The 225,284-nt window shown below is 66.4% G+C and carries 209 protein-coding genes, 1 tRNA gene and 4 pseudogenes (2 of these 214 running past the window's edge); 84 read left to right on the top strand and 130 right to left on the bottom strand.

The features are described 5' to 3' along the window. The 3 genes in view from VAPA_RS11430 to VAPA_RS11420 are tightly spaced (at most 59 nt apart) and all read right to left on the bottom strand, a layout consistent with a single transcriptional unit that may run on beyond the window. A protein-coding gene (locus tag VAPA_RS11430; protein ID WP_021006932.1) for a DUF6603 domain-containing protein crosses the window boundary here: on the bottom strand, positions 1–6,379 show its 5' portion. 3,548 nt of this gene lie to the left of the window's left edge; 6,379 of the gene's 9,927 nt are visible here — the first part of the coding sequence; its start codon is at positions 6,377–6,379; its stop codon lies beyond the left edge, outside the window. Positions 6,380–6,437: 58 nt separating this feature from the next. Continuing rightward, positions 6,438–7,073 carry a hypothetical protein gene (locus VAPA_RS11425; protein WP_021006931.1) on the bottom strand — a complete coding sequence of 212 codons (636 nt, stop codon included), beginning with the start codon at positions 7,071–7,073 and terminating at the stop codon, positions 6,438–6,440. 59 nt (positions 7,074–7,132) lie between these two features. Continuing rightward, positions 7,133–7,333 carry a hypothetical protein gene (locus VAPA_RS11420; RefSeq protein WP_021006930.1) on the bottom strand — a complete coding sequence of 67 codons (201 nt, stop codon included), beginning with the start codon at positions 7,331–7,333 and terminating at the stop codon, positions 7,133–7,135. A gap of 197 nt (positions 7,334–7,530) precedes the next feature. On the opposite strand from VAPA_RS11420, the pseudogene VAPA_RS33875 reads away from it, so the two are divergent. Then, positions 7,531–7,736: pseudogene (locus tag VAPA_RS33875) on the top strand (undecaprenyl-diphosphate phosphatase); the annotation flags it as partial. 525 nt (positions 7,737–8,261) lie between these two features. Here VAPA_RS33875 and VAPA_RS11415 read toward each other — a convergent pair. From VAPA_RS11415 to uvrB, 10 genes are all read right to left on the bottom strand, one after another. Continuing rightward, positions 8,262–8,336 (bottom strand) — tRNA-Val (locus tag VAPA_RS11415). A 79-nt stretch (positions 8,337–8,415) separates the two neighbouring features. Beyond that, entirely contained in the window at positions 8,416–9,123 is a 708-nt protein-coding gene (dnaQ, locus tag VAPA_RS11410; protein WP_021006929.1) for a DNA polymerase III subunit epsilon, read from the bottom strand. A 12-nt stretch (positions 9,124–9,135) separates the two neighbouring features. Next, positions 9,136–9,474 carry an ISC system 2Fe-2S type ferredoxin gene (gene fdx, locus VAPA_RS11405; RefSeq protein ID WP_021006928.1) on the bottom strand — a complete coding sequence of 113 codons (339 nt, stop codon included), beginning with the start codon at positions 9,472–9,474 and terminating at the stop codon, positions 9,136–9,138. Positions 9,475–9,481: 7 nt separating this feature from the next. After that, on the bottom strand, positions 9,482–11,338 hold the full coding sequence (gene hscA, locus VAPA_RS11400) for a Fe-S protein assembly chaperone HscA (protein WP_021006927.1): 1,857 nt from the start codon (positions 11,336–11,338) through the stop codon (positions 9,482–9,484). 6 nt (positions 11,339–11,344) lie between these two features. After that, complete coding sequence (gene hscB / locus VAPA_RS11395; RefSeq protein ID WP_021006926.1) at positions 11,345–11,863, bottom strand: Fe-S protein assembly co-chaperone HscB; 519 nt, start codon at positions 11,861–11,863, stop codon at positions 11,345–11,347. 63 nt (positions 11,864–11,926) lie between these two features. Then, entirely contained in the window at positions 11,927–12,250 is a 324-nt protein-coding gene (gene iscA, locus VAPA_RS11390; RefSeq protein WP_012747263.1) for an iron-sulfur cluster assembly protein IscA, read from the bottom strand. A 1-nt stretch (position 12,251) separates the two neighbouring features. Beyond that, positions 12,252–12,671 (bottom strand): Fe-S cluster assembly scaffold IscU, encoded by a 420-nt coding sequence (iscU, locus tag VAPA_RS11385; RefSeq protein WP_021006925.1) that lies wholly within the window; start codon positions 12,669–12,671, stop codon positions 12,252–12,254. Positions 12,672–12,700: 29 nt separating this feature from the next. Then, positions 12,701–13,921 carry an IscS subfamily cysteine desulfurase gene (locus VAPA_RS11380; protein WP_021006924.1) on the bottom strand — a complete coding sequence of 407 codons (1,221 nt, stop codon included), beginning with the start codon at positions 13,919–13,921 and terminating at the stop codon, positions 12,701–12,703. Positions 13,922–13,997: 76 nt separating this feature from the next. Next, complete coding sequence (gene iscR / locus VAPA_RS11375; RefSeq protein ID WP_007828186.1) at positions 13,998–14,534, bottom strand: Fe-S cluster assembly transcriptional regulator IscR; 537 nt, start codon at positions 14,532–14,534, stop codon at positions 13,998–14,000. Between the two features lie 234 nt (positions 14,535–14,768). Further along, positions 14,769–16,886 (bottom strand): excinuclease ABC subunit UvrB, encoded by a 2,118-nt coding sequence (uvrB, locus tag VAPA_RS11370; protein WP_021006923.1) that lies wholly within the window; start codon positions 16,884–16,886, stop codon positions 14,769–14,771. 105 nt (positions 16,887–16,991) lie between these two features. On the opposite strand from uvrB, the gene VAPA_RS11365 reads away from it, so the two are divergent. From VAPA_RS11365 to VAPA_RS11350, 4 genes are all read left to right on the top strand, one after another. Further along, positions 16,992–18,188, top strand: coding sequence for an amino acid aminotransferase (locus VAPA_RS11365; RefSeq protein ID WP_021006922.1), 1,197 nt, complete (start codon positions 16,992–16,994; stop codon positions 18,186–18,188). Between the two features lie 158 nt (positions 18,189–18,346). Then, positions 18,347–19,762 (top strand): polyhydroxyalkanoate depolymerase, encoded by a 1,416-nt coding sequence (locus tag VAPA_RS11360; protein WP_021006921.1) that lies wholly within the window; start codon positions 18,347–18,349, stop codon positions 19,760–19,762. Continuing rightward, positions 19,759–20,394: an RnfABCDGE type electron transport complex subunit B gene (locus VAPA_RS11355; protein WP_021006920.1), complete on the top strand. Its 636-nt coding sequence runs from the start codon at positions 19,759–19,761 to the stop codon at positions 20,392–20,394. Before VAPA_RS11360 ends, VAPA_RS11355 begins: the two co-directional genes overlap by 4 nt. Further along, positions 20,391–21,029: a LysE family translocator gene (locus tag VAPA_RS11350; protein ID WP_021006919.1), complete on the top strand. Its 639-nt coding sequence runs from the start codon at positions 20,391–20,393 to the stop codon at positions 21,027–21,029. The genes VAPA_RS11355 and VAPA_RS11350 overlap by 4 nt, the downstream gene beginning before the upstream one ends. A 21-nt stretch (positions 21,030–21,050) precedes the next feature. Here VAPA_RS11350 and yedA read toward each other — a convergent pair whose 3' ends face one another. Further along, positions 21,051–21,977 (bottom strand): drug/metabolite exporter YedA, encoded by a 927-nt coding sequence (yedA, locus tag VAPA_RS11345; RefSeq protein ID WP_021006918.1) that lies wholly within the window; start codon positions 21,975–21,977, stop codon positions 21,051–21,053. Positions 21,978–22,092: 115 nt separating this feature from the next. Here yedA and VAPA_RS11340 point away from each other — a divergent pair, with 115 nt between their 5' ends. Further along, the gene (locus tag VAPA_RS11340) at positions 22,093–22,590 is read left to right on the top strand and encodes an Lrp/AsnC family transcriptional regulator (protein WP_021006917.1); all 498 of its coding nucleotides are present in this window, start codon (positions 22,093–22,095) and stop codon (positions 22,588–22,590) included. On the opposite strand, the gene VAPA_RS11335 is transcribed toward VAPA_RS11340, so the two are convergent. Beyond that, complete coding sequence (locus VAPA_RS11335; RefSeq protein WP_021006916.1) at positions 22,580–23,218, bottom strand: TetR/AcrR family transcriptional regulator; 639 nt, start codon at positions 23,216–23,218, stop codon at positions 22,580–22,582. The genes VAPA_RS11340 and VAPA_RS11335 overlap by 11 nt on opposite strands. A gap of 72 nt (positions 23,219–23,290) precedes the next feature. On the opposite strand from VAPA_RS11335, the gene VAPA_RS11330 reads away from it, so the two are divergent. Further along, positions 23,291–23,818, top strand: coding sequence for a DinB family protein (locus VAPA_RS11330; RefSeq protein ID WP_021006915.1), 528 nt, complete (start codon positions 23,291–23,293; stop codon positions 23,816–23,818). On the opposite strand, the gene VAPA_RS11325 is transcribed toward VAPA_RS11330, so the two are convergent. Genes VAPA_RS11325 through scpA form a run of 7 tightly spaced genes read right to left on the bottom strand, consistent with a single transcriptional unit; the run spans position 23,793 to position 32,658 of the window. Next, entirely contained in the window at positions 23,793–24,284 is a 492-nt protein-coding gene (locus tag VAPA_RS11325; protein WP_021006914.1) for a VOC family protein, read from the bottom strand. The two genes, VAPA_RS11330 and VAPA_RS11325, sit on opposite strands and share 26 nt — an antisense overlap. Beyond that, positions 24,281–25,309, bottom strand: coding sequence for a biotin synthase BioB (bioB, locus tag VAPA_RS11320; RefSeq protein WP_021006913.1), 1,029 nt, complete (start codon positions 25,307–25,309; stop codon positions 24,281–24,283). The genes VAPA_RS11325 and bioB overlap by 4 nt, the downstream gene beginning before the upstream one ends. After that, positions 25,309–27,357 carry an acetyl-CoA carboxylase biotin carboxylase subunit gene (locus VAPA_RS11315; protein WP_041946419.1) on the bottom strand — a complete coding sequence of 683 codons (2,049 nt, stop codon included), beginning with the start codon at positions 27,355–27,357 and terminating at the stop codon, positions 25,309–25,311. The genes bioB and VAPA_RS11315 overlap by 1 nt, the downstream gene beginning before the upstream one ends. A gap of 20 nt (positions 27,358–27,377) precedes the next feature. After that, positions 27,378–28,922, bottom strand: coding sequence for an acyl-CoA carboxylase subunit beta (locus tag VAPA_RS11310; RefSeq protein WP_021006911.1), 1,545 nt, complete (start codon positions 28,920–28,922; stop codon positions 27,378–27,380). Between the two features lie 40 nt (positions 28,923–28,962). Beyond that, entirely contained in the window at positions 28,963–30,015 is a 1,053-nt protein-coding gene (gene meaB / locus VAPA_RS11305) for a methylmalonyl Co-A mutase-associated GTPase MeaB (protein WP_021006910.1), read from the bottom strand. Then, a complete protein-coding gene (locus VAPA_RS11300) occupies positions 30,009–30,485 on the bottom strand; it encodes a GNAT family N-acetyltransferase (protein WP_021006909.1) in 477 nt (158 codons plus the stop codon). The genes meaB and VAPA_RS11300 overlap by 7 nt, the downstream gene beginning before the upstream one ends. 10 nt (positions 30,486–30,495) lie before the next feature. Beyond that, positions 30,496–32,658, bottom strand: a complete 2,163-nt coding sequence (gene scpA, locus VAPA_RS11295) for a methylmalonyl-CoA mutase (RefSeq protein ID WP_021006908.1) — start codon at positions 32,656–32,658, stop codon at positions 30,496–30,498. A gap of 128 nt (positions 32,659–32,786) precedes the next feature. Between scpA and VAPA_RS11290 the strand changes: the two genes are divergently transcribed. Next, positions 32,787–33,434 (top strand): GntR family transcriptional regulator, encoded by a 648-nt coding sequence (locus VAPA_RS11290; RefSeq protein WP_021006907.1) that lies wholly within the window; start codon positions 32,787–32,789, stop codon positions 33,432–33,434. Between the two features lie 123 nt (positions 33,435–33,557). Here VAPA_RS11290 and VAPA_RS11285 read toward each other — a convergent pair whose 3' ends face one another. Continuing rightward, positions 33,558–34,343: an IclR family transcriptional regulator gene (locus VAPA_RS11285; RefSeq protein WP_021006906.1), complete on the bottom strand. Its 786-nt coding sequence runs from the start codon at positions 34,341–34,343 to the stop codon at positions 33,558–33,560. Between the two features lie 31 nt (positions 34,344–34,374). Beyond that, entirely contained in the window at positions 34,375–34,698 is a 324-nt protein-coding gene (locus VAPA_RS34460) for a hypothetical protein (RefSeq protein WP_155248069.1), read from the bottom strand. On the opposite strand from VAPA_RS34460, the gene VAPA_RS11280 reads away from it, so the two are divergent. Next, positions 34,697–35,575: a TauD/TfdA dioxygenase family protein gene (locus VAPA_RS11280; protein ID WP_021006905.1), complete on the top strand. Its 879-nt coding sequence runs from the start codon at positions 34,697–34,699 to the stop codon at positions 35,573–35,575. The two genes, VAPA_RS34460 and VAPA_RS11280, sit on opposite strands and share 2 nt — an antisense overlap. A gap of 17 nt (positions 35,576–35,592) precedes the next feature. On the opposite strand, the gene dusA is transcribed toward VAPA_RS11280, so the two are convergent. After that, entirely contained in the window at positions 35,593–36,594 is a 1,002-nt protein-coding gene (gene dusA, locus VAPA_RS11275; RefSeq protein WP_021006904.1) for a tRNA dihydrouridine(20/20a) synthase DusA, read from the bottom strand. Between the two features lie 96 nt (positions 36,595–36,690). On the opposite strand from dusA, the gene VAPA_RS35150 reads away from it, so the two are divergent. Together VAPA_RS35150 and VAPA_RS35145 are read left to right on the top strand one after the other, a co-directional pair. Continuing rightward, a complete protein-coding gene (locus VAPA_RS35150; protein ID WP_051255322.1) occupies positions 36,691–36,990 on the top strand; it encodes a hypothetical protein in 300 nt (99 codons plus the stop codon). A gap of 75 nt (positions 36,991–37,065) precedes the next feature. Further along, on the top strand, positions 37,066–37,512 hold the full coding sequence (locus VAPA_RS35145; protein WP_051255321.1) for a tyrosine-type recombinase/integrase: 447 nt from the start codon (positions 37,066–37,068) through the stop codon (positions 37,510–37,512). A gap of 17 nt (positions 37,513–37,529) precedes the next feature. Here VAPA_RS35145 and VAPA_RS11265 read toward each other — a convergent pair whose 3' ends face one another. Next, entirely contained in the window at positions 37,530–38,498 is a 969-nt protein-coding gene (locus VAPA_RS11265) for a Bug family tripartite tricarboxylate transporter substrate binding protein (RefSeq protein ID WP_021006903.1), read from the bottom strand. Then, positions 38,495–38,866 carry a chorismate mutase gene (locus VAPA_RS11260; RefSeq protein ID WP_021006902.1) on the bottom strand — a complete coding sequence of 124 codons (372 nt, stop codon included), beginning with the start codon at positions 38,864–38,866 and terminating at the stop codon, positions 38,495–38,497. Before VAPA_RS11260 ends, VAPA_RS11265 begins: the two co-directional genes overlap by 4 nt. 273 nt (positions 38,867–39,139) lie before the next feature. Here VAPA_RS11260 and VAPA_RS11255 point away from each other — a divergent pair, with 273 nt between their 5' ends. Further along, on the top strand, positions 39,140–39,529 hold the full coding sequence (locus VAPA_RS11255) for a nuclear transport factor 2 family protein (protein WP_021006901.1): 390 nt from the start codon (positions 39,140–39,142) through the stop codon (positions 39,527–39,529). Positions 39,530–39,878: 349 nt separating this feature from the next. On the opposite strand, the gene dmpG is transcribed toward VAPA_RS11255, so the two are convergent. From dmpG to VAPA_RS11210, 9 genes are read right to left on the bottom strand one after another with little or no spacing between them, the layout of a single operon-like run. Next, entirely contained in the window at positions 39,879–40,934 is a 1,056-nt protein-coding gene (gene dmpG / locus VAPA_RS11250; protein WP_021006900.1) for a 4-hydroxy-2-oxovalerate aldolase, read from the bottom strand. Then, positions 40,931–41,872 carry an acetaldehyde dehydrogenase (acetylating) gene (locus VAPA_RS11245; protein ID WP_021006899.1) on the bottom strand — a complete coding sequence of 314 codons (942 nt, stop codon included), beginning with the start codon at positions 41,870–41,872 and terminating at the stop codon, positions 40,931–40,933. The genes dmpG and VAPA_RS11245 overlap by 4 nt, the downstream gene beginning before the upstream one ends. Further along, positions 41,865–42,071 carry a 2-hydroxymuconate tautomerase gene (locus VAPA_RS11240; protein ID WP_021006898.1) on the bottom strand — a complete coding sequence of 69 codons (207 nt, stop codon included), beginning with the start codon at positions 42,069–42,071 and terminating at the stop codon, positions 41,865–41,867. Before VAPA_RS11240 ends, VAPA_RS11245 begins: the two co-directional genes overlap by 8 nt. 7 nt (positions 42,072–42,078) lie before the next feature. Beyond that, a complete protein-coding gene (locus tag VAPA_RS11235; RefSeq protein WP_021006897.1) occupies positions 42,079–42,852 on the bottom strand; it encodes a 2-keto-4-pentenoate hydratase in 774 nt (257 codons plus the stop codon). Next, the gene (mhpD, locus tag VAPA_RS11230; protein WP_021006896.1) at positions 42,849–43,643 is read right to left on the bottom strand and encodes a 2-keto-4-pentenoate hydratase; all 795 of its coding nucleotides are present in this window, start codon (positions 43,641–43,643) and stop codon (positions 42,849–42,851) included. Before mhpD ends, VAPA_RS11235 begins: the two co-directional genes overlap by 4 nt. Continuing rightward, positions 43,640–45,109, bottom strand: a complete 1,470-nt coding sequence (locus VAPA_RS11225) for a 2-hydroxymuconic semialdehyde dehydrogenase (protein WP_021006895.1) — start codon at positions 45,107–45,109, stop codon at positions 43,640–43,642. The genes mhpD and VAPA_RS11225 overlap by 4 nt, the downstream gene beginning before the upstream one ends. Before the next feature lie 13 nt (positions 45,110–45,122). Beyond that, entirely contained in the window at positions 45,123–45,803 is a 681-nt protein-coding gene (locus VAPA_RS11220; protein WP_021006894.1) for a class II aldolase/adducin family protein, read from the bottom strand. After that, positions 45,800–46,687, bottom strand: coding sequence for a VOC family protein (locus tag VAPA_RS11215; protein ID WP_021006893.1), 888 nt, complete (start codon positions 46,685–46,687; stop codon positions 45,800–45,802). Before VAPA_RS11215 ends, VAPA_RS11220 begins: the two co-directional genes overlap by 4 nt. 7 nt (positions 46,688–46,694) lie before the next feature. Then, positions 46,695–47,666, bottom strand: coding sequence for a Bug family tripartite tricarboxylate transporter substrate binding protein (locus tag VAPA_RS11210; RefSeq protein ID WP_021006892.1), 972 nt, complete (start codon positions 47,664–47,666; stop codon positions 46,695–46,697). A gap of 88 nt (positions 47,667–47,754) precedes the next feature. On the opposite strand from VAPA_RS11210, the gene VAPA_RS11205 reads away from it, so the two are divergent. After that, entirely contained in the window at positions 47,755–48,708 is a 954-nt protein-coding gene (locus VAPA_RS11205) for a LysR family transcriptional regulator (protein WP_021006891.1), read from the top strand. A gap of 198 nt (positions 48,709–48,906) precedes the next feature. Here the strand turns inward: VAPA_RS11205 and VAPA_RS11200 are convergent, their stop codons facing one another. Both VAPA_RS11200 and VAPA_RS11195 read right to left on the bottom strand, forming a co-directional pair. After that, positions 48,907–49,884, bottom strand: a complete 978-nt coding sequence (locus VAPA_RS11200; RefSeq protein ID WP_021004309.1) for an IS5 family transposase — start codon at positions 49,882–49,884, stop codon at positions 48,907–48,909. A 142-nt stretch (positions 49,885–50,026) separates the two neighbouring features. After that, the gene (locus VAPA_RS11195) at positions 50,027–50,911 is read right to left on the bottom strand and encodes a LysR family transcriptional regulator (protein WP_021006890.1); all 885 of its coding nucleotides are present in this window, start codon (positions 50,909–50,911) and stop codon (positions 50,027–50,029) included. A 114-nt stretch (positions 50,912–51,025) separates the two neighbouring features. On the opposite strand from VAPA_RS11195, the gene VAPA_RS11190 reads away from it, so the two are divergent. The 5 genes and pseudogenes from VAPA_RS11190 to VAPA_RS11175 all read left to right on the top strand — a co-directional run bounded on the left by VAPA_RS11190 (position 51,026) and on the right by VAPA_RS11175 (position 56,704). After that, a complete protein-coding gene (locus VAPA_RS11190) occupies positions 51,026–52,000 on the top strand; it encodes a Bug family tripartite tricarboxylate transporter substrate binding protein (protein ID WP_021006889.1) in 975 nt (324 codons plus the stop codon). 79 nt (positions 52,001–52,079) lie between these two features. Next, on the top strand, positions 52,080–53,426 hold the full coding sequence (locus VAPA_RS11185) for an FAD-dependent oxidoreductase (RefSeq protein WP_021006888.1): 1,347 nt from the start codon (positions 52,080–52,082) through the stop codon (positions 53,424–53,426). A 32-nt stretch (positions 53,427–53,458) separates the two neighbouring features. Further along, positions 53,459–54,235, top strand: a pseudogene (locus tag VAPA_RS35140) (tannase/feruloyl esterase family alpha/beta hydrolase); the annotation flags it as partial. Positions 54,236–54,242: 7 nt separating this feature from the next. After that, positions 54,243–55,103 (top strand): tannase/feruloyl esterase family alpha/beta hydrolase, encoded by an 861-nt coding sequence (locus VAPA_RS11180; RefSeq protein WP_021006886.1) that lies wholly within the window; start codon positions 54,243–54,245, stop codon positions 55,101–55,103. A gap of 395 nt (positions 55,104–55,498) precedes the next feature. Then, positions 55,499–56,704 carry a M20 metallopeptidase family protein gene (locus tag VAPA_RS11175; protein ID WP_230558995.1) on the top strand — a complete coding sequence of 402 codons (1,206 nt, stop codon included), beginning with the start codon at positions 55,499–55,501 and terminating at the stop codon, positions 56,702–56,704. A 29-nt stretch (positions 56,705–56,733) separates the two neighbouring features. Here VAPA_RS11175 and VAPA_RS11170 read toward each other — a convergent pair whose 3' ends face one another. From VAPA_RS11170 to VAPA_RS11120, 11 genes are all read right to left on the bottom strand, one after another. Beyond that, on the bottom strand, positions 56,734–57,684 hold the full coding sequence (locus VAPA_RS11170; RefSeq protein ID WP_230558994.1) for a Bug family tripartite tricarboxylate transporter substrate binding protein: 951 nt from the start codon (positions 57,682–57,684) through the stop codon (positions 56,734–56,736). A gap of 88 nt (positions 57,685–57,772) precedes the next feature. After that, positions 57,773–58,573, bottom strand: a complete 801-nt coding sequence (hpaH, locus tag VAPA_RS11165; protein ID WP_021006883.1) for a 2-oxo-hept-4-ene-1,7-dioate hydratase — start codon at positions 58,571–58,573, stop codon at positions 57,773–57,775. A gap of 74 nt (positions 58,574–58,647) precedes the next feature. Beyond that, complete coding sequence (gene hpaD, locus VAPA_RS11160) at positions 58,648–59,517, bottom strand: 3,4-dihydroxyphenylacetate 2,3-dioxygenase (RefSeq protein ID WP_021006882.1); 870 nt, start codon at positions 59,515–59,517, stop codon at positions 58,648–58,650. 2 nt (positions 59,518–59,519) lie between these two features. Further along, positions 59,520–60,980, bottom strand: coding sequence for a 5-carboxymethyl-2-hydroxymuconate semialdehyde dehydrogenase (gene hpaE, locus VAPA_RS11155; protein WP_021006881.1), 1,461 nt, complete (start codon positions 60,978–60,980; stop codon positions 59,520–59,522). A 3-nt stretch (positions 60,981–60,983) separates the two neighbouring features. Further along, positions 60,984–61,721 (bottom strand): fumarylacetoacetate hydrolase family protein, encoded by a 738-nt coding sequence (locus VAPA_RS11150; RefSeq protein WP_021006880.1) that lies wholly within the window; start codon positions 61,719–61,721, stop codon positions 60,984–60,986. Beyond that, a complete protein-coding gene (locus VAPA_RS11145) occupies positions 61,718–62,404 on the bottom strand; it encodes a fumarylacetoacetate hydrolase family protein (RefSeq protein ID WP_021006879.1) in 687 nt (228 codons plus the stop codon). Before VAPA_RS11145 ends, VAPA_RS11150 begins: the two co-directional genes overlap by 4 nt. 13 nt (positions 62,405–62,417) lie before the next feature. Continuing rightward, a complete protein-coding gene (locus VAPA_RS11140; protein WP_021006878.1) occupies positions 62,418–63,839 on the bottom strand; it encodes an aldehyde dehydrogenase family protein in 1,422 nt (473 codons plus the stop codon). Beyond that, positions 63,836–65,524 (bottom strand): thiamine pyrophosphate-dependent enzyme, encoded by a 1,689-nt coding sequence (locus tag VAPA_RS11135; protein WP_021006877.1) that lies wholly within the window; start codon positions 65,522–65,524, stop codon positions 63,836–63,838. Before VAPA_RS11135 ends, VAPA_RS11140 begins: the two co-directional genes overlap by 4 nt. Positions 65,525–65,526: 2 nt before the next feature. After that, positions 65,527–66,501: a Bug family tripartite tricarboxylate transporter substrate binding protein gene (locus tag VAPA_RS11130; RefSeq protein ID WP_021006876.1), complete on the bottom strand. Its 975-nt coding sequence runs from the start codon at positions 66,499–66,501 to the stop codon at positions 65,527–65,529. A gap of 18 nt (positions 66,502–66,519) precedes the next feature. Continuing rightward, positions 66,520–67,515, bottom strand: coding sequence for a Bug family tripartite tricarboxylate transporter substrate binding protein (locus VAPA_RS11125; RefSeq protein ID WP_021006875.1), 996 nt, complete (start codon positions 67,513–67,515; stop codon positions 66,520–66,522). A 341-nt stretch (positions 67,516–67,856) separates the two neighbouring features. Then, positions 67,857–68,621 carry an IclR family transcriptional regulator gene (locus VAPA_RS11120; protein WP_021006874.1) on the bottom strand — a complete coding sequence of 255 codons (765 nt, stop codon included), beginning with the start codon at positions 68,619–68,621 and terminating at the stop codon, positions 67,857–67,859. A gap of 151 nt (positions 68,622–68,772) precedes the next feature. Here VAPA_RS11120 and VAPA_RS11115 point away from each other — a divergent pair, with 151 nt between their 5' ends. From VAPA_RS11115 to VAPA_RS11075, 10 genes are read left to right on the top strand one after another with little or no spacing between them, the layout of a single operon-like run. Next, positions 68,773–69,774 carry an FAD-binding oxidoreductase gene (locus tag VAPA_RS11115; RefSeq protein WP_021006873.1) on the top strand — a complete coding sequence of 334 codons (1,002 nt, stop codon included), beginning with the start codon at positions 68,773–68,775 and terminating at the stop codon, positions 69,772–69,774. Positions 69,775–69,794: 20 nt separating this feature from the next. Beyond that, positions 69,795–71,162, top strand: a complete 1,368-nt coding sequence (locus VAPA_RS11110) for an aromatic ring-hydroxylating oxygenase subunit alpha (RefSeq protein WP_021006872.1) — start codon at positions 69,795–69,797, stop codon at positions 71,160–71,162. A 7-nt stretch (positions 71,163–71,169) separates the two neighbouring features. Beyond that, a complete protein-coding gene (locus VAPA_RS11105) occupies positions 71,170–71,964 on the top strand; it encodes an SDR family NAD(P)-dependent oxidoreductase (protein WP_021006871.1) in 795 nt (264 codons plus the stop codon). Positions 71,965–71,985: 21 nt separating this feature from the next. After that, positions 71,986–72,567: a 3-phenylpropionate/cinnamic acid dioxygenase subunit beta gene (locus VAPA_RS11100; RefSeq protein ID WP_021006870.1), complete on the top strand. Its 582-nt coding sequence runs from the start codon at positions 71,986–71,988 to the stop codon at positions 72,565–72,567. Positions 72,568–72,580: 13 nt separating this feature from the next. Then, complete coding sequence (locus tag VAPA_RS34850) at positions 72,581–72,757, top strand: hypothetical protein (RefSeq protein WP_021006869.1); 177 nt, start codon at positions 72,581–72,583, stop codon at positions 72,755–72,757. Further along, positions 72,754–73,494 carry a class II aldolase/adducin family protein gene (locus VAPA_RS11095; protein ID WP_021006868.1) on the top strand — a complete coding sequence of 247 codons (741 nt, stop codon included), beginning with the start codon at positions 72,754–72,756 and terminating at the stop codon, positions 73,492–73,494. The genes VAPA_RS34850 and VAPA_RS11095 overlap by 4 nt, the downstream gene beginning before the upstream one ends. Before the next feature lie 4 nt (positions 73,495–73,498). Then, entirely contained in the window at positions 73,499–74,956 is a 1,458-nt protein-coding gene (locus tag VAPA_RS11090; protein ID WP_021006867.1) for an NAD-dependent succinate-semialdehyde dehydrogenase, read from the top strand. 24 nt (positions 74,957–74,980) lie between these two features. Beyond that, entirely contained in the window at positions 74,981–76,675 is a 1,695-nt protein-coding gene (locus VAPA_RS11085) for an FAD-dependent oxidoreductase (RefSeq protein WP_021006866.1), read from the top strand. Positions 76,676–76,678: 3 nt separating this feature from the next. Further along, complete coding sequence (locus VAPA_RS11080; RefSeq protein ID WP_021006865.1) at positions 76,679–77,488, top strand: aldolase/citrate lyase family protein; 810 nt, start codon at positions 76,679–76,681, stop codon at positions 77,486–77,488. Between the two features lie 7 nt (positions 77,489–77,495). Next, the gene (locus tag VAPA_RS11075; RefSeq protein WP_021006864.1) at positions 77,496–77,786 is read left to right on the top strand and encodes an alpha-hydroxy-acid oxidizing protein; all 291 of its coding nucleotides are present in this window, start codon (positions 77,496–77,498) and stop codon (positions 77,784–77,786) included. Between the two features lie 254 nt (positions 77,787–78,040). On the opposite strand, the gene VAPA_RS11070 is transcribed toward VAPA_RS11075, so the two are convergent. The 5 genes from VAPA_RS11070 to VAPA_RS11050 form a co-directional block, all read right to left on the bottom strand. Continuing rightward, positions 78,041–78,778 (bottom strand): amino acid ABC transporter ATP-binding protein, encoded by a 738-nt coding sequence (locus tag VAPA_RS11070; RefSeq protein WP_021006863.1) that lies wholly within the window; start codon positions 78,776–78,778, stop codon positions 78,041–78,043. 101 nt (positions 78,779–78,879) lie between these two features. Then, positions 78,880–79,566, bottom strand: a complete 687-nt coding sequence (locus tag VAPA_RS11065; protein WP_021006862.1) for an amino acid ABC transporter permease — start codon at positions 79,564–79,566, stop codon at positions 78,880–78,882. Positions 79,567–79,569: 3 nt separating this feature from the next. Beyond that, entirely contained in the window at positions 79,570–80,301 is a 732-nt protein-coding gene (locus VAPA_RS11060; protein WP_021006861.1) for an amino acid ABC transporter permease, read from the bottom strand. A 24-nt stretch (positions 80,302–80,325) separates the two neighbouring features. Then, positions 80,326–81,237 (bottom strand): amino acid ABC transporter substrate-binding protein, encoded by a 912-nt coding sequence (locus VAPA_RS11055; RefSeq protein ID WP_021006860.1) that lies wholly within the window; start codon positions 81,235–81,237, stop codon positions 80,326–80,328. Positions 81,238–81,460: 223 nt separating this feature from the next. After that, a complete protein-coding gene (locus tag VAPA_RS11050) occupies positions 81,461–82,408 on the bottom strand; it encodes a LysR family transcriptional regulator (RefSeq protein WP_021006859.1) in 948 nt (315 codons plus the stop codon). Between the two features lie 53 nt (positions 82,409–82,461). Between VAPA_RS11050 and hisC the strand changes: the two genes are divergently transcribed. Further along, positions 82,462–83,679 carry a histidinol-phosphate transaminase gene (gene hisC / locus VAPA_RS11045; RefSeq protein ID WP_155248068.1) on the top strand — a complete coding sequence of 406 codons (1,218 nt, stop codon included), beginning with the start codon at positions 82,462–82,464 and terminating at the stop codon, positions 83,677–83,679. Positions 83,680–83,928: 249 nt separating this feature from the next. Here the strand turns inward: hisC and VAPA_RS11040 are convergent, their stop codons facing one another. Genes VAPA_RS11040 through VAPA_RS11015 form a run of 6 tightly spaced genes read right to left on the bottom strand, consistent with a single transcriptional unit; the run spans position 83,929 to position 89,361 of the window. Further along, complete coding sequence (locus VAPA_RS11040) at positions 83,929–84,717, bottom strand: SDR family oxidoreductase (RefSeq protein WP_021006857.1); 789 nt, start codon at positions 84,715–84,717, stop codon at positions 83,929–83,931. Then, complete coding sequence (locus tag VAPA_RS11035) at positions 84,714–85,313, bottom strand: cysteine hydrolase family protein (protein WP_021006856.1); 600 nt, start codon at positions 85,311–85,313, stop codon at positions 84,714–84,716. Before VAPA_RS11035 ends, VAPA_RS11040 begins: the two co-directional genes overlap by 4 nt. Next, positions 85,310–85,795: an aromatic-ring-hydroxylating dioxygenase subunit beta gene (locus VAPA_RS11030; protein ID WP_021006855.1), complete on the bottom strand. Its 486-nt coding sequence runs from the start codon at positions 85,793–85,795 to the stop codon at positions 85,310–85,312. Before VAPA_RS11030 ends, VAPA_RS11035 begins: the two co-directional genes overlap by 4 nt. Then, positions 85,792–87,120, bottom strand: a complete 1,329-nt coding sequence (locus VAPA_RS11025; protein WP_021006854.1) for an aromatic ring-hydroxylating dioxygenase subunit alpha — start codon at positions 87,118–87,120, stop codon at positions 85,792–85,794. Before VAPA_RS11025 ends, VAPA_RS11030 begins: the two co-directional genes overlap by 4 nt. Positions 87,121–87,136: 16 nt before the next feature. After that, entirely contained in the window at positions 87,137–88,102 is a 966-nt protein-coding gene (locus VAPA_RS11020) for a PDR/VanB family oxidoreductase (protein WP_021006853.1), read from the bottom strand. Further along, entirely contained in the window at positions 88,099–89,361 is a 1,263-nt protein-coding gene (locus tag VAPA_RS11015) for a dienelactone hydrolase family protein (protein ID WP_021006852.1), read from the bottom strand. Before VAPA_RS11015 ends, VAPA_RS11020 begins: the two co-directional genes overlap by 4 nt. Positions 89,362–89,546: 185 nt before the next feature. Here VAPA_RS11015 and VAPA_RS11010 point away from each other — a divergent pair, with 185 nt between their 5' ends. Then, positions 89,547–90,734, top strand: coding sequence for an ABC transporter substrate-binding protein (locus tag VAPA_RS11010; protein WP_021006851.1), 1,188 nt, complete (start codon positions 89,547–89,549; stop codon positions 90,732–90,734). A 13-nt stretch (positions 90,735–90,747) separates the two neighbouring features. On the opposite strand, the gene VAPA_RS11005 is transcribed toward VAPA_RS11010, so the two are convergent. After that, on the bottom strand, positions 90,748–91,773 hold the full coding sequence (locus tag VAPA_RS11005; RefSeq protein ID WP_021006850.1) for an AraC family transcriptional regulator: 1,026 nt from the start codon (positions 91,771–91,773) through the stop codon (positions 90,748–90,750). Positions 91,774–92,103: 330 nt separating this feature from the next. Between VAPA_RS11005 and VAPA_RS11000 the strand changes: the two genes are divergently transcribed. The 8 genes from VAPA_RS11000 to VAPA_RS10965 are packed head-to-tail and all read left to right on the top strand — an operon-like array spanning position 92,104 to position 99,759. Beyond that, on the top strand, positions 92,104–92,673 hold the full coding sequence (locus tag VAPA_RS11000; RefSeq protein WP_021006849.1) for an OsmC family protein: 570 nt from the start codon (positions 92,104–92,106) through the stop codon (positions 92,671–92,673). 20 nt (positions 92,674–92,693) lie between these two features. Next, positions 92,694–93,842 carry an acyl-CoA dehydrogenase family protein gene (locus VAPA_RS10995; protein WP_021006848.1) on the top strand — a complete coding sequence of 383 codons (1,149 nt, stop codon included), beginning with the start codon at positions 92,694–92,696 and terminating at the stop codon, positions 93,840–93,842. After that, entirely contained in the window at positions 93,839–95,092 is a 1,254-nt protein-coding gene (locus VAPA_RS10990) for an FAD-dependent oxidoreductase (protein WP_021006847.1), read from the top strand. Before VAPA_RS10995 ends, VAPA_RS10990 begins: the two co-directional genes overlap by 4 nt. 53 nt (positions 95,093–95,145) lie before the next feature. Continuing rightward, positions 95,146–96,549, top strand: a complete 1,404-nt coding sequence (locus tag VAPA_RS10985) for a CmpA/NrtA family ABC transporter substrate-binding protein (RefSeq protein ID WP_021006846.1) — start codon at positions 95,146–95,148, stop codon at positions 96,547–96,549. Beyond that, positions 96,546–97,418 carry a nitrate ABC transporter permease gene (gene ntrB / locus VAPA_RS10980; protein ID WP_021006845.1) on the top strand — a complete coding sequence of 291 codons (873 nt, stop codon included), beginning with the start codon at positions 96,546–96,548 and terminating at the stop codon, positions 97,416–97,418. The genes VAPA_RS10985 and ntrB overlap by 4 nt, the downstream gene beginning before the upstream one ends. After that, the gene (locus tag VAPA_RS10975) at positions 97,408–98,337 is read left to right on the top strand and encodes an ABC transporter ATP-binding protein (protein WP_021006844.1); all 930 of its coding nucleotides are present in this window, start codon (positions 97,408–97,410) and stop codon (positions 98,335–98,337) included. The genes ntrB and VAPA_RS10975 overlap by 11 nt, the downstream gene beginning before the upstream one ends. Before the next feature lie 36 nt (positions 98,338–98,373). After that, positions 98,374–98,817 carry a cyanase gene (cynS, locus tag VAPA_RS10970; protein ID WP_021006843.1) on the top strand — a complete coding sequence of 148 codons (444 nt, stop codon included), beginning with the start codon at positions 98,374–98,376 and terminating at the stop codon, positions 98,815–98,817. Positions 98,818–98,868: 51 nt separating this feature from the next. After that, positions 98,869–99,759: an MBL fold metallo-hydrolase gene (locus VAPA_RS10965; RefSeq protein ID WP_021006842.1), complete on the top strand. Its 891-nt coding sequence runs from the start codon at positions 98,869–98,871 to the stop codon at positions 99,757–99,759. A 47-nt stretch (positions 99,760–99,806) separates the two neighbouring features. Here the strand turns inward: VAPA_RS10965 and VAPA_RS10960 are convergent, their stop codons facing one another. Next, complete coding sequence (locus VAPA_RS10960; RefSeq protein ID WP_021006841.1) at positions 99,807–101,450, bottom strand: sigma-54 interaction domain-containing protein; 1,644 nt, start codon at positions 101,448–101,450, stop codon at positions 99,807–99,809. 182 nt (positions 101,451–101,632) lie between these two features. After that, positions 101,633–102,025, bottom strand: a pseudogene (locus VAPA_RS10955) (YybH family protein); the annotation flags it as partial. A gap of 128 nt (positions 102,026–102,153) precedes the next feature. Between VAPA_RS10955 and VAPA_RS10950 the strand changes: the two are divergent. Then, positions 102,154–103,056, top strand: a complete 903-nt coding sequence (locus VAPA_RS10950) for an AraC family transcriptional regulator (RefSeq protein WP_021006839.1) — start codon at positions 102,154–102,156, stop codon at positions 103,054–103,056. Between the two features lie 432 nt (positions 103,057–103,488). Next, positions 103,489–103,701 carry a hypothetical protein gene (locus VAPA_RS35535; RefSeq protein WP_155248109.1) on the top strand — a complete coding sequence of 71 codons (213 nt, stop codon included), beginning with the start codon at positions 103,489–103,491 and terminating at the stop codon, positions 103,699–103,701. On the opposite strand, the gene VAPA_RS10945 is transcribed toward VAPA_RS35535, so the two are convergent. The 5 genes from VAPA_RS10945 to VAPA_RS10925 form a co-directional block, all read right to left on the bottom strand. Further along, the gene (locus tag VAPA_RS10945; RefSeq protein ID WP_021006838.1) at positions 103,698–104,666 is read right to left on the bottom strand and encodes a LysR family transcriptional regulator; all 969 of its coding nucleotides are present in this window, start codon (positions 104,664–104,666) and stop codon (positions 103,698–103,700) included. The two genes, VAPA_RS35535 and VAPA_RS10945, sit on opposite strands and share 4 nt — an antisense overlap. A 38-nt stretch (positions 104,667–104,704) precedes the next feature. Beyond that, positions 104,705–105,517 (bottom strand): oxidoreductase, encoded by an 813-nt coding sequence (locus tag VAPA_RS10940; RefSeq protein ID WP_021006837.1) that lies wholly within the window; start codon positions 105,515–105,517, stop codon positions 104,705–104,707. Between the two features lie 39 nt (positions 105,518–105,556). Beyond that, positions 105,557–108,634, bottom strand: a complete 3,078-nt coding sequence (locus VAPA_RS10935; protein ID WP_021006836.1) for an efflux RND transporter permease subunit — start codon at positions 108,632–108,634, stop codon at positions 105,557–105,559. Further along, entirely contained in the window at positions 108,631–109,746 is a 1,116-nt protein-coding gene (locus tag VAPA_RS10930) for an efflux RND transporter periplasmic adaptor subunit (RefSeq protein WP_021006835.1), read from the bottom strand. Before VAPA_RS10930 ends, VAPA_RS10935 begins: the two co-directional genes overlap by 4 nt. An 84-nt stretch (positions 109,747–109,830) precedes the next feature. Continuing rightward, the gene (locus tag VAPA_RS10925; protein ID WP_021006834.1) at positions 109,831–110,448 is read right to left on the bottom strand and encodes a TetR/AcrR family transcriptional regulator; all 618 of its coding nucleotides are present in this window, start codon (positions 110,446–110,448) and stop codon (positions 109,831–109,833) included. Between the two features lie 106 nt (positions 110,449–110,554). Between VAPA_RS10925 and VAPA_RS10920 the strand changes: the two genes are divergently transcribed. Continuing rightward, a complete protein-coding gene (locus VAPA_RS10920) occupies positions 110,555–112,018 on the top strand; it encodes an efflux transporter outer membrane subunit (RefSeq protein ID WP_021006833.1) in 1,464 nt (487 codons plus the stop codon). Positions 112,019–112,267: 249 nt separating this feature from the next. Here the strand turns inward: VAPA_RS10920 and VAPA_RS10915 are convergent, their stop codons facing one another. The 12 genes from VAPA_RS10915 to senA all read right to left on the bottom strand — a co-directional run bounded on the left by VAPA_RS10915 (position 112,268) and on the right by senA (position 124,180). Continuing rightward, the gene (locus tag VAPA_RS10915; protein ID WP_230558993.1) at positions 112,268–113,590 is read right to left on the bottom strand and encodes a tannase/feruloyl esterase family alpha/beta hydrolase; all 1,323 of its coding nucleotides are present in this window, start codon (positions 113,588–113,590) and stop codon (positions 112,268–112,270) included. Positions 113,591–113,717: 127 nt separating this feature from the next. Continuing rightward, complete coding sequence (locus VAPA_RS35135) at positions 113,718–113,894, bottom strand: hypothetical protein (RefSeq protein WP_230558992.1); 177 nt, start codon at positions 113,892–113,894, stop codon at positions 113,718–113,720. A gap of 161 nt (positions 113,895–114,055) precedes the next feature. After that, entirely contained in the window at positions 114,056–114,736 is a 681-nt protein-coding gene (locus tag VAPA_RS10910) for a Crp/Fnr family transcriptional regulator (RefSeq protein WP_021006831.1), read from the bottom strand. A 438-nt stretch (positions 114,737–115,174) separates the two neighbouring features. Beyond that, positions 115,175–115,618 (bottom strand): MaoC family dehydratase, encoded by a 444-nt coding sequence (locus VAPA_RS10905; protein ID WP_021006829.1) that lies wholly within the window; start codon positions 115,616–115,618, stop codon positions 115,175–115,177. Further along, entirely contained in the window at positions 115,611–117,263 is a 1,653-nt protein-coding gene (locus VAPA_RS10900; RefSeq protein ID WP_021006828.1) for an AMP-binding protein, read from the bottom strand. The genes VAPA_RS10905 and VAPA_RS10900 overlap by 8 nt, the downstream gene beginning before the upstream one ends. Beyond that, complete coding sequence (locus tag VAPA_RS10895; RefSeq protein ID WP_041946081.1) at positions 117,260–118,000, bottom strand: nitroreductase; 741 nt, start codon at positions 117,998–118,000, stop codon at positions 117,260–117,262. The genes VAPA_RS10900 and VAPA_RS10895 overlap by 4 nt, the downstream gene beginning before the upstream one ends. Before the next feature lie 231 nt (positions 118,001–118,231). Beyond that, positions 118,232–119,251: an AraC family transcriptional regulator gene (locus VAPA_RS10890; RefSeq protein ID WP_021006826.1), complete on the bottom strand. Its 1,020-nt coding sequence runs from the start codon at positions 119,249–119,251 to the stop codon at positions 118,232–118,234. Positions 119,252–119,483: 232 nt separating this feature from the next. Next, on the bottom strand, positions 119,484–120,320 hold the full coding sequence (phnE, locus tag VAPA_RS10885; protein WP_021006825.1) for a phosphonate ABC transporter, permease protein PhnE: 837 nt from the start codon (positions 120,318–120,320) through the stop codon (positions 119,484–119,486). Between the two features lie 10 nt (positions 120,321–120,330). After that, the gene (locus tag VAPA_RS10880; RefSeq protein WP_021006824.1) at positions 120,331–121,167 is read right to left on the bottom strand and encodes a PhnE/PtxC family ABC transporter permease; all 837 of its coding nucleotides are present in this window, start codon (positions 121,165–121,167) and stop codon (positions 120,331–120,333) included. Positions 121,168–121,169: 2 nt separating this feature from the next. Next, on the bottom strand, positions 121,170–121,988 hold the full coding sequence (locus VAPA_RS10875; protein ID WP_021006823.1) for a phosphonate ABC transporter ATP-binding protein: 819 nt from the start codon (positions 121,986–121,988) through the stop codon (positions 121,170–121,172). Between the two features lie 25 nt (positions 121,989–122,013). Continuing rightward, the gene (locus VAPA_RS10870; protein ID WP_021006822.1) at positions 122,014–122,871 is read right to left on the bottom strand and encodes a putative selenate ABC transporter substrate-binding protein; all 858 of its coding nucleotides are present in this window, start codon (positions 122,869–122,871) and stop codon (positions 122,014–122,016) included. A 52-nt stretch (positions 122,872–122,923) separates the two neighbouring features. Further along, the gene (gene senA / locus VAPA_RS10865; RefSeq protein WP_021006821.1) at positions 122,924–124,180 is read right to left on the bottom strand and encodes a selenoneine synthase SenA; all 1,257 of its coding nucleotides are present in this window, start codon (positions 124,178–124,180) and stop codon (positions 122,924–122,926) included. On the opposite strand from senA, the gene senB reads away from it, so the two are divergent. Further along, positions 124,168–125,160, top strand: coding sequence for a selenoneine biosynthesis selenosugar synthase SenB (senB, locus tag VAPA_RS10860; protein WP_021006820.1), 993 nt, complete (start codon positions 124,168–124,170; stop codon positions 125,158–125,160). The genes senA and senB overlap by 13 nt on opposite strands. Then, complete coding sequence (senC, locus tag VAPA_RS10855; protein ID WP_021006819.1) at positions 125,157–126,230, top strand: selenophosphate synthetase SenC; 1,074 nt, start codon at positions 125,157–125,159, stop codon at positions 126,228–126,230. Before senB ends, senC begins: the two co-directional genes overlap by 4 nt. 58 nt (positions 126,231–126,288) lie before the next feature. Here the strand turns inward: senC and VAPA_RS10850 are convergent, their stop codons facing one another. Together VAPA_RS10850 and VAPA_RS10845 are read right to left on the bottom strand one after the other, a co-directional pair. Further along, positions 126,289–127,101 (bottom strand): helix-turn-helix transcriptional regulator, encoded by an 813-nt coding sequence (locus VAPA_RS10850; protein ID WP_021006818.1) that lies wholly within the window; start codon positions 127,099–127,101, stop codon positions 126,289–126,291. Positions 127,102–127,129: 28 nt separating this feature from the next. Next, positions 127,130–127,909: an acetoacetate decarboxylase family protein gene (locus tag VAPA_RS10845; RefSeq protein ID WP_021006817.1), complete on the bottom strand. Its 780-nt coding sequence runs from the start codon at positions 127,907–127,909 to the stop codon at positions 127,130–127,132. A gap of 232 nt (positions 127,910–128,141) precedes the next feature. On the opposite strand from VAPA_RS10845, the gene VAPA_RS10840 reads away from it, so the two are divergent. Then, positions 128,142–129,152, top strand: a complete 1,011-nt coding sequence (locus tag VAPA_RS10840) for a LacI family DNA-binding transcriptional regulator (RefSeq protein WP_021006816.1) — start codon at positions 128,142–128,144, stop codon at positions 129,150–129,152. A 6-nt stretch (positions 129,153–129,158) separates the two neighbouring features. On the opposite strand, the gene VAPA_RS10835 is transcribed toward VAPA_RS10840, so the two are convergent. Beyond that, positions 129,159–130,232 carry an L-idonate 5-dehydrogenase gene (locus VAPA_RS10835; RefSeq protein ID WP_021006815.1) on the bottom strand — a complete coding sequence of 358 codons (1,074 nt, stop codon included), beginning with the start codon at positions 130,230–130,232 and terminating at the stop codon, positions 129,159–129,161. Between the two features lie 18 nt (positions 130,233–130,250). Next, complete coding sequence (locus VAPA_RS10830) at positions 130,251–131,171, bottom strand: 2-hydroxyacid dehydrogenase (RefSeq protein ID WP_155248108.1); 921 nt, start codon at positions 131,169–131,171, stop codon at positions 130,251–130,253. 215 nt (positions 131,172–131,386) lie between these two features. On the opposite strand from VAPA_RS10830, the gene VAPA_RS10825 reads away from it, so the two are divergent. The 3 genes from VAPA_RS10825 to VAPA_RS10815 are packed head-to-tail and all read left to right on the top strand — an operon-like array spanning position 131,387 to position 133,424. Then, positions 131,387–132,148: an SDR family oxidoreductase gene (locus VAPA_RS10825; protein ID WP_021006813.1), complete on the top strand. Its 762-nt coding sequence runs from the start codon at positions 131,387–131,389 to the stop codon at positions 132,146–132,148. Positions 132,149–132,151: 3 nt separating this feature from the next. Beyond that, positions 132,152–133,051, top strand: coding sequence for an NAD(P)-dependent oxidoreductase (locus tag VAPA_RS10820; protein ID WP_021006812.1), 900 nt, complete (start codon positions 132,152–132,154; stop codon positions 133,049–133,051). Between the two features lie 34 nt (positions 133,052–133,085). Beyond that, complete coding sequence (locus VAPA_RS10815; protein WP_021006811.1) at positions 133,086–133,424, top strand: antibiotic biosynthesis monooxygenase; 339 nt, start codon at positions 133,086–133,088, stop codon at positions 133,422–133,424. Positions 133,425–133,453: 29 nt separating this feature from the next. On the opposite strand, the gene VAPA_RS10810 is transcribed toward VAPA_RS10815, so the two are convergent. The 4 genes from VAPA_RS10810 to VAPA_RS10795 are packed head-to-tail and all read right to left on the bottom strand — an operon-like array spanning position 133,454 to position 136,550. Continuing rightward, positions 133,454–133,864, bottom strand: coding sequence for a DUF3830 family protein (locus VAPA_RS10810; RefSeq protein WP_041946080.1), 411 nt, complete (start codon positions 133,862–133,864; stop codon positions 133,454–133,456). Between the two features lie 31 nt (positions 133,865–133,895). Continuing rightward, a complete protein-coding gene (locus VAPA_RS10805; RefSeq protein WP_021006809.1) occupies positions 133,896–134,678 on the bottom strand; it encodes an amino acid ABC transporter ATP-binding protein in 783 nt (260 codons plus the stop codon). A 9-nt stretch (positions 134,679–134,687) separates the two neighbouring features. Further along, positions 134,688–135,581: a dihydrodipicolinate synthase family protein gene (locus VAPA_RS10800; protein ID WP_021006808.1), complete on the bottom strand. Its 894-nt coding sequence runs from the start codon at positions 135,579–135,581 to the stop codon at positions 134,688–134,690. A 12-nt stretch (positions 135,582–135,593) separates the two neighbouring features. Next, positions 135,594–136,550, bottom strand: a complete 957-nt coding sequence (locus VAPA_RS10795) for a dihydrodipicolinate synthase family protein (protein ID WP_021006807.1) — start codon at positions 136,548–136,550, stop codon at positions 135,594–135,596. 177 nt (positions 136,551–136,727) lie between these two features. On the opposite strand from VAPA_RS10795, the gene VAPA_RS10790 reads away from it, so the two are divergent. From VAPA_RS10790 to VAPA_RS10735, 12 genes and pseudogenes are all read left to right on the top strand, one after another. Beyond that, positions 136,728–137,738: a LacI family DNA-binding transcriptional regulator gene (locus VAPA_RS10790; protein ID WP_021006806.1), complete on the top strand. Its 1,011-nt coding sequence runs from the start codon at positions 136,728–136,730 to the stop codon at positions 137,736–137,738. Positions 137,739–137,753: 15 nt separating this feature from the next. Next, positions 137,754–138,158, top strand: coding sequence for a tautomerase family protein (locus tag VAPA_RS10785; RefSeq protein ID WP_021006805.1), 405 nt, complete (start codon positions 137,754–137,756; stop codon positions 138,156–138,158). Positions 138,159–138,163: 5 nt separating this feature from the next. Then, entirely contained in the window at positions 138,164–139,306 is a 1,143-nt protein-coding gene (locus tag VAPA_RS10780) for an acyl-CoA dehydrogenase family protein (RefSeq protein ID WP_021006804.1), read from the top strand. A 13-nt stretch (positions 139,307–139,319) separates the two neighbouring features. Beyond that, positions 139,320–140,921, top strand: a complete 1,602-nt coding sequence (locus VAPA_RS10775) for an acyl CoA:acetate/3-ketoacid CoA transferase (RefSeq protein ID WP_021006803.1) — start codon at positions 139,320–139,322, stop codon at positions 140,919–140,921. Continuing rightward, the gene (locus VAPA_RS10770; RefSeq protein WP_021006802.1) at positions 140,918–141,400 is read left to right on the top strand and encodes a MaoC family dehydratase; all 483 of its coding nucleotides are present in this window, start codon (positions 140,918–140,920) and stop codon (positions 141,398–141,400) included. Before VAPA_RS10775 ends, VAPA_RS10770 begins: the two co-directional genes overlap by 4 nt. 67 nt (positions 141,401–141,467) lie before the next feature. Beyond that, positions 141,468–142,304, top strand: coding sequence for an ABC transporter substrate-binding protein (locus tag VAPA_RS10765; protein WP_230558991.1), 837 nt, complete (start codon positions 141,468–141,470; stop codon positions 142,302–142,304). A 24-nt stretch (positions 142,305–142,328) separates the two neighbouring features. Continuing rightward, positions 142,329–143,009, top strand: coding sequence for an amino acid ABC transporter permease (locus tag VAPA_RS10760; RefSeq protein WP_021006800.1), 681 nt, complete (start codon positions 142,329–142,331; stop codon positions 143,007–143,009). A 51-nt stretch (positions 143,010–143,060) separates the two neighbouring features. Further along, positions 143,061–144,490, top strand: a pseudogene (gene hydA / locus VAPA_RS10755) (dihydropyrimidinase). Positions 144,491–144,538: 48 nt separating this feature from the next. Continuing rightward, complete coding sequence (locus VAPA_RS10750; RefSeq protein WP_021006798.1) at positions 144,539–146,266, top strand: hypothetical protein; 1,728 nt, start codon at positions 144,539–144,541, stop codon at positions 146,264–146,266. Positions 146,267–146,608: 342 nt separating this feature from the next. Next, positions 146,609–151,648 (top strand): beta strand repeat-containing protein, encoded by a 5,040-nt coding sequence (locus tag VAPA_RS10745; RefSeq protein WP_155248067.1) that lies wholly within the window; start codon positions 146,609–146,611, stop codon positions 151,646–151,648. A gap of 157 nt (positions 151,649–151,805) precedes the next feature. Beyond that, positions 151,806–152,282 carry a MarR family winged helix-turn-helix transcriptional regulator gene (locus tag VAPA_RS10740; protein ID WP_047787770.1) on the top strand — a complete coding sequence of 159 codons (477 nt, stop codon included), beginning with the start codon at positions 151,806–151,808 and terminating at the stop codon, positions 152,280–152,282. 113 nt (positions 152,283–152,395) lie between these two features. Continuing rightward, positions 152,396–153,403, top strand: coding sequence for an alpha/beta fold hydrolase (locus VAPA_RS10735; protein WP_021006795.1), 1,008 nt, complete (start codon positions 152,396–152,398; stop codon positions 153,401–153,403). A 21-nt stretch (positions 153,404–153,424) separates the two neighbouring features. Here the strand turns inward: VAPA_RS10735 and VAPA_RS10730 are convergent, their stop codons facing one another. Together VAPA_RS10730 and VAPA_RS10725 are read right to left on the bottom strand one after the other, a co-directional pair. Next, positions 153,425–154,285 carry an isocitrate lyase/PEP mutase family protein gene (locus VAPA_RS10730; RefSeq protein ID WP_021006794.1) on the bottom strand — a complete coding sequence of 287 codons (861 nt, stop codon included), beginning with the start codon at positions 154,283–154,285 and terminating at the stop codon, positions 153,425–153,427. Positions 154,286–154,293: 8 nt separating this feature from the next. After that, the gene (locus VAPA_RS10725) at positions 154,294–155,271 is read right to left on the bottom strand and encodes a Bug family tripartite tricarboxylate transporter substrate binding protein (RefSeq protein ID WP_021006793.1); all 978 of its coding nucleotides are present in this window, start codon (positions 155,269–155,271) and stop codon (positions 154,294–154,296) included. A gap of 200 nt (positions 155,272–155,471) precedes the next feature. Here VAPA_RS10725 and prpR point away from each other — a divergent pair, with 200 nt between their 5' ends. Next, complete coding sequence (gene prpR / locus VAPA_RS10720) at positions 155,472–157,442, top strand: propionate catabolism operon regulatory protein PrpR (protein ID WP_041946077.1); 1,971 nt, start codon at positions 155,472–155,474, stop codon at positions 157,440–157,442. An 18-nt stretch (positions 157,443–157,460) separates the two neighbouring features. Here the strand turns inward: prpR and ilvB are convergent, their stop codons facing one another. After that, positions 157,461–159,251: a biosynthetic-type acetolactate synthase large subunit gene (ilvB, locus tag VAPA_RS10715; RefSeq protein WP_021006791.1), complete on the bottom strand. Its 1,791-nt coding sequence runs from the start codon at positions 159,249–159,251 to the stop codon at positions 157,461–157,463. Between the two features lie 122 nt (positions 159,252–159,373). On the opposite strand from ilvB, the gene VAPA_RS10710 reads away from it, so the two are divergent. Continuing rightward, positions 159,374–159,811: an Lrp/AsnC family transcriptional regulator gene (locus VAPA_RS10710; protein ID WP_021006790.1), complete on the top strand. Its 438-nt coding sequence runs from the start codon at positions 159,374–159,376 to the stop codon at positions 159,809–159,811. Positions 159,812–159,859: 48 nt separating this feature from the next. Here the strand turns inward: VAPA_RS10710 and VAPA_RS10705 are convergent, their stop codons facing one another. The 5 genes from VAPA_RS10705 to VAPA_RS35410 form a co-directional block, all read right to left on the bottom strand. Next, a complete protein-coding gene (locus tag VAPA_RS10705; protein ID WP_021006789.1) occupies positions 159,860–161,194 on the bottom strand; it encodes a TolC family outer membrane protein in 1,335 nt (444 codons plus the stop codon). 3 nt (positions 161,195–161,197) lie between these two features. Next, positions 161,198–162,571: an HlyD family type I secretion periplasmic adaptor subunit gene (locus tag VAPA_RS10700; RefSeq protein WP_021006788.1), complete on the bottom strand. Its 1,374-nt coding sequence runs from the start codon at positions 162,569–162,571 to the stop codon at positions 161,198–161,200. A gap of 45 nt (positions 162,572–162,616) precedes the next feature. Then, positions 162,617–164,344: a type I secretion system permease/ATPase gene (locus tag VAPA_RS10695; RefSeq protein WP_021006787.1), complete on the bottom strand. Its 1,728-nt coding sequence runs from the start codon at positions 164,342–164,344 to the stop codon at positions 162,617–162,619. Beyond that, complete coding sequence (locus VAPA_RS10690; RefSeq protein WP_021006786.1) at positions 164,341–166,134, bottom strand: type I secretion system permease/ATPase; 1,794 nt, start codon at positions 166,132–166,134, stop codon at positions 164,341–164,343. The genes VAPA_RS10695 and VAPA_RS10690 overlap by 4 nt, the downstream gene beginning before the upstream one ends. Positions 166,135–166,214: 80 nt before the next feature. Next, entirely contained in the window at positions 166,215–171,830 is a 5,616-nt protein-coding gene (locus tag VAPA_RS35410; protein ID WP_021006785.1) for a DUF5801 repeats-in-toxin domain-containing protein, read from the bottom strand. 596 nt (positions 171,831–172,426) lie between these two features. Between VAPA_RS35410 and VAPA_RS10680 the strand changes: the two genes are divergently transcribed. Further along, the gene (locus tag VAPA_RS10680) at positions 172,427–173,206 is read left to right on the top strand and encodes a response regulator transcription factor (RefSeq protein WP_196232555.1); all 780 of its coding nucleotides are present in this window, start codon (positions 172,427–172,429) and stop codon (positions 173,204–173,206) included. A gap of 8 nt (positions 173,207–173,214) precedes the next feature. On the opposite strand, the gene VAPA_RS10675 is transcribed toward VAPA_RS10680, so the two are convergent. Beyond that, entirely contained in the window at positions 173,215–174,108 is an 894-nt protein-coding gene (locus VAPA_RS10675) for a LysR family transcriptional regulator (RefSeq protein ID WP_021006783.1), read from the bottom strand. 89 nt (positions 174,109–174,197) lie between these two features. On the opposite strand from VAPA_RS10675, the gene VAPA_RS10670 reads away from it, so the two are divergent. Continuing rightward, complete coding sequence (locus VAPA_RS10670; RefSeq protein ID WP_021006782.1) at positions 174,198–174,977, top strand: NAD(P)H-dependent oxidoreductase; 780 nt, start codon at positions 174,198–174,200, stop codon at positions 174,975–174,977. Here the strand turns inward: VAPA_RS10670 and VAPA_RS10665 are convergent. The 6 genes from VAPA_RS10665 to VAPA_RS10640 all read right to left on the bottom strand — a co-directional run bounded on the left by VAPA_RS10665 (position 174,974) and on the right by VAPA_RS10640 (position 181,471). Next, the gene (locus tag VAPA_RS10665; protein ID WP_021006781.1) at positions 174,974–177,064 is read right to left on the bottom strand and encodes an alpha/beta hydrolase domain-containing protein; all 2,091 of its coding nucleotides are present in this window, start codon (positions 177,062–177,064) and stop codon (positions 174,974–174,976) included. The genes VAPA_RS10670 and VAPA_RS10665 overlap by 4 nt on opposite strands. Positions 177,065–177,126: 62 nt before the next feature. Beyond that, positions 177,127–178,098, bottom strand: a complete 972-nt coding sequence (locus tag VAPA_RS10660; RefSeq protein ID WP_021006780.1) for a Bug family tripartite tricarboxylate transporter substrate binding protein — start codon at positions 178,096–178,098, stop codon at positions 177,127–177,129. Positions 178,099–178,153: 55 nt separating this feature from the next. Beyond that, the gene (locus tag VAPA_RS10655) at positions 178,154–178,522 is read right to left on the bottom strand and encodes an AtuA-related protein (RefSeq protein WP_021006779.1); all 369 of its coding nucleotides are present in this window, start codon (positions 178,520–178,522) and stop codon (positions 178,154–178,156) included. Further along, positions 178,519–179,913: an acyclic terpene utilization AtuA family protein gene (locus VAPA_RS10650; protein ID WP_021006778.1), complete on the bottom strand. Its 1,395-nt coding sequence runs from the start codon at positions 179,911–179,913 to the stop codon at positions 178,519–178,521. Before VAPA_RS10650 ends, VAPA_RS10655 begins: the two co-directional genes overlap by 4 nt. Before the next feature lie 86 nt (positions 179,914–179,999). Then, positions 180,000–180,971 (bottom strand): Bug family tripartite tricarboxylate transporter substrate binding protein, encoded by a 972-nt coding sequence (locus VAPA_RS10645; protein ID WP_021006777.1) that lies wholly within the window; start codon positions 180,969–180,971, stop codon positions 180,000–180,002. Between the two features lie 113 nt (positions 180,972–181,084). Beyond that, positions 181,085–181,471, bottom strand: a complete 387-nt coding sequence (locus tag VAPA_RS10640) for a hypothetical protein (protein WP_021006776.1) — start codon at positions 181,469–181,471, stop codon at positions 181,085–181,087. Positions 181,472–181,957: 486 nt separating this feature from the next. Here VAPA_RS10640 and VAPA_RS10635 point away from each other — a divergent pair, with 486 nt between their 5' ends. Next, positions 181,958–183,052 (top strand): GNAT family N-acetyltransferase, encoded by a 1,095-nt coding sequence (locus VAPA_RS10635; RefSeq protein WP_021006775.1) that lies wholly within the window; start codon positions 181,958–181,960, stop codon positions 183,050–183,052. Continuing rightward, positions 183,049–183,900 (top strand): PA4780 family RIO1-like protein kinase, encoded by an 852-nt coding sequence (locus VAPA_RS10630; protein WP_021006774.1) that lies wholly within the window; start codon positions 183,049–183,051, stop codon positions 183,898–183,900. The genes VAPA_RS10635 and VAPA_RS10630 overlap by 4 nt, the downstream gene beginning before the upstream one ends. Positions 183,901–183,913: 13 nt before the next feature. Here VAPA_RS10630 and VAPA_RS10625 read toward each other — a convergent pair whose 3' ends face one another. Then, positions 183,914–184,255 carry a DUF1090 family protein gene (locus VAPA_RS10625; protein WP_021006773.1) on the bottom strand — a complete coding sequence of 114 codons (342 nt, stop codon included), beginning with the start codon at positions 184,253–184,255 and terminating at the stop codon, positions 183,914–183,916. Positions 184,256–184,360: 105 nt separating this feature from the next. Next, on the bottom strand, positions 184,361–185,719 hold the full coding sequence (locus tag VAPA_RS10620; protein WP_021006772.1) for a homoserine dehydrogenase: 1,359 nt from the start codon (positions 185,717–185,719) through the stop codon (positions 184,361–184,363). Positions 185,720–186,109: 390 nt separating this feature from the next. Here VAPA_RS10620 and VAPA_RS10615 point away from each other — a divergent pair, with 390 nt between their 5' ends. Next, on the top strand, positions 186,110–186,514 hold the full coding sequence (locus tag VAPA_RS10615; RefSeq protein ID WP_041946075.1) for a hypothetical protein: 405 nt from the start codon (positions 186,110–186,112) through the stop codon (positions 186,512–186,514). 24 nt (positions 186,515–186,538) lie between these two features. On the opposite strand, the gene VAPA_RS10610 is transcribed toward VAPA_RS10615, so the two are convergent. Both VAPA_RS10610 and phbB read right to left on the bottom strand, forming a co-directional pair. Next, on the bottom strand, positions 186,539–188,236 hold the full coding sequence (locus VAPA_RS10610; RefSeq protein WP_021006769.1) for a cation:proton antiporter domain-containing protein: 1,698 nt from the start codon (positions 188,234–188,236) through the stop codon (positions 186,539–186,541). Positions 188,237–188,367: 131 nt separating this feature from the next. Then, positions 188,368–189,105, bottom strand: a complete 738-nt coding sequence (gene phbB / locus VAPA_RS10605; protein ID WP_021006768.1) for an acetoacetyl-CoA reductase — start codon at positions 189,103–189,105, stop codon at positions 188,368–188,370. A gap of 224 nt (positions 189,106–189,329) precedes the next feature. Between phbB and VAPA_RS10600 the strand changes: the two genes are divergently transcribed. Next, complete coding sequence (locus VAPA_RS10600; RefSeq protein WP_021006767.1) at positions 189,330–189,848, top strand: CinA family protein; 519 nt, start codon at positions 189,330–189,332, stop codon at positions 189,846–189,848. 14 nt (positions 189,849–189,862) lie between these two features. Continuing rightward, positions 189,863–190,111, top strand: a complete 249-nt coding sequence (locus VAPA_RS10595) for a toxin-antitoxin system YwqK family antitoxin (RefSeq protein ID WP_021006766.1) — start codon at positions 189,863–189,865, stop codon at positions 190,109–190,111. A 90-nt stretch (positions 190,112–190,201) separates the two neighbouring features. Here the strand turns inward: VAPA_RS10595 and VAPA_RS10590 are convergent, their stop codons facing one another. Genes VAPA_RS10590 through VAPA_RS10570 form a run of 5 tightly spaced genes read right to left on the bottom strand, consistent with a single transcriptional unit; the run spans position 190,202 to position 195,174 of the window. Next, the gene (locus VAPA_RS10590; protein ID WP_021006765.1) at positions 190,202–191,206 is read right to left on the bottom strand and encodes a tripartite tricarboxylate transporter substrate binding protein BugD; all 1,005 of its coding nucleotides are present in this window, start codon (positions 191,204–191,206) and stop codon (positions 190,202–190,204) included. Then, on the bottom strand, positions 191,203–192,087 hold the full coding sequence (locus VAPA_RS10585) for an HpcH/HpaI aldolase/citrate lyase family protein (protein WP_021006764.1): 885 nt from the start codon (positions 192,085–192,087) through the stop codon (positions 191,203–191,205). The genes VAPA_RS10590 and VAPA_RS10585 overlap by 4 nt, the downstream gene beginning before the upstream one ends. Next, the gene (locus VAPA_RS10580; protein WP_021006763.1) at positions 192,084–193,265 is read right to left on the bottom strand and encodes a CaiB/BaiF CoA transferase family protein; all 1,182 of its coding nucleotides are present in this window, start codon (positions 193,263–193,265) and stop codon (positions 192,084–192,086) included. Before VAPA_RS10580 ends, VAPA_RS10585 begins: the two co-directional genes overlap by 4 nt. A gap of 17 nt (positions 193,266–193,282) precedes the next feature. Continuing rightward, a complete protein-coding gene (locus VAPA_RS10575) occupies positions 193,283–194,191 on the bottom strand; it encodes an HTD2 family dehydratase (RefSeq protein WP_021006762.1) in 909 nt (302 codons plus the stop codon). Positions 194,192–194,199: 8 nt separating this feature from the next. After that, positions 194,200–195,174 carry a tripartite tricarboxylate transporter substrate binding protein gene (locus tag VAPA_RS10570; RefSeq protein ID WP_021006761.1) on the bottom strand — a complete coding sequence of 325 codons (975 nt, stop codon included), beginning with the start codon at positions 195,172–195,174 and terminating at the stop codon, positions 194,200–194,202. Positions 195,175–195,281: 107 nt separating this feature from the next. Here VAPA_RS10570 and VAPA_RS10565 point away from each other — a divergent pair, with 107 nt between their 5' ends. Continuing rightward, entirely contained in the window at positions 195,282–196,193 is a 912-nt protein-coding gene (locus VAPA_RS10565) for a LysR family transcriptional regulator (RefSeq protein WP_021006760.1), read from the top strand. A 426-nt stretch (positions 196,194–196,619) separates the two neighbouring features. Here VAPA_RS10565 and VAPA_RS10560 read toward each other — a convergent pair whose 3' ends face one another. Together VAPA_RS10560 and phaC are read right to left on the bottom strand one after the other, a co-directional pair. Next, positions 196,620–197,798, bottom strand: coding sequence for an acetyl-CoA C-acetyltransferase (locus tag VAPA_RS10560; RefSeq protein WP_021006759.1), 1,179 nt, complete (start codon positions 197,796–197,798; stop codon positions 196,620–196,622). A 51-nt stretch (positions 197,799–197,849) separates the two neighbouring features. Beyond that, positions 197,850–199,601, bottom strand: coding sequence for a class I poly(R)-hydroxyalkanoic acid synthase (phaC, locus tag VAPA_RS10555; RefSeq protein ID WP_021006758.1), 1,752 nt, complete (start codon positions 199,599–199,601; stop codon positions 197,850–197,852). Positions 199,602–199,713: 112 nt separating this feature from the next. Here phaC and VAPA_RS10550 point away from each other — a divergent pair, with 112 nt between their 5' ends. Next, complete coding sequence (locus VAPA_RS10550) at positions 199,714–200,037, top strand: hypothetical protein (protein WP_021006757.1); 324 nt, start codon at positions 199,714–199,716, stop codon at positions 200,035–200,037. Here the strand turns inward: VAPA_RS10550 and pgeF are convergent. Continuing rightward, positions 199,969–200,748 carry a peptidoglycan editing factor PgeF gene (gene pgeF / locus VAPA_RS10545; RefSeq protein ID WP_021006756.1) on the bottom strand — a complete coding sequence of 260 codons (780 nt, stop codon included), beginning with the start codon at positions 200,746–200,748 and terminating at the stop codon, positions 199,969–199,971. The two genes, VAPA_RS10550 and pgeF, sit on opposite strands and share 69 nt — an antisense overlap. 14 nt (positions 200,749–200,762) lie before the next feature. Further along, positions 200,763–201,401 carry a maleylacetoacetate isomerase gene (gene maiA, locus VAPA_RS10540; RefSeq protein ID WP_021006755.1) on the bottom strand — a complete coding sequence of 213 codons (639 nt, stop codon included), beginning with the start codon at positions 201,399–201,401 and terminating at the stop codon, positions 200,763–200,765. Positions 201,402–201,490: 89 nt separating this feature from the next. On the opposite strand from maiA, the gene VAPA_RS10535 reads away from it, so the two are divergent. From VAPA_RS10535 to VAPA_RS10520, 4 genes are all read left to right on the top strand, one after another. Continuing rightward, positions 201,491–202,195 (top strand): fumarylacetoacetate hydrolase family protein, encoded by a 705-nt coding sequence (locus VAPA_RS10535; protein ID WP_021006754.1) that lies wholly within the window; start codon positions 201,491–201,493, stop codon positions 202,193–202,195. A gap of 19 nt (positions 202,196–202,214) precedes the next feature. Beyond that, positions 202,215–202,766, top strand: coding sequence for an NUDIX hydrolase (locus tag VAPA_RS10530; RefSeq protein ID WP_021006753.1), 552 nt, complete (start codon positions 202,215–202,217; stop codon positions 202,764–202,766). A gap of 8 nt (positions 202,767–202,774) precedes the next feature. After that, the gene (locus tag VAPA_RS10525) at positions 202,775–203,281 is read left to right on the top strand and encodes a CreA family protein (protein WP_021006752.1); all 507 of its coding nucleotides are present in this window, start codon (positions 202,775–202,777) and stop codon (positions 203,279–203,281) included. Between the two features lie 96 nt (positions 203,282–203,377). Further along, positions 203,378–203,881 (top strand): murein hydrolase activator EnvC family protein, encoded by a 504-nt coding sequence (locus VAPA_RS10520; RefSeq protein WP_021006751.1) that lies wholly within the window; start codon positions 203,378–203,380, stop codon positions 203,879–203,881. A gap of 29 nt (positions 203,882–203,910) precedes the next feature. On the opposite strand, the gene VAPA_RS10515 is transcribed toward VAPA_RS10520, so the two are convergent. The 5 genes from VAPA_RS10515 to VAPA_RS10495 form a co-directional block, all read right to left on the bottom strand. Next, positions 203,911–205,566 (bottom strand): phospholipase D family protein, encoded by a 1,656-nt coding sequence (locus VAPA_RS10515; protein ID WP_021006750.1) that lies wholly within the window; start codon positions 205,564–205,566, stop codon positions 203,911–203,913. A 151-nt stretch (positions 205,567–205,717) separates the two neighbouring features. Continuing rightward, the gene (locus VAPA_RS10510) at positions 205,718–206,212 is read right to left on the bottom strand and encodes a hemerythrin domain-containing protein (protein WP_021006749.1); all 495 of its coding nucleotides are present in this window, start codon (positions 206,210–206,212) and stop codon (positions 205,718–205,720) included. Between the two features lie 127 nt (positions 206,213–206,339). Continuing rightward, on the bottom strand, positions 206,340–206,825 hold the full coding sequence (locus tag VAPA_RS10505; RefSeq protein ID WP_041946405.1) for a hypothetical protein: 486 nt from the start codon (positions 206,823–206,825) through the stop codon (positions 206,340–206,342). Between the two features lie 21 nt (positions 206,826–206,846). Further along, positions 206,847–207,626, bottom strand: a complete 780-nt coding sequence (locus VAPA_RS10500) for an alpha/beta hydrolase family protein (RefSeq protein WP_021006747.1) — start codon at positions 207,624–207,626, stop codon at positions 206,847–206,849. Beyond that, complete coding sequence (locus tag VAPA_RS10495) at positions 207,607–208,779, bottom strand: DUF3182 family protein (protein ID WP_021006746.1); 1,173 nt, start codon at positions 208,777–208,779, stop codon at positions 207,607–207,609. The genes VAPA_RS10500 and VAPA_RS10495 overlap by 20 nt, the downstream gene beginning before the upstream one ends. Positions 208,780–209,162: 383 nt before the next feature. Here VAPA_RS10495 and VAPA_RS10490 point away from each other — a divergent pair, with 383 nt between their 5' ends. Both VAPA_RS10490 and VAPA_RS10485 read left to right on the top strand, forming a co-directional pair. Beyond that, entirely contained in the window at positions 209,163–209,366 is a 204-nt protein-coding gene (locus VAPA_RS10490) for a hypothetical protein (protein WP_021006745.1), read from the top strand. A gap of 105 nt (positions 209,367–209,471) precedes the next feature. Next, the gene (locus VAPA_RS10485) at positions 209,472–210,074 is read left to right on the top strand and encodes a cysteine hydrolase family protein (protein WP_041946404.1); all 603 of its coding nucleotides are present in this window, start codon (positions 209,472–209,474) and stop codon (positions 210,072–210,074) included. Between the two features lie 19 nt (positions 210,075–210,093). Here VAPA_RS10485 and VAPA_RS10480 read toward each other — a convergent pair whose 3' ends face one another. Next, entirely contained in the window at positions 210,094–210,567 is a 474-nt protein-coding gene (locus tag VAPA_RS10480; RefSeq protein ID WP_021006743.1) for a CBS domain-containing protein, read from the bottom strand. 20 nt (positions 210,568–210,587) lie between these two features. Next, positions 210,588–210,902 (bottom strand): hypothetical protein, encoded by a 315-nt coding sequence (locus VAPA_RS10475; protein WP_021006742.1) that lies wholly within the window; start codon positions 210,900–210,902, stop codon positions 210,588–210,590. A gap of 239 nt (positions 210,903–211,141) precedes the next feature. Between VAPA_RS10475 and VAPA_RS10470 the strand changes: the two genes are divergently transcribed. Together VAPA_RS10470 and VAPA_RS35115 are read left to right on the top strand one after the other, a co-directional pair. Next, positions 211,142–211,546, top strand: coding sequence for a hypothetical protein (locus tag VAPA_RS10470; RefSeq protein ID WP_021006741.1), 405 nt, complete (start codon positions 211,142–211,144; stop codon positions 211,544–211,546). After that, positions 211,518–211,616, top strand: coding sequence for a YetF domain-containing protein (locus VAPA_RS35115; RefSeq protein ID WP_230558990.1), 99 nt, complete (start codon positions 211,518–211,520; stop codon positions 211,614–211,616). Before VAPA_RS10470 ends, VAPA_RS35115 begins: the two co-directional genes overlap by 29 nt. Before the next feature lie 53 nt (positions 211,617–211,669). On the opposite strand, the gene VAPA_RS10465 is transcribed toward VAPA_RS35115, so the two are convergent. Then, entirely contained in the window at positions 211,670–212,101 is a 432-nt protein-coding gene (locus tag VAPA_RS10465) for a hypothetical protein (RefSeq protein ID WP_021006740.1), read from the bottom strand. A 255-nt stretch (positions 212,102–212,356) separates the two neighbouring features. Between VAPA_RS10465 and VAPA_RS10460 the strand changes: the two genes are divergently transcribed. Beyond that, positions 212,357–212,788, top strand: a complete 432-nt coding sequence (locus tag VAPA_RS10460; protein WP_021006739.1) for a hypothetical protein — start codon at positions 212,357–212,359, stop codon at positions 212,786–212,788. A gap of 35 nt (positions 212,789–212,823) precedes the next feature. After that, on the top strand, positions 212,824–213,087 hold the full coding sequence (locus tag VAPA_RS10455; RefSeq protein ID WP_021006738.1) for a hypothetical protein: 264 nt from the start codon (positions 212,824–212,826) through the stop codon (positions 213,085–213,087). Positions 213,088–213,124: 37 nt separating this feature from the next. Here VAPA_RS10455 and VAPA_RS10450 read toward each other — a convergent pair whose 3' ends face one another. After that, positions 213,125–214,009: a class I SAM-dependent methyltransferase gene (locus VAPA_RS10450; RefSeq protein ID WP_021006737.1), complete on the bottom strand. Its 885-nt coding sequence runs from the start codon at positions 214,007–214,009 to the stop codon at positions 213,125–213,127. Positions 214,010–214,083: 74 nt separating this feature from the next. Between VAPA_RS10450 and VAPA_RS10445 the strand changes: the two genes are divergently transcribed. The 3 genes from VAPA_RS10445 (at position 214,084) to VAPA_RS34440 (ending at position 215,934) form a co-directional block, all read left to right on the top strand. After that, entirely contained in the window at positions 214,084–214,542 is a 459-nt protein-coding gene (locus VAPA_RS10445) for a helix-turn-helix domain-containing protein (RefSeq protein WP_021006736.1), read from the top strand. 137 nt (positions 214,543–214,679) lie between these two features. Continuing rightward, positions 214,680–215,018 carry a PRC-barrel domain-containing protein gene (locus VAPA_RS10440; RefSeq protein ID WP_021006735.1) on the top strand — a complete coding sequence of 113 codons (339 nt, stop codon included), beginning with the start codon at positions 214,680–214,682 and terminating at the stop codon, positions 215,016–215,018. A gap of 772 nt (positions 215,019–215,790) precedes the next feature. Further along, a complete protein-coding gene (locus VAPA_RS34440) occupies positions 215,791–215,934 on the top strand; it encodes a hypothetical protein (RefSeq protein ID WP_155248066.1) in 144 nt (47 codons plus the stop codon). Between the two features lie 192 nt (positions 215,935–216,126). On the opposite strand, the gene VAPA_RS10430 is transcribed toward VAPA_RS34440, so the two are convergent. After that, positions 216,127–216,432 (bottom strand): helix-turn-helix domain-containing protein, encoded by a 306-nt coding sequence (locus VAPA_RS10430; protein WP_021006733.1) that lies wholly within the window; start codon positions 216,430–216,432, stop codon positions 216,127–216,129. Between the two features lie 262 nt (positions 216,433–216,694). On the opposite strand from VAPA_RS10430, the gene VAPA_RS10425 reads away from it, so the two are divergent. After that, positions 216,695–217,267, top strand: a complete 573-nt coding sequence (locus tag VAPA_RS10425) for a helix-turn-helix domain-containing protein (protein WP_041946073.1) — start codon at positions 216,695–216,697, stop codon at positions 217,265–217,267. Here the strand turns inward: VAPA_RS10425 and VAPA_RS34435 are convergent. The 4 genes from VAPA_RS34435 to treZ form a co-directional block, all read right to left on the bottom strand. Beyond that, a complete protein-coding gene (locus VAPA_RS34435) occupies positions 217,241–217,492 on the bottom strand; it encodes a hypothetical protein (protein ID WP_155248065.1) in 252 nt (83 codons plus the stop codon). The two genes, VAPA_RS10425 and VAPA_RS34435, sit on opposite strands and share 27 nt — an antisense overlap. Before the next feature lie 223 nt (positions 217,493–217,715). Next, positions 217,716–218,072 (bottom strand): HNH endonuclease, encoded by a 357-nt coding sequence (locus VAPA_RS10420; RefSeq protein WP_021006731.1) that lies wholly within the window; start codon positions 218,070–218,072, stop codon positions 217,716–217,718. 343 nt (positions 218,073–218,415) lie between these two features. Further along, positions 218,416–223,476: a malto-oligosyltrehalose synthase gene (locus tag VAPA_RS10415; RefSeq protein WP_021006730.1), complete on the bottom strand. Its 5,061-nt coding sequence runs from the start codon at positions 223,474–223,476 to the stop codon at positions 218,416–218,418. Beyond that, positions 223,469–225,284, bottom strand: the 3' portion of a protein-coding gene (gene treZ / locus VAPA_RS10410) for a malto-oligosyltrehalose trehalohydrolase (protein WP_021006729.1). It continues 23 nt past the right edge of the window; 1,816 of the gene's 1,839 nt are visible here — the last part of the coding sequence; the start codon falls outside the window, past its right edge; its stop codon occupies positions 223,469–223,471. Before treZ ends, VAPA_RS10415 begins: the two co-directional genes overlap by 8 nt.

Here is a 225,284-nt window from a genome sequence, read left to right as displayed (position 1 = left end):
GGCCGAAGCCCTTCTGGATGGCGATCCACCAGGGGCCGTCGCCATCGCCGGCACGCAAGCCGACATGCACCGGCTGGCTGCCGTGTTTCTGGATGGCCAGCGCCGGCGAGAAGGCCGGCTTTGGCGGCGTCGGGCCGGTGTCCTTCATCACGCCCTGCGCGATGCCGTTGTCGCCCTGCGCGCCGCCCGCCGACACCGCCAGGTTGGAGAACTGCAGCTGCACGCCGCCGCTCAATTGCTCGGCCGGCGAAGCGCCAAAGGCGATGCGCGCGAACACATGCAGCGCGATCGTCTCCAGCGTGAGCCCCAAGTCCAGCAGCGGCCCCGAGCTCTTGCCCACGCGCAGGCCCACGCCGTTCACCGCCAGGCTGGGCGTGAAGCGGATCTGGCCGGTGGTGGGCAAAAAGCCGACGAAGATGCCGCCGTCGCCCGGCGGGTTGCCCTCGATCCATGAATCGTCGTTCTCCAGCCAGAGCATCACGTCGCCCGTGAGCAGCGGGAAGCGCCCGTCGATGCCCAGTTGCAGTCCGATGATGTTGTTGCTGTCCTTGGTGAACGAGAGGATGAAGTCGCCCAGGTCGATCGAGATGCCGGCCGCGGCGATGTTGCCGAACAGCTTCTGCACGCGCAGCAGCAAGGTGGCCGGGTCGAACATCCCGTCGATCAGCTGCGTCGGGTTGGCCTGGTCGCGCAGCACCACGCCGCGCATCATGTTGCGCACCGTGGTCGCGCCGACGGCGGTGTTCAGCAGCTGCGTGACCGCGGGCTGCGCCATCGCCACGCTGGCGACCAGGTCGCACACGGCTTCCACCACACGCAGCGCGACCTTGCCCGGGTCGTCGTCGCCGGGGCCGGCCACGTTGGCGCCGTCGATGGCCACCAGGCTCACCTGGTGCGTGTCCAGCAGCCACTGCAGCGCGAAGCGGTGCGTGTCGTCCACCGCCATGCCGATGACCACGCGCCGGTCGAGCAGCGGCGCGCTGCCGGCCGCCACGGTGACGAAGGGGCGCAGTTCCACGCCGCCGGCATCGATCGTGGCGGGGCCGGCGGTGACGCTGACCTCGTCGATGCCGGTGTCCGACAGCGCGAGCCGGAAGCTCATGCGGTCGATGCCCGGCACGGCGATGTCGTGGCCCTCGAGCGCGACCACGCCTTGCGTCAGGTCGAGTTCCAGCTCGAAGCCGCCGATGGCCACCATGAGCAGGCCGGGCGCGGAACTGGCGCTGACGGCCGCCGGCAGGAAGCTGTCGAGCAGCGGTGCCAGTTCGGTGATCAAGGTCGCGCCGATGGAAGGCAGCGCGCCGACCAGCTTCTCGGCCGGGTGCACGCCCCAGTCATGCAGCAGCGCGCCGTCGAACTTCGCGGGCGCGCCGCTGCGCATGGCCAGCGCATCGCCCACCTTGGCGACCAGCGGCCCGACCGGCGCGGGCGATTCGGCCAGCTTGTCGAACAGGAAGGGCAGCGCCGCTTCGACCGCGGCCGCCAGTGAACCCAGGCCCGCGAAAGGCACGATGGAGATGTCGGCACCGCTGGCCGGACGCAGGAACACCTCGATGCCGCCCGCACCCAGCCGCGCATGTACCGCTTGCTTGCCGGAAGACGACGCACCGGTCAGGCCCAGGAACATTTCCATCCCCAGCGCGGGTGCGCCGCCGGGGTGGATGGTGAGGCTGGCGCCCGCGCCCGCCGCAAGGCGCCCGGCCCCGCCGCCGGGTGCGGTCCAGGCGCTCGCGTCCACGTCCAGTGCCAGCCTCGCGCCGGCACCGGCCGGTGCCACGCTGAAGCTGATGCCGCTGCCGATGGCCAGCGGCGAGCCGTTCGCGCCGCCCACCCCCAGCAGCGGCCGCAGGGCATCGAACAGCGACTGGATGCGCGCCGGGTTGGCGCCCACCGAGGCCGCACTGCGCAGGTAGCCGGCCGGGTCGGCCAGCAGCCCGGCCAGCGGGCGGATGCGGCGCTGTGCGTCCCCCGCCGCGCCGGTGAGCAGGCCGAAGGCATCGAGCGCCGCGTCGATGACGGGCTTCACGCTGGCGTCGGCGCGCCGCATCATCTCCAGCGCCGCATGGCCTCCCAGGCTCGGGGCGCTGCGCGCCAGCGCGCGGGCGATGGCCTGCGGCTCGGGGTTGGGCCACAGCGAGATGTCGTCGACGTTGCCGCCGGCCTGGTGCCAGCGCAGGAGGATGTGCAGCGGATCGAGCGCCAGCACCAGCTGCAGCTTGCCGGTGGACACCGGCGCGTCCATGCCGAAGCGCAGTTCGCCGCCCAGGCCGGCCGGCGAGGCGATCACGTCCGCATGCCAGCCGAAGCGGCCGCTGCCGTCGCTGCCGCCGCTCACGTGCACCGTGCGGGACAGCAGGTCCACGCTGGCCGACAGCGGGCCGAGCAGCACCGAAACGGCGTCCGATATGTCAGCGCCGGCCGCCGCCATGCGCTGGCGCAGCAGGCCGCCGGGGTCGTGCAGCAGCTGGTCGAGCGCATCGCCCGCCAGGCCGCCAGCCGGGTCGCCCAGGCCCAGCGCCCCCAGCAATGCATCGAGCGCGAGCGAGGCGCTGGAGCTGATGTCGCCCGCATCGACACTGATGCGCTGCACGGCCGCGGCCAGCAGCACGCGCGCCTCGGGCAGCAGCGGCACCGCGCCTTCGCCGGTGCCCAGCACCAGCCGTTCCCACGACTGGCCGAACACGCGCGCATCGTGCAGCGTGACGGTGGCGGTGCCGGTGGCGGCGCCGTCCAGCGGCAGCTCGATGTCGGCGCTGACGGCGCGCAATTCCAGGCCGGGGTTGGCGCACAGCCAGCCGGTGCGGTCGCCCACGCGCAGCTGCACGCGCAGGTGGCGGCCGGTGTCGATGCCGCCCGCCAAGTCGAACTTGAACAGGCGCAGCAGCGCGCTGCCGCTGATCGACAGGCTGCCGGTGGAGGTGGGCGCCACCAGCAGGCGCAGGCCGGCCTGCACGCCGGTGGGCCGGGGCAGCGCGGTCTGGGCGCGGATGCGGGCGCGCTCGGCCAGGCCGGCGGCCACGATGGCGGTGATGGCGCGCGCCACCTGGCTTTGGGTCACCACGCCGAACACGGCGTTGACGGCCAGCCCGGCGCGAGGCGCGGGCGGCAGGTCGTTGGGCACGCGCAGGTCGTCGCCGGGGTCGATGCGGTCCGACAGTTCCATCATCGAATCGACGAGCGCGCGGCCCAGCGACAGATCAGCGTCTTCGGGTTCGTCGTCCGGCCCTGTCGGCGGCGACGGCAGCAGGCGGTTCAACAGGCGCAGCGCATCCGCCGTCGGCTGGGTGGAGATGGCGGTGAGCGCGATGGGCGACAGCGGCGTGCCCAGCGTGACCAGGTCGGTCACCTTTGGCTGCGCCTGGGCCGCGAGCCGCGCCGCATGCCCGGCGCCGGCCAGCGCCACCACGGCGATGTCGTTGCTGACACCGGCCAGCGCATCCAGCACGCGGGCCAGGCGCGCGGCCTGCTCGGGCGTGCCGTCGGTGCTGCTCGCGGCGGCGCGGCAGTCGGCGCGACTGCCGAGCACGACGAACCAGTCGCCGGTGGCCGCGACGGGCGCGGCGAACATGGATGCGTCCAGGTGCGGCGTGCCGAGGTTCACGCGGCGGCCGGCCGGCGCCAGCGGCCACGCGTTGGCGCCGAGCGCGATGTACACGGTGGTGGTCGGCACGCGGCCGGTCAGGTCCTGCAGGTCGAGCTGATCCAGCAGTTGGCCGGCCGCGAAGCCGGCGTGGTCGACGTTCACGCCCGCGGGTGCGGCGGCCGGCGGCGCGATGCGCCCGTCGCCACCCAGCCAGCGCAGCGCCAGCGCGGTGAGGCCACCGGCCACGTCGCGGTCCTGGACCAGTTCGCGCACGTCGGTGGCCACGCGCGCTTCGGCTTCCAGGCCGGCCGCCAGTGCCTCGGGCGGCAGACCCTCGCCACCCGGCCGCCAGCGGCGGATGGACTCGGGCGCGGCCACGATGCGCGGCGCCAGGCCCGCCGGCGGCAGCCACACGGCAATGTTCGGCAGGCCGTCGCCGATCGCCAGGCGGTACGGGTCGTCCGGATGGCCGGTGCCGACGACGATGCCCTGATTGGCGCCGCTGCCGACAAACAGGTCGCACAGCAGCGACAGCACCTCGGGGCCGGCTTCGCTGAGCGCCAGCTGCGGCAGCCAGGCCGCCAGCGCCTGCGCCGGGTCGGCCACCAGCTCGGCCAGGCGCAGCCGCGCATCGGCGTCGGCCACGCCGGCGGTGCTGGGCGCGTCGGTGCTCCAGCCCAGCGCCTTGACCGTGTCGCCGAACACGCCGCCCAGCAGCCGGCCCAGGTAGCCGACCAGGGCCTCCACGCCGTCCCACGCGACAGGCGGCAGCGTGACGTTGCCGTCCGCGCCGATGACCGGCATGGCGATGGGCACGCCGAGGTCGCCCAGCGCCAGTTGCAGATCGGGCGCGGCCACGCTGGCCGACATGCCGCCAGCCGGCGTCCAGCCCAGGCGCAGGCCCACGCCACGTGCGGTGAGCGCGGTGCCGTCGCCCAGCGGCAGCGTGACGCGCGGCGGGCTGACGCCGCGCTCGCGCGCCGAGAGGACGCCTTCCACGCCGGGCAGCAGGCTCGCGGTCTTCGTTTGCAGGTTCAGCGTGGCGAGCGTGGCGGCGATGCGCGTTTCGATGACGGTGCAGCGCTGGCCCAGTTGGTCGACGCTGGTGCCCACGGCCAGGCCGATGGAGACGACCGGCCCGTCGGCGCTGAACTCCAGCGCCAGGGGTCCGATGAGTGGCACGCGCCAAGGGTCGAGCGCGCTGCCCGATCCCAGGATGGCCGAGGCAGCCGAGCCCGCATCGGCGATGAGGTTGCGCAGCTCGGCCAGCACCTGCGTGGCGGCCGAACCCGCGGCGGCGAACAGCTGCTGCCAGTAGCCGCCGATGGCCTCGACCGGGTTGGTCATCAGCGCGGGCAGCGTGATGGCCGTCACGCCGGCGGGCGCATCTAGGCCGATCAGCAGCCGCACCGCCGGCAGCGCGCCGCCGAGGTTGCCCAGCAGTTGCGCGGCCACGTCGCTCACCGTGTTGCCCACCGCGTCCATCACTGCGTCGGGCGAGGTGAGGTCCAGCGTCGGATAGCTGTGCGAGCCGAGCACCACGCCGTCGGCGGCCAGCACGAAGGTCAGGCGCCGCTGCGCATCCAGCGCGAAGCCGACGCGCAGCGTGTCGGCGCGCGCGACCGGCGGACCGGCCAGGTCGAGCACGCGCGCACCCGCGTTGCCGGCGGCGGCCCACACGCCGAACTGCGGCAGCGCGCGCGCGGCGCCGGTGACCAGATCGACGTCGAACAGGTCGGCGCGTGCCTCGACGCGCTTGCTCGCATCGCCCAACACGAGGCCCAGCGTGGGCGTGAGCCGCGCGTTGCCGGTGGGGCCGGTGTCCACGCGCAGGTTGACCTGGAGCGCCGCGCCGCCGCCCAGGGCGAAGCTCACCGGCTGGCCCGGCGCGGGCGGCGCCACGCCGAACAGGCGCGCCAGGTAGCCCAGCCACTGGTTGCGGCTGGCGGCGTTGGTGATCAGGCCGTGCAGCCATTGGGTGATGGCCTGCACGCCTTGCGTGGGCAGCAGGGTGATCGGGAAGTCGGGAATCGCGTCGCCGCTCTTCAGGCCCAAGAGGCCGCCGATGGCTGCGATCACCGAGTTGGCGGGCTGCGAATCGGCCTGCGACTTGACGAGCGCGAGCACCAGGTCGAGCAGTGCATCGTCCAGTTCGTCCACGCCGTCGGCCGCCACGCGGATGTCGCGCGGACTGGTCGCGCCCGGCAGCTGAAAGCCGGTGAGGCTGAGGCCGAACACCGGGTCCTTCGGGTCGCCGGGGCGCGTGGGCAGGTCGACCTCGATGCCGATGGCGCCCAGCCGCGCCTGGCCCGGCACCGGCGGCCCGCCGTCGATGACGATCTCGGTCGCCAGGCGGATGCGCCCGCCGTTGGAACCCAGCAGCAGCGGGTTGGAGACCGAAGGGCCACCATCCTTCTTCGCCCGGAACAGGGGCACGGCCAGCGAGCTGTTGGACTCCACCGCGCCGCTGGTGCGGACCGACAAGGCGACGCCGATGTGCAGGGTGTTGTCGGCCGCCTGCTCGTCGACCGTGACCGACACCGTGAGGTCGGGGTCGTCGATGTGCACGATGGGCAGCCACACCACGCCGCGCGGATCGGTGCTGCGGTCGGCGCCGCCCATGGCCTCGTCGACGAAGGCGATCAGCGCCTGGCGCTGGTCGGGGTTGGAGAGCATCTTCTTGAGCGAGGCCTCCGGCTGGCCGAACCATGCCGGGTTCGGCTCACCGTCCTCGAAGATGCCCAGTGCTTCGGCCAGGTTGCCGAGCACGCCCAGGTCGTCAGTGGCGAAACTCATTGGGAAACCTCCATGCTTCGCACTGCGGTGCGAGCCCCTTCGGGCGGCCTGGCGGGGCTCATGGTGTGGCTCCCTTGACGGCCCTGAGCCCGCTCGAGCCGGCAAAGCGGTGCCGCGCCATCGGCACGATCTGCAGGCCGCGCTTCGAGGCGGTCAGCTCCACCGGCACCAGCACGTTGCCGCGCGCATCCTTGCCGAGCGCGCCGGCGATACCGCTGACCATGCCCAGCACGCCCTGCCAGGCAAAGGCCACCAGCGCCTCGCCCCAGGTGTCGACGATCAGCGCCGGGCCGTTCGGGCGGCGGTAGGTCGCCGCATAGAGGCCGGCGGGCTGCGGGTCGGTGCCGACCGCGAACACCACTTCGACCACGGCGCTGCCGGTCTGGTCGCAGCGCACCGGCAGCGTGACGCGGATCAGGCCGTCGGCCAGTTGCACCTGCAGCCCGGTCAGGCTCACGGCGAGTTCGTTCTCGCCCTCGACCCAGACCACCTCGTTGCGCCGGCTCGGGCGGTAGAGGCCGCTCGCGCGCCGCGCGGCGATGCGGAAGAACTCGGTGGCCTGCTTGGCTTCGAGCGACACCGGCTTGAAGACCTCGCCCTCGGCCATCGGCCGGGTCGCCGCCGCCGGTAGCCGTTGGGCGCGGCGCTCGGCCGCGACGAAGCGTGAATACTCTGGCGCGACTCCATCCGTCATGGTTCGGGACCCTTCAGGCAAGTGGTTCGCGAGAGTTCACCGCTCGCGGCGGTAGCGGCTCAGCCGTGGCGCTGCCAGCGCGACCGGATCGCGCTGCCGAGCCAGCTCACGACGAGCCAGGTCAACAGGAAGGCCCCCGTTTCCAGCATGAAACTGTGGAATTTGTAGAAGACCTCGGCGACGCCGAAAGACAGCAGAAGAGGGACGGCCTCGTCCACCAGTGCGCACTTGACGCCGGCGTTTCGGATGAGCGTGTACATCTTCTTTTCTTCCGGGGTGGTCAATGCGGCGCGAGCTTACGCGGCTCCCCGGTGCCTCACAACCGATCCAATGGCCGTATGACTTGTGAAATAGTTCACGCAATGACGGCGGTACGGCGTGCTGCGCACGCAGATCGTGCCGAGCGCCGCCTGAACGGCGCGCTCGCGACAATCGGGGCCTTTTTTCAGGAGCCCGCGTGGATATTGTTTTGCTGGCGAAAGGCCGCCGTCATGGGTATCGTCGAGGGCCTGACCGAGTTCGCCGATCTCGTCGACCGGCCACCTGATTCTGGCGGGCTCGCTGCTCGACTTCGACGACGACAAGGCCAAGGTCTTCGACATCGCGATCCAGACCGGCACGATCTTCGCGGTGATCCTGGTCTACTGGCAGAAGATCCATGCCTGTTGATTGCCGCCGAAAACTGACCCAAACGCTCGTAGTCCTCGTACTGGACTCCGCCCTCCGCCGGGATAGCCGCCATGGCCGATGCCAGTGCCTTGGCGCTGCCCACAACCGTCGTGGCAAACGAAGGGCTGGCGCCCATGGCGCCGAACCAGCCCCAGTCGAGCTCACCTTCCTTGCTCCGAACCCTGCCGCGCGTGCCAGCGATCCGCTTGCGGTCGGTCTCTGACAAATCTGCGAAGCTGCGGCCGTGCAAAAGCTCACAGGCCTTCTTAAGAACCAGAAGACGTCCGTTAACGCCGTGAATCTTGTCGCTGGTGGGGGTACGAACGCCGGCCTTCCGCTGAGAAATGGGGGTACGACACCCCCAAAAGCAAAGAAAACGCCTGCTGTACCCGCGGTTGTACCCCCGCGTTGGTCTGGCAGTCAATGCAGCGCTTTATACGTCCCTGTCTCGTAAGTCGCTGATTTCCCAATGAAAAAGGCCGCTGGCTGTATGTAGCTAGCGGCCTTTGTCTGATCTGTTGGTGGGCGGTGGAGGCTTCGAACCTCCGACCCCAGCAGTGTGAATGCTGTGCTCTACCCCTGAGCTAACCGCCCTTTCAACTCTTTGGCACCACCTGTGCGGTGCCTTGGAATTAATCGCGTTGCGCGAAGCCTTCGATTATGCCACAGGATTTCAGCCGTTTTGGCGAAACAGCGTGCGTCCGTTGCTGGATTTGTCGAGCTGCGACAACAGCGCTTCGTGCGCCGCAAGCTCCTGCTCGGCCGCCATGATCACCGGCAGGTCGAACTGGCTCAGGTCGATGGCCACCACCGTGGTGCCCTGTGCCGGCTCGTTCGAGCTCACGTCGATCAGCAAGGCATCCTGGCCGCGCGTGAGGTTGATGTACACGTCGGCCAGCAGCTGCGCGTCGAGCTTGGCGCCGTGGAAGGTGCGGTTCGAGCGATCGACGCCGAAGCGGTCGCACAGCGCGTCGAGCGAATTGCGCTTGCCCGGGTAGACCTGCTTGGCCATGGCCAGCGTGTCGGTCACCTCGCCCACGAAGCTGCGCAGCGGCGGCAGGCCGGCCAGCTCGAACTCCTTGTTGAGGAAGCCGACGTCGAAGGCCGCGTTGTGGATGATCAGCTCGGCGCCGCGCAGGTACTCGACGATATCGTTGGCCAGCGTGCCGAACTTCGGCTTGTCGCGCAGGAAGTCGGTCGTGAGGCCGTGCACCTTGAGTGCGTCTTCATGGCTCTCGCGCTCGGGATTGAAGTAGATGTGCAGGTCGTTGCCGGTGAGCTTGCGGGCGAACAGCTCCACGCAGCCGAGCTCGATGATGCGGTCGCCGTTCTCGGCGGAAAGGCCGGTGGTTTCGGTATCGAGGACGATCTGGCGCGACATACGGTGGCTCTTTCAATGATTCTCTTTGGCGTGGTTGATCGAGTACTTGGGAATCTCGATCGTCACATCTTCCTGCGCCAGGATCGCCTGGCAGCTGAGGCGGGATTGTGGCTCAAGGCCCCAGGCGCGATCGAGCAGGTCTTCCTCGCCCTCCTCGGCCTCGTTCAGCGAATTGAAACCCTGGCGCACGATCACGTGGCAGGTGGTGCAGGCGCAACTCATCTCGCAGGCGTGCTCGATGTTGATGTGGTTGTCCAGCAGCGCCTCGCAGATCGAGGTGCCGGCCGGCGCCGTGATTTCTGCACCCTGCGGGCAGTACTCGGGATGCGGAAATATCTTGATGGTGGGCATGTGATTCTCAGAGGGATTCGAGCTTGCGGCCCGACAGTGCGCGCGCAATGCCCGCGTTCATGCGCTGGGCGGCGAAGGCCTCGGTGTCGTTGGCCAGCGCCTTGGTGGCGCCTTCGATGGCCGCGGCATCATTGCCTTTCGCGGCTTCGCGCAACTTCGCCATCGACGCATCGATGACTGCGCGCTCTTCTTCGCTCAGCAGATCGCCGTCGGCATCGAGCGCGCTCTGCGTGGCAAGCAGCATGCGCTCGGCATCCACGCGCGCCTCCACCAGTGCACGCGCCTGCATGTCCTGCTGCGCGGTGGAAAAACTCTCCTGCAGCATGCTCGCGATCTGGTCGTCCGAGAGCCCGTACGAAGGCTTGACCGTCACGCTGGCCTCGACGCCGCTGCCCTGCTCCTTGGCACCGACGCTCAGCAAGCCATCGGCATCGACCGTGAAGGTCACGCGGATGCGCGCCGCACCCGCCGCCATGGGCGGGATGCCGCGCAGCGTGAAGCGCGCCAGGCTGCGGCAATCGGCCACGAGGTCGCGTTCGCCCTGCACCACGTGCAATGCGAGGGCGGTCTGGCCGTCCTGGTAGGTCGTGAAGTCCTGCGCCATCGCGGTGGGAATGGTCTGGTTGCGCGGCACGATGCGCTCGACCAGCCCGCCCATGGTCTCGATGCCCAGCGACAGCGGGATCACGTCGAGCAGCAGCAGATCGCCCGCGCCGTTGTTGCCGGCCAGCTGGTTGGCCTGGATCGCGGCGCCGAGCGCCACGACTTCGTCGGGGTTCAGGTTGACGAGCGGCTCGCGGCCGAAGAATTCGGCGACGGCGCGGCGGATCTGCGGCATGCGGGTGGAGCCGCCCACCAGCACGATGCCCTGCAGGTCCTCGGGCTTGAGCTTCGCGTCGCGCAGCGCCTTGCGCACCGCTGCGATCGTGCGGTCGGTGAGCGGTTGGGTGGCGGCATCGAAATGCGCGCGCGTCAGATCGAATCGGGCAGTGCCATCGGCAATCTCGGCTTGGAACGCCACGGAGTCGGCATCGGTCAGCGCCTCCTTGGCCGCACGGGCGGCCACCAGCACGGTGGCCTTGTCGGCGTCGCTGCCCACTTGCAGACCGGTTTGCGCGAGCACGAAATCGGCGAGCGCGTGGTCGTAGTCGTCTCCGCCCAGGGCCGAGTCGCCGCCCGTGGCAATGACCTCGAACACGCCCTGGGTGAGCCGCAGGATCGAGATGTCGAAGGTGCCGCCGCCCAGGTCGTAGACGGCGTAGACGCCTTCGCTCCCGTTGTCCAGGCCATAGGCGATGGCCGCGGCCGTGGGCTCGCTGATCAGGCGCAGCACGTTGAGGCCGGCGAGCTGCGCGGCGTCCTTGGTGGCCTGGCGTTGGCCCTCGTCGAAGTAGGCCGGCACGGTGATGACGGCGCCGTAGAGTTCGTCGTCGAAGGTGTCTTCGGCGCGGTAGCGCAGGGTGGCCAGGATCTCGGCGCTGATCTCCACCGGCGACTTGATGCCCGCGGCCGTCTGCACCTTGACCATGCCGCCCTCGTCCACCAGGCGGTAGGACATCGACTCGCGGTTGGCGATGTCGGCCAGTCCGCGGCCCATGAGCCGCTTGACCGAGGTGATGGTGTTCGCGGCGTCCTGCGCACGCGCGGCAAGCGCATCGAAACCGATCTGGCGCCGCTCGCGGTCGAGATAGCGCACGGCGGAAGGCAGGATCACGCGGCCCTGGTCGTCGGGCAGGCATTCGGCCACGCCGTTTCGCACCGCGGCCACCAGCGAATGCGTGGTGCCGAGGTCGATGCCCACGGCAATGCGGCGCTGATGCGGGTCGGGCGCCTGGCCGGGTTCGGAAATTTGAAGAAGAGCCATAACGGACTATTGTCCCAACTGATCGAATTTGGCTTCGACGTCCTGTCCGAAGCGCTCAATGAACATGAGGGCTCTCACCTGCTGCGCGGCGGCCGGATAGTCGCCCTTCTCGTCGATCAGCCAGTCGAGCGAGGAGAGCGCGCGGGCACGGCCGGCCTCGACTTCGGCCTGCAGCTGCTCGACCGCGGCGATGTCGCCGGCATCGTCGAGCGCCTCGCGCCATTCCATCTGCTGCATCAGGAAATCGGGCGGCATCGCGGTGTTGTTCTCGGCGTTCAGCGGTGCACCGTTGAGTTCGCAGATGTAGCTGGCCCGCCGGATCGGATCCTTGAGCCGCTGGTAGGCCTCGTTGATGCGCACCGACCATTGCATGGCCACGCGCTGCGCCGCGGCGCCCTGCGCGGCAAAGCGATCGGGATGGGCCTCGCGCTGCAGTTCCTTCCACCGCGCTTCGAGCGCGGCGCGGTCCTGCGCGAAGGTCGCGGGGACGGCGAACAGTTGAAAGTCGGTGTCGTTCAGGTTCATGGCAAAAAAAAGCCGCCAGCACATGACATGGTGGCGGCTGTGGTCGCTGTCAGCGACGGCGCATCAGATGCGGAAACTCTCTCCGCAACCGCAGCGATCCCGCTCGTTCGGATTGATGAACTTGAAGCCCTCGTTCAGGCCTTCGCGCACGAAGTCGAGCTGCGTGCCGTCGATGTAGGCCAGGCTCTTGGGGTCGACCAGCACCTTCACGCCGTGGTCTTCGAACACCACGTCTTCAGGCGCGAATTCGTCCACGTACTCGAGCTTGTAGGCCAGGCCGGAGCAGCCGGTGGTCTTCACGCCCAGCCGCACACCCACGCCCTTGCCCCGTTTGCCGAGGTAGCGGGTGACGTGGCGCGCAGCGGCTTCGGTCAGCGTAACGGCCATGTCAGTGGACTGCCGAGGGCTCGGCTTCTGCCGCCTTGGCGCCGTGCTTGGCCTTGTAGTCGCTCACGGCGGCCTTGATGGCGTCTTCGGCCAGGATCGAGCAGTGGATCTTGACGGGCGGCAGGGCCAGTTCTTCGGCGATCTGCGCGTTCTTGAGTGCCGCGGCTTCGTCGAGCGTCTTGCCCTTGACCCATTCGGTCACGAGCGAGGACGAGGCAATGGCCGAACCGCAGCCATAGGTCTTGAAGCGCGCGTCTTCGATCACGCCGGTTTCGGGGTTGACCTTGATCTGCAGCTTCATGACGTCGCCGCAGGCCGGCGCGCCGACCATGCCGGTGCCGACCGAGTCGTCGCCCTTTTCGAAGGAGCCGACGTTGCGGGGATTTTCGTAGTGGTCGATGACCTTGGATGAATATGCCATGGTGTACCTCTCAAACTTTGTTCAATGCGTCAGTGGGCCGACCACTGGATCGTGCTGATGTCGACGCCGTCCTGGAACATCTCCCACAGCGGGCTCAGCTCGCGCAGCTTCGCGACGTTGTGCTTGATGGTCGAGATGGCGTAGTCGATTTCTTCCTCGGTCGTGAAACGGCCGATGGTCATGCGCAGGCTGCTGTGGGCCAGCTCGTCGCTGCGGCCCAGGGCGCGCAGCACGTAGCTGGGCTCGAGGCTGGCCGAGGTGCAGGCCGAGCCCGACGACACCGCCAGGCCCTTGATGCCCATGATCAGCGACTCGCCCTCGACGTAGTTGAAGCTCATGTTCAGGTTGTGCGGCACACGGTGTTCGAGGTCGCCGTTGATGAACACCTGCTCGACGTCCTTCAGGCCGTCGAGCAGACGCTTCTGCAGGCGGCGCGCATGGGCGATGTCGTCCTTCATTTCGAGCTTGGCGATGCGGTAGGCCTCGCCCATGCCGACGATCTGGTGCGTGGGCAAGGTGCCCGAACGCATGCCGCGCTCGTGACCGCCGCCGTGCATCTGCGCCTCGAGCCGCACGCGGGGCTTGCGGCGCACGTACAGCGCGCCGATGCCCTTCGGGCCGTAGGTCTTGTGCGAGGCGAGGCTCATCAGGTCGACGGGCAGCTTCGTGATGTCGATGTCGATCTTGCCGGTGGCCTGGGCCGAGTCGACGTGGAAGATGATGCCCTTTTCGCGGCAGACATTGCCGATCGCGACCACGTCCTGGATCACACCGATTTCGTTGTTCACGAACAGCACGCTGGCCAGGATGGTGTCGGGGCGGATCGCGGCCTTGAACTTCTCAAGGTCGACGAGGCCGTTTTCCTCGACGTCGAGGTAGGTGACTTCAAAGCCCTGGCGCTCGAGTTCGCGCATGGTGTCGAGCACGGCCTTGTGCTCGGTCTTCAGGGTGATCAGGTGCTTGCCCTTGCCCTTGTAGAACTGGGCTGCGCCCTTGAGCGCGAGATTGATCGATTCGGTCGCACCCGACGTCCAGACGATTTCACGGGGGTCCGCATTGATCAGCTCAGCCACCTGGCCGCGCGCCTTTTCGACCGCCTCTTCAGCCTCCCAGCCCCAGGCATGGCTGCGCGACGCCGGGTTGCCGAAGTGCTCGCGCAACCAGGGGATCATGGCATCGACCACACGCGGGTCGACCGGCGTGGTGGCGCCGTAATCGAGATAGATCGGGAAATGAGGAGTGACGTCCATGGCTGGCTCGGGCTGGCGTGGGGTTGTTTCTTTGATCTGGGCTTCTCGCGGCAGCGCCCGCAGGCGCTCCACGGCTTCAGGACTTCGCGAAGGCGTTGCCGAGGGCAAACACCGAATTCGGCGCGTTCACGCGAATCGGCTTGACCACCGGCTGCGCGGAAATGGCGCGCTTGACGACCGGCTTGTTCTCGATCTGCACGCCCTTGGCGATCTGGTCGTCGACCAGCTTCTGCAGCGTGACGGAATCCAGGAACTCGACCATGCGCTGGTTCAGCGAGGCCCAGAGCTCGTGCGTCATGCAGCGGCCGGCTTCGCCGAGGCAGTTTTCCTTGCCGCCGCATTGCGTGGCATCGATGGGCTCATCGACGGAAACAATGATGTCTGCGACGGTGATATCCGCAGCCTTGCGGCCGAGGCTGTAGCCGCCGCCGGGGCCGCGGGTCGACTCGACCAGCTCGTGGCGGCGCAGCTTGCCGAACAGCTGTTCGAGATACGACAATGAAATCTGCTGCCGCTGGCTGATCGCAGCCAGCGTGACCGGACCGGTGTTCTGACGCAGCGCCAGATCGATCATTGCTGTGACCGCAAAACGGCCTTTGGTAGTGAGACGCATCGCAAGCTCCTTCAAGTGCTTACCGTTGAAATGACACCGTGCCCCAAGGCCGCGGTGACTTCGTCTCCGCCCTGCCCGACCCCTGGCGCTGGTGAACCAGCCGGTGGGATCGGTTCTTCATCGCGAAGTTCTTTTTTCTTGTTGTTGAGTATTTCGGTCAAGTATAGCAGAAGGCCCTGGAGTCTGCTCGGGTAAACCCCTGCGGAAACGGCTTGAAGAAACCGGAACCCCGGCCTAGGACGGCAGGATCGCGATATTGTCCCCGCCGGCGGCGCCAAAAGCCTGCTCCCGCAGCAGCGCCAGCTGGTCGCGCACCCGCGCCGCCTTCTCGAATTCGAGGTTGCGGGCATGCTCCATCATGAGCTTTTCGAGCCGCTTGATCTCGCGGGCGATGTCCTTTTCGCTCATGTCCTCGACCTTGGCGCGTTCCAGGTCGAGCTTGGCCATTTCCTTGCCCGTCTTTTCGCTGTAGACGCCGTCGATGAGGTCGCGCACCTGCTTGACGATGCTGCGCGGGGTGATGCCATGGGCCTCGTTGTGGGCAATCTGCCGGGTGCGCCGGCGCTCGGTCTCGCCGATGGCCTTCTTCATCGATTCGGTCATCCGGTCGGCGTACAGGATGGCCTTGCCGTTCAGGTTGCGGGCCGCGCGGCCGATGGTCTGGATCAGCGAGCGCTCGGCGCGCAGGAAGCCCTCCTTGTCGGCGTCGAGGATGGCGACCAGCGACACCTCGGGAATGTCCAGGCCTTCGCGCAGCAGGTTGATGCCCACCAGCACGTCGAAGCTGCCCAGGCGCAGGTCGCGCAGGATCTCCACCCGCTCGACCGTGTCGACGTCGCTGTGCAGGTAACGCACCTTCACGCCGTTGTCGCCCAGGTAGTCGGTCAGCTGCTCGGCCATGCGCTTGGTCAGGGTGGTGATCAGCACGCGTTCGTTCTTCTCGACGCGGATGCGGATCTCGCCCAGAACGTCGTCCACCTGGTGGGTCGCGGGGCGCACCTCCACCTCGGGATCGATCAGGCCGGTCGGCCGAACCAGCTGCTCGACCACGTTGCCGGCATGGTCCTTCTCGTACTGCGCGGGCGTGGCCGAAACGAAGATGCACTGGCGCATGCGCGTCTCGAACTCCTCCAGCTTGAGCGGCCGGTTGTCCAGTGCGCTCGGCAGCCTGAAGCCGTACTCGACCAGCGTGGTCTTGCGCGCCCGGTCGCCGTTGTACATGCCGCCGAGCTGGCCGATCATCTGGTGGCTCTCGTCGAGGAACATCAGCGCGTCCTTCGGCAGGTAGTCGGTCAGCGTGGCCGGCGGCTCTCCCGGCGCGGCGCCCGAGAGGTGCCGCGTGTAGTTCTCGATGCCCTTGCAGTGGCCGATCTCGGCCAGCATCTCGAGGTCGAAGCGGGTGCGCTGCTCCAGCCGCTGCGCCTCGACCAGCTTGCCTTGCGACACGAATTCCTTGAGCCGCTCGGCCAGCTCGATCTTGATGGTTTCGACCGCGCTCAGCACCTTGTCGCGCGGCGTCACGTAGTGGCTCGACGGGTACACCGTGAAGCGCGGGATCTTCTGACGGATGCGGCCCGTGAGCGGGTCGAACAGCTGCAGCGTCTCGATCTCGTCGTCGAACAGCTCGATGCGGATGGCCAGTTCGCTGTGCTCGGCCGGAAACACGTCGATGGTGTCGCCGCGCACGCGGAAGGTGCCGCGGGAAAAGTCCTGCTCGTTGCGGGTGTACTGCATGCGGATCAGCCGGCCGATCACGTCGCGCTGGCCGATCTTGTCCCCAACCCGCATGATGAAACGCATCTGCGTGTAGTCCTCGGGCGTGCCGATGCCGTAGATGGCGCTCACCGTGGCCACGATGACCGTGTCGCGCCGCTCCAGCACGCTCTTGGTGGCCGACAGCCGCATCTGCTCGATGTGCTCGTTGATCGAGGAATCCTTCTCGATGAACAGGTCGCGCTGGGGCACGTAGGCCTCGGGCTGGTAGTAGTCGTAGTAGCTCACGAAGTACTCGACGGCGTTCTTCGGGAAGAACTCGCGGAATTCGCTGTAGAGCTGGGCCGCCAGGGTCTTGTTGGGCGCAAAGACGATGGCCGGGCGGCCCAGCCGCGCGATCACGTTGGCCATGGTGAAGGTCTTGCCGGAGCCCGTGACGCCCAGCAGCGTCTGGAACACCTCGCCGTCGAGCACGCCCTCGACCAGCCCTTCGATGGCCTTCGGCTGGTCTCCGGCCGGCGGATAGGGCTGGAAAAGTTCGAAAGGCGAACCGGGATATTGGATGAATTCGCCCTGCTTTGCCGGACCGATCGGGTCCAGTTTCTTCAGGTCTGCTATGGCTTCGTTGTTCTCTGGCATGGCTGTTCCCGACAGGTGGCGCTCGCGCCGGTAAAATTCAAGGCAACCGGAAAGGATAAAGCCTCCTCCGGTTGCAGCGAAGCTTTCATCCCAAAGGACCTTTCCATGTCTATGTTCACCGCGGTCGAAATGGCACCGCGCGACCCGATCCTCGGCCTCAACGAGCAGTTTGCAGCCGATACCAACCCCAACAAGGTCAACCTCGGCGTCGGCGTCTATTACGACGACAACGGCAAGCTGCCCCTGCTCCAGTGCGTTCAGGCCGCCGAACAGAACATGATGAAAGCACCGACCGCGCGCGGCTACCTGCCGATCGACGGCATCGTGGCGTACGACAACGCGGTCAAGGCACTGGTCTTCGGTGCCGACAGCGAGCCCGTGCAATCGGGCCGCGTGGCCACCATCCAGGCCATCGGCGGCACCGGCGGCCTCAAGGTCGGCGCCGATTTCCTCAAGAAGCTCAACCCCCAGGCCAAGGTGCTGATCAGCGACCCGAGCTGGGAAAACCACCGCGCCCTCTTCACCAACGCGGGCTTCGAGGTCGAAAGCTATCCCTACTACGACGCCGCCAAGCGCGGCATCAACTTCGACGGCATGCTGGCCGCGCTCAACGCGGCGCCCGCCGGCACCGTCGTCGTGCTGCACGCCTGCTGCCACAACCCGACCGGCTACGACATCACGCCCGAGCAGTGGGACCAGGTCGTCGCCACGGTCAAGGCCAAGGGCCTGGTGCCCTTCCTCGACATGGCCTACCAGGGCTTCGGCTACGGCCTGAAGGAAGACGGCGCCGCCGTGGCCAAGTTCGTCGATGCGGGCCTGACCTTCTTCGTCTCGACCTCGTTCTCGAAGAGCTTCAGCCTCTACGGCGAACGCGTGGGCGCCCTCTCGGTGCTGTGCGAGAACAAGGAAGAAGCCGGCCGCGTGCTGTCGCAGCTCAAGATCGCGATCCGCACCAACTACAGCAACCCGCCGATCCACGGCGGCGCCGTGGTGGCCGCGGTGCTCGGCAACCCCGAGCTGCGCGCCCTGTGGGAAAAGGAACTCGGCGAAATGCGCGTGCGCATCAAGGCCATGCGCCAGAAGCTGGTCGACGGCCTGAAGGCCGCCGGCGTGAAGGAAGACATGAGCTTCATCACCACGCAGATCGGCATGTTCAGCTACTCGGGCCTCAGCAAGGACCAGATGGTGCGCCTGCGCAACGAGTTCGGCGTGTACGGCACCGACACCGGCCGCATGTGCGTGGCCGCGCTCAACAGCAAGAACATCGACTACGTCTGCGCGTCGATTGCCAAGGTCATCTGAGTGACAGCAAAGTGTGAGGGAATCCTTCCTTGACGATTCCTTCACATTCTTGGTCCCGAAACGGCCCTTGCGGCGGGGTCGATGTAGGGGTTAGGCCCCCTGCAATGCAGCGCGTGCGCTGATATATTGCACCGCAACATTCCACTCCCAGACCAGCGATGCTCTATCAACTCTACGAAGCCCAGCGTTCCCTGATGGAACCGTTCTCGGACTTCGCCCAAGCGGCGTCCAAGCTCTACGGCCAGGGCGCCGTATGGGGCCAGTTGCCGATGGCCCAGCGCATGGCCGCCGGCTACGACCTGCTCTATCGCCTCGGCAAGGACTACGAGAAGCCCGAGTTCAACATCAAGTCCGTCAAAGTCGACGGCGAAGACGTGGTGATCCAGGAGGCGGTCGAGCTCGACAAGCCTTTTTGCGAGCTGCGCCGCTTCAAGCGCTTCACCGACGAACCGCACATCCTCAAGACGCTCAAGAGCCAGCCCGTGGTGCTGATCGTGGCGCCGCTGTCGGGCCACTACGCCACGCTGCTGCGCGACACGGTGCGCACCATGCTGCAGGACCACAAGGTCTACATCACCGACTGGAAGAACGCACGCCTCGTGCCCATGTCGGAGGGCGAGTTCCGCCTCGACGACTACGTCAACTACGTGCAGGAGTTCATCCGCCGCCTGCAGGCCGAGTACGGCAACTGCCACGTGGTGAGCGTGTGCCAGCCGACCGTGCCGGTGCTGGCGGCCGTGTCGCTCATGGCCAGCCGCGGCGAACAGCTGCCCCTCACCATGACGATGATGGGTGGCCCCATCGACGCGCGCAAGTCGCCCACCGCGGTCAACAACCTGGCGATGAACAAGAGCTTCGAGTGGTTCGAGAACAACGTGATCTACCGCGTGCCGCAAGGCTTTCCGGGCGAGGGCCGCCGCGTGTACCCGGGCTTCCTGCAGCACACGGGCTTCGTGGCCATGAACCCCGACCGCCACGCCAGCAGCCACTACGACTACTTCAAGGACCTCATCAAGGGCGACGACGCGAGCGCCGAGGCCCATCGCAAGTTCTACGACGAGTACAACGCCGTGCTCGACATGGACGCCGACTATTACCTCGACACGATCCGCACCGTGTTCCAGAAGTTCGAACTCGTGAACGGCACCTGGGACGTCAGGAACCCCAAGGGCCAGATCGAGCGCGTGCGCCCGCAGGACATCCATTCGACCGCCCTGCTGACCGTCGAGGGCGAACTCGACGACATTTCGGGCTCGGGCCAGACCGAGGCCGCGCACAGCCTGTGCACCGGCGTTGCCGCTTCGCAGCGCGAGCACTACGAAGTCAAGGGCGCGGGCCACTATGGCATCTTCAGCGGCCGCCGCTGGCGCGAACTGGTCTACCCCGAGGTGCTGAAGTTCATCGCGGCCCACGACCAGCCCCAGCGCCGCGCCGGTGCGCGCGAAAGCCTGCCGGCCGAAGACCGGATCAAGCCGGGGCGGAACACGGCTGCCGTTGCAGCCAGCAAGAATGTCGCAGCCAGGAAAGCGGCGGCGGTTGCCGCCGTCAAGAAGCCCGCGGCACGCAGGAAGTGAACGGGCTGGCCGCACGCATCCACGATGCACTGCCGCAGACGCAGTGCACACGTTGCGGCTACCCCGATTGCGCAGGGTATGCGCAAGCCGTGGCTGACGGCCAGGCTGGCATCAACCAATGCCCGCCCGGCGGCGCGGAAGGTGTTGCCAGGCTGGCGCGGCTCACCGGCCGCGAGGCGCAGCCTATCGCCCCGCAGTTCGGCACCGAAGGGCCACGCGCCATGGCGGTCATCGACGAAGCCTGGTGCATCGGCTGCACGCTCTGCCTGGATGCCTGCCCGACCGACGCCATCGTGGGCATCAACAAGCGCATGCACACCGTGATCGAAGCGCACTGCACGGGCTGCGAGCTTTGCATTCCGGCCTGCCCCGTCGATTGCATCTCGCTCGAGGTCGAGACGCCGGGCCGCAGCGGCTGGCAGGCCTGGTCGCAGGCACAGGCGGAGGCCGCGCTGGGGCGCTACAAGCTGCATGCCGAGCATCGTCGTACCGACAAGCGCAAGGGCGCGGAAGAAGCGCCCGCCATCGCCGAACCGCAGGCTGCCGACACGCGCAGGCGATCCATCGTCGAAGCCGCGCTGGCGCGTGCCCGCGCCGCCTCGCAACAACGACCACCCGCCGCCAAGCCATGACCCTCGACACCCTGCTCATCTACGTCGTCGCCTCGATCGCACTGGCCGTGATCCCCGGCCCGACGATGCTGCTGGCATTGTCCAACGGCATCGACGGCGGCATGCGCCGCGCAAGCTGGGGCATTGCCGGCGCGTCGCTCGGGAGCGTCACGCTGATCGCGGTGGTTGCGCTCGGGCTCGGCTCACTGCTGGCCGCGTCGGAACTGCTCTTCAACGCGATCCGCGTGGCGGGTGTCGCCTACCTGGTCTGGCTCGGCGTCAAGCTGTGGCGCAGCGACGCAACCGACCTCGGCACGGCGCTGGCCAAATCCGCCATCGAGGTTCGCCCGCATGGCCGCGTCGCGCTCATGCGCAGCCTGCTCGTCGCGCTGTCGAACCCCAAGACGGTGCTGTTCTTCGCCGCTTTCCTGCCGCAGTTCATCGACATCGCCAAGCCGCAGGGCACGCAGTACCTGCTGCTCGGCGCGATCTTCGTGGCGCTCGACACCTGCGTGATGCTGGCCTATGCGGCCGCCGGAACGCAGGCCGTGCGCTGGCTCTCGCGCCGCGGCCTCAAGATGCTGAACCGCAGCTGCGCGGCCGGCATGTGGCTGCTGGCCGCAACGCTGGCCTTCTGGCGCCGTCCAGGTACCTGAACAGCGCGGGGCTCAGCCCTCTTAGCTCTCTTTCGCCTTCTGCGGGCGCTTGAAGAGCAGCAGCAGAACGCCGGCCAGCACCACGGCCACCGCGTACCACTCGAAGCGCGTCACGGTTTCGTTGGCAATCCACACGCCCAGCAGCATTGCGATCACCGGATTGACGAAGGTGTAGCTCGCGGCCAATGCGGCGGGCGCCCTCGCGAGCAGCACCATGTAGGCATTGAACGCGATCAGCGAGCCGAACACCACGAGGTAGAGCCAGGCCGCGGCGGCCTCGGGCCGCGGCGGCCACACCAGCTGTTCGCCGGAGAGGGCCGAGAGCGCCAGCAGCACCACGCCGCCGCAGATCATTTCGCTCGCGAAGCCCATCGCACCGGGCGCGAGCGGCAGGCTGCGCTGGCTCAGCACGCTGCCCATCGACCAGCAGATGCAGGCAATGGAAATCGCCGCCAGCCCCGCGGGCGACGACTGGAAGCCGCTGCCCTGCGTCAGCATCAGCACGCCGATGAGCCCGAGCGCAATGCCCGCCGCCTCCAGCCGCGTCGGCTTCACGCCCCAGATCAGGTTGAGCAGCGCAATCAGCAGCGGCACCACCGCGATGAAGGCCACCACCAGCCCGGAGCCGATCGACACTTCGGCATGGGCCGTGCCGCCCATGCCGCCACCCAGCATCAACGCGCCGACCACGAGGGCATTGCGCCACTGCTCGCGCGAGGGCCAGGCGGCCCCGCGCCAGCGCATCCAGGCAGCGAGCAGCACGCCCGCGAACAGGAAGCGCGAGCCCATCTGAAGAAACGGCGCGAAGCTGATCAGCGCGTACTTGATCGCCAGATAGGTCGAGCCCCAGACCACCCAGGTGGCGGCCAGGCAGAGCCACAGCAGCGGTGGCAGCGCGGTGCGCGCGGGACCGGACGCGGCTTGGGCGGGGGATGCGAGAGTGGGCATGTCGATGTTGTCTTGTTGGTAGAGAAACGCCGTCCATGGTATGAAAGCAATCTTCTCGCAACCATGCACATTTCATGGTTCTTTGCGTTCCGTACCGTCGATTTGAAGGAGTTGCATGGACTTCACCTTGAACCCCGCGCTGGATGCCCACGACACCCGCATCCTGGCCGAACTGCAGGCCGATGCGCGGCTCACCATGGCCGAACTCGGCCGGCGCGTGCACCTGAGCCAGCCGGCCGTGACGGAGCGCGTGAAGAAGCTCGAGGCCGCGGGCGTGATCAGTGGCTACCGCGCGACCGTGAACCTCGGCAAGCTCGGCTACGGCATCCGCGCGATCATCCGCGTGGGCCGCGCCGACTATGCGCGCGTGGTGGAACTGGTGCAGCAGACGCCCGAATGCGTCAATGCCTACAACGTGACAGGCGACGACAGCTGGATCCTGGAGATCGCGGTCATCGACGTGAGCCACCTCGATGCGGTGGTCACCAAGTTCTGCATCCTCACCGAGACGGCCACCTCGATCATCCTGAACCCGGCGCGCGAGCACCAGCCGATGCTGCCGCCTCAGCGATCGGACGTGAAGCCGCCGATCAAGAAGGTGCTCAACGCGTAGACGGTTGCCGTTCGTGCACCAGGTAGGCCATGACCAGATCGACGAGCTGCCGGCGAAACGCGGGTGAAGCGACCAGCCCGGCGCGAGCCGCTGCGTGAATCGCGCCCTCCACGGCGCCCGACAGCACCAGCGCCATGGCCTGCGCACGCGTTGTGGGCTGCCGCCCTCGCAGCGCCTTCACGACTTCCACATAGGCATCGGCGTACGCCTGCTCGAAGCCGTCTGCCGCCTGCGCCTCACCCGTGTGCGCAGGCGCAAGCTCCAGCAGCGCGCGATGCAGGCCCGGCTTGCCCGCGTGCACCGCGACCAGGCCATCGACCAGCGTCTCGGCGCACGCCCTGGGCGCACCCCGGCATGCGCTGGCGGCGCGGAGGGCCGCCAGCACTTCGTCGAGATGATGCCTTCGGATGGCCTCGACGATGGCGTGCTTGTCGGGAAAGTATTGGTAGAGCGAGCCGATGCCCACGCCCGCGGCTTGTGCCACTTGATTGGTCGAGAAGCCGGCCGCGCCGCCGGTTGCAAGAATGCGAGCAGCCGCCTCGACGATGGCATCCACCGTGGCCTTCGAGCGCGCCTGGCGCGGCGCTTTGCGCATGGCGGCCGTGGGTCTGGCAATGCGAGTAGACATGGTGCAGGGGGCGAAGCGACAATGCGAGCAGATTACTCGCATTTTAATCGCAGCATCAGGAGGTTCCACTGCATGCCGTCTCGCTCGCTTCTCCAGCGGCTCTTCGCCTACCGGCGCTGGGCAGACAACGAGCTTCTGGCCTGCCTGGAAGGCCTGGACGCGCAAGCGCATGGCGCCACCAGGGACGCATCGCTGCACCTCGTTCACCACAATCACCTGGTGGACCGCGTCTTCGCCGCCCATCTGGACGGCGAGCCGCACGGCCTTGCTTCGGTCAGCGCCACCGGCACGCTCGCGCTGCACGAGCTGCGCGATCGCAACGACACATGCCTGGCCTGGTACGAACGCTACATCGACGCCGTCTCGCCCGAAGCACTGGCCGAGACCCTGTCCTTCGTCTTCACTGATGGAGACACGGGCTGCATGTCGCGTGAAGAGATGCTGCTGCATGTGCTGACGCACAGCAGTTATCACCGCGGCGAAGCCGGACGCCTGCTGGCGGCAGCGGGCGCCGAGCTGCCCTGGGACACCTTCGCCGTCTTCCTGCACCGGAGCGAACCGGCGCGCCGAAACCTCAGGGCTGGCGCGCCAGCGCGCTGAAGGCGCTCACCACCTCCGGCGGCGCCTGCACCATCTCGATCAGCACGCCCTCGCCGGCGATCGGAAACTCGTCGTTCGCCTTCGGGTGCAGGAAGCAGATGTCGAAACCCGCCGCGCCCTTGCGGATGCCGCCGGGCGCAAAGCGCACGCCCTGCGCGGCGAGCCACTCGACGGCCCTGGGCAGGTCATCGATCCACAGGCCCACGTGGTTGAGCGGCGTGGCGTGCACGGCCGGCTTCTTCTCGGGGTCGAGCGGCTGCATCAGGTCGACCTCGACCTTGAACGGCCCGCTGCCCATCGAACAGATGTCCTCGTCGACGTTCTCGCGCTCGCTCTTGAAGGTGCCCGTGACCTCGAGCCCCAGCATGTCGACCCAGAGCTTCTGCAGCCGCAGCTTGTCGGGGCCGCCGATGGCGATCTGCTGGATGCCCAGCACCTTGAAGGGGCGTGCGGCGGCGGTAGTCATGCGGCGCAACCTTCCGGCTGCTCCTGCACCTGCCGCGCATTGAGGCCGAGCTTGCGCAGCAGCACCGTGTCGGCTTCGACGTCGGGATTGCCGGTGACGAGCAGCTTGTCGCCATAGAAGATCGAGTTCGCGCCGGCCATGAAGCACAGCGCCTGAACGGCATCACCCATCTGCTGGCGCCCCGCCGAGAGCCGCACGCGCGCCGTCGGCATCGTGATGCGCGCGACGGCGATCATGCGTACGAAGTCGAAGGGATCGACCGGCTCCGAATCGGCCAGCGGCGTGCCCGGCACGCGCACCAGGCTGTTGATCGGCACCGACTCCGGATAGGGGTCGAGGTTGGCCAGCTGCGCGATCAGCCCCGCGCGGTGCACCGGCTGCTCGCCCATGCCCACGATGCCGCCGCAGCACACGCTGATGCCGGCGCTGCGCACATGGGCCAGCGTGTCGAGCCGGTCCTGGTAGGTGCGCGTGTCGACGACGTCGGTGTAGTACTCGGGCGCGGTGTCGAGGTTGTGGTTGTAGTAGTCCAGGCCTGCGGCCTTGAGCTGGTGCGCGTGGTGCGGCTCCAGCATGCCGAGCGTGGCGCAGGTCTGCAGGCCCAGGCCTTTCACGGCCTCGACCAGCACCGCCACCTTCTCGACGTCGCGGTCCTTCGGCGCGCGCCATGCGGCGCCCATGCAGAAGCGCGTGGCACCGGCGTCCTTGGCGGCCTGCGCGGCGCGCACCACCTCGTCGACCTCCATGAGTTTCTGCGCCTTCACGCCGGTGTCGAACTCGGCCGACTGCGGGCAGTAGCCGCAGTTCTCCGGGCAGCCGCCGGTCTTGACCGAGAGCAGCGTCGCCAGCTCGATGTCGCCTTCGGGAAAGTGCTGGCGGTGCACCGTCTGCGCCTCGAACAGCAGGTCCATCAGCGGCTTGTCGAGCAGCGCCTGTATCGCTTCGACCGTCCACGGGCCTTGCGGCGCCGCGGCCTTGGTGGGCCGGTGCAGCGTGACCGTCTGTTGTAAATCGTTGGCACCCATCAGTTGAACTCCAGAATGATTTGATCGACCGCGAGCGATTCGCCCTTGCCTGCCGAGATCTTGCCGACCACGCCGTCCTGCGTGGCGAACAATACGTTTTCCATCTTCATGGCCTCGATCACGGCCAGTTTCTCGCCGGCGCGAACCTGCTGGCCCGGCTGCACCGACACCTCGACCAAGAGGCCCGGCATCGGCGACATCAGGAACTTGCTCAGGTCCGGCGGCGCCTTGTAGGGCATCAGCCCGAGCAGGCGCGCGCCTTGGGGCGACAGTACCATCGCCTCGACCTGCGTGCCGTCGTGCGACACGCGCAGCGCCAGCGGGTTCTTGCCGGCCCCGCGCTCGACCTGCGCGGTGAAGGGCCGGTCGTTGACCGTGCCCTGCACGCGAATGGCACCGAGCGCAAAGCCGCTGTCGATCTTGTAGTTTTTGCCGCCCACGGCGACGGCGCTGGCGCCGGTCTTGCCATGGAAGTCGGTGACCGAAACAGGGTGATGCACGTGCTTGCCCTCCGGACCCAGCTCCACCACCACGAACTGCTCGCCCACCTTCACGCCATGGCCTTCGAGCTGCCCGCTGATGCCCGAGGCCCGCGCGCGGTAGCGGCGGTGCACATACGCCGCGAGCGCGATCAGGAACGAAGGATCGGCGTGCGGCACGTCTTCCGCATGAAAGCCGTTGCCGTAGTGTTCGGCGATGAAGCCGGTGTTGAAATCACCCGCCACGAACTTCGGATGCGCGAGCAGCGCGGCCTGGAACGGGATGTTGCTGCTGATGCCGCGGATCACGAAGCCGTTGAGCGCCTCGCGCATGCGTGCAATCGCGTGCTGCCGATCCTTGCCGTGGACGATGAGCTTGGCGATCATCGAGTCGTAGTACATCGGAATCTCGCCGCCGTCGTACACGCCGGTGTCCACCCGCACGCCGTTCAGGTGCTCGGTGTCGCTCGCGAACATGGTCTCGGCCGGCGGCTGGAACCTCACCAGGCGGCCGGTCGAAGGCAGGAAGCTGCGGAACGGGTCCTCGGCATTGATGCGGCATTCGATGGCCCAGCCGTTGCGCTTGACCTCGGCCTGCGTGAGCGGCAGCTCTTCGCCGGCCGCCACGCGGATCATCAGTTCGACCAGGTCGAGCCCCGTGATGCATTCGGTCACCGGGTGTTCCACCTGCAGCCGCGTGTTCATCTCGAGAAAGTAGAAGCTCTGGTCCTTGCCGACCACGAACTCCACCGTGCCCGCGCTCTGGTACTTCACGGCCTTGGCCAGCTGCACCGCCTGCTCGCCCATCGCACGGCGCGTGGCATCGCTGATGAAGGGCGAAGGCGCCTCCTCGATCACCTTTTGATGCCGGCGCTGGATCGAGCACTCGCGCTCGTTCAGGTAGATGACGTTGCCGTGCGAATCGCCCAGCACCTGGATCTCGATGTGGCGCGGCTCCTCGACGAACTTCTCGATGAACACACGGTCGTCGCCGAAACTGCTCAGCGCCTCGTTTCGGCACGAGGTGAAGCCCTCGAAGGCTTCCTTGTCGCTGTAGGCCACGCGCAGGCCCTTGCCGCCACCGCCGGCCGAGGCCTTGATCATCACGGGGTAGCCGATGTCCTTGGCGATCTCGACGGCGCGCTCGGCCGTCTCGATGGCGTCGTTCCAGCCCGGGATGGTGTTCACCTGGGCCTCGTTCGCAAGCTTCTTGGAGGCGATCTTGTCGCCCATGGCCGCGATCGAATAGTGCTTCGGCCCGATGAAGGCAATGCCCTCTTCCTCGACCTTGCGCGCGAAGGCTTCGTTCTCCGACAGGAAGCCGTAGCCCGGATGCACGGCCTCGGCGCCGGTTTTCTTGCAGGCTTCGATGATGCGGTCGGCCTGCAGGTAGCTCTCGCGGCTCGGGGCGGCGCCGATGTGCACGGCCTCGTCGGCCAGCTCGACGTGGCGGGCTTCCTTGTCGGCTTCCGAGTAGACGGCGACGGTGAGGATGCCCATCTTCTTGGCCGTCTGGATGACGCGGCAGGCGATTTCGCCGCGGTTGGCGATCAGGATCTTCTTGAACATGTTCTTCTTCTCCGTGCCGCTCACAGTGGGATGTTTCCGTGCTTGCGCCACGGGTTCTCGAGCTTCTTCTCGCGCAGCATCACCAGCGAGCGGCAGATGCGCTTGCGCGTTTCGTGCGGCAGGATCACGTCGTCGATGTAGCCGCGGGCGCCCGCCACGTACGGGTTGGCGAAACGCGCCTTGTACTCGGCCTCGCGGGCCGCGAGTTTCTCGGGGTCGTTCTTGTCCTCGCGGAAGATGATTTCCACCGCGCCCTTGGCGCCCATCACCGCGATCTCGGCGCGCGGCCAGGCCAGGTTGACGTCGCCGCGCAGGTGCTTGGAGGCCATCACGTCGTACGCGCCGCCATAGGCCTTGCGCGTGATGACGGTGATCTTGGGCACCGTGCACTCCGCATACGCATAGAGCAGCTTGGCGCCGTGCTTGATGATGCCGCCGTACTCCTGCCCCGTGCCGGGCATGAAGCCGGGAACGTCGACGAAGGTGACCACGGGAATGTTGAAGGCATCGCAGAAGCGCACGAAGCGCGCGGCCTTGATGCTGCTCTTGATGTCCAGGCAGCCCGCGAGCACCAGCGGCTGGTTGGCCACGATGCCGATGGTCTGGCCTTCCATGCGCGCGAAGCCGATCACGATGTTCTTCGCGTAGTCGGGCTGCAGCTCGAAGAAGTCGCCGTCGTCCACCACCTTGAGGATCAGCTCCTTGATGTCGTAGGGCTTGTTCGGGTTGTCGGGCACCAGCGTGTCGAGCGAGTAGTCGGGCCGGTCGGCCGGGTCGCCCTGGCCGTTGTTGCCCAGGCGCACCGGCGGCTTCTCGCGGTTGTTGAGCGGCAGGTAGTTGTACAGGCGGCGCAGCATCATCAGCGCCTCGACGTCGTTCTCGAACGCCATGTCGGCCACGCCGCTGCGCGTGGTGTGGGTGACGGCGCCGCCGAGCTCCTCGGCCGTGACGCTCTCGTGCGTCACGGTCTTCACCACCTCGGGGCCGGTGACGAACATGTAGCTCGAGTCCTTCACCATGAAGATGAAGTCGGTCATGGCCGGCGAGTACACCGCACCGCCCGCGCACGGGCCCATGATCATGCTGATCTGCGGCACCACGCCGGAAGCCATCACGTTGCGCTGGAACACGTCGGCATAGCCGCCGAGCGAGGCCACGCCTTCCTGGATGCGCGCGCCGCCCGAATCGTTGAGACCGATGACGGGTGCGCCGACCTTCATGGCCTGGTCCATCACCTTGCAGATCTTTTCGGCATGCGCTTCGCTGAGCGCGCCGCCGAACACCGTGAAGTCCTGGCTGAACACGAACACCAGGCGGCCGTTGATCATCCCGTAGCCGGTGACCACGCCGTCGCCGAGAATCTTCTGCTCGGCCATGCCGAAATCGACCGAGCGGTGCTCGACGAACATGTCCCATTCTTCAAAAGTGCCGTCGTCCAGCAGCAGCTCGATGCGCTCGCGCGCCGTGAGCTTGCCCTTGGCGTGCTGCGCGTCGATGCGCTTCTGCCCGCCGCCCATGCGCGCCTGCGCGCGCTTCTTTTCGAGTTGTTCGATCAGTTCTTGCATGGTGTGCTTCCGAAGCTGTGGTCCTGAATTTCGTGTGTTGTCATGGTCTGGCGGTGATGGCGGCCGCCGCAAGCAGCTGGCGCGCCGCCGTCGATGCGGGCAGCGAGCCCTCCGCCACCTGCTGGGTGAGCTGCGGCAGCAGTTCGCGCACCTGCGCGTGCTGCCTGAAGGCCTGCTTGAGGCCGGCGTCGATGCGTTCCCACATCCAGGCGGTGGCCTGTTTTTCGCGGCGCCTGGCGAGCTTGCCGTTGGCGGTCTGCAGTTGCCTGAATTGCATGACGGCATCCCAGAAGGCATCGACGCCCGTGCCCGCGAGCGCGCTGAGCTGCAGCACCCTGGGCAGCCAGAAGCGCACCTCCGCGCCGCTGTGCGCGTCGTGCACCGCGTGCGCGTGCTCCGGGTTGCCCTGGTGGCCGAAGAGGCGCAGGGCAGAGGTGATCTGTGCCTGCGCACGCGTCGCGGCGTCCTTGTCGATGTCGGCCTTGTTGATGACGACCAGGTCGGCCAGCTCCATCACGCCCTTCTTGATCGCCTGCAGGTCGTCGCCCGCATTGGGCAGCTGCATCAGCACGAACATGTCGGTCATGCCGGCGACGGCGGTCTCGCTCTGGCCCACGCCCACGGTCTCGACGATCACGATGTCGTAGCCGGCGGCCTCGCACACCAGCATGGCCTCGCGTGTCTTCTCGGCCACGCCGCCGAGCGTGCCGCTCGACGGACTCGGACGGATGTAGGCGCGCTCGTGCACCGAGAGCCGCTCCATGCGCGTCTTGTCGCCCAGGATGGAGCCGCCCGAAACGGTGGAGGACGGGTCGATGGTGAGCACCGCGACGCGGTGCCCCTTGTCGATCAGCAGCAGGCCCAGTGTTTCGATGAAGGTCGACTTGCCGACGCCCGGTACGCCCGAGATACCGAGGCGAAACGAATTGCCGGTGCGCGGCAGCAGCGCGGTGAGCAGTTCGTCGGCCTGCGCGCGATGGTCGGCGCGGGTCGATTCGAGCAGCGTGATGGCCTTGGCGATCGCCCGGCGCTGCGCCATGCCGTCCGATTCGGCGATCGCGCGTTCCAGGGCGGCGGAAGCCGGGTTCAGCACGCGTCCCCCGGGGACGTCACGCGCCAGCGGTAGTGCAGGTCGACGCCCTCTTCGCCCTCGAGCACGAAGCCGTGCCGCAGGTAGAAGCGGTTGGCATCGCTCTGCACGAGCGCGGTGAGCTTGATGTCCACCTGCTGTTCGCGCGCCTGCGACTTGGCCCACTCGAGCACCCACTCGCCGATGCCCAGGCCCTGGAAGCCGGTGCGCAGATAGAGGTGGTCCAGCCGCAGCGCATCCGCGTCCTCGGGCTTGAGCGTGACGAAGCCGATGCGCAGCTCGCCGTCGAGCACGATGTGGTGCATGAAGGGCACGACGAATCCGGCCTGCAGCCGCTCGCGCGAGCGCGCCGGGTCGAAGCGCCCCACGCGCTCCAGGCTGGGGCGCATCGCATCGACGCGCAGGGCCAGCATGGCCTCGAAATCGCTGGATTCAACCGGCTGCAGCGACAGCCGCGACAAGAGATCGCCCACGCTCTGCTTCTCAGGCCGAAACCGCCGCGCGAATCTGCTCCAGCACGTCCTTGGCGCTGGCCGGGATGGGCGTGCCCGGACCGTAGATGCCCTTGACGCCGGCCTCGTAGAGAAAGTCGTAGTCCTGCCGCGGGATCACGCCGCCGACGAACACGATGATGTCGTCCGCGCCCTGCTTCTTCAGCTCATTGATGATGGCGGGCACCAGGGTCTTGTGGCCGGCTGCGAGGGTGCTCACCCCCACCGCGTGCACATCGTTCTCGATGGCCTGGCGCGCGCACTCTTCGGGCGTCTGGAACAGCGGCCCCATGTCCACGTCGAAGCCCAGGTCGGCGAAGGCCGTGGCCACCACCTTGGCGCCGCGGTCGTGCCCGTCCTGGCCCAGCTTGGAGATCATCACGCGCGGGCGGCGGCCCTGTTCCTCGGCGAAGGCGTTGATTTCGGTCTTGAGCGTTTCCCAGCCTTCGGCCGAGTCATAGGCAGCAGCGTACACACCGGTCACCTTTTGCGTGTCGGCCCGATGGCGGCCGAATGATTTTTCGAGCGCGTCCGAAATCTCGCCCACCGTGGCGCGCTGGCGCACCGCATCGATGCTGAGTGCGAGCAGGTTGCCGGTGTTGTTCTCGGCGGCGTCGGTGAGCGCGTCGAGCGCGGCCTGCACCTTGGCGGCGTCGCGCGAGGCGCGGATCTTTTGCAGCCGCGCCACCTGCTGCTCGCGCACCATCACGTTGTCGATGGAGAGGCTGTCGATCGCGTCTTCGGTCTTGAGCTTGTACTTGTTGACGCCGACGATCACGTCCTTGCCCGAGTCGATGCGCGCCTGCTTTTCGGCGGCGGCCGCCTCGATCTTGAGCTTGGCCCAGCCGCTGTCGACCGCCCTGGTCATGCCGCCCATCGCCTCGACCTCTTCGATGATGGCCCAGGCCGCATCGGCCATGTCCTGCGTGAGCTTCTCCATCATGTAGCTGCCGGCCCAGGGGTCGACCACGTTCGTGATGTGCGTCTCTTCCTGGATGATGAGCTGCGTGTTGCGCGCGATGCGCGAGCTGAACTCGGTGGGCAGGGCAATGGCTTCGTCGAGCGCATTGGTGTGCAGGCTCTGCGTGCCGCCGAACACCGCGGCCATCGCCTCGATGGTGGTGCGCACGATGTTGTTGTACGGGTCCTGCTCGGTGAGCGACCAGCCCGAGGTCTGGCAGTGCGTGCGCAGCATCAGGCTCTTGGGGTTCTTCGGGTTGAACTCCTTCATGATGCGGCACCACAGCAGGCGCGCGGCACGCATCTTGGCCACTTCGAGATAGAAGTTCATGCCGATGGCCCAGAAGAAGGAGAGGCGCCCGGCGAAGCCGTCGACGTCCAGGCCCTTGGCCAGCGCGGTCTTCACGTACTCCTTGCCGTCGGCCAGCGTGAAGGCCAGCTCGAGCGCCTGGTTGGCGCCGGCTTCCTGCATGTGGTAGCCGCTGATCGAGATCGAGTTGAACTTGGGCATCTTCTGCGCCGTGTACTCGATGATGTCGCCGATGATCCGCATGCTCGGCCCGGGCGGGAAGATGTAGGTGTTGCGGACCATGAACTCCTTGAGGATGTCGTTCTGGATGGTTCCGCTCAATTGGTCCTGGCTCACGCCCTGCTCTTCGGCCGCGACCACGTAGCCCGCCAGCACCGGCAGCACGGCGCCGTTCATGGTCATGGACACGCTCACCTTGTCGAGCGGGATCTGGTCGAACAGGATCTTCATGTCCTCGACCGAATCGATGGCCACGCCGGCCTTGCCGACGTCGCCCGTCACGCGCGGATGGTCGCTGTCATAGCCGCGGTGGGTGGCAAGGTCGAAGGCCACGCTCACGCCCTGCCCGCCGGCGGCCAGCGCCTTGCGGTAGAACGCATTCGACTCTTCCGCGGTCGAGAAGCCCGCGTACTGGCGGATGGTCCAGGGACGCACCGCGTACATCGTGGCCTGCGGGCCGCGCAGGTAGGGCTCGAAGCCGGGCAGCGTATCGGTGTACTTGAGCCCCTGCAGGTCGGCGGCGGTGTAGAGCGGCTTCACAGTGATGCCGTCCGGCGTGAGCCAGTCGAGCGCGCCCAGGTCGCCACCCGGCGCCGACTTGGCGGCGGCCTTGGCCCAGTCGTCGAGGTTGGCAGGCTTGAAGGTGGGTTCGGGTGTGCTGCTCATGAGGGGCTGTTTCGCAGTGTCTTGCAGGGTAGTCGCAAATTCGCCTGCAAGGATTTGCAAGCCGGCCGAGAGTCTAACCGATCCTGTAATTATTAATTCAAACTCGTTTTTGCGGTACAGTCCGCCCCATGTCCGCCGTCACCCTTACCCCCCGCGCCCTCTATGAAGAGGTGGCCGAGCTGCTGCGCCAGCGGATCTTCCGCCGGGAGCTCGAGCCGGGCAGCTGGATCGACGAACTCAAGCTGGCCGAGGAATACGGCATCAGCCGCACGCCGCTGCGCGAAGCCCTGAAGGTGCTGGCGGCCGAAGGCCTGGTGACGATGAAGGTGCGGCGCGGTGCCTACGTCACCGAGGTGTCCGAGCAGGACCTGGCGGACGTCTACCACCTGCTCTCGCTGCTGGAAAGCGATGCGGCCGGCGTGGTGGCCGAGCGCGCCAGCGATGCACAACGCGCCGAGCTGAAGGCGCTGCACGCCGAGCTGGAAGCGGCAGGCGCCCCCGGCAAGGAAGACCGCGAGCATTTCTTCGCGGTCAACGAGCGCTTTCACATGCGCCTCCTGGCCATTGCGAACAACAAATGGCGCGACCAGATGGTGGCCGACCTGCGCAAGGTGATGAAGCTCAACCGGCACAACTCGCTGCTGAAGGCGGGTCGCATTGCGGAGTCGCTGGCCGAGCACCGGTCGGTGATGGCGGCCATCGAAGCCCAGGATGCCGCGGCCGCGATGGCACGGATGCGCGAGCACTTCAAGAACGGCCTTGAAGCCGCTAATTAGGCTCTCCCCCAGTCTTCGCGCACTTCGTGTCGCGCGCGCCACCCCCTTCCGAGGGCAACGCCGGAGGACCGGCGAAGCCGGATCCTCGGTGTTTCACGAACAGATTCGGGTCGGCGCCGCGGGTCAGTCGGTGCTGACGGTTCCAGTTTCCTGGGAGATTCGCTGGGCTGTTTCCAGCAGCCTTGGGGCCACGCGGCCGAGCATCACGTCCTTGGGCAGCAGGTAGGCGGGGCCGCCGCAGCTCACGCCGTAGCGCTCGCCGCGCGGGCCTTTGAGCGCGAAGCCAAGGGCGTGGATGTGCGGATGCCATTCGCCGAACGAGCTGCAATAGCCCAGTCGTGCGTATTCGTCGAGCCCGGCCATCAGGCGCGGTTCGATCGAGGACCAGTTCTCGCCGCTTTCCAGGCGGATCTGCTCCAGCACTTCGGCCCGCTCGGCAGCGGGCAGCGCGCCGAGATAGGCGCGGCCCGCGGCCGAGGTGGCAATGGTCATGCGCGAGCCGACCTCGATGCGCGAACTGATCAGTGCGGAGCGGGGGCGCAGCGAATCGATGATGAGCATGTCGAGCTCGTCGCGAACGCCCATATGGACACTGGCGCCGGCAAATTCGGACAGTTCCGCAAGATGCGGCCGGGCCACCGTCCGCAAATCGAAATGGCGAAGGTAGCGGCTGCTCATGTCGAGCAGCGCCGGCCCGAGGCTGAAGCGGTCGCTGTCCTGCGACTGCTTCAAGTAGCCCGCGGCCACCAGCGTGGCCGTGAGGCGGGACACGGTGGCCTTGGGGATGCCGGTGGTTTCGGCGAGGTCGCGATTGCTGATGGGTGCGGCTGCCATTCCGATGACCTTGAGCAAGGCCAACCCCCTGGCAAGCGCGCTGACTTCCTCTTTGCCGCCAATCGCGTCATTCATGTATCCAAACCCTTATTCTTTTGATGTTCGTTCATTCTTCAGCAAAAAACGATTGACGCACCAGCACTCGGGAATCATTGTTTCGGAACAATGTTCCATTTTCATAAAAGAACGAGGCCGTACGCACGCGGGGTGAAGCCCCTTCTCCCATCACAGGACCGGCGCCTGCTCCTGCTGGCGGGAAGCGGCCTGGCGCTGTTCGGGTTTGCGGCCCCGAAGTCGGGGCGTCCACGCCCGCGCAATTCAACGCGTTCGTCCAGAACGAGATGAAACGCTGGTCGCGCGTGATTGCCGCAGCCGGCATCCAGGCCGAATAGGCATCGCTACTCCCATCCTCATTGGCAAGACCGCTCATGTCCCTCGAACTCACTCCCCTGCACCCGTTCTTCGCTGCCGAGGCACGCGGCATCGACATCGCGCAACCGCTCTCGCCTTCCGAGGTGAAGCAGATCAATGCGGCCATGAACCAATATGCCGTGCTGGTGTGGCGCGGACAGCCGCTCACGGGCCGCCAGCAGATCGACTTCGCCAAGTCGTTCGGCCCGCTCGACCTGGGCCTGAAGAAGGTCTTCAGGCGCCCCGAGCGGCTCGAGGACGAACGGCTGATCGACATCTCCAACGTCGATGCGGAAGGCAAGGTGGCGCGCCGCGATTCGCCCAAGAACCTGTCGAACTTTGCCAACCAGCTCTGGCACAGCGACAGTTCCTTCCAGAACCCGCGTGCCGCCTATTCGATGCTGCATGCGCTGGTGCTGCCGAGCTGGGGCGGCAACACCGAGTTCACCGACCTTCGCGCCGCCTACGACGCGCTGCCCGAACGGACCCGGGCGGACATCGAGGGCCTGCGCGCCGAGCACTATGCGCTGCACACCCGCATCCTGCTGGGCGACGAGGCCTATACCGACGACCAGAAGAAAGCCATTCCGCCGGCCGTGTGGCCCCTGGCGCAGACGCATCCGGGCTCGGGACGCAAGCTGCTGTTCGTGGGCGTGCACGCGCGCGAGATCATCGGCTGGCCGGTGGCCGAGGGACGCATGTTCCTTTCCGACCTGCTCGAGCATGCAACCCGGCGCGAGTTCGTCCACACGCACGAATGGCAGGTGGGCGACCTCGTGATGTGGGACAACCGCAGCACCTTGCACCGCGGCCGGCGCTACGACATCGGCGAGCGCCGCGAGCTGCGCCGCACCACCATCAAGGACGTGCCCGAGGCCACCCTGATGGCAGCCTAGGCACTGCGGCCCAGGTCTCAGGCGGCCAGCGCCACGGGTTCGTGCGCCAGCGCCATCACCTCGTGCGGCGGGCGCGTCTTGAGCCGATGGTCGCTCCAGACCTGGCGCCAGCGCCGCGCGCCGGGCAGGCCGTTGCGCAAGCCCAGCATGTGCCGCGCGATCGACGACCATTGCGTGCCGTGTTCGGCCGCCTCGCGAACCATGTAGTCGCACATCAGCGATTCCACGTCCTCGCGCGTCAGCGGCTGCGGCGCGGCGCCGTAGAACTCGGCGTCCCACTCGGCCAGCCACCAGGGGTTGTGGTACGCCTCGCGGCCAACCATCACGCCGTCGAGCAGCCGCAGATGCTCATGCACCTGCGCGTTGGCCGAGATTGCGCCATTGATCGAGAAATTCAGCTCCGGGAACTCGTGCTTCAAGCGGTGCACGAGTTCGTAGCGCAGCGGCGGAATCTCGCGGTTCTGCTTCGGGCTCAGGCCCTGCAACCAGGCATTGCGCGCGTGCACGATGAAGGTCTTGCAGCCGGCCTCGCTCACCGCACCGACAAAGTCGCGCACGAACTCGTAGCTCTCGATCTTGTCGATGCCGATGCGGTGCTTGACCGTGACCGGCAGGCGGGTGGCGTCGACCATGGCCTTCACGCAATCGGCCACCAGCGCCGGCTCGGCCATCAGGCAGGCGCCGAAGGCGCCGCGCTGCACGCGCTCGCTGGGACAGCCGCAGTTGAGGTTGATCTCGTCGTAGCCCCACTCCTCGCCGAGCCTGGCGCAATGCGCCAGGTCGGCCGGCTCGCTGCCGCCCAGCTGCAAGGCCACGGGATGTTCTTCCACGTTGAAGCGCAGGTGCCGGGGGACGTCGCCATGCACCAGCGCGCCGGTCGTGACCATCTCCGTATAGAGCAGCGCATGGCGCGACATCAGGCGATGGAAGTAACGGCAATGGCGGTCCGTCCAATCCATCATCGGAGCGACGGAGATGATTTTCTCTTTTAAATTCAACGACTTAGCGATATCATTCATACACTTAGAACCCCTTCGTGTGCACGCTCGTGTGCACTCCAGAACGCCCGAATACGCCCCATTTCGCCCTGTCGGTGCACACATAGCGCACACGAAATGCCCACCTTCAAGCAGCTTCCGTCCGGCAACTGGCGCGCGCAAGTCCGCCGCAAGGGTGTCTACGCGAGCGAGACCTTTCGGCGGCACAAGGAAGCCCAGGAATGGGCTCTCGCGACCGAGCGCCGCATCGATCTGGGCGAGCCCGCCAGCCGTTCAAAGACCAAGGACCCGACCACACTTGACGACCTGGTCGATCTGCATGCCACCGACATGAAGGAGGTGCTGCGGGCGCCCCGGCGCTCCAAGGCCTTCACCCTCGATGCGCTCAAGACGAAGCTGGGCAAGCTGAAGCTGTAGGACCTCACGCGCGAGCGGCTCATCCAGTTCGGCAAGGACCGCGCCAAGGAAGGCGCCGGTCCCGTCACCATCAGCATGGACATCGGCTACATCAAGCTGGTAGTTTCTCACGCGGCGGCCGTCCACGGGGTTCGCGTTCAGGTCGAGCCCATCGATCTGGCCCGCATCGCGCTCAAGCGCCTGGGCCTGGTCGGCAAAGGGCGGGAACGGGACCGCCGCCCTACCCTGGACGAACTGCAGGCGCTTGCCGACTACTTCACCAGCAATTCACGGCAGATCATCCCCTTGGGCCGAATCATGCGGTTCGCCGTCGCCACCGCGATGCGCCAGGACGAGATCTGCCACATCCGATGGGAGGACATCGATGCCAAGGCTCGTACCGTGATCGTGCGTGATCCGTCGCATCGCATGTCTCCGGCCGAGTTGCTCGCGCGCGATGCCCAGCGTCGGCAAACAGGGCTCAGAGTTCAAAGCTACATTGAGAGCGAGAGGCTTACATTTGCTGGAGATCAGCATCGCTGAGGAATTGCGCAGATAGTTCAGTTGTCGGGTTTTAGGCCTGCGTGTTCGATCACCGGCTTCCAGCGGCGGAGTTCTTCATTCATGAAGGCCGCAAGTTCCTGCGGCGAACTGCCCACGGCGTCGAAGTATGCGGTCTGCAAACGGCGCTTCGTGTCGGGATCCTTGAGCACGGCGGCGATCTCGCTGCTCATGCGCTGAACCAGCGCGGGCGGCGTGGCCTTGGGCGCCATGTAGGCGAACCATGGCACGGCCTGGATGTCTGGCACGCCCGATTCGCGCAGTGTCGGCAGTTCGGGCAGCAGCGCCGAGCGCTCGGCCGAAGTCACTGCCAGCGCCTTGAGGCGTCCGGCCTTGGCTTGCGGCATCACGGCCACCGGCGGCAAGCAGGCGTAGTGGACGTCACCCTGAATGACCGCGGTGGTCGCCTGGCCCGATGATGCGTAGGGGATGTGCACTGCAAAGGACTTCGTCTTGAGCTTGATCAACTCAACGCCCAGATGCGAGATCGAGCCGCTGCCCGTGGACGCGAAGTTGTACTTGCCAGGATTGCGCTGCATGGCAGCCAGCCAGCCCTTGACCGAATCTACGCCCATCTCGTTCGACACGACGCAGACGTTGGGAGTGGTCGCCGCGAGCGAGACCGGCACAAGGTCACGGAAGGGGTCATAAGGCAGGTTCTTGAAGAGCACCGTGTTGTAGACCAGCGGTGCATTGACTGACAGCAGGAAGGTGTAGCCGTCGGGTGCGGACTTCGCCACCAGGTCGGTGCCGCTGTTGCCGCCTGCCCCCGGCTTGTTGTCCACGATCAAGGGTTGCCCGATTCGACTCGCGAGCTTCTCGTTGACGATGCGTGCGAGGATGTCGGGTGACGAGCCGGCGGCGAAGGGAACGACGATGCGAACCGGTCGCTGCGGCCAGTCCTGTGCAGCGGCGTGGGTGCCCATCAACGCGAGCGCGGTGACGGACCAGCACAGGACTCCGTTCATGGTTGCCCCCCATCGATCTCGATCATGTCTTGGTGGTGCCGCTGCTCGCGTGCGATGAAGCCCGCGATCAGGGCGCGGTAGCAAGCTTCGACAACCTCGGGATAAGCACCCGTTTCGTCGGCGAGCCGCTTGACCTTGTCGATCACCTCCTGCTGCCGTTGCGGCGCCGAGACCTGGAAGCTATCGCGCTTGAAGCGAGCTGCATCCTTCACGTAGCGGCCACGCTGCGCGAGCAGCGCGACGATTTGCGCGTCAATCGCATCGATGCGCTCACGTACCTGCGCCAGGCAGTCGGCCAGCGGAACGTAGTTCGGATCGCGGAATCGGCGTAACGGCGGTTCGTGGGGATTAGGCTCTTGTCCTGTCATGCGATGTCTCCTGTTGATAGTTCTGCAACTGGCCGATCGGCCTCTTCACATGCGAATGATCCGAGCTTGGGAACCATTGCTCAATAGAACTTCGCGAATACACATCATTGCGGAGATCAATGAGTCCAAGCGGTCGGGTCTGCCGTGCATCTGCGGTTCGACAGTACCAAGGCATGTCCAAAAATGATTACTTCTTCTCCGAGAGTTACCGTGACTCGGCTCGCCCACGCTTCGACAATCATCGGCAACGACACATCGAAAGGAAAGAAAGCCATGTCTCAAATCGATATCGCAAAAAACTACATTCGCGCGGCGCAATCGGGTGACCAAGCCCTCCTCGCCAGCCTCATCTCTCCTGATGTTGTCTGGCACCAACCTGGCAAGAACCGGTTTTCCGGTACACATCGCGGGATGCCCGCCGTCGGAGCCATGCTCGGCGGCATGATGGAGGTATCGGGCGGAACTTTCACCATTTCCCGTGCTGACCACTTCATGGAGAACGCCGATTGGGTCGCTATCAACATTGAGTTCAAGGCCAAGCGCGGTGGTGCGGAACTTGAACAAGCGGGAGTAGATCTCCTGCGCATCGAGAACGGCCGAATCGTCGAGGTCCGCCTATTCTCAAGTGATCAGGCGCTTGAAGATGCATTCTGGGGAACCTGAGAAATGCTCAGCAGAGTGTGAAGATCGCCGGCAAGACGACTGCCACGTAAGCGGCCGGAAGCGGCTTTGCGGAAAGCTCACCTTCTGCAATTCGCCTTCGCACCAGATTCCGCGACGCGCACGATAAGTTCAGATATCGAGGGGACTGCACTGCAATAGACCGGTGTCGTTCGCTCCTTGAATACGTACCCAACTCTTCCCTATCAACGCGCCGCGCAGACGAGCCGCAGACCAGCGTTCTCGTGGGTTGCCGACCGGGCAAGCGCTCGCGCGACTGCGTTTCCAGAGATATGAGAGAGAAACTTGCCCCCATGGCAACGTCAAGCGACTTAGATCATCAGTGCACGCCTCACGAACTAGCGAATGCAGCGGAACTCTCGGCGACCGGAGAACTTTCACCACGCTTGCGCAAGAGATCGAGGGCAACATCAACAATCATGTCCTCCTGACCGCCCACCATCCGGCGATGCCCAAGTTCCACGAGGATGTCGACTGTTTTCAATCCGTACTTTCGGGCCGCCGCTTCGGCGTGGCGCAGGAAACTCGAATACACACCGGCATAGCCCAGGGCGAGGGTCTCACGGTCGACCCGGACGGGCCGGTCCTGCAGGGGCCGAACGATGTCGTCAGCGGCGTCCATCAACTTGTACAGGTCGGCGCCATGGAGCCAGCCCATGCGACTTGCTGCAGCGATGAACACTTCGAGCGGGGCATTGCCCGCCCCTGCGCCCATGCCCGCCAGACTGGCGTCCACGCGGTCGCACCCCTCTTCCACCGCGACGATGGAGTTGGCCACGCCGAGGCTCAGGTTGTGGTGTGCGTGGATTCCGGTGAGTGTTGCAGAGTCCAAGACGTCTTTGAGTGCACGGAAGCGGTCGCGAACGTCGTTCATGTTCAAAGCGCCGCCGGAATCGACAACATAGACGCAGGTTGCGCCGTAGCCTTCCATGAGCTTGGCTTGCTGCGCAAACTGCGCGGGTGCGGTCATGTGGCTCATCATGAGAAAGCCGACCGTGTCCATGCCCAGCTTTCGCGCACACTCGATGTGTTGCCGGCTGACGTCGGCCTCGGTGCAGTGCGTCGCGATACGCACAACTCTGGCGCCAGCATCGTAGGCAGCCTTGAGATCATGGACGGTGCCAATGCCTGGCAGCAGCAGGGTCGCAACCTTTGCCCGTTTCACGACGCTGGCGACCGCTTCGATCCACTCGACATCGGTGTGGGCGCCGAAGCCGTAGTTGAAACTGCCGCCCTGCAGCCCATCACCGTGCGCGACCTCGATCGAGTCCACGCCGGCCTCGTCCAGCGCCTGTGCGATCTGGCGCGCCTGCTCGACGCTGTACTGATGGCGCACGGCATGGCTGCCGTCGCGCAGCGTCACGTCCGAGATGTAGATCTTCTTCATGCTGTCGCCCCTTCCAGGATGCGTTCGGCCATGCGCTCCGCCGTGGCAAGCGCGGCGCTGGTCATGATGTCCAGGTTGCCCGCATAGGCGGGGAGGTAGTGGGCGGCACCCTCGACCTCGAGAAAAATAGTGGTCTTCAGGCCGGAGATGCAACCAACGCCGGGCACCTTGAGGTTCTCCACGCGATCGAACTGCACTTGTTGCTTCAGGCGATACCCCGGCACGTAGCGATTCACCGCAGCCACGGTTTCTTCCACGCTCGCGGCAATCTGGCGCTCGTCCGCGGCTTCGCTCAGCGTGTAGACCGTATCGCGCATGATCAGCGGCGGGTCGGCAGGATTGAGGACGATGATCGCCTTGCCCTTGCGAGCGCCGCCGACCACTTCAATGGCCTTGGCCGTGGTTTCAGTGAACTCGTCGATGTTGGCGCGCGTGCCTGGGCCCGCACTCTTGCTGGAGATCGAGGCGACGATCTCCGCATAGTGGACCTTGGCAACCCTGCTGACCGCGGCGACGATCGGGATCGTTGCCTGGCCGCCGCAGGTCACCATGTTGACGTTTATCGCATCCAGGTGTTCCGTGCCGTTCACGACGGGAATGCAGTAAGGCCCGATGGCGGCCGGCGTCAGGTCGACACAGCGAATGTTCGGCTTGTGCTTGCGCAGGAATGCGTCGTGCATGGCATGGGCCGAGGCGGATGTGGCATCGAACACGATGTCGACTTCTTCGAATACCGGAAGCCGCGCAAGCCCGTCGACACCTTCGTGCGTGGTGGCGACACCCATTCGCGCTGCGCGGGCGAGACCATCGGAAGTGGCGTCGATCCCCACCATCGCACCCATCTCGACGTGCCGGCCGTGGCGCAGAATCTTGATCATCAAGTCCGTGCCGATGTTCCCGCTGCCCAGGATGGCGGCTTTGAGTTTACGTTCAGCCATCGCTGGACTCCTTGCTGGGTGGTGATTTGGGAACGCCTCCAACGCCCCAATGGGCGCCCGGGACTTCCTGCAGGATGACGCGGATGGATTCGCGCGGAGCGGCCGTCGCATCCACCGCGGCATCGGTGAGGCCGCGGATGAGCGCTGTCTTGGTGTCCGCGCTGCGGCCTTCGATCATGGTGACCTGGATCAGTGGCATGGCAACCTCAATTGGTGGTGTTGAACTCGACGCGGCCCAGCCCCTGCATTTCCAGCAGGATGTGCTGGCCAGGCTTGAGTGGCTCGGCGGCCGTAGCTCCGCCTGCCATCACGATCCAGCCAGCTTGCAAAGGCTCGCCGGCCGCGGCGCTGAGGCGGGCCGCTGCCACGAGCGATCTCAGTGGATTGCCGAGAATGCCCGCTGTACTGCCGACCTGGCGTGCGACGCCGTCGATCGACATCACCAGACCCAGGTTTGAAAAGTCCTGGCGCGGATCGCGCCAAGGTCCGATGACGTAACCGGAGGACGATGCGTTGTCTGCAACCACGTCTCCCAACGTGAACTTGAAGTTGTCGAAGCGCGAATCGATGATCTCCAGTGCCGGCGCAATGCAGGCGACCGCCTCGAGGGCTTCCGGCAGGCTCGCATTGGCCGGCAGCGGCTTGGCCAGCAGGAAAGCGAGCTCGGGCTCGACACGCGCATGCACAAAGCGGCCCAGGGACACAGGAGCCCCGTCCGCCTCGGCCATCGCGTCCGTCAAGCGCCCCCAGATCATGTCGTGCACGCCCATCTGAACCATCTTGGCGCGGCTGGTAAAGCCCATCTTCACGCCAGTTCGGCGTTCGCCTCGCTGCACGCGGCGATCGATCGACGCGGCCTGAATCGCGTAGGCCGCTTGTTCGTCGATCATTTCGGTATCCGCGAACTGCGGGATGGCCTGCGCCCGATGGGCGGCTGTGTCGACGCGCTCGGCGAGCGCGGCAATGCGTTCCTGGTTCACTTGCGTTCCTCCTCGAATACGGCTCGGACGGAGCCCAATCCCTCGATGCGCGCCTCGAACACATCGCCTGGCCGTACGGTCACCATTGGGCCCAGCGCGCCGGTCAACACGACGTCACCCGCCTTGAGGCCGCGGCCCACCGAAGCCATCTTGTTGGCGAGCCAAAGCGCAGCGTTCAGAGGGTGATTGAGGCATGCCGCGCCTGCCCCCAGAGACACCTGCTCGCCCGCGCGCTCCATCACCATGCCTGCAAGCCGCAGGTCAAGCCCTGTCAAGCTCACTGGTGTGTTGCCGAGCACGAAGGCACTGCTGGAGGCGTTGTCCGCCACCGTGTCGACAAAGCGGATGTTCCAATCCGCGATGCGACTCCCCACGATCTCGATCGCCGGCAGCACAAACGCGACAGCGCGCAACAGTTGTGCAGAGGTGATCCCGGGCTCCGGAAGGTCTTGCTCCATCACCAGCGCGACCTCCGCTTCGACCTTCGGTTGCATGAGCCGCGACCAGCGAACGGGTTCGCCGTCGCCGACGGCCATGTCGGCGAACAGCATGCCGTAATCGGGTTGGTCCACTCCCAGTTGCTGCTGCACGGATCGGGCTGTCAGGCCGATCTTGCGGCCAACCAGGCGAGCGCCTGCCGCGAGGCGCCGATCGGTGTTGAATTCCTGGACGGCATAGGCGTCCTCGCCGGTCAGGCCAGGGAACGACTCGCGAAGCGGCGCAACGGCCTCGCCCACTTCGGCCGCATTCCAGAGCATGTTGGCCGCCAGTTCGATCTCACGTTTGTTCATTGAGGCGCTCCATTGAATTTGATGCACACGTTGGAGAGCTCGGTATAGAACTCCAGGGAGTGGACGCCGCCTTCTCGCCCGATGCCCGATGCTCCCGAGCCGCCAAACGGTGTGCGCAGGTCCCGCAGGAACCAGGTATTGACCCAGGCAATGCCGACCTTGAGTGCGCCGGCGAATCGGTGCGCGCGATCGATATCGCGGGTGTATACCGATGCTGCCAGTCCGTAGGGCGTGTCATTCGCCAGGCGAAGCGCCTCCGCTTCGGTATCGAAGGGGATCACCGCACAGCAGGGCCCGAAGATCTCTTCGCGCGCGACGCGGGAATCGTGCGCAAGGCCGGTCCACACGGTGGGCTCGATCCAGGCACCCGCTTTCAATTCGCGCGACATTTCGGGCACCTCCCCGCCGCAGACAACCGTTGCACCCTCTGTCCTGGCCAGTGCGTAGTAATCCATGACCTTGCGCTGGTGCTCTGCTGAAATGAGAGGTCCGAAGTTCGCGGTGGCGTCGTCTGGGCGGCCGGGTTTCAGCCGCCGCGCTGCTTCGGCCAGCCGCTGAACCACGGCGTCGAAGATCGGACGTTGCACGTAGACACGTTCGGTGCCCAGGCAGACCTGTCCGGTGTTCTCGAAAACGGAGCGCGTCAGGCCGGCGACCACCACCTCAAGATCTGCATCCTCGAACACCACGGCGGGATTCTTGCCGCCAAGCTCCATGGAGACCGGCTTGATGCCGCCTGCCGATGCTCGGATGATGGCAGCGCCCGTCCGGGTTTCACCCGTGAAAGTGATCGCGTTCACCCCGGCATGGGTGGTGAGGAATTCACCGGCCGAGTCAGGGCCGAATCCATGGACGACGTTGTAGACCCCCTTCGGGACGCCGACCTTGTTCATCACCTCTCCGAGCAGTGCTGCAGTGGCAGGTGTTTCCTCGGACGGCTTCACAACGACCGTGTTGCCGCACGCCAGCGCGGGACCCACCTTCCAGGTCATGAGCAGCAGCGGCAGATTCCAAGGGCAGATCACGGCCACCACCCCTTTGGGACGCCTCAGCGCGTAGTTCAGCGCGGGCTTCCCGTCCGGTGCATGGCCGGTGAATGTTTCCGTCGGCACGTTCCGCACCACGTCCGCAAACACCCGAAAGTTGGCCGCGCCTCGTGGAATATCCAGGTGCGATGCCAGCGATCGCGGCTTGCCCGTGTCTGCCACCTCGGCGGCGATGAAATCTTCGGCGCGCCGATCGATCTCAGCGGCCACCGCGTACAGCAGGTCGCAGCGCTGCGCCAGCTTGAGCGCCCCCCACGGGCCGTCCAGCGCATTGCGCGCGGCGCGCACGGCAGCGTCCACGTCTTCGCGCGAAGCCTCGCTGACCTTGGCGATGAGCGAGCCGTCGGCAGGGTTGATGTCATCGAAGACGCGGCCCCCGCGCCCTTCCCGGTATTCGCCGTCAATGAAGTTGAGGATCATGAGATGGTTCCATTTATTGAATTTCAGGATCGCCGTCGCAGAGGTATTCCCACATGCGTTCGAAGATTCCCCCTGAAGCGGTGGCACGACGCTCACGCTCCCCGGCGGCCAGCACCGCGGATTCCGCCTCGAGACCGGCGGAAAGTACGGCCAGTTCCAGGCGCGCGGCGTCCTCCAGGAACCAGGTGAGTGAAACCACCTGGGGCAGCGAGTCAGCGGCAACCACCACTCCGTTTCCCCGCATCACGACGGCGTTCGAGTCGCCCATCGCATCGATCACCGCAGCAGCAAGGGCGTCATCGCGAACGAGTTGGGGGTCATCCCAGAGCGCGGCACCGGCGCCGAAGTACGCCCCCATGCCGTGCCGCGCCTTCGGAGTTCGCCGGGCGGTCCCGAGCGCCATGAGCGAGGGCGGCATCGTGCGTGCCACTGCCTGCACATGAGGGCGCCGGCGATAGAGCTGTTGGTGCAGGCGCACTTCCCCGAGAACACCCTCCGGCAGGGGGCCGTCGATCCGCACCACTTGTCCGGACTCTCCCGGCGCGATCAGGGCCATCGGCCGCGGGGCACAAACCAGGAAATGCTGTTCATCGAGCCTGACGCTGCAGTGGCCATACGCATGCGCAAGGCCACGCCGTCCCAGGGAGCGCGCCGCGATGCGAAGCTGGCGCTCGACATGCTCTGCAGCCTTCATGTCTGCGCTCCATCGCCCGGAGGCCGTCGAAACTCGGCAATGTCCGGGACGGAACCCCACATGCAGAACGACTCCGGGGCCCGCGGAAACTGGCGGGGCTGGTAGGACGCTTCCTCCTCTGCGCCAATGAGGCGCACGCCCGATGAGTACTCGAAGATCATGTCGTCCGGGCCCCTGAAGTACAGGAACATCGCGCCCGAGGTAGGGTGCCGTCCGGGTCCGAAGGCAATCGGCACGCCGGCCTTCTGCAGCATGTACCAGGACCGCATGATGTCGTCGAGGCCTTCGACCTGGTGGTTGACGTGCTGTACGCCTGCTCGCGTGGTAGGAAACAGCGCCACCTTGTGATGCACGTCATCGATGCGAAGCAGCGCTGCATCCCCGATGCGGTCGCTCACCCGCGCACCAAGCATTTGCGTCCAGAAGCGCTCGTCGCGCGCCGCATCCGTGGTGCACAGTCCCACGTGGCTGAAGCCGGTGATACCTGCGTCGCGTGATGGGAAGTACCGCCGGCCGCTGTGGTGCGGATTCACAACCAGGTCGATCTTGTTGCCCGTGGGGTCCTTGAAATGCACGAATGCTTTGACGTGACGCTGCTCGCATTCGTATGGTGTACCTGCGCGAACTTCGACACCGCTGTTGCTGAGCTCGGCTGCTGCGTGATCCAGTTCATCGGTCGTGCGAAGTTCGAAACCTACAGTGTGGTCCGATGGATCGCCTTCGAAGTACACCAGGGTGTGGTCGCGACTGTCGCTGCGAAAGTAGCTGGCGCCTGCTTCCCGGCGTACCTGTTCCAGTCCAAGCACTTCGCGAGCGAAGCGGTTTGCCTGGCCAGAGTCGCGGGTCCCCAGGCGCACATAGCGGATGTCGAGAAGGTTGATCATGGCAATTTCAGTCGAGCTTGAGATTCGCGCTGCGGATGACCTGCCCCCAAGCGGCGGTTTCCTTCCTGATCAGCTGCGAATAGGCGTCAGGCGCAAGTCTTGGGGCTTCGTAGCCGAACGTGCGGTAGCGTTCGGCCACTTCCGGCCGGTCCAGTGCATCGCGGAGGTCTGCAGCGAGTTGCTCCGCAACAGGCGTCGGCGTCGAACGTGCGGCAAAGAGGCCGGCCCAGGCACTGACGTCGAACTCGCGCAGTTTGGGAAGTTCTGCCGTGGCAGGCACGTTGGGATAGAGCGAGTCGCGCCTTGACGCCGCCAAGGCAATGAATCGCAACTTTCCGGCGCGCTCCAGCGCCCCGGCGCTCGCGATGCTGCCGAGGGCCCAGTCGACTTCTTTGGTCGCAACAGCGGCGTACAGCTGGCCAAAGTCGCGATAAGGCACATGCGTCATGCTGATCCCACGCAAGACCTGCAACTGGAGGGCCCCAATGTGTCCTGGACTCCCCATGAACCAGGAACCATAGGTCACTGCATTGGGCCTCGCCTTTGCGGCCGCGACGATGTCCTCGACACCGCGCAAGGGACTGTCTGGCGCAACGGCCACGAAGAATGGCGTTCGCAGGATCATGCCGACCGGCTGCAGATCTTTCTCGACGTCGTACGGCAGGCGTGCGAACGTGTGAGGGTGCGTTGTCGCCTGGTTGCTGTCGATGAGCAGGAGCGTATGGTGGTCCGGCGGCGCGTTTTTGAATGCGGCGATCGCGATGAAGCCGTTGCCGCCGGGGCGGTTGTCCACCACCACCGGCTGACCCCACTTGCGCGCCAGCGCTTCGCCCACAACGCGCAGCGCCGCGTCGGGGCCGCTGCCCGCCGGAAAAGGTGTAACCACACGGACGGGTCTGGTCATGAGCGGCTGGGCCCGCACCGGAAGTCCGGCGAGCGCAACCACGCCACCGATGAGAATCTCACGCCGAGCGATCATCTTGCTGTCTCCTTGAGTCCCGTCAATGAACGAACGAAATGTAGGATGCCGGCGGAAAGATGAGAAATGAATTGATCGGAACAGTGATATGCATAAAGTGAATGAACACGGCGGCGGGCAACGTCCCTTGCCGCGCAACCTCGACGTCACGCTGTTGGAACTGTTCGACTGCATCGGTCGTACGCGAAACTTGTCGGCCGCCGGGGCACAGCTGGGAATGTCTCAACCGACGGTGAGCCGTGCCTTGGGCCGCCTGCGGACGATGTACGGCGATCAACTGTTCATCCGACAGCCCCGTGGCGTCGCTCCGACGCCATTGGCCGAAGCACTCGCCGCGCCCATGGCGGCCGCGCTGGAAGCGCTGCGCGCCACGTTCAGCCGGCCGGGGTTCGACCCAACCCAGGAGGACCGGGTCTTTCGCGTCGCGATGAGCGACATTGGGGAGCGGCTGTTCCTGCCTCGCCTCATGCAACACGTCGCGCGGGAAGCGCCGCACGTCTCGATCGACGCGATCACGAGTCAGGTGCAGTTGCAGGACGGGCTGGGTTCGGGCCACATCGATCTGGCGGTCGGCTTCTTCGGGCCGCTCAGCAAGCAACTGCACCAGCGCCGCCTTTTTCGCGAGCGCTTCGTGTACGTGGCAAGGAGCAACCACCCTTCGCTCGACGGGCACCTGCCTCGGGAGCAGCTCCGCGAGATCGGCCACGTCGTAGGGGGCCCGGAAGGGATGGAGCATGCTGCAGCCGTGCAGAAAGTGCTCGCAGGCCCGAGGGTACGGGCTCGTGTGGCATTGCGTGTGCACAGCTTCCTTTGCATCGCACCCGTCGTTGCTGCAACCGACCTGATCGGCGTGATTCCAAGTAATCTGGCCACGGTAGTTGCCGGCCATATACCGCTGCAGGTTCTGGACCCTCCTGTGCAGTTTCCCGGATTCGACGTCACCATGACGTGGCACCAGCGGCACCACGGGGATGCCGCGAGCATCTGGCTGCGCAATACCTTTTTCGAGTTGTTCAAGTCCGGTGTGAACGCCCGTGATTGACGGGAGCCCGGATTGGAGCCAGTACCGCTGGCAGCCAACCCAGCGGGTCGGCCGGCAACGAGTGGGGCTTTGGCGCCCCTTAGGGAAGGTCTGAACAGGTCACCAATTGGCGTGCGATGAAGGCCAATGGTGTGCACGGAGACGAATCGCACCGCCAGATGCGCCGAATCGACGAGGTCTGCCCCTCATCCAGCGCCCTCAGGCTGTTTGCGGACACACCTGTCCCATCACCGCCATCAGTTTCTTGCGCGCCATCCACAGATTGGACAGCGCAAACAACGTGATCACATGCGCCGTGTTCTTGGCCAGCCCCTTGAACCTCACCTTCACGAGACCGAACTGGCGCTTGATCACCCGGAACGGATGCTCCACCTTTGCGCGCACTCTGGCCTTCTCATATTCGTTCTTGCGCGCTCTGGCCTTGGCACGTCCCTCGGGCATCTTCGCCATGTCGCTGGGCCGGCCCGCAATGTGCCACTGCACATCGCGCTTCACCCGCGCCTGCGCGCCCCGGTAGCCCGAGTCGGCCCACACCTGCTCTTCCTTGCCATGCAGCAAGTCATTCACCTGTTCCACGTCTGCCTCGTTGGCTGCGGTAGTCGTCACCGTGTGCACCAGTCCCGACTCGGCATCCACCGCGATGTGCGCCTTCATGCCGAAGTGCCACTGGTTGCCCTTCTTCGTCTGATGCATCTCGGGGTCTCGCTCGCCCGTGCTGTTCTTGGTGGAACTGGGCGCCGCGATGATCGTGGCGTCCACGATGGAGCCGCGCTTCAGGAGCAACCCCTTCCTGGCCAGGTGGGCGTTGACCTGCTTGAAGATGTCTTCGGCCAGATCGCTGGCTTCCAGCAGGTGACGGAAGTTCAGGATGGTCGTCTCATCGGGGATCGCCTCCAGACCGAGTCCGGCGAACGTGCGCAGCGAGGCGATCTCATACAGGGCTTCTTCCATCGCCGGGTCGCTCAGAGCGAACCAGTTCTGCATCAGGTGCACGCGCAGCATGGCTTGCAGCGGGTAGGGCCGACGGCCTCGGCCCGCCACTGGATAGTGGGGCTCGATGACCTTGAGCAGCGCTTTCCACGGCACCACCAGTTCCATCTCGGCAAGGAAGACTTCGCGCCTCGTCTTCTTCCTCTTGCCCGCTTGCTCCGCATCCGCAAAACTGATCTGACTCATTGCTCATGCTCCTTTGCAGGGGTCAATCCTTCATGCAAGAAACGTGCTCTTGTTCAGACCTTCCTTAGGTCAGACCGCCAAGAATCCCGGCCGTTAGCCGCCTGTATCGGATGCCAAGCCACGACACCCTACGAGCTTTCATTCACTCGAGAAACATCTCGGCGATCATCGAACGGAGCCAACGGTTCGCCGGGTCGAGGTGAAAACGCTCATGCCAGTGCTGCTTGATCGCAAAGACCGGCAGTTCAAAGGGTGGGGCGAGCAACTTCACCTCGGCAATGCTGACCAGCATTTGCGCGACCCGCTCCGGCACGGTCGCGACGAGGTCGGATTGCGCAAGCAGGTTTCCCAAGCCGGGCAAGGTCGGAAGCGATAGCGCAAGCCGGCGTTCGACACCGAGGCGCTTGAGCTGTTGCTGCAGCAGATCGTGTCCCGTTCCAGGCGCCGTGATTGCCACGTGCTTCTCGCGCTTGAACAGCGTCGGCGTCATGCGTTTTCCCACTTGCGGGTGGTCATTTCTCACCACGCATGAGAAGCCCTGTTCGAAGAGCTGCTGTTGATAGAAGCCGGCCTCGAGTTCCGGCATGTAGCCCACGGCGAGGTCCGCCTCTCCGTTCTCAAGCAACCGGCGCGTATCAGGCCCTATGCGCAATACCTCGACATGGACGGAAGGCGCATCCTGAGCGACACGGTGGATCAGCCGTGGCAGGAACTCGAGATGGCTGACGTCCGTCATGCATATCCTGAAATGCCGGCGAGAACTTCCGGCATCGAACACGACCTGCTGGCGGGTGGCCCCCCGAAGCAATTCCAGAGCCTGGCGCAACGGTCCCAGAAGGTCGGCGGCGTGAGGCGTTGGCACCATGCCCTCGCCGGTTCGCACGAACAGCGGATCGTTGAACTGCCGCCGCATTCGAGCGAGGGCCAAGCTCACGGACGTCTGCGGAAGGTCGAGGTTCTCAGCCGCGCGCGTGACGCTGCGCGTCTTGTAGACCTCGTCAAAAACCGCAAGAAGCCGCATGTCCATTATTTAAATTCCTGCTGACGAGTATGTGCGGTATCGCATGGACGCAATGATGGCCGAAACCTACAGTCGCCACAACTGGCCAACATTCAGAGCCAAAAGCTTCGGAGACATACCATGCGGCTTTCCCAGCCACGCAAGTGGCTCATTTCACTCTCAATGGGCTTGGCTGCGGCCTCGCTCCACGCACAGACCTACCCGCGGGGCCCGCTCCACCTCGTCGTGCCCTTCGCGGCGGGCTCGACGCCCGATCTGGTCGCCCGGCTCGTCGGCGAGAGACTCGGAACGCGGCTGGGTCAACCGGTCGTCGTGGACAACAAGCCGGGAGCGTCCGGCAACATCGGAACCAATGCGGTGGCCAAGGCAGCCCCGGATGGGCAGACGCTCGGCATCGGGATCGCGAGCACGCTGGCCGTGAACGCCCTGCTCTACAAGAAGATGCCCTACGCCCCTGGGCGCGACATTGAGCTCATCACGGTCGCCGCGTCTCAGCCCGCCGTCCTGGTTGCGTCTTCCAGGTTTGCGGCGGACAACGCCGCCGATCTGCTCACTGAGTTGAAGAAGAACCCGGCCAAGTACAGCTTCGCGTCCATCGGTGCCGGATCGGCGTCGCACCTCGCGATGCAGGCCCTCGCAGCACGCGCTTCCGCCAACCTTGTGCACGTGCCATACCCCGGCTCGGGCGCCGCGGTCACGGCAATCATCTCGGGCGAAGTCGACATGGGGGTGCTGCCGGCCGCAACGGTCATGCCTTTTGTGAAATCAGGGCGGATCAAGGCTCTGGCGATCGCTTCGTCGAAGCGATCGGCATTTCTGCCCCAATTGCCGACGCTTGCGGAGGTCGGGGCACCCGAGATCCAGGCGGATGCCTGGATCGGGATCGTCGCGCCGGCCAGAACGTCACCCGCGATCGTCAACCACTTGCACAGTGAACTCGTGCAGATCCTCGCCGAGCCATCGATCCGAGAGAAGCTCCGCGCGCAATACATGGAGCCTGTCGCGAACACCCCGGCGCAGTTTCGCAGCATGGTGAACGACGAGGTGGCGCGCTGGAAACCGGTGATCGAGAAGAACGGCATCACGCTGGACTGATCCGCAAGTCCACGATGCACGCATCGACCAGGCACCGTGTTGCGCGAGCGGCCTTCTCGCGTGTCGACGAGGACTTCAGATGAAAACCATGATCGAAGAATCAAAGAACCTTCCTGTGTTCGGCGAATACGACGTCGTCATTGCAGGCGGTGGGCCTTCCGGCATCGCCGCCGCCGTCAGTGCGGCACGTCACGGTGCGCGCACGCTCCTGGTCGAGCACTACGGCTTTCTTGGCGGAATGGGAACCGCGGGTGGCGTGACGAACTTTGCCGGCCTGTACGGACGCCACAACGGAGAGATGCAGCAGATGGTGCATGGCGTGGTGGATGACCTGCTCCCGCGCCTCGAGGCACTGGGGGGGCTGAATCAACCCCAGGACGGCATGCAGGGGCGCATCCGTGTCAGGTCCTACGATGTCTCCGCCTACAAATGCGCCGCCGACCAGATGCTCGATGCCGCTGGCGTCCAGTGTCTCTTTCACGCTTCCGCCGCAGATGTGCTGATGGAAGGCGAACGGATTGCAGCACTCGTCGTGGAAACCAAGTCGGGGCGTTTGGCGATCCGCGGTGGCGTGTTCATCGACTGCACCGGCGATGGCGACGTCGCGGCCCGCGCGGGTGTTCCGTTTGTCGTCGGCGATGGTGCCGGCAGCGGGCTTTTCCCGACGACCATGTTTCGTGTGGGTCACGTCGACCCCGAGCCCGCCCTCTCCGCGATCGGTGAGTTCAGCGCGATCAACCATTTCATGGAACGGGCTCACAAGCAGCATCCGGACCGCTATCAGTTCCCGCGCGAAGGCGCCATCCTGCGCCCGCAGATCAACCCGACCGAGTGGCGCGCCAACGTGACCCAGCTGCGAAACGCCGAAGGTGGCGCGATGAACGGCGTCGATGCCCGGCAACTCAGCGAGGGCGAGAAGGAAGGCAGGCGCCAGATCGTGAACTACTTTCACTTCTTGCGCGAGCAGGTGCCCGGCTTCGAGAAGTCGCGGATCGTGGACATCGCACCGCAGGTCGGCATCCGCGAGACCCGGCGCATTGAAGGCGTCTACGCGCTCAGTGGTGCGGACATTCTTGATTCGGCGCGGTTCGACGACAGCATCGGCATCAACACCTGGCCGATGGAACTGCATGCCGAAGGACGCATCGAGTGGCGTTTTCCGACAGACACCGAGAGGCCGTTCAACGACCTGCCCTGGCGAATGCTCGTTCCCCGCAATGTCGAGAATCTGCTGGTGGCGGGGCGCTGCGCATCGATGACGCACGAGGGTCAATCGGCAGCGCGCGTCAGTGGGGGCTGCTTCGTGATGGGGCAAGCTGCGGGCACCGCCGCCGCCCTGGCCGGGTCCGCCCCGGTGCAAGCCATCGATGTCGCACGCTTGCGGCGAAGTCTGGTGTCGGACGGCGTCCGCATCCAGATCGAGTGAGCATCCGCAGGATCAGGTTACATCGCGCTCGCATGCATGGCCAATCCAGCATGCGTGCTTTCAGCGCCAGCCCAAACACCCGCTCAGTTCGTCGCACGGAACTCACCCCAATGTACACGGTCTGGCCTGCTTTCACACCCTTCACCCTCATTGCCGTCGCTGCCGCATTGACCGCATGTTCGCAACCTCCGGTGGCCAAGGCGGGGGCGTGTGAAAGCTTGACAGCGTTCGGCAATGTCCCGAATGTCACTGTCGACAAGGCAGAGATGATGCTCCCAGGCTTCGTTCCGCCGGGCGAAAAGCGCGCTGTTACGCTGCCCTTCTGCCGGGTACAGGCCACCGCGCGGCCATCGTCGGATTCGGACATCAAATTCGAAATGTGGCTGCCTGACGCATCGAATTGGAACGGCCGTTTCCTGGCCAATGGAGGCGGCGGAAATAGCGGGGCCATCATCTACTCGCGCCTGACCGAAGGGCTCACGCGCGGCTATGCCTCACTTTCCACCGACAACGGCCATGCGTCCAAAGGCGGAAACTTGCATGAGCAGAGCTGGGCGGTCGGACACCCGCAAAAGGTGATCGACTTCGGCTATCGCGCGCAGACGGTCACCGCCGTGGCGGGCAAACAGATCACGCGTGCCTTCTATGGGTCACCCGCAAGCAAGTCGTACTGGATCGGATGCTCCCAAGGTGGTGGCAAGGGCCTGATGCAAGCGCAACGGTATCCCGAGAACTTTGACGGCATCGTGGCGGGTTCGCCGGTCTTCGACTGGACAGGGTCGATGTTCTCGCCGGCGTGGGTCACGCGTAAAGGGTATGCGCGATCCGGCGCAAGGCGTCCCGCGAGCCAAGCTGCCCATGATCCACAAGGCAGTGCTGGCCGCATGCGACGCGCAGGACGGTCTGGTCGATGGGCTGCTGCAGGAGCCTGGAAAGTGCAAATTCGACCCGGCGACGATCGCATGTTCTCTTGGAAAGAACGGCGATACGTGTCTGACGCCCGGCGAAGTGGCGGCCATGAAGCGATTCTGGGCGCCGATCACCGGCAACGACGGCCGGCCTGTCTTTCCCGGCTCGCCATACGGCGCAGAGCTCACCTCTGAATGGCTGGGTCGACCTGAGCCGGGAGAGTCGAGTTGGGCATGGTTCTGGCGCGGACCGATGTTCGAGGACACTTCTTACGACATCGCGGGAAAGCTGAACGTCGATGATCCGAGCGATTTCCAGCTGGCCAAGCAGAAGCTGGGGCCGACGTATGACGCAGTCAATCCCGACCTGAGCCAGTTTGCAGCCCGTCGCGGCAAGTTGATCCTCTGGCACGGACTCCAAGACCAACTGATCACTCCGCTGCGAACCAAGCAGTACGTGGATGAAGTGAACGAAACGATGGGCCCTCAGCGCACCTCGAGCTTCATGAGGTCCTACTTCCCGCCAGGCGTGAATCATTGCCGCGGAGGTGCGGGCCCCATTCCGGACGAGTACGACCTGCTGTCGAAGGTCGTTAACTGGGTAGAGAAAGAGCAGGCCCCCGAAGCCGTCACGGCCGCTCACCGAAACCCTGCAGGGGAAATCGACCGAACGATGCCTGTTTGTCCATACCCTCAGATCGCCCGATATGACGGCAAAGGCAGTCCCAACGTGGCAAGCAGCTTTATCTGTCGAATGCCATCCAAGTAATGCCCTCTAGATGCAGAACGCCTCCATTGCCGAACCCGTTCAAGCTGCGAACGGATGATCTGAGGGCATACGCATGCACAGCATGCCGCCGGCGGAACACGAGCACTGCGTGCAAGGCGACACGGACCCATGCCCCGGGGCAATCGCCAAATGGAATCGTGATTGTCCGGCAGTTGTAGGCAATCGCGAAAAGGGTTGGCACATTGCTTCATTCCACAGCAGAGGTCTTGCACCGCTTACGACCCACTTGGCGGTGAGGAGAAAAACCAGATATGCGTCAACAAATCATTGCACTCGCGACAGTCTGCGCCCTCGCCGCATCCAATGTGCATGCCGCGAACCTCGACCCGCTGGTGCAAACTGGGCTTCGACTGGCCGACGGCACGGAGCAGAAGGTGCTCGAATGGCGCCGGCACATTCACGCAAATCCCGAGCTGTCTTGGCAGGAAACGGAAACGGTGCGCTACATCGCACAGATTCTTGCGACGATGCCGGGCTACGAGGTTCAGACCGGCGTCGCCGGCACCGGCATCAAAGCCGTGCTGCGCGGCGGCAAGCCGGGGCCGGTGGTGGCGCTGCGGGCCGAACTCGATGCGCTTCCCGTGCAAGAGCGCAACAATCTGCCGTTCAGGTCGAACAAAAAGGCCATCTACCGCGGCCAGGAAGCCTTTGTCGGCCATGTGTGCGGCCACGACACCCACATGGCGATGCTGCTCGGTGCGGCGCGGGTGTTCTCCGAGATGCGGGCCGAACTGCCGGGGACCGTGGTGCTGATCTTCCAGCCCGCCGAGGAAGGCGGGCCCGGCAATGGCGGGGCCGTCAAGATGGTCGAGGCGGGCGTCCTGGACAACCCGAAGGTCGATCTCGTGATGGGCCAGCACATCACCGCCACCGGCCCGTCGGGAGCCGTCGCCTACCGCTCGGGCGCGGTGTTTTCCAGCGCTGACAATTTTGTGATCACTCTCGCCGGCAAGGGCGGACACGGATCGGCGCCCTGGGCATCGAACGACCCCGTCCTTGCGGCGGCCGAGATCGTGCAATCACTGCAGGGCATCATCAGCCATCGGATCAATCAACAGGACGGGATCACGGTACTGACCATCGGCATGCTGCAAAGCGGCAACCGCACCAACATCCTGCCGGAGACCGCCGAGATCGGTGGCACGGTCCGCACCTTCTCGAAGGAGAACCAGCGCATCGTGCGCGAGGAGATCACGCGCCGCGCGCAGAAGATCGCCGAGAGCCATCAACTGAAGGTGGAGGTCAAGGTGGGCTCGGGAGGGTACGACATGGTCATCAGCGACCCCGCATTGACCAAGGCCCTGGTGCCGGCCTTCGATGCGGCAGCGGCGGACCTGGGCGTGGCCATGGAAGCGCCTCCCAGCATGGCATCCGACGATTTCAGTTCGCTGACCTCGACAGGCGTGCCGAGCGTTTTCTGGCGGCTGTATGCATCGCCCTTCCCTGGCAAGCCCGGCGTACCGAATCATTCGCCCGAATTCGTGGTGGATGAAGGCGCAATGAAGGTCGGTGTCAGGGCCTTGGTGGCGACCACGATGCAGTACATGGCGGTTGCGGGCCCGCGCGGCGTCAGCCGCTGAGAGGCCTGGCGGCGAACGACGTTCAAGAGCTATTCCACCTTGGCGCCGGTCGCCTTGACGACCTTTCCCCACTGTACGGTCTCGGTCCGGATCCAGGCACTGAACTGCTCAGGCGTACTCGCGACAACGTCGAACTGCATCGCGCGGAGCTTGTCGGTCATCTCTCGTGTCCTGAGAATCTTCACGAGTTCCCGGCTGTAGCGCTCGACAGCAGCGCGCGGGGTTCCTGCCGTGGTGAGAAAACCCACCCACCCGGTCGCTTCCAATTCCTTGTAGCCGAGCTCGACAAGGGTCGGCACATCGGGGGTGTCCACAAAGCGCTTCTCGCCCGTGGTCGCCAACAGCTTCAGCTTCCCGTCCTTGACAAACTGCTGCACGTTGCCCGGGACCATGAAAGCCACATGCACGTTGCCTGCCAGCAGGTCCGTGACGGCGGGCCCGGCCCCCTTGTAGGGCACATGGGTCAGCCGGATACCGGCTGCCGACTTGAACATCTCCATCGTCAGATGGGAAGCGCTACCCATTGCCACCGACGCATAGGAGAGCTTCTCGGGCTGCGCTTTCGCCATCGCCACCAGTTCGGCCACGGAGGATACGCCGGCTGCGGGGCTGACGACGAGATACTGCGGAGATTTCACCGCGAGGGTGATGGGTACGAGGTCCCTCAACGGGTCGTACGGCATCTTCTCGAAGAGCGAGACATTGATGGCAAGCGGGCCGTTATAGCCCACGAGCAGCGTATGCCCGTCCGGCGTGGCCTTGGCGACGAAATCCGCACCGATGTTGCCACCGGCGCCGGGCTTGTTCTCGACGATGACCGGCTGCCCCAGAACCTCCTGCAGCTTGGGAGCGACCAGGCGCGCCAGAACATCGTTGGTGCTGCCCACGATGGGAACGACAATGCGAACCGGCTTCGTTGGCGCCCACTCGTCGGCCGAGAATGCGGCCGGTGCCACGCATGTGGCTGCCGCCGCGACCATGAAAGATCTTTTGGTAATCATCCGAGTCTCCGATGTGGGGCCGATCACGCCGGCCCCGTGGGTTTTCTGATTCCGAAAGCGCGTTCGCCTAGACGAATTCGAAAGAGAATCGGCCAAGCGCACCGTAGTCCGCATCGAAGACATCCCCTTTTTTTGCTACCACAGGGCGCGTGAACGATCCGGCCAACACGACCTGCCCCGCCTCGAGGAACTCGCCCCATGGCGCAAGCTTGTGCGCCAGCCAGGCAATGCCTACGGCGGGATGGCCTTGGACGCCTGCCGCCAGACCGGTCTCCTCCACAGCACCGTTCTGGCGCAGGATGGCGCCGCACCACGGCAGATCGATATCCCGCGGCCCTGCCCTGCGGCCGCCGAGGATGATCCCGGCGTTGGCAGCGTTGTCGGAGATGGTGTCGAACACCTTGCGCATGGCCTTCGTGCGGCGATCGAACTGTTCGATGCGTGAGTCGATGATCTCGATGGCGGGCGTCACGTAGTCGGTGGCATCGAGCACCTCCTCCACCGAAACTTCTTTTCCCTGCAACCTCTTCTTCAGGACAAAGGCCAGTTCCACCTCGACGCGAGGCGCGATGAAGCGATGCGTCGGGATCGCGCCGGGCTCGAAGAACATGTCGTCCAGCAGCGTGCCGTAGTCGGGCTCGTCAATCTGGCTGGACTGCTGCATGGCGCGCGAGGTCAGGCCGATCTTGTGTCCGCGGACCTTTCGGCCCTCTGCGATCTTCATGCTCACCCAGGCACGCGATACAGCGTAACCATCATCAATCGTCATTTCCGGAAAGCGCTTCGAGAAGTGCTCGACCTGCGCGCGCGACCTTTCGCTCTCGTGCAGTTCGGCGGCCAGTCGGCGGATGGTTTCAGTGTTGAACATGATTCGAAATGGTGTGGTGCTGGTCGGTGACCGACGCTGTGGCGGATGCAGCTTTCATTCGGCGTGGAGCGGAATCATCCGTTCGCCTCGAGAAGCGTCACCGGAAAGATCGCATTGATCTGCCCCGTGCCCGAGCTGCCGAAGTAGGGCGTGACCACCTCCACCGGCGCGGTGTAGCGGTCCCAGCCCAGCAGGCCCAGCAGCATCGCGGTGTCGTGCATGTCGCCTTCGCCCCAGCACTTCTCGGCGTACATCGGCAGCATGCCGACGAAGGCCTGCCAGTCGCCGGCCTTCCACAGCTCGACCACGCGGCGGTCCACCTGCTCGAGGAAGGGGTCGTACACCTTGTGCATGAACTCCGGCGCGTGGCCGTTGTCGGCAAAGTGATGCGAGAGCGAACCGCTCGCGAACACCGCCACCGTGCCCTCGTAGCGCTCCTCGATCGCGCGGCGCACCGCCAGGCCGAAGCGGCCCGACTCGGTGAGGTCGTGCCAGTCGCACCAGCCGCTGATGCTGATGACCTTGTAGTGCTGGTCGGCGTTCATGTAGCGCATCGGCACCAGCGTGCCGTACTCGAGTCCGAGCGTGGTGTCGCTGTGCGCGCGGCTCTTCACGCCCATCTCGTTGGCCATGTCGGCGATCAGGTGGCCCAGCGCCGGGTTGCCCGGGTAGGCGTAGGGCATGTTCTTGATGAAATGCGGCAGCTCGTTGCTGGTGTAGGTGCCGCCGAACTTCGGGCCGCAGTTGATGTGGTATTCGCTGTTGACCTGCCAGTGCACGTCGAACACCACGATGGTGTCCACGCCGAGCGTGCGGCAGCGCCGGTCGATCTCCTTGTGGCCGTTGATTGCGGCCTCGCGGCAGCCGAAGTTCGGTCCCGGGAATTCCGAGAGGTACATCGACGGCACGTGCGTGATCTTGGCAGCGAGTGCGAGCGTTCCCATGGTCAGGCTCCCCAGTGCGGAATGTGGTGCGAGCCCATCGACACCGCAACGTTCTTCGGTTCGCAGAACACCTCGTAGCTCCAGGTGCCGCCCTCGCGGCCCGTGCCCGAGGCCTTGGTGCCGCCGAAGGGCTGGCGCAGGTCGCGCACGTTCTGGCTGTTGACGAAGCACATGCCGGCTTCTACGGCAGCGGCCACGCGATGCGCCTTCCCGATGTTCTCGGTCCACACGTAGCTGCTCAGGCCGTAGGGGATGTCGTTGGCGAGTTCGATGGCGTGCGCCTCGTCCTTGAACGGGATCAGGCAGGCGACCGGGCCGAAGATCTCGTCCTGCGCGATCTTCATGCGGTTGTCGACGTCGGCAAAGACGGTGGGCATCACGTAGTTGCCCTTCTTCACACGGTCCGGCAGGTTCGATGGCGCCTCGAGGCCGCCGCACAGCAGCGTCGCGCCTTCCTTCGGGCCGAGTTCGATGTAGCTGCGCACCTTGGCCAGGTGGGCCTGCGAAATCATCGGCCCGACGATGGTCTTCTCGTCGAGCGGGTCGCCCACCGTGATGCGCCTCGCGCGCTCGGCGAACTTCGCGGCGAAGTCGGCGTAGATCGACTGCTGCACCAGGATGCGCGAGCCGGCGGTGCAGCGCTCGCCGTTGTTGCTGAAGATCATGAACACGGCCGCGTCGAGCGCGCGGTCGAGGTCGGCGTCCTCGAAGATCACGAACGGGCTCTTGCCGCCGAGTTCCATGCTGAACTTCTTCAGGCCCGCGCTCTTCACGATGCGGTTGCCCGTGGCGGTGGAGCCGGTGAACGAAATCGCGCGCACGTCGGGGTGCGCCACCAGCGGCTCGCCGGCCTCCTTGCCGTAGCCGTGCACCAGGTTCAGCACGCCGGGCGGGATGCCCGCTTCGAGCGCCAGCTCGCCCAGCCGTGCGGCCGTGAGCGGCGAGAGCTCGCTCATCTTCAGCACCGCCGTGTTGCCGAAGGCCAGGCAGGGCGCGACCTTCCAGGTGGCCGTCATGAAGGGCACGTTCCACGGACTGATCAGCGCGCACACGCCCACCGGGTGGAACAGCGTGTAGTTCAGGTGCGTGGGCGTGGGGTAGGTGTGGCCGTCGACGCGCGTGCACATCTCGGCGAAGTAGTAGAAGTTGTCGGCCGCGCGCGGGATCAGCTGCTTGCCGGTCTGTGCGATGACCTGGCCGCAGTCGTCGGTCTCGGTCTGCGCGATCTCGGGCACGTGCTTGGCGATCAGGTCGCCGAGCTTGCGGATCAGCTTGGCGCGCTCGGGCGCGGGCAGGCCGGCCCACTTCGGGAAGGCCTCCTTGGCGGCGGCCACGGCCGCGTTCACTTCGGCCTCGCCGCCGGAGGCGACTTCGGCCAGCACCTCCTGCGTGGCGGGGTTGACGGTTTCGAAGTAGTCGGTGCTCTTGACCGCCTTGCCGTTAATCAAATGTTCGATGCGCATGATTCACTCGATGAAGTTGATGAGGGTGCCGATGCCTTCGATGTCGGTGACGACACGGTCGCCGGACTTGCAGTCCGCGACGCCCTCGGGCGTGCCGGTGAGGATCACATCGCCAGGATTCAGGGTCATGAATCCGGACAGGTACTCGATCAGTCCGGCGATGTCGAGAACCATGTCGCGGGTGTTGCCGTCCTGCGTGAGCTTGTCGTTCACCCAGGTCCGCAGCCGCAGGTTCATCGGATCGGGTACATCCGCCTTGTCGACCAGCCACGGGCCGATCGGCGTGCAGGCGTCGCGGTTCTTGACCCGCAGATTAGGGCGGTAGAAGTTCTCGAGGTAGTCGCGGATCGCGTAGTCGTTGGCCACTGTGTAGCCGCGGACCACGTCATGGGCGCGCTCCCGCGGCACGTTCTTGCAGGTCTTGCCGATCACGACGGCGAGCTCGCATTCGTAGTGCATGAACGTCGCGTCCGCGGGCCGATGCGTCACGCTGCGGTGGCCGGTGAGCGCATTCGGTCCTTTCAGGAACACCAGCGGTTCCTCCGGCGCCTTCTGGAATTTCAGCTCACGGACGTGGTCCGCGTAGTTGAGACCCAGCGCGAAGATCGTCCCGAACTCGGCGGGTGGCAGCCAGGTCACCTGCTCCTCGCGCAGTTCGGTTCCATCGGGAAGTCGCACGCCGTTGGCGCACGGTGTGGCCGTCAGTGTCCGGCCTTCGTAGACAACGCGCGCCTGTCTCATCGTTCTTCTCCTGCATTGCCCTCGGATACGAATGTGTGGGAGAGCTTTCCGAGCCCAGGCACCTCCAGTTCGACGCGATCACCCGGTCGCGCGAGGGGAGCGCCTTCCGGAGGGCCGACCAGCAGCACGTCGCCGACTTCCAGGGTCATGAACTCGGTGACGTCCGCGATCAAGCGGGACAGCGGACGGACAAGCCCGGTGAAATCGCGCTCGTGGACCTGCTCTCCGTTGACCCTCACCCGCAGTGTGGCAACAGCCAGATCGAACCCTTGTGCCGGTACGGCTTCGCTCATGGGGCAGAACCGGTCGCGGCAACGAAGCTGGATCGACGGCCGGTAGTAGTTCTCGTGCGGCAGCGTGATGTCGCTGACCACGCGATAGCCGCTCACGTAGTCGAGCGCCTGCGCCTCTGACACCTTCGTCGCCCGGCGGCCGATGACGGCACCTACGGTCGCATCGATGCGGACTGCGCCAGCTTGCGAGGGAATTGCGACCGCAGCGCCCTCCCCTGCGAACGTGTTGCGTGGCTTGACATAGAGGACGGTCGCTTTCGGCGCAGCCTTGTAGGGCGGCTGGTTGAACGCCTCGGCGAGTCTTTCGACAGTGGCGCGATCGTTGAGCAGCGCTCCGTACACGGTACCGGGAGCATCGCCCGCGGCAAGAGATGAGTTGGTGAGTGACATGGGAATCCGTGGGTCAGGCCGCACCATGCAGCGATCGATAGTTGAGAAGGTCTTCGATGCCGAAGCGGCCGTTCTCGCGGCCAAAACCGGAAAGCCCCCAGCCTCCGAACGGCGTGGCGAGGTTCTGGGCCGCCCCATTGATCACGACCTGGCCGGTACGCATGCGGCGAGCAAATTCGGTGGCGCGTATGGCGTCGCGCGACCACACCGCGCCCGAGAGACCGTAGCGACTCGCGTTCGCGAAGTCCGCGGCCTCCTCTTCACTCTGGTAGGGAATCAGCGCCAGGACCGGGCCGAACACCTCTTCCTGCGCGATCTCCATTTCCGGACGGACATCGCCAAACAGCGTGGGTTGTACATACCAGCCCTGCCCGAGCCCGGCCGGTGGCTGTGCTCCACCTGCGAGCAGTTGCGCTCCTTGCTCTTGCGCTCGGCCGATCATTCGGCGCACCCGCCGCAGCTGACCCTCGGTCGCGACCGGGCCCAGCCGCGTGGCGTCTTCCAGGGGATCGCCCAACGGCCAGCCGGCGATCGCGTTGCGCAAGCGCTCGACGATCTGCGGTACGAGCCGGGCCGGCGCGATCAGCCGCGACTGGCTCACGCAGGCCTGTCCGGAGTTCGCCATGCTCAGGCGTACGACAGCGGGTATCGCGGCGTCGAGGTCGGCGTCCTCGAGCAACACGGCGGCCGACTTGCCGCCGAGTTCGAGGGTGACCGGCTTCAATCCCTGTGCCGCGTTCGCCATGATCTTTCGGCCGACATCGGTCGACCCGGTGAAACTGATGCGATCCACCTGCGGATGGGTGGTCAATTGCTCGCCGACGGACGCTCCGCCCCACACCATGTTCACCACGCCGGCGGGCAGACCGCAGGCATGGACCGCTTCCATGAACAACTGCGCCGCTCCCGGCGCGACTTCGCTGGGCTTCAGGATCACACTGCAACCCGCACCGATCGCCGCAGCCACCTTCGCCACGATCTGGTGCAGCGGAAAGTTCCACGGCGTGATCGCCACGACCACCCCCGCCGGAACGCGTTCGACGATGCCGTTGCCGATGGTCTCGCGCCACTGGACCTGCGCCAGCCCTTCGATGGCAAACGCCAGGCCTTTCAGCGGCATCGGCAACTGCATCAGGCGACCGAGCCAGGCCGGACAGCCCATCTCCTCGGCCAAAGTCTGCGTCGCGGCTTCGGCGCGAGACTCGAGTTCGCGATGCAAGTGCTGCAGCGCACCGCACCGCTCGTCGATGCTGCTCGCCGACCAGGCGCGAAATCCGGCGCGCGCGCTGCGCACGGCACGCTCGACGTCGTGCGCGGAACACGCGACCACATCGCCGATGCGCGCACCCTGCGAGGGGCTGATGAGCGCCATCCGGTCCGCCCCCGTGCATTCGAGGAACTGCCCGTCGGCGTAGAAATGCGTGTAGCACTTCACCGCAACACCTCGTCGAGCGGATTGGCCGGGGCGGCCGGGCCGCTCATGCCCTTCATCGGCTGCAGGCGCAGCAGATGCCACGGGCTGGGGACCACGCCGATCTTGACCTCGATCAGCACCGGGCCGGCATTGGTGTTGGCCTCCTTGAGCGCCGCACGCAGCGCTGCGGGATTGTCGGCGTGCGCATAGGCCACGCCGAAGGCCTTGGCCAGGAGTTCAAAGTCCGGATTTGCGAGTTCGACCGCCACCTCCGCGCCGAACTCTCGCTTCTGGATGGCGCGCACGTTGCCGTAGTGGCCGTCGTTGAAGACGACCAGCGTGATCGGCAGGCGGTAGCGCTGCGCCGTGGCGAGTTCCTGCAGGTTCCAGCCGAAACCGCCGTCGCCAGTGATGGACACGACGCGCCGCCCCCCGCTCGCCACTGCAGCGCCGAGCGCCACGGGAAACCCGTAGCCCAGCGTTCCCTGGTAGCCGGGACCGATGTAGGTACGCGGCCCATAGACTGGAAAGGCAATGCGGGCCAGGTAGCCGACCTGCGTCAGTTCATTGACGAAGATCGCATCCTCGGCCATCGATTCGCGCAACGCCGCGACGTAGGCGGCCTGCGGCTGCACGGCGTCGATCTGCGCCTGTGCCCAATCCTTGACGCGCTTGCAATCTGCTACCGACAGCGCCTGACGCTTGGCGAGGCGATCGGCGAGTTCTGGCAGGACCCGTGCTGCGTCCGCCGCGATCGCCACCTCCGGTGTGCGGGGCAACCCGAGGTCGTCAGGATCGATATTGATGTGGATGTAGCGAATGCCGCTGGCCGTCCACGACGCTGTGGGGGTCAGCGCGTCGACGAAGCGGCTGCCAACCACCAGGACCACGTCGGCATGCTGGAAGACGGCGCGGCCGGCCAGCGCATTCATCGCAAGCGGATGCCGATCGCTGAGCGCGCCGCGCCCGTTGTCGCTCATGACGACGGGCGCGCCGATCTTTTCCGCCAGATGCTGCAGATGCCCGGTGGCGTCGCTGGCGAAGATCCCGCCTCCCACATAGATCACAGGCAGTTTGGCAGCGTTCAACAGGGCGGCGGCCTTGTCCAGCAGTTCGGTACTCGGCGCGGCCGGTTCAGGTTCGCTCACCGGCGATGGCGCGATGGCTTCCGCAGGGACAGCGGAACTCAGGTAGTCGTGGGGAACCTCGATGCCGACGGGGCGCGGGCGCCCTGACGCCAGCTGGGCGAACGCCGCATCGAATGCGGGTGCGACGTCCGCGGAAGACGTGACGAGATGGTTCCATTTCGTGAGGCCTCGCACGAACCCGGTCTGGTCCTTGATCTCGTGCAGCAAACCGCAGCCTCTGCCCAGACCAGTGGAGTGGATCTGCCCCGCAATGAACAGTACCTTGGAGTTCGATGCATAGGCGGTCGACAACCCGGCTCCCGCATTCAGCGCGCCCGGACCTGGCACGACCATGGCCGCCCCTACCTTGCCAGAAACACGGTAGTAGCCGTCGGCCATGTATGTCGTGGTCTGCTCGTGGCGCGGGATGTACAGGCGTACCTCGTTGCTACGCTGGCGCAGCGCGTCCACGGCCCAGTCCAGCTGGATGCCGGGAATCATGAAGAGGTCACGCACGCCGTGACGCACGAGGCTTTCTACCAGGGCTTGGCCGCCCGTCATTGATTTGGAAGTTTGCATGTTCATTTCTGCGGTGAAGGAAGCTTGGCCACCACGGCCGCCCATTTTTTCGACTCGCCGGCGATGAACTCGCCGAACGCCTTGCCGTCCATGAAAACCGGCTCCGCCGCGAGACCGATCAGTTGCGCCTGCACTTCGGGCTTTGCCATGATGGTCTTCAACTCGTTCGACAAACGCGCCGTCACGGCTGGCGGCGTCTTTGCTGGGGCGAAGAGCCCCATCCACGCGGGCGCGGCATATCCCGGCACGCCTTCTTCGGCAATCGTGGGGATCTCTGGCGCGATCTTGCTGCGGCTTGCACTGGTCACGCCCAGTGCTGCGAGCTTGCCTGCCTTGATGTGCGGATAGGCCGAGGTCAGGTCCACAACGGCCGCGGGCACCTGACCGCCAAGCAGGTCACTCACCGCCGGAGCGCTGCCCCGGTATGCGACCGCAGTCATCGGGACCTTCGCCATCGACGCCAGCAATTCGCCTGAGAGATGCTGCGCGGTGTATTGGCCCGGCGTCGCGTAGGACAGCCCCCCCGGCGTTGCGCGCGCCTGGTTCAGGAAGGCTTTCAAGCTGCTTTGCCCCACACTCGCGCCGGCGACCACCACCAGCGGGATGTCCGCAACCTTGGCGACTGCCACCAGATCCCTCTCGGGCTTCAGCGGAGGTGCATCCGGCAGATGCGGATTGATGGCAATGGCGCCAGTCGCCCCCATGCCGAGCGTGTAGCCGTCCGCTGGCGCTTTCGCGAGGGCGATGAGACCCAGTGCGCCACCGGCACCCGGCTTGTTGTCGACGACCACAGGCTGGCCCAGCGCTTGCGACAACTCTCGCGCGACGATTCGCGCAATGCCGTCGGCCGATGCGCCCGGAGCGAATGGAACGATCAGCGTCACAGGCTTGCCTGGGAAAGTTTGCGCATGCGCGCACACCGTCGTCAGGGCTGCGAGTGCCAATGCGCCCAGTACGCGTGAAGAGGAAGCGAACATCTGTTGTCACCTTGATCGTTATTCGGGCTGGATGTTTGCGGTCTTGGCGACCCGGGTCCATCGCTCGATGTCGGCCGCGATGCGGCGTCCCAGCGCGGCCGATTCCGCATTCCCCGGATCAAGACCGAGCGCATGCATCTTCTCGACCGTGTCCTTCTCCTTGAGGATTTCAGAGGTCGCCGAGCGCAACTTGGCGAGCACGGATTCGGGCGTGCCCTTCGGTGCCATCAGGGCCGTCCAGATCGGGGTGTCGTAGTCGGGATAGCCTGCCTCCGCGATGGTGGGCACATCCGGCAGCGCCGCGGAGCGCTTGGCGGTGGTGACGGCAAGGGCCTTCAGCTTGCCTGCCTTGACCTGCGTGATGACCGCGGGACTGTCCAGCACGCCGACCTGGATCTCGCCGCCGAGCAGGCCGGCCACCACGGGGCCGGAGCCCTTGTAGAGGATGTGATTGAACTTCAGGCCCGCGGCTGCGGTAAGGGTTTCTGCCACCAGCACGAACGAGGTCGTCGGCGTCCCATGGTCGAGTTTGCCGTCCTTCGAGGTCTTGGAAAACTGCACCAGTTCCGCAAAGTTCTTCACCGGCAGCGAGACAGGGACCGTGACGACGAGCGGGAAGGATCCCAGCAGCGCCACGGGCTCGAAGTCCTTGACCGGGTCGTACGGTAGGCCCTTCATCAAAATCGGATTGGTCGTCAGGCCACCACTCGAAGAGACGAGCAACGTGTATCCGTCGGGCTTGGACTTGGCCACGAAGTCATTGCCGATCGCGGAGTTGGCTCCCGGCTTGTTCTCCACCACGACGCCCTGCTTCAGCTTGTCCTGCAGCCTGGCGGCGACCAGACGCGCGAGGATGTCGTTGGTGCCGCCGGGCGCGAAGCCGACCACGATCTTCACGGGACGATCCGGGTATGCCGCCTGGGCGAGAGAGTTCGCGCCGGGAGCGGCAAGGAAGGCCAAAGCCATGAGCGCCAACAAGCGGCGCCTGGACGGAAATCGAACGGGCTGGGTCATGCAAATGTCTCCGATAGGTTGTGATGGAACGGATGAACGGGTGTGCCCGCCTTCTTGTGTCTGTCTTGTGCATGTCCACGTGTCGGACAATAGGTCCATTATACGGACTTGCCTCGAGAGTGGTCAACCCGGATCTCGGCCACGCTGCCATTGGCTCGCGGTCGTCAAGAAATTCCAGGGGAGGCGCAGACCAACAGATCAAAGAAAAAGCCCGCGCGGCCATGCGACCGCGCGGGCTTTTGAAGCAGAAAGAGGTCGCCCGACGCCGCACGCGTCGAGCTGCGGTCACGCTATCACCCGCGCCCGCGAAAAATGCAATTCAGGAGAGTCAGAGATCGAGTTCAGGTCGCGACGCCAGCGAAGCCCAGGGCTTCGGAGAGCTTGGCCGACTCATCGATCAGCAGGCGAGCGATCTGCTGCTGGCGCGTCGCGTTCAGCCTGACCTCCGGTCCGTAGACACCCATCGATCCGGCAACGCGTCCGCTGCGGTCGAAGAATGGCGCCGCCACCGCAACGGCGCCCTCGATGAGTTCGCTGCGGCTGGTCGCATAGCCGCGCTTGCGCGTCTGTGCGAGCTCCGCATCCAATTCCTTTATCTGCACGCCACTGCCCTGGACATACTTGCGGATTTCCTGCGAGCTCAGATCCAGAAACGCGAGGATGGCGCGCCCGGTCGCTCCTCGAACGATCTTCTCGGTGTATCCCACGCCACGCCTGAAGCTCAATGGATGGGGACTGGGAAGCTCGGCGATGCAAGTGCGCAGTTCCCCACGCGGGACGTACAGCGAAACCGATTCACTGGTTTCCTGCCAGATCCTTCGCAGCACCGGCTCCGCGATGCTCGCCAGATCGATGCCTGCCGTCCAGACATGCGCCAGCTTCGCCACCGCTGGCCCCAAGCGAAACCGCTGAGGTTCGCCGACCGAGGCCAGGAAGCCATGCTCCTGGAGCGTGTAGAGCAGCCGATACAGGGTGGGACGCGACAAGTCGACTCGCTTCAGCAGTTCCGCTGCCGACAGTTCGTAGTCCTGCGGCGTGAAGGCCAGCAGGATCTCCAGCGCCCGACCCACCGCGCGAACGTTGTCGCCTTTTTCCGTTTCACTCATTCAGACATTCCCGTGCATTGAACCCGAAGCCTCGATTGTCCACCACACGGACAGGTTGACATCATTCAAAAATAGTCCATACAATGGATTCTTAGTCCACTGTTCGGACAAAAACTTCGAACGCCAATCAACACCCCCCGCGAGGTCCCCCTTGACCACGATCATCCCAGTGACGCTGCTTTTTTCGGACGGCGTTTCACGCCGTCTCCAGGTGCCATGCGGCCACAACCTGGTTGAGTCCGCGACAGCCTCCGGACTCAACCTGCTGACCGATTGTTCCAATGGGCAGTGCGGCACCTGCACCGCCCAATTGGTCTCCGGAAATGTGGACATGCAGGAGTACGACCCCAGCGTGCTGCCGGACGAAGACCGTGACGAAGGGGTGGTGTTGCCCTGCGTGTGCAACATCACCGCGCCGTGCGCCATCGAGTTCCCCTACGACTCGACGGAGGCGTTGACGGAAGAACCAGCCCCGATGCCGGCGGAAGTCACGGCCGTCGATCAGGTCGCCAGCGAAATCGTTCGCCTCGAACTGACGGTCGGAGAGAAGATCGCGTTCGAGCCCGGCCAATATGTCCGGATTCATCCGCGGGGAACCGAGGTTGCGCGCTCGTACTCGATGGCGAACGCTCCGGGAACAGACCGGCTCGAGTTCTTCGTGCGGATCGTGCCCGAGGGTGCGTTCTCATCGTGGCTCGCCAACGCCAAGATTGGTGATGCGGTGGACATCAGTGCGCCTCACGGCACGTTCTTCCTGCGGCACGAAAGCCGGCCCCGCTTGTTCGTTGCAGGGGGCACCGGCTTGGCCCCGTTCCTGTCCATGCTGCGGACCGCCGCCGTCGAGTCCACCACGCCGCAGCCACGCACCACCGTGGTCATCGGTGCGCGAACGCACGGCCATCTGATCGCCATGGACGAACTGGAGCAACTCCGCGTCAGCATGCCGGGCGTGGCGATCCATCTTGCCGTCGAACAAGGCGACGGCCCCGCTGCCCACCGTGGGTACCCCACCGACCTGATTGCGCAACTGGAACTGGATGCGGACACGCGCGTGTATCTGTGCGGCCCCCCGCCCATGGTCGAAGCCGGTAGGTCGGCCGCCGAATCCGTCGGACTGCCGCGCAAGGAAGTCCTTTGCGAACGTTTCACCTGAACCTTCAAGAGAGAGAGACGATGATCCCCATCACCACCGAATCGCGCTACAACGCCATGATCAACCTGCGCAAGGGCTTGATCAGCCGCGAGATCTTCTCCGACAAGGAAGTCTTCGAAGAGGAACTCGAGAAGGTCTTCACCCGCTCCTGGCTGTTCGTTGGCCACGAAAGCCAGATCCCCAACCCCGGCGACTACTTCACCTCCCGCATGGGCGCGGAATCGGTGATTCTGGCGCGCGACAAAAAGAAGAAGATCCACGTCTTCCTCAACTCGTGCCGACATCGCGGGATGAAGGTCTGCCAGTACGACCATGGCAACACCCAGCTCTTTACCTGCCCGTATCACAGCTGGAGCTACACCACGGAAGGCAAGCTGTTCGGGGTGCCGCAGTTCAAGAGCCTGTACGAGGGCTGCCTCGACAAGGAGGAATGGTCCCTGATCGAAGTGCCGAAGATGGAGATCTACAAAGGCACTGTATGGGCCAGCTGGGACAAGGATGCACCGGACTTCCTGACCTACCTCGGCGGGGCCAAGGCCCACCTGGACCTCGCACTTGACGCACGCGACGGCCGCGAGGGCGGCTCGGAAGTGCTCTTCGGCGTCCACAAGTGGATCATCCCGTGCAACTGGAAATTCGCAGCGGAGAATTTTCTGGGCGACACGTACCACAACGTCAGCCATCGCTCGGTGGATCTGATCGGCATCGGCCCGAGTGCCGAAGCCGGAGTGAAAGGACGTCGCGACAATGAGCTCGAGAAAGCGCAACACGTGTGGGCGAACTTCCCGGCGGGTCATGGCGTTCACAGCGCCCTGATGCCCGAGAACACTGAGTTCGTCGATACCTACCGCGACAACCCGGTCATCGCAGAGTACTTCCGGCACTGCTTCGAGGAACGCAAGCGCCGGCTCGGCACGGAGCGAAACCGCCTGGTGCCGTTTGTCGGCACGATCTTTCCCAACGTGTCCTTTCACGGGACCCAGCCTCGCAACCTGTGCGTGTGGCACCCGCACGGCCCGGAGGCGACGGAAGCCTGGCGCTTCTTCCTGGTGGACGCCGACGCACCGCAGGAAGTAAAGGACTTCCTGCGCAAGTACTACATGCGCTATTCCGGACCTGCGGGCATGACCGAGCAGGACGACATGGAAAACTGGAACTATGCGACCGCTGGCAGCCGCGGCGTGATCGCCAAGCGCTATCCCTACAACTACCAGCAGTCCCTGGGCAAGGTGGAGGTCGACAAACTGGTGCCGGGCAACGTCAGCACGCAAGTGAGCGAAGAAAACCCGCGCCAGTTCTACCGCCGCTGGCGCGACTACATGAACGGCGCCGACTGGAACACCCTGCTGGGCCGCCACGACAACCAGCCTGCCAGCTTTGCCGAGTGAGCCGCAGATGAGCGTCATCATCGTCACGGGGGGCACCTTCGGCCTCGGCCAATCCATCACCGTGGAACTGGCCCGCCGCGGCCATCAGGTCGTCGCCTTCGGCTTGTCGCAGCCGCAGGTATCCAGCACGGCCCAAGGCACCGACGGCCTCCTTGGAGAACTCGACAAGGCCGGATGCAAGGCGGACATCCTCGAAGCGGACGTCTCCCTGGCGGCGGACGTCGAGCGGGTCGTGCAGCACACGCTGCAGCGCTACGGAGCCATCCATGGGTTGGTGAACAACGCGGCGATCGGCCCCCTGGGCACTGTGGTCGACACGCCCGAGGAACTGTTCACGCGCATCATCGACGTGAACCTGAAGGGGACCTATCTTGCGAGCCGCGCGGTCATCCCGCACATGAAGCGCCAGGGCGGAGGCTCCATCGTCAATATCGGCTCCGGTGCCGGCTATGGCAAGCCGAACATGGCAGCCTACGCAGCAAGCAAAGGGGCCATCCTGGCTCTCAGTACTGCCATGGCCTACGACCACTTTCACGACCACATCCGTGTCAATGTCGCCATTCCTGGCGGCGGAGGCATCGTGTCGGGGATGAGCGTCGGGCGAGTCGGCGGAGACGTGACGACCTTCACCAGCCGGCCGGTGCCCGGAACTGCCGCCGGCCGCCCTGCGACGGGCCGAGACCTTGCATACGCCGTGGCCTTCCTCCTTTCCGATGAGGCCGAGACCGTGTCGGGCACGGTGCTGGATGTCGGTTGCTTCGCCAGCCAGGGCGGCCCGGTTCCATCCAAATCCTCACACTGAATATCACTGGAGAGAACAAACATGTCCGAGATTGCTGAAGTCGCTGTGCCGGCCCCTGCGAGGCTGCCCCGGGACGCGCGCTACTACGAGATCAAGCGGGAAATAGAGGAATTCCTCTTCGACGAGGCCAACCTGCTCGACGAGCGCCGCTTCAAGGAATGGCTGGAGACGCTCGCGGAAGACCTCGAGTACTTCATGCCACTGACGTTCAACGTCAAGTTTGGCGAGCACGCGGCTCGGGAGAACACCACGCGCGAAAAACACATGAGCTGGTTCAACGAGGGCAAGTGGACCCTCACGAAGCGCGCCGAGCAAATCCTCACGGGCGTGCACTGGGCCGAGGAGCCGTTGTCGCGCGTCTGTCGCCTGGTCTCCAACGTGCAGTTGAGCGGGATCGCGACGAACGCAGCGGGCGAAGAAGAGGTCTCGGTGTCGAGCCGGTTCCTGATCTACCAGAACCGCTGCGAACACGAGCAGTACTTCTTCGTGGGCGATCGCCGCGACGTGATCCGCAGGACCGCTTCAGGCTGGAAGCTCGCGAAGCGCGAAATCCAGATCCATCAAAACGTGCTGCTTGCCAAGAACCTGACCGTCTTCTTCTGAAAGAAATATCAAAATGATCAATCTCATGACCGTGGAGCCAGGTCAGAAGCTGCGGCTCAAGGACGGCACCATCGCCGAAGTGGTGGAGAACATCGGCGACGGGATCTGGGTACAGGCGCGCCGCGCCGGCGACAGTGAAGAAGATCTCATTCATTGCGAGGAGATCGTCGGGGCAGCGGAGGAAGAATGATGGCGCAGATGCACCCGCAGGAACGGCAGGCCCGTGTCCAACTTGCCTCCTGCTACCGGCTCTTCGACTGGCTCGGCTGGACCGAGCTGATCTTCAACCACATCACGGTGCGGGTGCCGGACACGGGCGACAGCCAGCCCCAGTACCTGATCAACCCATTCGGCCTGCACTACTCGGAAGTGACACCGGACAACCTGGTGAAGATCGGTCTTGATGGCACTGCGCTGGACGGCAGCGAGCACCCGGTGAACAAGGCCGGGTTCGTGATCCATTCGGCGCTGCACGCGGCCCGCCAGGATGCGCATTGCGTGATCCATGTGCACACCACTGCCGGTTGCGCGATCGCGTCCAAGGAAGAAGGTCTGAGGAACGACAACTTCTACAGCGCCATGCTGTATGGAGACGTTGCTTACCACGACTACGAAGGGGTGACAACCAACCTCGACGAGCAGCCGCGCCTCGTGCACTCGCTCGGAGCGCGCAACCACCTGATCCTGCGCAACCACGGCCTGCTCGCGCTCGGCCCGACCCTGCCGACCGCGTTCAACCGCCTGTGGGTACTGCAGCGCGCCTGCGAGATCCAACTCGCCGCGGACGGCGCCGCAGGGCCGAACCGCTCCATTGCCGCCGACATCCTGCGCAAGGTTCCGGAAACGCGGGTTGCGGGGCAAGCTTCCACCCATCAATTGATCTTCGATGCCATGGTCCGCCGTGCGGGCATTCACTGGAGTACCTGACACCATGCTGAAGCTGAAAGATCCCGATCTGCTGCGGAGCGCTCTTTTTATCGACGGCGCATGGGTCGGCAACGACGCAGACACCCGGATCGAGGTGCGCAATCCGGCCACAGATCAAGTGGTTGGCACTGTGCCGAATGCCGGCCATGAAGAAACCCTCCGTGCGATTGCGGCTGCGGAGCGAGCGTTCCTGCTGTGGCGCGCCACCACCGCGGAGCACCGCGCGCGCATCCTGCGCAAATGGTTCGACTTGATGATGGAGAACCAGGACGACCTGGCGCTGATCATGACCAGCGAACAGGGCAAACCGCTGGCGGAGGCCAAAGGCGAGATCGCGTATGCGGCCGCGTATGTGGAATGGTTTGCCGAAGAAGGCAAGCGCGTCTACGGCGACATGATCCCGTCGCCCTGGCCTGACAAGCGCATAGTGGTCAAGAAGGAGCCGGTGGGCGTGTGTGCTGCCATCACACCTTGGAACTTTCCTGCGGCGATGATCACACGCAAGGTCGCACCCGCACTCGCCGCCGGCTGCACCATCATCGTAAAACCAGCCAGCCAGACGCCGCTGTCCGCGCTCGCCATGGCGGAACTCGCCGCCCGCGCCGGCGTGCCGGCCGGCGCATTCAACGTGGTCACGGGGAGCGCGCGCGAGATCGGCGCGGCACTGACCACGAGCCCCATCGTCAGGAAGCTGAGCTTCACCGGCTCGACGGAGATCGGCCGCGTTCTCGCTGCACAATGCGCGCCAACGCTCAAGCGCATGTCTCTCGAGCTCGGCGGCAACGCACCCTTCATCGTTTTCGACGATGCGAATTTGGACGAGGCCGTCGCGGGCGCCATCGCCTCGAAGTACCGCAACAGCGGCCAGACCTGCGTGTGCGCCAACAGGCTGCTGGTGCAGGACGGAATCTACGCTGCCTTCACGAAGAAGCTCGCCGCGGCCGTGTCGGAACTGCGCGTCGGGAATGGTACGGAGCCGGGCACGCTGCAAGGACCGCTCATTGACAGCAACGCGCTCGCCAAGGTCGAGGAACTCGTGGGCGACGCTGTCGCGCGCGGCGCGCAGGTCGTCACGGGTGGCAAGCGCCATGCGCTCGGTGGCACCTTCTACGAGCCGACGGTGATCGCCAACGTCACCGCCGACATGAAGATCTCGAACGAAGAAATCTTTGGCCCGGTGGCGCCGCTCGTGCGCTTCAAGACGGAAGCCGAGGCCATTGCGCTCGCGAACGCAAGCGAGTTCGGCCTGGCCGCCTACTTCTTCTCGCGAGACATCGCGCGCGTATGGCGCGTAGCCGATGCCATCGAAGCAGGCATGGTCGGCATCAACACCGGCGTCATCAGCACCGCCGTCGCGCCGTTCGGCGGCGTGAAGCAGTCCGGCATGGGCCGCGAAGGCTCCAAGTACGGCATCGACGAATACGTCGACACCAAGTACCTGTGCATGGGCGGCATCGCCTGAATCCCCCTCATCCCGGACTGAAACATGAAAACTGAACTCAAGACCCGCGTCCTGATCGTCGGCGGCGGCCCCGTCGGCCTGACGATCGCCATGGACCTGGCCCAGCGCGGCATCGACGTCGTGGTCGCCGAGATCCGCCACCGCGGCGAGCCGCCGAGCGTGAAGTGCAACCACGTCTCCGCGCGCTCGATGGAGATCTTCCGCCGCCTGGGCGTGGCCAAGGCGCTGCGCGAAGCCGGCCTGCCCGCCGACTATCCCAACGATGTGGCCTACCGGACCTCGGTTACCGGCACCGAGCTTTCGCGCATTCCGATACCCGCACGCAGGGACCGCTACACCGCCACCGGCGGCCCCGACACCTGGTGGCCCACGCCCGAGCCGCCGCACCGCATCAACCAGATCTTTCTGGAGCCGGTCATCTTCGCGCACGCGGAGTCCACGGACGGTGTGCGCATCCTGAACCGCACGCAGATCGACGGCTTCGCGCAGGACGCGGAGGGCGTGGACGCGACTGGGACGAACCTCGACACCGGCGAGACCTTGGGCATCCGCTGCGACTTCATGATCGGCTGCGACGGCGGCAAGTCCATGGTCCGCAAGCAGATCGGCGCAAAGCTCAGCGGCACCGACGTGGTGGGCCGCGTCCAGTCGACCTACTTCCGCGCACCCGCCCTCCTCGGGCTGCTGAAGTACGAGCCCGCCTGGGCAACCTTCGCACTGAACACCCGCCGCAGCGGCAACCTCTATGCCATCGACGGCAAGGAGACGTGGCTGGTGCACAACTACCTCCACGCCGACGAGACCTTCGACTCCGTCGACCGCGACTGGGCGCTCCGCACGATCCTGGGCGTCGGGCCCAATTTCGAGTACGAGATCATCACCAAGGAAGACTGGATCGGGCGCCGGCTCGTCGCCGACAAGTTCCGCAACCGGCGCGTCTTTATCTGCGGCGATGCCTCGCACCTGTGGATCCCGATGGCGGGCTACGGCATGAATGCCGGTCTCGCCGATGCTATGAACCTCTCCTGGACGCTCGCCGCCTACCTGCAGGGCTGGGCGGGCGAAGGCATTCTCGATGCCTACGAGGCCGAACGGCTGCCTATCACCGAGCAGGTTTCGCAGTTCGCAATGAACCATGCACTGGCGCTGCAGGCCCAGCGGGAAGGCGTGCCGCAGGACATCGAGAAGGAGGGTCCCGAAGGCGAGGCCGTGCGCGAGGCCGCGGGCCGTGCGCTGTACGAATTGAACGTGCAGCAGTATTGCTGCGGTGGGCTGAACTTCGGCTACTTCTACGACAAGTCGCCGCTGATCGCATACGACCAGGAATCGCCTCCCGCCTACACGATGTCCGCGTTCACGCCCTCCACGGTGCCCGGCTGCCGGACGCCGCACGTCTGGCTGAAAGATGGCAGGTCGCTGTACGACGTGCTGGGCAGCGGCTACGCGATCATCCGCAAGGATCCTTCCGTGGACGTCGCTCCCCTGCTCGCCGCGGCCGAAAGGCACGGCGTCCCTATGAAGGTGGTGGATCTCGACGCGCGCGAAGGCACCGAGGTGTACGACCACGCGCTGGTGCTCTCCCGGCCCGACCAGCACGTGGCGTGGCGCGGCGATGCCTGCCCGGCCGACTGCCTGGCGCTGATCGACCGCGTTCGTGGCGCGCTCGGAAAAAGCGGACACGCTACTGTGGAAAGCTCTGCTGCGGTCATTGCGGTCTGAACGATGCAGACCCCTATCAATTCCTTCAAGCGTGCCATCGTCGAGCATCGTCCGCAGATCGGCCTGTGGCTCGGGCTTGCTGACCACTACACGGCAGAGATCTGCGCGGGCGCCGGCTTCGACTGGCTGCTGATCGACGGCGAACACTCGCCGAACGACCTGCGCACCATCCTGCAGCAGGCGCAGGCGATCGCCGCTTATCCCGAGACGCATGCGGTCGCGCGTGTGCCCATGGGTCACGGCCACGTCGGTCAGGCGCTGATCAAGCAGTACCTCGATCTGGGCATCCAGACGCTGCTCATTCCAATGGTAGACACTCCCGAGCAAGCCGCCGAGATCGTGCGCTCGATGCGTTATCCGCCCGGCGGGGTGCGAGGCATGGGCGGTGCGCGCGCCTCGCGCTGGGGCCGCTATCCGCGGTACTACCACGAGGCCAATGACCAGGTCTGCCTGCTCGTGCAGGTGGAAACGCGCGAAGCGCTCGACAATCTCGACGCGATCGCCGCCACCGACGGCGTGGACGGCGTGTTCATCGGACCGGCAGACCTGTCCGCTTCGTTGGGCCATGTTGGCAATCCCGCGCACCCCGAGGTGCAGGAAACAATTGCGTCTTCCATTGCACGCATTCGCAAAGCGGGCAAAGCCGCCGGTATCCTGACGCCCGACGAAGCGCTCGCACGCAAGTACCTCGCACTCGGGGCGGCCTACGTGGCAGTAGGTATCGACACGAGCCTGCTGGCACGCGCAACGGCATCGCTCGCGGCGCGATTCAAGACAGGTGTCGACGTGGCGCCTGCGAGCAAGATGTACTGACGCGGCAGTGCTCCACACGCTTGACGATTGCGACGCGGCAGCGCGCCAGTGCTTGCCGCGCGCGCTCTACGGCTTCGCGGCCAACGGCTCGGAGCGCGGCGCTTCGGTGCTCTCCAACACCCGCTCTTTCGAGCGCCGGGCCCTTGTGCCGCAGACGGTGGTCGACGTTTCCTCCATCTCGCAGACGCGTTCAATCGTCGGGACGAACTATGCGTCGCATTTCGGCATCGCGCCCATGGGGGTGCGCTGTTTGCATACCGCGCGGATCTCAGACTGGCCCAGGCCGCGCATGCGGTGAGCATACCCTTCGTGCTCAGCGGCGCATCGAGCGTGCCCCTGAAGCAGGTGATGGAGGTGGCCCCAGTGCAAGGGATGGACTGAAAGCCGATAGCCCACTTGCCAGCGCACATATCAGGGCCGTACCTGCTTGCGCCGCCACCGCGGCGGAACCAACTGCCGGCACGCGCCTCGGCTGCTCCGCGTGCCAACGCCACGCTGCAGCCTTCCATGCTAAGCCTTCACCATGGATCCAAACTTTTGCTTCGCAACTTCTCAGTGCTGGAGGATCTTGTTCAAGAAGTCCTTGGTGCGCGGCTGGCGGTTTTCGGGGTGGCTGAAGAACTCGTCCTTCGGGCAGTCTTCGAGGATCTTGCCGCCCACGTCGATGAAGATCACGCGGCTCGCGACCTTGCGCGCAAAGGCCATTTCGTGCGTGACCACCATCATGGTCATGCCGTCCTTGGCCAGGCTCACCATCACGTCGAGCACTTCGCCGACCATTTCGGGGTCGAGCGCCGAGGTGGGCTCGTCGAACAGCATCACGATCGGGTCCATGCTGAGCGCACGGGCAATGGCCACGCGCTGCTGCTGGCCGCCCGAGAGCTGGCCCGGGAACTTGTCCTTGTGCGCCATCAGGCCCACGCGGTCGAGCATCTTGAGGCCGCGGGTCTTGGCTTCCTCGGGGCTGCGGCCCAGCACCTTGATCTGGGCGATCGTGAGGTTCTCGGTGACCGACAGGTGCGGGAACAGCTCGAAGTGCTGGAACACCATGCCGACCTTGGAGCGCAACTTGGGCAGGTTGGTCTTGGGGTCGTGCAGCGGAATGCCGTTGACGGTGATCTCGCCCTTCTGGAAGGGTTCGAGCGCGTTCACGGTCTTGATGAGCGTGGACTTGCCCGAGCCCGACGGCCCGCACACCACCACCACGTCGCCCTTGGAGATGCTCACCGAACAATCGTTGAGCACCTGCACCGGGCCATACCACTTCGATACTTCCTTGATTTCAATCACTGCACTTTTTCCACTCCAACTTGAAGTTCACACATTCCATCCCCTCGATAGAGGGCGTGACCCAGCAAAGCAATTAAGGCTTCCGGGCGTGCAGATTCCAATCAGTGATTCAACTTTCGCTGTAAAGCCCTTACGCCGCTGGATGCGACAAAGGAAATGACAAAGTAAACCACGGCCACCAGGACATACATCTCTACCAGACGGTTGTCGCGCTGCGCAAATTTGGATGCCAAACCGAACATGTCCGAAAGCGACAGCACATAGACCAACGAGGTGTCCTGAAACAGAACAATCAGCTGTGTCAGCAGGACCGGCAGCATCTTGCGCAGCGCCTGCGGCAGCACGACATAGCACATCACACCACTGCGACCCATGCCCAGCGCTCGAGCCGCGGCTGCCTGCCCGGGCGCCACCGACTGGAGGCCCGCGCGGACGATCTCAGAGAAGTACGCCGCCTCAAACATGGTGAAAGTTACATAGGCCGAGAGGGTCGCACCAACCTGGACAGGTCTCGGCGCGCCGAAGACCCATGCTCCGATATAGGGCATCAGAACGTAGAAGCTGAAGATCCCCAGCACCAACGGTACTGCCCGGAATAGGTTTGCGTAGGCCGTGCCAATGGCATTGATCACCGAATTCGAGCTGACGCGCATCAGTGCGATCAAGGTACCCAACACCAAGCCAGCTGCGCCAGCAACGAGCGTGAGTTTCAAGCTGAAGGACAGGCCGTCAAGCAGCAGGTATGGCAACGCATGCCAGATCGCGCCGAAGTCAAACGTGGAGAACACGGTCTACCTTCCGCCGCTGTAGCCGGGCATTGCGATATACCGCTCGACCCGCCGCATTGCCATCAACATCGCCATGTTCACGACGAAGTAGATCGCCAGTGCTGCAGAGAATGCTTCGAACACCTGGAACGAGAACTCCTGCATCGCATTGGCCTGAGCCGTCAGTTCCGACAGTCCGATGGTGAGCGCGACGGACGTGGCCTTGACGGTGTTCGTCAGGTCCGTCGTGAGCGTCGGCCAGATGACGCGGTAAGCCCTCGGCAGAAGCACGTGACGGTACATCTGGAAAATAGTGAAACCCACGGCCTTGGCGGCCATCGACTGGCCAGACGGAAGAGATTCGATGCCACTGCGAACCTGCTCGGCCACGCGCGCAGACATGTACAGGCCGATGCCTATCACGGCAGCCCAGAACGATGCGCTCGGCAACTGCTTGACCCAGCGTGCCAGGTCCGGTGGCAGAAGCTCTGGCAGAACGAAATACCAGAGAAAGAGCTGGACGATAAGTGGGATGTTGCGGAAGATTTCCACGTAGCAACGCCCCGCGATACGCACAGCCGCGAACGGCAGCGTCCGGGCAACGCCCACCGCGGTCCCGAGAAGCACCGCCAGCACGCAAACCAAGCCCGTCGTTGCCAAGGTCCACTGCATACCGGTCAAGAGAAGATGCAGATAGCTCCCCTCCCCCGTGGGCGACTGCTCGAACAGGACGCGCCAATTCCAGTTGTAGTTCATCGTCCTGCCCCTGTGGGTTCAGCTTCAGTACGCCGCGGGGTCGATCGAATCGGTCGGCTTGGCGAACGCCTTCTTCAGCCCGGCGCTCATCGGGAAGTTCAGCGTGATGTTCTTCGGCGGAATCGGCTTCATGAACCACTTGTTGTAGGTTTCGATGGCTGCAGGCGTCGCGAAATAGTTGGCCAGCGCTTTGTCGACCACTCGCTTGAATTCCGGATCATCGCGCCGCATCACCAGGCCGTAGGGTTCGACGGGCGCAAATGCATCTGTCGAAATGGCATACGCGTCGGCATCCGCCGAGGCGGCAATGAAGCTCGCCAGCAGGATGTCATCGGTGACCAATGCGACCGCGCGGTCCGTGGACAGCATGAGGAATGCTTCGGCCATCGTCTTGGCGCCGACAATTCGAATGCCCAGATCGCGCTTGGTATTGGCTTCATTGAGCTGAACGATGTTGTTGGTGCCGGCGATCGAAACGACGGTCTTTCCCTTGAGGTCGGTGATCGTCTTCAAGCCGCTTTGCTTCTTGTAGGCGAAGGTGGTCGCCGTCAAGAAAGTGGTGTTGCTGAAGGCGACCTGTTGTTGTCGGGCGGCGTTGTTGGTGACGCTGCTGCAGTCGAGGTCTACCGTCCCGTTCGCGAGCAGCGGGATCCGTGTCTGCGCAGTCACGAGCTGCGTCTTGACGTCGATGGCCTTCAAACCCACCGCGATCTTGATGGCGCCAACGACCTGGTTGCACAGATCGAGCGAGTAGCCCATGACCTTCTGGTTGTCGTCGATGTAGGAGAAAGGCAGCTGGTTGTCCCGCACGCTCAGCGTGATGGATCCGGTTTCTGCGATCTTCTTGAGCGTGCTGGTGGCGTTCTGCCCGCTTGCCTGTGTCGTTCCCAATGCGAGGGCCGCCAGCGTCAGGGCACCGAAAAACTTCGAGATCATGTTCATCCTTCAAGGGTGTAGGGACAGGGCGTGACACCTGGTCATCGCGCATGGCGATGAGGATCACTGGGTCAACGACCTCTCGGGCGTCAACCTAGCGGCACGAATAGTCCTGGAAACACCGAGCGGCGTCCATGCATTCGCCAACATCATGATCACCTTTGGCGATCATGGGCGGCGACGCCGGAATCGCTTTGGCGAACGACCTCCGCGCGGAGGTTCTCTAAACCCTGCCGCTATCGATGCCTGGCGGGTGCGACGGCAACGCGGCGCGCATGCGTGAGAAAGATTTCAGCATCGACACCAGCACACGCGCTTCCTCGCTCAGTCTGCGACTTGCCTTGGAAATCACCGCGATGCTGTAGTACCGGTTCTTCTGCTCGTCGACGCGGATCTCAGTGAGCAAGCTCTTCGTCAACGGATGCTCAAGGAGCGTGATCGGCAAGCGAGCGACACAGTCGGACTCCAGCAGCATCGAAACGGCTCCGAACAGCGAGTCACAAACGGCTGCAAGTCGCGGTCTTCCGAGTTGTTGCTCCAGGAAGAGTTCCTTGATGCTTTCGTCGTCGATGCCGGCTCGCCGGGGGCTGCCAACGACCACCCACTCCAAATCGGCGAGATCCCGGATCGAGGTCACGTTTCTTCGCGGATGACCACGCCGCGCGAAGATGGTCGCGTTCGACTTGTACAACAAGTCGATCCGCAGATCGTGCGCCTCCAACGATTCGGGAATCCTGGTGACGGCAAGCTCGATCCTGTTGTCCCGGATCGCCGCCAACAGTTCGGAGCTCGAGCTCTGCGACATGTGGATGGCGACGTCAGGAAACCTCTTGCGAAAATCGGCCAGTACCGCGGGTGTCAGTTGCAAGGATGGCTCGATGGAAACACCGAGGGATACGGAGGTCACTTGCGATTTCAGGCGGCGAAGCCAGTCTTCAGCCCTCTCGGACTCAAGGAGCACGGCCTGCGCGTGCGAGAGAAAAATTTCGCCCTGCGCACTCAGGGCAATTCCCTTGGCCGTTCGATCAATCAGGACGATCGAATGCTCCTCCTCAAGCCGCGCCACACTTTTGGTGAGTCCAGCCTGCGCCACATTAAGGGCGCGCGCCGCTGCCCGGAAACCTCCGTGCTGAACGACCGCCATCAGGTCGCGCAGTTGTTGCAGTGTCATAGCTCACTCTTCTCGTTGCAGGCCGGTGGACCCCACAAGACCGATCACCAAAGGTGATCGTGACACGCGGCAGCATGTTTGTGAAATTGGGGCAAACACCCATGATGGCGGATCCAACCCACTGTTCGGCGCGCCATGCCCACGGCACGTCGACCGAACGCAAGAAGCATTCCAAGATGTCCGAATCCCTTTCTTACCCCGACCACATCCTCCATCTGAAGCCCTATGTTCCCGGTCTCCCGATCGAGGATCTCGCTCGCCGCCTCGGCGTCGAGCCCAGCAGCATCGTCAAGCTCGCTTCCAACGAGAACCCCCAGGGGGCTAGCCCGCGGGCATTGGCCGCGCTTGCGGCCGCCCGCATCGATCTCTCTCGCTATCCGGACAACGATTGCACGAACCTCGTCGGTGCTATCAGTCGCCGACACGACGTTCCATGCGATTGGGTGGTCTGTGGCGCGGGATCGGAGGCCGTCATCGGCAACGCGGTCTCGACCATGCTGACCACCGGGAGGAAGACACTCTATTCGCAGTACTCCTTTCAAGCCTATGTGGGCGCCTGCCAACGCGTGGGCGCGACCCCCATCGTGGTGCCGTCGCCCGCGTTCGCGGTCGACCTGGGAGCAATGCGTGCGCAACTCTCCAACGGGGTCTCGCTGATTTACATCGCAAACCCTGGAAACCCCACTGGGACTGCCGTCGATCCCGATGACCTCGCTGCCTTTGTCGCGTCCGTTCCCCAGAGCGTGGTGGTGATCCTCGACGAGGCCTACTTCGAATACATGCCGGAGGCCATACGCGGCGATTCCATTGCGCTGGTTCGAAAGCACCCCAACCTTCTCGTCAGCCGCACATTTTCGAAGGCATACGGGCTCGCTGGCCTACGCGTTGGCTACGGCATTGCCCAGGCGCCGCTGGCCGAGATGCTGCGACGCGCTCGCGCGCCCTTCTCGGTCTCGGAAAGTGCGCAGATCGCCGCCGAGGCGGCGCTCGACGATGGCGAATTCATCGCGCGCACGGTCCAACTGAACCGCGAATGCCAAAAGATGCTGCATGCAGCACTCGACCGCTTGCGCATCAACTATCTCCCGTCGACGACGAACTTTGTTCTCGCAGAGGTCGGCGACGGTGCAGCGCTCGCACGTCGGCTCGAGCGGCACTCGCTTATCGTGCGGCCAGTGAATTCCTATGGCCTCCCGAACTGGGTGAGGTTCAGTTTGGGCACTGTCGCTGATACTGAACGCCTCATTCACGCGTTGACTTTAACCGAGTGATTTCACGATGGGCCCTTGCGCCGCGTCGGTACCGGCTCGCATGCCCGGGAGCCCTGCTGCCACGTCGCGTCGACGCGGATCATGTGCCGATCACCGCTGCATCTCGCGCACCCACGCTGCGCATGACGCCGCTCCGCCCGTCATTGATCGGCTCTGCCGCAGCCCACTCCTTATCTCGGCCGCGGAGAGATGGGCGACTTGCAAGGCTACCGACATCGCAAGGAGAAACGCCTTTGGGATCCGGTGGGGTTAATGCATTTCGAACCAATCGCGCGCAGACCGCCCCTGATCCGGTCCCAGCATCGAGAAGCCGCCGTCGACCGGAATGTCCGCGCCGGTGACAAAGCGCGCCGCGTCCGAGCAGAGGAACAGCACCACCTGCGCCACATCGTCGCCGTCGCCGACGCGGCCCAGCGGGTGCATCGGCGCGCCGACGCGGTCGGCGCGTGCGCGGTCGCCGCTCGCCATGCGCGAGAGCGCGTCCGACCAGGTCCAGCCCGGCGACACCGAATTCACCCGCACGCCCCGGGGCGCCAGCGTGGCGGCCTGGTTGCGCGTGAGCTGGAGGATGGCCGCCTTGGCCGCCGGGTACAGCGCCCGGCCCGCAGCGCCGAACTTGCCGCCGACGCTGCCCATGTTCACGATCGCGCCGCCGTGCGCGGCCAGCGCGTCGGCGGTCTTCTGCACCAGCATCGCGCCCGAGACCAGGTTGACGTTCAGCGTGCCCAGCCAGTCGGCGCGCGCGGCATTCAACCCCGCGTCGCCGTAGACCACCGCGTTGTTCACGAGGCAGTCGATGCGGCCTTCGGTGCGCAGCGTGCCGGCCACGAGCGCATCGAGCGCGTCGTCCGACGCGATGTCGCAGGCGACGAAGCGGCAGCCTGCGCCCAGATCGGCCGCCAGCGCCTCGCCGCGCGCCGTATCGATGTCGACAGCCACCACGCGCGCGCCGGCCTGCACGAAGGCCCGCACGATCGCGCTGCCCAGCAGCGCGGCGGCGCCGGTCACGATCGCGACCTTGCCTTGCAGCGTGGTCATGGCCGGCCTCCCCTCTCCATCTGTGCCACGGCATCGTCCACGCGGACCACGTCCGCGAGCATCGCCAGGGTTTCGAGGCTGGCGGCCTGCAGGTGCGCCTGCGCGGTGCTACAGGCGTCGGCGACCACCGCCACGTCGTAGCCCAGGTCGCTCGCATGGCGCGTGCCGTGCTCGACCACGTGGTTGGTGGCGATGCCGGCCACGTACAAGCGGCCTGCACCGGTGGCACGCACCGCCTCCTCGAGCCCGCTGGCCCAGAAGGGGTTGTTGCGCTGGTGGGTGACGACGGCTTCACCCGGCAGGGGCGCGAGCTCGTCGTAGAACCCGGCACCCCAGCTGCCTTCCTGCACCGCGCCGCTCTCGGCCACGCGCCGGAACAGCGTGCAGTTGCGCAGGCAGTCGGCGTAGTCGGGTGCGAAGGCGATGCGCACGAAGATCACCGGCACGCCGTTCGCGCGCGCACCGGCAATGAGCCGCGCGGCCGAGGCGATGAGGCGCGGGCGCACGGGGTCGTCGGCGGCCAAGCCCACTCGCACCTTGCCGTCGACGTGCAGCACGTCGTTCTGGTAGTGCATGGCCAGCAGCGCGGCCTTCACATGAACACCTGCAAGGCTTCGTGCGGCGCGTCGCAGTTGACGAGGTCGACGCGCTTGGTCTGGATGCGCCAGCCGTCGTCGGCGCGGCGCAGCGTGTGCAGCACGCTGCCGCCGAAGGTGCGTTGCTCGGTCTTGCGCCACTCCAGCAGCAGGAGGGTCGAGCGCACGGTGCAGCAGCCGTCGTCGCGCGATTCGAGCGCGATGTTGCCCAGCACGTGCACGGTGCGCGTGGGCGGCTGCTGCGAATAGGCGCGGGCCTGCTCGAGCCGCCGCGCGCGCATCGAGCGCAGCAGGGCGTCTTCGCAGAACAGCGAGGCGTGGTTGAGGTGGTCGACCTGGCCGTGCACCAGCGGCACCCAGTACAGGCCGTCGGGCGTAAAGAGCTTCTGCCATTCGTCCCAGCGGTGCTCGTCGAGCAGGCGTGCCTCGTGGTGCAGGAACTGCGTGAGATCCTGCTGCTCGTTCCAGTCGCGGAAGTTCATTCGACGCTCCCGGCGAGCTCGTTCGTCTTGGCGCCCGTGTCCACGCCCATGTAGCCGGCCCAGGCCGCGAACATGTTGCGCGAGGGCATCTCGCTGTTGCCGTTGGATGCGCGCCCGCCCGGCAGCGGCTGGTCGCGCCCCGCGGCGCGGTGCATGCTGACCCAGTCGCCGCCGTCGGAGCCCAGGCCCTCCTGCACGCGGTTGTAGGCTTCCAGGTCGTCGGGCATCACGTTCGACGAAGGCGAGTTGACGATGTTGGTGTACTTGAGCGTGCGCTGAAAGGTGGCCTCGGGAGCGCCCTTCAGCCGGAAGCTAAAGATCTCGACCAGCGTGCGGTCCACCGACAGCGGCCGGATCACGCGGATCTGCTGGAACGAGGTGTGCGGCGAGCAGCTCGGATAGACGATGGTGTTGTGCCGGTTCACACGCAGGATCTCGTCAGCGCGCACGGCGCCCTGGCTGGCTTCCAGCGACGCCACGTAGGCCAGGCTCACCGGGTCGGTCGGCGGCACGAAGATGCCTTCCATGAAACCGTGGCCGTGGTCGTAGCCCTTGAGCTCCAGCTTCTCCCAGAACTCCAGCGGCTCGCCGTTGCCGTCGACGATCACCACCTCGAAGGGCTTGGGCGTGCCGGCCGGCATGGCCTCATGCTCTTCCTTGGCCGCGCGCCACGACGACTCGTGCGTGGCCACGGCGTGGATGGTGTCGTGCAGGTTCTCGAAGAAGATCTTCCAGTTGTTGCGCTGGATCACGCGCTGCACGCCACCGGCCACCTCCACTTCGCCCTCGGGCGCGCGGTCGCAGAAGTTGTCGAGCGACGTGGCCGCGCCGCCCAGAAATTCTTTCAGCTCGGGCCCGTCTTCCGACAGGCTCGCGAACACGAAGCCGCGGTACGTGGCCACGCGCGCCACCTTGCGCACGCCGTACTGCGGGTCTTTCAGGTCGAGCGCGGTGCATTCGTAGCCGCTGCGCAGCGGCACCGACAGCAGGCTGCCGTCGCACTTGAAGGTCCAGCCGTGGTACAGGCAGCGCAGGAACTTGCCGGCGCTGCCGCTGCCATCGGGCACCAGCTTGGCGCCCTTGTGCGGGCAGCGGTTGAACATCACGTGCACCTGGCCGTCGGTGTGCCGCACCATCACCACGGGCTCGCGGCCCAGGCGGGTGGTGCAGTAGTCGCCGGGCTTGGGCACCTGGCTTTCGTGGCCGACGTAGAGCCAGGCCTGGCCGAACACGCGGTCCATCTCCAGCTCGAAGATGGCAGGGTCGGTGTAGACGCGCTTGTGCACGCGGTCGGGCTGCACGAGCCCTTGCAGTTCGATGGTCATGGGGTGGGTCTCCTGATCAGATGTCGAGCACCAGGTGCGGCGTCTTCGCGCGCGACACGCAGGTGCACAGGGTCTTGCCGTCCGCCTTCTCGCGCGGACTAAGGTTGTGGTCGCGGTGGTCGGGCACGCCCTCGACCACGTCGACCGCGCACACGCCGCAGTCGCCCTGGCGACAGTCGTACAGCGGGTCCAGGCCCGCGGCAATGAGCACGTCGAGCAGGCTCTGGTCGGGCGGCACGGTCAGCGTCTTGCCCGAGCGCAGCGTGCGCACCTCGAAGGGTGCATCGCCTGCCTGCTCGATGGCGCCGGCGAAGAGTTCGAAGTGCACGTGGTCGTCGGTCCAGCCGAGCGCGCGGGCGGTGTCGATCACGGCCTGCACCATGCCGCGCGGGCCGCACACATGCAGGTGGCGGCCGGGCACGGGCTCGGCCAGCAGGGCACGCAGATCAATGCCGCGCGCCGGATCGCCGCCATCGTGAACCACCGTGCCACCCAGCGCGCGCACCTCGTGCAGGTAGGCCGTGGCTTCTTCGCTGCGCGTGGCATAGACGAATTCGAAGGGGCGATCTTCGGCCGCGAGCGAGCGCGCCATGCACAGCAGCGGCGTGATGCCGATGCCGCCGGCAAGGAGCAGCGGCGGCGCGCTGCCTGCGTGCAGCGCGAAGTCGTTGCGCGGCGCGTGCACGGCTAGCGCGGCGCCGGGTTGCAGCGCATGCATCCAGGCCGAGCCGCCCGCGCCCTGCGGTTCGCACAGCACCGCGATCTCGCAGCGGTCCGAGCCGTCGTGCGGCTGGGCGAGCGAGTAGGCGCGCTGCCCCGTGCGGCCGTTGGCCTGCACCACCTGCACGCCCAGGTGGGCGCCCGGCGCGAACGGCGGCAGGGGCTCGCCGTTCGCCGAGCGCAGCACGAAGGCCTTGATGGCCGGCGTGAGCGGCGTGACGGCGTCCACAACCAGCGCCAGCATGTCGGAGTCGCCGCTCATCCCAAGGGCAACGCCGGGTCGGCGATGGTGAGCCCTGTCGATTTTTCCCAGCGCGGCATCAGCGTGTTCGACGGCTGCGTTTCGTCGACCAGCTTGCGTGCCGTCTCGGCGCCGGCCACGGGCAGGCCTTTCGGATCGAGCAGGCCCACCTGCACCAGCACGCTGGCCTGGTCCCAGTAGATGTGCTCGTGGTAGAGCTTGTCGCCGCGGAACTTCACGATGGCCACGAGCGGAATCTCCACCGGCTTGCCGGTGGGCGCGATGCCCGGGAGCAGCCAGTCGATCTCGACCGTGTGGGTGAAGCTGAACAGCATCTCGTCCACGATCTGCGTCGCACCCACCGTGCGCGAGATGGGCGTGAGCCGCGTGTCGGGCGGCGTCGTCGGAATGAAGTGATGCTTGTAGAAGCGCGACAGCTCCCTGGCGCCCACGCCGCCGGTCATGGTCGGGATGTGGTTCACGTAGGGCTCGTTCACCATCGTGGCCATGGTGGCGACCACGTCGCGCGTGGCGAACTCGTACTCGCAGTGCTTGTCCCACAGCGCAGAGAGGTCGTACACCGGGCCGATCGCTTCCTTGAACAGCGCCATCGTGCGCTGGTGCGCCATGAGCGTGGAGGGCTTGTCGAAATGGTCGCCGCCCGTGCGTGCAAACGCATGGTCGACGCCGGGGTAGACATACATCTGTGCAGCGGACTTTCCGGCGAAGACCTCGAGCACCTGGGCGCGGGCCTCGGGCGGGCAGAACTGGTCGAGCTCGGCAAAGTGCAGCGCAATGGGGCAGTCGATTTGCGGCACCAGGTCGAGCGCGCCCTCGATGCCGACGCCGTAGTAGCCCACGGCCGCGTCCACGCCCGAGTGCGCAGCGGCCAGGTAGGCCAGCTTGCCGCCGAGGCAGAAGCCCAGCGCGCCGACCTTGCCGGTGCAGGCCGGGTGCGCGCGCAGCGCCTTCACGCTCGCCGTGACGTCGGCCACGCCGGCTTCGACGTCGAACTTCTGGAAGAAGCCGAAGGCGCGCTGCCAGTCTTCGGGCGAGTAGCCCAGCTCGACACCGGGCTCCATGCGCCAGAACAGGTCGGGCGCGAGCACCACGTAGCCCTCTTCGGCGTAGAGGTCGGCCACCTCGCGCACGTAGTCGTTGATGCCGAAGATCTCCTGGCACAGCACGATGCCGGGGCCGCGCCCCGAGGCCGGCAGGGCCAGGTAGCCGCGAAAGGTCTGGGTGCCGTCGCCGGCCGGGATGTCGATGGTGTCGCTCATCGGTTCGTCTCTCGAAGTGGTGGGGTCGGCGGCGATTCTGTGGAGCGCGCCGGGCCGTTGTCTGTCCATTTCGTGCAGCGGTTTCGGCCGCACGAAACGGATAGCGGGGCGTTGCCGCCGCACAGAGACTGCGGCCTGCATTGCCCCCACCCACGTTCAACGAACTCACCCCGAGGAGACCTTTCATGTCGCAGGCCACGCCCCGATCCATCTTGTGCGCGCTCACCGTCCTGGTAGGCGCGCTGGCTTTACCCGCACAGGCGCAGACCGTGAAAGTCGGCCTGGCGATGGACCTGTCCGGCCCCTTCGCCGTCGGCGGTGCCGAGGCCAAGGCCGGCTTCGCCGTCGCGATGAAGCAGCTGGGCGGCAAGCTCGGCGGCGTGCCGGTGGAGTTCGTCGAGGCCGACACCGCCGGCAACCCCGAGATGGCGCGCCAGGTGGTCGAGCGCATGCTGCTGCGCGACAAGATCGACCTGTTCACCGGACCCGTCGGCTCGTCGGTCGCGCTGGCCGTCGGCCCGCCGCTCTTCGCGGCCAAGGTGCCCTACCTGTCGAGCAACACCGGCCCGAGCGACTATTCGGGCGCGCGCTGCAACCCGTACTTCTTCGGTGCCTCGTACCCGAACGATGCGTACTACGAATCGGCCGGCAAGTTCGCCTCGGACAAGGGCTTCAAGAAGGTCGCGATGATCGCGCCCAGCTACCCCGGCGGCAAGGACGCCATCAACGGCTTCAAGCACACCTTCAAGGGCGGCGTGAGCGACGAGCTGTACACCAAGCTCGGGCAGCTCGACTACTCGGCGGAGCTGGCGCAGATCCGCGCGTCGAAGCCCGATGCGCTGTACTTCTTTCTGCCCGGCGCGATGGGCGTGAGCTTCATCAAGCAGTTCGTCGGCGCGGGGCTCTCGAAGGACGTGGCGCTGATCTCCACCGCGTTCTCGGCCGACGAGGACATGATCCCCGCCGTCGGCGAGCCGATGCTCGGGCTCTTCAACACCGCGCACTGGTCGTTCGACCTCGACAACGCGCCCAACCAGCGCTTCGTGGCGGCATTCCGCCAGCAGAACAACGGGCGCAACCCGTCGTTCTATGCCGGCCAGGCCTACGACGTGCTGATGGCGATGGATGCGGCCGTGCGCGACGTCGGCGGCAAGGTGGCCGACAAGCCCGCGCTGCTCAAGGCGATCAAGGCGGCGAACTACAAGTCGGTGCGCGGCGATTTCCGCTATGGCCCGAACAACTTTCCGATCCAGAACTACTACCTGCGCGTGATCGCCAAGGACGCGAGCGGGCGCATCGCCAACAAGGTGATCGGCACCGTGCTGGAGCGCTACCAGGACCGGACCGCCGCACAGTGCGCGATGAAGTCCTGAGGATGCGTGTTCTTCAGTGCCGCGCGACGGACAGTGGTGCGGGATCGCGAGAGGTGTCGCGCGGCAGCTCCCCGAAGCGCTCGCGATAGCAGGCGGCAAAGCGGCTCAGGTGCGAGAAGCCGCAGTTCAGCGCCACCTCGGTGACGCTGGCACCATCGTGCCGCGCCAGCTGCGCGTGCGCGGCGTCCAGCCGCATGTTGCGCAGCACCTCGCCGGGCGAGAGATCGCGATAGCGCTTGAAGAGCAAGGCGAGGCTGCGGCGCGTGACGCCCGCGGCCTGTGCCACGTCTTCGAGCGACAGCAGCGTGTCGAGCCGCTCACGCATGAACTCCTCGGCCCGCCGCAGCTGCCGCAGGCCGGCTTCCTCGGAGCCGCGCCGTACGGCGGCATGCCGTTGCAGGGCTGAATTCGGCCGGTGGCACAGCAGGTAGAGCATCAGGTTGTCTTCGCAGTGCGCCATCCACCGCGGGTCGTAGGTCGCCAGGCCGCCCGAGGGCAGCAGCGATGCCAGGCCGGCCACCATGCGGCACCACTGCGTGCCGGCGGCGTCGTCCAGACAAAAGGGCATCGCGAAATCGATCTCGCCCACGGCGTGGGTGCCGCGCAAGGCGAAAGCATGGCGTGCCACCTCCTGCAGCCGACTGAGTTCGATCTTCAATATCAGCTGTTCGCAGTCGGCATGCCAGTGCAGCCGCACCGGCTTGTGGGCGGAAATGACCGCGCCCTGGCCGGGATGGATCTGCAGGGTGTGCCCGCCAGTATGGATGTCGGCATGGCCGCGCAGCGGCATCTGCACCAGCACGAAGTTGCCGAGCGCGTCGGGCTCGATGTCGACGTCGCAGCCGTAGCGCAGGATGCACAAGGACAGCGCGCTCAGCTCTGCGCGGCAGAAGATGGCGTCGACGTCGCCGCGACCCCACACGCTGCGGTGCGGCTTGAGCTCGCGGGAGACACGCGCATGCGTCTCCTCTGCATCGTGCGAACGGAAGAGTTCTCTCTCGTACAAGGGGGAAAGCTGCTCGTTCGACCACGCGTCCATAGGCATTCCTCACTCAGGTTCAACGTCGAGACAGTTTTGCTCTGCGCCGCGTTGTACCGCAATTGGTGGATGACATAGTTGCCGCCCGGCAGGTGGCGGTCGTGCAGGGAGACTGAACAGCTGCGCACCCTGGCCAGCCGACCCCCGTGGCTCGACAAATTGTCGACATTCGGTCGGACAATTTGTAGAGCCCCTCCTGTCAGGTCGTTGGCACCAGACATGCGAACGAGAAAATACTTAAGAAAAACAAGGAGTTAGACGCGCCCGGCGACGATGGCGTCGGTGGCATGGCTCTTGCGCTTGGGAAGGCACCATTCACCGGAGCCACCCATGACCATCACGCCCGCTGCACGTGCAGTCGAAACCAGCCAGTCCACGCTCAAGACCTACCTGCGCCCCATCGATCGCGAAGGCCTGCTTGCCTTCGCAGAAAAGGGGCGCAACAACCCGACCTCCCGCGGCACCAACAAAGTTCACACCGTCGTCGATGGCAAGTTCCGTACGCTGAGCTACGTCGGTGATCACACGCCGGTGGTCGTGGACGAGCCGCCACATCTGTTCGGTCAGGACACGGCACCGGCTCCAGGCGAAATTGTGCTGTCGGGCCTCGGTGGTTGCCTGTGCGTAGGCATCACCGCCGTTGCAACGCACCGCAACGTCAAGCTCACCAAACTCGAGATCTTCCTTGAAGGCGACATCGGCAATCCCGCGGCCTGGGGCGCCGGCGGCGCGCAGAAGCAGCCTTTGGAAATGGGCTTCCAGCAGATTCGAGTGAAGGTGCTCGTTGAAGGCGACGCGCCGCGCGACGTTCTGGACGACATCGTCAAGCACGCGAACACCTATTCGCCGGTCGCCAACACGATGCGCAATCCCATCCCCTTCGACATCGCGCTCGCCTGAGCGGTCGGGAGCGGCCTACCATGTCAGCGGTACTTCAGATGGCGGCATTGGCCACCGATGCAGGTCCTGCCCGCGCGCAAATGCTCGATGCCGTTCGGGCGGTGGCGAACGGATCGCTTGCAGCGATGGTCGACGAGATCGACCGCATCGGCACCTATCCCAAAAGCGTCCTGCGCGAACTGGGCAAGGCCGGTGCCTACCGGGCCCAGACGTCCCTGGACGGCCAGCCCGATTTCGTGGCGGCGATTCAGGCCATCACCGAGGTGTCACGCGTGTGCGGGGCCACAGGCTTCATGGTGTGGTGCCAATCGGCCTGCACTCTCTACATGGAGAAGTGCGGCAATCCAAGCTTCCTGGGTGAACGCTTCGAGCGCCATGTTCGCGGTGACACGCTCGGCGGCACGGCGCTGAGCAACCCGATGAAGGCCATGACCGGCATCGAGCCCATGCTTCTCAAGGCTGAAAGAGTCGAAGGCGGCCATGTCGTCAACGGCACCTTGCCGTGGGTGAGCAACCTGGGTAAGGACCACTATTTCGGCGGCGCTGCCACCGTCGTCGCCAATGGCAAAGCATCCCACGACATCATGTTCATGGTGCCGTGCGACAACCCGGCGATCGAGCTGCGCGAATGTCCATCCTTCGCGGGCATGGAAGGCACAGGAACCTGGGGCGTGCGTTTCACGAACTTCTTCGTCGGCAGCGATCGGATGATGGCCGACCCCGTGCGCCCATTCCTCGATCGGATCCGAGCAGAGTTCATTCTTCTGCAGGTGGGAATGGGTCTGGGCGTCTCGCAAGGCGCGATTGACTCGATGTGGGATGTAGAGCAGCAACTCGCCCACGTGAACCAGTTCCTGGAAGATCGTCCCGCCGACCTGCAGGCCGAACTCGATGCCCTGACCGATCGCACGTTCGCGCTGGCCCGCATCGCCAACGAGGGTGGCCAGCCCGCCCTGCTCGATGTGCTGGACGTGCGCGCCCACGCCTCCGAGCTCGCGCTACGATCGGCCCAGTCCGCGCTCATGCACCAAGGTGCGCGCGGCTATCTGCTGTCGTCTGCGGTACAGCGCAGGGTTCGCGAGTCCCACTTCGTGGCCATTGTCACGCCGGCGATCAAGCACCTGCGTCGAGAAATGGCCCGGCTGAGCAGCCCGGTGACGCCGTCATGAGCGCCCCTGCCCTCGCCGTGCGCGGGGCCGACACGGCGGCCGCCTTTCGCCAGTACATCTGCCGGGCGTGCGGATTGATCTATGACGAGGCGACAGGCGATCCGGACAGCGGCTTGGTGCCGGGCACACGCTTCGAAGATATTCCCGACGACTGGTCCTGTCCCTTGTGCGGCGTGGGCAAGGCGGACTTTGAGATCTACGTCCCGCAGGCCAGAGTGGCGCAAGCGGGCTCGCCCAGCCACGCCGGGCGCAGCCGCCGCGATGAACCGGGCGTCGTCATCGTCGGCGCAGGGGCCGCCGGATGGCAGATGGCGCGCGTTCTGCGCGAGCGCGATGCCAGCGTGCCCATCACCCTCGTGACGAACTGCAGCGGCGACGTCTACGACAAGCCGATTCTGTCCGTCGCATTGGCAAGGGCCATCAGCCTTGCGGCGTTGGTCAAGGAAACAGGCGCTCAAGCAGCCGCCCGTCTGAAGGTACGCCTGATGTCCGAAACGCACGCCATCAGCGTTTGCGCAGGAACGAATGCCTTGCGCACGACCAGGGGCAGCGTCAAGTACAAGAGCCTGGTGCTTGCCCATGGCGCAGCCCCGCGCCCGGACCCCGCATTGCCTGCCGATCTGTGCTGGACCATCAACGACCTGCGGTGCTACGCCAGGTTCCGCCAAGCCGTGGACGCGCCGGGAGATGCGCGGCGGATCATCGTTGTGGGGGCAGGCCTGGTGGGCTGCGAACTGGCCAACGATCTGGCGCTGGCCGGCCACGCGGTCGTCTTGCTGGACGTGGCCGACCGGCCCCTCGCCAACCTGTTACCTGCGCAGTCGTCCCAAGACCTGCTCGACGCCTGGGCGCCGCTCGCGATCCAGTTCATGGGCAACACGCGAGTCAAGCAGGTGAAGAAGACGGACTTCGGTATGACCGTGGAGACGGACAGTGCACTCGTTCTGAATGGGGACCACGTCCTGGCCGCCACCGGACTGCAGACACCCAGTCGTCTGGCACAGAGTGCCGGCCTGGACTGGAACAACGGCATCTCGGTCCGCGCAGATTCCCTACACACCAGTGCCCAGAACATCTATGCGTTAGGCGACTGCATCAGCATTGATGGTCACGCAATGCGCTTCATCGAGCCGATCGCACGGCAGGCGCAAGTCATCGCCGCCCACCTGACGGGCTGTGTTGCGCCGGCCTACGCCCACGTTCGGCCGTTGGTACGCATCAAGACCGGCTCTCGCAGGTTCACCGTTTAACGCGGCCACGGACCACTCACCCGTTTCCTCATCGCCAATCCACAAAGGCCCCAATGCGCTATTTCGACCCCTACGATGCCGACGCACCGCTCATGATGAGTTGCGCATGCGGCCGCCACGCCTCCGCAGCGGCGCATGAGGCCGCAAGCGCCGCATCCGCCACCAGGGAGCTGATCCGGCGCAGCCAGACCACCGCGTTCGAGGACTACTCCAACGACTTCATCGAAGCGAGCCTCGTCAAGGCTGTCTTCCCGCAAGATGCCGTGCGCCGCCGCTTCCTGCGCGCCGTAGGCAAGGGAGCCGCGATGGCCGCGATCTCCAGCGTGCTCCCGGTCGCCAGCCTCCAGGCGATGGCCCAGGACAAGGGCGCCATCGAGAAGAGGAATCTGAAGATCGGCTTTATTCCGATCACCTGCGCTACGCCACTCATCATGGCCGAGCCGCTGGGCTTCTACAGCAAGCAGGGCCTGGAGGTCCAGGTCGTCAAGACGGCGGGCTGGGCACTGGTGCGCGACAAGATGATGAATCACGAGTACGACGCGTCGCACTTCCTGTCGCCAATGCCATTGGCGATCACCATGGGACTGGGCTCGAACCCGCAGCCGATGAACGTGGCGACGATTCAGAACATCAATGGACAAGCCATCACCCTCGCGCTCAAGCATAAGTCCAATCGCGATCCCAAGAATTGGAAGGGCTTCAAGTTCGCCATTCCGTTCGAGCATTCGATGCACAACTTTCTGCTTCGCTACTACCTGGCCGAAGCCGGCCTGGACCCTGAGCGCGACGTTCAACTGCGCGTCGTTCCGCCCGCGGAGATGGTCGCCAATCTGCGGGCCGGAAACATCGACGGATTTCTCGGCCCGGATCCGTTCAACCAGCGGGCTGTGGTGGAAGAAGTGGGATTCATCCATCTGCTGACACGAGACATCTGGAACGGCCACCCCTGCTGCGCCTTCGGCACGTCTACGGAGTTCATCCAGAAGAACCCGAACACCTTCGCGGCGCTGTACCGCGCCGTGCTGACCGCTGCCGCCATGGCCCGCGATCCCAGGAACCGGGAGCTCATCGCCAAGGTGGTTGCGCCGCAGGCCTATCTCAACCAGCCGGAAGCCGTGTTGACCCAGGTGCTGACCGGGAGGTACGCCGACGGCCTGGGCAACATCGTCAACGTGCCTGCTCGCGTGGATTTCGACCCCATGCCCTGGCAAGGCATGGCCGTCTGGATGCTGACGCAGATGAAGCGCTGGGGCTATATCAAGGGAGATGTCGACTACAAGCAGGTCGCGGAGAAAGTGTTCCTGCTGACCGATGCCAAGCGGGCCATGCGAGAAATCGGTCAACAGACATCGGACGGCAGCGCCTATCCCAAGTACGAAATCATGGGCAAGACCTTCGATCCGAACAAAGCGCAAGCCTATGCCGACAGCTTCTCCATCAGGAAGACGCCGGCATGAACGAGCCCAAGACACTTCGCGCGAAGGCGGCGCTTCTTTCCGCCTTCTTCATCGCGTTCATTCTCCTTGTCTGGTACGCCGCCACGCTGCCCACCAAGACCGCAGCGCCGACGCTCACAGCCGAGCAGAGCGAGTACGCGAAGCTCATGGGCAAGGATCCGCAGGCGGGCGGCGGTGCAGCTTCGAAGTCCGCATTCCCCACACCTGCCCAGATGGGCTCTGCGATCGTCGGACATCTGTCAGACCCGTTCTACGACAACGGCCCCAATGACAAGGGCATCGGACTTCAGATCTCGTACTCGCTCGCGCGCGTCGGGCTCGGATTCAGTTTGGCAGCGCTGTTCGCCATTCCCTTGGGCTTTCTGATCGGCATGAGTCCGCTGGCCTACCGTGCGCTGGATCCGTTCATCCAGTTGCTCAAGCCGATCTCGCCGCTCGCGTGGATGCCCATCGCGCTCTACACCATCAAGGACTCGTCGATCTCCGGCATCTTCGTCATCTTCATCTGCTCCGTCTGGCCGATGCTGACCAATACCGCCTTCGGAGTGGTCGGCGTGCGACGCGAGTGGCTGAATGTTTCCAGGACGCTCCAAGTCACGTCGATGCGCAAGGCGATCGAAGTCATCCTGCCGGCCGCCGCTCCCACCATCCTGACCGGCATGCGCATCAGCATGGGCATTGCCTGGCTGGTGATCGTGGCGGCGGAGATGCTGGTCGGAGGAACCGGCATCGGCTACTTCGTGTGGAACGAATGGAACAACCTCTCGCTCACCAACGTGATCTTCGCCATCCTGGTTATCGGACTGGTGGGCATGGCGCTGGATCTTGTCTTTGCCAAAGCGCAGAAGGCGGTGACGTATGCCGAATGAATGCAGGAGCAGTGAGCCAGCAGGCGGCTTCCTGAAGATCGAGAACCTGGCGAAGACCTACGTTCCTGGTGCGGAGCCCGTCTTCGATAGCGTCAACTTCGAACTGGCCAAGGGCGAGTTCGCCTGCATCATCGGCCACTCCGGTTGCGGCAAGACCACCATCCTGAATGTCCTCGCCGGCCTCGAAGCGGCCACGGCCGGCGTGGCCATCATGAGTGGCCGCGAGATAGCCGGGCCCAGCCTCGATCGAGGCGTCGTCTTCCAAGGGCACGCACTGATGCCATGGCTGACAGTCAGGAAGAACATCGCCTTTGCGGTGCGCAGCAAGTGGCCGCAATGGAGCGCCAGGCAGGTCGACGAGCATGTGCAGAGTTACGTGGCACTGGTCGGCCTGGATCAGGCGATCGACAAGAAGCCCTCCGCGCTTTCGGGCGGCATGAAACAGCGCGTGGGCATCGCCCGCGCATTTGCCATCCAACCCAAGATGCTGCTGCTGGACGAGCCGTTCGGTGCTTTGGACGCGCTCACCCGCGGAACGATCCAAGATGAGCTGCTTCGAATCTGTCGCGAAACCCGCCAGACCGTCTTCATGATCACGCATGACGTCGACGAGGCCATCTTGCTGGCCGACAAGATCCTGCTGATGAGCAACGGGCCGCGGGCGCGTGTGGCGGAGATCGTCGTGAACACCATGCCTGCGGACCGCCAGCGCGCAACGCTGCACCACGATGCACAGTACTACCGCATCCGCAACCACCTGGTCGACTTTCTGGTCGCAAGGTCCAAGGACCTCTCCGGCGGACGTGCTCCGCTGAAGCCGCCATTCGTGACCCCTGGACTTCAAGCCACCGACCTCGCCGAGCCGGGGCTCGAAGAACCGATCGCTGTCAAACCTGTTCAGCTGCAGCGCGTTGTCTGATCATTCAAGCCATCACCTCTCATTGAAGGAATACTCATGAACCGTATCGACGTTACCGAGAAGATCATCGCGAGCAAGGTTTCCAAGGGCCTGAAGTGGTCGGAGATCGCGGCCAAGGTGGGACTCAGCAAGGAATGGGTCACGTCCGCGTGCCTGGGTCAGATGACGCTGAACAAGGAACAGGCTGGCACGCTTGCAGAGATCTTCGGCCTGTCCGACGAGGAAGCGAAGTGGCTGATGGTCACGCCGTACAAGGGGTCACTGCCCACTGCGGTACCGACCGACCCGCTGATCTATCGCTTCTATGAGATGGTCAACGTCTACGGCACGACTTTCAAGGCGCTCATCCACGAGGAATTCGGTGACGGCATCATGAGCGCGATCGACTTCAAGATGGACCTCCAGCGGGAGGCAGACCCTGCGGGTGATCGCGTCCGCATCGTGATGAGCGGCAAGTTCCTTCCCTACAAGCAATACTGAGCGAATGAGCTGCAGCGCCCGTTCCTCCTGAAGCGCCAGAGCGATGGGTCCATGATCGAATCTCCTCGACCTCTGGTCCACGCGTTCTTCGACCTGGACACCTGCACATTCACCTACGTTCTGTACGTCGAGGATGGCGGTGCATGCGCCATCATCGACTCGGTGCTCGACTTCGAGCCCAAGGCCAGCAGGACGGGAACGCAGTCGGCCGATGCCGTGATCGGGTTCGTGCGGGCGCATGGCCTCCAGGTCGAGTGGATCCTCGAGACGCATGCCCACGCGGACCATCTCTCGGCCGCGCCTTACCTCCAAGCGCACCTGGGGGGCGTCGTTGCGATCGGCGCTGGCATTCGTGTCGTGCAGAGCGCATTCCAGAAGGTCTTTCACCTGCCGACGGAGCTTGAGCCTGACGCTTCGCAGTTTGGACGGCTGTTCGAACCCGACGAGGTGTTCTGCATCGGCCCGCTTCGGGCTCGGGCCATGCACGTGCCCGGCCATACCCCGGCGGACGTGGCCTACGTGATCGAAGCCGACGACGGCATGCCGCAGCTTGCTTTCGTGGGAGACACCCTGTTCATGCCGGATGTCGGGAGTGCGCGCTGCGATTTCCCGGGTGGCAGCGCGCGCAGCCTGTACCGCTCGGCGCAGAGGATTCTGGCCCTGCCACCCTCGACGCGGCTCTTCATGTGCCACGACTATCCGCCTGCCGGTCGCGAATCACGCGCCGAGACGACGGTCGCAGAGCAGCGCAGCGCGAACATTCACCTGCGCGAAGGTATCAGCGAGGATCAGTTCGTTGAGCTGCGCCAGCGCCGCGACGCAACGCTGGGCATGCCCGCGCTGATCTTGCCGGCCATCCAGGTGAACATCCGTGGTGGCGAGCTACCTCCGATGGAAGCCAACGGTGTACGCTACCTCAAGATCCCCATCAACGGGCTGTAGCCGCGCATGGCGACGCACGGCACCGCATTTCGCCATTGCGGCTTCGGCTAGGTGCTCTCTTGCGCAGCAAGCCTGCGCCATCGATAGCCGAACTGCCTGGGAGTCAGGCCAAGAGACTGCGCGGCACGAGACTGGTTTCCACCATGAAGCCGCATCGCATCGCGCAGGTCCTCGGCGTCGTGAGAACTGTGCGGCCGATACTCCCTCACCAAGGGCGCTCCCGAGGCGCCCGGGTTGACAGGATGGGTGTCGCGCTTGCGGACGGTGGTCGTGCCGGTGTGGGTTCCGGGGAGCCAAGTCTCGATTTCTTTGCGAGAAACGATCGCTTGATCGGTGAGCAGAACCGTGCGCTCGATGACGTTGGAGAGTTCACGGATGTTCCCCGGCCACGTCTGTTCCTCCAGTGCGTCGAGTGCCTGCGGCGAGAAGTGGACATTGCGCTGGTTCTGCTGGTTGGTCTTGTTCAGGAAATGCAGCGCAAGCGGCCGTATGTCCTCGCGGCGCTGCGCGAGAGACGGCAGGCTGATCGGAATGACATTGAGGCGATAGAACAGGTCTTGCCGAAAATTGCCGCTTGCCACTTCGACGGCGAGGTCCCGGTTGGTGGCCGCAACCACACGCACATTGATGGGCATCTCTCGCTTGGCGCCCAGGCGGATGATGGTTCCTTCCTGGAGGGTCCTCAACAGCTTAGCCTGCATGGCGAGCGGCATCTCGCCGATCTCGTCGAGGAAGATCGTTCCCTGATCCGCCTGTTCGAACCACCCCGCGCGCGAGGTCGACGCTCCGGTGAATGCGCCCTTCTCATGGCCGAACAGTTCCGATTCAAACAGCGTCTCAGGGATGGCAGCGCAATTGACCTTGATGAACGGTCCGTCATGTCGCGCACTGGCGAGGTGGAGCGCTCGTGCAAACAGTTCCTTGCCCGTGCCTGACTCGCCGAGAAGCAGAACGCTGGCCGAAGCGTGCGACACCCGTTCGAGTTCGGCGAGTGCGCGCAGCAGCGCAGGCGAACGCCCGATGATGCCGTAGCGAGCGGTCGCCGACTCGAGCGCCTGGCTCAGCAAGGCATTCTTGGATTCGAGTTCTCTCGTCTGCGCCTGAATCAGTTGGCGCAATTGCAGAAGCTGCCCCGACAGCGTTGCCAACAGGCGGAGAACGGCAACGTCCTCACTGAGCGCTCGATTCCTGCGCCGGATGCGGTGTGCCGCGAGGACGCCAATGGTTGTATTGCCCAGTTCGATGGGCACCGCAATGAACGCGACCGTCTCTTGAGGCAGCCGCGAGCGTTCGACGGCACGGTTGAGGAACCGAGGGTCGGCATCGATGCTTTGCACAATGCTCGTCTGGCCGGTGGACAGGACCGCTCCCGTGATGCCCTCTCCGACCACATACCGGCCACGTGACATCTCGGCCTTCGTCAAACCGTATGCAAAGTGGATCGAAGCCTCTTCGAATGGCGACGAGCGGTCGCTTCCCTTTTCGAAGGAGTCCAGGAGCACAACCCGTCCCCGATTCAGACCGAGAAGCTCGGACATGAGATGGAGCATTTCCCGAAAGACGACGTCGGGGGCCAAGCTCTTGCCTACAAGGCGCATCACTTCGCCGAGAAGCAGGTGTTCCTGTTCTCGCCAACTTGGCTCGGTTCTGGGGGCTGTGGCGGCGAGCGCTCGGCGCGCGGGTCTGGACATGACTGCTCGATCCTGCTCAGGTGATGAGCCAATACATTGACCTCCGCATTATTCTTGAAGATCACGATCGTGGGGACGACTGCAGGGTCAGACCCGGCCGCGCTCTTGATGCGCACGGCCGGCAGTGGCTGCGCTCAGGCCATCAGCCCTTGCATGGCCGCCGGATGGCGCGTGAACGACCAATTCACATGCACGGCGCGCCAGCGCCCGTCGATCTTGCGGTAGCCCATGGTGGCGTTCCAGGGACTTCCGAGCTTCTCGCCACCTCGTCCGTCGGAAACGTGGTTGACCAGGTTGTAGCTCACCAGCGCCATGTCACCAGCTTCGCTCGCGATCACCTGCGGGTTCAGGAAGTCGTTGCGCAGGATGTTGAGCTTGCCTTCGAAAAACTGGCGGAAATAGACCTCCACGGTCTTGCGGCCTTCCAACCGCGTCTCAGTCATCGGGTCGAAGTAGGTGACATCGTCGCTGTATATCTCCAGGGCCCCGTCGACGTCGCCCTTGTTCCAGCGTTCGTTGATCTCCTTCTCGATGGCGAGAAGGGTCGTGGAGATCTCCTTGGCGTTGCCGTTCATGGTGCGTCCTTTCGTTTGCTTGGTTGCAATTGTCGGACTTGGTTCCGGGTAGGTCACGGTCGAGAGTGGTCTAATGGTTGCCAATATTGGACATCAGGCCAAGCAGCTTCCGCTAAGCGAATCGAGCGATGACTAAAAAGGGACGGCGCGTCCTCGAGATTCAGCGCCTTGACTATCAGCCGGACGGAGACTATCCACTCGATCTGGAAATCTTTCGCGTGTCCGACCTGCGGCGGCGGGTGGGCACCGAGATCCTAGGTTCAACGCATCGGTATGCATTCCTAACGCTGCTCTGCGTCACCCGTGGCGTTTGCACGCAACTGGTGGACTTCGAGTCGGTCCCCTGTGCGCCAGGCTCGTTGCTGTTGATTCGACAGGGCATGGCCCATAGCTTCGGATCCGACGAAGATTGGGACGGATGGCTGGTCCTGTTTCGATCTGAGTTTCTGTTGCCTTCGTCCCTGATCGAGGTCGGTCAAACCGGCGCTTCCGACCTGGACGGACTGCCAACCCATCTGGTGCCGGCCGACACTGAAGCGGCCATGGTTACCCGCGCGATCGCGCAGATGCACGACGACTCGCGAATGGGCGCAGCGGCAGAAGACATGCACGCACTACTGCGTTACCAGCTCTGTGCATTGCTGACGAGAATTCGCATCATCCATGCGCAGAACGAAACACGTGGTGCGGCCCGAAGTCCTGCGTCGCAACGTTTCAAGGAGTTTGAGCTGCTCGTGGAGAAGCACTTCGCCGCTTGGCATCATGCGTCCCGGTATGCCGAGCGCATGGGATGCTCCGAGAAAAGCCTTGCCCGCGCCACGATGGACTCGGCGGGCATGAATCCCAAGGCCTTCATCTCCGCGCGGATCGTTCTGGAGGCCAAGCGGCTGTTGGCGCACACGGAACTGTCTGTCTCGGACATTGCCGAACGCATTGGCTTCAACGACCTGTCCAATTTCGTCAAGTTCTTCAAGCGCGAGGCCGAATGTACGTCGATGGAGTTTCGCCGTCGGCAGATCAGAGATCGTTAACATCAGCTCATGGGTCTATCGCAAGAAGGCACTGTTCGACCCAGGACGCCACTCGCCTGGCTTTGGTGGCCGTATCGACGTGGACGAGCACGGTGCGGTTCTGGATTTCGCACTTTGTTCAGCGCTTCAACGCGGAGCCGCTGTCCTTCGGAAAGGTCGGCCCTTCAATCTCTACTCTCCGACGGCGCTCTACACCAACGCGCACTGGTTCGTCAGAAACCGGCACCGTTGTCTAGGTACGCCTTCGCTTCGAATCACCCAACCAGTCGTTGTGCTCTTGCAGAATAGCTGGCGCGGCGGAACATCGTTTGTTGGCGGGCGCCAGTATCGGTTGCTCCTCGTCACCATTATCCTGTCCTCGGTTCCGTTGCCTTGGCACTGAGCGCCTTGAATCCTCTGTCTCGCACGACGAACGCGGCGGGCATGTAGGGGATCAGAGCCGTCGAACCTGGCTGCAGCGCTTGCATCAACGCCGGGCCTGGCGCGTCGAGTCGGACTGAACAGCTCACTATCAGTGCCATCAACCGCAATTTCCCGGCCCGGTCCGGCCCGGGTTCGCGTTTCCTTTTCGAGCTTGAAAGACGACGTAGCGCGGTCTCCGCCGTCAAGAAGCCGAGCGTATCGTCAGGGCCGCATGAAAGCTAGGAACGGTTGACGCTTCCGAGGGCCGATCTCTCATCTCGGCTCGGTGCCTCCGGCTGAGTCCCGATATTGATTTTCGACCCTGCAGGCTTCAACCGGCTCGCAAGAAAATCCAACAGGGCTCGGTGCACTGCCGTACTGTGCCGGCGCTGCAGATAGACGGCCGACAGCCACATGTCGCTGCGGACGAACTCCGACAGCACGGGCACCAGTCGCCCGCTCTGGACGTAGGGCTCGAGCATCACCGAGGGCAGGTAGACGACGCCTGCGCCAAGCAGTGCCGCCTGGATCAGCGGGCTGGCTTCCGTTGCATCCAACCGTCCACGGACCGCGACTTCGAGTGGCTGACCGTCGACTTCGAAGCGCCACTTTGGCAGCGGATTCAAATGGCTGCTGAACAGCGCGACGTGATGCGCAAGTTCGCCCGGACGGGCAGGCACGCCATGCTTGCGCCAGTAGACGGGAGCTGCACAGACAGTGAGCTCCATCGACACCAGTTTTCGAACGATCAGGTTGTCGTTGGCCGACGCGCCGAAGCGAAGCGCGATGTCGACGCCCTCCTCCGCAAGATCGACCATGCGGTTCGTGAGCATGAGACTGATGCTGACCTCCGGATAGTGGCCAAGAAAGACGTTGATCAGTGCCGGCAATTCCGTCAGTTCCATGCCGTAAGGCGCCGAGATGCGCACGCGCCCGCTCGGGACCCGCGCGCGGTCCTGAAGTTCGGCGCGTGTCGCATCGGCCAGTTCCAATATTGGCCTGCTCCTGTCGAGCAGCAAGAGGCCTGCGTCGGTGAGGCTGACGGCGCGGCTGGTCCGGTTCAGCAACCGCACGCCGAAGCGGCGCTCGAGGGCCGCGATGTACTTGCTGACGGTCCCCCTCGACAGCGCCAGATGCTTGGCGGTGCGGGAGAAGCTTCCGGAAGAGGCCACCTCGCTGAAGGTGCGCAGGAGATCCAGGCTGTCCACGATGCTCTCCTTCCTTCGTTTGTACGGCGAGCTGCTGCTCAGGAAGCGCCGAGTCCGAGCTTTTTTCTCAGGCTCGCGTCCACCGGACCCGCCGGCATGAAGCGCCGCAATTTCGTCAGGAGAGACGCCTCCCCTGGCGGGGTGCAGCGCATGCGCCATGGGTCGAGCGCCGCCTCGACGATGGTGCCCGCCACGCCGTGCGGCTCGGGCGCACTGTTCACGCTGTCGGCCACGGAGAGCGCCACCAGGTCGCGTTCGCGGTCATAGTCCGCGATCCGCGCCCTGGCACGGGGTGCGTTGGCATCGAGGTTCGTCCGGGTGAAGGCCGGCTGTACCAGCGTCGCGCGAATGCCGAACTGGCGCACCTCGTGGTCCAGCGATTCCGACAGCCCTTCCACCGCGTGCTTGGTGGCCGAATACAGCCCCATGTATGGCGCCGGAAGCACGCCGAGCACCGAACTCACGTTAACGATCCGCCCGCGGCGCTGCTGGCGCATGTATGGCAACACGGCGCGCGTCGTGCGAAGCATGCCGAAGACGTTGGTGTCGAACAGTTCCGCGGCCTCGGCCGTCGCGGTTTCCTCGACCGCGCCGATCATCATCATTCCCGCGTTGTTGACCAGCACGTCGATGCGCGTGGCCCGGTCGATGATGGATTCGATGCCCGCCTGAACCGAGCCTTCTTCGCGAACGTCCATCTCGACGAACTCGACACCGGGCAGCGCGGGTGCCTTGCGCAGGTCGCGCGCGGTGCCGAACACCCGGCAGCCGCGCGCCACGAACATCTCGGCGGCGGCGCGTCCGATGCCCGAGGACGCGCCCGTCACGACAACGACTGATGAACTCGACATGGCAATTCCTTCGATCTTGATGAATGGGGATGAGGCGCGTCAGTGCGCGGGCTGCGTCGCGTTGCCGGGTTTGATCCTGAACCAGATCGAATACATCGCCGGCAGGAACACCAACGTCAGGATCGTCCCCGCGAAAGTGCCGCCGATCAGCGTGTACGCCAGCGCGCCCCAGAACACCGAATGCGTCAGCGGAATGAACGCGAGGATCGCCGCCAGCGCCGTCAGGATCACGGGCCGCGCACGCTGCACGGTCGCCTCGACGACCGCATGGAACGGATCGAGCCCCTCCTGCTGGTTGTGGTGGATCTGCCCGAGCAGGATCAGCGTGTTGCGCATCAGGATGCCCGACAGCGCGATGAGCCCCACGAGCGCATTGATGCCGAAGGGCTGCTGGAACAGCAGCAGGGTCGGCACGACGCCGATCAGCCCGAGCGGGCTCGTGAGGAACACCATGACCATCGCGGACATGGAGCGCACCTGGAAGATGATGATGAGCAGCGTGGCCGCCAGCATGATCGGGAACAGCGGCAGCATCGCCTGGGTTGCCTTCTCCGATTCCTCGATCGAGCCAGCCTCGGCGATGCGGTAGCCCGCCGGCAGCTTCTGCATCAGGGGCTGCAGCTGCGCGGTGATCGCGGTCGACACGTCGGGGGGCTGCAGCCCCTCGGCGATGTCGCCCTGCACCGTGATCGTGGGCATGCGGTCGCGTCGCCGCATCACGGGTTCTTCCATGCGCACCTCGACCTCGCCGACCTGCGACAGCGGAATGCGCTGGCCGCCGGCACCGGCGAGCGTGAAGTCCGCGAGCTTCGCGGGATCGAGCCGGGTGCTGCCGGCCGAACGGGCCACCACCTGTACGGTGCGGATGTCTTCGCGCACGGTGGTCACCGGCGCACCGCTCAGGAGGAACTGCAGCTGCTGCGCCACCGCGCTAGAGCTCAGCCCGACGGCCTGCAGGCGGTCCTGTTTCAGGGTGAAGTGCAGCGTGGGCGTGCGGGTGCCCCAGTCGGTGCTGACGGTGCGCATCATCGGGCTGGCATCCATCACCTGCCGCACCTCGGCCGCGATCCTGCGCAGCTCGTTCGCATCGGGTCCGCTGACACGGTAGGCCACGGGGAACGGCGAGTACGGGCCGAACACCAGCTGCGTCACGCGCACCCGCGCCTCGGACGCGAGGCCGTCGGCAATGGCCTGGCGCAACCGGTGCTTCAGGGCCTCGCGCTCCTCCTGGCTGGCCGTGCGCACCACGATCTTGGCGAACGACGGATCGGGCAGTTCGGGCCCCATCGCGAAGTAGAAGCGCGGCGCGCCCTGCCCGATGTACGAGGTGACGATCTGGGCCTCCGGCTGCGTCGACAGCCAGGCCTCGACCTTGGCCGTGGCGCCACTGGTCTGCGTGATCGAGCTGCCGTAGGGCATCTGCACTTCGACCAGGACTTCGGGGCGGTCGGAGATCGGGAAGAACTGCTTCTTGACCACGCCCATGCCGAGGATCGACACCACGAAGAGGCCGACGACCGCGCCCGCCACCAGCCACTTGCGCGCGATGACGCGTGCCAGCACGCCGCGCAGCCGGTTGTAGCGCGGCGTGTCGTAGATCGCGGCATGGCCGCCTTCGATCTTCTTGAAGTTCGGCAGCAGCTTCACGCCCAAGTAGGGGGTGAACACCACGGCGACCACCCACGATGCAATGAGCGCGATGCCGACAATCCAGAACATGTTGCTCGTGTACTCGCCCGCGGTCGACGGCGCGAAACCGTTGGGCATGAAGCCGACGGCGGTGACCAGCGTGCCCGAGAGCATCGGCGCCGCCGTGTGGCTCCAGGCGTAGGCGGACGCGGCCACGTGGCTGTAGCCCTCCTCGATCTTCACCACCATCATCTCGATGGCGATGATGGCGTCGTCCACCAGCAGGCCGAGCGCGAGGATCAGCGAGCCGAGCGTGATGCGGTCGAAGTTCTTGCCGGTCGCGGCCATCACCACGAAGACCACGGCCAGCGTCAGCGGCACCGCAGCGGCCACCACAAGGCCCGCGCGCCAGCCCATGCTCAGGAAGCTCACCAGCATGACGACCAGCAAGGCCGCAAAGAACTTGACCATGAACTCGTCGACCGACGCACTGATGTTCACCGACTGGTCCGTGACCTTGGTGAGGCTCAGGCCCAGCGGCAGCTCGGCATTGATGGCGCGGGCTTCCACCTCCAGCGCCTTGCCCAGGTCGAGCCCGTTCCAGCCCTCCCGCATGACCACGCCGATCAGCAAGGCTGGCTCGCCGCCGTTGCGGATCATGAAGGTGGCCGGGTCTTCATAGCCGCGCCTGACCGTGGCCACATCCGACAGATTCAGGGTGCGGCCCCGCGCGACCACGGGTGTGTCGCGGATCTTCTGCAGCGTGTCGAATGCGCCGTCCAGCCGAATGAAGACCTGCGGGCCGCGGGTTTCCACAGAGCCGGCCGGGCTCAACGCGTTCTGGCTGTTGAGCGCGGCGAACACGTCCTGCGGCCCGATGCCCAAGGTGGCCAGCCGGTCGTGCGCGAACTCGACGTAGATGCGCTCCGACTGCTCGCCCGCGATGTTGACCTTCTTCACGCCCGGCACATGCAAGAGGCGCTGGCGCAGCGTCTCGGCATCGCGCACCAGCACGCGCTGCGCTTCTCCCTTGGCCTTGAGTGCGAACAGGGCGAAGGTGACGTCCGCGTACTCGTCGTTGATCATCGGCCCGATCACGCCGGCCGGCAGGCTGCCCGCTTCGTCACCGAGCTTCTTGCGCGCCTGGTAGAACTGTTCCTGCACCTGGGCCGGCGGCGTGCTGTCGAGCAGCGTCAGGGTCGTGAACGCCAGGCCGGGCCGCGTGTAGGTCTCCGTGCGGTCGTAGTAGCGCAACTCCTGCAGGCGCTTCTCGAGCTTCTCGGCGACCTGGTCCTGCATTTCCTGCGCCGTCGCGCCGGGCCAGGCGGTGATGACCGTCATCACCTTGACGGTGAAAGCCGGATCTTCCGCGCGGCCGAGCTTGAAGAACGCGACCAGCCCCGCCAGCGAGATCAGGCCAATGAGAAACAGCGTGATGGATCGCTCGCGGACGGCCAGCGCCGACAGGTTGAAGCGGCCTTCGCTCATGGGCGGGCTCCGCCCACCGCGGGGGTCGCGGCCGAGGCCGCGACACGCACCTTCTCGCCTTCGCGCAGCAGGTGCGCGCCGAGCGCGACCACCTGGTCGCCCAGCTTGAGCTGCCCGGCCACCAGCGCTCGCTCGCCGTCCAGGCGCTCGACGGCCACCGGCTGCCAGTGCACCGTCGACGGATCGCCACCGATGACCCAGACGCCCGTCGCCTTGCCGGTGTCGAACAAGGCGCTGATGGGCACCTGGACGCCTCCTGCCCGGGCCGGCTTGCCGTCCGAGATGTCGATCGTCACGGTGGCGCCCAGCGGTGCGTTGGCGAGCTCGCCTTCGAGTACGTAGCGCGCCTCGAAGGTGCGCGTGAGCTTGTCGGCCGCATCGGAGAGCTGCCTGAGCTTGACGGGCACGGCAACGCCTTCCTTGCCGAACAGCGTGGCCTGCCCGCCGGAGCCGATGGCCGGTCGCAGCGTTTCGGGCAACTGGACCACGGCCTCCCTGCGCCCGGCCTGCGCCACGCGGACCACCGGCTGACCGGCGTTAACCACCTGGCCGGGCTCGGCCAGCGTCTCGAGCACCGTGCCGTCCGCGTCGGCGGTGAGTTCCGAATAGCGATTCGAATTGCGCGCAACTTCGGATTGCGCCTCGGCCGCACCGAGCTGGGCCTGCGCGGCATCCGCGGCCGCCTTGGCCTGGTCGTACGCGGAGGCGGAAATGGCGCCGGTGCCGCGCAGATCCCGGTAGCGTGCTTCCTCGTCGCCGGCCTGCTTCGCACGCGCCCGTGCGGCGCTGACGGCCTCCTGCTGCGCACGCGCCGCCAGCCTCAGGTCGACCGGATCGATGCGCATGAGCAGCTGCCCGCGCCTGACCGTCTGGCCAGCGTCCACGAAGCGCTCCAGCACCTTTCCGGAGACGCGGAAGCCCAGGTCGCTCTGAACCCGCGCGGCGACGGTGCCCGTGAACGAGCGCGACGCCGGCCCGGCGGCCTGGACCGTGGCGGCGCGCACCAGCGACGTCTGGGTGCGCGGATCGGGCGGGGCCTTGTCGTCGCAGGCGGCCAGCGCGAACGGCAGGGCGCAGACGAAGGCGAATGTGAGGAAGCGACGCGAGTGCATGAGGGGCCCATTGACGAATCGATCAGGACCCCGATTCTGATAATAGTGACCATTTTAGTCAATGGTCACAAAGAAATTATTGTTTCAAGGCGACAGACTGCGCAGCACCAGTCCCGACAGCTGGGCCGGCGCCTGGTCCGTGTAATGGGAGCTGAGCTGCAGGATCACAGGGTTGATGTAGGGGTGCATGACCAGGTAGATGGCCGCCGCCGCCTCATCGATCGGCGTCTTGCGCTCGAAGTCACCCGACTCCCGCCCCTGCCTCAGCAACTCGAGCAGGATCTGCCGGATGCACTCTTCATGGGCGATGGCCGACGGCCAGCGCTCGCTGGCCGCCGAGATGGCGATCTCGTAGAGCTTGCGATCCTGGAAGAACAGCCGAAGGCCCGAATCGACGACGGCCTTGAACATGCGGCGCAGCTTCTCGGGCGGGCGGTCGACACCGTCGACCGCCGCGCGGATCTCCGCCTCGATCTCGCGCAGGCAGTTCGAGCAGATCATTTCGCCGATCGCCTGCTTGGACTCGAAGAACTTGTAGATGTAGGCCTTGGAGAAGCCAATGGCCTTGGCCAGGTCGGAAACCGTGGTCTTCTCGTAGCCGTACTGGCTGAAGTGCTCGGTGGCCGCGACGACGATCTGCGCGCGCACGTCGTGGTCGGCCGGTCCCCGCGCGGCCGGCGGAGAAGAAGTTGCATTGCTCATGTCCGGAGCTTACCGCCCGCGCAAACAATCAACAACAAGTGACTAAATTGAATTATAGTCACAAACTCCTTTCCGTTATTCCTGCCGCTCGTCGCGGAACAAAGCCATGTCCCAACGCACCCTCGCCCTGCCCCTGCTGTTCAGCCTGCTCGCAGGCTGCGCCGTGGGGCCCGACTATGTCCGGCCGGCCCCAAGCCTGCCGGACCGCTTCATCGGCGAGACAGCCCTCGGCCAGCGATCGGCCACCGCCAACGCCGAGCTGGCAGCATGGTGGACCGGCTTCGGCGACGCACAACTGGCCCGCTATGTCGAACGGGCGCTGCAGCAGAATCTCGATCTTGCGCAGGCCGCCGCCCGCGTGTCGCAGGCCCGGGCCGGGCTCGGTGCGGCGAATGCGGCGCTGCTGCCTTCGGGCAATCTCGGCGGACAGGCCGCCAGGGCCTACCAGTCGGTGGAGACGCCGCTGGGCCAGGTGCTGAACGCGCAGCCAGGTTTCGATCGCCACGGCAGCACCTACGAAGCGAACCTCGGCGCCAGCTGGGAGCTGGACATCTTCGGCGGCCTGCGCCGGGGGCGCGAGGCGGCGCTGGCCGACTACCAGGCCTCGGAGGCCGGCGCGGCCGCCACGCGCCTGGCCGTGGCCGCGCAGACCGCCGACATCTACATCACGCTGCGCGGCCTGCAGGCCCGCCTGGACATTGCACGCCGGCAAGTCGCAACGCAGCAGGACCTGCTCGCGAAGATCGGCCTGCTCCACGGCAAAGGGCTGGCCACCGAGCTCCAGCTGCACCAGGCCGAGGGTGCGCTGGCGCAGGTTCGGGCGTCGGTGCCAGTGCTCGAGGCGGGCGAGGCCGCGGCCATGAACGCGCTCGACGTGATGCTGGGCACGGCGCCGGGCGCGCACCGCGCCGAGCTGACAACGGCGGCAGCCATTCCCGTTGCACCGCGCATCAGCGCCGCCGGATCGCCTGCCGAATTGCTGCGGCGCCGGCCCGACCTGATCGCCGCCGAGCGGCGCCTTGCGGCATCGAATGCGCGCATCGGCGTGGCCGTGGCCGAGTACTACCCGAAGCTGTCGCTCGCGGGAACGATCGGTAGCGCCACGTCGGTGGCCAGCGGCAACCTGTTCACCGGGGGTGCCAGCCAGGCCGCGACCCTGCTCGGCCTGCGCTGGCGGCTGTTCGACTTCGGGCGCATCGACGCGCAGATCGAACTTGCCAAGGGGCAGGACGCGGAGCTGCTCGCAGCCTACCGCCTCGCCGCGCTGCGTGCGACCGAGGACGTGGAGAACACCTTCTCCGCCCTGGTCAAGCGCGAGGAGCAGGCCGCCCTGCTCGCGCAAGGGGAGGCCTCTCTCGGCCGGGCGCGAGGGGCGTCGCTTGCGGCTTATCAGCGAGGTGTGGTCAGCCTGATCGAAGTGCTGCAGGCCGACGAGAGCATGCTGCGCGTGGCCGATGCAAGAGCGCAAGCGCAAACGGAGTCGGCGCGCGCGGCGGTCAGTGCATTCAAGGCGCTGGGCGGCGGCTGGCAGGTCGAGCCCGTCAGAGCGGCGGTAATCGGGACGCACTGAGATTCCGGATACGAACCAGCGCGGTTCTTCTCTTCTCACCACGCGATGCGAGCGGCCAGCCGACACGCCGCCTGCCCTGCCCCGCGACGCGGCCTCTGGCACAGCGGCACCTTCAACGCGCCGGGGCGCAACGGCACGCCCGGTGAGTTGCTGATCAAGGATCCGTACGCGAGGACGAAACACTCGCATGACCTGCCTGGGGGCTTGCGCCGAACGGCGCGGTCAGCTCGGAAGGAGCGCAGCCGCAACTCAGGAGCTGCAGGTGTAATTGGCAGCCGACTTCGAGGCGGCCGCATCATTGGCGGGACCTGTGTATCGCGGATATTGCGGGTATTGGCACAGCGGCCGGCTCAAGGCCACCGTTCCGTCTGGATCGCGCTTCTCTGCAACCAACGTGGAAGGTGCTTCGCTTTTTGTCACCCATCGGTCAAGGGCTGTCAGCAGATCCGACGAATCGGCGCCCGGTCCTCCGCTGCAATGGTTGACCCCTGGCGCCACATAGAAACGCGTTGATGCATCGGCAGCCGCGGCGCCCACCGAGCCTCGCATATTCCCGTAGTATTCGACGGTCGATTTCGCGCTGAGAGCGGAATCATTGCCGCCGTGCCACAAGATGAGCTTGCCGCCGCTGTTGATGAACGGTCTGATGTCCGTGTTGGTCGCATCGTTGAGCGCGGCCATGGCGTAGAGCGCATTCTGATTCTGGTCCCAAGGCGTGTAGGCCAGCGAATTGACCGTCCTGTCGCGAGCGAGATAGTTCTTGACCGTCGTATCCTGAAACAGAAACTGCAGCGCCGCGGTGACATTGCCGTCGCCACTGACCCAGGTCCTCCAGGCGCCCGGGTCGTCTTCGTTGCCAGTCAGATTCCAGCCCGCATTCCGGAAGGTAGCGCTACCCGTGAATGTTGCTTCCGTGGTCCAAGACGCCACCACGTCGAGCTGTGCGTCCGACAGGCAGCTATCGCCGGCATCCGTTCCGCCTGCGCAGCGCAGTGCGGCAACATTCACGAGCGCCGGCGTGCATGCGGCCTGATTCGACACAACGCCGTCGGCGACCCCGTCGAGCCCATCGCAAGCGTCTCGCACATGCTTGCTCAGAAGCGCCGTCTTCGCGGCGGTGAATGCACCGCCGGGAGCGGCAAGCACACTGGAGTTTCGGTTGAAGGCGCCCATGAACCCGACCCAGTTGTATGCGGGTGCGCGCGCGATGACGCCATCGAAGAGATTCGGCGAGCGTTGCACCGCCATCAATGCTTCTCGTCCGCCATTCGAGCAGCCCTCGAAGTACGATTTGGCCGGCAACGTCCCGTAGGCCGTCGCCAGGGTCTCCGTTGCGGTCGACATCACGGTGGGCACCGAGAGGCTGCCGAACAGCTGGGCGGCAAAGGTATCGGTCAATGCAAAGTTCGCGCTCAATGCGTTGTCCTGATGGCCGGAGTCGCTGGCAGCCACGGCGTAGCCCTGGCTGAGCGCCGGTGTCGATGGCGGCGAGATGGCGCCGTTGTAGCCGCCACCCCCTTGGTAGTAGAGCTTCCCGTTCCATGCCTCTGGCAGGGAGATCTGAAAGTTCAACGCGGGTGATATGGTGCCGGCCACCTTGCAGTACCCGGGAACGCTTGCTGTCGCAGCCACCATCACGGCCGTTAGAGCGGCGCCTGCAACGGTTTTCCGGTCAGGTCGCTGCAAGCCTTTTGAGCCGTCACAACCGCAGCGGACGGAGGGCTTGCGGGTTGCGCAGCTGGGGGCCGGGAAGCAGCACGGGGACCGCGCCACGGTTGTCTGAACCGCCGCCGCAAGCTGTCAGCATCGCGATGCTGACAGCTGTCGCGTGGAGCTTCGCGCGAGCCAATGAGGCCTTTGAGGATAAGAAGTTCATGTCTCTATTCCTTTGTCGGTTTTCAGCCAAGCGCATCGCAACGAAATGGAGCAATGCCCAGGAGATTCTGAAAGGCGAGACTTTGGCCAACTGTTCCGGGACGGACATTCAGGCCGCTGATTTCTAAGGAGAAACCCTCCGGTTTCGGCATGCGGCGCACGTTATGGGTACTTGGCAAGTGCCTGCCTGTCCATCACGGTGATGTAGCCGTAACCCCGCTGAATCAGGCCCGCTGTTTCCAGCTCGGTCAATGCGACGTTGACACGCTGGCGCGAGATGCCGACGAGCAATCCGATTTCTTCCTGGTTGATTCGCAGTGTGGACTCGGTATTCGGATAGAGCACCGGATGGAAGAGACTGGAGATTCCACGCGCGACGCGCGCCGTCGGCTCGAGCAGTCGATCGAACTTCACCATCGCGATGAATTGTGCAAGCCGCTCGTTCAAATGCGAAAGCATGAAGTGGTTGAACGGAATGCTTCGATCGAGCAGCCAGGAGAACGTGGTCCTTGGCAGATGGACGGTAATGGTCGGTCGCGTCGCCATGACCTCGTACCTGCGGTGCTCTGGTTTCAGGAGCGATCCTTCGCCGATCCACCCGCTGGATGCAACCCCGGTGAACATGATCAGGCGGCCATCCGCCGTGGTGTCCTGAACACGAAGAAAGCCCTCCAGCACGCCAATCCAGCTGTCGGCGATCTCGTCACGCTGGCACACACAGGAGTGCGCTTCATGATGACGAACGTACAGGGCTTCGAACGCTTTCGTTCGCTCGGCCTGCGTCAGGGCGCGTGGCCAGATGCATCGTTCAAAGAAGGCGTTGAGGTCCTTGGCGGGAAGCATGTGTCGCCGCCAAGCTAGGCCGGTTTCGAGATCAGGCTCGTGCAGATGCCGCCTGCCCCGCCGTGACAACCGCGGCTCGACAAGACTCCCAGAGACGTCCCGGCGCGGACGAAAAACAAACCCAACCGATCTCTCATTGTGAATTTCCTTTCGACTGGCAGATCCTATGGACGCAGAGTTGTCGAGTTTGTAGCGCAGATGACATTTGCACCTTTGCGCCGTCGGGACAAACCCGAGTCGCCACGCACCAGGCGCTCAACCGTTCGTTTTCGATCAAGCAGCATTGGCACGAGCGCCACCAGCAGGACCCGGCCAATCGATGGTTGCGATCGACCGTGGCAGATCTCTTCCTCGAAGCCTGATACAGCGGCGCGATGGACACGCGCCCGCTCAGAGTGGCCGATGGCTTCCTGCAGCCTCGGCGATCGCTGAAAGCGCTCAAGAGGCGGGCGTGAAAAGCACCGTGCCCTGCGCGAGCACGCTGGTCCGGTCGTCCACGCTCTTGATCGCCCCTTGCAATTCGAGGACGCAGCCACCCTTCGAATGCGCGGCCATCGACGTCACGCGCCATTCGATGAGCACCGTCTCGCTCGCCCGCACGGGACGCAGCAGGTCGACCGAAAAGTTCATTCCCAGCACCTTCCCCTTCGTGGCGAAGTGGCTGGCGGTCAGCCCCATCAGCAGCGAGGTGGTGTGGGTCGCGCTGGCGATCAGCTCGCCGAAGCGCGTGCCCCGCGCAAACGCCGCATCGTGGTGCAGGGGGTTCTCGTCTCCCGCGGCCAGCGCGAAGGCACGCAACTGCGCTTCGTCGAAGGTGTGGGATCGCGAGAAGCGGTAGCCGGGCCCGACCGGCGCAAGGGCCGCGGCCTCGAAGTCAGCCATGGCTTGCGAGCCGGGTGATGGCGTCCTGGCTTCCGGCCTGCTGGCGCAAGCGGAACTTCTGGATTTTTCCGGTGGCCGTCTTCGGCAAGGGGGTGAAGATCACCCGGCGCGGACACTTGAAGTGAGCCAGCCGCTCACGGCAGAACGCAATGATGTCTTGCTCGGCGGGCGCGGCGACACCGGCCTTGAGTTCGATGAACACGCACGGCACCTCGCCCCACTTGCTGTCGGGCTGCGCCACCACGGCGGCATGCAGGACCGCCGGGTGATCATGGACGACGTCTTCGATTTCGACCGACGAGATGTTCTCGCCGCCCGAGATGATCACGTCCTTCGACCGGTCGGTGATCTGCGCATACCCGTTGGCGTGCAGGACCGCGACGTCGCCGGTGCGGAACCAGCCGCTGGCGAGCGCCTTGCGCGTTGCGGCCTCGTTCTTGAAGTAGCCCATCATGACGGTGTTGCCGCGCAGCATGAGCTCCCCTGCCGATTTGCCGTCGGGCACGACGGCCTCGAGGGTGTCGGCGTCGCCGACCATGAGGCCTTCGAACATGGCGGCGCGCACGCCCTGGCGCACCCGCAGCGCGCCCTGCTCGGTGGGCGCCAGATCGTCCCAGCCGTCCTGCCACACGCAACTCACCGGCGTGCCGGAAACCTCCGTGATGCCGAAGACGTGCTCCACGTCGAAGCCCATCGCCAGCACCGCGTTCAGCACGGCGAGCGGCGGCGGAGAGCCGGCGGTCAGCACGCGCACGGGACGCGGCAGCCGGGTGTCTTTCGCCGCGTCCGCGAGCATCGCCATCACGACGGGCGCCGCGCAGAGGTGATCGATCTGGTGGCGGTCGATGGCCTCCAGCACCGCCTCGGCGGACACCCGGCGCAGGCAGACATGGGTTCCTGCGGCCGCCGTCACGGCCCAGGTGAAGCACCATCCGTTCGCGTGGAACATGGGCAGGGTCCACAGATACTTCGGCGCCCGCGGCATCGCCCAGTTCGTGATCTGCAGCAGGCTCATGAGGTAGGTGCCGCGGTGGCTGGCGACCACGCCCTTGGGGTCTCCGGTCGTGCCGGAGGTGTAGTTCAGGGCGATGGGTTGCCACTCGTCGCTGGGCCACCGGCCGGGGAAGTCCGCGTCTCCGCTCGCCAGCAGCGATTCGTAGTCCGTCTCGCCGATGGGTTCGCCAGCTGGTGCGAGGTGATCGTTGATGTCGATGACTGCAGGCGCACGGTCGAGCAGCCTCAAGGCAGCGGCCACCGTGGCGGCGAACTCGCGGTCGACCATCAGCAACTTGCACTCGCCGTGGCGCAGGATGAACGCGATGCCTTCGGCATCCAGGCGATGGTTGATCGCGTTGAGCACCGCGCCGGCCAGCGGAATGCCGAAGTGGGCCTCCAGCATGGCCGGCGTGTTGGGCGCGAGCACCGACACCGTGTCGCCCGGCGCGATGCCCCGCATCGCCAGCGCCGACGCCAGGCGATGGCAGCGCTCCCGCGTCTGCGCCCAGGTTCGCGTCAGGTTGCCGTGCACCACCGCCACACGTTGCGGATGCGCCAGGGCGGCGCGGTCGAGAAAGCCCAGCGGCGTGAGCGGCACATGATTGGCCGCGCAGCGTTCGAGGCCCTGTGCATAGGATGGCGCGCTCATGCGGTGGTCTCCTTGGAGGTGTCGTGAAATGTCGTGAAGGCGGACACCGGCTCGCGCTCGGTGACGAGCGAGTTCTCGACCGACGACGCGTCGGCGTAGCCCAGGCTCATGCCGCAGACCAGCATCTCGCCGGCGGGAATGTCCAGCAGGTCCGCGATCTGGCGATGGAATTTCAGGAAGGCCGCCTGGGGACAGGTATGGAGGTTGCGGCCGCGCGCGGCCACCATCACGCTCTGCAGGAACATGCCGTAGTCCAGCAGGCTGCTTTCCTCGAGTTTGCGGTCCACCGTGAAGAACAGGCCCACGGGCGCATCGAAGAAGCGGTAGTTGCGCCCGTGCTGCAGGTGCATGCGCTGCTTGTCGCCCTTGGCGATGCCGAGCAAACCGTAGAGGTCCCAGCCGACCTTGCGGCGCCGCTCCAGGTACGGGGAAAACCATTCGCGCGGGTAGTAGTCGTAGGGCTCGAGCAGTTCGCCCGACCGGCCGGGATCGTCATCGAGCGCGGCAATCGCAGCCGACAGGCGGGCCTTTGCAGTCCCGGTCAGCACATGCACGTGCCAAGGCTGCATGTTCATGCCGGAGGCGCTGTAGCGCGCGATCGAGAGGATCGCTTCGATCTCTTCTTTGGGCACCGGCCTGGGCAAATACGCCCTGACGCTGCGTCGGGTGGCAATGGCCCAGTCGACCGCTCCTCGCAGCGCTTGTGCATCCAGCGGCGACGCCATCATTCGGTTCATTCCTGCACAAGCCGGCGAAAACCGTTGAACCGCGATTGCCCTGCCAATGCGTGGATATCGACCTGCTTGTCGATCTGCTGCATGTTGTCTCCTGACGTTCAGCTATCGCGAGATGCGATTGCGAAAGGAGCTTAGTTCTGCAAGCGGTCCACTTCCATGCCCGAGCGTCTCGACCTGGATGGGGCGTTCGGACATGCCCGGCGTCCTTGCCCGAACACCGGGAGGTTTGGCTTATTCCGGCGCGGGCGCGGACGAGCGATAGGCGCCCGGGCTGACGCCCGTCCACTTCTTGAATGCGCGATGGAAAGCGCTGGTTTCCTGGAATCCGGTCCGGGCGGCAACTTCGGCCACCGTCAGCGAAGCGCTCGACAGCAGGTCGATGGCGATGTCCCGCCGCAGGTCGTCCTTCACCCGCTGGTAGCTCGCGCCCTCCTGCTGCAAGCGGCGTTGCAGCGTGGTGCCGGAGATGCAGAGTTCCTGTGCGAGCTTTTCCAGTTCCGGCCACGCATCGGGCACCTGGCTGCGCAACCTGTTGCGCACCTGTGCGCTGGTGCTCGCGTCATTGCGGTACTTGACCAGCAAGTTGGCCGGCGCCGCCCTCAGAAAGTTGTCGACCGTTGCGGGCGACTCCGCAATCTTCGATTCCAGCAGATCGCTGGCGAAGCTGATGTGCGTGGTCTCGCCGTTGAATTTCACGTTCTCGCAAAACCGCGTGCGGTAGTGGCTGTCATCGCCGGGAGGCGGGCATCGGAACTGCATCTCGCGCAGGGGAATTCGCCTGTGCACGAGCCAGCATGCCAATCCGTGGACCAGGATGAACCAGGTGCCATAGCCGAACAGCCGGCGCAGCACGCCGCCGTCATGCAGGATCACGCGCGCCTCGTCGCCGGCGCAGACCAGCTCCCCGCGGAAGTCGTCCAAGGTCGCGTGGAGGAACCTCAGGATCCGGCGAAGCGCATGCGCCAGGTTGTCGGCGTTGACCGCCGCGCGCGTCATGAGCGCATAGCTGCCCCGGCGGAGCCCGTGGCTGTCCAGGCCGAAGAACTCGTCGTCCATCAGGTCGGCCAGCGCCACCCACATGCGCGAGTACGCAGCCGCCGAGATGCGCGCACGCGGCGCGTTCAACAGCTCGCGATCGATCTTTGCGCTTTCGAGGACGCTGCTGATGTCCATGTTCCTCAGCGCCGCTGCGTGGATCGCCTCGTGCACCAGCTCGATGGACACGGTCCCCTTCAAGCCTGCTGACTTCATACGCGCTCTCTCAAGAATCGTTGATGGAGGACAAGCCCTTTATAAGCGCGTTTCACGCCGTACATGATGCGGCTTCAGGGAGGCTGCGGACCCAAAGTTCATTCGATGCGAGTGCGATCGCCCGGGCCTGCCGTACATCGCTGGTGAACGGCCGGTTTCCCCACCGGGGACGTGTCGATCGTCAATGCCTTGAGCCGCCGCCTGGGCTTTCGCGGCGCCGAAGAGCGCGGTTTCACCGCCCCATGAAGCGCCGCGCGACGTAGCTCGCAGCATCCACCAGGCTGACCAGCACGATCATGGCCAGCAGCACCGTGCCGGTCTCGCCCATCTGGAACAGGCCCAGGTGGAAGGCCAGCATCTGGCCCAGCCCGCCGGCGCCGACCACGCCCAGCACGGCCGCCGCCCGGATGTTGTTCTCCCACCGATAGAGCGCATAGCTCATCAGTTGCGGCAGCACCTGCGGCAGCGTCGCATAGAGGAACACCCGCCCTTCCGGCACGCCGCGCACGCGCAGGGCGAAGGCGGGGCCCTGCGCCGCGTTCTCGATGCTTTCGGCGAACAGGCGGCCCAGCACGCCGGACGTGTGCACCGCCAGCGCCAGCGTGCCGGCGAAAGGCCCGAGACCGGCTGCGATCAGCAGCAGCGCGGCCCACATCAGTTCCGGGACGCTGCGCAAGGCGTTGAGCAGCAGCCGCGTCGGTCCGCGCCAGCGCGCCGGATCGCCGTCGTGCAGCTTGCTGGCCGGCAGCGCGAGCAGCAGGCCGGCGACGACGGCCAGCACGGTGCCGACCACGGACATCGCCAGCGTCTCGAGCGCGGCCGGCAACAGCTTCTGCAGGAATGCGTGGCCGAGGGCCGGCCTTGCGAGCTCGCCGGCAAAGCGGCCCATGCGGGCCAGCGACTCGATCGAGAAGAAGCGTGCCCACTGAAGGTCGAGCGACCAGAAGCTCGCCACCACCAGCGCCGCCAATGCAGCGACCATCCAGCAGGCGCGGCAGCGCGCATCGAACAGCGGCGGCGGCAGCCGGTAGACCTCGTTGGCGGCGGGTTGCGGTTCGATCTTCGACATGTCGAGGCTCTCAGGCCAATGCGCGCCGCAGCCAGGCGCTCAACCGGTCGGTGGCCGCGACCAGCAGCACGAACACCAGCAGCATGGTGCTGACCTCCGCGCCGTTGAACATCTTCATCGACGCGTCCATCTGCTGACCGAGCCCGCCCGCGCCCACGAAGCCGAGCACGGCGGACGAGCGGATGGCGCATTCCCAGCGGTAGACGGTGTAGCTGATGAGCTCTCCCGCGTTCTGCGGCAGCAAGCCGTAGAAGAACGCCTGGATGCGGCCGGCGCCGTTACGCAGCAGCGTTTCGGTCGGATGGGCATCGCCGCTCTCCAGGATCTCGCCATAGACCTTGCCCAGCATGCCGGCATAGGTCAGCGCGATCGCGAGCACGCCGGCCGTGACGCCCAGGCCGACCACGCGCACGAACACCAGGGCCCAAATGAGTTCCGGCACGCTGCGCAGCACGATGAGCAGGCCGCGCACCGAAAAGCGCAGCAGCGCCGGCAGCGCCGCCATGCGGCCGGCCAGGCCGGAGATGGAGAGCGAGCGCACCGACAGCAGCGTCAGCGGAACCGCCAGCACCATGGCCAGCGTCAGGCCGGCCGTGGCGATGGCCACCGTGCGCCAGGTTTCCCGCGCCACCAGCGCCAGGAACTCCGCGTCCATGCGCGGCGGCACGAAGCCGGCGAGAAACCGCAGCGCCGGCTCCAGGCTGCCGGGCGCCAGCAGCAGCCAGGGCTTGAATTCGGTCAGCACGAGCATGGGCCACAACACCACGGCCGCGGCCAGCAGCCAGAACAGGCGATGCGCCCAGGCGGGATCGCGCTGCGCCGGTTTGCGTGGCAGGGTGACGGCCATGGTCAGCGGCAGTGCATCACGACAGGGCGCGCCTCGACCGTGCTCTCTCCGAGGGCATCAGCCTGCGCGGGCTCCTGCGCATACAGCTCGCGCAACAGGGCTGGCGTCACCTGTGCGGTGGGCAGGTCGAAGGCCAGCGAACCGCCGCGCAGGCCGATGATGCGCGGGAAGTGCTGCAGCGCGAGCGGCACGTCGTGCAGGGTGGCCACCAGCGTCGCCCCGCTGTCGCGCGCCCATTGCGTGAGGGTGTCCAGGGCCAGCCCGGCGCGGGCCGGATCCAGGGCCGACAACGGCTCGTCGACGAGCAGCAGCTGCGCCTGCGACAGCAGGCCGCGCGCCAGCCCCACGCGCTGCCGTTCGCCGCCGGACAGGCGGTCCACGCGCGCGAAGAGCTTGTCCGCCATGTCGAAGCGCGCCAGCGCTGCGTCCGCCTGCGCGATGCCGGTCGGATAGAACAGGCTGCGCAGCGCCTGCCACAGCCCGATGCGGGGCAGCCGGCCGGCCAGCACCGCGGTCACCACACGCTGGCGCGGCGGCAGCGGCGGCACCTGAGGCGCCAGGAACAGCCGGCCGCGCAGGCGCTGCAGTTCGCGGCGAGGCAGCCGCCACGGATCACGGCCGTCGAGTTCGATACTGCCGGCCGCAGGCGCGAGCGCGCAGGCCATCAGGTGCAGCAGCGTCGTCTTGCCGGCGCCCGAAGGACCGATCACCGCGGCCTGTTCGCCCGCCGCCACGTGCAGGTCCAGCGCCCGCAGTGCGGGCGGCGCCGCGGCGGGAGCCGCGGGGTGCCGCCCGGACAATGACCGCAGCTCGATGTTCACCGGACCCGCTCCTGCATGGCGCCGATCAGTTCAGCAGGCCGGCGTTGCGCGCCGCGGCTTCGATGCCCTTGTAGTTCTCGGCGCGCGTCGGGACGAAGCGCGTGGCGCGCTGCAACGCGAGGATGTCGCGGCCCTCGGCGGTGGCCGGGCTCAGTTCGATGAACGCCCGGGCCAGCTGCTCGCGCCTGGCGGCCGGCATGTCGGCATGCACGGTCCAGTTGTAGTCGTAGTAGGCCGGCGTGGTGTAGAACACCCGCACCTTCGCCGGATCGACCTTCTTGTCGGCCACGAGCTTCTCCCACACCGAGATGTTGAGGGCTCCGGCGTCCACCTTGCCGGAAGCGACCGCGGCCACCGTGGCGTCGTGCGCCCCGGAATACGCCACGCGCTTGAGGTCGCGGTCGGGGTCGATGCCGGCCGCCAGCAGGAAGCTGCGCGGCATCAGGTGGCCCGAGGTGCTGGACTGCGAGCCGAAGCTCAGATTGCGGCCCTTGAGGTCGCCGAGCGAGCGGATGTCCGGGTTCGTGGTGATGAACACCGAGCGGAATTTCTCGTCCTCCTCACGCTGCACCAGCGGCACCACCTTGCCGCCTGAACGATGGCTGGCCTGCACGAAGGTGAAGCCGCCGAGCCAGGCCAGGTCCACCTGCTTGTTGGCCAGCGCCTCGACGGCGGCCGCGTAATCGGTGACCGGCGTGAACTCGACCTTGACGCCCAGCTTGCGTTCCAGGTAGGCGGCCAGCGGCGCCGACTTGCGCGCGAGCTCGGTCGGCGACTCGTCGGGGATCGCGGTGATGCGGAAGGTCTGTTGGGCCTGCGCGGCGATGGCACCGGCCAGCAGGGCCAACGCCAGGACGAAGCGCGGCAGGACAGCAAATTTCATGAGACTCCCGAAAAGCGAAGAACAAGGCGGGGATTAGACCGCAAGAGCCCGGTCACCCGCCGGCGGCATGGCTGCTGCGGAAGCCGGCGAAGATGTCGCTGCGGTGCGGCTCGAAGAAGTTGCGGTAGCGCACATGCGCCAGTGCGGCCGACGTGGCGAGGCACGCGCCGCGCAGCACCCGCCGGGTGCCGAACCACGGCGCCGAGTAGTCGCGGTAGGGATGGGGCGTGAAGCCCGGATAGGGCTCGAACGGGCTCGACGTCCATTCCCAGACCCGCCCCCAGGCGAAGCCCGGCAGCGTGAGCGCCGCGCACTCCCATTCGGCTTCGGTCGGCAGCCGCCGCCCGGCCCAGCGGCACCAGGCTTCGGCTTCGTGTGCGCTCAGGTGAACCGCGGCGCCCTGCGGGTTCAGCGGCAGCCAGCGGCCGCCACGCCGCTGCTGCCAGCCGGTGCCCGCCGGACGGAGACGGGCGGGCTGGCGCGACGGCTGGCCCGCGAGCCAGGCACGGCCTGCATCGGACCACCACGCCGGGTTCTCGTAGCCGCCGCCTTCCACAAACGGCAGGAACCGCGCCCAGGTCACGGGGTGGGCGTCGATGCGCAGCGGCTCGACGGCCACGTCGTGCGGCAGCAGCTCGTTGTCGAACGCAAAGCCGGTGGTGGCATCGGAACCCATCCGGAAGCGCTGGGCCGGCAGTTCCAGTTCCAGTTCGGCATCCGCTGCCGGCGGCGGCGCCGCCTCGCTCTCGCGCAGCGCGATGCCCAGGCCCTGGGCCATGTAGGCCGCCGCCTCCGCGTGCATGGCCTCGTGCAGGGCGACCAGGCGGAAAAAGTACAGCGCATCGTCGTCCGCATCCGGCGGCAGGCCGTCCAGCAGCGCCAGCGTTTGCGCGAGCGTGCGTTCGAGGTAGTCGCGCGTGGCATCGCCATCGGGCAGCGGGAGTTCCCATCGGCTGCGGTGCGCCACGCGGCTGGAGTCGTACCAGGCGTCGGCCTGCGGCAGCAGCGAGGGCTCGCGCGCATGGTCCGGCGCGCAGGCCACGCCCCGTGCGCGCTGCCGGTTGCGGGCGATCCACCACTCCTGGAACCAGGCCACATGGCCCAGCTCCCAGAGCGGCGGATTGAACTCGGGCGCATAGGCAACGCCGGGATAGGCGTCGCCCAATGCGGCGCGGAAATCGTCGGCGAGGTCCAGTGTGCGCCGCCGCGCGGCAAGCAGCGCCGTGCGCACCGACGCCGGCGGCCCCGCGCGCAGCGCCAGTGCCTCGGGCGCCCCGGCCACGCTATAAACAGGCAATGTCGAATCCATCGGTTGTCATCGTAAGCCCGGCGCTGGCCGGCGCCAACAACGGCAACTGGCGCACCGCCCAGCGCTGGAAGGCACTGCTGTCGCCGGCCTGCAGCGCGCGCGTGGTGCAGCAGTGGCCCGATGCGAACGCATCGGCCGACAGCGTGATGCTGGCGCTGCACGCTCGCCGCTCGGCGCAGTCCATCGAGCACTGGGCGAAGGCCCGCCCCGGCCGGGGCCTGGCCGTGGTGCTGACCGGCACCGACCTGTACCAGGACATCGGCAGCGACCCGCAGGCGCAGCGTTCGCTGCAGCTGGCGCAGCGCCTCGTCGTGCTGCAGGCGCTGGGCGCCGAGGCCCTGCCCCCGGAATACCGGCGCAAGGCACGCGTGGTGTACCAGTCGACATCCGCGCGCGCCGAACTGCCCAAGTCCGCACGCCACCTGCGCGCGGTGATGGTCGGCCACCTGCGCCAGGTCAAGTCGCCGCAGACGCTGTTCGAGGCGGCGCGCCTGCTGTGCGGGCGCGAGGACATCCGCATCGACCACATCGGCGGCGCGGACGATGACGGCCTGGGCGACCTCGCGCGCGCGCTGGCAAGCGACTGCCCGGGCTACCGCTGGCTCGGCGCCCTGCCCCATGCCCAGGCCCGCCAGCGCATCCAGCGCGCCCACGTCCTGGTGCACACCAGCGCGCTGGAAGGCGGGGCCCACGTGATCATGGAGGCGGTGCGCAGCGGCACGCCGGTGCTGGCGTCCCGCGTGCCCGGCAACGTCGGCATGCTCGGGGACGGCTACGCCGGCTACTTTCCGCACGGGGATGCCGCCGCACTGGTGACGCTGCTCGAGGCCTGCCGCGCCGGCCAGGGCTCCAAAGACCGCCCAGCCGGCCTGCTGGACAGTCTGCGCACACAATGCGCATTGCGCGCGCCGCTGTTCGACCCGAGGGCCGAGCAGGCCGCACTGTTCCAACTTTTGAACGAACTCCAGCCACCACCATGAACGCAGCCCTCCCGCAAGCCCACACCGCCGAGCCCCGCCTCACCTCGCTGTCGCACGGCGGCGGCTGCGGCTGCAAGATCGCGCCCGGCGTGCTGTCGGAAATCCTCAAGGGCACCGCGCGCATGCCGATGCCGCCCGAGCTGCTGGTCGGCATCGAGACGGCCGACGACGCGGCCGTCTACCAGCTCAACGACGAGCAGGCGCTGATCGCCACGACCGACTTCTTCATGCCGATCGTCGACGATCCGTTCGACTTCGGCCGCATCGCGGCCACCAACGCGATCTCCGACGTGTATGCGATGGGCGGCAAGCCGATCCTGGCGCTCGCCCTGGTCGGCATGCCGATCAACGTGCTCAGCACGGCGACCATCGGGCGCATCCTCGAAGGCGGCGAATCGGTGTGCCGGGCTGCTGGCATTCCGATCGCGGGCGGCCACACCATCGATTCGGTCGAAGCCATCTACGGCCTGGTCGCGCTGGGGCTGGTCCATCCGAAGCGCGTCAAGCGCAATGCCGGCGCGAAGGCCGGCGACGTGCTGGTGCTGGGCAAGCCGCTCGGCGTGGGCATCCTGTCGGCGGCGCTCAAGAAAGAAGCACTCGACGCGGCCGGCTACGAACGCATGATCGCCACCACGACGCGGCTGAACACGCCGGGCCCCGAGCTCGCGGCGCTCGACGGCGTGCATGCGCTGACCGACGTGACGGGCTTCGGCCTGGCCGGCCATGCGCTGGAACTGGCGCGCGGCGCGAGCCTGTCGCTGGAGATCGACTGGAAGCAGGTGCCCGTGCTGGAGGGGGTGCGCGACCTGGTGCGGTCGGGGCACGTCACCGGCGCTTCCGGCCGCAACTGGGCCGGCTACGGGTCCGACGTGGCGCTGCCGCAGAACTTCGCCGACCACGAGCGCGCCCTGCTCACCGACCCTCAGACCAGTGGCGGACTGCTGGTTTCGTGCGCGCCCGAGGCGCTCGACCAGGTGTTGGCCATCTTCCATCGGCATGGCTTCGACGCCGCCGCAGTGGTTGGCAGAGCCAACCCGCAAGGCACCGGGCCGCGCCTGGTGATCCGCTGACGCACCGCCGCGCGCGCCGGCCCATCGGGCCATCGGGCGCACCAGGCCGCGATTCTTCTCATGCGGCCCTTTCCACCCGCTGCCGGCTGACCATGTAGTTGCCCGGCGTCACGCCAAAGCAGCGGCGGAACCACCTGGAGAAGTGGGCCTGGTCCACAAAGCCGCACTGTGCCGCCACCTCGGCGGGCGCCTTGCCTTCGCGCAGCAGCGCCTTGGCCCGGCCGATGCGCGCGAGCCGCGCATAGTGGGCCGGCGTCATGCCGACGGCCGAACGGAACAGGCGATGGAAGTGTTCGCGCGACACGCCCAACCGCTGGGCGAACGAAGCAGGGGCGATGCGGCAGGCGTCCTCCGTCGCCAGGGCCTCGCAGACCGCCTCGACGCGGGCGTCGCCCGGCGGGCGCTCGACCGGCACGCGTTCCTTTCCGGTCTGTGCGCGCAAGATCCGCTCCAGAAGACTGGCGACGTCCGCACCATCCTCCGATTGCGCTGCCGCAGCCAATGCACGGGCCGCACGCTCGTCCTTCCAGACCCGCTGGCGCGGCACGCCCCGCTCACCCGGCGGCCATGCGAGGCGCGCTGCGGCCCAGCCATGCGGCACATACAGCATCACCATCCGAAACCCCTGCGCGCTGACACCTGCCGTGTGCAGCATGAACGGCGCCATCAGCACGATATCGCCGGCGGCCGCCACATGCCGTTCTCCGGCGCACGTGAACTCGCAGCGGCCTTCGAGGATGGCGCCCACGCTCCACTCGGCATGCCAGTGCAGCTCGAAGCGCGCCGTGGGATCGGCCGCGAACATCGCCTCGATCTGCGCGCCGCCTTCCATCGGCAGGCCGATCACGTGGGAGGTGGCGGAGAAGTTCATCCCCCGAAGGTTAGCGCCGGCGGCGCCCTCATGCGGCCAGCGCGCCGCGAACCGTGATGCCGATCCAGCCTGCACTGGCCTCGGTCGCCTCGACCGGCCCGAGCAGCGACAGTTCCTCCACCGGGTGCTCGTGAAACTGCAGTGTCGCGCTGCCCCGCGTCCAGCCCGGTTCGACTCGGTCCACGATGTCGGCACGCAGGTAGCGAGGGGCCGCGGGGACGCCAGGCTGCGTCAGGTCGGGCCAGCCCACCGCACCGATGGTCGGCGCGGCTAGAAAGCCCAGGCGTCCGGCCTTCTCGCCGGTCAGCGTGACCGTCGCGTCGACCAGCCGGCGCTCCTTCACGCTGAGGCTCGCGCCGAGCCGGCTGCCGGTGGACAAGGGCGCGGCCGCGGGATGCACCAGCGGCAGGCTGCGGGTCAACCAGGTCTGGCCGATCTTCTTGGGCCAGCCTTGCAGCCAGCCGCGCAGCAGCGAAATGTCCTGGTCGACGTAGATCAGCGGGCAATAGCAGCGCGCATCGCCGCGCTGCCTCGGCGCGATCTCGAGCACCACGATGGTCTCGCGGTACTGCGCATAGACGGGGTCGAGAAGTTCCCGCCCATCATTGCCGCAGGACTGCCAGTCGGCGAAATGAACGCAGCCCTTGCCGGTGGACACGCCGAGTTCCGCCGGCACCATGGCCGCGCCAAGCCGGGCGTCGAAGGCGAACGCCACGTTGACGAGCCAGCCGGCGTAGTGCCAGGGCGGCGCCTGCACGAGGGCGCTGCGGCCGGAAGAAGTGAAAGGCGGCGTGAAGGACGGCGGCATCGGTTTCCTGCGCGTTGGGGAAGACAACGCCGCACGATAGGACTGCGAACACCGGCCGTCTTGTACGCCAGTGACCTGCGTTGCAACGGGACGCGCCTTTGGACGGTTGTCACACGCGAATTGCCATTTCAGCTCCGCCGTCGCCTATCCTCGGACCCGCATTCAGCATTCCAGAGAGACCCGTCCCTTGCCCTCGACCAAAGCCTCCGCCCCCCTGCCCCGTCCGGCGACGATGGCGGACGTCGCCGCGCGCGTCGGCGTCTCGAAGATGACGGTGTCGCGTGCGCTGAACCGCCGCACGGGCAGCGACCGCGCGACCTCGGAGGCGCTGCGCCAGCGCATCCTCCAGGCATGCGAAGAGATGGGCTACGTGATCGACCAGACCGCCCGCACCTTCTCCAGCAAGCGCTCGGGCTTCGTCGCGGTGCTGATTCCGTCGCTGAACAACTCCAACTTTTCCGAGACCGCGCAAGGCATCGCCGCCGCCCTGGAAGCGCGCGGACTGCAGCTGCTGCTGGGCTACACCGACTACCGGGTGGAGACCGAGGAGCGCCTGCTGCGCGCCATGCTCGCGCGCCGGCCCGAGGGCGTGATCCTCACCGGCGGTGCCCACACACCCGCCGCGCGCGCCATGCTGCAGGCGGCCGGCGTGCCGGTGGTCGAGACCTGGGACCTGCCCGCCACGCCCATCGAGCACACGGTCGGCTTCTCGAACGCAGAAGCGGCCGCCGCGATGGTGCGGCACCTGCACGGCCAGGGTTACCGGCGCATCGCCTTCATCGGCGGCACCTCGAACCGGGACACGCGCGGGGCCGATCGGCAGCGCGGCTACGCCGAGGCAATCCGCGAACTGGGCCTGCCCGATGGGCGCGTCATCAGCTTCGGGCAGCCCCCGATCTCCATGGCGCAAGGCGCAGAGGCCGTGGTGCAGCTGATCCGGCAATGGCCCGACGTGGATGCGGTGATGTGCGTGTCCGACCTGTCGGCCTTCGGCGCGCTGATGGAATGCCAGCGCCGCGGCTGGGACGTACCGGGCCGCATCGCGATCGCGGGCTTCGGCGACTTCGAGGTGGCCCGCGCCTGCCACCCGCGCATCACGACCGTGGCGGTGGACTGCGTGGGGATGGGCAGGGCCGCGGGCGAACTGCTGCTGCGCGTGATCGACGGCTCTCGCGAGGGCCACCGGCCGCCCGCGGAAACGGTGCTGATCCCGTTTCGCGTCGAGCAGCGGGAAAGCTCCTGAGGGTGCTCAGGCCGCGGCGGTTTCCGCGCCGGCGTCGGCAAAATCGATCAGCACCTTCATCGCGCGCTGGCGGTCGCTCGCCAGTTCGAAGGCCTGCCGCGCCTGCAGCATCGGGAAGGTGTGCGACACGACCGGCGACAGGTCGACCCGCCCTTCGTTGATGAGCCGCACCGCCAGCGCGAACTCCGCATGGAAGCGGAACGAGCCGCAGATGCTGAGCTCCTTCGCCACCACCATGTTCTGCGGAATGCTCACGTCGCCGCCCAGGCCCAGCTGCACCACCACGCCGCGCGGGCGCATCACCTCGAGCCCGTCGCGCAGGGCGCGCTCGTTGCCCGAGCATTCGAGCATCACGTCGAAGGTTCCCTTGTCGGCCGAATAGCGCGACACCCAGGCCTTGTCCTGCGCGACGTTGATGGCGTGGTCGGCGCCCATGGCGCGCGCGATGGCCAGTGGTTCGTCGACCACGTCAGTGGCGGTGATCTCGGCCGCCCCGTGGGCGCGCGCGGCCGCGATGGCCAGCACGCCGATGGGTCCGCAGCCCGACACCAGCACGCGCTTGCCCAGCAGCGGGCCTGCGCGCGACACGCCATGCAGCCCGACCGAGAACGGCTCGGCCAGCGCCGCCAGGCGCAGCGGCACGTGGTCCGCCACTTTCACGCACTGCGTGGCCTCGCACAGCAGCATGTTGCGGAACGCGCCCTGCACGTGCGGCGTGCGCATGGCGCTGCCGTAGAAGCGCATGTCCAGGCACTGGTTGGGCAGGCCTTCGAGACAGAACTTGCAGCCGCCGCACGGGCGGCTTGGGTTGATGGCCACCTTGTCGCCGATGCGCACGCTGTCGACGCCGGGCGCCGTGGCCACCACAGTGCCGGCCACCTCGTGGCCCAGCACCATCGGCTCCTTGATGCGCACGGTGCCGAAGCCGCCGTTGTGAAAATAATGCAGGTCGGAGCCGCAGATGCCGCCCATGCCGACCTTCACCAGCACCTGGCCCGGGCCGATGTCTCCGGCGTCCTGTTCCTCCAGGCGCAGGTCGTCGGGGGCATGAATCACGAGGCACATACAGCGCATACGCATGGGTTCTCCTTCAGGCCGTCAGGCGACCGGGGTGACGAGGGGCTGGCCGCCGAAGTGGGCCTGCAGGTTGCGGCGCACCAGCTCGCCCATGGCGCGGCGGGTCTGCTCGGTGCCGCTGCCATGGTGCGGGTGCAGCACCACGTTGTCGAGCGTCGCAAAGCGCGGGTCGATGCGCGGCTCGTTCTGGAACACGTCGAGTGCCGCGCCTGCGATGGCGCGCTGCTCGAGCGCCTGCAACAGCGCGCCCTCGTCCACCGTGGTGCCGCGCGACACGTTCACGAGCCAGCCCTTCGGGCCGAGCGCCTGCAGCACCTCGGCATCGACGATGCCGCGCGTGGCCTCGCCGCCGGGCAGGATGACGATCAGCACGTCGCACCAGTCGGCCATCGCTGCGAGGCTGCCGAAGTGGCGATGCGCACTGTCCTCGCGCGCCGTGCGGCTGAAGTAGCCCAGCTCCATCTCGAAGCCCGAGAGCCGCCGCGCGATGGTGCTGCCAATGCGCCCGAAACCGGCAATGCCCACGCGCTGGCCGAAGAAGCGGGTGGCCAGCGGCATCGGGCCCTTGGCCCACTCACCGCTGCGCACGAAGCGGTCGCCGGCCGGGATGGACCGCTGGAGTGCGAGCGTGAGGCCTACGGCAAGGTCGGCCACGTCGCCGTTGAGCACGTCGGGCGTGTTGGTCACGCGGATGCCGCGCGCGCGGCAGGCCGCAAGGTCGATGCCGTCGGTGCCCACGCCATAGCAGGCGATCAGCTCCAGTCGGGGCAGCGATGCGATGAGCTCGGCGCTGGCCCCCAGCTCGCCACGCGTGGCCACCGCGCGGATGTCCGCGGCGTGCTCGGCGATGAAGGCCTGCCGGTCCGGCGCCTCCCACCAGCGAAGCAGCGTGTAGCTCGCCTGCATCGGCACCATGTCCCATTCCGGATAGGGGCCGGGCATCAGCACGTGCGGGGGTCTCGGGGCAGCGGTCAAGCGGATTCTCCTGCGGGATGGCGCGGCTGCGCAAAATGGATACCGGTAACTTTAACCGCGACTTGAACCTGCCTGAAGGAAGACTCCGCGAAGGTTTTCACCATTGACGGCTTCATTAGATACCGGTAACGTATTTGCATTGCCACCGTCTGCGCATTCCGCCATCGATCCTGGAGCTCCGCTTGAAACTGTTCGACCTGACCGGGCGCACTGCCCTCATCACCGGCTCCAGCAAGGGCATCGGCTTTGCGCTGGCCGCGGCACTGGGCTCGGCCGGCGCGCGCATCGTGCTCAATGCGCGCGATGCCGGCGCACTCGAAACCGCCCGCGACGCCCTGCGCGCCCGGGGCGTTGCAGCCGAGGCCATGGCTTTCGACGTGACCGACGCCGCCGCGGTGGAGGCCGGCGTGGCGCGCATCGAAGCCGAGATCGGCCCCATCGACATCCTGGTCAACAACGCCGGCATGCAGCACCGGGGGGCATTCGCGGAGTTTCCGATCGATGCATGGCACAAGATCACCAGCACCAACATCGACAGCGTGTTCTTCGTCGGCCGCTTCGTGGCGCAGCGCATGATCGAGCGCAAGCGCGGCAAGATCATCAACGTCTGCTCGGTGCAAAGCGAGCTGGGCCGCCCGGGCATTGCACCCTACGCCGCCACCAAGGGCGCGGTGAAGATGCTCACCAAGGGCATGGCGATCGACCTCGGCAAGCACGGCATCCAGGTCAACGGCCTGGGCCCGGGCTATTTCAAGACCGAGCTGACGCAGGCGCTGGTGGCCGACGAAGCTTTCACGGCGTGGCTCTCCGGCCGCACGCCCGCGGGGCGCTGGGGCGACGTGGAAGAACTCGGCGGAGCGGCGATCTTCCTCGCGTCGGACGCATCGAGCTTCGTCAACGGCCACATCCTGTACGTGGACGGCGGCATTACCGCCAGCCTCTGATCCATGGCCGCGAAGCCAGGCCAGCGCGTGGCCGTGATCGGCGTCGGCATCATGGGCTCGGCCATTGCACACCGCCTGCTCGAATGCGGCCATGCGGTGTGCGTGTTCGACCTCGACTCCGCCAAGGTCGCCGCGCTGGAGCAGCAAGGCGCGCACGCCGCCCGCACCGCGGCCACGGCCGCGGCGGCAAGCGACTTCGTCATCACCAGCCTCAACTCGGCTGCGGTGCTGGAGCGTGCGCTCTTCGGCGAGGCCGGGGTGGCCGCCGCCGCGCCCGCGGATCCGCACCGGCTGCTGATCGACATGTCTTCCATCGGCCCGGCCTCGACGCGCCGGCTCGCGCAGTCGCTGCGCGAGCGCACGGGCATGGGCTTCGTGGATGCGCCGTTGTCGGGCGGGGCTCCCAAGGCCCTGCTCGGGCAGCTGACGGTCATGGCGGGCGGCAGCGAGGACGACGTGGCGCGCGCACGCGCCGTGATGGACAGCCTGTGCGCCAACTACACCCGCATGGGCGGCAGCGGCGCGGGCCAGACCACCAAGCTGGTCAACCAGCTGCTTTGCGCCATCGGCTTCCAGGCCGTGGCCGAGGCAGTGCGGCTGGCGGAGGCCGGCGGCGTCGATGCGTCGAAACTGCACACCGCGCTGGCCGGAGGCCGGGCCGACAGCCAGATCCTGCGCGAGTTCGGCCCCAAGATGGCCGCGCGCGACTTCACGCCCACCGGCCGCATCGACAACATGCTCAAGGACCTCGAGGCCGTGCAGGCCTTTGCACAGGGCGAACGCCTGCCGCTGCCGCTGGCGGGCGCGGTCTCCGAGCTGCATCGCGCCTTCGTGGCGGCCGGGCTCGGGGCGCAAGACACGGCCGCCATGATGCGGCAGTTCAACGGCTACGCGCGCGACTGAAGCGCGTGTTGGCCACCCACAGAAAGAAGACCTCATGTTCATCCGCTGCGCGTTTTTCCGGGGCCGGGTCAAGGCCGGCATGGAAGAGGCTTTCGACCGCCACGTGCACGACAAGCTGGTGCCGCTGTGGACCCGCTTTCCCGGTGTGCTCGAAGTGCGCGTGCTGCGCCAGATCGAAAGCGACGTGAGCGATCCCGAACTGGCAATGGTGCTGTCGACCCGCTATGCGAGCCGGGAAGACATCGCGCATGCGCTCGATTCGCCTGTGCGCTACGAAAGCCGCGAGGCCTCGAAGCATCTGTTCGAGATGTTCGACGGCACGGTCTTTCACACGGTCTTCAGCGCCGAAGAATTTCCGCTCGCCAACCGTTGATGCGGCCGTAGCCGGCGCGCGAAGCCGCCTCAGAGCAATTCGAATGCAATGTCCTGCGCGCCCTGCCACAGCACCTTGTTGCCGAGGGCGCGCAACTGCTCCTTGCCTTCGACGATCGTCAGGAAGTGGTTGCCCGCGAGCGGCCCCATCTTGCTGGCGAAGCTGCAGCTGCCGTAGGCCAGGATGATCTCGGTCTCGCTGTAGCCGCCGGGGTAGAACAGGATGTCGCCGACGGAAGGATGGCTGGTGTGGTTCTCGAACCCGACGCCCAGTTCGAAGTCGCCCAGCGGAATCCAGCAGCCTTCGCCGCTCCAGCGCACATGGATGATCTTCTGCCGGTAGGGCAGCAGCCTGGTGAACGCAGCGACGGTCTTCGGTGCTTCCGGATTCGTTTCCGCGACGAAGCGCATGCCCGCCGCCTCAATGCCGATTCTTGCCATGAGTGATTGAAGTAAGTGAAGTAAGGGTCGATCAGTGCAGCAGCTGGCTCAGGAAAAGCCGGGTGCGTTCGTGTTTGGGGTTTGCGAAGAATTCCTGCGGCGCGGCCTGCTCGACGATGGCGCCCTGGTCCATGAAGATCACGCGATTGGCAACCTGGCGCGCGAAGTTCATCTCGTGCGTCACCGACAGCATGGTCATGCCGTCATCGGCCAGCGAGACCATGGTGTCCAGCACTTCCTTGACCATCTCGGGGTCGAGCGCCGAGGTCGGTTCGTCGAACAGCATGACCTTGGGACCCATGCACAGCGCCCGTGCAATGGCCACGCGCTGCTGCTGGCCGCCTGAGAGCTGCGACGGATACTTGTTGGCCTGCTCCGGGATGCGCACGCGCTCCAGGTACGACATGGCGACCTCTTTCGCCTGCCTGGGCGTGTACTTCTTGCTCCACACCGGCGCCAGCGTGCAGTTCTCGAGGATGGTGAGATGCGGAAACAGGTTGAAGTGCTGGAACACCATGCCGACGTCGCGCCGCACCGCGTCGATGCGCCGCATGTCGGCGGTGAGCTCGGCACGGTTCACCACGATCTGCCCCTGCTGATGCTCCTCGAGCCGGTTGATGCAGCGCAGCAGCGTCGATTTTCCCGAGCCCGAGGGTCCGCAGATCACGATGCGTTCGCCGCGCTGCACCTCGAGGTCGATGTCGCGCAGCACCTGGAAGTCGTCGTACCACTTCTGCACGCCGACCATGCGGATGACGAGTTCAGGCCGGCTGTCGGCGGTCGACGCGGGCGTGTTCGGTTGCAAGGCGCTCATGGGGATTCCTCAGGCGGTGGTGGTTTGAATCTTCAGGCCGAGCTCGTCGACCAGGCGCCTCGCGGCGGCGATGCCCTCGGGGCCCATCGGCAGGCGCGGCGGGCGCGGCGCGCCGACCGGCAGGCCCATGGCCGCGAGCAGTGCCTTGGTGCCCGCCACGTAGGACTGGCCGGCGACGAAGTCGATCATCGGAAAGTGCCTGAACGCCAGTGCGCGCGCTTCGGCCAGCTGGCCGGCCATGACGAGGTCGTACAGCCGCGCCATTTCGCGCGGAGCGCCGTTCGATGGCACGGCGGCCCAGCCCACCGCGCCCTCGACATACGACTCGAAGCCCATGATGCCGCCGAACACCGCCATGCGGCCTTCGGACAGCCGCATGATGTCGCGCACGCGGGTGACTTCGAGCGTCGATTCCTTGATGTAGCGGCAGTTGTCGATCTGCGAGAGCCGCGCCACCAGCGGCGGCTTCAGGTCGACGTTGGCGACGGCCGGGTTGTTGTAGACCATGATCGGAATGCCGATGGCGTCCGAGATGGTCCTGTAGTGCAGGAACAGCTCGTCGTCGGTGGGGGTGCAATAGAAAGGCGGCAGCACCATCACGCCGTCGGCGCCCTGCGCCTCGGCGCGGCGGCTCAGGCGCACGGCGGCGCGCGTGTCCTCGGCGGTGGTGCCGATGAGCACCGGCACGCGGCCGGCGGCGCGGTCGATCACGATCCGGGCGACGAGCGCGATCTCGTCGTCGGACATCGACATGAATTCACCCGTCGAGCCGAGCGGGATCAGGCCATGGATGCCGGATTCGATCTGCCAGTCGACATAGCGTTCGAGGGTGGGTACGTCGACGTTGCCTTCGGCATCGAAGGGCGTGACCATGATGGTGTAGGTGCCGCGGAAATCAGCCATGGAATGGATCGCTCAAGGGGACGGAAAAGAAGAAGAGTGGCCGGCATCCAGCAAGCCTGAGGCCAGCAGCGCCGCGCGAATGCGCGCCGTGTCGTCGGCCGGCACGGGCAGGAGCGGTGGGCGCGGGTCCGGATGGGGCAGGCGGCCGAGAAGATGCAGCGCCGTCTTCATGCGGTTGTGGGCGTCGAGGTAAGGCGCGCGGTAGAAGGCCCGGCACAGCGGCACCAGCCGCTCGTTGACCGCGCGGGCGGCCGCCAGGTCGCCGCGCGCGACGGCCTCGTGCAGCGCCACCAGCAGCCCGGCAGCCACGCTGCCCAGGCCCGAAAGAATGCCGTCCGCGCCATAGGCCAGCGAAGCGAACAGCCAGCTGTTGCTGCTGCTCAGCAGCGTGACCGGGCGTGGCAGTGCGCGCAGGGCCCGCAGGTTGTCCTCGTAGAACTCGGGAATGTCGCTGCCCTCCTTCACCGCCACGATGGCCGGCACATCCGTGCAAAGCTGCGCCAGCGTGTCGGTCGAGTAGGCGAGGCCCGAGGCGCGCGACAGCTGGAACAGCACGATCGGCAGGCTGCTCGCAGCGGCCACCTCGCTCACGAAGCGATGGGCCATGTCGGGGCGCGCGCCCGCGCCCTGCGCGAACACCGCCGGCGGAAACAGCAGCAAGGCCGAGGCGCCGGCCTGTGCCGCGTCCCGCGCCAATGCGCAGGCTTGGCGGGTGTCGTCGGCCACCACGCCGGCCACGACGGGCACTTCGCCGGCCGCGGCCACCGCAACCCGCACCACCTGGGTGCGCTCCGCGCGATCGAGCGACGTCGCCTCGCCCGCGTGTCCGTTGACCACCACCGCGCGCACGCCGGGCGTGCCGGCGACGTCGCGCACATGGGCGGCCAGCGCGTCGTCGTCGACGCGGCCGTCCGGCGTGAAGGGGGTCAAGGTGGCGGGCCAGATGCCGCCGACTCCGGAAATGTGCATGGCCATCCTGGTTGTCTAGTCGCGAAAGCCGGCAGTATGCAATAAAATTGGAATCGATTGCAATCATGTCCGACCGTACGGATCGAATTGCAATTTCTTCTTGACCGTCCACCTCCCGCAGAACTACGATAAAAAAATGCAATCGTTTACAAAACAATGCTTTCACGAGGTCGCGCCATGGCGGTGACGCTGCGCGACGTGGCCCGTGCCGCCGACGTTTCCATTGCCACGGCCTCGCGTGCGCTCGCTGGCTCCAGCCTGACCAATCACGCCACGCAGCGGCACGTGATCCAGGTGGCCGCCGCCCTCGGCTACCGCACCAACACCTTCGCCCGGGCGCTGAAGACCAAGCGCTCGCGGCTCATCGGCCTCACCGTGCACAACCTGGAGAACGCCTCGTTCCAGGTGCTCGCCTCGGTGGTGCAGACGCGCATGCAGGCGCTCGGCTACCAGGTCATCCTGAGCATCAGCGCCGACGACCCCGAGCAGGAGCGCGACATCTTCAAGACCCTCGTCGACCACAGCGTCGACGGCCTGATCGCCGTGCCCAACGGCGCCAACGGCGCCCAGCTGCTGGCCATGGAGCACGCCGACATCCCGGTGATCTGCGCGGTGCGCCGCGTCGAGGGCGCCACGCTCGAATCGGTGCTCGCGGGCGACCTCGACGGCGCCTATGCCGGCACGAAGCACCTGCTGGACCTCGGACACCGGCGCATCGGCCTGATCGTGGGCATGAGCGACACCACCTCCGGCAAGGAGCGCCTCGCGGGCTACAAGCGGGCCATGCAGGAAGCGGGCCTGCCCATCGATCCGGCGCTGATCCAGGCCGGCCGCTATGCGCCCGAGACCGGCGTGACGGCCGCCAACGCGCTGCTGTCGATGCCCACGCCGCCTTCGGCCCTCTTCGTGGCCAACCACGAGTCCTCGCTCGGCGTGCTGCGCGTGGTGTCGGAGCGCGGGCTGCTGATTCCCGACGACCTGTCGCTGCTGTTCTACGAAGACTCGCCGTGGTTCGAGTGGCAGCGCCCCGCCATCAGCGTGGTGGACAGCGGTGCCGCCGAAATGGCCAACCTCGCGGTCGACCGGCTGGTGCAGCGCCTGGGCGGCGTGGCCAACAGCGGCCGCGAATACCGGGTCGGCTCGCGCCTGATCCAGCGCGCCTCCTGCCGTGCCATCGCGCCGACCTGAAACAACTTCTCCCACATGCCCTATCTCGAAATCCTGGCGCCGAGCGCGCCCGAAACCCGCAAGCGCGCCGCCAGCCGCGCACTGACCGACGGCGTCGTCACATCGTTCGGCGTCGAGCCCTCGACCGTCACGCTGTACTTCATGCCCGTCGCGCCCCACGACTACGCCCATGAGGGCCAGCTGGGCCACGACGGCGCCGGCGGGGGCACGCGCGTGTTCGTCAAGGTGCATGCCTACCGCCGCACACCGGCCCAGCGCCGCGCGCTGGCCGCCGCCATCACGCCTGCGCTGGCGGCCTGCTTCGCCACCACCGGCGACAACGTGGCCGTCTATTTCCTCGACCGCGAACGCGACGAAGTCGCGCACGACGGCCATCTGGCCAGCGACGAAGCCGAGCAGCAACCCGATCACACCGCCTGAAGACCATGACCCATTTCCTCACCGAAGACCAGATCTCGCTGCGCGACACCGCGCGCCGCTTCGCCGAGGGCGAAGTGCTGCCGCGCGCCGCGGCCATCGACCGCGAGGACAAGTTCGACCGCGTGCTGTACCGCGGCATGGCCGAGCTCGGCCTGTTCGGCGTGAGCCTGCCCGAGGCGGCCGGCGGCTCGGGCTTCGACACCGTCAGCACCTGCCTCGTGATGGAAGAGCTGGCGCGCTGCTCGGGCGCCATCGGCAACGCGTTCGCGATTCCCGTCGAGGCGGCGCTGTTCCTGCACCACCACGGCAACGAGAGCCAGAAGGCGCTGATCCCGGGCATCCTCGACGGCTCCATCGTCATGGCCACCGCCATGTCCGAGCCCGACTTCGGCTCCGACGTGGCCAGCATCACCACCACCGCGCGCGCCGCGGACGACGGCTGGTTGCTCAACGGCACCAAGGCCTGGGTCACGCTCGGCGGCGTGGCCGATCGCATCATGGTGTTCGCGCGCACCGGCAAGGAAGCCGGCCACAGGTCGATCAGCTGCTTCATGGTCGATGCGCACCAGGCCGGCGTGAGCCGCGGCAAGAACGAGGAACTGCTCGGCATGCACGGCCTGGAAGACTGCCAGATCGTGCTGCAGGACGTGCGCGTGCCCAGGAGCGCGCTGATCGGCGCCGAGAACCAGGCCTTCAAGACGGCCATGGGCAACTTCAACTTCAGCCGCCTGCTGATGTCGTCGATGGCGCTCGGCATGGCGCAGGCCGCGATGGAAGACGCCGTGGCCTACGCCACCACGCGCAAGCAGTTCGGCGAGCCGATCATGAACTTCCAGGCCATCCAGTTCATGGTGGCCGACATGGCCACCGACATCGCCGCGGCGCGTTTGCTCATTCATCACGGCGCGCGGCTGCAGGACGCCGGCCACGCCATCGCCAAGGAAGGCGCGCAGGCCAAGCTCTTCACCACCGACATGGCGATGCGCCACGTGTCGAACGCGCTGCAGATCCACGGCGGCAACGGCTACTCGCGCGACTATCGCATCGAGCGCATCTTTCGCGACGTGCGCCTGGCGCAGATCTACGAAGGCACCAACCAGATCCAGCGCCTGATCATCTCGCGCCAGGTCGTCAAAGAACTGGCCTGAGGACGCGGCCATCATGATCGACTGCATCACCCCCGACGCCGCCGCCGCGCTGCTGCGCGATGGCGACATGGTGCTGGCCGGCGGCAACGGCGGATCGGGCGTGCCCGAAGCCGTGTTCGAAGCCATCGAGCGGCGCTTCACGGCCGGCGACGGCCCGCACGACCTCACGCTGTTCCACGTCACCGGCGTGGGCGCGCTCACCGAGAAGGGGCTGTGCCACTTCGCGCACCCGGGGCTGGTGCGCCGCGTGATCGGCGGCAACTTCGGCATGCAGCTGCCGTTCATGAAGATGATCCTCGCGCAGGACGTGGAGGCCTACAACTTCCCGCAGGGCGTCATGACGCACCTGTGCCGCGCCATGGCGGGCCGCCAGCCCGGCGTGCTCACGCACGTGGGCCTCGAAACCTACATGGACCCGCGCCAGGACGGCGGCCGCATGAACGCGCGCACCACCGAGGCGCTGGTCGAGCTGGTGCACGTGGCCGACCGCGACTGGCTGTTCTACCGCGCGCCCGGCGTGCCGAACGTGGCGCTGATCCGCGGCACCTCGGCCGACGAGGACGGCTACGTGAGCATGGAACACGAAGCCACCGCGCGCGAAGACCTCTCGATGGCGCAGGCCGTGCACAACGCCGGCGGCATCGTCATCTGCCAGGTCAAGCGCATCGTGAAGCGCGGCACGCTGCATCCGCACATGGTCAAGATCCCGGGCTTCCTGATCGATCATTTCGTGGTCGAGCCCGAGCAGATGCAGACCTACACCACGTGCTACGACCCGGCGCGCTGCGGCGAGACCGTGGTGCCGGCTTCGAGCATCGCGCCCGACCCGCTCGATGTGCGCCGTGTGGTGGCAAGGCGCGCGGCCTTCGAGCTGCGTCCGCGCGACGTGGTGAACCTCGGCGTGGGCATCTCCGCGATGATTCCCAACGTGGCCTCGGAAGAAGGCATTGCCGACCTGATCACGCTCACGGTCGAATCGGGCGTGGTCGGCGGCGTGCCCGGCCATGCGCGCGAGTTCGGCACCTCGGTCAACCCGCGCGCGATCCTCGACCAGTCCTACCAGTTCGACTTCTACGACGGCGGCGGCCTGAGCTGCGCGTTCCTTTCCTTCGCGCAGGTCGATCCGCAAGGCAACGTCAACGTCACGCGCTTCGGCAAGCGCTACGACGGTGCGGGCGGCTTCATCAACATCACGCAGAACACGCAGCGCCTGGTGTTCAACGGCTCGCTCACCGGCGGTGACTTCGACATCGGCGTGGCCGATGGCGAACTCAAGATCCGCCGAGACGGTGCGTTCAAGAAGTTCGTGCCGGCGGTCGACCAGATCAGCTTCTCGGGACGGCTCGCGCGCGAGCGCGGCCAGCAAGTGAGCTTCGTGACCGACCGCGCCGTGTTCGAACTCGAAGCCGACGGGCTCGTGCTCACCGAGATCGCACCCGGCGTGCGCCTGAAGGAGGACGTGCTCGAGAAGATCGGCTTCGAGGTGCGCATCAGCGAGCAGCTGCGCACCATGGACGCACGCATCTTCCGCAACGGCCCCATGGGCGTGCACGACGAGTTCATTGCGAAGGCACCACGCCACGCAGGCAACGCGGCACAAGGAGAGCAAGCATGAGTGACGTGTATTTCGAAGACGTGGTCATCGGCACCGAGCTGCGCAGCGAAAGCCATGTCGTGAGTGCAGAAGACATCGGCCGCTTCTGCGAGCTCACGCACGACCACCATCCATTGCATACCGACGCGGACTACGCGCAATCGCGCGGCTTTCCGGGCGTCATTGCGCACGGGCTGTTCGGCCTCTCGCTGATGGAAGGGCTGAAGACCGCCTTGAAGATCTACGAGAACAGTTCCATCGCTTCGCTCGGATGGGATCAGGTCCGGTTCTTGCGACCTGTGGTTGCAGGCGATGCGGTGCACGTGGTGTTCTGCTTCACCGACAAACGTCTCTCGGCGCGTGGCGGCCGCGGCGTGGTGACCGAGAGCCTGCAGCTCGTCAACCAGCGCGCGGAGCCCGTGATCGAAGCCGTACACGTGGCGCTGGTCGCATGCCGGCAAGCGGCCGATGTGGCCGATGTGGCCGATGCGACGACCTGACTTCGATGGCCCCGAGTTCTTCTCCTTTTCATTCCTTTCCTGTCTTCAACGAAAGCATCTCATGCACATGATCAAACTGTCCCTGGGTTTCTTCGTCGGCCTCGTGCTGAGTGGCTCGGTCCTCGCCCAGACCTGTACGCCCAAGGTCTCCGCCGAGCACCTGACCGCGCCCGGCAAGCTCCAGATGTCCACCAACCCGACGCTGCCGCCGCAGCAGTTCGTCGACAGCAAGGGCGAGCTCCAGGGGCTCAACATCGAGCTCGGCCGCGCCGTCGCAAAGAACCTGTGCCTCGAGCCCGTCTTCGTGCGCATGGACATGCCGCCGATGGTGCCCGCGCTGCAGGCCGGCCGCTTCGACGTGATCAACACCGGCCTGTTCTGGACCGAGGAGCGCTCCAAGCTGATGTTCCAGGTGCCGTACGGCCAGCAATCGATGAGCATCTACACCGTGCCCAACAGCAAGCTCGCCGTGAGCAAATTCGAAGACCTCTCGGGCCACGTCGTCGGCATCGAGACCGGCACTTACGCCGAGCGCAAATCGCGCGAATCGAACGCGGCCATGGTCGCCAAGGGCATGGCGCCGATCGATTTCCGCACCTTTGCAACGGCCTCCGAAACCACGGCCGCACTGCGCGCCGGACAGCTCGAAGCGGGCATCAACATCGACGAGACGGCCATTGCTTTTGAAGAGCGCGGCATCGTCAACATCCGTGCGAGCGGCCTCTACGGCACCGACATCACGCTGTCGTTCCGCGACCGCGCGGTCGCCGAAGCCGTTGCGCAGGCCCTGACCGACCTGAAGGCCGACGGCACCTACGACAAGCTGTTCGACAAGTTCCGCATGACGCGCCTGAAGGACACCACCAAGTTCGCGATCCGCGGCCCCGGCCCGGCACCGAAGTAAGCGAGTCGAGCAAAGGGCCCGGCCGTGTTCAATTTCGATGCCTTCCTGTCCTACTTCGTCAACCCGTTCCTCCTGGGGGGCGTGGGAATCACGATCGGACTGACCATTGCGACCATCGCGATCGGTCTTGCCCTGGCGCTGCCCCTGGCGCTGGGCAGCATGTCTTCGCATCGATTCCTGTCGGCGCCGGCGCGCTTCTACATCTGGGTGTTCCGCGGTACGCCGCTGCTGGTGCAGATCGTCATCATCTACACTGGCCTGCCGCAGCTGGGCCTGCGCTTCGACGTGCTGACCTCCGCGGTGCTGGCACTGAGCCTGAACGAAGCGGCGTACCTGTCGGAGACGATCCGCGGCGGATTCTCCGCCATCGCCAAGGGGCAGATCGAAGCAGCCAAGGCGCTGAGCCTGTCGCGCTTTGCCACCCTGCGACTGGTGACGCTGCCGCAGGTGCTGCGCGTGATCATTCCGCCGCTGGGCAATTCGGTGAACGGCCTGCTCAAGGCCACCTCGCTGGCCTCGGTGATCTCGATGGAAGAGCTGATGCGCCGCGCCCAGGTGCTCATGCAGGAGAAATTCGAAGTGCTCGAACTCTATTGCGTCGCGGCCTGCTTCTACCTGGTGCTGACCACGCTCTGGGACCGTGTGCAGGTGCGCCTGGAACGCCACTACGGCAGGGGCTACGCGGCGGCGCGCGGCGCGGCCTGACCCAGGGCGAGGCGCAACGCCTTTCCAGTTCGAACCAGACTCACCCGAACCATGTCCAACCCAGCCTTTGACTTTGACCTTGTCGTGCGCAACTCGCGCGTCGTCACCGCTTCGGACACCTTCGACTGCGACATCGGCATTCGCGGTGGGCGCATCGTCCAGCTCGGGATGAAATGGGTGCCGGCACTCGCGAGATCGATGCGGCCGGCCGCACCGTCACGCCCGGCGGTGTCGACGCCCACTGCCACCTCGACCAGCCGATGCCGCCGCCGACGCGCAACGCCGACGACTTCGACACCGGCACGCGCAGCGCGGCCTGCGGCGGCACCACCACCGTGATTCCGTTCGCCGCGCAGCAAAAGGGCCAGTCGCTGCGCGCCGCGGTCGAGGACTACCGTGCCCGCGCGGCCGGCAAGGCGCACGTCGACTACGCCTTCCACCTGATCGTGAGCGACCCGACGCCCACGGTGCTGAACGAGGAGCTGCCGGCGCTCATCCGTGAAGGCTTCACCTCGTTCAAGATCTACATGACTTACGACGACATGAAGCTGGACGACGGCCAGATCCTCGACGTGCTCGACGTCGCGCGGCGGCACGGCGCCATGGCCATGATCCATGCTGAGAACTCGGACTGCATCGAGTGGCTCACGCGCCGCCTCGAAGCGGCCGGTCGCACCGCGCCGCGCTTCCATGCGCATGCACGGCCGATGCTGGTGGAGCGCGAGGCCACGCACCGCGCGATTGCGCTGGCCGAACTGGTCGACGTGCCGATCCTGGTCGTGCACGTGTCGGGCCGCGAGGCGGTGGAACAGATCCGCTGGGCGCGCGCGCACGGCCTGAACGTGTTCGCCGAGACCTGCCCGCAATACCTCTTCCTCACGGCCGAAGACCTGGGCATCGACGACAGCTACCAGGGCGCCAAGTGCGTGTGCAGCCCGCCGCCGCGCGACAAGGCCAACCAGCAGGTGATCTGGGACGGCCTCAACGATGGCCTCTTCACCGTGTTCTCGTCGGACCATGCACCCTTCAAGTACGACGCACCCGAGGGCAAGAAACCCGGTGGCGAGGAGGTGGCGTTCCGCCACATCCCCAACGGCATCCCCGGGATCGAGACGCGCATGGCGCTGCTGTGGTCCGAAGGCGTGCTGGCCGGCCGCATGACGCCGCACCGCTTCGTCGACCTCACCGCCACCGGACCGGCCAAGGCCTACGGCCTGCACCCGCGCAAGGGCACGATCGCGATCGATGCCGACGCCGACCTGGTGGTCTGGGACGAGCGCGAGTTCGTCCTGAAGAACGAGCAGCTGCATCACGAGGTCGACTACACGCCCTACGAAGGCATGACGCTGCGGGCGTGGCCCGGCGTCACGCTCAGCCGCGGCGAGGTCGTATGGAGCCGCGACGATGGTTTTAGCCCGATGCCCGGGCGCGGCGAGCTGCTGCACTGCGGCGTGCCGACATTGATGCCCAGACCCGCCTGACCGTCGCCGAGAAGATCTTCGCGTGAGTGGCGCGGCACAATCGCCTGCGTGCCGCTCCTCGAACACTGCCTGCCTGCCGGCCTCGCGTTGGCCCTTGCCTTCGCCGCGCCCGTGGCGCGGGCGGCGGACCCCGTGCTGCTCGTCACCACCCCGGCCGCCCTGCAGGCCGCGGAAAAAAACGGCGCCGGCTTCGCCCACTGGATCGGCGAAGTACCCGCTTCGGCCGACGGCATCACGAGCAACCAGGCGCTGATGCGCGCACCGGCGTGGCAATCCATCGCCACGCCGCTCGGCGACAGCATCGCGCGCATCCAGCGCAGCGACCGGCAGGCCGGCGTCGGCATCTCGCGCTATCCGCACCGGCTGTTCGATGCGCGCTGGCTTGCGAGCCCCGACGCATTCTTCGAGCTGGTGGGCGTCGCCAACCGCATGGACCGCCGGCCGTTCCGGAGCGGCGCCTGCGGCGAGACGCGGCTGGTGTACCGGCTCGCCTACCGCACCGCCGCGATGCAGTCGCGCCTGCCGATGACCGTCAACGTGGAACTGCGCGGCGATGCGCCAGACGCCGACGGCAGTTGCGCGAGCGCCGCACGGCGCTGGCAGCCGCCGCAGCCCTCGATGCGGGACGAGGCGCTCGGCCGCTGGCTGGTGTCGGCCGACGGTCCGCTGGCGCCGCAGCGCCTCGCGCCCGCACGCATCGCACAGATCACCACCAACCTGCAGAGCGTGCGCTGGCCCTCGGCCGTGCGGCCCGATCTCGGCGGCCATGCGGAGTACGTGCTGCGTGCCTTCCGCTGGAATGCCGGCACGCGGCGCTTCGACGTGGCGCCGCTCGAGAACACTCCCGATGTCGCGCGGCTCAAGGCCAGTGCCCCGCTGCGCAAGGAGCTGCGGCAATGGCTGCAGCAGCCCGCCAACCTGCGCGCGCTGGACGAGGCCACCCTGCAACTCCCCGAGAAGTTCCTGGCGACCGAGGCCATCTCGGTGGCACCGCGCGGTCTTGCGCGGCTGGCGAACCGGCCGTTCGCACAGGTCTTCCCGCCCGGCGAATGGCAGGCCGTGCCCGGCAGCCGCACGCTGCAATCGCCGCAGACGCTGCTGCGCCGCCTCGACGACCTCAGCTGCATGGGCTGCCACCAGAGCCGCGCGGTCGCGGGCTTTCACCTGCTCGGTGTCGACCGGCGCGGCGCATCGCGCACCTTCACGGCGGGCAACGCGTTGGCGCTGCCGCATTCACCGCACCTGCAGGACGAACTGGCGCGGCGCGGCCGCTATGTGCACGCCGCGCTGTCCGCGCCGCAGCCCGATCCGTTCCGGCCGCTCGCCGAACCGGACATCGCGAGCACCGCGGCGGAAAGGGCCACGGTCGGCGCGAGCTGCGAGCCCACCCGCATCACGCAGTCGGCCAACCCGTGGCTGGACCGCGCCGAAAAACTGCCGCGCGTCGCCTGCGAAGGCACGTTCTCCGTGTGCGAGAGAACCTCGGTCGGCTTTCCCGGCGGCATGTGCTCGGGCCCTTGCGATCCGCTCGACAGCAATGGCACCTGCGGCGGAATCGCCATCCTCAGCGACTTCAACCAGTGCCTGGCGGCGAGCAAGCCCTTTGGCGAATGCCTGGGCAAGCACACGCGGCCCGGCAACCTGCGCAGCTGCTCGGCGCAGCAGCCCTGTCGCGACGACTTCATCTGCGCCCAGGCCGAGGGCCAACCCGAAGGCCGCGGGGCCTGCATACCGCCCTACTTTCTCTTCCAGATGCGGGTGGACGGGCACTCCTGACGCGCAATGCTCGTCCGTCGGCCTGCGCGTCATCCTTTGGGTGACAACTTTCAGCCTATGGACAGGGCACAGGCTGGCGGTTCAGCATCGATCTCTTGTCGATTTGGTTGACGGGCAGCGCCTTTCCCCAAGTTGCACCGCTCCTATCGGCGAAATTTTCCGACCATGGAGGTGTTTATGCCTGCGTTGAATATGACGGCCGGCTCGACCGTTACTCTTGACGAATCCGCCACTTTGCAGAACCTTGCCGCTACGCCCGCTGTTGCGGGAGACAGTAACGACAATGACATTTCCGCAAGCTCGCTGCCGACGGCCTTCAGCAGTCGCCTGACGGCGCAGGGTGTGGGAACCGCCATCAACGCCGCACTGAGCGGCTATGACGGCACCAATACCGGCACCAACGCATTCACATTCAGCGTATCCGGCACGGTCACCGATGTTTCATTTACGGACGCGAACGGCGCTTTGCTCAATGGTTTCGACAGCGGCCTCGATACCGCCGACGGCGAAGATATTTTCCTGTACACCGACACGACCAACAACAACATCGTCTACGGAAAGACGGCCCTCAATGTCGTCGTGTTCGCGGCCTACCTGGAGGAAACGGGAAGCCCGGTGACGGGCGCCAAGCTCTGGACGGTCCAGTATGAAGCGATATCGAACCCGGATGCTTCGAACCCGGACGACGCCGTCAATCTTGCGGACAAGCTATTTGTGTCGGTCGCTTCGGCCAGCGAGTTTTCATTTGCGAATGTGCCCTCAGGCCAGAACCTGTTCGCGATGTTCGGCAATGCAACCGCCGCGATCGTCGTGACTGGCAAGAATCCGGCGAACGAATCGACCGGAGTCAACATCAACACCGGCGACACGGTCAATACCAGTCTGGGAGGCGGGCTCACGACCATTGGCACCAACAACCAGATGATCGACCCGCCCAGTGCCAAGAACCCTGGCGAGGGGATGTACTTCACCTTCGTGACTGGCGCCAACGCCGACGATACGGTTCCCAATCTCGATCAGAACGAGGCCGACGAAGAATCGAACATCGATTTCACCGGCCTTCTCGGCACCACTGAGGCGTCTTTCACCATCGCGCAATTGCAGCCCAACAAAGCCGCCACCCTCAAGATCAGCGCCTTTACGACGGTGCTGGCGTCTGGCGACGCATATGTGGACAACCTGCAAAATAATACGGCGATCAATATCAGCTCGGTCGTCGTTCGCGATTCCGCTGGACAACTGGTCACGGGCCTTTCCATCGATCTCAGCGGCGACACCGCTGTTATCAGCGGAATCAAGGCCGGCTATGTCATCGAGTACCAGACGGATGCCAACCACAACCGCGTATTGATCGAGAACGTCGGATCGGCCACCAACAACAATCTCAACGCCAGTTTCGACATCGGCGGTTTCAGCCTGCCCAAGTTCGAGCAGGCGACGGGAGAAGTCGGCTCCATGATGGTCTTCGAGGACGACGGCCCGTCCGTCGTGCTGGCAGCGCCCACCGACACGGCGCTGGTCAACACGCAGGACGCCGACACCATCGGCGCCGCCACCGACTCCGCCACCCAGGACTTCTCGACCGCCTTCGGCGTGGCATCGAGCAGCTACGGCGCCGACGGGGCGGGCACCACCGTCTCGAGCTTCGCGCTCGGCGTGGCCACGCAGGGCGGCGACTCCGGGCTCAAGAGCGACGGCGCCACCATCTACCTGTACGTGGTGAGCGGCAAGGTCATCGGTTCGACATCCGGCACGGAAGCCGGAATTCTTGCCACCAACACCATTTTCGACCTGGCCGTGAGCGCAATCGGTTCGGTGACCTTGCAGCAGTTTGCCGAGATCGACCACGCGCTGCCGGGTGATTCGTCCAACTATGCGGACCAGGAGGCCACGCTGGCCGACACGCTGATCACCCTGACCAACACGGTGACGGTCACCGACGGGGATGGCGACACCGCGAGCGATTCGAAGGTGCTCAATATCGGTGCCAACATCAAGTTCGACGACGACGGCCCGTCCGTCGTGCTGGCAGCGCCCATCGACACGGCACTGGTCAACACGCAGGACGCCGACACCATCGGCGCCGCCACCGACTCCGCCACCCAGGACTTCTCGACCGCCTTCGGCGTGGCATCGAGCAGCTATGGCGCCGACGGGGCGGGCACCACCGTCTCGAGCTTCGCGCTCGGCGTGGCCACGCAGGGCGGCGACTCCGGGCTCAAGAGCGACGGGGCGGTCATCAGGCTGTACCTGGTGAGCGGAAATGTCATCGGTTCGACGGCCGCCACCGAAGCCGACATCACGGCCGGCAACACCATCTTCGACGTCACAGTCAGTGGCACCGGTTCGGTGACGCTGCAGCAGTTTGCCGAGATCGACCACGCGCTGCCGGGTGATTCGTCCAACTATGCGGACCAGGAGGCCGCGCTGGCCGACACGCTGATCACCCTGACCAACACGGTGACGGTCACCGACGGGGATGGCGACACCGCGAGCGATTCGAAGGTGCTCAATATCGGTGCCAACATCAAGTTCGACGACGACGGCCCGTCCGTCGTGCTGGCAGCGCCCATCGACACGGCGCTGGTCAACACGCAGGACGCCGACACCATCGGCGCCGCCACCGACTCCGCCACCCAGGACTTCTCGACCGCCTTCGGCGTGGCGTCGAGCAGCTATGGCGCCGACGGGGCGGGCACCACCGCTTCGAGCTTCGCGCTCGGCGTGGCCACGCAGGGCGGCGACTCCGGGCTCAAGAGCGACGGCGCCACCATCTACCTGTACGTGGTGGCCGGCAAGGTCATCGGTTCGACATCCGGCACGGAAGCCGGAATTCTTGCCACCAACACCATTTTCGACCTGGCCGTGAGCGCAAGCGGCTCGGTGACGCTGCAGCAGTTCGCCGAGATCGACCACGCGCTGCCGGGTGATTCGTCCAACTATGCGGACCAGGAGGCCACGCTGGCCGACACGCTGATCACCCTGACCAACACGGTGACGGTCACCGACGGGGATGGCGACACCGCGAGCGATTCGAAGGTGCTCAACATCGGTGCCAACATCAAGTTCGACGACGACGGCCCGTCCGTCGTGCTGGCAGCGCCCATCGACACGGCACTGGTCAACACGCAGGACGCCGACACCATCGGCGCCGCCACCGACTCCGCCACCCAGGACTTCTCGACCGCCTTCGGCGTGGCATCGAGCAGCTATGGCGCCGACGGGGCGGGCACCACCGTCTCGAGCTTCGCGCTCGGCGTGGCCACGCAGGGCGGCGACTCCGGGCTCAAGAGCGACGGCGCCACCATCTACCTGTACGTGGTGGCCGGCAAGGTCATCGGTTCGACATCCGGCACGGAAGCCGGAATTCTTGCCACCAACACCATTTTCGACCTGGCCGTGAGCGCAAGCGGCTCGGTGACGCTGCAGCAGTTCGCCGAGATCGACCACGCGCTGCCGGGTGATTCGTCCAACTATGCGGACCAGGAGGCCACGCTGGCCGACACGCTGATCACCCTGACCAACACGGTGACGGTCACCGACGGGGATGGCGACACCGCGAGCGATTCGAAGGTGCTCAATATCGGTGCCAACATCAAGTTCGACGACGACGGCCCGTCCGTCGTGCTGGCAGCGCCCATCGACACGGCACTGGTCAACACGCAGGACGCCGACACCATCGGCGCCGCCACCGACTCCGCCACCCAGGACTTCTCGACCGCCTTCGGCGTGGCATCGAGCAGCTACGGCGCCGACGGAGCGGGCACCACCGTTTCGGCCTTCGCGCTCGGCGTGGCCACGCCGGGCGGAGCATCCGGACTCACGAGCGACGGCGTCTCAATCAAGCTGTACCTGGTGAGCGGGAATGTCATCGGTTCGACGGCCGCCACTGCGGGCGCCATCACGGCTGGCAACACCATCTTCGACCTGGCCGTGAGCGCAACCGGTTCGGTGACCTTGCGACAGTTTGCGGAAATCGACCACGCGGGGCCGGGCGTGTCGTCCAACTTTGCGGCCCAGCAGGCCACGATGGCCGACACCTTGATCACCCTGACCAACACGGTGACGGTCACCGACGGGGATGGGGACACCGCGAGCGATTCCGAGGTGCTCAATATCGGTGCCAACATCAAGTTCGACGACGACGGCCCGACGGTGACCGCGATCTCCGACCTCACCGGAGCGAACGACGGCCTGCCCATTGCCGGAACCTACAACTTCTCCGTGGGCGCGGACGACGTGGACAACGCGTCGACCGACGGCATCGTGCTGAACAGCCTGACCGGCACGACCGGCGGCGGGCGGGCCATCACCGATGCGGTCGTCTCGCACTTTGCCGAAGACGCCACCACGGTCACCTACAACTTCAGCTTCAACTACTACCCGGGGCCCACGTCGACGACGACGCAGGCGGCAACCGGCACGGTCGTCTTCAACAAGACCGACGGTACCTTTGCCTTTGACATGGATCAGCTCATCGGTGGACAAACGACGTTCTCCACGAGCTCGCCGCTGGCTTCGTTCAACTACGACACTGAAGGCAACAACTCGCCCGAGATCGTGGTCCAGCAGTACAGCAGCGACTTCTTCGGCGTGCTGTCCGCCAGTTCCGCCAGGCCTCCGAGCGACTCCGGCGATCTGATGTCGGGCAACGATCACGCGTTCACGACGGGCGAAATCTTCACCAGCGAGAGTACGGCCTTCGTCAACGTCGCAACCAACACCCTCGGGGTCAACTCCGACACCGTCCAGGCTGGCGAGCTGCTGAACTTCGACTTCTACAGGTCGAATCCGGTGAGCAACCCCACTTCGACGAGTCCGCCGCAACAGCCTGGCGCAGCCATTGTCGGGACGGACAAGGCCTATGCCGACGCAATCGACATCACGATCGACCAGATCACGGACGGCGAAGACGTGGCGATCCTGCTGAAGTTGTTCGATGCGTCAACCAACACCACCACGACCCGGCTGCTGATCGCCAACTCTGCGACGGACTATCAATCGGCCGGAGGAGGCACGAAGATCGTCAGCATCGGCGAGGACGACTACAACAGCGCCATCTACCAGATCGCGGGCGTGCAGGTGCTGAGCAGCACCGAAGACCTCACTGGCACGGGCATCAGCCTGAGCACCCATGACACGGTCAACCTGACCTCGGCGGGGATGAACTATGCCGATACGGCGGACAACGATGTGTTCAAGATCATCAAGATCGATGTGATCACAGAAACGACCATCAACTCGGACGTGGACCTGAACTTTGCAGGCCAGCTGATCGACGGCGATGCGGACTACGCGAACTTCGACTTCGACGTGCACCTGGAGATCGATGGCATCGCCAACCTGATCGGCACGACCAACCAGCCAACGGCGATCGCGTAGCGGGCTCTCAAGCAAGGGGGCAAGGGGGCGGCAGAAATGCCGCCCCCTTTTCATCTGGCTTGCGCCAGGTGTACAAACGCCGGAGTTGCTCGTTGCTCATCAGGCACTTGCCTCCTATCGCTTGCAATTAGATCGCATGCGATATATCATCCGGCCCATGCCTGCCAAGCACCCCTCCATCCAATCCGCCGGCGCCCCCCAAGGCGACGCACTGGCGCTGGATGAGCAGCTCTGCTTCGCGCTCTATTCGACGATGCTGAGCCTCAACAAGGTGTACCGCGGGCTGCTGCGCGACCTGGACCTCACCTACCTGCAATACCTCGTCATGCTGGTGCTGTGGGAGCAGGACGGCATCAACGTGTCCGAGATCTGTGCGCGGCTGTCGCTCGAAACGACCACCCTCACCCCCCTCCTCAAGCGGCTCGAAGCACACGGCCTCATCCAGCGCGTGCGGTCGGCAACGGACGAACGGCAGGTGATCGTGTCGCTCACCGCCGAAGGCCGCGCACTACGCGGCAAGGCCAAGGCCCTTCCGTCATGCCTCGCACAGGCCATGGAGCTGTCGCCAAAGGACATCGTCAAGCTGCGCACGCAGTTGCGAACGCTGCGTTCCAACCTCGACAGGAACGCGTGATGGTCTGCCACATCCGCCTTCCTGCTTTTTTTCCTCAATTATATCGCACGCGATATTCATATGAACGATAGTTTTAGCCATCATTAACCACGACGTCAAAGAAGGAACGCACCATGTCCGCAAACAGCAAGAATCTCACCGCCACCCCGACCCGCCGCAGCCTGCTGGCCGGCGGTGCTTCCATTGCAGCCGGAGCCCTCGTGGCGACCGGCTTCTCCAAGGCGGCGTCCGCCGCTTCCACCGCCGCGCCGAAAGCCGGCGCGGTTCACGCCTCTTCGAAAGGAAAGCAGACCATGAGCAACACCATCGTCACCAAGGACGGCACCCAGCTTTACTTCAAGGACTGGGGTTCGGGCCAGCCCGTCGTGTTCAGCCACGGCTGGCCGCTCAATTCCGACAGCTGGGAATCGCAGATGCTGTTCGTGGCATCGCAGGGCTACCGCGCCGTGGCGCACGACCGCCGCGGCCACGGCCGCTCGAGCCAGCCCTGGAACGGCAACGACATGGACACCTATGCCGACGACTTGGCGACGGTCATCGAGACGCTGGACCTGAAGAACGCCATCCTGGTCGGCTTCTCGACGGGCGGCGGCGAGGTGGCGCGCTACATCGGCCGCCACGGCACCCAGCGCGTGGCCAAGGCCGCGCTGATCTCGGCCGTGCCGCCGCAAATGCTGAAGACCGCCGCCAACCCCGGCGGCCTGCCGATGGAAGTGTTCGACGGCCTGCGCGCAGCGCAACTCGCCAACCGCTCGCAGTTCTACAAGGACGTGCCCTCGGGCCCGTTCTTCGGCTTCAACCGGCCGGGCGCCAAGGTCTCGCAGGGACTGATCGACTCGTGGTGGGCGCAGGGCATGCTCGGCGGCCACAAGAACACCTATGACTCGATCAAGGCCTTCTCGGAAACCGACTTCACCGAAGACCTGAAGAAGTTCGACGTGCCCACGCTGATCGTCCACGGCGACGACGACCAGATCGTGCCGATCGGCGCGTCGGGCCTGGCCTCGGCCAAGCTGGTGAAGAACAACAAGCTCATCGTCTACCCCGGCGCACCGCACGGCCTGACCGACACGCACAAGGACAAGTTCAACGCCGACCTGCTGGCGTTCATCAAGTCCTGAGCGGGCCGGGCGTCGCGCCGCTCAGGCGTAGCGGCGCTCCAGCGCATCCCATTCGGGCTTGCCGACGAGCCGCTGGCGCTCCGCGAACGGGGTGACCAGCGCGGGGTCTTCGTCGAGGCGCCTTGTGTCACGCAGGACCGTCAGCGCCTTCTGCATGCCGGCCACCGCGCCCTGCAGCGCGGCATTCGCATAGAGCACGAGCCCGTAGCCCATGCCGCCGAGCTCCCGGGCACCGAAGATGGGCGTCTTTCCGCCGACCACCATGTTCATGAGCTGCGGGCGATCCAGGCGCTGCGGCAAGGCGCGGATCTCGTCGGCACTGGTCACCGCTTCGACGAACAGGATGTCGGCGCCGGCCTCCGCGAATCTCTGTGCGCGCTCGATGGCCGCCTCGAAGCCGTGCACCGCGCAGGCATCGGTGCGCGCCAGGATCAGCAGGTCGGCGTCCTGCCTGGCATCGGCCGCGGCCTTGATCTTGTTGACGGCCTCCTCGGTGGAAATCACGTCCTTGCCCGAGAAGTGGCCGCAGCGCTTGGGCGCGACCTGGTCCTCGAACTGGATGCAGTCGGCGCCCGCGCGCTCCAGCGTGCGCACGGTGTGGCGCACGTTCAACGCATTGCCGAAGCCCGTGTCGGCATCGACGATCAGCGGCAAGCCGACGGCATCGCGGATGCGCGCCGTGTGGTCGGCCATCTCGGCCAGCCCCACGAAGCCCTGGTCCGGCAGGCCGAACCACATGTTGGTGACGCCGGCGCCGGTGATGTAGATCGCCTCGAAGCCCAGGTCTTCGACGACCTTGGCCGACAGCGCATTGAAGGCGCCCGGCACCAGGGCGCCGCGGCGGGCCTCCACCAGGGCGCGAAGTCGTTGCTTGGTGTTCATGGATGTGCTCACTTTTCCTGCATCCGGGCGGCCTTGACGATCTCGCCCAGGCGCTTGCGTTCGGCATCGGTGAACTTCACGAACTCCTGGCGCGTACCGCCGATGGGCTCGATGCCCAGGCCCTTGAGCTTGGCCACCGTGGCAGGTTCGCGCATGGCCTTGTCCACGGCGGCGGCCAGCTTGTCGAGGATGTCGTCGGGCGTGCCGCGCGGCGCATGAAGGCCGGCCCAGTGCGCGATCTGCAGATCGGCAAAGCCCTGCTCCACGGCCGTGGAGAGTTCCGGATACGCCGAGATGCGCTGCGTCCAGGTGGTGGCCAGCGCCTTGAACTTGCCATCGCCGCGGATGTGTGGCAGCGCGATGATGCTGGCTTCGGACGTGCCCTCGACCTGCCCGCCGAGCACGGCCGTGGTGCTCTCCGAACCACTCTTGTACGGCACGGGCTGCAGCTTGGCGCCGTACTTCACGTTGAGCATCTCGGCCACGAAGTGCGGCGTGCTGCCGGTGCCGGCGGTGGCAAAGTTGAAGCCCACGCCCTTCTTCGAGGCCTCGACGAAATCGCGCAGGTTGTCGTAGGGCGCCGACTTGGGCACCACCACCACCGAAGGCGCCAGTCCGATCATGACCGCCGGCACCAGGTCTTCGTCCTTGAAGGGCAGCGACTTCTTGATCATGCTGTTGGAGATGACGCCGGCCGCGCTGATCAGGAAGGTGTAGCCATCGGGCGCGCTCTTGGCCACCAGGTCGGCACCGAGCGAGCCGCCCGCGCCGGGCCGGTTGTCGATGATGACGGGCTGGCCCAGCACCTTCGCTGCGCCTTCCGCCGCCGCACGCGCCATGAGGTCGTTCGCACCGCCCGGCGCGAACGGAACGACGAAGCGGATGGTCTTGGCAGGCCAGGCCTGCGCCTGTGCGGACAGCGGCAGGACGCAGGCCAGCACGGCGGCAGCGGCGTTGGCCATGGCGAAGCGGCGGTTGAGTTTCATGGGGTCTCCTGGGTATGTGAGCGGACCAGCGTTCCGCGGGGTTGTCTCGGGTTCTGCGCAAACGCCGTACCACCGACCCGGGGCGCACCCGATTCGTCCTAAGTCGTTGATTTCAAAGGCGTCCACGAGGCCTTACGGTGCCGCACCTGCACCAGCCATTTCAGTTGGTTTTCACCAATGACACAATGAAACCAACTGAAATGAACAAACCGCCCATGGTCTCGCCCTCCTCGTCCTCATCCGCCGCGCCCCGCCCGCTGCATATCGTCGCCGTGGCCCGCCATCGGCTGGGCCGCGTGCTCGCGCGGCTGATCCCTGAACTGGCCGCCGAGGCGCACATCGAGCTGGTCGGACATGCCTTCGACGACGCCGTGGCCGCCGTGCGCGCACTGCATGCCCGCTCTCCCGTCGACGCGGTGGTGGCCGCGGGCGCCAGTGGCGAATGGCTGCGCCAGCACCTGGACATCCCGGTGGCGATGGTGGAGGTGCGCGGCTTCGACCTGATGCGCGCACTGGCCGCCGCGCGCGCCATCTCGCCCAAGGTGGGCCTGGTTTCGTTCGACGGCCCGTCGGAGCATCTGGCGCAGCTGGACGCCCTGTTCGCCATGGGCATCGCGCAGTTCAGCTACCGCAGTCCGGACGATGCACCCGCCTGCGTGGAGGCGCTGCGCGCGGCCGGCGTCGGGGCGGTGGTCGCGCCCGGGCTGGTGTCCGATCTGGCCGAACAGGCCGGCATGGCCAGCGTGCTGATGTATTCCGACGACGCGGTGCGCCAGGCGCTGCAGGACGCCGTGCACCTGGCCCGCCACAGCCGCGCGGACCGCGCGCGCCACGAACGGCTGGGCACCATTCTCGGCCAGTTGCAGGACGGCGTGGTCGCGGTCGACGTGCGCCAGCGCATCGAGGCCCTGAACCCCGTGATGGCAGACCTGCTGGGCGCGCCGGTGGCCGAACTCGCCGGCCGCGTGCTGAGCGACGTGGAGCCCGTGCTGGACCTGGGCGCCACGCTGCTCCTGCGCGAAACCCCGCCCGAGGAGGTGCTGCAGATCGGCATGCGCACGCTGGTCGTGCGGCGCGCGCCCATCGTCGAAAACGGCGAGGTCACCGGCGCGCTGCTGGTGTGCCGCGACCCGGCCGTCATCCAGCGCGCCGACCGCCACTTGCGCGCCAACCAGCGGCAACGGGGGGCCCCCGCGCGCTACCGGATCGAGGCCTTTGCCGGCGACAGTGCCCCGGCGCGGCGCGTGCGCGAGCTGGCGGCGCAGTGCGCGGCCAGCGACGCCACCGTCCTCGTCATCGGCGAGAGCGGCACCGGCAAGGAACTGGTGGCGCAGGGCATCCACACGGCCAGCCGGCGCGCGTCGCAGCCCTTCCTGGCGGTGAACTGCGCCGCGCTGAGCGAGAGCCTGCTCGAAAGCGAGCTGTTCGGCTACGAGGAAGGTGCCTTCACCGGCGCGCGGCGCGGCGGCAAGACCGGCCTGATCGAAGCCGCCCATACCGGCACCCTGTTCCTCGACGAGATCGGCGACATGCCGCTGGCGCTGCAGACGCGGCTGCTGCGTGTGTTGCAGGAGCGCGAGGTGCTGCGCCTGGGCGCGACCGCGCCGGTGCCGGTGGACCTGCGTGTGATCGCGGCCACGCATGCCGATCTCGCGGCGCAGGTGGAGCGCGGCCTGTTCCGCCGCGATCTGTACTACCGGCTTGCGGTGCTGCGCATCGAGACGCCGCCGCTGCGCGAGCGCGGCGGCGACATCGCTGCCCTGGCGGCCAGCCTGTTGGCGCGCCGCCGCGGCGCGGCGGGCGTGCCGGCGGCGCCGGCATCGGCCTGGCTCGCGGCCCTGCTGGAGCTGGCCGCGGGCTACAGCTGGCCCGGCAATGTGCGGGAGCTGGAGAATCTTGTCGAGCGCCTGCTGGCCTGCCACGGCTACCTGTCACCGGCCGGCCGGCTCGACCGCGACCGGCTGCTCGAGGTGTTCCCGGAATGCACGCAGGCCCGCCCGGCGCCGGTGCGCGAACGCCTGCTCAAGGGCGCTCGGGTTGCCGCGGAGCGACAGCGCGTGCGCGAAGTGCTTCAGTCGGTGCAGGGCGACCAGAACCAGGCCTGCGCCATCCTCGGCATCAGCCGCTCGACGCTGTGGCGGCGGCTGCGCGAGGAAGAACCGGCCGCATGAGCCGCCACGAGGGATCGCCTACGCTTCCTCGTACCAGCGGTCCTTCGCCAGCATCACCCGGTGGTGCCCGTGCCCGGCCGGCATCATCGGGAAGCAGTTCTCCTGCGCCGCGACCTGCACGTCGAGGAAGAACGGTCCTTCGCTGGCCAGGCATTCGGCCAGCGCCGCCTCGAGCTCGGCCGGCTCCGACACGCGGCGCGCGCCCCAGCCGAAGGCCTTGGCCAGCGCCACGAAATCGGGCAGCGCCTCGTTCCAGCTGTGGCTCAGCCGGTTGCCGTGGTTGAGCTCCTGCCACTGCCGCACCATGCCCATGTAGCCGTTGTTGCACAGCACCAGCTTCACCGGCGCACGGTGCTGCACGGCGGTCGACAGCTCCTGGATGTTCATGAGCACCGAGGCGTCGCCGCTCACGCACACGGTAAGCGCTCCGGGGTGCGCAACCTGCGCGCCAATGGCGGCCGGCAATCCGTAGCCCATGGTGCCGGCGCCGCCGGAGGTGAGCCAGCGCCGCGGCCGCTCGAAGCGCAGGTATTGCGCGGCCCACATCTGGTGCTGGCCCACGTCGGTCGAGACGATGGCATCGCGCCCGGCAATGGCCTGTTGCAGCGAGGACATCAGCTGCTGCGGCAGGATGGCATCGCCGCGCGGTGTGAAGCCGAGGCAATCTTCCGCGCGCCAGCGCTCGATGCGCCGCCACCAGGGCGCAAGCCGCTCGGGCGCGAAGTCGCCCGCGGGCAGCAGCGCGAGCAGGGCGTCGACGATGGCGCCGCAGTCGCCGACCATCGGCACGTCGACCTTCACGACCTTGTTGATGCTGCCCGGATCGATGTCGATGTGGATCTTGCGTGCATGCGGACAGAACTCGTCGAGCTTGCCGGTCACGCGGTCGTCGAAGCGCGCGCCCACGCACACCACCAGGTCGGCCTCGTGCATCGCCAGGTTGGCTTCGAGCATGCCGTGCATGCCCAGCATGCCGATGAACTTCGGATCCGACGCGGGGAAGGCGCCCAGCCCCATCAGCGTGAGCGTGCACGGCGCATGCAGGCGATGCACCAGCTGCGCGAAGGCGTCGCACGCGGCCGGCCCGGAATTGATCAGCCCGCCGCCGCCGTAGAGCACCGGCCGGCGCGCCGTCGCGATCAGATCGGCCGCGCGCTGCAGCATGGCCCTCGGCGGCAGCGCGGCCCTGCCCGTGCGCAGCGCGCGCAGCGGCTTGGGCGCGGCGCCATGGCCCAGGCGCATGAGCTGAATGTCCTTCGGCACGTCGAGCAGCACCGGGCCCGGCCGCCCGGAGGCGGCGATCTCGAGCGCGCGGCGTACCAGCGACGGCAGGTCGTCGGCCGCGCGCACCTGCTGGTTCCACTTGGTCACCGATCGAGACATGCCGAGCGCATCGCTCTCCTGGAACGCTTGCGTGCCGATCACCCCGGTCGCCACCTGCCCGCTGATGCACAAGAGCGGCACCGAATCGCTGATGGCATCGAGCAAGCCGCTGATGGTGTTGCCCACGCCCGGCCCCGAAGTGACGAGCACCACGCCCACGCGCCCCGTGGTGCGCGCATAGCCCTCGGCCGCATGCACCGCCGCCTGCTCGTGCCGCACCAGCACGTGGCGCAGCCGCGGCTCGCCATGCAGCGCGTCGTAAAGCGGCAGCGCGGCGCCGCCCGGATAGCCGAAAAGAGTGTCGACGCCGCATTCGACCAGCGTGTCGAGCAGGGCCTCGGCTCCGTTGCGCACGCGGGCCGCATCCGCGGGGGCCACGGGCTGCAGGGAGGGAGAAGAAGTCGGAGGAAGGTCGAGCAATCGCATGCCGTCGATTCTTCCGTTTCTGATGCAGAATTTGCTTCCTTCTTTTGGCTATTTTGGTCCATTTAATGAAAACCCTTCGGAAAACAGCCGTCAACGAAGAAGGATCTTTCGACAAGATCGATATGGCGATTCTCCGGGTGCTGCTGCTCGACTCGCGCAAGACCCTGCAGGAGATCGGCAAGGAGGTCGGCCTGTCGCCCACCAGCTGCTGGACGCGCATCAAGAAGCTCGAAGCCCAGGGCGTGATCAAGCGCTACACCATCGACGTGGATCCGGCCAAGCTTGGCTACCACGATTCGGTCATCGTGCAGGTCACGCTCGAAAGCCACACCGACGAAACGCTCTACGACTTCGGCCGCGTGCTCGCAACCATTCCGGAGATCCAGGAGGCCTACCTCGTATCGGGCGACTACGACTACTACATCCGCATCGCGGTGCGCGACACGCGCGACTACGAGCGGCTGCTGCGCGAAAAGCTCTACAAGATTCCCGGCATCCGCCACAGCAAGTCGCACTTCGTGCTGCGCGTGCTGAAGGAGACCAGCGTGCCCGTCATTTGACGGGGGCATGGCCGCGCAGGCGAGCCCATGCCCATGTCGATGCGCTCATCAACGCACGAGCCACCCGTTGATCTCGTCGATGACCTCCGCCTTGGGACCGCCCGCCAGCGCCTGCAGCCGTATCCGCGACATCAGGTAAACGAAGCGGGCCTGCGCCAGGTCACGCTGGGCGGAGACCTTCTGCTGCTCTGCGTTCAGCACATCGGGCAAGGTGCGGCTGCCAGCCTCGAACGAGCGGCGATTCGAGATGACGACCTGCTCTGAGGAACGCACTGCCTGTTCGAGGGCCCTGACCCGGAGGACGCCTTCCGTCACGCCGCGGAATTCCCGATGCAGCCTGACCCCCAGGTCGCGGCGCAAGGCCTCGAGGGCCTCTTCAGCACGCAGCTGCCCTGCGATGGCCTGCCTCACGGTCGAACTCACATGGCCGCCCGAGTAAAGAGGAATGTTGAGCTGCAAGCCGATGGACTTGTTGCTGTAGCGGGTCTTGATGTTGTTGATCGTGTCGCTGTCGTTGCGGGACCACTGGGCAATGGCGTCCAAGGTCGGGTAGTGGCCGGCTTGTGCCTTCTCCAATTCGTATTTGGCCGCTTCCACCTGCGCGACGAGCGACTGGAGTTCCGGGCTGTTGATTTCGGCCTGCTCGACCCAGTCTTCCAGCCGGTCGGGCGACGGCCGGACGAGCCGCATCCTGGACGAGTCCAGCGGCGCCAGCCTGTCGATCGGGCGATTGACCAGGCTCTGGATCTGCCTGCGCGTGAAGTCCAGGTTCTGGCGCGCCTCGAGTTCCTGCGCCAGGTTGAGGTCCAGCGCCGCACGTGCTTCGTCGATGTCGGTGCGCGTGCCGAACCCTGCGCCAAGCCGCTTCTGCGCGGCATCGAACTGGGTCGTGTAGGCGGTCTTTTGCGCCAGCACCAGCGCAAGATGTTCCTCGGCCAGGAGCGCCTCGAAATAGGCGCCGCTCACCCGAACGCCGACGTTCTGCGTTTCGCGTTCAAGCGTGGCCTCGGCATCGTCGACCTGCGCCTGCGCCTGGCGGTAGTCGGCCATCTGGTACATGCGGAAGATGGGTTGCCTCAAGGTCAGCGCCTCGCTGCTGCTGGTGTAGCGCAGGTTGGCCGTGACGAGTTGCCCGGAGGCATCCGGCGACGTTCTTTCCAGCCAGTTTCGATAGCGCGAGACGCTCGCCGAAACGCTGGGAAGCAGCTGCGCACGGGCCTGCGGCAGGCGTTCGCGCCGGGCGTCCGTGGCAGCCCGCACCGCCCGGATCGTCGAGTCTTGTTCCAGTGCTTCCCCATAGGCCTGCGACAAGTCGAGCGACCAGGCCGGCCCGCAGAGAAGGCCGGCGGCAGCAGCGAATGCCAGCAGGTTTTTCTTCTTCACTTGTTATTCTTCCGTCATGGAGGCGGCGATACGCTTGGTGAGCGGATGCAAGAGGTAAACAAGCAGCGAGCGTTCCCCCGTCTTGAAGACCACCTCGACCGGCATACCCGGCTGCAGCGAACGTTTGCCGAGCATCTTCAGCCCCTCCTGCGTCACGGCCACCCGCGCAAGGAAATAGCTCGCGTTGGTCTGCGGGTCGACCAGCAAGTCGCCGGAGACCGAAACCAGCTTGCCCTGCACCACGAGCTGCGGAGAATGGGCAAAGCTCGAGAAGCGCACATCCACCGGTATGCCGGCGCGGACGCGGTCGATCAAGTGAGGCGGCACCCGGGTCTCGAGCAGCAAGGGCTCGTTGGCAGGAACCACGTCCATCAGTTTTTGCCCCGGCGCGACCACGCCGCCGACGGTCTGCGCCACCAGCGCCACCACCTGGCCCGAAGCGGGCGAGCGGATCTCGGTCCGACCCAGCTCATCGCGCAAGGCGACGAACTTCTCGAAATCTCCAAGCACTTCGCGGCTGACTTCGGCCTGCTGGGTTTCCACCTCCTTGTGGTACTCCTGCTGCCTCGCAATGGCACGCTGGCGAAGCTCCGCGATCGACCGCCGGGCCCGGCCCATGTTGCCGATGAGTTCGGCAATGGAGGTGTTCGATTCCGCAACCTGGCGTTCCATCTCCAGTTGGCGATTGCGCGGGGCAAACCCTTCGCCGACCATCTTGCGCGTCTGGCCCAGTTCTTCGTTCAGAAGCGACAGCTGGGTTCGGCGGCTGCCCAACATGCTTGAATAAGCTTGAGACAACTCTTGCTGGCCCTGGATGTTCTCTTCAATCGATTGCAGGTCGGCGCGCAAGGCGGCGCGGCGTGACCTGAGCAGTTGCTCCTGGTTGAACATCTGCTGCCGGATCAGCGGGTCCGAAGCCGCCGCCTGCAAGTCCGGATGAAAGTCGATGGTGTTCTGGCCCGCCTGTTCCGCCAGCAGCCGGCTCTGTATGGCGCGAAAACCCAGATACCGCTGCCGCACGGTCTCGAAGCTCGCCCTGGCCGCGGCGTCGTCGAGCTTGAACAGCAACTGGCCCTCCTGGACCTGGTCGCCCTCGCCCACCCGCACCTCCTTGAGGATGCCGCCGATCTGGTGCTGCACCGCCTTGCGCTTGGTGTCGATGGCCACCTGCCCCTGGCTCGGCACGCCCTCGTCCAGCGGCGCAAATGCAGCCCAGAGCACAAAGCCGCCGAATCCGGCAGCCAGTGCCCACGCGCCGATGCGCCCTGCACGGCCGAACTCGTTCCTGAGGCCATTTGCATCGTCCTGCGACGGGTCGCTGTCCTCGACCGGCACGGGGTTGGAAGTGACGTCCCTGAGAAGATTCGGTTTGGCCATTTGAAGCTCCCGGAGATGAATCGATGACTGGAGGAAGGCGCCGGCTCAGGCCGACTGCACCACCAGGGCCGCCGTTCGCACCGCAGGCTGCGGGCGACGAAAAGACGCGAGCACGGCATCGCGCGGCCCGTCCGCGGCCAGTACGCCATCGCTCAGGACCATGAGGCGGTCGGCCACGGAAACCGCGCCTTGGCGGTGCGTCACCAGGAACACCGTTTTTCCCTTGGCCTTCAACTGCCGTATGGCGCACACCAGTGCGGCCTCCCCGGCGTCGTCGAGGTTGGCATTCGGCTCATCCAGGACAATGAGCGAAGGGTCGCCATAGATCGCACGCGCCAGTCCGATGCGCTGCCTCTGCCCGCCGGAAAGCAGGCTGCCTGCGTCGCCGATGGGGGTGTCGTAGCCTTTGGGGAAACGCAGGATCGTCTCGTGCATGCCGGCGCTGCTTGCGGCCTCGATCACCTTGCGCGAGTCGGTCTCGCCGAGCCGCGCGATGTTTTCGGCAATGGTGCCGCCGAACAACTCCACGTCCTGCGGCAGATAGCCGATATGCGGCCCCAGCTCCTGACGATTCCAGCCACCGATCGGCACCCCGTCGAGCAGCACCGAGCCGGAAGATGCGCTCCAGATGCCCACCATCACCTTTGCCAGCGTCGACTTGCCCGAGCCCGACGGGCCCAGCACCGCCACCACGGTTCCTGCGGGCACCGCAAACGAAATATTCTTGAGGATCGGTGTCGCTCGCCCCGCCGCCCCTGCAGAGACAGCTTGCAAGCCGATGGTGCCGGTCGGTCCGGCCCGGGAAGGGACACGGTCCTGCTCGGGGAATTCGTCCAGCAGTCTTTCGAGGCGCTGGAATGCGCTGCGGCAAGAGACAAAGCCACGCCACGTGCCGACCAGCTGGTCGATCGGCGCCAGCGCGCGGCTCATCAGCACGTTCGCCGCAATCATGGCGCCGGGCGACAACTGGCCATTGATCACCAGCAACGCACCCGCCCCCAAGGTGAGCGACTGTTGGCTGTAGCGTATGAATTTGCTCCAGCCGGCAATGCGGTTGATGAAGCCCTGCGCCAAGGCGCCCTCGTCCATGGAGGCCGCATGCTGGCGATTCCAGCGCTTTTGCAGATTGGCGACCATGCCCATCGATTCGAGCACCTCGACGTTTCGAAGTTTGCCCTGCAGGTCGCCCATCGTCTCGCCCGTGGCCTTCAGGACCGCTTCCGATGGCGCGACGGTCTTCTTCTGTCCGAACCAGGCCAGTGCGGCCTGGACCAGGGCGAACCCCAGCGCCAGGACGCCGAGCCAGGGATGAAGAAAGAAGATCACCGCGATGTAGATCGGCGTCCAGGGCGCATCGAAGAGCGCGAAGACGCCCGGACCGGTGAGAAACTGGCGGATCTGGTTGAGGTCTGCGAAGGGCCTGGACTTGTTGGACGCCGACTGGCCGAGATAGGCCTGGAAGCTTCCGTTGAACACCCGGGTGCTCAGCTGCCGGTCGAAACGCAGGCTGGCCCGCACCAGCAGGCGCGAGCGCAGCCATTCCGACAAGGCCAGCGCCGCGAAGAGGAGCAGCGTGATCAAGGACAGCGCGAGCAAGGTCAGTTCGCTTTGGCTGGACAGCACGCGGTCGAATATCTGCAGCATGTAGAGCGTCGGCGCGAGCATGAGCAGGTTGGCCAGGAAGCTCAGCGAGCCGACCAGCAGGAACTCCCTTCGGAACCCCCAAAGAGCGCGCGCCAATTCGCTGCGGTTGAAGAACGAGGCTTTGTTCATGGCTGTGGGCTCGCCTCTGGCGCGGCACTCGCGGCGTTTTCGGCATCGCGCCGTCTCGACACCGGCTGGTTTGCCGCCTTGCGCACGCGGTCCATCGCCTGCTCACCGGCTTGCCGCAGCGCGGCCAATACTTCGTCGCGTGCGCCGAACCCCTGCATCGCGCCATCGCACAGCACCAGCATCTTGTCGGCCACGGCCAGCACGCTGGTGCGGTGCGTCATGACGACGAACGTGGTGCCGCGCGCCTTGAGTTTCAGAATGGCGGCCGTCAACGCGGCGTCACCGGCATCGTCGAGGCTCGAATTCGGTTCGTCGAGCACCACCAGCGCGGGCTCGCCGTAAAGAGCGCGCGCCAATGCAACCCGCTGTCGCTGCCCGCCCGACAGCACCATGCCTTCGGGCCCGACGGGGCTGTCGTAGCCCAGCGGAAGGCTCGTGATGCAGGCATGCAGGTCGACGGCCAGCGCGGCCTCCTTGACCTTCGAAGGCCGCACCTCTCCAAAGCGCGCAATGTTTTCGGCCAGGGTGCCTTCGAGCAACTCCACGTCCTGGGGCAGATAGCCGATGTGCGGGCCGAGCTCGGCCTTGTCCCACGCGAACACATCCGCGCCGTCCAGCCGCACCTTGCCGCTCGCCGCCGGCCAAAGTCCGACGATGAGGCGTGCCAGGGTCGTCTTTCCCGCGGCAGAGGGCCCCACGACGGCAAGCACCTCTCCGGGCAACAGGCTGAAGGCCACGTTCTTCAGGATGGCCGAGCCTGCGCCTGGAGCGCCTGCAACAAGGCTTTCGACTTGCAGCGCGCCTTTGGGCGGCGGCAAGGGCATCGTCTGCGGCCGCGGCGCGATGGCGCTCAACAGGCTGCCCAGCCGCTGCCATGCATCGCCCGCGTGGACCACCATGCGCCATTGCGCCACCAGCAGCACCAGCGGCGCCAAGGCCCGGCCGCCCAGGATCGAGCCGACCACCATCATTCCGGCGTTGCCGTTGAGCTGGTTCTTCAGCAGCAGCCAGGCACCCAGGCCGAGCAACAGGGAACCCATGGCGACCTGCATGAACTTGCTGACGGCCTGGTAGGCCCCGGCGTTGTCCGAGGCCAAGGCCTCGCGCTGCAGGAAATCGCGCCGCTTGCCCATCCAGCGGCGATGGACGTCCCGCAGCATGCCCATCGACTCGATCACCTGAGAATTTCGCAGCGCCGCATCCGCATACTGCTGCGCTTCGATCGCGCATCGATTGGCCGACACCAGCGGCGGCCGCGTGTTCCGGTCGTTGAGCCAGCCCACGAACACCTGCAGCAGCGAGCCCACCACGGCCGACCAGCCCAGCACGGGGCTGATGGCGAACATGAGCCCCATGAAGACCAGCGCAACCGGCGCTTCCATCAGCGCCAGCAGCGGCGGTGAGTACAGGAATTCCCGCAAGGTGCGAAGGTCGTTGAGCGGCTGCACGGTCCCGCCCGGCAAGCGCTTGAGACCGGCTTCGAAGATGGCGGCGAACACGCGGTCTCGCAGCTTCTGATCGAGCTTCTGCCCGGCCCGGTACATCACTTCGGCACGCGCCCAGTCGAGCACTTCCATCAGGCAGTAGGCGGCCAGGACCAGCAACGTCAGCATGGCCAGCGTGAGCGTACTGCGGCTGCTCAAGACCCGCCCATACACCTCGAGCATGTACGCGCTCGGAGCCAGCAAGAGAAGGCCGGAGCACACACTGAACCAGGCCGCCCGCACGAAGTAGGCGTTGAGCGCTGTCACCGCGTGCCGCAGTCCGTCGGACTTTTCCTGAGCTTTCATGCCGCCTCGCTCGTTCGACATCGATGAGCCTGGACGAGGCCGGCCAGCATGGCCGCCTCGTCCCAACCCGATGCCCTGGCCTACACGATGATGTCGCCGAGCGGCGGCGGCACCACGACACCCACCAACTGCACTTCAAAGTCGGCGACGCCGTTGCCGTCGACGTCTGCCTGAAGCGTGTTGGTTGCGACGTCGAACCTCAGCTGTCCGGCCACGCCGGTGAACGCGCCATCGCCGAGGTAGCTGAACGCATCGTCCCCGTTGCCCGGAATGGCATCGACGCCCGACAGGTCGATCTTGTCCGCACCGCTCGTGAATCCGGAGATCACGTCCTTGTTCGCACCTGCCGGGCTCTCGGCAACGGCATTGAAGTCATACACATCGTTGCCATCGCCCCCCGTGAGCGTGTCCTTGCCCAGCCCGCCGGTCAGCGTGTCGTTGCCGGCGCCACCGTTGAGCGTGTCGTTGCCGGCGCTGCCCTGGATCGCTTCGTCATCCGCACCGCCGGTGAAGGTGGTGCCACCGACGATGCTGACATCCAGCACCTGCGTCGCGGTTGCGTCGCCATCGGCATCCTTGACCGCCAACGAGAATTGCAGGCTGGCGTCGAGTTGGCCGCTGTTGAGAGTGACGAACCCGATGTCCGAGATCTTGATGACATCGTTGTCGGTCGTGGCCGCTTCGGGGTTGGCGGTACCAGGTGTTCCGGAAAATTCCTGGAACGTGGTGCTGCCGCCACCGGCTCCAGTCACCGGATTGAGGTTGATGGCCGTGCCCGTCACGCCTTCTGTCGACACCAGCAGTTGCGCACCTTCGATGACGTAGTTTTCAGAGCCGGTGTTGAAGTCGTTCGACTCGATGATGACCGCGCCATCGTTGTTGTCGAGCGTGATGCTGTACGGGGCCGGGATGGTGCCGCCGAACTTGATGATGTCGGCGTTGTCGATGATGATGGCCTTCGTGATGCGAGAGTTGTCGTCCGGATCAACCAGTTTGAGCACGACAACCAAATCCTCGCTGCCGATGCCGTCGAACTTGAGGAACATGCCGGCGGCCTGCGTTGTCGGCGTCGTGGTCGTGATGCCGAACGGGTTCGCGGCGAAGAAATCGAGGTCCAGAACCTCTCCCTTCTGGATCGTGTCGCCCGCAACGCCGTTGGCCAGATTGGACACGCTCACCCACGTCCCTGCCTGCTTGAACAACTCGCCGTTCACATAGGCGGTTCCGTCGGCCGTGCCCAACGGGTCCACCGGACCGATCGCCTGAATGTTGTTGGCACCGGTGCCGCCACCCGGCTCGCTGTATCCGGTGAACTGCACGAAGAAGTTGCTGCTCAGCTGAGCCACCGACACGTCGGGCTGCGTCTGATCGACCGTCTGTGTGCCCTGCGTGTAGCCGGTAAAACCCAGGGCCTGACCGGTCGAGACGGTGCTGAAGCCCGCGATGGGCGCAGTCAACGCGAGTGAATAGGTGCCGTTCACCTTGTCGAAGCTCAGCGTTCCGGTTGCGCTGGTGGTGTTCGCTGAACTCGGATCCGGCTTGTAGCTGAAGCTGACAGCGAACGAGGCGCCAGTCGAAGTCTCGGAGGACCAGGTCACCGTCGGGCTGGTGATCGCCGCACTGCCCACCGTGCCGGTCAACGTGATCGCTGAAAAGTCGGAGCTGGAGGAGCTGTAGCTCAACCGCGCGTCGGCGCCGATCTCGTAGTCGAAGGCGCCAGTGCCGCCGGGCGATGGGTTGCTGGTGTTCGAGTAAATGAGATCGGAGCGGGCAACGATGCTCGGACCGTCGTCCTCGAAGTTCAAGGCCTGGCCGATGTTGATGAAGTCGGAACCCGTGCTCTGGTCGCCGTCCTGGTCGGTGATGGTGTCGGTGCGCGTCAGCACGATCAGGTCGGCCGCGGCGAGTGTCTTCGAATCGTCCGGATTGGTGGTGTCCGGGTGCACGATCGCACGCTGCTGGTCGAGCGTGACGAGGCCCGCAGCATCCACGCTGACGGTGAAGACCAGCGCGCCACTGATGGAGGTGCGCCCTTCCACAACGCCTGCGTTGACGGTCAGCACCACGCTTTGATTGGTCAGGGTGTCGACCAGGCCCGAGGCGACGCCCGCACTCTTGACGCTCAGCGCGTAGGCACTGGTGACCGTGCCCGCGCCATCCGCGCCGTAGTTCGGCGTGCTGGAGAAGTTGTCGGCGAAGCTGGCCGAAGCGTTGGTGGCCAGAAGGGTCTCGTCCACCGTCAACGCGTCGGGGGGCGCCGTGTCGGCCACCACGATGCTCGGACCGTCGTCCTCGAAGTTCAAGGCCTGGCCGATGTTGATGAAGTCGAAACCCGTGCTCTGGTCGCCGTCCTGGTCGGTGATGGTGTCGGTGCGCGTCAGCACGATCAGGTCGGCCGCGGCAAGTGTCTTCGAATCGTCCGGATTGGTGGTGTCCGGGTGCACGATCGCACGCAACTGGTCGAGCGTGACCGTGCCCGCAGCATCCACGCTGACGGTGAAGACCAGCGCGCCACTGATGGAGGTGCGCCCTTCCACAACGCCTGCGTTGACGGTCAGCACCACGCTTTGATTGGTCAGGGTGTCGACCAGGCCCGAGGCGACGCCCGCACTCTTGACGCTCAGCGCGTAGGCACTGGTGACCGTGCCCGCGCCATCCGCGCCGTAGTTCGGCGTGCTGGAGAAGTTGTCGGCGAAGCTGGCCGAAGCGTTGGTGGCCAGAAGGGTCTCGTCCACCGTCAACGCGTCGGGGGGCGCCGTGTCGGCCACCACGATGCTCGGACCGTCATCCTCGAAGTTCAAGGCCTGGCCGATGTTGATGAAGTCGGAACCCGTGCTCTGGTCGCCGTCCTGGTCGGTGATGGTGTCGGTGCGCGTCAGCACGATCAGGTCGGCCGCGGCGAGCGTCTTCGAATCGTCCGGATTGGTGGTGTCCGGGTGCACGATCGCACGCTGCTGGTCGAGCGTGACGAGGCCCGCAGCACTGACGCTCACCGTGAAGACGACATCGCCCGTGGCGGCAGCCGTGGCGTCCGTGCCCTGGCGCCCCTCGACGACGCCCGAGGCGTTGAGGAACAGGAACACGCTGTTGCCCGTGGCCACGTCAACCAGCCCGGAGTCCGCGCCGCTGGTCTTCAAGCTCAGCGCGTAGGCGCTGGTGACCGTGCCTGCGCCGTCCGCGCCATAGCTCGGTGTGCTGGAGAAGTTGTCGGCGAAGCTGGCCGAAGCGTTGGTGGCCAGGAGGGTCTCGTCCACCGTCAACGCGTCGGGGGGTGCCGTGTCGGCCACCACGATGCTCGGCCCGTCATCCTCGAAGTTCAAGGCCTGGCCGATGTTGATGAAGTCGGAACCCGTGCTCTGGTCTCCGTCCTGGTCGGTGATGGTGTCGGTGCGCGTCAGCACGATCAGGTCGGCCGCGGCAAGTGTCTTCGAATCGTCCGGATTGGTGGTGTCCGGGTGCACGATCGCACGCAACTGGTCGAGCGTGACCGTGCCCGCAGCATCCACGCTGACGGTGAAGACCAGCGCGCCACTGATGGAGGTGCGCCCTTCCACAACGCCTGCGTTGACGGTCAGCACCACGCTTTGATTGGTCAGGGTGTCGACCAGGCCCGAGGCGACGCCCGCACTCTTGACGCTCAGCGCGTAGGCACTGGTGACCGTGCCCGCGCCATCCGCGCCGTAGTTCGGCGTGCTGGAGAAGTTGTCGGCGAAGCTGGCCGAAGCGTTGGTGGCCAGAAGGGTCTCGTCCACCGTCAACGCGTCGGGGGGCGCCGTGTCGGCCACCACGATGCTCGGACCGTCGTCCTCGAAGTTCAAGGCCTGGCCGATGTTGATGAAGTCGGAACCCGTGCTCTGGTCGCCGTCCTGGTCGGTGATGGTGTCGGTGCGCGTCAGCACGATCAGGTCGGCCGCGGCGAGTGTCTTCGAATCGTCCGGATTGGTGGTGTCCGGGTGCACGATCGCACGCTGCTGGTCGAGCGTGGCGAGGCCCGCAGCACTGACGCTCACCGTGAAGACGACATCGCCCGTGGCGGCAGCCGTGGCGTCCGTGCCCTGGCGCCCCTCGACGACGCCCGAGGCGTTGAGGAACAGGAACACGCTGTTGCCCGTGGCCACGTCAACCAGCCCGGAGTCCGCGCCGCTGGTCTTCAAGCTCAGCGCGTAGGCGCTGGTGACCGTGCCTGCGCCGTCCGCGCCATAGCTCGGTGTGCTGGAGAAGTTGTCGGCGAAGCTGGCCGAAGCGTTGGTGGCCAGGAGGGTCTCGTCCACCGTCAACGCGTCGGGGGGTGCCGTGTCGGCCACCACGATGCTCGGCCCGTCGTCCTCGAAAAACATCATCGAGCCGACCTCTGCCGTTGCGGCGGAAACCTGCAGCAGCCTGAACCCCCCGATGTCGAAGTCCGCGTGGGTGTTGCCCGTGGCATCGAGGGTCGCCCCGTTTTCGACGAGTACGCGGTTGTGGTCCGCCGACGTCGTGTATTCGATCGAGTAGCCGGCCTTGACGCCGGTGATCATCGCGACGCCGCCAGTGATGGATATGGCGATAGTCGAACTCGCGCCGCCCTCGGCGCCGCCCGAAAAGCTTTCAAGAACCGCTCCGGTCACGGAGTCGAGCACGCGCACGCTCGTGATCGAAACCACCGTGTCGCCCGCATAGCCATCGATGAAGCTGTTGCCGGACTCGACCGCCGTGCTGTATGCGGTGACCTTGACCTGGGCAGTCTTTCCGCTTTGCAACTGCACAACGTCAAAATCGGCAGTCCTCGCTCCGAACATGCCGGTGAAGTCGATGTTCGACTCCAGATCGGCCTCGTTCTGGTCCAGGTTCGGAATGGTGACGTCCGCCCTGGCGCCGGTCACGAACGTAAAGCGGATGCCCTCCTGCTCGGTGATCATCTGGCTGTTGGTGCCGAACGTGGTCGGCCCGCCGGCCTGGCTGGTGTTGATCGTGTCACCGGTGTTGATGTTGATGTCGTCGCTGGTGATGTTGGGATTGGGCCCGGACTGATTTGCCGGGTCCTTTCCCGTCGCGATGATCGTCACCTCGGAAATCCGGCCGTCCACGATCGTCGGGTTGTCCTTCGTGAACATCAGGAACAGGTTCTGGCCAGACGGCGCGCCTTCGAGATTGAACTCCGTGTCCTGGCTGACGCTGACGAAGACCTTGTTCAACAGGTTGACTGCATCGTCGGGATTGGTCGGATCGGGGTTCGATATCGCTTCATACTGGACCATCCAGATCTTGGCGCCCGACACCGGGGTTCCCGTTTCCTCCAGGTAGGCGGCGAACACGATGACACCGGCGCTGGTCTTCCCCAAGACGATGTTGTTGTTGGTCGTGTCGGTGAACAGGAAGATGTCTTCACCATCGGCGGTATTGAGACCGCTGTCCAGGCCATTGAGCGGAGCGCCGGTCGCGCCCGTGAATGAGACATCGGTGACTGTGCCGGATGCGGTGAACGTGAATGCGTTGGCGCCGGTGTTGCTCCCGGTATAGCCACTCAAGGCAGCTTTGGTCGGGGCCCCCGCACCCAGGGTGGTCAGGCGGCTGCTGAAAACGGTCGGCAGCGAACTTGCGAGAATGTCATTGTCGTTAGCATCTTCCGCAGGTGCGGGGGTAGCGACAGGGTTCTGCAAACCGGCGGATTCGTCCAGGGTGACGGTCGAAATGGCCGTCGTGATCAGCACAGACATAAACGCTCCTCGGGTTAGGAAATTCGGCCGACGGAGAACCGCGCAACTCGAAATGGGCTGCGTTCGCTGGCAATGGACCAGGCTCACGTATCAGCAAAGGAGAGACGATGCTGAACCGCGGGCCCGCGCACTGTCCATAGTTCGAAAGTTGTCACCCATAGGATGACGCGCCGCGCCGGCCGTCGCGCCTTGACCCGGCATACATCTCGATACCTTGCGACGGCCAGGAATCATTCCGGACAACCATGTAAACCTTTATCATTAATTCAAGGGTGCACTCAACAGGCACCGCGGGGGAAAACATGGAACAGGTCCCACGCTCGTCTGCGGGGCTGGGCTCTGCGTGGAACGCAGAGCCGCGGCCGTCAACGCAAGACTCTCGCCCGCCGTCGCCATTCGCGCCGACCGCGCTGCGCACATCGAAATGTCTTCATCCCGCTCGCGTGGAGAGCCCATCTGTTTCGCCGCGTGCGCTCGAAACTCGCGTTTCAGTTCTGATTGCACGCTGCCCGAGCCGCGCATCGACGCTGTTCGGACCGGGCCTGTTGGCGTCGAGGCACCGGCCCGAGCGGACGTACCGGGTCGAGCAGGCGGAGATGAACAGCATCTGCGACCTGGAAGCCTGCTGTCGCCAGCAGGCGCCTCGTCTGCTGCTGGTGGACATCGGGCTTCTTTCCCCGGAAGGAGTCGGCAAACTGGACGATCTGCGCCGCCACTTTCCAGCCACCGACTGGCTTCTTGGCTGGGAGCAGCCCTCGACGAAGGGGCTGGATGCGGCGATCCGAATCCAGGCGCGCGGCTGCGTCGAATGGGGAGCAAACGCTGAGCAGTTCGCGCAATCGCTCGATGCCGTGCTGGCAGGCACCCTGGGCTTTCCGGGGCCGGTATTGCAGGCACTCTATCTTTCCGTGCTGCGATTGGCGGTCGTCGGCGGGCGTCCGGCGACGGGTTCGACACCGCCTGCAGTCCGGCTGACAGCGCGAGAGGACGAGGTGCTGTCGCTGATGCACCGGGACTTGTCCAACAAGCAGATCGCCGAGCAACTCGGCATCAGCGTCAACACGGTCAAGAAGCACCTCGCCCATGTGTTCGCGAAGCAGGGGCAGCACAGCCGCCGCTGGCATCTCGCCCGGCCCGGGCTCGCCGGACCGATTCTGGAGAGGTTCATCCCGCATCTCGAGCCGGCACCTTCGCCCTACCCGGTCGACACATTCGGCCAGTTGCCTCGGATCTCCTATCACCTCGGCGGGGCGGTGGACGACAACGGCTCGCCGCAAACGAAGACCGTCCCGCAGCTTGCCTGCTCCGCCGAGCGGCCCGATGTCTTCTCGACGGTGCAGGAGATGAAGAGCGCCTTCAGGGCTCGGGAGAAGTAGCAAGGCGCCTACAGGCTTGCGGCAATCCGTTCCCGCAGCCACCGGTGCGCCGGGTCCCGGTGCCGCCGCTCGTGCCACAGCATCGCCATCTCATAGCCCGGCACCTCCAGCGGCGCCTCCACCACGCGCAACCCCGGCGCGCCGCGCGTCAGCCGCTCGGGCAGCATCGCGACCATGTCGGTGCCGGCCAGCACCGACATCATGAAAAGGAAGTGCGGCACCGACAGCGCCACGCGCCGCGCCAGGCCTTTTTCCGCCAGCGCCTCGTCCGTGGGCCCGACGAAGCCGCCGCCGCCAGGCGACACCACCACATGCTCCAGTGCGCAGAACTGCGCGAGTGTGGGCCGGCGCTTCAGCCGCGGATGCCCCGTCCGCCCGGCCAGCACGTAGCGCTCGTTGAACAGCACCCGCCGGTGCAGCCCGGGCGGTGCGCCCACGCTGGTGTGGAAGAACAGGTCGATTTCCCCCTGCTCCAGTTGCCGCGCCATGCGCGATGGCACCGCCTCCACCACGGCCAGCCGGGTGCTCGGCGCGGCCGCGCGCAGTCCGGCGAGCGCCGGCAGCAGGATCGCCGACTCGGCGTAGTCGGCCGCGGCCACGCGCCAGGTGGTGGTCGCCTCGGCGGGGTCGAAAGGTTTCGTAGGCGCCACTGCGCGGCCCAATGACTCCAGCGCTTCGCGCAGCGGCTCGCGCAGTTCGTCGGCGCGCGCGGTGGGCCGCATGCCGCGCTGCGCGGGCACCAGCAGCGGATCGTCGAACACCTCGCGCAGCTTGGCGAGCTGCACGCTCACCGAAGGCTGCGACAGATTCAGGCGCTCGGCCGCGCGCGTCACGTTGCGCTCGGCCAGCAGCACGTCGAGCGTGAGGAGGAGGTTGAGGTCGAGCCTCTTGAAATTGTCCACCGCTATTCCTGGAATCTTGAATATTCATTTCCAATATAGCTTGGCAACTCCTAACCTGCATGCATCTTCATCCGACGAACCATGCAGCCGTGAAAATTCTTCTTGTCCATGCCCACCCCGAAGTCCGCTCCCTCAACGGATCGCTGAAGCAATTCATGGTGGAGCGCCTCGTGCAGTCCGGGCACGAGGTGCAGGTGTCCGACCTGTACGCCATGCAGTGGAAGGCGACGCTGGCCGCCGACGACTTCGCGCACCTCGAGCCCGGCGCGCCCTTCGATCCCATCGCCGATTCGCTGCGCGCCTTCGAGACCGGCACCCAGCGCGAGGAAGTCGCCGCCGAGCAGGCCAAGCTGCTGTGGGCCGACGCCGTGATCTTCCAGTTTCCGCTGTGGTGGTACACGATGCCGGCCATCCTCAAGGGCTGGGTCGACCGCGTCTACGCCTATGGCTTTGCCTACGGCGTAGGCGAGCATTCCGACACCCACTGGGGCGACCGCTTCGGCCAGGGGGTGATGGCCGGCAAGCGCGCGATGCTGGTGGTAACCACCGGCGGCTGGGCGCCGCACTACAGCCCGCGCGGCATCAACGGGCCGATGGACGACCTGCTCTTTCCCATCCACCACGGCATCCTCTACTACCCGGGCTTCGAGGTGCTGCCGCCCTTCGTGATCCACCGCACCGGCAAGGTCGACGACGCGGCCTATGCGCGGATCACCGAAGACCTCGGCCACCGGCTCGACGCACTGTGGACGACGGCCCCGATTCCGTTCCGCGCGCAGAACGCAGGCGACTACGAGATTCCCGCGCTCACCCTGCGGCCCGACGTCGCGCCGGACCGCTCGGGGTTTGCGGCGCACGTCGCCGACTAGGGCAGCACGGGGTTTGCAGCTGCGTTCGAAATCGCCGCGTCGGCATCGACGCGCAGCATGAAGCGCCTCGCCACCAGGTCGTTGGCCGCGGCCGTCACGGCCGCCACATAGCCGGCCTGGTCGGTGTAGCGCTCTTGCAGCGAGAGCCGCGGATCGGTCGTTCCCGTGCGCTGCGCGGCCGTCTTCACGAACGGGAAGTACGCGCCGAAGAGCCCCGCCAGGTCGATGGTGCCCGGCTTGCCGGTGTAGTTCCAGCCGGTGTTGGTGCCCACGGGCACCGCCACGTCCAGGCTGCGGATGCCTGCGATGTCATTGCCGTCCGCATCCACCTGCGGCACCAGGATGGCGTAGTCGCGGCCGAGGTACGCGGGCGGCACCTGCGTGGCAATGCCGCTCTCGTCCTGCGGTCGGTAGTTCGGCCCCCAGTCGAGCAGCGAATAGGTGTTGACCAGGCCCGTGTAGTTCGCACCCGGAATGGCCGGAAACTTCAGCTGCTGCGGCCGCACCAGCGTGGCGTCGGCCAGCTTCGGCACCTGGCTGTCGGGCGGCGTGGTGCCCTTAACGACCCAGTCCTCCAGGTTCTGGTAGAGCGCGCGCACCACCGGCACCACGCCGGCGTTGGCATTGGTGGCGTAGAGCGCCCCTGCGCTCGCGGCCGGCAGCGAGGGCAGGCCCAGCAGGTGGTGCGTGCTCGCGTAGTAGTAGATGCGCGCGTTGTCCGGCTGCACGAGGTCGGCCGTGCCCCAGGCATCGGTCAGCAGCGGCGAGCCCTGCAGCACATAGAACTCCGTGCCGCTGAAGCCGATGAAGAGCTTGGGACAGGTGCCGCTCGCCTCGCAGCGCGACAGGATGCCGCCGCGGCGCTGCGCCACGTCGTCCACGTAGTCCTTCGAGAGGCCGCGCGTGCCGGCCTGGCCGAAGGCCGTGTGGTCGGTGCGCACGCCCCCGCCGCCGCCCGGAATCGCGAAGCGCATGTTGATGTTGGTCTGCCGCGCCGCAATCTGCGCGAACACGCCGTCGAACACCTTGCGTCCCGCGAGGTCCTGGTTGAAGCCGAGGTGCACGAAGGTCTTCATGAAATTGCCGCACTGCGAAACGCCCGAGGCAATGGTGTTCCTGATGGCGGCAGCCACCGGGTTGGCGGTGCCCGCGGCATCGCTCGCCTCACGGTGGAAGAAGGCGATCATGTCGCGCACCGCCGCGAGGCCCAGGCCCATGACTTTCGGGTCCTTTGCGACATAGACCAGCTCGTACATGTAGGCCGGGTCCCATTTGTCCCTGAGGCACACGTTCGTCTCGTCGGGCGTGCCGGGAAACGGCGCGGCGGCGCTGCACTTGGCGAATTTCCAGTCGCTTGCGGGAATGAGCTGGCGCGCATCGGCTTCGTTGATGCGCCGCGTGAGCACGTAGCCGGGCCGGGTGTTGTCCAGGCTCGCGGTCGCATAGGCCTGCATGGCGGCGTTGAACGGGCCGCCGGGCAGCGGCAGCGAATCGTTGGTGGCCGCGGTGGGCAGCAGCTCGGCGCGGTAGGTGCCGGTGATGCTGCTGCCGTCCGCATTGCGGGCCACGGGCACCTGGAGCGTGAGCTTGCCCACCGCGGCCGGCACGTCGCCCTGCCACGCGGCCGTGAGGAACACGTAGCCGCGCGAGGCGAAGTACGGATCGAGGTTGACGATGTTGCCGCGGTTCGGCGCGTCGTAGCGCAGCACGCCGTTGGCCTTGCCCATGTCCTTGGGCTTGAAGAGCACGAAGTCGGAGCTGTACTCGACCTTGCCGTTGGCATTGCGCGGCGCGAGCGACAGGTCCTGGATGATGGCGTTGCGCGGGTCCTTCGGATCGACCTCGCCGGTGAAGGTGCCGGTGATCTTCTCGTAGGCACCGGCGCTGCCGAAGGTGCCGGCCACGTCCTCGGTCTTCGAGATCGCGAGCTTGAACTTCGGTGCTTCGGCGGTCGCCGGCGGGGGCGTGGTTGCGACCGGCGGCGGCAGCACGAAGCCACCGCCTCCTCCGCCACCACTCCCGCCGCATGCGCTCAGAAAAAAGGCGGCCGAAGCCACCGTGGCAGCCAACAGGCTCCAGCGTTTCATGGTTTGTCTCCTTCGTTGTGGTGTCTGCGCGGTGCCGATCCCCGCTACGGCCGGCGCGCGCCCTACTCGGCTTCGATGCCGGCGGCCTTCACGATGCGGCCCCACTTCTGCGACTCGGCCGTCTGGAACTTCGCGAGCTCTTCGGGCGAGGTGGTGAACACCTCGGTGCCGGTGGGTTCGTAGAAAGCCGTCTTCGCGGACTCGCTCTTCGCGGCCTTCACCAGCAACTCGTTGAGCCGCTTGACCACGGCCGGCGGCGTCTTCGCTGGCGCATAGGCCGCGAACCAGTAGCCCATCTCGTAGCCCTTCACGCCGGCCTCCGAAATGGTCGGCACGTCAGGTGCGAGCGGCGAACGCGCCGCGCTCGAAACGCCCAGCGCGCGCAGCTTGCCGCCCTTGACCTGCGGCAGGCCGGTGGCCGCGTCGGTGATCATCATGTGGATCTGACCGCCCAGCAGGTCGGTGACGGCCAGCGTGTTGCTCTTGTAGGGCACGTGCAGCAGCTTGATGTCGGCCATCTGCTGCAGCAGCTCGCCCGCCATGCGGCTGGACGAACTTCCGCTGCCGAAGCTGTACTTGCCCGGCTCCTTCTTCGCGAGCGCCACGAACTCGGCCACGCTCCTGGCGGGGAACGACGGATTCACCACCATGATCTGCCCGCCCTTGCCCAGCGCGGTGATGGGCGCATAGTCTTTCACCGGGTCGTAGGGCAGCTTCTTGAACAGGTGCTCGTTGGCGGCATGCGTGGTGTTGGTGGTGATCAGCACGGTGTAGCCATCGGCCGCGGCCTTGGCCGCCTGCTGCGAGGCAATGAAGCCGCTCGCGCCGGCCTTGTTGTCGATCACCACCGGCTGCTTCGTTTCGGCCGTGATGCTGTTGCCCAGCGCACGCGCGATCTGGTCGGTGGCGGTGCCGGCCGCAAAGGGCACGACGAAGGTGATGGGCTTTTCCGGAAAGGCCTGTTGCTGCGCATGGCCCAGCAGCGGCACCAGGGCCAGCGCGGCGGCCGAGAGGGTCAGGGAACGTCGTTTCATTGTTTTGTCTCCGGATGGATGGATGGGTAAGGGAAAAAAGGGAAGCTGGCTGCTGCTACGGCCCCGCCAGCATCGGCGCAAGCGCGCGCGGCACGCGGATGGGCATGTCGAGCAGCAGGAACGACAACGCCTTGCCATGCGCATCGAGGTTCAGCGCATCGTTGACGCCGCCGTCGAGCACCGCGTCGAGCACGAAGTTCATCGCATGCAGCCGGGGCAGCAGGAAACGCTGCACCCGTGCCGGTGTGCGATGGCGGAACTGCATCGACACGCGCTCGGGCGTGAGCTGCTCGGCCAGCAAGGGGTAGAGGTCCGCGTGCCAGGCAATCACGCTGATGTTGGAGCGGTCGCCCTTGTCGCCGGTGCGGCCGTGGGCCGCGCGATAGAGCGGCACTTCGATCATGTCGTCAGTCGATGTGTTCATGCCAGGGCCTCCGCGCCGAGCAGTTCGAAGCGCACCGGCACCGCTTCTCGCGGCAGCAGGCAGGACAAGGTGTTGAGCCGCGGCGTGAGCGCCGTGCGCACGCCGCCGCCGCCCGCGGGTCCGCAGGTGTAGAGCGCCATGACCTCGCGCGCCAGGCGCTCGGCCTGCGCGCGCTCCGCATGCGTGGCCGCCACGCGCAGGCGCACGTCGCGCAGGCCGGTGTCGGGCGTGTCCGCGAGCATGCGGCCCGCATCGTCGCCCAGGATGCTCAGCGCGCCGATCAGGTCCACGCGCAGCGCGAGCCCCTCGAGCCGCTTGCGCAGCACCTCGGCCGCGAGCCGGGCACGCGCCTCGGCGCGCGGCCCCGCATAGGAGATTTCGCCCTCGGCGAGCCAGCCGCCTTCATGGCAGACGTTGACCTTGTAGTGGCTCGGCCGCGCGTGGCCGCGCACGCCCGAGAGCGCCACGCGGTCGGGCGCGCCCGGCAGCGGCTTCACCTCGGCTTCGGCGATGTCGGCAACCACGTCGGGCGTCAGGTAGGCGCTCGGGTCGTGCACCTCGTACAGCAGCTGCTCCTTCACGGTGGCTTCGCTCACGAGCCCGCCGGTGCCGTCGGCCTTGCCGATGCTGCAGTGGCCCTCGGCATCGATCTCGGCAATCGGGAAGCCCACTGCGTCGAGGCCCGGCACATCCTTGTAGCCCGGGTCCGCGAAGTAGCCGCCGCACACCTGCGCGCCGCATTCGAGCAAGTGCCCCGCCATGGTGGCGCGGCCCAGCCGGTGCCAGTCGTCGGCGCGCCAGCCGAAGTGCGACATGGCGGGACCGACTGCGAGAGAAGGATCGGCCACGCGGCCGCACACCACGATCTGCGCGCCGGCGTCGAGCGCGGCGGCAATCGGCTCGGCGCCGATGTAGGCATTGGCGCTGACGATGCGCAGGCCCTCCATCTGCGCGCCGAGCGCCTCATGCAACAGCGCGCGGTGCGCGGGGCCGGAAAGGTCGTCACCCTCCACCACCGCGATGCGCGGTGCGTCGGCGCCGAGCTCGCGCGCCATGCGGGCAATGTGGCGGGCTGCGGCGCGCGGGTTGGCTGCGCCGAAGTTGCTCACGATGCGGATGCCGTGCGCCAGGCAGCGCGCCAGCACGGGCCGCAGCATGGCGTCGAGCAAGGGCTCGTAGCCCGCCTCGGGGTTGTCGCGGCGGCGCAGCTGGGCGAGCGCGAGCGTACGCTCAGCCAGCGTTTCGAAGATCAGGAACGCGCGCTGGCCGGCCGGGCCGCTGGCGAGCCGCGCAATCAGCGTGTCGACCACCGGCCCGGCCGCATCGGTGCGGTCGCCGGAAAAGCCGGCCGCGCAGCCGATCAGCAGTGGGGGCGGTGCATTGGCATTCATCGAGGCGGACTTTAGGCAGGCCGCCGTCATCCGTAAAATCGAAAATTCGGATCAATTGATCTGGATTTCAGATTACATGGGCCCACTCATTGGTCGAGCCGGATGCCGCGCTTGGCGATGATCGCGCCCCACTTGCGGCCCTCGCTGTCGATGAATGAGCTGAACTCCTCGGCGGAGCCGCCGCCCGCCACCAGGCCCTGGTTGGCCAGCAGTTCGCGCACGGCAGGCTCCTGCAGCACGGTGTTCACATCGGCGTTGATGCGGCGGACCACCTCGGGCGGCGTACCGCTTGCGGTGAACAGGCCGTTCCAGGCCAGCGATTCGAAGCCCGGATAGCCCGACTCCGCAACCGTGGGCAAGTCCTTCATGAGCTCGGAGCGCTTCGCGCTCGTGACCGCGAGCAGCTTGATGCGCTTGCCCTGGATGAGCGGCAGCAGCGCGGGCGCCACGGTGAACAGCGCCTGCGTGTCGCCCGCCGCCACCGAGAGGCCCGCGGGCGGCGACCCGGCATAGGGCACGTGCACCGCCTCGAGGCCGGCAACGCTGCGCAACAGCTCCATCGTCAGATGCGAAGAACTCCCCGCGCCCACCGACGCATAGCTGAACTGGTGGCCCTGCTTCCTGGCCCACGCCACGAACTCCGGCAGGGTATTGGCCGGGTTGCCGGCCTGCACCGCCAGCACGTTGGGCTGCGAGGTCGTGAGCACGATCGGCAGCAGGTCGCGCGCGGGCGCATACGGCATGCGGCTGTACATGTAGGGGCCGAAGGCAATCGGCCCGTTGAAGCCGATGCCCAGCGTGTGGCCGTCGCCCGGCGCCTTGGCCACGGCGTCCATGCCGATCAGGCCGCCCCCACCGGCCCGGGTCTCGATGACGATGGGCTGCTTCCACATCGGGCGCAGCCGGTCGGCCAGCGTGCGCGCGATCAGGTCGAGCGAACTGCCGGCTGGCGCGGGAACGATCACGCGCACCGGCTTCGTCGGCCACTCCTGGGCGGAGGCGGCCATCGCCGATGCGCAGGCGAGGAGGAATGCGGCGAGCCTGCTCTTGTTGTTCATGTTCAATCTCTGCTTGGGCCCGCAACCTTACATCGGCGAAAAAAAACGGGCCCGCTTTCGCAGGCCCGGCCTTCTTTCTCGTACCCACGTCCTTGCGGACGGGTTGCTTGCAACTACAGCGGCAGCGCGTTGCCGCGTGCGGCAGCATGGGCTTCGGCCCGCACCGTCGCGCGATCCACCGCACCGGCGACGATCGGCGCGGCGCCCGACGAGGCACCTTCGGCGTACGGGTCGGGCGCGCGCGCGGCGGCCACCGCTTCGGCACGCACGGCATCGCGGCTGTTCATGGCAACCGGCGGATAGATCGGGCCTGCATCCGCGCCCGTGGCATAGGGGTCGCCCGTGTGCGCGGCCACCACGGCCCCGGCGGCCACATCGGCGCGGCTCTCGGCGGAGGTGGGCGGATGGACGCCTTCATAGGTTTCGGCATGGGCGGCGCCGGTGACGGCCGCGAGGGCCACCGCGATGGCGCAGAGGTGCTTGGAGCTGGAGACGGTCATTCGGATGTCCTTCGATTCAATGAATGGATGGATGGAGGGAGGCTTCGAACCGTTTTTGCTTTTTGGGCTGGTCCGTGAAATCCATTCTGCGACGGCATCCAGGTACAGACCCCCGGAAAAGGGAATCCCGGCAATCGCGACGTGGAAACAGCCGGCCACCCTTTGAAGCGATGCGCGAAAGCTGCTAGCGACCGGCTTGTGCAGCGGCGCACATGCCACACGGCACTTCACAGGGCGCGGCAAGGCCGCTACATTCGACGCCTCGACAAAACAACCCGGATCGGAGGTATGCGATGGAAGACACAGCTATTCATTGCCCCGCTTCCGGACGGTTTGTCGGTTCTTCGAAGAGTTGCTGACACAGCCAACTCGACCCTTGCGGCGCTTCCTGGCCGCAAAAGACAAACCGCCCGAGATTCAAACGCCGCCGTCGGCATGCAGGTGCCGGCCGCGATCTGCTCGTTTTCAGAATCCTCAAGGCTCGCCATGCTTGAAACCCGTGCCGCGCATTCGCGGCCGTTCTCGATTTCCGTTTTCGATCCCCATGAGGCGTCCGCCGAAAGCTGGGAGAAGTTCCATCGCTATTGGCAGCTTCGCACCGAGGAAGACCACCCCGGCGAGCGCCGCACCCCCAACGCCGACACCGAGCGCGCGCTGCGGGAGCACCTGCCGCTGCAGGCCTTCCATCGGGTCCTCGCGAGCTGCGATGGCGAATTCATCGGCAGCCTCACGCTGAGCTTTCGCCGCGAAGGCTCGCCGGACCATGCCGCCTTTGCGCCTTATCTCGACGCCTGGGGCGGCGTGCTGCGTCCGCACCGGCGGCGCGGCGTGGCCAGCGCACTGCTGCGCGCGCTGCTCGGCGTCATGGAGGAACGCGGCAAGACCACGGCCAGCATCAAGGCCCATTTGCCCGAAGGGCATGCGTTTGTCTCGGCCATCGGCGCGATCGAAAAGCACCGCGCCGTCGAGAACCGGGCGGCCTTCGACACGCTGCCGTGGGACGAACTCGCCCGCTGGCAAGCGCGGGCATTCGCCTCCGGCGGGGGCTTGCGTGCGGAAATCCACGCCGGCCGCGTGCCCTTCGACCGCCTGGCCAGCCTGATCGCGCCCTTCTCCGTGCTCATCAACGACGCGCCCACCAACGCCCTGGACATGCCGCGGATGCGCTACGAGCTCGAGAACTACCGCACCTGGTATGCCGACATGTCGCAACGCGGCGGCGAGCACTTCCTGGTGCTTCTGCTCGACGGCGACGAGGTGGCCGCCATGTGCGACGCCAGCTGGGACCAGCGCTTTCCCGATCGCATGTACCAGCAGCTGACCGCCGTGGCGCCGCGCTGGCGCGGCAAGGGCCTGGCCAAGGGCGTGAAGGCCGCCATGCTGGCGCTGGTGCGCGAGCGCCACCCCGAGGTGGCCACCGTCATCACCAGCAACGCCGAGGTCAACGCACCGATGCTCTCCATCAACCACCGGCTGGGCTTTGCGCCGCACAGGCATGATGCGGTCTACCAGATCGGCCCGGAAAGCCTGAGGGCCTTCCTCTCGACCCGCCCGCTGGACCCGATGGAGCGGTACCAATGAAAGCACCACCACGACTGCAGTCGCTGGTCGACGAAGGCCTGATCGACACGGTGGTCCGCCAGCTGATGAGCGGCAAGGAAGCCATGGTCTACGTGGTGCGCTGCGGCGAGGAGACGCGCTGCGCCAAGGTCTACAAGGAAGCCGACAAGCGCAGCTTCCGCCAGGCCGTCGACTACACCGAGAACCGCCGCGTGCGCAACTCGCGCGAGACGCGGGCCATGGCCAAGGGCACGCGCTTCGGCCGCCAGGTGACCGAGGCCATCTGGCAAAGCGCCGAGGTCGATGCGCTCTACCGCCTGGCGGCGGCCGGCGTGCGGGTGCCCGTGCCCTACAACTTCCTGGAAGGCGTGCTGCTGATGGAGCTGGTGACCGACGCCAACGGCGATGCGGCGCCGCGCCTGAACGACGTGGCGTTCACGCGCGAGGAGGCCATGCAGCACCACGCCAGCCTGCTGAAGGAAGTGGTGCGCATGCTGTGCGCGGGCGTGGTGCACGGCGACCTGTCGGAGTTCAACGTGCTGCTGGCAGCCGACGGCCCGGTGGTGATAGACCTGCCGCAAGCGGTGGATGCGGCGGGCAACAACCACGCAAAGCGCATGCTGCTGCGCGACGTGGAGAACCTGCGCAACTTCTTCGGCCAGTTCGCGCCGGAGCTGCTGGGCACGCACTACGGCGACGAGATCTGGCACCTGTACGAACGCGGCCTGCTGCGCGTCGAATCGGTGCTGACCGGCACGCATGCGCGCGACACCGGCCCCGTCGACCTGGGCAACGTGCTGCGCGAGGTGGACGACGCGCGCGAAGAGGAAGCGGCGCGGCGCCTGCGCATGCAGCTGCCCAGGCTCTGACGGCGGCGGCCCCTCAGGGCCGTTCGTTCTTCAGCTCGCGCAGCTGCGCCTCGGCATGCTCGAGCTCCGCCCGCAGCGCGCGAATGTCGCGCTCCAGCTTGTCGATGCGTGCCGCACGGCTTTGCGGCGATTCGGACGACAGGCAGCGCGCCCGCAGCGCGTCCAGTTTCTCGGCGAGCTGCCGGCGTCGCAGCATCTGGCCCCTGGAGCGGGCCAGGTCCATGTCGCGCTCCAGTGCGGCCTCCTCCGCTTCGCAGGATGAAGAAGCGGTAGATGCGCCCGCCCCCGTCTCCGCGGGTTGTGCGAATGCAGGTGAGGCCAGCGCCAGCACGACGATCCAGGGCCACAGTTTCATACGCGGCCCCCGCCGTGTCCTCGAAGACCACCATGCCAGGCGAAATCCATTGCAGCAACTCCCGTTTCATCGGCCGCGCCAACGCACGCCGTGCCGCATTCTGTCTCAGGCCAGCGCCTCCACGCACAGCGCCGCCACTTTGCCTGCGACCGAGGGATGCGCCTGCAGCGCATGCAGCGCCAGGTCCATCGCGCCCTGCCGCACCGGCTGCGTCAGCACCAGCACCTGCGCGCCCATGCCGGGCTGCGCAGCCGCCAGCGCCACCTGCTGCACCGGCACCTGCTGCCCGGCCAGCCAGCCCGACACCGCCTCGACGTGACTCGCGGCATGCACGGGTATGCGCAGGTAGTGCGCGCAGCACGCGGCGGCGCGGGGCAGCACCGGGAGTTCGCTCATGGCGTGCAGATGGAAGCCGAGGTGCGGCACGCGCTGCGCGGCGTGGGTGCCGTCGAGCCGCGCCACGTCGACCAGGTCGGCAATCACCGCCGATGCGGTCTGTTCGGAGCCGGCGCCTGCGCCGTAGTACATCGTCACGCCGGACGCATCGCCCTTGACCATGACGGCATTCATCGACCCGTTCACATGCGCCATCAGGTGCGACGCAGGCACCAGCGCGGGCTGCACGCGCAGCTCCACGCCCTCTTCCCGGCGCCGCGCCACGCCCAGCAGCTTGATGCGGTAGCCCAGCTGCTCGGCGCAGGCCACGTCCACCCGCTGCAAGGCCGTGATGCCTTCCACCTGCACATCGGCAAGCCGCACGGAGGTGCCGAAGGCATTGGCGGCCAGCAGCGTGAGCTTGTGCGCGGCGTCGATGCCCTCGATGTCGAAGGCCGGATCGGCTTCCGCATAGCCGAGCGCCTGGGCCTGCGCGAGCGCGGCCGCGAAGTCCAGGCCTTCATCGCGCATCTTGCTCAGGATGAAGTTGGTGGTGCCGTTGATGATGCCCGCCACCCATTCGATGCGGTTGGCCGCAAGGCCTTCGCGCAGCGCCTTGACGATGGGAATGCTCACCGCCACCGCGCCTTCGTAGGCCACGGCCACCCCATGCCGCCGGGCCGCGGCAAAGATCTCGGCGCCATGCACCGCGAGCAGGGCCTTGTTGGCCGTGACCACATGCTTGCCGTGCGCGATGGCGGCCAGCACCCATTCGCGCGCCGGTCCGGTGCCGCCGGCCACTTCGACCACCACGTCGACGTCGGGGTGGGTGGCCACGCGCAGCGGTTCGTCCGTCAAGGGAACATCCGCACCCACGATGGCGGCGGCGCGCACCAGGTTGCGCGCGGCCACCATCACCAGCTCGATGGGGCGGCCCGCCCGCCCCGCGATCTCGGCCTGGTTGCGCGCCAGCACCCGGAATGTGCCGGAGCCGACGGTGCCGATGCCGATCATGCCCACGCGCAGCGCGCGAATGGCCGCGGGGCGGCTGGGCAGGGGTTCGAGGGACTGGACTGGATCGCGGTACATGGAATTCTCCGGATGAAAAACAAGAAACCCAGCTGCCAGAGCTGGGTTTCATTCATTCGGAGAAGAAGAGCGATACACCAGGTGGCTGCCGAAACGGCCACCTGCGCGTGCTCAGGTGGCCGCGTTGGTAATGGTGGTAATCATTCGTGCAACCAATGACCCCTCCGCCCACGCGAAGGCAGGCGGCATCATGCGGGCCAGGGAGGCTACGCAGACGGTGGCGGGGAAGAGATGGCACGACATGCAGATGGAAGTGTACAAGAGGCCGGCCGGCTGGCGCCGAGACTGCCGCGCCAAACCTGCGGGAATACGGGGAGCAGGCCTACAGCGCTGCGTCGGCAGCAGGCCTAGTGTCGTGGACAAAGAACTGCATCATCAGGAGGCAGCATCATGAAGAATTTCGTTCTGGAGCCCCGCATGCGCTCGAGCATCGGCGGCGCCTTCTATCCCACAGGCTATTCGATGGTGATGTTTCCAAGCGCGGAAGACGCCAACCGCATCGGTCACAAACTGATCGAAAACGGCGTGAGCGGCGACGAGATCTACCTGCTTCCCGCGGCAACGATCCTGGAGGAGATCACCCCCACCGTGAGGGAAGCCGACGAGCCGCTGCCTTCGGCCGGAACCGACGCGGCCACCGTGCGCGCCTACACCAAGCTGGCGCGCGAAGGCCACACGGGCCTGCTGGTCAGGACGAAGAACGAAGACGCAGCCAACCACTTGATGGAGGTGGTGCGCACCGTGCCCTATTCGATCGCGCAGCGCTATCGCACGCTGGTCATCGAAGACCTCTGAGATTTCTCTCCCGCCGAGGACGGCTCAGGCGGCCGCCGCTGCGCGCCGCACCACGTCGCGCGCCATGGCCTGCGCGAGTTCCTGTTCGCCCAGGAAGACCGTGGCGGCCATTTCGCGCGTCAGCAGTCCGGCCTCCTCTTCGTTGTGGCTGCGGATCACGGTTTCGATGGCCGGATTGAGCGTGCGGGCGGTTTCCATCATCTGGCGCACGTTCATGGCGTCCGGTATGGCCACCACCAGCACGCGGGCACGCGCGATGTGCGCCTGGATCAGCACGGCCGGATCGGCCGCGTCGCCCCAGACGGCCGCAACGCCGGCTTCGCGCAGCTTCTCCACCAGTTCGCGGTTCTGCTCCGCCACCACGAAGGGAATGTCGTGCGCCTCGAGCTCCGACGCGATGCGGCGCCCGACGCGCCCGTAGCCCACCAGCACCACCTGCCTGGACAGGTACCGGGCTTCGGTGGTCGTCGGCAGTTCGGCCAGCGGATGGTCGTGCGACTCGAGGCCGCGCGCCACCGGGACACGGCCGTGCAGCCATTTCTCGATGGGAGCGACCAGGCTGAACCAGAGCGGATTGGTGGCGATGGAAATCAGCGCACCGGCCAGGATCAGGCTCTGGCCTTCCACCGGCAGCAGGCCGAGCGAGACGCCGAGCCCCGCAAGAATGAACGAGAACTCCCCGATCTGCGCGAGGCTCGCGCTCACGGTGAGCGCCGTGCCCAGCGGATAGCGGAACGCCAGCACCAGCGCGCAGGCGGCCAGCGACTTGCCCAGCACGATCACGCCCACCACCGCCAGCACCTGCAGCGGCCGCTCGATGAGCACCGAGGGATCGAAGAGCATGCCCACCGACACGAAGAACAGCACCGCGAAGGCATCCCGCAGCGGCAGCGACTCCTGCGCCGCGCGGTGGCTGAATTCGGATTCGCGCATCACCATGCCCGCGAAGAAAGCGCCCAGCGCGAACGACACGCCGAACAGCGCCGCCGACGCAAAGGCGATGCTGACCGCGGCCGCGATCACGCACAGCGTGAACAGCTCGCGCGAGCCGGTGCGCGTGACCTGCCAGAGAATCCAAGGAAACGCGCGCCGCCCCACCACCAGCATCAGCGCCACGAACCCGCCCACCTGCAGCAGCGTGACGCCGAGCGTCTGCCACAGCGGATCGGCGTTGGCCGAATCGCCCGCGTGGCCGCCCAGCGCCCCCGCGAGCGGCGGCATCAGCACCAGGACCAGCACCATGGCCAGGTCCTCGACCACCAGCCAGCCGACCGCGATGCGCCCGGTGAACGAATCGAGAATGCCCAGGCTCTCGAGCGCGCGCAGCAGCACGACCGTGCTCGCCACCGACAGCGCCAGCCCGAAGACCAGCGCCTCGCCCCATGACCAGCCCCACCAGAGCGCCAGCGCACCGCCCAGCAGCGTGGCCACCGCGATCTGCGCCAGCGCGCCCGGCAGCGCGATCTTGCGCACCGCCAGCAGGTCGTCGAGCGAAAAATGCAGGCCCACGCCGAACATCAGCAGCATCACGCCGATCTCGGCCAGCTGCGCTGCAATGCCCGCATCGGCCACGAAGCCCGGCGTGAAGGGTCCGATGATCACGCCCGCGAGCAGGTAACCCACCAAGGCCGGCAGCCGCAGCCGCAGCGCCAGGAAACCGAGCACGAGTGCCAGCCCCAGGCCGGCGGCAATCGTGTTGATCAGGGAAACGCTGTGGGGCATTGCTCCATTTTGCAGGAACGATGCGCCACTCTGGTTTCACACGGGCATCATCGATCGGCCATCTTGCCGATGCGCACAAATGAAAAAACCCGCCGAGGCGGGTCTTTTCGATCAGCTTTCCGTCAGCGCGATCAGTGCATGTGCAGGCCGCCGTTGACCGAGAAGTCGGCGCCCGTGCTGTAGCCGCCCTCGTCCGTGGCAAGCCACGAGATGATGGAGGCAATTTCGCTCGGCTCGCCCAGGCGCTTGACCGGGATGGTGGCCACGATCTTGTCGAGCACTTCCTGGCGGATGGCCTTGACCATGTCGGTGCCGATGTAGCCCGGGCTCACGGTGTTGACCGTGACGCCCTTGTTCGCCAGTTCCTGCGCCAGCGCCATCGTGAAGCCGTGCATGCCGGCCTTGGCCGCCGAGTAGTTGGTCTGCCCCGCCTGGCCCTTGGCGCCATTGACCGAGCTGATGTTGATGATGCGGCCCCAGCCCTTCTCGACCATGTCGCCCACCACCTGCTTGGTCACGTTGAACATGCTGTTGAGGTTGGTCTCGATGACCGCGCTCCAGTCCTCGGGCGTCATTTTCAGGAACATGCGGTCCCGCGTGATGCCGGCGTTGTTGACCAGCACGTCGATGGGGCCATGCGCTGCTTTGGCGGCAGAAAAGGCCTCGACGGTGGATTGCCAGTCGCCGACGTTGCCGACCGAGGCGTGGAACTCGAAGCCCAGGGCCTTCTGCTCGGCCAGCCATTTGGCATGGTCGCGCGTGGGGCCGCAGCCTGCGACGACAGTGAAACCGTCCTTGTGAAGGCGCTGGCAAATGGCTGTTCCGATGCCACCCATGCCCCCGGTGACATATGCAACTTTCTTGCTCATGAATTTTTCCTTGATGTGTGCGAAAAGCCTGAACGGCCGCCTTCACTCTAGCGAGTTTCAAGCCGTCGAACTCTGAGGAAAACACTGAGCCGAGCTTGCAACCAGCTGTCACGGCGCGGCCGCATGTGCAACCATATTGCATCAGTCCTTCCCCGTCTTGCTCGCCCCTTCTGCTTCCAAGGAGTTCGAAAGTATGAATTTCAAAATCACCAGGCGGCGCCCCCATGTCTGACACGGCCGGCCTCGAGCCGCTTTCCGTCCTCGCCGACCGTGTCGGCGCCATCCTCCGCAAGCGGCGCCAGACCGTGGCCGTGGCCGAATCCTCGGCCGGCGCCCTCGTGTCGGCCGCGCTGCTCGCCATCCCGGGCGCATCGGCCTTTTTCCTCGGCGGTGCGGTCGTCTATTCGCGCCGGGCCGGAAAAGCGCTGCTGGGGCTGACGGCCGAAGACATGGCCGGCATGCGCGCAGAAACCGAACCCTATGCCAGCTTCATTGCAGGCAGGATCCGCGGCAGCCACCGCGCCACCTGGGGAATTGCCGAGAGCGGCGCGGCCGGCCCTTCCGGCAGCCCGTATGGCGACGCGCCGGGGCATGTGTGCGTGGCCATCGCCGGAGAGGCCGCGGCAAGCAGGACGATCGAAACCGCCGATGCGGACCGCGTGTCGAACATGGACGTATTCGCGCGGCAGCTGCTTCTGCTGTTCCACGAGACGCTGCTGGCCCATCCGGGAACACCTGGCTGAACAACGAGGTGCCGATGAAGAAACCGACCACCCAACCTCATGTGCAATACCACAAGGACGGCAGCGTCTGGGCGCGCGGGCAGAAGACGCCCGAGGGTGTCCTGACGGGCTATTGGGAATGGTTCCGCAGCGACGGAACCCGGATGCGCTCCGGCCATTTAGAGAACGGCGAACAGACCGGCGAATGGACGACGTACGACAAGGAAGGCGCTGTGTACAAGGTCACGCGCATGAAGCCGAAAAGGCCGCCAGCCGGCGCCTGAGCATCGGTCGGCGGTCGGCGTGTCCGGTCAGCCGCGTTCGGTCCGCCGCAGACCAAGGAGCTCAGGCGGATCGAGGATCGCCCACCCGTACTAATCCGCCTGCACCCCTGCCGCCCGGATCACCTTCCCCCATTTCTCGGTCTCGGCCGCCAGGTGGGTGCGCAGCGCTTCGGGCGTCACCTTGTCCATCGGCACGGCCTCGGTGCTCAGTTCGGCGAAGCGGTGCTTGACCATGTCGTCCTGCAGCGCGGCGCGCAGGGCCGTGTTGAGCTTTTCCATCACGGCCGGCGGCGTGCCCTTGGGTGCGTAGATGCCGTGCCACACCTTCACGTCGAAACCCTTCAGGCTCTGCTCGTCGAGCGTGGGAATGTTCGGCATGCTGGACAGCCGCTTCGGCGTGGTCACGCCGAACACCTTGACGCGGTTGCCGTCCTTGATGACCGGCGCGGTCTGCGTGGTCTGGTCGCACAGGAGGTCGACCTGCCCGCCCATCAGGTCGTTGAGCGCCGGGCCGGCGCCCTTGTAGGGCACGGTGGTGAGCTGCACCCCGATCTGGTGCGCGAAGAGCATGCCGCACAGCTGGGACACCGCGCCGATGCCGGCGTTGGCGAGCGTCACCTTGTCCTTGTTCGTCTTCACGTACGCCAGCAACTCCTGGAAGTTGCTGGCCGGAAAGTCCTTGCGCGAGAGCAGGGTCATGGGCACGTCCATCACCTGGCCCACGTATTCGAAATCCTTCAGCGGGTCGTAGTTGAGCTTCTTGTAGAGCGCGGGCGCGGTGGCCATGCCCATGTGGTGGATCAGGATGGTGTAGCCGTTGGGCGCCGCCTTGGCCACGCGCGCGGGCGCGATCGTGCCGCCGGCGCCCACGGTGTTCTCGACGATCACGGTCTGCCCGAGCGACTTGCCCATGGGGATCGCGAGCATGCGCGCGACCACGTCGGTGGGGCCGCCGGCCGAATACGGCACGACCATGGTGATGGGTTTCTCGGGCCAGGGCGCCTGCGCCGCGGCCGGCGTTTGCGCGGCCAGCAGGCATGCGCCCAGCGATGCGGCCAGCAGGCTGCGTGCTTTCCAGTTCTTCTTCAGATTCACTTGCTTGTCTCCTGGGTTGTTGGATGCCTGTCTTGTTCTGCATCGAGCGCCACCAGGCGTTCGGCCAGGCGAACGACCGGCGCGTCGACCATGCGTCCGTCGAGGCTGACCACGCCGCCGCGGGCGGACCGCACGGCCTCGATCACGCGGCGCGCCCATGCGAGCTCGCCGTCGCTCGGACCGAGCGCGGCCTGCACCGGCGCGACCTGGTCGGGATGGATGCAGAGCTTGGCGCCGAAGCCGCCGCGGCGTGCGCGTGCCGTGTCGGCGGCCAGGCGTTGCGCGTCGCGCCAGTCGGCCGTCACGCCGTCGATGGGCGCAGGCAGGCCGGCGCGGCGCGACGCCAGCAGCAGCGCGAGGCGCACCGGCACCAGTTCGGCCTCGTCCGCATCGCAGGCCAGGCCGACGTCGGCCTGGAAATCGAGATTGCCGAAGGCCAGCCGAAGCACCTGCGCAGCCGCCGCGAGTCCATCGATCGCTGCGAGGCCGGCCGCCGATTCGACGAGCGGCACGAGCACGCCGCGAGGGCCGATGGCTTCGGCCACCCATCGCAGGTCGCCGGCCCGCTCTGCCTTGGGCAGCACCACGCCCGCGGCCAGGCCTTGCGAGACCAGCCCGGCCACGGCCGCGCGGTCGTCCTCGTGCCAGGGCGTGCCTGCGGCATTGATGCGCACCAGCAGGCGCTGCCGGTCGGTGCCGGGCAGCGCGGCGAACGAGGCGGCAAGGCCTTCGCGCGCCGGCGCCTTGCGCTCGGGCGCCACCGCGTCCTCCAGGTCGACGATCACTGCGCCCGCGCCGGTGGCCAGCGCGCGCGCATGGCGCTCGGGCCGGTCGGCCGGCACGAAGAGAAAGGCGCGCGCCAGGGCGAGCTGCGCGCTCACACCGCCCCCGCCTCGCGCAGCGCCGCGATGTCCGCCTCGCCGCGGCCGAGGCTGCGCAGGATGGCGTCGGTGTGCTGGCCCACGGCCGGTATCGCATCCATGCGGTAGTCGAAGGCGCTCTGGCGGCCGGCCGGCAGCAGGGCCGGAATGTCGCCCGCCGGCGAGCCCACCTGCCGCCAGCGCTCGCGCGCCTGCAGCTGCGGATGCGCCCACAGCCCGGCCATGTCGTTCATGCGTGCGTTGGCGATCTGCGCCGCATCGAGGCGCTCGACCACCTGCGCGGTGCCGAGCGCGGCGAAGGTCTCCACGATGATCGCGCGCAGTGCGTCGCGGTTCTCGTTGCGCCGCGCGTTGCTGTCGAAGCGCGCGTCGGTGGCGAGCGCTGCCTGCAGCAGCACCTTCTCGCAGAACACGCGCCATTCGCGCTCGTTCTGCAGGCCCAGCATGACCGTGCCGCCGTCGCCCGCGGGAAACGGCCCGTAGGGATAGATGGTGGCGTGCGAGGCGGCACTGCGCGGCGGCGGCGGCGCGCCGTCGTAGGCGTAGTACATCGGGTAGCCCATCCACTCGGCGAGCGACTCGAGCATCGACACGTCGATGTGCGAGCCCTTGCCGGTCTTGCCACGCTGGAGCAGCGCCGCGAGGATGCCGGTGTAGGCGTACATGCCCGCCGCGATGTCGGCGATGGAATTGCCCGACTTGCACGGATCGTCCGGCGTGCCCGTGACCGACAGGAAACCTGCCTCGCTCTGGATCAGCAGGTCGTAGGCCTTCTTGTCGCGGTACGGGCCGTCGTCGCCATAGCCCGAGATGTCGCAGACGATGAGCCGCGGATGCAATGCCTGCAGCGCCTCGGCGCCCAGGCCCATGCGTGCGGCGGCGCCCGGCGCGAGGTTCTGCACCAGCACGTCGGCATCGGCCACCAGCTCCTGCAGCACCGCGAGCGCGGCGGGTTGCTTGAGGTCGAGCGTGAGGCTTTCCTTGGAGCGGTTCACCCACACGAAGTGCGAGGCCTCGCCGCCCACGCGCGCGTCGTAGGCGCGCGCGAAGTCACCGGCGCCGGGGCGTTCCACCTTGATGACGCGGGCGCCAAGGTCGGCCAGCTGCCGGGTGCAGAACGGCGCGGCAATCGCGTGTTCGAGGGAAACCACGGTGATGCCGTCGAGAGGTCTTGTCATGGGCTTGTCCTCCCTGTTCATGCGAGCACGGCCGTGGCCTGCATCGTGAGCCAGCCATCGGCGTCTTCGCCCCAGAGGCTGAAGGTTTTTCCGTCCGCACTGCCGTCGGCCGGCTTGCCGTGCACGCGGAACGGCGCGATGTCGAAGGTCGGCCGCACGGCGCGGAATTCGAAGCGCGCGAGCTGCGCGCCCGGCACGTTGCGGCGCAGCAGGTCCACGAGCAGCGTCGCGATCAGCGGGCCGTGCACGATCAGGCCCGGATAGCCCTCGACCTGCGTCACGTAGCGGCGGTCGTAGTGGATGCGGTGGCCGTTGAAGGTGAGCGCCGAATAGCGGAACAGCAGCACGTCGTCGGGCGCGATCTCGCGGCTGAAGGCGGCGTCCTTCGGCGCCGGCGTGGGCGGCGGCGCCTTCTCGCCGGGCGCGGCCGCGGCGCGGTAGACGATGTCGTGCTCCTCGGTCAGCGCGAGGTCGCGCTCGTTGCGCACTTCATGGCGCACGAGCACGAACATCAGCTCGCCCGTGCGGCCGACCTTGTGGGTGACCGAGGCGATGGTCGAGGTGCGCTCGACCTTGTCGCCGACCTGCAGCGGGTTGCCCTGCTCCCACGCCAGCCGGCCGCCGGCCCACATGCGGCGCGGCAGCGGCACCGGCGGCAGGAAGCCGCCGCGCCTCGCATGGCCGTCCTCGCCGATCTCGGACTGGCGATGGTGCGGCAGGAAGTAGAGCCAGTGCCAGAGTTCGGGCAGACGCGTGCCGGCAATGGGCAGCGCGTCGTCGCGGTCGAGCGTGGCGGAGAGCGCGCGCACCGGAGCGGCGGTGATGCCGTCGGCCAGCGTTTCGCTGCGGCCTTGCCAGGCCTGGAGCTTCGCGAGCGTGTCGCCGTCGATCGCGCCGAAAGATTTTTCCTGAGGGGGATTGCTCATTGGTTCTTTCAGTCCACTGCAGCGCCGGATGCCTTGACGATGCGTGCCCATTTGGCAAGGTCGTCCTGCAGCAGTCTCGAGAATTGATCGGGCGTGGTGGGCGGCGCGATCTCGACGCCCTGCTGGTCGAGCTTGTCGCGCAGGTCCTTCGCGGCCAGCGCCTTGCGCGTCGCATCCTGCAGCGTGGCCAGCACGTCGGCCGACACACCCGCTGGCGCGAACAGGCCGATCCAGAGCGTGCCGTTGTAGCCCGGCACGACCTCGGCGATGGCGGGTACGTCCGGCAGCACCGGCGAGCGCTTCTCGCCGCTCACGGCCAGCGCGCGCAGCTTGCCGGCCTTGATGTGCGAGAGCGCCGAAGGCAGGCTCGCGAACACGATCGGAAGTTGTCCGCCGAGCACGTCGTTGAGCGCAGGCGCCACGCCCTTGTACGGCACGTGCTGCAGCGAGATGCCCGCCATGCTGTTGAGCATTTCGCCGAGCAGGTGGTTCAGCGTGCCGTTGCCGGCCGAGGCGTACTGGTAGTTGGCACCCTTCTGCCGCGCGAGCTTCAGGAATTCGTTGAAGTCCTTGGCGGGAAACGAGGGATGGACCAGCAGCACGTTGGGCACCGCGCCGATCAGGCCCACGGGCTTGAAGTCCTTCACCGGATCGAAGCCCGGATTCTTGTAGAGCGCCGGATTGATGGCCTGGCTGCTGCTGATGGTCATGAGCAGCGTGTAGCCGTCTTTCGGGCCCTTGGCGACGAGTTGCGTGCCGATGTTGCCGCCCGCACCCGGCCGGTTGTCGACCACGACGCTGGCATTCATCACCTCCCCGATCTTCTGGCCCACGAGGCGGCCCACGATGTCGTTGGTGCCGCCCGCGGCCTGCGGCACGACGAGCGTGACGGGGCGCGAGGGATACGGCTGCGCGGCAGCCGGAACTGCGGTGCCGAGCGCTGCCGCGGCGAGGGAAAGAAGCGCCAGTGCGCGGAATTTCATTGTCTTTGTCTCCATGGCCGCATGGTGTTCCGCCATGGCAGTGCGCGCAATCTGCGATTTCGGAACCCAGCCTTCTGAAATTCCGAAGGCTTGTGTACGATGACGCGATGCTTTTCGACCTGACCGACCTGCGCCTCTTCGTTGCCACGGCCGAGCTCGGCAATCTCACGCGGGCGGCCGAGCGGCAGCATCTGTCGCTTGCGGCGGCCAGTGCGCGCATCAAGGCGCTCGAAACCCAGGCCGGACTGCAGCTGCTGCAGCGGGAGGCACGCGGCGTTCGCCTGCTACCGCCGGGAGAAGCCTTCCTGCACCACGCGCGCCTGGTGCTGCACCAGACCGAGCAGTTGCGTGCCGACCTGCTCGAATACGGCGGCGGGCTGCGCGGCCATCTGCGCGTGTTCGCCAACACCACGGCGGTGACCGATTTCCTGCCCGAAATATTGCCGGGCTTCCTCGCGCGCAACCCGCGCATCAACGTCGACCTTCAGGAAAAACCGAATGCTCAGATCCCGCGCGGCGTGCTCGACGGCCGCGCCGACATCGGCATCGTCGCGGGCCGGGTCGACACGCTGGGCCTGGAAGCCATCCACTTCAGCACCGACCGGCTGGTGCTCGTCACCTCGCGCAAGCACCGCTTTGCGAAGCGCCGCAGGATTTCATTCGCGGAAACGCTGGACGAAGACGCGATCGGCATGCAGCAAGGCAGCACCCTGCAGACCTTTCTCGCGCAGATCACCGACAACCTCGGCAAGCGGCAGAAGCTGCGCATCCAGCTCGGCAGCTTCGACGCCATGTGCCGGATGATCGGCAGCGGCGTGGGCATCGGCGTGGTGCCGGAATCGGCCGCGCGGCGCAACCAGGAAAGCATGCAGCTCGCGCTGATCGATCTCAGCGATGCGTGGTGCGTGCGGGAGCGCTACCTGCTGGTACGCGACCGGGCTGCGCTGCCCATCTACGCGCAGGCGCTGGTCGAGACGCTGTGCCTGCACTACGCCGGGCAGCAGGCTGCCATCGATTGAGCGTCCAAAAACAAGGACTTGCAGGCGAATTGTGAAGAAGTCGATGCCATCCCCAATTTCCGTGGACAACTTTGGGGATAACTGATGTTCTTCCTTGTAAAGGCGATTTAAGTCGTTGTTTTACAAGGGGAATAATCAGTTTGCTCAAATTTTGAGCGGTGAACAAGGTGGCATGCGCCCGCCGGGTCCGGCAGCGAGCTGTTGTGCTCCGATGTCCGAGCGCTGTCGTTCAGGGTGCGTGGTGTATCGCCGATCAACAACTGCTCCGTCCAACGTTCCCGTCGATGGGGTGCCTTGCGCAGCGAAATCAAGGGAGAGGCCGCAGGCCGGGGGACATTCGCTTCGCCGCGTACCCCGTCGGCGGGAGCGCGCCCTGAACGGCCGCGCCCCCCAGAAAGAGAGGTGCGCAACCCGGGCGCGTGAAGCCTATCGCTCGATGGTCAGCGCCACGCCCATGCCGCCGCCGATGCACAGCGAGGCAATGCCCTTCTTCGCGTTCTGGCGCTGCATTTCGTGCAGCAGCGTCACCAGGATGCGGCAGCCCGACGCGCCGATCGGGTGGCCGATGGCAATGGCGCCGCCGTTCACGTTGACCTTGTTCACGTCCCAGCCCATTTCCTTGTTCACGGCGCAGGCCTGCGCCGCAAAGGCTTCGTTGATCTCGAGCAGGTCGAGGTCGGCAGCCTTCCAGCCGGCGCGCTGCAGCGCCTTGGTCGACGCGGGCACCGGGCCCATGCCCATGATGGCCGGGTCGAGGCCGGCAGTGGCGTAGCTGGCGATGCGCCCCAGCGGCTTGAGGCCGAGCGCGGCGGCCTTCTTGGCCGTCATCACCATCACGGCGGCAGCGCCATCGTTCAGGCCCGAGGCATTGCCCGCGGTCACGCCGCCCGCCTTGTCGAAGGCGGGGCGCAGGCCGGCCAGCACGTCGGCGCTGGTCTTGCGGTTGATGAACTCGTCCTGGTTGAAGACGATGGGGTCGCCCTTCTTCTGCGGAATGCTCACGCCGACGATCTCGTCCTTGAACTTGCCGGCATCCTGTGCGGCCGCCGCCTTGGTCTGGCTGCCGAGCGCGAGCTCGTCCTGCGCGGCGCGGTCGATGCCGAACTTCTTGGCCACGTTCTCGGCCGTGATGCCCATGTGGTACTGGTTGTAGACGTCCCACAGGCCGTCGACGATCATGGTGTCGACCAGCTTCCAGTCGCCCATGCGCTGGCCGTTGCGCGAGTTGGGCAGCACGTGCGGCGCCATGCTCATGTTCTCCTGCCCGCCGGCAATGACGATCTCGCTGTCGCCCGTGGCCACGGCCTGTGCCGCGAGCATCACGGCCTTCAGGCCCGAGCCGCAGACGGCGTTGATGGTGAGTGCCGGCGTTTCCTTGGTGCCGCCGCTCTTGAGCCACGCCTGGCGCGCGGGGTTCTGGCCGGCACCTGCCGCCAGCACCTGGCCCATGATCGCCTCGCCGACCTGCTCGGCCGTGAGATTCGCGCGCGCAATCACTTCCTTGATCACGAGGGCGCCCAGTTCGGTGGCAGGGATACCGGCGAGCGAGCCGCCGAACTTGCCGACCGCCGTGCGTGCAGCCGAAACGATGACGATGTCTTCCATGAGGTTCTCCGTTGAAATGATGAAGTGATTTGAAGTCGTGGTTGTGAAGGGTCAGGCTCTTGCCTTGACGTAGCGTCCGGGCGCCGGTTCGATGGCCTTGTAGGCCTTGCCGTTGCCGTAGGTCTTGGGCGCGGGGATCTGCTTGCCCGCATGGCCCTTGAGCCATTGTGCCCAGTCGGTCCACCAGCTGCCGGGGTGCTCGGCCGCGCCGGCCAGCCATTCGGCCTGGGTCTTCGGGAACTTGCCGTCTTCGCGGATCCAGTGGCTGCGCTTTTTCTTGGCCGGCGGATTGATCACGCCCGCGATGTGGCCGGAGGCCCCCATGACGAAGCGCTTCCTGCCCGGCAGCAGCTGCGTGGACGCGTACGCGCCGCCGATGGGCACGATGTGGTCTTCGCGCGAGCCGTAGATGTAGGCCGGGATGTCGATCCTGCCGAGGTCGATCTTCTCGCCGCACACCGTGAGCGCATTGGGCTTTGCGAGCTTGTTCTCGTGGTACGTGTTGCGCAGGTACCAGGTATAGAACGGGCCCGGCAGGTTGGTGGCGTCACTGTTCCAGTAGAGCAGGTCGAAGGGCGGCGGGGTTTCGCCCTTCAGGTAGTTGCCGACCACGTAGTTCCACACCAGGTCGTTGGGGCGCAGGAAGCTGAAGGTCGATGCCAGGTCCATGCCGGGCAGCAGGCCGCCCTTGCCCAGCTGCATTTCGCGGTACGCGACCATCGCCTCGTCCACGAAGATGTCGAGGATGCCGGTGTCGCTGAAGTCGAGAAAGGTGGTGAGCAGCGTGACCGAGGCGGCCGGCTTTTCGCCGCGCGCCGCGAGCACGGCCAGCGCGGTGCTCAGGATGGTGCCGCCCACGCAGAAGCCCAGCGCGTTGATCTGCTTGCTCCCGCTGATCTCCTGCACCAGGTGGATCGCCTTGATGGCGGCGTTCTCGATGTAGTCGTCCCAGGTGGCGTTGGCCAGCGACTCGTCGGGGTTGCGCCAGCTCACCACGAACACGCGGTGGCCCTGCTCGTTCGCATAGCGGATCAGCGAGTTCTCGGGCTGCAGGTCGAGGATGTAGAACTTGTTGATGCACGGCGGCACCAGCAGGAACGGCCGTTCGTAGACCTTGGCCGTGAGCGGCTTGTATTCGAGCAACTGGAAAAACTCGTTCTCGAACACCACGGCGCCCTCCGTGGTGGCGACGTTGCGCCCCACTTCGAAGGCGCTCTCGTCGGTCATGCTGAGGTGGCCCTGCCTGACGTCGTGCAGCAGGTTCTGGATGCCCTTGGCAATGCTCTCGCCCTGCGTGTCGATGGCTTTCTTCTGCGCTTCGGCGTTGAAGGCGAGCGAATTGCTGGGCGACGAGGCCGCCATCCATTGCTCGACCGCAAAGCGCATGCGCGCCTTGGTCTTTTCGTCGGCATCGATGGCCTCGGCCATGCCGAGCAGGGTGCGGCCGTTGAGCAGGTAGACGGCCGCGGAGAAGGCCGCGAGCGGATTGCTGCCCCAGGCTTCGCCCGCAAAGCGCTTGTCGCCTTCGGGCCTGGCGTCCAGGCCGCGGCGCCAGAGCTCGGTGGCTTCGGCCATGTACTGCTGCTGGATGGATTGCAGCTTCTCGGGCGCGATGGATACCTTCGGCAGGTCGGGCATCTTCGCCGCCGGCGGCAATTGCCACAGCGGCGTGCCGCCCCCGTTGAAGGCCGAAGCCCCCTGCACGGCGGATTGCTGGAGCGATTCCAGCGCCTTGGCCCATCCCTCTGAAAGAGCCTGCTGGAAGGGCGCGAACGCATCGGCCCCCGTGGCTTGTTGCTTCATCATGTCTCCTGGTCCTCACCTGAATCGTACGGATGGCTTGCGCATTTTGAGTATCCTGCATTTCGCAAGGCGCCCACAACGCTCCCCGCTCACTTACCGACTGAAACTTCTTGTGTTCATCCACCTGATCGTGATTGGCTGGCTCTACGTCGCCCTGATGATGGCCGTGGCCGAAGCCACCAACACCACCGGCACCGTATTGGGTGCCATCTTCACATTTCTTCTGTACGGATTGGCGCCTGTCGCACTGGTGGTTTACCTGATGGGCACCCCGGGACGGCGCCGCGCGACCAGGCAGCGCGAGGCCCAGGCGCAGGAAGAAGCGCGCCGCGCCGCAAGCGAGGCGGCCACGGCGGCAGGCACGGCTTCAGACCTTCCAGACCAGCGCGGCGAAACGCCCGCTGACGCCGTCCCGCCGGTGCGAAAAGAACCGTGACGGGTTGGCGACGGTGCACCAGCCGTCGCTGCCGTCGTTGCCATGCACCGACTCCACGCCGGCCGCGCGGAGGCGCTGGCGCGCGAGCGCGGGCAGGTCGGCCAGCCACTTGCCGGGTGCCGGCGCGGGCTGGAAGCAGTGCGCGGCTTCGCTCGCATGCGCCTCGAACGCAGCCTTGACCTCGGGCCCGACCTCGAAGGCCCTGGGACCGATGCAGGGGCCGAGCCAGGCCATGACCTTGCTGGCACCGTGCCCAGGCCCGGCCTTCGGCTCGGCCGCGAAGCACCGGGCCGCCGCTTCCAGCACGCCGCCGGCAAGGCCGCGCCAGCCGGCGTGCGCAGCCGCCACCCGCTGGCCCGATTCGTCGGTGAAGAGCACGGGCAGGCAGTCGGCGACCATGATCGTGCAGGCCATGCCGACGGCCGTGGCGGTGCAGGCATCGGCCGGCGTGCCGTGGCCCACGATGCCCGGTTCGGCATCGAGCGCCACGAGGCCGGTGCCGTGCACCTGCTGCAGGAAAATGGGGCGCGCGCCGATCGCCTGCGCCAGGCGGCGGCGGTTCTCGGCGACGTCCGCGGCCAGGTCGCCCACATGGTCGCCCAGGTTGAGGCTTTCGTAGCGGCCCTGCGAAACACCGCCCTCCCGCGTGGTGCACACGGCCCGCACGTTCGGCGGCGCCGGCCACTCTGGAACGAGCCAGTGTGCGTCCATGGTGGCGGGCTCGATCAGGCTTCCGCGTCGGGCGCCTGGGAGGGCTGGGCGCGCTGGAAGGCATCGAGTTCCATGCAGGCCTCGAAAGCGGCCATGGTGCGCGGCAGCCCGCTGAAGTCGCAGTCGAAGCGGCGGCCGTTGAAGATCTGCGGCACCAGGCAGCAGTCGGCCATGGTGGGTGTGTCGCCGTAGCAGAACCTGCCGCCCGGATGCTGGGCGAGCTGGCGCTCGAAGGCCAGCATGCCGTCGCGCACCCAGTGGCGGTACCAGGCGTTCTTGGCCTCGTCGTCGAGCTTGAGTTCCTTCACCAGGTACTTGAGCACGCGCAGGTTGTTCAGCGGGTGGATCTCGCAGGCAATGGATTGCGCCAGCGCGCGCACGTGGGCGCGGCCCACCGGATCGTGCGGCAGCAGCGCCGGCTCGGGGCAGGTTTCGTCCAGGTATTCGATGATGGCCATCGACTGCGAAAGACGCTCGCCCTCGTCCTCGAGCAGCGGCACCAGCATGTCGGCCGAAATGGCCGAATACGGCCCCGTGCGATGCTCGCCGCGGGCAATATGCACCGGGATGTATTCGAACTCCAGGCCCTTCAGGTTGAGCGCAATGCGCACGCGGAACGACGCAGAGGATCGGAAGTAGTTGTACAGCTTCATCATTCCCCAAGCATAGCGCTCACCGGCAACGCGGGCCTGCCTCTGGCACACTGCCGTTTTTCTCCGTTCCGCTGAAAAGGACTGACGCAATGGCTTCCGCCGAGTTTGTTTTCACCCCGCCCGCGACCGTTTCGATCCCCGTGGTCGGCCAGCCGGCCCGTTTTCCGGTGCACCGCATCTACTGCGTGGGCCGCAACTATGAAGATCACGCCAAGGAAATGGGCTTCACCGGCCGCGAGCCGCCCTTCTTCTTCATGAAGCCGGCCGACGCGCTGGTGGTGGTCGATGCGGGCCAGACCGGCACCATGGCCTACCCCACGCTCACGAAGAACCTGCACCACGAGATCGAGCTCGTGGTGGCGATCGGCACCGGCGGCAAGAACATTTCGGCGGCCGATGCGCACAAGCACATCTACGGCTACGCGGTCGGCCTCGACATGACGCGGCGCGACCTGCAGAACGACATGAAGAAGCAGGGCCGCCCCTGGGACATCGGCAAGGGCTTCGAGCAGAGCGCGCCCATCGGCCCCATCGTGCCGGTGGCAGCGGCCGGCGACGCCGAGAACGCCGAGATCTCGCTGCAGGTGAACGGCACCGACCGCCAGCGCAGCACCGTGAGCAAGCTGATCTGGAACGTGGCCGAAACCATCGAACACCTGTCGGCCGCGTGGGAGCTTCAGCCCGGCGACCTGATCTACAGCGGCACGCCCGAAGGCGTGGCGGCGGTGGTGGCGGGCGACACGCTGGTGGGTGAAGTGGCGGGCCTGCCGAAGCTCACTGTCAAGATCGCGTGACGCCGGCTCTCCACGCTCCATGATCCTGCGCGTACCCATCAAGCACTGCAAGAACTGCGGCACCGCAGTGGTCTACCGCGTCCCCGACGACGGCGACACCAAGGAGCGCGCCGTCTGCCCGGCCTGCAGCACCATCCACTACGAGAACCCGCTGAACGTGGTGGGCACCATCCCCGTGCTCGGCGACAAGGTGCTGCTGTGCAAGCGCAACATCGAGCCGCGCTGGGGCAAGTGGACGCTGCCCGCGGGCTTCATGGAGCTGGGCGAAACCGCCGCCCAGGGCGCGGCCCGCGAGACCGACGAAGAGGCCGGCGCCCACTACGAGATACAGGGCCTGTTCGCGGTGATCAGCGTGGTGCGCGTGGGCCAGGTGCACCTGTTCTACCGCGCCCGCCTGCTCGACGACCGCTTCGACCCCGGCCACGAGACCATCGAGGCCCGGCTTTTCACCGAGGAAGAAATTCCCTGGGAAGAGATCGCCTTTCGCACCGTGCGCGAGGCGCTGGAACATTTCTTCGAAGACCGGCGGCGCGGCAGCTTCGACCGCGTGCACGAACTCAGCATCGTTTGAAACAATACATGACAAAGGCACGCCGCGCCCCCGCCCTGCTCCGCTGCGCCTTCGCATCCGGCCTGGCGCTGGTGGGCCTGGCGCTGGCCTCGGCCGCGCACGCGGAAACGGTGGGCGACGTCGACACCGTGTTCAAGCTCATCGGCCCCGACCACAAGATCGTGGTCGAGGCCTACGACGACCCCAAGGTGAGCGGCGTGACCTGCTACGTCTCGCGTGCCAAGACGGGCGGGCTGGCCGGCGCCTTCGGCGTTGCGGAAGACAAGTCCGAAGCCTCCATTGCCTGCCGCCAGGTCGGGCCGGTCAGCATCACGCAGCCCCTGCCCAAGCGGGAAGAGGTCTACAGCGAGCGGCTGTCGATCCTGTTCAAGCGGCTGCGCGTGGTGCGCATGGTCGACGCCAGGCGCAACACGCTGGTCTATCTCACGTACTCCGACCTGCTGATCGAAGGTTCGCCGAAGAACAGCGTGACGGCGGTGCCCATCGACCGCGGCACGCCGATTCCGCTCAAGTAGATCCGGGCTCGGCCGAGTTTGCTAGCATGGACGAGGTGGCTCGCCCGGCGCGCCGACCGAAGGAACCCTCCGCAACGAATTCGTTCCAACAGAGCCATGCACCTCCAGACTTTTGCCTTTCGCACCGGCGCCGCGCTTCTCGTGGCCGCCGGCCTTGCCGCCTGCACCACGCCACAGCCGCCCGCGCGGCCCGGCGTGACCATTCCGCCGCCCGTCCAGCAACCCCAGGCCATGTTCATCCGGCCCGCCGCCGGCAGCACCATTGCCCGCTTCGACGGCGTGCGCAACAAGGGGCTCGACATTGCCGGCAACCTGGGCGACCCCATCGTGGCCTCGGCCGACGGCCGCGTGGTGTACGTGGGCGGCGAGTTGCGCAGCTACGGCAACATGGTCATCGTCAAGCACAACGAGACCTTCCTGACCGCGTACGCCCATGCGCAGACCATCCTCGTGAAGGAAAACGCGGTGGTCCGGCAAGGCCAGAAGATCGCCGAAATGGGCAAGAGCGAGACCGACCGCGTGAAGCTGCATTTCGAGATTCGCAAGAACGGCGCCGCCGTCGATCCGGAGCCCTATCTGAGCGGCCGCCTGCAGCAGTAGCGCTTGCATCGGCCGCCGACGCACGCGTCCTACAAAAGGCTCTCGGGCACCAGCGGCGCAAAAAGCTCCAGCTTCCAGCGCGACCAGAAATCCGTTTCCGGCTCCACGTGCAGGATGGTGTCGGCGCCGTCGCCCGCGGCCGGGCTCACCCATTCGATGCCGCCGCTCGGACCCAGCTGCAGCTGGTACGCGCCGTCGAGCCGGATGAAACCGATCAGACTGGTGAGTTGCTGGGCAATCTGCGGGCTGAAGATGAATATGCCGATCTCGGTGTTGTGCAGCATCGAGCGCGGATCGAAATTCATCGAGCCGATGAAGACCATGCTGCGGTCGACCACCGCCGACTTTCCGTGCAGCCGGCCGCTGGCCGAACCGTAGATGCCGAAACGCTTCGTCTGCTCGACGCGCTTGGGGCTCAGCTCGTAGAGCTCCACACCGAGGCCGAGCATCTCGGGCCGGTAGCGGCGATAGCCAATGTGCACCAGCGATTCGTCCGTGGCGGCCAATGAATTGGTGACGATGGTGTAGCTCACGCCCCGTTGCCGCACGAGGCGGATCGTCTCCATGCCGCCGCGACCCGGAATCAGGTAGGGCGTGGTCTGCAGGATCTCCTGCTGGGCGCCGCGCAGGTAGCGCCGCACGTTGTAGAGCACGCTGTCGGTCGACTCGTCAGCCGGCAGTCCGCGGGCCTCGTCCGTGGGACCCAGTGCCTTGGCGGGCGCGTCGGCATAGGCTTCGGCGCGCGCCCAGACGAGCGACAGCGCGCCCTCGCCCAGATCCTTGGCGAGCGCGTTGTTGCCCAGCAGGTCGGTGGAATCCAGCGGCTCGGGATGCAGCGTGTCCGGCCCGGTGGTCAATTGCTCGAAGCGTTCGCGCAGCTGCTGCGGCGTGGCCCCGCCATCGGAGACCAGCGACTCGATCGGATAGACGTACGGGCTGTTCCAGTACATGTCGAACAGCGATGAAAGCCGCGGCACGACCGTGCCGGCCACCAGCGTGTCGATGTCGATGAAGTTCGAGCCGCCATCGCGCAGGAAGTATTCGTTGGCGATGTTGCGCCCGCCCATGACCGCCATCGTGTTGTCCACCACGAACAGCTTGTTGTGCATGCGGCGGTGCACCCGGTCGAAGTCGAGCAGCGACGCTGCCCAGCGCGTGCCCAGGAAATCGCGGCCGGCCGGGAACGGATTGAAGAACCGCACCTCGACATTCGGATGCGCCGCGAAGCCCGCGAACAGCGGATCGGCGCCCGCGGTGTAGAGGTCGTCCACCAGCAGGCGCACGCGCACGCCGCGGTCGGCCGCGTCGCGCAGCGTGCGCAGCAGGTAGCGGCCGGTTTCGTCGTTCTGCACCAGGTAGTACTGCACATCGATCGAGCGCTGGGCGCGGCGCGCGAGTTCGACGCGCGCATGCAGCGAATACTGCGGCATCGGCAGCAGCCGGAAACCGCTCAGCCCCTGCCCCGGCGGTGAAGCCGCCGCCACCAGGCGGCCCAGCATGGTGGCGGCGCCGTCGGCAATGGCCACCGAAGGCTTGCGCTCCACCCCGGCCGGCAGCCCCGCGCAGCCGCCCATGAACAGCAGGGCCAGGCCGAGCAGCAGCAGCCAGGACGCGCGCCCCGGGCGGAAGCCGGGGGCGGTCGGGATGACGGGATGTCGTGGATTGAAGGAGAAGTCTTCGGCCATCGGTGCGATGCAATGCGCAACGTGCGCAGGGTGGCCGGTTTCTACCATGGCCCCGGGCGGAAGACATCTCCATCATCGGCAAAGGCAGGCTGGCGACGAAAGCCTCGATGGTGGACTCAAGCTGGAAGCACGTGTCGCGGGCCGTGTGCAGTCAGGCCGCTGCGGTGAGCTCTTCCATCAGCTCTTCCTTGCGCGCGGCGAGCTGCTCGCGCATGGCCACCAGGTCGAGCCCGCTGGCGGCGCGTGCCTTGACGAAGATCTCGTTGCGCTCTTCCTTCACGTGGTGGTCGATGTATTCGCCCAGCACGATGACCTTGGCATCGAACTTGTCGTCCACCTCGGTGGCAGCTTCGATCTGCGCGATCAATTCCTTGGCGCTGGCGTGCTCGACTTCGGCTTCGTCGAGAAGATCGGTTTCGCTGATCGCCTCGCGCAGGGCCGGGTAGAAGATCTCTTCCTCGATCTGCGCATGAACGGTCAGCTCGGTGCAGATCTGGTTGGCGAGTTCGCGCTTCTTCTGCTGCGCATCGGCAGCACGCGAATGGGTCAGTTCCTCGTACGCCTTGAACATTTTCTTGACGTTGCGGTGATCCGAATCGAGAAGGCTGCATGCATCGGGCGCTGCGCGCTTGGTGGAGTTGGGCATCGTGGGCTCCGGTCTGGTTGAGGAAAGCCGAACGATGAAAGGGCCGCCGGCGCCGCGACGTAGGAAAGCTCCTTGAGTGCGCGTAGCAAGGCGCACTACTCGTGCGTCGCCGCCCTCCCTGTTCGCGCTAGCCGCCCCGGCCGCGCCCACGCTGGGCCAGCAGGCATCCGGCCGCCAGCCCCACCGCAAACAGACCATAGACGACGCCCAGGGAGCGCTTCGAAAGATGGTGCTCGAAGCCTGGCATGAGCCGGCGCGGGATGATCGTGTAGTCCACCGCGCAGGCCAGTGCGGTTGCGGCACCGGCACTGGCGAGCGCTGCGGGAACCGACTGCGCGGGATGCCGGCTGGCGTGCAGCCAGGCATAGATCAGCGCCCAGAATATGGCGCTCGCATGGTGCGTGGCGTAGCCCAGCCCGGTGTGCTTCAGCGTGGGCCGGCGCGCCTCGAAGGCCTGGTCTCCCCACAGCCAGTGGCTGGTGGCGTTGGTCGGCGCCGCCATGCTGCCGGTCTCGCGGCGGCCGCACAGCATCAGCGCGGCGGTGGAGGCAATGCTTGCGAGGGTTCCTGCAATCAGGCCGGTTCGCAGCGTGGACAGTTGTCTTTCGGTCATGGTCTTCATAGGGGAACCTGTCTATGCGGGACTCGCGGAGACGGGCCGCGTCATGGTGCCGGTCGCCCGGGCGCCCAGCGTCATTTCCGTCATCCAGGAGACGAGGAGTTGCCCATAGGCCTGGCGGTGCGCCTGCTTCGACAGGGCATGGTCGGCGCCCGAGATGACGCGGTAGGTCGCGGAGCGCACGCGCTTGAATGCGCCCAGGTAGTTCTCGATGACCGGGTGCGGCACGATCTGGTCGTGCTCCGATTCCACGATCAGCACGTCGCCCGTGAAGGCCTCGCAGGCTGCGAGCGCCCGGTTGTCGCGCGGGCCGACGAGGGTGCGGCGGTAGGCCACGAGATCGGGCCTGCTCAGCTGGCCCTTGGGCGCGAGCCACTCGCGGTCGCGGTAGAGCGCCGGAGCCCGCAGCGCGAGCCAGCGCACCGGCCGCATCGTGCTGACCAGCGCCGCCAGGTAGCCGCCGTAGCTGCTGCCGACGATGGCGACGGCCTGCGGGTCGACGGTCGGGTGGCTGATGAGCGTGTCGTAGGCCGCGAGCACGTCGCGCAGGTTGTCCTCGCGCGTGACCTCCTGGCGCAGCGAGGCATGGCGCGCGTGGCCGCGCAGGTCGAAGGTGAGGCAGACGCAGCCGAGCGCGGCAATCTCGTGCGCGCGCGCGATGTACTGCTCCTGGCTGCCATCCCAGCCGTGGACCAGGAGAACGCCGGGCACCATCGTGGAGGCGGCGACCAGCGTTCCGGCAATGTGCTGGCCGTCTACGGATATGTCTATGAAGTTATGTCGTGTCGCTGTCATATGGCTGGAACAATGCGTATTTGGCGAGGGGCCCGACCTGCGAGTCGACGCCTCGGTAGTGCACCGTCGCATCGGCCGGGATCGGCACCGCAGCACCATACGCTTCGAAGCAGGAGATGCGCACGCGCTCGAGCACCGGGTCGCGCCAGAAGCATTCGAGCGCGACCATTTCGGCCCCGGTGGCGCCGCCGACGCGCCACGACTGCTCGAGCACGCCCGATCGCCAGGCGCCGTCCGCGCCCAGGCCCTGCGCCACGTCGTAGTTCACGCGGGAGGCAAAGAAACCCGGGTAGCAGTCGATCACCGCATGGTGGTAGCGCCGCGCCTGGTCGATGGCCAGGCAAAGCGCCGGGCCGGGGCTGGTCATGTCAAGCAGCGCATCGAAGTTGCCGCGCACGAGCGTCAGGTCGGAGCCGCCGTAGACGTTCTGTCCGGCGTTGTCGCGCGTCATCCGCTGGCGGCCGAAGTAGCTCACGATCATCTGGTCGACCAGCACCTGCCCGACGCTGTAGGTTTCCGGGCTGGCGAGGTTCTCTTCCAGCACCACGCCATGCAGCGCGATCTCGCTCTCGTCCATGGCGGCAAGGCAGCGGTCCAGGGCATCGGCGTCGGCGGCCACGGCCTGGCCCCGCCCGCCGGTGGCGCACACCGGCTTGACGCGCACCACGCCGCTTTCCAGCAGGTGGCGCCCGGCCCATCGCGCGTCTTCGATCGAGAACGCGGAAAAGCCGTCGAGCACCGCATCCGACACGGCGGGGGCAAAGGCCGGCTCCCATCCCTCGGGGCAGACGGCCGCCCTGCCCACCAGCGGATGCGTGATGGCCTTGGTGGCGACGAAGGGGTATGGAACCACGCCGCCGAACAGGTCGTGCAAGGTCGAGATGCCGAGCGAGCGCGCGAGCTGCGCGCTGGCGATGGTGTCGCTCGGCACGAAGTACAGCGGCGCGTTCTCGTGCGCGCGCGAGGCGTCGTATTCGCCCGCAAAGCGGAACTGCTTCAGCGCCGCGAGCCGCTGCGCGAAATTGCTGCGCGTGGCCCGCTCGTGATCGCTGCAATAGGCCTGCGGATCGGCGCTCCAGACCACGACGCCGCCGCCGGTGCTCTTGAGGACCGTGTCCACGAGGGCGACTCCCGAGCTGAAAAGGGTGTCCATGGCATGTGCCCCGGTCTTAGCGGTGCTCCTCCAGGCCGAAGCCCGAGGAGGCGCCGGCGGCGGGGGCTATGGCGAAGGACCGGGTAAGAGCGGAAGTGTTCATCGGGAGAGCTCCTTGTGAACGGTTGGGCGGGTGCACGGGGGCGATCCGTGCATGTCGATGAGGCCGGCTCCTACAGAAGGCCTCCCCGCACGGGCCTAGCTTCCTCTTCCTTCGCGGCCTTCGCAGCAGGCGTCGTCCTCGCGCCGATGGTCGGACATGTTTCGGCCCGGCGGGGCGGGATAACGCGCGTCGTTGTGAAAGAGGCCTCCTACGCGGGCCCCGCCAAATCATCCCTCCTCCCGCGGGCGCATACTCTGTTGCGTCACAACCGAGGACGAACATGCCCGCTCCGCCGTCTTCCCGGGAGTCCCGCGCGCTCGCCAAGCTGGCATGGGAGGCGGCCTGGGAACGGCTGGGCAATGCGCTGCAGCCGCCGGCCGGCTATCCGCCGGCAACGCCGGAGCAACTGGCCGAATGCTTCGAGGTCGCGCAGGCACGGCTCGACCAGATGCGCGCGGCATACGGCGTGCCGGAAGACCGGTGAGCGGCAGTCCCGGCCAGTCCTGACCAACGCGCGTGGCGGCGACTTTCGCCGCCACGCGCGGCTTTCCTACGGCTGCGGCGGTGGCCATTGGGAATGGTGGGCGCCATGGCGTCTTCCCGTTCCGAGCCTCCAGCCCTCGCACCGGCTCCCGCCGCCGGCCACACCGCCCTGCTGATCATCGACATGATCAGCTGCTGGGATTTTCCCGACGCCGAAAAGCTGCTGCCCGGCGCGCACGCCATTGCCGGGCGCATCGCGGCACTGAAGGCGCGCTGCACGCGCGCAGGCGTGCCCGCCATCTACGTCAACGACAACCGCGGACGCTGGCGCTCGGACTTTCCCAGGCTGGTGGAACTGTCGCTGGCCTCGGGAGGCGCCGGTGCCGAGATCACCTCGGCGCTCCTGCCCGAAGAGACGGACTACTTCGTGCTCAAGCCCAAGCAATCCGCCTTCTTCGCAACGCCGCTCGAACTGCTGCTCGCGTACCTGAAGGCCAGGCGGCTGATCGTGACCGGCGTGGCAAGCGACCAGTGCATCTGGGCCAGCGTGGCCGACGCGGGCATGCGCGACCTGCAGGCCATCGTTCCCCGCGACTGCGTCGCTTCGCAGACGAGCACACGCAACCAGCGCTTCCTGCGCCAGGCGGAAGAAGCGCTGCGGATCTCCACCACGCCCGGGTCGCGCATTCGCCTGCCCGCGAGGCACTGAGGCCTGGGCGCCCTCGGACCTACGAGGAACCTCCGCCGCTGGGCCCGCTTGCCGCGGACTGCCCCGAGCGGTCGGGCTCGGCCGGCTGGGAAATGATGTTGAGCGTGTCGCCCGCCTTGCCGATGTCGCCCTTCGCGGCAGTGTCGCCCAGCGACAGCATGCCCACCCGCCTGCGGCCGCGGTCCACCACCGGCATGCGCCGCAGCTGGTAGCCGGCCATCTCGTCCATCACGGTTTCGACGTTGTCGCTCTCGCTGCACCACTTGACGTCCTTCGACATCACCTCGGACAGTGAAGTGTCCAGCGGGCGCGTCTGCGCCACCACGCGAAGCACGATGTCGCGGTCGGTGACCATGCCGAGCAGCCGCTGGCCATCGCACACGGGAATGGCGCCGATGTCCAGTTCGTCCATGGCCTGGGCGGCCAGTGCCACCGTGTCGGTCGGCGAAAGGGTCCGCACGCCGCGTGTCATCAGTTCGGATACGCGTGTCATTGCATGTTTCCTCGGGTGGTTCAACCGCTGCGCCGCTCGGCGTTGCGCTCGCGGGTGGCGGCGGCCTTTTTGGCAGATGCCGAGCGCTCGGCGGCCGTGCGGGACGCTGCCGCGGCGCCGCCCTTGTGGCCGCCGATGCGCGACGGCGCATGGTTCTCGGCCTTGCCGCGGCCGCTGCCGCTCTTCTTGCCGCCGCCGGTCTCGGCGTTGACGGTGGCCCAGGCGCGCCTTTCGGCTTCGCCCTTGCCCACGCCGCGATGCTCGTAGCCTTCCTCGATGCGCTCGACCTTGCGTTTCTGCTTGTCCGTGTAGGACGACTTGTCACCTCTTGGCATTGATTTCTCCTGAAGGGTGAAGAAGCTCTTCATGCTGCGCGCTACCTCCGCGCCGCGGGTCGGAGGACACAGGCCCTGTGCGTGGGAGCAGTCTGGCGGCGGCACAATCCGGCAAGGCCGCGCGAGGCCACTGTGGGATTGCACCGACGGTGCCTGGGGCCGATTGCACGACAGCCGCAGGCGCGTGGTGCGCGGAATATCGCGCTGCAGGTGGCCGCCCTTGCCGCCGAAGGGCACACATGAACCTGTCCGACTTGTTCTCCCCCGACCAGCCGCTGCTGGAGATGGTGATCCGCGGCAGCGCGATCTACTGGTTCCTCCTGGTCATCTTCCGTTTCGTCCTGCGGCGCGACATCGGCTCGATGAGCATGGCCGACCTGCTGTTCATCGTGCTGGTGGCCGATGCGTCGAGCAGCGCGATGCAGGGCGAATACAAATCCATTGCCAATGGCGTGGCCCTGCTGGGCACGCTGATCGCCTGGAACTACCTGCTCGACGTGCTCGCCTACCGCTACGACTTGGTGGCGCGGCTTCTGGAGCCGCCGCCCGAGCCGCTGGTACGGCAAGCTGGTCGCACGCACGCTCAGGAAAGAACGCATCACCGTCGACGAGCTGATGGGGAAGCTGCGCGAGGAAGGCATTGACGATCTCGGCGTGGTCCGCGTCGCCCGGCTCGAGAGCGACGGCAAGGTGAGCGTCATCCGCAACGAATGAACAGCCGCCGGCAGCGCCTGGCCTGCGCGCATGCCAGGTGAGTCTCTTCTCTCCTACTGTCCGGTCTTGATGCCTGCCCTGGCCTTCGATTCTTCCTCGCTGGCGCGCGACAGGCATGCGGCCTTGTCGCCGCCCTGGCGCTCGTTGCACGTCTCCCTGGCAACGTCGTAGCTCGCTGACACCCTCGCTTCGGCGAGCCTGCGGGCATTGGCGTCGCTGGGACTGCGCTGATGGTCGAGCTCGGCCAGCGCGACCTTCTGCCGCCCCTGGGCCTCCTTGATGCAGACCGCCCTGGCAAGCTCGACCTGCAGCTCGCACTGGCCCAGCGCGGCCTTCAGGTTGGCGCCGATCCGTTCCCGGGCAGCACCGTATTCGACGAGGGCCGGATCGATCTCGGCCGGATGCGGCGGCGAGGTTTGCGCACCCGCTGGAACCACAGCCGCCCACAACAGCGCGATGGCGAACAACGCGTGAAGCTTTTGCATGGCGATCTCCTGTAAGCCCGCGTCGAGGCAGTGTGCGCGTGGCATCTGCCGCGCCGGTAGGACGCGCGCCCAAGCCGGCCGGGGGCACCGCCGACGCACTGCCCCAGCATGCCCGCGCCCATGGGAAGCGTCAGCATGTGCTTACGACCGCTTCGCAAGGCGTCCTACCGATGCGCCGCCGCCGACTTCTATATTGATTTCGGACGCCGGATCCTCCCCCTGCAAGAAAAACCACCGGCGTCAAGGAGCTCAACCATGAAGAAACTGTTATTGATGTGTGCTGCGGCCTCCTGCCTGGCCGTCGTTCAGGTGCATGCGCAAGTGAACACGCCCCCTGCGGCAGCGGTCGATCCGGCCATGGCCGAATACAAGGCCGCACGCGACAAGATCTCGGCCGACTACAAGGCCGACAAGGCGGCCTGCGATGCCATGAAGGACAACGCCAAGGACGTCTGCAAGGAAGAAGCCAAGGGCAAGGAAAAGATTGCCAAGGCCGAACTCGATCAGAAGCAGAAGCCCAGCGACAGCAATGCCCGCAAGGTCGCGGAAGCCAAGGTGGAAGTCGCCTATGCGATCGCCAAGGAAAAGTGCGACGACCAGAAGGGCGAGGCCAAGAGCGCTTGCGTGAAGGAAGCCAAGGCCACGGAAGCAAAGGGCAAGGCCGACATCAAGGCAATGAAGAAGTAATGGCAGGCAGCACCCGGCACCCCAAAGACGAAGCAGTGGAGTCCTTGCAGACGCTCGCCATCTCCGAAGCCCTGCGGGCCCACCTCTCGGCCGACAACCTCCTGGCCATCAATTCGCATGGCCAGGAGGTTCTTCATGGCCTCGACTTCGCCGAGTCGCAGCTTCTCGTGGACTGCAGCGAGCAGCCGCCCGCGGATGCCTCCATGCGTGAGCAATGCGCCAGGCTCGTCATCAAGCACGAGCGGGCCCGGCTGCGCATCGCCACGGTCGACGACGAACGCACGGCGGCCAAGTACTAGAACCGGATCCGTTCAGCACACCAGACAACCATCCGCTTCAGACACGGGCGGCCTCCTTCGGTGCAGTTGTTGCGGAAGCTGCCTGGGCGCCGATCATCCAGCAGGCGGCGGTGAAGCGGACTTCGCTGCCGTGCACATAAGGTTCGAAGGCTGCGCGCACGGCTTCGATGACCTGCGTGCGCGTTCGCTCGTCCGCATCCTGAAGAACCAGGCCGACAGGGCCCATCCTCGTGAGATAGCCATGCAGCGCCTTCTCGGGCAACGTGCACTCGACATCGATCGGCCGGATATCGATGCCGGTCCAGCCGCTCTCCTCCAGGACGGAGGAAACCCGATCACGGTCCGCAAAGGAGAACTGGCCCGGCGCGCCCGGCTGGCGCGCCGGCAGGTTCGGCAGCAGCGGTGCGGCGGCGCGCTCCGCCGTCGTCATGAACGGGTTCTCCGCGGCGCTGCGCCATGCGATGACCCGAAGCGCGGCACCGTCGCTCGCGGCATGCCGCAGGTTCGCAAAGGCCTGCACCGGGCTGTCGAAGAACATGATGCCGAAGCGCGAAACGATCAAGTCGAAGCTTGCCGGCTCGAAGGCGTGTCTCTGCACGTCGCCGCAAATGAAGCTCGCCGGCGCGCCCACCCGTTCGGCACGCGCCCGGGCGGCGGCAATCATCGGCTCCGAAATATCGGCGCCGACGCAATGCCCCGCCGCGCCGAGCAGCCGTGCAATGGCCAGCGTGGTGGCGCCCGTGCCGCAGCCGACGTCGAGCACCCGGCGCGGGGATGCGGCGCGTGCCTCGTCCACGAGCAGGTTCTCGAACGGCGCGAGCAACCGGTCGAGCGGCTCCTGCGCATCGACCCAGGCGCGCCCGGCGCGGCCGTTCCAGAGTGCGGCTTGTTCGTTGTCTTCCATCTGCTGCTTGAAGTTCATGATCGTTTGTCCTTGGCTTGCCTCACGAGGCGGAAGCTAGACTGTGCAACTTCAAGTCGACTTGAGGTCAAGAGGTGGCGACACAACATCTGGACATCGCCCAAGTGGCACAGCAATCCGGCGTTCCCGCATCGACACTGCGGTTCTACGAGGAAAAGGGGCTGATCGCCTCGACCGGCCGGCGCGGCCTGCGCCGCCTGTTCGATGCCGGCGTGCTGGAACGCCTGGCGCTGATCGCCGTGGGACGCGCCGCGGGCTTCTCGCTCGACGAGATCGCGCGCACGTTCGCGCACGAGGGCGGGCCGCGCATCGACCGGCGGATGCTTGCGGCCAAGGCGGAAGAGCTCGACAGGACGATTCGCAAACTCAGCGCCATGCGCGACGGCCTGCGGCACGCTGCCGCCTGCCCTGCGCCGAGCCACATGGAGTGCCCCACGTTCAGGCGCATCGTGCGGGCCGCGGCGTCCGGGGCCATTGGCGCGCGAGGAAAGAAGGCGCCCCAGTTGCCGAATCAGGCAGCACACCGCGCTTAGTCCGGGTGCCAGACAGCCTCCTACAACACGACGATCTCTCCGCCGATGCGGCAGGAATTTTCTAGATCGAAAGTTGCAGTCCTGGGCATCGCAATCAACGCCGTCATCCCCCAGAAATGCCGGCTGGAGTTACTTCCATGGTCAGCGCCAATCCAGTTATTTCGTCAGAGCGTGTCGAGGGGTCATCCGTCTACAACGCGTCGGGAGACAAGCTCGGCAGCATCGACGAACTCATGATCGACAAGATCTCGGGTCAGGTCCGTTATGCCGTGATGGAGTTCGGCGGCTTCCTGGGCATAGGCACGGACCGCTATCCGCTCCCGTGGTCCATGCTGAAGTACGACACCTCGCAGGACGGCTACGTGGTGCCGTTGACCAAGGCACAGATCGAGGGTGCGCCGAAGTATGCGAGCGACCGCGCGCCCGAGTACGACGATGCGTACAGCGGGACGGTGGACAAGTATTACGGACTTTGAAAGCACACGGCCGCAGCCGCCCGGATACGGCGGCTGCGGCCATCACCGCCGGGGGCCGCTGTAGGGCTTGCAGGTCAGAACAGCGGTGTGCCGCCGATGGTCTCTGGGAGGCTCTTTGTCGTGGGCAGCAGCAGTGAGGGCATTTGTCTCCCCGGAAGAGGTGCGTACCGCCCATGCGCGCGTACGGCGCAACTTCTACAGTGACTTCACGGCGAAACGCTTTGTTCCAAGACAGGCAAACAAGCGGCGCCGGTTGTCCACCTCACTGGAGAACGCACATGGAACGCAGCCAGCTACCCGGAAATTGCTTCTTGGTGCTTGTGTACTTGCTCGCGCTGCTTGCTTTGTGGCTCAGCAACTGAACGTGAAGCCGCCGACCCGCGCTGAAAGAACGAACTATCGCTGCGAAGGAGGCTATGCACCCGCCGCCTTTTCACGGGCTTGCCATCGCACTTGCCATTTTGAAGTTCAAGCGAGCCTTGCGCCCCAACTGATCTCGACGCCCGCGGACTGGAAAGTAAGCCGCAGCTGCCTCCAGGAAGCGCTTCTGGTCGAACAGCGCGTTTCCCACGACGTCATCAGCATTCCATCCCTTCAAACATAGCTGTTCATGTGGTGGCGGCGGGGATGGCTTGATGACCTCACAACCTCCGACTCCTGGAGTCTCGTCACAGATTCCGTTGATGATGTCCCATATCAACAATCCACCGACACCTCGTGCACCACGCGCGCCTTTCAACCCCGCTCCGCGCTGCTTCTTCGATTTTGTACCGTGCTCCTCCCCCTCCGGGTGACCGACGTTGCGCTCAGGCTCTGGCTCGCAAAGGCCCAGGTCCAGGCGGTGGGCTGGCCCAGCGGGTTCCAGGCGATGCCGGTGACCAGCGGGGTGCCGTTTGCGGCGCGGCAATCAGGATGAGAAGAGCGCGTCAATCAAGATGAGAAGGATGGCGTGGGCGGGAGGTCGGCGGGCGTAGCCCGACGAGCTCCCGCCCACGCCGGCGACAGGTTCCCTGCGGGGCACCTGTCGAATAGATGCCTGCACTGCCTGTCGATCGTCGGAGGATTACTCGGCTCGACGACTTACTTTGTCTGAGTGTGACGGGGGCTGCTAGCCGGCTCGGCGGACACGCTTGACCACCCGCGCGGGCAGCGTTTCCACAAGTTGCGAGACCGAGACCTCCAGGCCGCCGGCCAGCCTCCAAATGTTGAAGAGCGACAAGTTGCGCTCGCCGCGTTCAACAGAACCAACGTAGTTGGGGTGCAAGCCGGCCAACTCCGCAAGTTGCTCGATCGTGATGAGGCGGTCGTGTCGTAAGGCGCGCAGATGCTCGCCAAATGCTTGTTGCAGACGCTCCAGCTCTTTGCCGGACGCGGAGTCCCGTGGCTGGGGTTTGTTTGCAACTACTCGGGGCATGCGCCCAAGTTTTCAATCTCCAACACTAAGAGTACACAAACTATCAGTTTGGTTATGAGGCTGATTCTGGCAAACTAGCCGAAAACAAAACGCAAAGTGTGTTTTGTTTCGATCAAATTTCCTTCTTCGTCAGCTCAACTATCTGGAGCGGAGTGAGATTCAAATGACGCGCCGACAAGTCGCTTCGCCTCTGCCAATGGTCCGACCCCTGCGGTTGCCGGTCTCGGTCACGCGAGCCCGACCGCGGCAACCCGCACCTGTCGTGCGCAGCCTGTCCGCGGCCCGCATCGGCGCGCAGGTGAGGGCGCTGCGCATGGCGGCCGAGGTGTCTGGCGGCGAACTGGCCAAGACCTCGGGGATTTCTGCCTCGATGCTTTCTCGCATCGAGCGCGGTTTGGTCTCGCCGTCGGTGGAGACCCTGGAGCGTCTCGCGAATGGTCTGTGTGTGCCGGCGTCGCGCTTCTTCAGCGACCAGGCGCGGCGCACTGACTTCTGTCATGTGCGCGCAGGACATGGTGTCTTGGTCGATCGCATCGGCGCGGTGGCGGACTACCGCTACGAGCTGCTGGGCCATCTGCTGTCGGGCAACCTGTTCGTGGAGCCCTACCTGGTCACGCTGCTGTCCGGTGCCGATCCCTACGTGACCTTCCAGCATCCGGGCCTCAAGTTCCTGTACTTCCTGTCCGGGGAGGTCACATACCGCTATGGCGCGAAGTCGGTTGCGGTGAGGGCAGGTGACTCGCTGCTGTTCGATGCGACCGCACTGCATGGGATCGAGGCCATCCAGACCCAGCCAGTCTCTTATCTGTCAGTGGTGTTCACGCTGCGAGAGTAGGTTGTTCTTGGCGGCATTGCCGCGCAGCGGGGCGACGCGGGTGCCCATTCGATGGTCCCCCCCGAATTCGCTGCGTGCCGAATTCACCTCTCTGTCCGGCTCTATTTCTCGGTGTTCGGCATGCCGAACACCGAGAAAATCTCGAACGGTAGCAACAGCGGAGGTCTTCTGCTTGATGGAGCCGTGAGGAAATTTATGCGGCGGCCGGGTGGGCTCGTTCTGCATGCGGGATGGATGTCTTGAACGGCCGATCACCCCAGGTGAGACGCACCGCGACGCGGCTCGCTCCGTGCAGGTTGTTTCAGGTTAGTCGAAAGACTTCAGTCAGACAACGACAGTTCAAAGTCGAGCGTCCTCCAAGGCCAGAACGAATGCCAAAGTTCGCAAGCAATGTTGCCGCAGCACGACTGTCCGGCCAGCCGCGTTTCTCCGATGAACAACAGGCTTGCTACTCAACCGTCGGGCCCTTCGCACCCCAAACTCCGGCGGCAACACTGAGCAGCACAAAGAATGAATAAGCCTCAGGGTCGGAGGCGGAGCCCGGAAACAGCGCATGGCGGCCGTGGTTGCAGTAACGGCAAGCGGCCACGATGTTGGAAGCGATGGTGCGCCCGCCATCCATCTTCGCGGCCAGATGCTCGGCCGTCAGCCGAAACATTCGCGCCCGGTCGCGCGAGATGCCATGCGCCGCCGCGAACGCTTTCGCGTCTGCGCGCCACATCGGGTGCAGACAGTAAAAACAAAGGTGGCCTTGAGCCAAGAAAGCGCTCTCGCGGAGCGCGCAGAGATTGGTTCTGTGCGTCATAAGGTTTCACGTTGAAGTGATTCCCCGTTGACGCTTGGCGCAGCCCGGGCGCCAGCGGCTTGGCCGGCTGGCGGTGCACCAACGTAGCGTCGGCGCTGTCGAGATTCTCAGGTCCCGAACAGTTTGGAGTTGATCGCGACGCCAACATCATGAGTGCCGATCATTTCGGAGGACGCCCAAAACGCCTCTGCTTCGGCGTCCCGCTGCTCAACCATGAGTCGACCTTGCTCAAGTAGCTCTCGACCTCGCGCAGCCAAGTCTCCGAGGCCGGAGGATCTCTCGACTACGCCTATCCGGTCGGCCGCACTCCACTACTCTGCAAGCGATTCGACGAATCAAGCTCTCAGCCCTTGAACGCCGCCCAGGGCATGCGGCAGAACGCTTCTTCCAGCGATACGGCGCAACCCTTGTCAGCCAGCGATTCCCCGGTGAGCACGTTCACCAACGTTGCGCCTTCGAGATCCTCAGGCAGCACCACCCTCGTCCCCCGCCACGCATCCGCATCGGGAAGCTCCGGCACACCATCCGCGCCGGCGCGCGCAATTCCCGCAAACAACCGCCCCGCCATCACCACCAGCGTCCGCCCTTCGTGCCGGCGCGCAAAGGCCACCACATGCCGCGCCAGCGGCCCTTCGACCGTGAGCCCTTCATAGCTGCCTTCGCGGAACAGCTCCGCGTGCTCGCGCCGCATCGACAGCAGCCGCCAGATGAACCACAGCTTTGCGCGGCCATCGTGCGGCGACACGGCAAGCGCCTGCACACGCATGGCCAGGTCGGGCCCATCAGCCATCGCCTGGAGTTCATCGAGCCGCCGGCTGCGCAGTTCATAGTCCACCGGCCGCCGGTTGTCGGGGTCGACCAGGCTCAGGTCGATCAGCTCGCTGCCCTGATAGAGATCGGGCACGCCGGGCGAGCCGTACTTCAGCAGCGTGAGCGTCAAGCCGTTCCACGCACCGAACCACGACAGGCGATCGGCCAGGCGCTGAATGTCCGCAAGGCAGCCGTCCTTCGACAGGTCCGAGAGGATCCGCTGCACCAGGGCTTCGAGTGCCGCTTCGTACGGCGCATCGGGCTGGGTCCAGCGCGTGTGGAGCTTGGCTTCGCGCGCGGCCTTCTGCATGTACTGCCACACGCGCGCGGCATAGGCCGGCACGTCGGCGGCATCGAGCCCGCCGAAGGGCAAGGTGCCGAGCAGGGTCTGGTAGAGCAGGTACTCGTCGGCGCGTGAAGGCGCCGCCTCCGCCTGCTCGCCACCGCGGCAGAGCGCGTGCCAGCGCGTGAGCCCGTCGCGCCACTCGCCGGGCATTTCGGAGAGCACGTCGATGCGGTTGCGCACCTCTTCCGATCGCTTGTTGTCGTGCGTGGAAGTGGCGAGCATGGTGTGCGGCCAGTGCAGCGCCCGGTCGGCGCTGAGCGCATGGAACTCGGACACGTCGATGCCGAACCGGTCGGGCTCGCCGCCCACCTCGTTGAGCGAACTGAGCGGAAAGTAGCGATAGAACGAGGTGTCCTCCACGCCCTTGGCCGCGACCGGCGCGCTGAACTGCTGGAAGCGCATCGCGAACCGGCGCACGCGCTCGGCCAGGGCCGGCGGCGCATGCGCGGCGGCGGTCTCGCCGCGCAGCGAGCGGCGCACGAAGGCGAACACGGAACGGTCGGCATCGAGGCTCTGGCGTTCGGCCGCCTCGGTGGCGGCGTCGATGAAATTCGCGTCCTGCGCGGAAGGCGCATCGACGATGTAGGTGCGGTAGACCGGCATGCAGGCGGCCACCTCCGCGAGCACGCGGCGCAGGGCGTTGAGTGTGTAGTCGCGCGTGCCGCGGTCGGCCCGCGCAATTCTGAGCAGTTCGGTGGAGAGCACGTTGAGTTCCGACGACAGCGCATTGCGCATGACCTCGCGCTTGCCCGAGCGGGCCACGGCATCGAAGTCCTGCGTTTCGCCCGTGAAGCCATGCCAGGCCTGCCGCAAGGCGTCGGCTGCGGCGGTATCCACGAGCACGCCGTTCGCCACGTTGGCAAAGCGATAGCCGGTGGTGCCGTGCACGTGCCATTCGACCGGCACCTCTTCCTCCGCGGCGGCGATCTTCTCGGCGACCACGTACAGCGGGCGCGGCGGCCGGCCGTCGGGGCCGGAGGCCGGCAGGACGATGCCCGCGCGGCGCGCATAGCCTTCCTGCAGCTGTCGGAAGTAGCGTGCGGGGTCGTACAGGCCATCAGGATGGTCGATGCGCAGGCCGTCCACCACGCCGGCCGCGGCAAGGTCGAGCGCGAAGGACTGCGTGGCCTCGAACACGTCGTCGCGCTCCATGCGCACCGCCGCCAGGTCGTTGATGTCGAAGAAGCGCCGGTAGTTGATTTCGTCGGCCGCCACGCGCCAGTAGGCGAGCCGGAAGGCCTGCATCTCGATGAGCCGGTGCAGCTGGTCGCGCGCCTCTTCCGAGGCCAGGTTGAACTCCGCCACCGCTGCCAGCACGGCCCGTGCGAGGGAAGGATGCCTCTGCGCCAGATGCGCAAGGCGATCCTTGAACAGCTCCTTGTCGCGCACGCGTTCCGTGCACTCGGAAGGCGTCTGCACACGGCGGCCGGGCAGGTGGCCGAAGGCCGTCGAGAGGCTGGCGAGTTGCGCCGCGAGCTCGGGGGCCTTCAGATGCTGCAGCGCCTGCCTGAGAACCACGGGATAGCTTTCGGGCGCGAGGGGAAACCGGTGGTCAAAATAACGCAACGCAAAGCTGCCCTGCTCCGCTTCGAAGTGCAGCACCAGCTCTCCCGTGGCGAGCACCTCGCCGTAGTGCCCGCCGAGCACGGGCAGCAGCACCTTGCCGGCCAGCTCTTCATTGAGCGGCTGCCAGTCGATGTCGAAGTGGTGCGCGAACAGCGAGGCCGGGCCGTTCTCCAGCACGTCCATCCACCAGGCGTTGTCGGCGCCGAGCACGCCCATGTGGTTGGGCACCATGTCGAGGAGCTGCCCCAGCCCGTTTGCCTGCAGCGCCGCGACGAAGCGCGCAAAGCCCTCGGCGCCGCCGAGCTCGGGATTGATCTCGGCATGGGCGACCACGTCGTAGCCGTGCGTGCTGCCCGCGCGCGCGCGCTGGATGGGCGAGCAATACACATGGCTCACGCCGAGCTGCGCGAGGTATGGCAGCACGCGAATGGCGTCGTCGAAGCCGAAACCCTGGTGGAACTGCAGCCGGTAGGTGGCCCGCGGCACGCACGCCTGCGGCAGCGTCGGCGGCGTAGCTTCCGCGCCCACGCTGCGGCGCGGCCGCGCCGTGCGCAGGCGCTCGGCCAGCCCCTGCATGGCATCGCCCGCGGCCAGTTCCTGCACGGTCGGCCCCAGCTTGCGCCGCCAGTTGGGATGCGTGTCGGTGGTGCCGGGCATGTTGGCCTGCTCCACTTCACCGGCCACGTCCTCGAGCTGGAACACCATCAGCGCCGACGGAGCCGCGGCAAGGAACGCGTGGATCGCCTGCACGATCCGCGGCGAAGGCGTTGCGAGCGACAGCGCCTGTGCCGCCTCGTCCGGCGACAGCAGCCCCGCCTCGCGCACCGCCAGCATCAACCGGATGCGCTCCTGCGCGCGGCCCAGAAGCTGCCCATCGAGCAGCCGGGGATCGGGGAAGAGGCCGAGCGCCAGCCGCAGCCGCAGGTCGTGGCCCGACCACCAGCCCGCCAGCGTGGCGAGATCGTGCGTGCTGATGGCCACCAGCGCGGCCGCCGGATAGGCCGAGGGGGAGGTGAACCCGCCGCCCTGCTGCTTCTCGAAGTAGAGCAGCCGGTATGACAGCACGTCGGCACGCGCGAGGGCTTCCCGCATGGCGTCTTCCACCGTGCCCAGGTCCTCGCCCACGACCATGCAGCGATGCCGATGGCTTTCGACCGCCACGATGGCCAGCATTTCATCGACCGGATAGCGCACGTACGCGCCGTCGTGCGGCGAGCGGCCCGGCGGAATCCAGAACAGGCGCATCAGCCCCATCACGTGGTCGATGCGCAGCGCGCCGGCATGGCGCATGTTGGCGCGCAGCATCTGCACGAAGGGCTGGTAGTGATGTGTGCGCAGGTGGTCGGGCCGCAGCGGCGGCAGGCCCCAGTTCTGGCCGGCCGGGTTGAACTCGTCGGGCGGTGCGCCAATGCTCGCGCCAACCGCGAAGCAATGCCGCGCGGCCCAGGCATCGGAGCCACCGCGGTCCACCGAGACGGCCAGGTCCAGGTAGAGGCCGATGCCCATGCCAAGCGCCGTGCAGCGCTCGCCCGCGCGCGCGAGCTGGCGCTCGGCCACCCATTGCAGGTACTGGTGGTACTGCAGGCGCTGCGCATGCTGCGCCGCGAAGGCCCTCACCTCGGGCGAATCCGCCTCCCGATAGTCCTCGGGCCATGCGAGCCAGCCCCAGCATTGCGGATCGGCGGCGGCGAAGTGGGCCTGCAGCGCCTCGAAGAGCGCGTGCTGGCGCAGCGGCTCGCCATGCGCCGAGACAAAAGCCAGGAAGGCCTCGCCTCTTGCGTCGGGGGCGCCGGCCGGCGAAAGATGCCGGGCGCGGAAGTGCTCGAACAGAAGCTCCAGCACCTCGAACTTGGCGGCGGCCACGCCGGCATGGTCGACCAGCGGCGCGGCCCGCAGCGCCGCGAGCCGGCCCTGGAACTCGGGCGATTCCACGTGCCGGCGCGCGGCCTCGCAGGCGGCGAAATCGTCGACCGCCTCCACGTCGATGTACAGCACGTTGATCCATTGCCGCGACGATGGGCTGTAGGGGCTGGCGCGCGGCGGATCGGTCGGAAACAGCGCATGCAGCGGGTTCAGGCCGATCACGTCGGCGCCCTGCCCGGCCATGCGGTCGATCAGCGCCTCCAGGTCGCAGAAATCGCCCATGCCCCAGTTGCGCGCCGAACGCAGCGCATACAGCTGGAGCGCCGGCCCCCAGACGCGGCCGCCATCCTGCACGGCGGGTGGCCGGTAGCAGCGGCCGGGCGAAGCGATGAGCATGGTCTCGCCGGCCAGGCCGTCGATCTGCAGCCGGTGATAGCCGGGCGCGAGCGCCTCTGCCAACTGCAGCGTGCAGCTGCCATGCGGCCACGGCTGCGCATCGGCTTCGCCGTGGCGCGAACGCCCTTGCTCGTCGCGCAGCCGCCACCGAAGGCTGCCCGACACCTGCGGCAGCTGCAGCGACCAGTGCGGTGCGTGCGCCTCCACCACCTGCACCGGCGGCATGGCGGGCACGGATGAAGAACCGGCCTCCTCCCTGATTGCGGCCCCCGCCTGCACGCCGAACTCGGCCAGCAGCGCGGCCAGGTTCTCGGGCGTCGCATGGCGCAGCGTTCCGAAGGCGTCGTGGTAGGTCGCAGAGATGCCGTAGCGCCGGCACAGGCGCTCCAGCGCATCGTGGCTCCAATGACCCGGCTCAGTCATCGGCCATGTCCTCCAGCGTGGCATGCACGGCGCCGCGCTCGAGTTGCAGGCCCGCTGCATCGGCCACGGTGCCCGTGCTGTAGAGCACCGTGCCAGGAGGCGCGGTGGTCTCCACGGCAGGCTGTGCGCCGAGATTCGCGAGCAGATGAAGGCGCTTTCCCGTCAGTTCCCACTCGACCCGAATGACGCCCTCTTCACAGCGATGGCTTCCCGCGCCGTGCGCGCCGGCCAGGTGCGGCACCAGCAGGCGATGGCGCACGTCGAGCAGCCGCTGAACCTCGCACAGGCGCGCGAAGTGCGGCTGCGCGCCGCGCTCGCGCCACCGCAGCTTCGAGGCCAGGAAGGTTTCGGCGGCGTTGGGATCGGGAATGCGCGCACGCGCCGCTTCGTCGGCAAAGGCGGCGAAGCGGCCGAACTCCGCGCGGCGCCCTTCGGCGACGGCCGAGGCCAGCTCGGGGCCGAAATCGCAGAAGTACAGGAACGGCGACGAGGCCGCGAATTCGTCGCCCATGAAGAACATGGGCACGTGCGGCGACAGCAGCACGCAAGCCAGCGCGGCGCGCACCAGCACCGGATCGCCCAGCGCATGGATGCGCTCGCCGAACGCGCGATTGCCGACCTGGTCGTGGGTCTGCAGGTAGGACACGAACGCGGTCGACGGCAGCTGCGTGCTGGGTTCGCCGCGCAGCTCCCCGCCGCGGAACGCCGATGGCTGCCCCTGGTAGATGAAGCCTTCGGCCAGTGCATGCGCAAAGCGGCCCGCGGCGGCGTCGGCATAGTCCGCGTAGTAACCGTCGCGCTCGCCGGTGGCCAGCACGTGCACGGCGTGGTGAAGATCGTCGTTCCACTGCGCGGTGCCCGCGACGGGCAAGCCGTTGCCGTCGCGCGCCAGCAGCGAGGCCTGGTTGGCGTCGTTCTCCAGCACCAGGTGCACCTGCCTCTCGCGCGCCGGGCCGGCGTTCAGCGCCTCGCGGATTTCCCGCACGATGTGCCTGGGCGAGGCATCGCGAATGGCATGGATCGCATCCATGCGCAGGCCGTCCAGGTGAAACTCCTCCACCCAGTACAGCGCGTTGTGGATGAAGAAGTCGCGCACGGTGCGCGAGCCCGGCCCGTCGAAGTTGATGGCCGCACCCCAGGGCGTGTGCTCGGCCGTGTTGAAGAATTCGGGGCAGCATGCGTGCAGATAGTTGCCCTCCGGCCCGAAGTGGTTGTAGACCACGTCGAGCAGCACCATCATCCCCAGCGCATGCGCGGTGTCGACCAGCGCCTTGAGGTCGTCCGGCGCTCCGTAACTGGCGTCGGGCGCGAACTGCAGCACGCCGTCATAGCCCCAGTTGCGCGCACCGGGAAATTCCGCCAGCGGCATGAGCTCGACGGCGGTGATGCCAAGCTCCGCCAGCTCGCCGAGTCGCTCGCGTACCGCCTGGAAGGTGCCTTCTTCGGTGAAGGCGCCGACGTGCAGCTCGTAGACCACGGCCTCGTGCCAGGGGCGGCCGCGCCAGGCGGTGTCGGTCCACGCGAAGCGGGCCGGATCGACGACCTGGCTCGGGCCATGGACGTCCTGCGGATTGAAGCGCGAGGCCGGGTCGGGCATGGTGGTGCCGTCGGCCAGCCGGTAGGCATAGCGGTCGCCATCGCGCGCATCGGCGAGCGTGAGGCGGTGCCAGCCGTCCGCGTCTTGCGCCATGGCGTGCGGCGTGCCCGTGCCTCCGGCCGGCGTGTGCACGAGCGCGATGCCATGCATCGACGGTGCCCAGAGCGCGAAGTCCACACCGCCGCCGTGCACCGTGGCGCCGAAGGGCATG

Origin of the sequence: Variovorax paradoxus B4, from assembly GCF_000463015.1 — a bacterium.
Taxonomy (GTDB): Bacteria; Pseudomonadota; Gammaproteobacteria; order Burkholderiales; family Burkholderiaceae_C; genus Variovorax; species Variovorax paradoxus_E.
The sequence above is the reverse complement of the archived record's forward strand: the minus strand, read 5'-3'. Positions and strand labels throughout refer to the sequence as shown.

What these genes read in the sequence shown, in the direction of transcription:
- VAPA_RS11425 (WP_021006931.1), bottom strand. Translation starts at nt 7,073, where the DNA reads ATGACGGATGGAGTCGCGCCAGAGTATTCACGCTTCGTCGCGGCCGAG.
- VAPA_RS11420 (WP_021006930.1), bottom strand. Translation starts at nt 7,333, where the DNA reads ATGTACACGCTCATCCGAAACGCCGGCGTCAAGTGCGCACTGGTGGAC.
- dnaQ (WP_021006929.1), bottom strand. Translation starts at nt 9,123, where the DNA reads ATGTCGCGCCAGATCGTCCTCGATACCGAAACCACCGGCCTTTCCGCC.
- fdx (WP_021006928.1), bottom strand. Translation starts at nt 9,474, where the DNA reads ATGCCCACCATCAAGATATTTCCGCATCCCGAGTACTGCCCGCAGGGT.
- hscA (WP_021006927.1), bottom strand. Translation starts at nt 11,338, where the DNA reads ATGGCTCTTCTTCAAATTTCCGAACCCGGCCAGGCGCCCGACCCGCAT.
- hscB (WP_021006926.1), bottom strand. Translation starts at nt 11,863, where the DNA reads ATGAACCTGAACGACACCGACTTTCAACTGTTCGCCGTCCCCGCGACC.
- iscA (WP_012747263.1), bottom strand. Translation starts at nt 12,250, where the DNA reads ATGGCCGTTACGCTGACCGAAGCCGCTGCGCGCCACGTCACCCGCTAC.
- iscU (WP_021006925.1), bottom strand. Translation starts at nt 12,671, where the DNA reads ATGGCATATTCATCCAAGGTCATCGACCACTACGAAAATCCCCGCAAC.
- VAPA_RS11380 (WP_021006924.1), bottom strand. Translation starts at nt 13,921, where the DNA reads ATGGACGTCACTCCTCATTTCCCGATCTATCTCGATTACGGCGCCACC.
- iscR (WP_007828186.1), bottom strand. Translation starts at nt 14,534, where the DNA reads ATGCGTCTCACTACCAAAGGCCGTTTTGCGGTCACAGCAATGATCGAT.
- uvrB (WP_021006923.1), bottom strand. Translation starts at nt 16,886, where the DNA reads ATGCCAGAGAACAACGAAGCCATAGCAGACCTGAAGAAACTGGACCCG.
- VAPA_RS11365 (WP_021006922.1), top strand. Translation starts at nt 16,992, where the DNA reads ATGTCTATGTTCACCGCGGTCGAAATGGCACCGCGCGACCCGATCCTC.
- VAPA_RS11360 (WP_021006921.1), top strand. Translation starts at nt 18,347, where the DNA reads ATGCTCTATCAACTCTACGAAGCCCAGCGTTCCCTGATGGAACCGTTC.
- VAPA_RS11350 (WP_021006919.1), top strand. Translation starts at nt 20,391, where the DNA reads ATGACCCTCGACACCCTGCTCATCTACGTCGTCGCCTCGATCGCACTG.
- yedA (WP_021006918.1), bottom strand. Translation starts at nt 21,977, where the DNA reads ATGCCCACTCTCGCATCCCCCGCCCAAGCCGCGTCCGGTCCCGCGCGC.
- VAPA_RS11340 (WP_021006917.1), top strand. Translation starts at nt 22,093, where the DNA reads ATGGACTTCACCTTGAACCCCGCGCTGGATGCCCACGACACCCGCATC.
- VAPA_RS11335 (WP_021006916.1), bottom strand. Translation starts at nt 23,218, where the DNA reads ATGTCTACTCGCATTGCCAGACCCACGGCCGCCATGCGCAAAGCGCCG.
- VAPA_RS11330 (WP_021006915.1), top strand. Translation starts at nt 23,291, where the DNA reads ATGCCGTCTCGCTCGCTTCTCCAGCGGCTCTTCGCCTACCGGCGCTGG.
- VAPA_RS11325 (WP_021006914.1), bottom strand. Translation starts at nt 24,284, where the DNA reads ATGACTACCGCCGCCGCACGCCCCTTCAAGGTGCTGGGCATCCAGCAG.
- bioB (WP_021006913.1), bottom strand. Translation starts at nt 25,309, where the DNA reads ATGGGTGCCAACGATTTACAACAGACGGTCACGCTGCACCGGCCCACC.
- VAPA_RS11315 (WP_041946419.1), bottom strand. Translation starts at nt 27,357, where the DNA reads ATGTTCAAGAAGATCCTGATCGCCAACCGCGGCGAAATCGCCTGCCGC.
- VAPA_RS11310 (WP_021006911.1), bottom strand. Translation starts at nt 28,922, where the DNA reads ATGCAAGAACTGATCGAACAACTCGAAAAGAAGCGCGCGCAGGCGCGC.
- scpA (WP_021006908.1), bottom strand. Translation starts at nt 32,658, where the DNA reads ATGAGCAGCACACCCGAACCCACCTTCAAGCCTGCCAACCTCGACGAC.
- VAPA_RS11290 (WP_021006907.1), top strand. Translation starts at nt 32,787, where the DNA reads ATGTCCGCCGTCACCCTTACCCCCCGCGCCCTCTATGAAGAGGTGGCC.
- VAPA_RS11285 (WP_021006906.1), bottom strand. Translation starts at nt 34,343, where the DNA reads ATGAATGACGCGATTGGCGGCAAAGAGGAAGTCAGCGCGCTTGCCAGG.
- VAPA_RS11280 (WP_021006905.1), top strand. Translation starts at nt 34,697, where the DNA reads ATGTCCCTCGAACTCACTCCCCTGCACCCGTTCTTCGCTGCCGAGGCA.
- VAPA_RS34460 (WP_155248069.1), bottom strand. Translation starts at nt 34,698, where the DNA reads ATGAGCGGTCTTGCCAATGAGGATGGGAGTAGCGATGCCTATTCGGCC.
- dusA (WP_021006904.1), bottom strand. Translation starts at nt 36,594, where the DNA reads ATGAATGATATCGCTAAGTCGTTGAATTTAAAAGAGAAAATCATCTCC.
- VAPA_RS35150 (WP_051255322.1), top strand. Translation starts at nt 36,691, where the DNA reads ATGCCCACCTTCAAGCAGCTTCCGTCCGGCAACTGGCGCGCGCAAGTC.
- VAPA_RS35145 (WP_051255321.1), top strand. Translation starts at nt 37,066, where the DNA reads ATGGACATCGGCTACATCAAGCTGGTAGTTTCTCACGCGGCGGCCGTC.
- VAPA_RS11265 (WP_021006903.1), bottom strand. Translation starts at nt 38,498, where the DNA reads ATGAACGGAGTCCTGTGCTGGTCCGTCACCGCGCTCGCGTTGATGGGC.
- VAPA_RS11260 (WP_021006902.1), bottom strand. Translation starts at nt 38,866, where the DNA reads ATGACAGGACAAGAGCCTAATCCCCACGAACCGCCGTTACGCCGATTC.
- VAPA_RS11255 (WP_021006901.1), top strand. Translation starts at nt 39,140, where the DNA reads ATGTCTCAAATCGATATCGCAAAAAACTACATTCGCGCGGCGCAATCG.
- dmpG (WP_021006900.1), bottom strand. Translation starts at nt 40,934, where the DNA reads ATGAAGAAGATCTACATCTCGGACGTGACGCTGCGCGACGGCAGCCAT.
- VAPA_RS11245 (WP_021006899.1), bottom strand. Translation starts at nt 41,872, where the DNA reads ATGGCTGAACGTAAACTCAAAGCCGCCATCCTGGGCAGCGGGAACATC.
- VAPA_RS11240 (WP_021006898.1), bottom strand. Translation starts at nt 42,071, where the DNA reads ATGCCACTGATCCAGGTCACCATGATCGAAGGCCGCAGCGCGGACACC.
- mhpD (WP_021006896.1), bottom strand. Translation starts at nt 43,643, where the DNA reads ATGAACAAACGTGAGATCGAACTGGCGGCCAACATGCTCTGGAATGCG.
- VAPA_RS11225 (WP_021006895.1), bottom strand. Translation starts at nt 45,109, where the DNA reads ATGATCCTCAACTTCATTGACGGCGAATACCGGGAAGGGCGCGGGGGC.
- VAPA_RS11220 (WP_021006894.1), bottom strand. Translation starts at nt 45,803, where the DNA reads ATGAAGGCTGCAGAGCATGTCGAGCGCCAGCTTCGCATCGCGGCGCGC.
- VAPA_RS11215 (WP_021006893.1), bottom strand. Translation starts at nt 46,687, where the DNA reads ATGATCAACCTTCTCGACATCCGCTATGTGCGCCTGGGGACCCGCGAC.
- VAPA_RS11210 (WP_021006892.1), bottom strand. Translation starts at nt 47,666, where the DNA reads ATGATCGCTCGGCGTGAGATTCTCATCGGTGGCGTGGTTGCGCTCGCC.
- VAPA_RS11205 (WP_021006891.1), top strand. Translation starts at nt 47,755, where the DNA reads ATGCATAAAGTGAATGAACACGGCGGCGGGCAACGTCCCTTGCCGCGC.
- VAPA_RS11200 (WP_021004309.1), bottom strand. Translation starts at nt 49,884, where the DNA reads ATGAGTCAGATCAGTTTTGCGGATGCGGAGCAAGCGGGCAAGAGGAAG.
- VAPA_RS11195 (WP_021006890.1), bottom strand. Translation starts at nt 50,911, where the DNA reads ATGGACATGCGGCTTCTTGCGGTTTTTGACGAGGTCTACAAGACGCGC.
- VAPA_RS11190 (WP_021006889.1), top strand. Translation starts at nt 51,026, where the DNA reads ATGCGGCTTTCCCAGCCACGCAAGTGGCTCATTTCACTCTCAATGGGC.
- VAPA_RS11185 (WP_021006888.1), top strand. Translation starts at nt 52,080, where the DNA reads ATGAAAACCATGATCGAAGAATCAAAGAACCTTCCTGTGTTCGGCGAA.
- VAPA_RS11180 (WP_021006886.1), top strand. Translation starts at nt 54,243, where the DNA reads ATGCGCGATCCGGCGCAAGGCGTCCCGCGAGCCAAGCTGCCCATGATC.
- VAPA_RS11170 (WP_230558994.1), bottom strand. Translation starts at nt 57,684, where the DNA reads ATGGTCGCGGCGGCAGCCACATGCGTGGCACCGGCCGCATTCTCGGCC.
- hpaH (WP_021006883.1), bottom strand. Translation starts at nt 58,573, where the DNA reads ATGTTCAACACTGAAACCATCCGCCGACTGGCCGCCGAACTGCACGAG.
- hpaD (WP_021006882.1), bottom strand. Translation starts at nt 59,517, where the DNA reads ATGGGAACGCTCGCACTCGCTGCCAAGATCACGCACGTGCCGTCGATG.
- hpaE (WP_021006881.1), bottom strand. Translation starts at nt 60,980, where the DNA reads ATGCGCATCGAACATTTGATTAACGGCAAGGCGGTCAAGAGCACCGAC.
- VAPA_RS11150 (WP_021006880.1), bottom strand. Translation starts at nt 61,721, where the DNA reads ATGAGACAGGCGCGCGTTGTCTACGAAGGCCGGACACTGACGGCCACA.
- VAPA_RS11145 (WP_021006879.1), bottom strand. Translation starts at nt 62,404, where the DNA reads ATGTCACTCACCAACTCATCTCTTGCCGCGGGCGATGCTCCCGGTACC.
- VAPA_RS11135 (WP_021006877.1), bottom strand. Translation starts at nt 65,524, where the DNA reads ATGCAAACTTCCAAATCAATGACGGGCGGCCAAGCCCTGGTAGAAAGC.
- VAPA_RS11130 (WP_021006876.1), bottom strand. Translation starts at nt 66,501, where the DNA reads ATGTTCGCTTCCTCTTCACGCGTACTGGGCGCATTGGCACTCGCAGCC.
- VAPA_RS11125 (WP_021006875.1), bottom strand. Translation starts at nt 67,515, where the DNA reads ATGACCCAGCCCGTTCGATTTCCGTCCAGGCGCCGCTTGTTGGCGCTC.
- VAPA_RS11120 (WP_021006874.1), bottom strand. Translation starts at nt 68,621, where the DNA reads ATGAGTGAAACGGAAAAAGGCGACAACGTTCGCGCGGTGGGTCGGGCG.
- VAPA_RS11110 (WP_021006872.1), top strand. Translation starts at nt 69,795, where the DNA reads ATGATCCCCATCACCACCGAATCGCGCTACAACGCCATGATCAACCTG.
- VAPA_RS11105 (WP_021006871.1), top strand. Translation starts at nt 71,170, where the DNA reads ATGAGCGTCATCATCGTCACGGGGGGCACCTTCGGCCTCGGCCAATCC.
- VAPA_RS11100 (WP_021006870.1), top strand. Translation starts at nt 71,986, where the DNA reads ATGTCCGAGATTGCTGAAGTCGCTGTGCCGGCCCCTGCGAGGCTGCCC.
- VAPA_RS34850 (WP_021006869.1), top strand. Translation starts at nt 72,581, where the DNA reads ATGATCAATCTCATGACCGTGGAGCCAGGTCAGAAGCTGCGGCTCAAG.
- VAPA_RS11095 (WP_021006868.1), top strand. Translation starts at nt 72,754, where the DNA reads ATGATGGCGCAGATGCACCCGCAGGAACGGCAGGCCCGTGTCCAACTT.
- VAPA_RS11090 (WP_021006867.1), top strand. Translation starts at nt 73,499, where the DNA reads ATGCTGAAGCTGAAAGATCCCGATCTGCTGCGGAGCGCTCTTTTTATC.
- VAPA_RS11085 (WP_021006866.1), top strand. Translation starts at nt 74,981, where the DNA reads ATGAAAACTGAACTCAAGACCCGCGTCCTGATCGTCGGCGGCGGCCCC.
- VAPA_RS11080 (WP_021006865.1), top strand. Translation starts at nt 76,679, where the DNA reads ATGCAGACCCCTATCAATTCCTTCAAGCGTGCCATCGTCGAGCATCGT.
- VAPA_RS11060 (WP_021006861.1), bottom strand. Translation starts at nt 80,301, where the DNA reads ATGAACTACAACTGGAATTGGCGCGTCCTGTTCGAGCAGTCGCCCACG.
- VAPA_RS11055 (WP_021006860.1), bottom strand. Translation starts at nt 81,237, where the DNA reads ATGATCTCGAAGTTTTTCGGTGCCCTGACGCTGGCGGCCCTCGCATTG.
- VAPA_RS11050 (WP_021006859.1), bottom strand. Translation starts at nt 82,408, where the DNA reads ATGACACTGCAACAACTGCGCGACCTGATGGCGGTCGTTCAGCACGGA.
- VAPA_RS11040 (WP_021006857.1), bottom strand. Translation starts at nt 84,717, where the DNA reads ATGACCACGCTGCAAGGCAAGGTCGCGATCGTGACCGGCGCCGCCGCG.
- VAPA_RS11030 (WP_021006855.1), bottom strand. Translation starts at nt 85,795, where the DNA reads ATGAACTTCCGCGACTGGAACGAGCAGCAGGATCTCACGCAGTTCCTG.
- VAPA_RS11025 (WP_021006854.1), bottom strand. Translation starts at nt 87,120, where the DNA reads ATGACCATCGAACTGCAAGGGCTCGTGCAGCCCGACCGCGTGCACAAG.
- VAPA_RS11020 (WP_021006853.1), bottom strand. Translation starts at nt 88,102, where the DNA reads ATGAGCGGCGACTCCGACATGCTGGCGCTGGTTGTGGACGCCGTCACG.
- VAPA_RS11015 (WP_021006852.1), bottom strand. Translation starts at nt 89,361, where the DNA reads ATGAGCGACACCATCGACATCCCGGCCGGCGACGGCACCCAGACCTTT.
- VAPA_RS11010 (WP_021006851.1), top strand. Translation starts at nt 89,547, where the DNA reads ATGTCGCAGGCCACGCCCCGATCCATCTTGTGCGCGCTCACCGTCCTG.
- VAPA_RS11005 (WP_021006850.1), bottom strand. Translation starts at nt 91,773, where the DNA reads ATGGACGCGTGGTCGAACGAGCAGCTTTCCCCCTTGTACGAGAGAGAA.
- VAPA_RS11000 (WP_021006849.1), top strand. Translation starts at nt 92,104, where the DNA reads ATGACCATCACGCCCGCTGCACGTGCAGTCGAAACCAGCCAGTCCACG.
- VAPA_RS10995 (WP_021006848.1), top strand. Translation starts at nt 92,694, where the DNA reads ATGTCAGCGGTACTTCAGATGGCGGCATTGGCCACCGATGCAGGTCCT.
- VAPA_RS10990 (WP_021006847.1), top strand. Translation starts at nt 93,839, where the DNA reads ATGAGCGCCCCTGCCCTCGCCGTGCGCGGGGCCGACACGGCGGCCGCC.
- VAPA_RS10985 (WP_021006846.1), top strand. Translation starts at nt 95,146, where the DNA reads ATGCGCTATTTCGACCCCTACGATGCCGACGCACCGCTCATGATGAGT.
- ntrB (WP_021006845.1), top strand. Translation starts at nt 96,546, where the DNA reads ATGAACGAGCCCAAGACACTTCGCGCGAAGGCGGCGCTTCTTTCCGCC.
- VAPA_RS10975 (WP_021006844.1), top strand. Translation starts at nt 97,408, where the DNA reads ATGCCGAATGAATGCAGGAGCAGTGAGCCAGCAGGCGGCTTCCTGAAG.
- cynS (WP_021006843.1), top strand. Translation starts at nt 98,374, where the DNA reads ATGAACCGTATCGACGTTACCGAGAAGATCATCGCGAGCAAGGTTTCC.
- VAPA_RS10965 (WP_021006842.1), top strand. Translation starts at nt 98,869, where the DNA reads ATGATCGAATCTCCTCGACCTCTGGTCCACGCGTTCTTCGACCTGGAC.
- VAPA_RS10960 (WP_021006841.1), bottom strand. Translation starts at nt 101,450, where the DNA reads ATGTCCAGACCCGCGCGCCGAGCGCTCGCCGCCACAGCCCCCAGAACC.
- VAPA_RS10950 (WP_021006839.1), top strand. Translation starts at nt 102,154, where the DNA reads ATGACTAAAAAGGGACGGCGCGTCCTCGAGATTCAGCGCCTTGACTAT.
- VAPA_RS10940 (WP_021006837.1), bottom strand. Translation starts at nt 105,517, where the DNA reads ATGTCGAGTTCATCAGTCGTTGTCGTGACGGGCGCGTCCTCGGGCATC.
- VAPA_RS10935 (WP_021006836.1), bottom strand. Translation starts at nt 108,634, where the DNA reads ATGAGCGAAGGCCGCTTCAACCTGTCGGCGCTGGCCGTCCGCGAGCGA.
- VAPA_RS10930 (WP_021006835.1), bottom strand. Translation starts at nt 109,746, where the DNA reads ATGCACTCGCGTCGCTTCCTCACATTCGCCTTCGTCTGCGCCCTGCCG.
- VAPA_RS10925 (WP_021006834.1), bottom strand. Translation starts at nt 110,448, where the DNA reads ATGAGCAATGCAACTTCTTCTCCGCCGGCCGCGCGGGGACCGGCCGAC.
- VAPA_RS10920 (WP_021006833.1), top strand. Translation starts at nt 110,555, where the DNA reads ATGTCCCAACGCACCCTCGCCCTGCCCCTGCTGTTCAGCCTGCTCGCA.
- VAPA_RS35135 (WP_230558992.1), bottom strand. Translation starts at nt 113,894, where the DNA reads ATGAACTTCTTATCCTCAAAGGCCTCATTGGCTCGCGCGAAGCTCCAC.
- VAPA_RS10910 (WP_021006831.1), bottom strand. Translation starts at nt 114,736, where the DNA reads ATGCTTCCCGCCAAGGACCTCAACGCCTTCTTTGAACGATGCATCTGG.
- VAPA_RS10905 (WP_021006829.1), bottom strand. Translation starts at nt 115,618, where the DNA reads ATGGCTGACTTCGAGGCCGCGGCCCTTGCGCCGGTCGGGCCCGGCTAC.
- VAPA_RS10900 (WP_021006828.1), bottom strand. Translation starts at nt 117,263, where the DNA reads ATGAGCGCGCCATCCTATGCACAGGGCCTCGAACGCTGCGCGGCCAAT.
- VAPA_RS10895 (WP_041946081.1), bottom strand. Translation starts at nt 118,000, where the DNA reads ATGAACCGAATGATGGCGTCGCCGCTGGATGCACAAGCGCTGCGAGGA.
- VAPA_RS10890 (WP_021006826.1), bottom strand. Translation starts at nt 119,251, where the DNA reads ATGAAGTCAGCAGGCTTGAAGGGGACCGTGTCCATCGAGCTGGTGCAC.
- phnE (WP_021006825.1), bottom strand. Translation starts at nt 120,320, where the DNA reads ATGTCGAAGATCGAACCGCAACCCGCCGCCAACGAGGTCTACCGGCTG.
- VAPA_RS10880 (WP_021006824.1), bottom strand. Translation starts at nt 121,167, where the DNA reads ATGGCCGTCACCCTGCCACGCAAACCGGCGCAGCGCGATCCCGCCTGG.
- VAPA_RS10870 (WP_021006822.1), bottom strand. Translation starts at nt 122,871, where the DNA reads ATGAAATTTGCTGTCCTGCCGCGCTTCGTCCTGGCGTTGGCCCTGCTG.
- senB (WP_021006820.1), top strand. Translation starts at nt 124,168, where the DNA reads ATGTCGAATCCATCGGTTGTCATCGTAAGCCCGGCGCTGGCCGGCGCC.
- senA (WP_021006821.1), bottom strand. Translation starts at nt 124,180, where the DNA reads ATGGATTCGACATTGCCTGTTTATAGCGTGGCCGGGGCGCCCGAGGCA.
- senC (WP_021006819.1), top strand. Translation starts at nt 125,157, where the DNA reads ATGAACGCAGCCCTCCCGCAAGCCCACACCGCCGAGCCCCGCCTCACC.
- VAPA_RS10850 (WP_021006818.1), bottom strand. Translation starts at nt 127,101, where the DNA reads ATGAACTTCTCCGCCACCTCCCACGTGATCGGCCTGCCGATGGAAGGC.
- VAPA_RS10845 (WP_021006817.1), bottom strand. Translation starts at nt 127,909, where the DNA reads ATGCCGCCGTCCTTCACGCCGCCTTTCACTTCTTCCGGCCGCAGCGCC.
- VAPA_RS10840 (WP_021006816.1), top strand. Translation starts at nt 128,142, where the DNA reads ATGGCGGACGTCGCCGCGCGCGTCGGCGTCTCGAAGATGACGGTGTCG.
- VAPA_RS10835 (WP_021006815.1), bottom strand. Translation starts at nt 130,232, where the DNA reads ATGCGTATGCGCTGTATGTGCCTCGTGATTCATGCCCCCGACGACCTG.
- VAPA_RS10830 (WP_155248108.1), bottom strand. Translation starts at nt 131,171, where the DNA reads ATGCCCGGCCCCTATCCGGAATGGGACATGGTGCCGATGCAGGCGAGC.
- VAPA_RS10820 (WP_021006812.1), top strand. Translation starts at nt 132,152, where the DNA reads ATGGCCGCGAAGCCAGGCCAGCGCGTGGCCGTGATCGGCGTCGGCATC.
- VAPA_RS10815 (WP_021006811.1), top strand. Translation starts at nt 133,086, where the DNA reads ATGTTCATCCGCTGCGCGTTTTTCCGGGGCCGGGTCAAGGCCGGCATG.
- VAPA_RS10810 (WP_041946080.1), bottom strand. Translation starts at nt 133,864, where the DNA reads ATGGCAAGAATCGGCATTGAGGCGGCGGGCATGCGCTTCGTCGCGGAA.
- VAPA_RS10805 (WP_021006809.1), bottom strand. Translation starts at nt 134,678, where the DNA reads ATGAGCGCCTTGCAACCGAACACGCCCGCGTCGACCGCCGACAGCCGG.
- VAPA_RS10800 (WP_021006808.1), bottom strand. Translation starts at nt 135,581, where the DNA reads ATGGCTGATTTCCGCGGCACCTACACCATCATGGTCACGCCCTTCGAT.
- VAPA_RS10795 (WP_021006807.1), bottom strand. Translation starts at nt 136,550, where the DNA reads ATGCACATTTCCGGAGTCGGCGGCATCTGGCCCGCCACCTTGACCCCC.
- VAPA_RS10790 (WP_021006806.1), top strand. Translation starts at nt 136,728, where the DNA reads ATGGCGGTGACGCTGCGCGACGTGGCCCGTGCCGCCGACGTTTCCATT.
- VAPA_RS10785 (WP_021006805.1), top strand. Translation starts at nt 137,754, where the DNA reads ATGCCCTATCTCGAAATCCTGGCGCCGAGCGCGCCCGAAACCCGCAAG.
- VAPA_RS10780 (WP_021006804.1), top strand. Translation starts at nt 138,164, where the DNA reads ATGACCCATTTCCTCACCGAAGACCAGATCTCGCTGCGCGACACCGCG.
- VAPA_RS10775 (WP_021006803.1), top strand. Translation starts at nt 139,320, where the DNA reads ATGATCGACTGCATCACCCCCGACGCCGCCGCCGCGCTGCTGCGCGAT.
- VAPA_RS10770 (WP_021006802.1), top strand. Translation starts at nt 140,918, where the DNA reads ATGAGTGACGTGTATTTCGAAGACGTGGTCATCGGCACCGAGCTGCGC.
- VAPA_RS10765 (WP_230558991.1), top strand. Translation starts at nt 141,468, where the DNA reads ATGATCAAACTGTCCCTGGGTTTCTTCGTCGGCCTCGTGCTGAGTGGC.
- VAPA_RS10740 (WP_047787770.1), top strand. Translation starts at nt 151,806, where the DNA reads ATGCCTGCCAAGCACCCCTCCATCCAATCCGCCGGCGCCCCCCAAGGC.
- VAPA_RS10735 (WP_021006795.1), top strand. Translation starts at nt 152,396, where the DNA reads ATGTCCGCAAACAGCAAGAATCTCACCGCCACCCCGACCCGCCGCAGC.
- VAPA_RS10730 (WP_021006794.1), bottom strand. Translation starts at nt 154,285, where the DNA reads ATGAACACCAAGCAACGACTTCGCGCCCTGGTGGAGGCCCGCCGCGGC.
- VAPA_RS10725 (WP_021006793.1), bottom strand. Translation starts at nt 155,271, where the DNA reads ATGAAACTCAACCGCCGCTTCGCCATGGCCAACGCCGCTGCCGCCGTG.
- prpR (WP_041946077.1), top strand. Translation starts at nt 155,472, where the DNA reads ATGAACAAACCGCCCATGGTCTCGCCCTCCTCGTCCTCATCCGCCGCG.
- ilvB (WP_021006791.1), bottom strand. Translation starts at nt 159,251, where the DNA reads ATGCGATTGCTCGACCTTCCTCCGACTTCTTCTCCCTCCCTGCAGCCC.
- VAPA_RS10710 (WP_021006790.1), top strand. Translation starts at nt 159,374, where the DNA reads ATGGCGATTCTCCGGGTGCTGCTGCTCGACTCGCGCAAGACCCTGCAG.
- VAPA_RS10700 (WP_021006788.1), bottom strand. Translation starts at nt 162,571, where the DNA reads ATGGCCAAACCGAATCTTCTCAGGGACGTCACTTCCAACCCCGTGCCG.
- VAPA_RS10695 (WP_021006787.1), bottom strand. Translation starts at nt 164,344, where the DNA reads ATGAACAAAGCCTCGTTCTTCAACCGCAGCGAATTGGCGCGCGCTCTT.
- VAPA_RS10690 (WP_021006786.1), bottom strand. Translation starts at nt 166,134, where the DNA reads ATGAAAGCTCAGGAAAAGTCCGACGGACTGCGGCACGCGGTGACAGCG.
- VAPA_RS35410 (WP_021006785.1), bottom strand. Translation starts at nt 171,830, where the DNA reads ATGTCTGTGCTGATCACGACGGCCATTTCGACCGTCACCCTGGACGAA.
- VAPA_RS10680 (WP_196232555.1), top strand. Translation starts at nt 172,427, where the DNA reads ATGAACAGCATCTGCGACCTGGAAGCCTGCTGTCGCCAGCAGGCGCCT.
- VAPA_RS10665 (WP_021006781.1), bottom strand. Translation starts at nt 177,064, where the DNA reads ATGAAACGCTGGAGCCTGTTGGCTGCCACGGTGGCTTCGGCCGCCTTT.
- VAPA_RS10660 (WP_021006780.1), bottom strand. Translation starts at nt 178,098, where the DNA reads ATGAAACGACGTTCCCTGACCCTCTCGGCCGCCGCGCTGGCCCTGGTG.
- VAPA_RS10655 (WP_021006779.1), bottom strand. Translation starts at nt 178,522, where the DNA reads ATGAACACATCGACTGACGACATGATCGAAGTGCCGCTCTATCGCGCG.
- VAPA_RS10650 (WP_021006778.1), bottom strand. Translation starts at nt 179,913, where the DNA reads ATGAATGCCAATGCACCGCCCCCACTGCTGATCGGCTGCGCGGCCGGC.
- VAPA_RS10645 (WP_021006777.1), bottom strand. Translation starts at nt 180,971, where the DNA reads ATGAACAACAAGAGCAGGCTCGCCGCATTCCTCCTCGCCTGCGCATCG.
- VAPA_RS10640 (WP_021006776.1), bottom strand. Translation starts at nt 181,471, where the DNA reads ATGACCGTCTCCAGCTCCAAGCACCTCTGCGCCATCGCGGTGGCCCTC.
- VAPA_RS10635 (WP_021006775.1), top strand. Translation starts at nt 181,958, where the DNA reads ATGCTTGAAACCCGTGCCGCGCATTCGCGGCCGTTCTCGATTTCCGTT.
- VAPA_RS10630 (WP_021006774.1), top strand. Translation starts at nt 183,049, where the DNA reads ATGAAAGCACCACCACGACTGCAGTCGCTGGTCGACGAAGGCCTGATC.
- VAPA_RS10625 (WP_021006773.1), bottom strand. Translation starts at nt 184,255, where the DNA reads ATGAAACTGTGGCCCTGGATCGTCGTGCTGGCGCTGGCCTCACCTGCA.
- VAPA_RS10620 (WP_021006772.1), bottom strand. Translation starts at nt 185,719, where the DNA reads ATGTACCGCGATCCAGTCCAGTCCCTCGAACCCCTGCCCAGCCGCCCC.
- VAPA_RS10615 (WP_041946075.1), top strand. Translation starts at nt 186,110, where the DNA reads ATGAAGAATTTCGTTCTGGAGCCCCGCATGCGCTCGAGCATCGGCGGC.
- VAPA_RS10610 (WP_021006769.1), bottom strand. Translation starts at nt 188,236, where the DNA reads ATGCCCCACAGCGTTTCCCTGATCAACACGATTGCCGCCGGCCTGGGG.
- phbB (WP_021006768.1), bottom strand. Translation starts at nt 189,105, where the DNA reads ATGAGCAAGAAAGTTGCATATGTCACCGGGGGCATGGGTGGCATCGGA.
- VAPA_RS10600 (WP_021006767.1), top strand. Translation starts at nt 189,330, where the DNA reads ATGTCTGACACGGCCGGCCTCGAGCCGCTTTCCGTCCTCGCCGACCGT.
- VAPA_RS10595 (WP_021006766.1), top strand. Translation starts at nt 189,863, where the DNA reads ATGAAGAAACCGACCACCCAACCTCATGTGCAATACCACAAGGACGGC.
- VAPA_RS10580 (WP_021006763.1), bottom strand. Translation starts at nt 193,265, where the DNA reads ATGACAAGACCTCTCGACGGCATCACCGTGGTTTCCCTCGAACACGCG.
- VAPA_RS10575 (WP_021006762.1), bottom strand. Translation starts at nt 194,191, where the DNA reads ATGAGCAATCCCCCTCAGGAAAAATCTTTCGGCGCGATCGACGGCGAC.
- VAPA_RS10570 (WP_021006761.1), bottom strand. Translation starts at nt 195,174, where the DNA reads ATGAAATTCCGCGCACTGGCGCTTCTTTCCCTCGCCGCGGCAGCGCTC.
- VAPA_RS10565 (WP_021006760.1), top strand. Translation starts at nt 195,282, where the DNA reads ATGCTTTTCGACCTGACCGACCTGCGCCTCTTCGTTGCCACGGCCGAG.
- VAPA_RS10560 (WP_021006759.1), bottom strand. Translation starts at nt 197,798, where the DNA reads ATGGAAGACATCGTCATCGTTTCGGCTGCACGCACGGCGGTCGGCAAG.
- phaC (WP_021006758.1), bottom strand. Translation starts at nt 199,601, where the DNA reads ATGAAGCAACAAGCCACGGGGGCCGATGCGTTCGCGCCCTTCCAGCAG.
- pgeF (WP_021006756.1), bottom strand. Translation starts at nt 200,748, where the DNA reads ATGGACGCACACTGGCTCGTTCCAGAGTGGCCGGCGCCGCCGAACGTG.
- maiA (WP_021006755.1), bottom strand. Translation starts at nt 201,401, where the DNA reads ATGAAGCTGTACAACTACTTCCGATCCTCTGCGTCGTTCCGCGTGCGC.
- VAPA_RS10535 (WP_021006754.1), top strand. Translation starts at nt 201,491, where the DNA reads ATGGCTTCCGCCGAGTTTGTTTTCACCCCGCCCGCGACCGTTTCGATC.
- VAPA_RS10530 (WP_021006753.1), top strand. Translation starts at nt 202,215, where the DNA reads ATGATCCTGCGCGTACCCATCAAGCACTGCAAGAACTGCGGCACCGCA.
- VAPA_RS10525 (WP_021006752.1), top strand. Translation starts at nt 202,775, where the DNA reads ATGACAAAGGCACGCCGCGCCCCCGCCCTGCTCCGCTGCGCCTTCGCA.
- VAPA_RS10520 (WP_021006751.1), top strand. Translation starts at nt 203,378, where the DNA reads ATGCACCTCCAGACTTTTGCCTTTCGCACCGGCGCCGCGCTTCTCGTG.
- VAPA_RS10515 (WP_021006750.1), bottom strand. Translation starts at nt 205,566, where the DNA reads ATGGCCGAAGACTTCTCCTTCAATCCACGACATCCCGTCATCCCGACC.
- VAPA_RS10510 (WP_021006749.1), bottom strand. Translation starts at nt 206,212, where the DNA reads ATGCCCAACTCCACCAAGCGCGCAGCGCCCGATGCATGCAGCCTTCTC.
- VAPA_RS10505 (WP_041946405.1), bottom strand. Translation starts at nt 206,825, where the DNA reads ATGACCGAAAGACAACTGTCCACGCTGCGAACCGGCCTGATTGCAGGA.
- VAPA_RS10500 (WP_021006747.1), bottom strand. Translation starts at nt 207,626, where the DNA reads ATGACAGCGACACGACATAACTTCATAGACATATCCGTAGACGGCCAG.
- VAPA_RS10495 (WP_021006746.1), bottom strand. Translation starts at nt 208,779, where the DNA reads ATGGACACCCTTTTCAGCTCGGGAGTCGCCCTCGTGGACACGGTCCTC.
- VAPA_RS10490 (WP_021006745.1), top strand. Translation starts at nt 209,163, where the DNA reads ATGCCCGCTCCGCCGTCTTCCCGGGAGTCCCGCGCGCTCGCCAAGCTG.
- VAPA_RS10485 (WP_041946404.1), top strand. Translation starts at nt 209,472, where the DNA reads ATGGCGTCTTCCCGTTCCGAGCCTCCAGCCCTCGCACCGGCTCCCGCC.
- VAPA_RS10480 (WP_021006743.1), bottom strand. Translation starts at nt 210,567, where the DNA reads ATGACACGCGTATCCGAACTGATGACACGCGGCGTGCGGACCCTTTCG.
- VAPA_RS10475 (WP_021006742.1), bottom strand. Translation starts at nt 210,902, where the DNA reads ATGCCAAGAGGTGACAAGTCGTCCTACACGGACAAGCAGAAACGCAAG.
- VAPA_RS10470 (WP_021006741.1), top strand. Translation starts at nt 211,142, where the DNA reads ATGAACCTGTCCGACTTGTTCTCCCCCGACCAGCCGCTGCTGGAGATG.
- VAPA_RS35115 (WP_230558990.1), top strand. Translation starts at nt 211,518, where the DNA reads ATGGGGAAGCTGCGCGAGGAAGGCATTGACGATCTCGGCGTGGTCCGC.
- VAPA_RS10465 (WP_021006740.1), bottom strand. Translation starts at nt 212,101, where the DNA reads ATGCAAAAGCTTCACGCGTTGTTCGCCATCGCGCTGTTGTGGGCGGCT.
- VAPA_RS10460 (WP_021006739.1), top strand. Translation starts at nt 212,357, where the DNA reads ATGAAGAAACTGTTATTGATGTGTGCTGCGGCCTCCTGCCTGGCCGTC.
- VAPA_RS10450 (WP_021006737.1), bottom strand. Translation starts at nt 214,009, where the DNA reads ATGAACTTCAAGCAGCAGATGGAAGACAACGAACAAGCCGCACTCTGG.
- VAPA_RS10440 (WP_021006735.1), top strand. Translation starts at nt 214,680, where the DNA reads ATGGTCAGCGCCAATCCAGTTATTTCGTCAGAGCGTGTCGAGGGGTCA.
- VAPA_RS10430 (WP_021006733.1), bottom strand. Translation starts at nt 216,432, where the DNA reads ATGCCCCGAGTAGTTGCAAACAAACCCCAGCCACGGGACTCCGCGTCC.
- VAPA_RS34435 (WP_155248065.1), bottom strand. Translation starts at nt 217,492, where the DNA reads ATGCAGAACGAGCCCACCCGGCCGCCGCATAAATTTCCTCACGGCTCC.
- VAPA_RS10420 (WP_021006731.1), bottom strand. Translation starts at nt 218,072, where the DNA reads ATGACGCACAGAACCAATCTCTGCGCGCTCCGCGAGAGCGCTTTCTTG.
- VAPA_RS10415 (WP_021006730.1), bottom strand. Translation starts at nt 223,476, where the DNA reads ATGACTGAGCCGGGTCATTGGAGCCACGATGCGCTGGAGCGCCTGTGC.